Origin of the sequence: Mesorhizobium sp. M0500, from assembly GCF_040321165.1 — a bacterium.
Lineage (GTDB): Bacteria > Pseudomonadota > Alphaproteobacteria > Rhizobiales > Rhizobiaceae > Mesorhizobium.
In genome coordinates, this window is sequence record NZ_JAMYRB010000007.1 from 111,043 (window position 1) to 297,513 (window position 186,471).

Genomic DNA, 186,471 nt, shown 5'->3' on the forward strand with positions numbered 1-186,471 from the left:
CATGGCGGCATGCAGCAGATACTGCATTCCCGGCATCGAAACCTCGCGTCCCGCAAGCCGCAGTTCGATCATCCTGTCATCTGAACCATCGAATTCGGCCGCCGAAAATGTCGCGAGATGAGCCAATGTCTTGGCAAGGCGGGCCTGCAGATCAGCGAAGCTCGCCTCATTGTCCTCATATTTTGGCACCTCGCGCCCGGCAAGCCGCGACGGCGCGCCTTTGGCGTGATCGGTGGCAATCTGTACCTGCCTGGTCAGCGCAAACATGTCCGGCGCCAGCCTCGCCGTCAGATACACCTGCGGATCGATCTTGCGATCAGCCGCATTTTGCTCGGCAATGTTCAGCACATTGGCTAGTGCCTTCAGCCTCGCCGAAAATACCGGCACGGATGCTTCATACATTGATATGGTCACAAGAAATCTCCACGCGGCCCGACTGCCCACGGCGAGAGGTAGCGCTTTCGCAGGCGATTGTTCAAGCGTCACCACGCCGCCGCAATCGATATGATAGGATTTTTCATCGAGTGGAGGTTCCCGATGAGACGCGCCTTGTTCGCAGCGACCGCTTTTTTCTCCCTTGCCGCTACCAGCCAACCGGTGCTCGCCGCCGACGCGCCTTACATAGACGACAGGTCGAATGCCGAAGCGGTCATCCGGTCGCTTTATAGTGCCATCAGCCGGCACGAATTCGCGCGCGCCTGGGACTATTTCGGCGACACCAAGCCGGCCAAGGATTTCAATTCCTTCGTCAAAGGCTATGACGGCACGGACACGGTCGAAGTCAAAACCGGTGGCGTATCCGAAGACGGGGCTGCCGGCAGCATCTACTACAGCGTTCCGGTCGCCATCCGGGCGACGGCCAAGGACGGCAGCGAGAATGTCTTTGCCGGCTGCTATACGCTGCGCCAGATCAACGCCTCGATCCAGGAACCGCCATTTCGCGCAATCTTCATCGACAAGGGTGCGCTGAAACCCTCAAAGGCCGATTTCGAAGATGCCGTGCCGGCAAGCTGCGGCGAAGGACCGCCGCCGCCGAAGAAGGACGCAGCGCTTGAGCAGGCCAACAAGGCGTTTGCCGCGACTTATGGCGACCAGTGCGACAAGGACATGCCCGGCGGCGATCCGCGAGGAGAGCCGGACGCCTACTCGCTCCGCTACAAGGATGCGGGGGCGGCCGAAAACGAGCCCGAACGCGAGACACGGCTGTTTCGCTTTTTCTGCTCGATGGCCGCCTACAATGAGAGCGCAGTCTATTACATCTACGACGACGTATCGGGCGTCCGGCAATTACAATTCGCGTCACCGGAACTCGATATTCGCTATGAGAACAACAATAGCGAAGGCAAGGTCGAGGGCATCAACATCATCGGCTTCCAGACTGACGACCAGTTGGTCAACTCCGAATATGACGAGGCCACCAAAACGATTTCATCCTTGAACAAGTGGCGCGGCGTCGGCGACGCCTCGTCGGCCGGCACCTACCTGTTTCGCCACGGCAATTTCTCGCTGGTGCAGTATGAGGTCGATGCCTCTTATGACGGCGAGATCAACCCGCAGACCGTGCTCGACTACAACACCGCGCCCTAAGGGACCTTCGATAACATCCAGTTGAGTGTGCCCCGCCAGTCGGTCATGCGGATCGGCGTGCCATGTGTGCCGGTCTCGAAGCGGACAAAGCGGGTCGGGTAGGCTTTCGATTTGCCCAGAATCGATCGGAAGAAGGCTTCCTGTTTCTCGATTGGAAACACCGGGTCCTTGCTGCCCTGGCCGAAGAAGACCGGCACACGGCGCTTGAATGCGGAGCTTGAGAAGAAACTCTCGTCCCACAGCGAGCCGAGCAGCAGCAGCCCGTCGATGCGCCCGCCGGAGTCCTTGCGGCCTGCCAGCTTCCAGCACAACGCGCCGCCCATAGAGCCGCAGGCGACGAAGATTTTTGCGCGCGGCGACTGTTCGGCATAGTGGCCGATCAATGCGGCGATCTGGGCGGCACCGGTGTCGCCGAAATCGGAAAAATCCGGCGACAGATAGAGGCCGCCATTACCGGCCATCAGGTTCTTGATACGGTTGAAATTGCCGCCGAAAGTGAAATCGTCAGCACCCTGCTTACGGCTGCCGCCCTGCCCGTGCAGATAAAGCACGATGATGCTGGCGCCCCCGGTCTTGCCGACGGCAATGTGGCGGACATCGCCTGCATCGGTCGGCAGCAATAGATCCTGCTGCACCTTACGCACGCCGGTGTCGGTGTATTGCGCGTGCACACGACGCTCAGGCACTTCGTCACGAGCGTTGATGTCGCGCAGCTCACGATAATCGACGACCGTATAGGCGCCGTTGCTCTCGGACGAGAGTGTGACCGGATAGGCGAACAGATCGTCCTTGAAGGGTTTGAGTTCGAGAGCGTTGGCGTAAGTGGCACAAAAGAGCGACCAAAGAATCGCGATCAGAAGGGCCGGGAGGCCGGAGGGGGGCAAGCGGAACCGGAGGCAGGAACGAAAGGCCATCCCGCAGCCATGCGTTTTTCGGCTTCGGTTTGTCAATCCTGCAGCACGCCGCCGGCGCTTTCCAGCGCCTCGCGCGTGTCGACATCGACGGCTGCCCCTTCGCCGATCTCGACATCGATGACGTCGAGCCCTTCGGCCTCGACCAGATGGCGGGCACCGGTATCGCCTTCGAGGTGAGCGATCGCGGCGAACAGCGAGCGCGGCAGCAGCACCGGGTTGCCGCGCCGCCCATCGTGCGAGGCCCGCACCACTGATCGGCCTTCGGACCTGCGGAACGCCTCGATCAGCCTGTCGAGGTCGGCCGAGGCGACGCCGGGCATATCGCCGAGGACAATCATGGCGCCGGCGGCGTCGCCGGAAATCTTGGCGATGCCGGCCTTCAGCGACGAAGACAGACCCTCGGCGAAATCCGGATTGTCGGCGAAGGTCACATCGAGGCCAGACAGTGCACTGCGCACGCGCTCGCTCTGGTGGCCGGTGACGACGATGGTGGCCGCGGCTTTCGAACCGACCGCGCGTTCGGCGGTGCGGCGGACCAGGGGCTTGCCATCGAACAGTGCCAAGAGCTTGTTCGGCCCGCCCATGCGGCTGGAGCGGCCGGCGGCCAGAAGCACGATCTCGATCTTTGGTTCGGCTTTGGCCGGCAACGGCTCGCGCGGTTGCGGCCGCGTCTGAATTTCCATCAACAGCCCGCCGACACCCATGCCGGCAATATCCCTGGCGGTCACGTCGAGACCGGCGATCAGCCGGTCGAGCACCCAGTCGAAGCCGTTCTCCTTGGGACTGCGGGCGCAGCCCGGCGCACCGATGATGCGCTTGCCGCCGAGTGTGCCGAGCACCAATAGATTGCCGGGATCGACCGGCATACCGGCGCGGATGACAGTGCCGCCCGCCCTTTCGATCGCAGCAGGAACGACGTCGCCGAAATCGGCCATCGCCGAGGCGCCGAAGATAACCACCATATCGTTGTCGCGGATCAGCGAGGCCACAGCGTCGGCGACGGGGATAATTTCATGCGGGGTTCGACGCTCCGCCGTCAGCCTGCCGCCCGAACGCGCCAGGCGCGCTTCGGTGACGCGCAGCGTCTTGTCGAGCACGCTGGGTTTGATGCCGGGCAGCACCGTCTGGATGACGCCGACGCGCACCGGCTGATAGGCGTTGACCGCAAATATCTCGCCGCCGGCGCAGATCCTTGCCAGGGCATCGACCAAAGCGGAGGCGACCGCAAATGGGATGATCTTCACCGTTGCTACCATCTGACCTTTTTCGACCGGCGCATGCTGCGCGAGCGTGGCGATGGTGATCGTCGGATCGACGGCGTTGATGGCGTTGATCATCGCCGCGTCGACGGTGAACATGCCGGCAGCCTGCGCGTGGAGGTTGACCCTACCTGTCGCGGCGGGCTTCGCCTCGATGTTGCGATGGATCATGGATGCGGCGATCTTTTCGGCAGCGACGTCCTCGCTGAGATCATCGGGCGCCAACACCGCCGCTACGACCTCGGAAATGCCGGCGGCCTTCAACAGGGACACATCCCCGGCGCTTAGCCTGTGCGCCTTGCGGAAGCGGCGCTCTCCGACCTTGGTGGCGTGCGCAAGCACTGCCCCTTCGGCCGTATCGATCGCAACGGGACCAAATTTCACGCGACCGCGCCTTTGGATTCGAGGCCGCGGGAGCGAAAGGCGTGGATCGCTTGCGCCAACACCGCGACGGCGATCTCGGCCGGGCTGGCAGCCCCAATGTCGAGGCCGATCGGGGCATGAATGCGGGCGATCTGGTCGGCGGTCGCTCCCGAAGCCAGCAGGCGTTCCACACGTTTGGCGTGGGTCTTGCGGCTGCCGAGCGCGCCGACATAAAAGCAGCCGGCGTCGAGCGCCGCCTTCAGCGCGAAATCGTCGATCTTCGGATCGTGGGTGAGAGCAGCCAGCGCCGTATAGCTATCGAGCGGCTGACGCTTCAGCACATCCTCTGGCCATTCGGCATGCAGCGCGATGTCGGGAAAGCGGTCGGACGTGGCAAAGGCCGTTCGCGGGTCGATGATCTCTACGGGATAGCCGGCGATCCGGGCCATCGGTGCCAGCGCTTGGCTGATGTGGACGGCGCCGATCACTACCAGGCGCGGCTGCGGCAGATGTGCGTTGAGGAAGAAGGTCCGTCCCTCAGCTTCGACCGAACCGGAATTGCCCGTGCGAAATGCCTTGGCGATGGCCGCCCCGAGTTCGCCGGCTACCCGGTCGCCCTCGCGCACGACACGGTCGCGGCCGTCGCCGAGATCGGTGACCAGGATTGCCGCGCGGCGGGCGCGGCGTTCGGCGTTGAGTGTCTTCAGCGCATAGGGATCCATTCGAGATCAACCCAATCTTTCTACATAGACCTTGATGCGGCCGCCGCATGACAGGCCGACTTGCCAGGCGGTCTCGTCTGCGACGCCGAATTCGAGCATTTTGGCCGTGCCGCTATCGATAACATCGACCGCCTCGGTGACCACGGCGCCTTCGACGCAGCCGCCCGAGACGGAGCCGTGGAAATTGCCTTCGGCGTCGATCACCAGGTGGCTGCCGACCGGGCGCGGCGCCGAGCCCCAGGTCTCGACCACGGTGGCAATGGCGACATCCTTGCCGTCCTTCATCCAGCCCTCCGCTATGATCAGCGGATCGCGGGCCTCATCGAGATAGATACTGTGTTCCATGATTTTCTCCCTGGCAGACATGTGGTTATGCGACGCGCTTCACGCCAGCCTCGATCCACCGGCGCGGGTCGACCGAACGCATGAAAAACAGCACGGTTGCCAGCGACCGGTCCGCCACATAGTCCGCACGGGTCAACAGATCGAGCGCCTCGTCGATCATCCGCGGCGCCGGACGCGGTTTTCAACTCGGTCATTCTGTCTTCGCGGGCGCGGCCATCTGAAAGCCTCTACAAAGCGTGGTAGCCGCGGTTGTGATAGATCAGCGGCCGCAAATTATCGCCGATGCGCAAACCTGTAACCTTGCCAAAAAGCACACGGTGGGTGGCCAGATCCTTGGAGTCGATCAGTTCGCAGTCGAAGACGGCGAGCGCGCCCTTCAGCGTCGGCGCACCGGTCGAGATCACATCCCATTCGGCCAACGCGAAACGCTCCTCGACCGGCAGGCCGGTAATGCCGGAAAAGGCGATCGACAGCGGCTCCTGATCCGAAGCCAGCGTGTTCAGGGCAAATTTGCCGTTTTCCACGAACGGCTCGTTCTTGGGATTTTCACGATTGAGGCAAACCAGGATGGTTGGCGGCGTGTCCGACACCGAGCAGGCCGCGATCACCGTCGCGCCGCGCCTGCCGGCAGGGCCATCGGTGGTGACTACATGCACATGGCCAGCAAAATGGGCCATCGCGTCGCGGTAGGCCTGCGGCCCGATGTCATTCTTCTTCAGCACCGATGATTTTCCACTAGTCAGAACCAACCGTTATATATGGGGGGATATTGCAGGCCACAAGCGAAGTGCTTGACCTATATCCCGAATTCGCGTGTTGCGCCAAAGCTGGCCAGCCTTTAGGTCTTGACGGCATTGGCGCCGGCAACCACGCGACCGGCGTGGAGGAATTCTTCGCTCGCATGCGACCTTGGACAACCACGATAGCGGTGCTGGCCTGGCTCTCGGTCGCCTGCAGTGCAAATGCCGAGACGCTGCTGGTCGGCGTCGCGGCACCTTTGTCGGGGCCGTCGGCGATCCTCGGCAAACAGATCGAGGCCGGCGCGACAATGGCGGCTGAAGCGAACGATGCCGAAATCAAGACGATCGATGACGCCTGCACGGCCGACGGTGGCGCCGCCGCCGCGCGGGAGTTCACCGCGGCCAAGGTCAACGTCGTCATCGGGTTTTTGTGCACCGACGCAATCGAGGCGGCTCTGCCGATCCTCAAGGATGCCGGCATACCGGTGATCACCGTCGGCGTTCGCACGGAAAGCCTGACCGACCGGCGCGCCAAGACCGGATGGCCGATCTATCGTCTCGGGCCGCGCGGCGACGACGAGCGCAATGCCGTCGCTGCCATCCTCACCCGCCTATGGCAGACCGAGCTGTTCGCCATAGTCGACGACGGCACGATCTATGGCCGCGAAATGGCCGAGACGTTTCGGGCAGCCGCCGAGCAAGCGGCTCTGAAGCCGGTGTTCGTCGACACGTTCCGGCCGCAGCTCGACAACCAGATCGGCCTGATCGGCCGGCTGAAGAAAGCCGGCGCAACGCATGTCTTTGCCGGCGGCGACGGCGATGATGTCGCCATTATGGGCCGGGATGCTGGCCAGCTAAATACCGGCATGGTGTTTGCCGGCGGCGAAGCGTTGCGCGCGCCGCTCGGCGACGTGCCTTATGCCGTCGGCACGCTGATGATCGCGCCGCCCGAATGGGCCGATGTCGCCGACCCCAAGGTGTTGCAGAGCTTTGCCGGACAAAACATCGTGCCGGAAGGTTACACGCTTCCCGCCTATGCCGCGGTCGAGATCGCCAAGGCGGCTTCAGCATTGCCGCAAAGCTCCGGCGAGAGGCTAGCCAACGTGCTGACCGCGCATGACTTCACCACGGCGATCGGACCGATCCGCTTTGACGAAAAAGGTGACCTGACGCAAAATCCTTATCGAGCCTACCGTTTCGACGGCGGCCGTTTCGCGCCGGCGGAGAGCCAATGATGTCCAGCACAGGGATGTTCCATACGGGTCCGCGCAATCTCATCACGGACGTCGCCGGCCTGCGTGTCGGCAATGCGGCGAATGCCAAGCTGAAATCCGGTGTGACCACCGTCATCTGCGACGAACCGGCCGTGGCCGGCGTGCAAATCCTGGGCGGTGCGCCGGGCACCCGCGAAACCGACCTGCTCGAGCCGCACAATTCGATCCACGCCATCCATGCCGTGGTGCTTTCGGGCGGGTCGGCTTTTGGCCTCGACGCCGCGTCGGGGGTGCAGGCGGCATTGCGTGAAAGGGGCATCGGCGTCGAGGTCGGCGGCTTTCGCGTGCCGATCGTGCCGGCGGCGATCCTGTTCGATCTGCGCAATGGCGGCGACAAGGATTGGGGCCGGTATCCGCCTTACCGCGACCTCGGCTACGAAACCGCGCAAGCCGCCGCGATCGACTTTGCGCTCGGCACCGCCGGCGCGGGTGCCGGCGCCCTGAGCTCCGGCCTGAAGGGCGGGCTCGGCTCGGCCTCGACGGTGCTGGACAGCGGCGTCACCATCGGCGCGCTCGCCGCCGTCAACCCGACCGGCTCGGTGACGGTCGCCGGGACCCGCCATTTCTGGGCGGCGCCGTTCGAGATCGGCGACGAGTTCGGCGGGTTAGGCTATCCCCACCCGATGCCTGACGATGCCAGAAAGGTCCTGCTGAAGTTCCGTGACAAGCATGCGGCAGAGCAGGCGGAAACCGGCGCCAACACGACCATCGCCGTGATCGCCACCGATGCGGTACTCACGAAGGCCGCCGCCAAACGCCTGGCGATATCGGCGCATGACGGCTTTGTCCGTGCCATTTGGCCGACGCACACGCCCGCAGACGGCGATCTGGTCTTCGCGCTGGCAACGGGCAAGAGCGGCATCGAGCTCGCACCCAACGATGCCGTCGATCTCTACGCCGCGGCCGGCGCCACGATGGCGCGCGCCATCAGCCGCGGCGTCTTTGCCGCGACGCCGGCCGAGGGCGATCTGTTCCCGGTCTGGTCGTCGCGCTGAACGCGCAACGCTCATTCGGGTGAGCCGTTATCAGACTGGATTATGATCAGGTGGGTTCGGATTTTTCTTCCTCGAACGTGACCGCAACATCCGAGTTTGCCGACAGCCGCACCTTCTGGCCCTCGACTTCGGCGACAAGGCTGAGGGGAATGAAGTGGTGATGGCCCCTGTGAGCGCCCTCGCCGCTGTCGCGCTTGGTCAGCTTTATGCGATCTCCGTCAACCTTGTCGACGGTACCGACATGGACGCCGTCGGCGCCGATCACTTCCATACGTTCGCGAATCTTGGCTGCATCAGTCATTGGGGTCTCCCTTAGAGCGCCGCGCGTCCCTTTGAACGCGCAAAGGACGCTCTAAACATTTTGAATCAATGCACCGTGCCTTCCGAAAATCGATCCTGATTTTCGGAAGGCACGATGCGGTGAAGTTGCCGACAATAACAAACGACGGCAGGATTGGATGCATCGACTTTGTGTTTCAGTCAGCACGATCTTTTGACGGCATCGTGATAGGAATTTGAGGGCGTCGACCGCCGGAATGGAAAGCCCCATGCGAAATCTTGCCCTGTTTGCAGTCTGCCTGCTTGCCCCGCTTGCAACTTTGGCCGCCGCCTACGCAGGCGATGTCGCCGAGCTTGAGATCCTCGGCTTCAGCAGTGATGGCGGGGTCTTTGCCTTCGAGGAATACGGCGTCCAGGACGGATCGGGATTTCCCTATGCGATCCGCTATTATATCGACACGGCCGACGACAGTTTCCTGAAGGGCTCGCCGATACGTGTCCGGCTCGACGACGAGAATGCCACGGTGACCGCAGCGCGGCTGCAGGCCCGGCAAAGGGGCGAAGCGATCGTCAGTCAGGCGGAACTCACGGCAAATCGCGGCATCACCGCCGGCTTCAACCCGGTGACCGAGCTTTCTGCCGATCCCTTCCGCATGGTGGTCAATCCGCGCCCGATCTTCTCGCCGGTCGACGATCCGCTCGAGTTCCGGCTCGACCAGATCGGCATGAACGACACCGAACGCTGCCAGAGCCAAGGCGAGATCAATGGCTTTCGCCTGCTGCGCATCGAGGCGAAGGATGGCGGCCAGACGAGGATCATTCACGAGGACAAATCGATCCCGCAAAGCAGAGGCTGTCCGAATGGCTACCAGATCGGCGCGGTTCAGACATTTTCGCTGGATAGCCTCAGCGCCTATGCCGTGCTGATCGCGGTGCGCCAATACGGCTTCGAAGGGCCGGACTATCGCTGGATCGCGGTAACCGGTCGCCTGTGACGTTCCCCGCCATGCGCTATCGCGCTCTGCGCCGTCTCCGCCGTGCTCTGCCGTCGCTGCGCACCGCATTTGCCGGTGCCTTGCTGTGGGCGACAGCGATGGGCGCCAGCGCGCTGCTCAATCTGCTGCAGTACGATTGGGAGACCCCGGCAAAGATCCGCTTCGTCTCGCTGCTTTATGCTGCCGGTGGTGCGCTGGCTTTCCCGATTGGGCTTCTCCTGGCGCGGCTCGTCTCGCTCGGACGCCACTGGGAGATCGCCCTCGCCGCCGCCTTCGTCTGCCTTCTCGCAGCGACGATCGCCGTCACCGGCGGCCTCTTTGGGCTGCAATACCGCTCCTACTATGTCCAATGGCATGCGCTCGCGTTCACCATCACCTGGGTTTTCCAGTTCGTGTTCACGATGTTGACGGCACTCTACCAGTTCGTCGTCCTTGGCATCCGGCTGTATTTTCCGCTCGGTTTCATTGCGCTCGCTGTCGCCAGTGTCTGGTTTGCGCGCCAGCAACGTTGAGCATTTTGCCTGCCTCTGATAGGACGCGGGCAAATGCTCTCGCAAGTCAGGACCGACTGATGATCCCTCGCTACTCCCGGCCGGAAATGGTGGCCATCTGGTCGCCCGAAACCCGGTTCCGCATCTGGTTCGAGATCGAGGCCTACGCCTGCGACGCATTGGCCGAGCTCGGCGTCATCCCGAAGGAGGCCGCCAAGACCATCTGGGAGAAAGGCGGAGCGGCGAAGTTCGACGTCGACGCCATCGACGAGATCGAGCGGGTCACCAAGCATGACGTCATCGCCTTTCTCACCCATCTTGCCGAATTCGTCGGGCCGGATGCCCGCTTCATCCACCAAGGCATGACATCCTCCGACGTTCTCGACACCTGTTTTGCCGTGCAGCTCACCCGCGCCAGCGACATCCTGCTGGCCGACATTGACGGGCTGCTGGCGGCGCTCAAGCGCCGCGCCTTCGAGCACAAGGACACCATTACCATCGGCCGCAGCCACGGCATCCATGCCGAGCCGACCACCTTCGGCGTCAAGCTGGCGCAGGCCTATGCCGAATTCTCGCGTTGCCGCCAGAGGCTGGTGCACGCACGCGAGGACATCGCCACCTGCGCCATCTCTGGTGCGGTCGGCACCTTCGCCAATATCGACCCTTATGTCGAAGAATACGTGGCCAAGAAACTCGGACTGAAGCCGGAGCCGGTGTCGACGCAGGTGATTCCGCGCGACCGCCATGCGATGTTCTTCGCCACGCTCGGCGTCATCGCCTCGTCGATCGAGCGGCTGGCGATCGAGGTGCGCCATCTGCAGCGCACCGAGGTACTTGAAGCAGAAGAGTACTTTTCACCCGGACAGAAGGGTTCGTCGGCGATGCCGCACAAGCGCAACCCGGTGCTGACCGAGAACCTGACCGGCCTTGCCCGCATGGTGCGCTCGTTCGCATTGCCGGCAATGGAGAATGTGGCGCTGTGGCACGAGCGCGACATCTCGCATTCCTCGGTCGAGCGCATGATCGGGCCCGACGCGACGGTGACGCTCGATTTCGCGCTCTCGCGGCTGACCAGCGTTGTCGACAAACTGCTCGTCTACCCCGACAACATGCTGAAGAACATGAACAAATTCCGCGGCCTCGTGCATTCGCAGCGCGTGCTGCTAGCGCTGACGCAAGCCGGCGTTTCGCGCGAGGACGCCTACCGGCTGGTGCAGCGCAATGCCATGAAGGTGTGGGAGCAAGGCGCTGATTTTCTTGAGGAACTTCTGGCCGACAAGGACGTTGTCGCAGCCTTGCCCGAGGCCGAGATCCGCGAGAAATTCGATCTGGGCTATCATACCAAGCACGTCGATACGATCTTCAGCAGAGTGTTCGGAGAAGCCTGATGATTTCGTCGGCCGGAGATTTCGATTTCCTTGCCCTGCCCGGGCGCGGCAATTCCGGGCCGGATCATTGGATGTCGCATTGGTGCCGGGTGTTCCCCAATTCGAGCCGCGTGCTGCAGGCCGAGTGGGACCGGCCAAAGCCTGAAGACTGGATCGGCCAGGTGGATGCCGCGGTGGCCGCCGCACCGCGCCGCGTCGTGCTGCTTGCGCATTCGCTGGCGGTGGCGACGGCGGTGAAGTGGGCTGCCGGCGCCAGTCAAAGCCAACTCGACAAGGTCGCGGCGGCATTCCTGGTTGCCGCGACCAACGTCGAGGATGCCGATCCCTCATTCGACGCGGTGCGCCCGTTCGCGCCGATGCCGCTGAAGCGCCTGCCCTTCCCGGCATTGGTGGTGGCGAGCCGCAGCGACCCACGCGTCACCTTCGACAAGGCGACCGCTTTTGCCGCAGCCTGGGGCGCGGATATCGCCGATGCCGGCGATCTCGGCCATATGGGAAACGAGGCCCGCCTGGGCGTATGGCCAGCGGGCCTGCTCATGCTTGGCCGCTTGCTCGAAAAAGCGAACCTCTAACCTACGCCTTACCGGGAACCGTCCTTATTACCGTGCCCCACGGATCCTCGCGGGTGGTCTCGCTTGCGGCATTGTCCGAGCGCATCTCGACCCAGGCCAAGCCGGAGCGGGCGGGATCGCGGCGACCGGCGCCCGCGCTCTGCCACGCATTTGCGCCAATGTGGTGATGATAGCCGCCGGACGACAGGAACACCGCCGCGCCACCGTACTTTGCCACTGTGTCGAAACCGAACTCCTGATGCCACCATGCTTCGGCTTCTTCCGGCCTGCCGACCCGCAAATGGACGTGGCCGATAATGCTGTTTTCCGGCGCGCCCTGCCAGCCGGTGTCGCCGGCCGGCACCTCGGCAACGACCGACGGAATGTTCAGCCGCTCCGTCGCCATCGCTATCTTGTCACCGTTCCATTTCCAGTCCTGCGGACGGCGGTCGGCATAGATCTCGATGCCGTTGCCTTCCGGATCGGTTAGGTAAAGAGCCTCGCTGACCAGATGATCGGATGCGCCCTCGATGCCGATCTTGCCGGCGATGGCGTGATTGATCCAGCGGCCGAGATCGGCCCGGCTGGGTAGCAGGAAGGCGGTGTGGAAAAGACCGGCGCTGCGCGGGTCATCGGGTTTCGCGGCCGGATCCGCTTCGATGTCGAGCAAAGGGCGATTGACTGCGCCGAGCGTAATCGTGCCGCCGGCGCGGCTCAGTTCCTGCAAACCGACGACTTTGCGATAGTAGGCAGCGAGATTGTCTGCATCGCGCGCCCGCAAGCCGACGCGGGCAACGCTGACCGGGGTCGTCGCGGCAAAAGGCAGTTCGCTCATCAAAGTGCTCCGTTCAGGCGGCGCTCGACAAGCTTCCAACAGAGCAATCCGGCGCCATCAATCATTCTACGCCATGTCCGTGCCAAAATCTCGGAACAGCCATTCTTTCCTGGCGACAGATCGTTGATCGCGATCGTTCACACAAGAGCGCAAGAAGCGAACAGGGTGTTCACAATAGCGAGCAGAACCGGGCTCGTGAGCGGCCGTTTGCGTGTCGCTGTTGAGTTCATACCCGGTTGCACCCGACAGCGCCTCTCGCTACATGCGCGCCATGAAAGTCAGGGAAGCAGATATTCTCATCGTGCCGGGCTACACCAATTCCGGCCCCGATCATTGGCAGAGCCGCTGGCAGTCGAAACTATCGACAGCGCGCCGCGTCGAACAGGCGGAATGGTCGAAGCCGGTGCGCGAGGATTGGACGGCCGGTGTCGCCAAGGCGGTTAACGAGGCCGAGCGGCCGGTCGTCATCGTCGCCCATTCGCTTGGCGTCGCGGCGGTCATTCAAGCGTTGCCTCGGTTCGAGAGGCCGGTCGCCGGCGCTTTCTTCGTGGCGCCGCCCGATGTCGCCAATCCAGAGATAAAGCCGAGGCACCTGATGACCTTCGGCCCCTATCCGCGCGACCCGCTGCCGTTTCCGTCGGTGGTGATCGCCAGCCGCAGCGACCCGTTCTGCGCCTTCGGCGTCGCCGAGGACATTGCCGGGGCGTGGGGCTCGCTGTTCATCGACGCCGGGGATGCCGGTCATCTCAACGCGGATTCCGGCTTCGGCCCCTGGCCTGAAGGCTCGATGACGTTCGCGAAATTCCTGACGGATCTCTAGAGCGGTTCACCGTTTCACGGAAACGGCGAACCGCTCTATCTCTTTGTTTTGACGCAATTCCGGACGGAAAACCGTTTCACACTTTTCCTGGAATTGCTCTAGGAACCGATCGAATCCCTGACGCTGTTCAGCAGGGTCTTTGCCCCAAGCGAAATCAGCGAATGCTCGGAACCCATCGCCAGCAGCCGGTAACCCATCGACACCACGCGACCGGCGATGGCCGGTTCCATCACATAGATCGCCGCATGCTTGCCGGCTTTGCGGGTGCGCTCGGCGATCGAGGCGACGGTCCCCATCATGCTCTCCAGCGTCGAACTGACGGTGGTGCCCTTCGACCAGGCGATCGAGAAATCCGACGGGCCAAGGAAGATACCGTCGATGCCCGGCGTGTCGAGGATGCCGTCGAGTGCATCAAGCGCGGCCCGCGTTTCGACCATGGCGAACGCCATGGTGCGCTGGTTGCTGTCGCGCAGCCAGTCGGCATAGTCGCCCTTGCCATGGCGCGGAAAAGCATAGGTCGGGCCCCAGGAGCGCTCGCCGAGTGGCGGGTATTTCATTGCGGCAGCAAACAGCTTTGCGTCCGCCACCGAATTCACCATCGGGGCGATCACCGCCTCGGCGCCGAAGTCAAGCGCACGGCTGGCCATGTCGAAGCGGCCGACCGGGATGCGTACCAAAGCCGGCTTGTTGGCGGCCAGCACCGGCACAAGCCCGCGCAGTACGCTATCCTCGTGATGGCCACCATGCTGCATATCGAGCGTAACCGCGTCGAACCCTTGCCTGGCCAGTATCTCGACCGTCAACGCATCCGGCACGCCGGACCATGCGGTGAACAGCGTCTCGTCGGCCGCAAGGCGTGACTTCAGGGACATTGGCGATTTCCTCTTTGCTTGCAGCAATTCAGCCGGAAATGACCGCAAAGGCAAAGAAAAACCGCCCGGTGAGGCCGGGCGGTCGATTGGTCCAGCGTTCGAAGAGTATCGATGGGGATCAGGTGTTCTTGATCTGCTCGATCGCCTGCGCCATCAATTCATCCATGGTGCGGCGGATCTGATGGTCCGACTGGTCGATGCCGGCGGCATCGAAATCCTTGCGTATCTTGCGGAAAACGTCGTGATCGCCAGCTTCCTCGATGTCGCTGACGACCACTTCCCTGGCATAAGCGTCGGCATCGGCGCCGGACTTGCCGAGCTTTTCGGCAGCCCACAGGCCGAGCGCTCTGTTGCGGCGTGCCGCAGCCTTGAACCGAAGTTCCTCGTCGAATGCGAATTTGCGCTCAAAGCCCTCTTCGCGGTCTTTCATGCTGCTCATGGCATCCCTCCGTGAAATCCGATTCGTTGTGCCAATATGTGTTGCCGGAGCACAAACCAAAAGGGCGCCGGCCGGTCAATATGCTACATTGCTTGCTGCGCTGCGGCATTTCGGTGCCCGAAAGCGGTTGATTGAAAGGATTTGCCGATTGAGCAAACAGTGCGATTGGGATAGACACCGGCATTGAACCCCACCGTCGCCATCTTATTTTAGGCAGACGGACAGGAACTGGTCGCTTGCCGCCTGCCCGCAAATCCAGAGAAAAATCAGATGAAAAATCGCCGCCGCATTTATGAAGGCAAGGCCAAGATCCTTTATGAGGGACCGGAGCCTGGCACGCTGATCCAGTTCTTCAAGGACGACGCTACCGCTTTCAACAAGAAGAAGCATGAAATCGTCGATGGCAAAGGCGTGCTCAACAACCGCATTTCCGAGCACATCTTCAATCATCTCAACCGGATGGGCATTCCGACCCACTTCATCCGCCGGCTCAACATGCGCGAGCAGCTGATCAAGGAAGTCGAGATCATCCCGCTCGAAGTGGTGGTGCGCAACGTCGCCGCCGGCTCGCTGGCCAAGCGCCTGGGCATCGAGGAAGGCACAGTGCTGCCGCGCTCGATCATCGAATTCTATTACAAGGCCGATGCGCTCGACGATCCGATGGTATCGGAAGAGCACATCACCGCCTTCGGCTGGGCGAGCCCACAGGAGATCGACGATGTCATGGCGCTGGCCATTCGCGTCAACGACTTCCTTTCCGGCCTGTTCATGGGCGTCGGCATCCAGCTGGTCGATTTCAAAATCGAATGCGGCCGCCTGTTCGAAGGCGATATGATGCGCATCGTCGTTGCCGATGAGATCTCGCCGGATTCCTGCCGGCTGTGGGACGTGGCGACGCAGGACAAGCTCGACAAGGACCGCTTCCGCCGCGACATGGGCGGGCTGGTCGAGGCTTATCAGGAAGTTGCCCGCCGTCTCGGCATCATGAACGAGAACGAGCCACCGCGTCCGGCCGGGCCGGTGCTCGTCGCATCGACCGACGGCGTCAAAGGCAAGCCGCACTGACGGCTTGCCCGCTCAACAGATGAACAGGAGCATGTCCAGCGTGATCAAGGCCCGCATTACCGTAACCCTCAAGAACGGCGTGCTAGACCCACAAGGCAAGGCAATCGAGCATGCGCTGTCCGGAATGGGCTTCGGCGGCATCGGCCAGGTGCGGCAAGGCAAGGTTTTCGACGTCGAATTGGCCGAGAGCGACAGCGCCAAGGCCGAGGCCGATCTGAAAGCCATGTGCGACAAGCTTCTGGCGAATACGGTGATTGAGAATTACGCGGTGGAGATCGCCTGAGGTGAAATCAGCCGTCGTCCTGCTCCCCGGCCTCAATCGCGACCGCGACATGATCGCGGCGCTGACCAAGATTTCCGGCACGCCGCCGGTCACCGTCTGGCAGACCGACACCGAAATTCCCGATGTCGACCTGATCGCCATTCCCGGCGGCTTTTCGTTCGGCGATTATCTGCGCTGCGGCGCCATTGCCGCGCGCATGCCAGTAATGCGGGCTGTGGCCGAAAGGGCGGCCAAGGGCGTCACGGTCATCGGCGTCTGCAACGGCTTCCAGATCCTGGTCGAGGCCGGCTTGCTGCCGGGCGCATTGATGCGCAATACCTCGCTGAAATTCGTCTGCCGTCAGGTGAAGCTGCAGATCGCCAACGCCAACACGATGTTCACCCGCCGCTATCAGCCGGGCCAGATCATCCGCGCGCCGGTGGCGCACCATGACGGCAATTATTTTGCCGATGCCGAAACGCTGGCCCGCCTCGAAGGCGAAGGCCAGGTGGTGTTCCGCTATGCCGTAGGCACCAATCCCAACGGCTCGATCAACGACATTGCCGGCATCGTCAACGGCCATGGCAATGTGCTCGGCCTGATGCCGCATCCCGAGAACCTGATCGAAGCGGCGCATGGCGGAAGCGACGGCCGGGCGCTGTTCGAAAGCGCGCTGGGCATCGCCGCTTGATACCTTCAATTTTCCTCCTGGAGCGACGGTCATGAAACTCTATTCGCGGCCGTTGTCGCCCTATTCGTCGATCGTGCTGGCGTTGGCCTACATCAAGAACGTGCCGCTCAAGCTCATGGCACCGCCGCCGGGGTTCCCCATCCCCGAGGCATTTCGTGCCATCTCGCCGCTCAACAGGATTCCGGTGCTGATCACCGGTTCCGGCGAAACGATCGTCGAATCGGTAGTCATTGCCGAATATCTGGAGGAGCGTTTCCCCGAGCCGGCGCTGCTGCCCAAGGATACGAAAGACCGGGCGTTGGTGCGCATGTTCGCCCGCATCACCGACCTTGACGTGCTCGCCCCGACCATGAAGCTGTTCGAACTCTATTTCGTGCCGCAGCGCAACGAGGCGGAGATCAAGGCACAGTTCGCCCGATTGCATCACGGGCTTGCGGCAATCGAGGCCCGCATGGCGCATGGCCCGTTCGCGCTCGGCGACGACATCTCCTTTGCCGATGCGTGGTTGACGCCGACCCGCTTCGTCTTCAACAATTTCAGGACAACGATGGGCCGCCCCGATTTGCTTGACGCCTATCCGAAATTCGATGCCTACGAGCAAATAGCCTTGCAGCATCCCGCGCTGTCGCGCGTCTGGGGTGAGATGACAGACGGTCTGAAGATCTTTCTGTCCGAACTCGAGATGGGCGCCGCTTGAACATGAGACCGACGACCACGCGCCTCGCCGTCGCTACTGCCGCCGGGCTTGTACTCGCCTCCTGCCAGTCAGGCCCGAAGAGCGCGCCGGCGCCGGCGGGCAAGAGTGCGTCACTGCTTGCCATGGAGCAGGTGGCAATAGCTGCCCACAAATGCTGGATCGCCAGCAAGGACCCTGCCTTCAAATCTTACCAGATGGCCAACGAGCTGAATTCGTTCAGCGGCACGCCGCGCTTCCTGCTGGTGCCGGCCAAACATTATGGTGGAAAGCCGTTGCTGGTCGTGCAGGCGCAAGGCAATTCGAGCCGCGTCGACGTGTTCGGCCCATTGATGGCGGAACCGCTCGGCGCCCGCATCGGCTCGGACATTGCCCGCTGGCAGGCGGGCAATCCGGCCTGCGGCGCTGCTGCCTAGCCCAATGGGTCGCGTGCTGCAGATCACCGGTCTGGTCGTCGGCCTGGCCGGGCTCGTCCTGCAGCTCTGCATCACCGTCCCGGCATCAATGGAAGCCGGCCGCGGCTTTGCCGGCTCGCTGGTCTTCTATTTCAGCTTCTTCACCATCCTGACCAACATCGGCGCGGTGCTCGTCCATGCCTCGTTGCTGTCGTCGACGGGTTATGCCTGGTTTCCGGCCTTTTCCGCGCCACGGATGCGGGCGGGCGTAGCCGTCGCCATAACGCTGGTCCTCATCGTTTATGCAACGGTCCTGGCGCAGCTTTGGCAGCCGCAAGGGCTGTTCCTGCTCTGCGATGTGCTCCTGCACTATGTGACGCCGGTGTTGTTCGTGCTGTGGTGGCTTGTGGCAGGCGCCGACGGCTCGACGCGGTGGCGCGACATCTCCTGGTGGATGATCTATCCGATCGCCTATCTGGCCTACGCGCTGCTGCGGGCGCCGATTGCCGGTGAAGTGCCCTACCCGTTCCTCGATCTCGCCAAGAACGGCGCGACCAGCGTCGCCGTCTCGGCTCTGGCCATCACCGGGCTCTTTCTGATGCTGTGCATCGTGGCGGTGCTTGTGGACCACGGTGTCACGCGGATCAGGGCGGCGGGCGTTCATCCGCGATGATGCTCTCCCGCCGCGGCAGCCTTTAGCGTCTTGGCACGGTTCGCGCGGCGCCTGCACGGATCGCCGCAGCAGCTTCGCCAGCGATCCGTGACATGAACTTGCGCGTGAATTGGCCGAGCGGCTTGGCATCTTCGAGCGCCCAGCTCGTCGCGAGATCATCGGTGTTGAATTCGTCGACGATAACCCAGGCTGGGGTAAAGAGGGTGGCGCGGCGGGCCTCGGTCTCAGGAATCTCAACATAGTGCGCGCCAGGTCGTGGCGGCTGGCTCGTGATTGGAAAGAGCAGGGCCTGCTTGCGGCCATTCTTGCCGGCAACGATCAGCATAACGCAAGTCGGCCGCGCCTTGCGTCCGCTTTCCTCGCCCCGGTCATATTCCCTCGCCCACAAATAGGAATAGAGAATGATCTGTCCGTGGCCGGGTTCAGTCATCCCGAACATCATCTCGCGCGACTGCGTCGAGGCCGGTTAGAAGCCTGTCGCGTTCCTCGGCCGACAGATCCTCGACGCGGTGTGCCCGTTGCGCGCTGCGACTGGTGATGCGGTCGAACTGCTCTGCCGTCAGGAGAACGAACTTGCGCTTGCCGCGCTTGGTGATGTCAACAGGGCCGCGGAACGCGGCCTCAACAACCTCGCCGGATTTGTTGCCGAGATCTGTGAGGGTGAAACTTGCCACGGTCATCTCCTTCGTTATCCCGAAAATAAGGGAATTAGCTATTTTCAGCAATACCCCTATTCACTGGAGACGTCGCGAGCGAATGCTGTGAGGGCACGAAGGAGGATGGTATCTCAGTGATGAAGAAGATCGCGTTGGTTCCGATGTCGATATTGACGCTCTCGTCTAACCGCCGATATGCCACGCGACGTTCGAGACGGAGCATCCGGCTGCTTCTCAGTCCCAAAACGCCCTCAGCCCCTCACGATGGGCATCGCAACGCGAGATACCGATGTCCTTGAGCTGGTCGTCAGTCATCTCGAGCAGGACCAGCCGGCTGCGCCGGCGATCCATTAACCCGTCGATCCACCTCGCGAAGGATCTGAGCGTACGCACCAGCCGACTGACATAGGTTGGCCTGCCCGGCGGGCGCGCCACCTGCACCTGCAATTCAACTGCGGCGTAGCGGATTGTCTCTATTGTACCCATTTTCTTTCTGCCAAGATTGCAATTGTGCCCTTTTGTATTGCCCGTTTCATATGTATTGACTCTCATTTCGGTGCAATGTAGAAAATTGTCACCATGACAACTTGGCTTCCAGACCTTACCGCCGGCACTGGACCGCTCTATCAGCGGCTTGCCGATTCCATCGAGACGGACATCGACCGCGGCTTGATCGGTGCAGGGGCAAAGCTGCCGCCGCAGCGCGATCTGGCATACGACATCGGCACGACCGTCGGCACGGTTGGCAGGGCCTATCAATTGCTGCGCGAGCGGGGATTGGTCAGCGGCGAGGTCGGCCGCGGAACCTATGTTCTCGCTCAGCAGTCGGAGAGCGCAAAGCCGGATTTCCTGGGGCCGGTCGAACAAGGCACGCGCTATATGGATGCGCCCGGCGACAAGCTGCGCTTCGATAGCACCGCCGCACCGGATGTCGGCCAGGGTGCCATCGTCGCTGACGTGTTGACACGCACGGCGCAAGACCATCCGCATGAGATTTCAAGCTACACGCGTGATTTCCCGGACCGCTGGTTCGAAGCCGGCAGGCGCTGGCTGTCGCGCAATTCCTTTCGCCCGGCGGCGGATGCCATCGTTCCCACGCTCGGCACCCACGCCGCGGTGATGGCAACCATTGCGGGGCTCACCTCCCCCGGCGACTATGTCGTCTTCGAGCACCTCACCTATTCGCAGATTTCCCGCAGCGCCGGCTTGATCGGTCGCCGGACCGCACTGGTGGTGGCGGACGACGAGGGCATCGATCCCCAGGATTTCGAGCGCGTCTGTGCGCAAAAGCACCCGAAGATGATGTTTTTGATGCCGACGGCCAAGAACCCGACACTGACAACGCTGTCGGCATCGCGCCGCGAGGCAATCGCGCATGTCGCCCGTCAATATAACGTCGTCCTGATCGAGGACGATCTCTATGGCGGACTGACCGATGACCCAACGCCTTTAATGGCCGAATATGCTCCCGAACGGACCATCGTTGCCGGCGGCCTCTCGAAATCGGTCGCGGCGGGTGTTCGCGGCGGTTGGCTCGCTTGCCCGCCGGCCTATCGTCACCGCATCCGGGTTGCCCACAAGATGATGACGGGCGGCCTGCCGTTTCTGCTGGCGGAGGTGGGCAGCCGGCTGGTGCTGTCCAGTCAGGCCGCCGAGATGCGCAAGCGCAGCATTGCCGAGATCGGTGCGCGCATCGCGATCGTGCGCGAGACACTCGACGGCTTCGACTTCAAGGCGCTGGATAATGTGCCGTTCGTCTGGCTCACTTTGCCCGACCCGTGGCTTTCCGGCACTTTCAAACAGGCCTGCCTCGAACATGGCGTGCTCATCGACGACGAGGATGAGTTCAAGGCAGGGCGTTCTGAACAGGCCTTTCACGGCGTGCGGTTTGGCATCTCGCAGCCGCGACAGCGGGACGATATCGCGCACGGCGTCGCGGTGATCCGGCGGCTTCTGGACGAGGGCCGCGCCGGCTACGACAGCTTTTCCTGAACCGGCTTGAAACCGGCGGGTCGAGTGGCGATCTTTCGCTACTTGCCGTCAGCTGTTGCTTTCCATCGTTTTAGTCATCTAACGGGGTGTATCGGCTGCAAAGCTTGCGATAAGACGGGACTCGATCCCAAGGACACAATTTGCCGACCATGACCATTTCCAATTCCGTGCCGATCACTCCGGAACTCATTGCCGCGCACGGGCTGAAGCCCGACGAGTACCAACGCATCCTCGACCTGGTCGGGCGCGAACCGAGCTTTACCGAACTTGGTATTTTTTCGGCGATGTGGAACGAGCATTGTTCCTACAAATCCTCGAAGAAGTGGCTGCGCACGCTGCCGACCACCGGGCCGCAAGTCATCCAGGGCCCGGGCGAGAATGCCGGTGTGGTCGACATCGGCGACGGCGACTGCGTCGTCTTCAAGATGGAGAGCCATAACCACCCCTCCTATATCGAGCCTTATCAGGGAGCTGCGACCGGCGTCGGTGGCATCCTGCGCGATGTCTTCACCATGGGCGCGCGGCCGATCGCGGCGATGAACGCGCTGCGCTTCGGTGCGCCGGACCATCCCAAGACCAAACACCTCGTTGCCGGCGTCGTTTCCGGCGTCGGTGGCTATGGCAATTCCTTCGGCGTGCCGACGGTCGGCGGCGAGGTCAATTTCGACGCCCGCTACAACGGCAATATCCTGGTCAATGCGTTTGCCGCGGGCCTCGCGAAGACGGACGCAATCTTTCTGTCCGAGGCCAAGGGCGTCGGCCTTCCGGTCGTCTATCTCGGCGCCAAGACCGGGCGCGACGGCGTCGGCGGCGCCACCATGGCCTCGGCAGAGTTCGACGACAAGATCGACGAGAAGCGGCCCACGGTCCAGGTTGGCGATCCCTTCACCGAAAAATGCCTGCTCGAAGCCTGCCTCGAACTGATGGCGTCCGGCGCCGTTATCGCCATCCAGGACATGGGTGCCGCTGGTCTCACCTGCTCGGCGGTCGAGATGGGCGCCAAGGGCGACCTCGGCATCGAGCTCGACCTCGACAAGGTGCCGGTGCGTGAAGAGCGCATGAGCGCCTATGAGATGATGCTTTCGGAGAGCCAGGAGCGCATGCTGATGGTGCTGCGCCCCGAAAAGGAAAAACAGGCCGAGGCGATCTTCCACAAATGGGGCCTTGATTTTGCCATCGTCGGCAAGACCACCGACGATCTGCGCTTCCGCGTGCTGCACCAGGGCGACGAGGTCGCCAACCTGCCGATCAAGGATCTCGGCGACCAGGCGCCGGAATATGACCGTCCCTGGGTCGAGCCGAAGAAACCGGCGCCATTGGCTGGCGATGCGCCGCGAACCGATGTGGCCGACGCACTCCTCAAGCTGCTGGGCGGACCGGACCTTTCCTCGCGCCGCTGGGTGTGGGAGCAGTACGACACGCTGATCCAGGGTAATTCCCTGCAGCTTCCCGGCGGCGACGCCGGTGTCGTGCGCGTCGATGGTCATCCGACCAAGGCGCTCGCCTTCTCCTCCGACGTGACGCCGCGCTATTGCGAGGCCGACCCTTACGAGGGCGGCAAGCAGGCGGTTGCCGAATGCTGGCGCAATCTTACCGCCACCGGTGCTCTGCCGCTCGCGGCCACCGACAACCTCAATTTCGGCAATCCGGAACGGCCGGAGATCATGGGTCAGTTGGTCGGCGCGGTGAAAGGTATTGGCGATGCCTGCAGGGCGCTCGGCTTCCCGATCGTCTCCGGCAACGTCTCGCTCTACAATGAGACCAACGGCCAAGGCATCCTGCCGACACCAACCATCGGCGGCGTCGGTCTGATTGCCGACTGGTCGAAAATGGTGCGCATCGGCTTTGCCGCCGAAGACCAGATGATCGTGCTGGTCGGCGCCCCGACGATATGGGGCTCGCATCTTGGCCAGTCGGTCTATATGCGCGACATCTTTGGCCGCGCCGACGGCCCGCCGCCGCCGGTCGATCTCGGCCACGAGAAGCGGGTCGGCGACCATGTGCGGGCACTGATCGCCTCCGGTGTTGTTACCGCGGCGCATGACGTTTCCGATGGCGGCATCGCGGTGGCGCTGGCCGAGATGGCGATGGCCTCCGGCATCGGCGCGACCATTCCCGGCCTGATCGGTGCAGATCCGATCCCGGTCTGGTTCGGCGAGGACCAGGGCCGTTATCTGCTGACGCTGTCGATCGACCCGCAGAGCGAGCAATGGGACGCCATTCGCGAACAGCAAAACAAGCTCGGCGTTTTTGCGCCGTGGATCGGCTCGACCGGCGGCAGCGAACTGAAGCTGGGCGAGGCGCGTGCGATACCGGTCAGCGAATTGACCGCCGCCCACGAATCCTGGTTCCCTCGCTTCATGGCAAATGAGGTCGTGGACCCGTGATGTGATCGAGTGGGCCCCTTTCCCTGTGGTTCATCCGCCATTTCGACCATATCTATGAGATCACGACCTGAACAAGGAATCCTCACATGGCAATGGACGCCCACGACATCGAACGGCTGATCAAGGAAGGCATTCCGGACGCCAAGGTGACGATTCGCGACCTGGCCGGCGACGGCGACCATTATGCGGCTGAGGTTGTGGCCGAAAGCTTTCGCGGCAAAAGCCGCGTCCAGCAGCACCAGATGGTCTATGACGCGCTGAAGGGCAACATGGGCGGCGTACTGCACGCGCTTGCCCTGCAGACCAGCGTGCCGGACTGAGCTCTCTTGCAGTTACCGGCTCGCAAGCTTCTTACCGGTCACGGCAATGATCGGCCCCGCCGGATACTTTCCACCCACAATCATCCGCTCGCCGTTCGACAGCGCCGAAACGACCCCGTCGAAGAAAAGCGCGTTGGGACAATCGAGCGCATCCCGGAATAGCCGTGCGAAGCTGCCGAGGCTGACTTCAGAGCGTGAGATCGCCAGCACGACCGTATTTTCGTCACGCACGCCGACGCCATTGCGGATATAGCGTGATGTGCCGTTCTGCTCGAAGCGGGGATGAAGCCGGCCGTCTATCACCAGCATCGGGCCGGATTGCGTGGCAAACATCACGTCCAGTCTGGTCGCAGCATAGGCGCTTGTCTCCATGACCGCCGCCTTGCCGTCCTTGCGGACCAGGAATACGCCATTCGGTTTCAGGAAGAAATTGCCTCCGCTGTCGGCGACGTTGATCGGCGCCTTCTCCCGGCCGTCTTCGACGAGAAGGCCGACTGGGGTCAGGTCTTGGTGATACATGCCGGCGTTCATGGCGAGCAGCACCGTCCGGCCCTGATCCGCCATCGCCTTGTCGAATTTGTCCAGTGAACCGAAAGCCTTGCCGTCGAGGCCTGTGTGGAACACACCGACGTCATAGCGGCGCAGATCGATTTCGCAGACGACATAGGCGACCGCCTCGAAGCTCGTATCGCGGCACGGCGCCGGTAATTCACCGCCGACGACGAGAGATGGCTGTCTCGGCGACCTGGCCCACCAGATCAAGGACAGTGCGGCGAACAGAACGGCGAGGAGGAACCCGGCGAGATATCGTCTTTTCATCGCGCCTCGGGAAAGATGGTGGCCAACGCTCTTGGCCCAAGATCAGACGTTCCTTTGCGCCATTTGCGTGGCAAGGCGGCAAACATCTTGTTTCGCGCAACCCATGGGTTTATTTGAAGGGTAATGTTCGAGCCTGACTCCCACAGGCATGAAAGGGTATTCCATGAGCGGCATCAACGACTACATCGACAATGAAGTGAAGGGCAACGACGTCGTTCTCTTCATGAAGGGCACGCCCGGCTTCCCGCAATGCGGATTTTCCGGCCAGGTCGTGCAGATCCTCGACTACATCGGCGCCGACTATAAGGGCGTCGACGTGCTGACGTCGGCCGAACTGCGGCAAGGCATCAAGGACTATTCAAACTGGCCGACCATCCCGCAGCTCTACGTCAAGGGCGAGTTCGTCGGCGGCTGCGACATCATCCGCGAGATGTTCCAGGCGGGCGAATTGCAGACCTTCCTCGTCGAAAAGGGCGTCAGCGTCAAAGGCGCCGCCTGACTTCTGTTTCTGCGTATGACCTTCCGCCTGCGATTTTCGGGGGTCATGCGCTAAGCGCCGGGGCAGCCCCCACCTTGGCAAAAAGTTCTGCCCATTATCGGGCAATCAACGAATGGATGCGTCGGCCAGCCGGCGCATTTTCGTTTGAGGATCGGACTGGCCGTGGATCAGCAAGCACAAGCGCAGCAAAAGGCAAGCACCTTGCCTATTCCGCGCTGGGAATTCATTGCGCTGTGCGCGGCGCTGATGGCGCTCAATTCGCTGGCCATCGACATTATTTTGCCGGCGCTGCAGCAGATCGGCGCTTCGCTTGGCATCGAAAATGAAAACCACCGGCAATATGTTGTCACCGCCTATATCCTTGGCTTTGGCGGCGGACAGCTGTTCTTCGGGCCGATCTCGGACCGCTTCGGGCGCCGCGCGCCGCTTGTCGCAGGGCTGGTGATCTACGTCCTGGCGGCCGGCGCTGCGGCAATCGCCCCGTCATTCACCACGCTTCTGCTATGCCGGGCCGTGCAAGGCATCGGTGCGGCGGCGACGCGCGTCATTGCCGTCTCGATCGTGCGCGATACGTTCGACGGAAGGCGCATGGCCGAAGTCATGTCCTTGATCTTCATGGTGTTCATGGCCATTCCGGTGGTGGCGCCCGGTATCGGCCAGTTCATCATGCTGTTTGCGACCTGGCATGTGATCTTCGTCACCATGGCAGCCGGCGCGCTGATCGTGTCCGCCTGGTCGCTGCTGCGCCTGCCCGAGACACTACACCCCGAATATCGCCGGCCGCTGACGTTGTCCTCCATCATCGGCGGCTTCCGCATCGTTCTCACCAACCGCATCGCGCTCTGCTACGCCTTCGCCAGCACCTTCATCTTCGGCGCCATGTTCGGCTTCATCGCCTCGGCCCAGCAGATCTATGTTAGCGTGTTCAATGTCGGCGAGGTGTTCCCGGTCATCTTCGCGGGGGTTGCCGGTGTGCTTGCTTTTTCGAACTACCTCAACTCGCGCCTCGTCGGCCGCATCGGCATGCGCCGTCTGTCGCAAAGCGCGCTGCTGCTGTTTCTGGCCATCAGCCTTGCCTGGCTGGTCGTTTCCATCGAAATAAAGATGCCGCTCTGGCTCTTCATTACCTTCTTTGCCTGCGCCATGGTCCCGTTCGGCGCGCTCGGCGCGAACTTCAACGCGCTCGCTATGGAGCCGCTGGGGCACCTGGCCGGCACTGCGTCGTCGATCCTTGGGTTCATGCAGACATTTCTTGGCGGCATTCTCGGCACGCTGATCGGCCAAGCCTTCAACGGCACGGTGACGCCGCTGGCCGCCGGGTTCTGCAGCGTGTCCGTGGCGGCGCTGCTGATGATCCTGCTGGCCGAGCGCGGCAGACTGTTCCAGCCGCATAACCCGCCGGTTTAATGCCCATTGCGCGTGCGCCTAGGATGCACCCTCACTGACCGCGGTGAAGCGAGGGAACAGCGTACGTCCTGCGATTGCTCCACCCATACTGTCCGAAACGGGCAGTGGAAGAGCCTTGTCGAGCGCCTCGAGGACGGAAGCCACGAAGGCCCGGTTGAGCGGACCATCGTCCCCTAGATGTGAGTAGGTGGCGCGCGGCTTGCCGATAAGCGTGCCGTTTCGGCGAATTGAGAACTGCAGCGTCAGGGTCATGCCCGCGCTTCCGCGCGGCGGCTTCCAACAGGCGAAGATCGCGGAGAACATCTCGTCTATGGTGTCGACGGAGTCGGGACTGCGACATGCGCGTTCCCCAGCTCTTGTTTCATGGACACCGGCAACCAAGGCAAGGGCAAAGGCCGTTGCAACAATTGCGGACCGAGGTTTCATTCGAGATCTCCGGTTTCGCACAAGATTGGACAACTTTGGCAGCGAAGAGCTATTCCGCCCAGAGCTCACGGCGCAGCTCCCGCCAGCTCTCCCGGTCCGGTGCGACCAGCAGGCCACCCCCGACATGCGACGGCAGATAGGCGCTGCCGTCGAAGCGCGCGGCATGGCCGCCGGCCTCCGCATGGATCAGCACGCCGGCCAAGTGGTCCCAAGGCATCAGCTTGTTGTAGACGACGAAATGGCCGTGGCCGCTGGCCAGCAGGCGGTATTCATGGGCGGCGCAGCGATAATTGAACTGCGATAGCGACTTGGTCTGGTTGCGCGCCAAACGTGAGCGGTCCGGCTCGGGCACATAGTGCCATGAGACCGCACCGGTCATTTCCGACATCGGCGCCGGTTTGGCGACATGGACCTTTTCCAGATTGCCATGGGCATGGCGGATATGGCTGCCGGCGCCACTAACGCCGATCAGCCAATCCTTGCCGACGGGATCGTGAATGATGCCGACGACCGTCTCGCCCTTGACCACGACGCCAAGCATGACGCCGAACAGCGGCACGCCGGAGGCGAAGTTGAAGGTGCCGTCGACCGGGTCGATGACGAAGGCGAGTTCGGCATCGCCGAGACCGTCGAGCAGCGTCGGGTCGTCGGAGCAGGCCTCCTCGCCGACGATCATTGCGTGGGGATAACGCTGGCGCAGCCTGGCGGTGATGAGCCGTTCGGCATTGACGTCGGCCTCGGTGACGAGATCGGCGGCCGAGGTCTTGCGACGGACGTCGCCCTCGCTCAACCGGCGAAAGCGTGGCATGATCTCGGCGACGGCGGCTTCCGACAGAAGGTCGGCAAGCCAGTCGATCGCGCTATCGTCAAATGTCATCGGGACGCCTGGTGGTGAGGGTTTCGTTGAGGGCGGCGAAATCGAACAGCTTCCTGTCGAGCAGATGCGAACGCCGCACATTGGTCATGGCGTGGATCATCGTGTCCTTGCGGCCGGGCATGCGCTTCTCGATGTCGTCGAGCATCGCCTTCATGGCGTTGCGCTGCAGGCCTTCCTGGCTACCGCACAGATCGCACGGAATGATCGGGAATTTCATGGCGCCGGCGAATTTCTCGAGATCGGCTTCCGCACAATAGGCGAGCGGCCGCAGCACCATGACATCGCCTTCGTCATTGAGCAGCTTCGGCGGCATGGCGGCCAGGCGCCCGCCATGGAACAGGTTCATGAAGAAGGTTTCCAGTATGTCCTCGCGGTGGTGGCCGAGCACCAGCGCCGAGCAGCCCTCCTCGCGGGCAATGCGATAGAGATGGCCGCGCCGTAGCCGCGAGCACAGCGAGCAATAGGTGCTGCCCTCGGCCAGCTTGTCGGTGACCACCGAATAGGTGTCCTGATATTCGATGCGATGCGGAATGGCATATCTATCGAGATAATCGGGCAATATGTGCTTGGGAAAGTTCGGCTGGCCCTGGTCGAGATTGCAGGCTAACAGCTCGACCGGCAGCAGCCCGCGCCATTTGAGATCGAGCAGAACGGCAAGCAGGCCGTAGGAATCCTTGCCGCCCGACAGAGCGACCAGCCAACGGTCGCCGGGCCTCACCATGGAGAAATCGTCGATCGCCTGGCGGGCAAGCCGCAACAGCCGTTTGCGCAGCTTGTTGAACTCGACGGAGGACGGCACATCGGCAAACAGAGGATGAAAGCCGCCTTCGGCGTCGGCGACCGGTTCGAGCGTTTCGGCGTCTGGCTGCATGTTCACGGCGCGTCGGCCCCAAGATCCTGTTGCCGCCCGCAGTAGCGCATCGGACCGAAAATCGAAATCGATTTCGGAATCACGCCGCGGAAAAGGAACGAAAAAAGAAAAGGCCGCCTCGACGGGCGGCCTTCGATTGTATCGCGACGAACGCGACGATCAGCGCGAATAGAATTCGACGACCAAGTTCGGTTCCATCTGCACGGCAAACGGAACGTCCGCCAGGCCGGGGATGCGCGTGAAGGCCGCGGTCATCTTGTTGTGATCGGCTTCAATATAATCGGGCACGTCGCGCTCGGCCAGGCCCACCGATTCCAGCACGATGACCAGCTGCTTCGACTTCTCGCGCACTTCGACGACGTCGCCCGGCTTGCAGCGGTACGAGCCGATGTTGACGCGCTTGCCGTTGACGTTGACGTGGCCGTGATTGACGAACTGGCGCGCCGCAAAGATGGTCGGCACGAACTTGGCGCGGTAGACGACCGCGTCGAGGCGCGATTCGAGCAGGCCGATCAGGTTCTCCGAGGTGTCGCCCTTGCGGCGGTCCGCCTCTTCATAGACCTTGCGGAACTGCTTTTCCGAAACGTCGCCATAGTGGCCCTTTAGCTTCTGCTTGGCGCGCAGCTGCAGGCCGAAATCGGAAAGCTTGCCCTTGCGGCGCTGGCCATGCTGGCCGGGGCCGTATTCACGCTTGTTGACCGGGGACTTCGGGCGGCCCCAGATGTTTTCGCCAAGACGGCGGTCGATCTTGTACTTCGCGGATTCGCGCTTGCTCATCGCATTCCCTTTCAAAACAACATACCCGGAACCTCATGGTCCGGGTGAAGGAAACGCGCCCTCCTCTGGCCTCCGTTTTCGAGACCTGACAGGGTTTTCCACGCAACGCGACGGAAAACCCACGGGACACGTCATTTCAAACAAGACATAGGGAAAGTAAAACCGGCTTCCCAAACGTCTTGCACACATAAAGAAAACCACCGGGCATTGCGGCCCGGTGTTGGTGGGCTGGTTAAACGGAGATTTAACCGCTGTCAAGCTTCTGGCTGGCGCGAATCGCCGAACCGGATAGTGTTACGGTTGTAGAACGTGCCGGATGTGGCGGGAGGTTGCGCCAGCGGCATCAGGAAGGGACTGAAGTCAGAGGAGCTGGAATTCGCATGAAGAAGTTCTTCCTTACGTTGGTAGGAGCCGCGGTGATGGCCGGCACGATGGCGGTCGCGCCCGAGCCGGCGCAGGCCCGGCATTGGCATGGGCACAGGCATCACCAGGTCTGCCGCATCGTGGTCAAGAAGAAGGTGGTGTGGCGCCACGGTCATCGCAAGGTCATCCGCTACAAAGTGCGGCGCTGCGGGTGGGGCTGGAACTGGTAATTTTCGTCCTCGCCCGTTGAGACTTCATGGCCCGCGGCTCAGCCGCGGGCCTTTTATTGACCGGCATCCGCCGTCAGAATGGCCAGTCGATCAGTGTTTCGACTTCTTTTCCGGCAGGCCCTTGCGCTTGGTCTCGGCGAATTCCTCGAGCTGTTTTTCGCTCATGGATTTATACATTCCCTTTGACGCGCCTTTGAGCGCGCCCTTCTTGGTCTCGCCGCGCTTGGCTGACAATGCCGCGCCGGCCGCTTTCTGCTGGGCTTTTGAGGTGGCTGGCATGATGGTTTCTCCCGTTTCCGATGAGAGGAAAACGCATTGTCTGGTGTGATGTTCCCAAAGCGAAAATTGCTTGCGGTCAGGATACCGCCAAGCCAAAACCCTGCATCAGCCGGCGCGTCGGAAAATCGGCGCTGTTCGAGGTGAAGAATGCAAGGTCGGCGCCTTCGGGCAGTGCCTCTCTGCGATAACAGGCCTCGGTATCGGCGAGCAGCGACAGCGCGCGGCGTGCGATCGCCTCGGCCGGGTCGAGCCAGTCGACCGGCCAAGGTGCTGTCTTGCGCATGCGGTTGGCCAAAAACGGATAATGGGTGCAGGCAAGCACGACGATGTCGGTGCGCAGCCCATCATGCTCGACGAAGCACGGCGCGATCTCTGCGCGCACGGCGTCCTCGTCGACAAAACCGTCGCGCATATAGGCTTCGGCCAATCCCGCCAGCCTGTCGCTGCCGACCAGGCGGACATGGCATTTCTGCGCCCATTTGCTGATCAGGTCGCGCGTGTACTGGCGCTTGACGGTGCCGGGCGTCGCCAGCACCGAAACCAGACCTGAGCGCGTGCGTTCCGCCGCCGGCTTGATGGCCGGCACGGTGCCGACGAAAGGGTGGCCGGGAAACTTCTCGCGCAAGGCATCGATGACCAGTGTCGAGGCGGTGTTGCAGGCGATGACCGAAATGGCCGGCGAAAACCGTTCGAGCAGCCTGGCGAACAACTCCAGGATATGTGTTCTCAGCGCCGGCTCCTCCCAGCCGCCGAAGGGGAACGCCGCGTCGTCGGCGACATAGATGAAGCGGCGGTCAGGCATCAGCACGCGCGCCTCACGCAGCACGGTGAGGCCGCCAATGCCGGAATCGAACATCAGGATCGGACGGGCGCTCGATGGATCGGTCATTGTCATTGAGTCACTAAGGGCTGGGAATCACTAAGGGCTGGGAATCACAAACGAGATCGCGAGGGAAGACCCGGCCCATGCTTTCTGCTTCGGCCAATGATGCTTTATCCCGGCCGCTTCTATGTGGAACCATCATGGCCTTGATGCGGCGAGCCGGTCACACAAGGCCGCGCTTGCCGAAGCCGCCGGGCCGCGGCCGGCCGTTCGCCGGAGATGCAGGTTGAGATGCAGGGTGGTTCGACGGCACCGGCGCGGCCCGCGTGGCGTAGGCTGGAGCCAGGGCCGTCGCGCCGGCGGCTGACGCTGAATGGAGCGCGGCGGTGCCGCGCAGCGGCCCGGGCGGGTCGAAATCGTCGAAACTCAGGGATGACGCCATATCCGCAGAGCCACCGCCCGCCGGCTTGGCCGCCAAGATGACGGCCCACAGCCCGACAAGAGCTAATCCCAGCAGGTTAAGGCCGGAATGCGAATCTTCGCCGTCGAATTTTACGACAAGAACAGTGCCGGCCTGCAGAATCGCAAACAGGGTCGAGAACACGATATACGACCAAAGGATCCAACCCGACCCTTGCGCGTCGCGGCTTCGACGCCAGGCGAAATTCGCGCGTAACAGAACGATCACCAGCGAGGCGACGAGAACGGCTGCGGCCAGCCCTTCCCTGGAAGGTCCGGGCTTCGAATTGGCCAAACCCTCGATGCCGATGGTCAGCACGACGCACAGCACAAAGGTCACGATTTCCGCAACCAGCAAGGCCGCGGAATAGAAGAAAAAGCGAAGACGCCCGATATTTGAGCTGAACATCCGAGGACCCATCGTTCGCCGGACAATGGATCATATCGAATAACATTCGGTTACTGGTGAGGTGGCGGGATTCGAAGCTTAGGGCCCGTTGACAAAGTCGGCTTTGTTCACTGAAGCCCAAATGCTACCCGCTTCAAAACGTCGTTCACCTGAAGCCTAAAATCGACGGTGTAGAAGGTCGATTGAACGACTGCGCCTTCTTTGATCTCTAAAATGCTGTCTCGACTGAATGTGCATCCCGTTGCGTCCAGAAGGCTTGATACCGCAGCTACCTCAGCGACGGTTTTTTCATCTAGGCGATAGAGTGCCGGATATATCGGGGCGCACTTGTTCCCAGCATTCTCAACTAAGCGCCATTCCGTGTCGAAGAAATACGTCGCACGTGCCTTCGCATCAGATCGCGTGCCACCATGCTCATCGCCCCATCTTGAATGCAAACCGTTGGCCCAGTCGTCTATTGAAATCAGGTTCGAGGTATTTGACTCGACTCCGTATACTATCGAGTAGACGTGGCTGCCGGTTAGCGGCGACGTCAACGCAAACCTATATCTGAAGATCAGGTTCTGCTCTTTCTCTTCGTGAGATATTGAGATGGTCTGCAAATATGCAGAGCGAGCCTCCAGTGAAAGTGACATGTCCTTGCGGTTGTTGAGCGCTCGTTTCTTTTCCGAACGCTCCCAATCGGGATAGCGTGACCTGATAACTTCCTCCAGTTCTTGCCTAGGCATTCCGACGCGGAGCACGGAATTGGGTAACAATCTTTCAATGGCTTGCTGTGCGGGAAGTGTGCCCGATGGCTTTTCAAATTCCGACGCCGCAGACATTTCAGATAACAGACAGAATAAGACAAACGCGGGCAAGATAGCTCTGGGCACGATCTCTCTCACTGATTAAGGGCGTCGCCAGCAGAAGAAGCACACCCGCCCTGGCAGTCAATGGCAATTGCTTTTTATGCGCTCCCGTTGGGAACAAACACCTAGTCTTTGTCTGTCGCCTTGCCAGCGCGCCGGGCCGCTGCCGGGAGCCGCCTTGGATCGTCGCCAGGCGATCCGTCGCCGCGCGGCATGGCCGGCGAGAACCTGTCCAGCGATGATATGATTCCGCGCAGCACCTTGAGCTCCGGCTCGGCAAAGCCGGGGCGGGTCAGCACAGCGCGCAAATTGTCGACCATCTTCGGCTTCTTCGCTGCCGGGCGGAAATAGCCGCGCGCCTCCAGTGCACCTTCCAGATACGCAAACAGGCCGTGCAATTCTTCCTTGGCAGCCGGCGGCATTTCGGGGCCGGAGAAGTTGGTCCTGGTCTCGTCTTCCAGGCCGGACTTCATCCATTCATAGGACATCAGCAGGGCCGCCTGGGCGATGTTGAGCGAGGAGAAGGCTGGATCGACGGGGAAGGTGACGATCTCGTCGGCAAGGCCGACCTCGTCATTATAGAGGCCGAAGCGCTCGCGGCCGAACAGGATGCCGGTGCGCTGGCCGGCCCGCTGCCGCGCGCGCAGCGCCCTGCCCGCCTCGACCGGACCGCGCACCGGCTTGAAATTGTCGCGCGCGCGCGCCGTGGTGGCGAAGACGAAGTTCAGATCGGCGACTGCCGAGGCGAGGTCATCGAACACCGTGACGGCATCGATGACGTGGTCGGCGCGGCTTGCGGCGGCACGCGCCTTCTCGCTCGGCCAGCCGTCGCGCGGATTGACGAGCCGCAGCTCGGTAAGGCCGAAATTGGCCATGGCGCGCGCAACCATGCCGATATTCTCGCCGAGCTGCGGCTCGACCAGGATGATCGCCGGTCCGGACGCTGGAGTTCCGGAGGCAAGAGGGGTGGCGGGATCCTGGGTAGCGGCCATGGTTGTCAGTGAACTGCTGTTTGCGGCATTTCGCAGTCCCCTGCCACATTTGGCGGCGAAAATGAAGCTTTCGCAAGGAATGCCGACACTACGGCGCGGTTCGCCGTTTGCGCGGCCAAAAAGCCTTTGATATACGGGCCGCATCTCAGGGCCGGCAGCCGTGCGGGCAAGGCCGTTCCGTTCCCCAAAAGCGAGGCATTCTTTCCATGGCGAAGATCAAGGTGGCGAACCCGGTCGTCGAACTCGACGGCGACGAGATGACCCGCATCATCTGGCAGTTCATCAAGGACAAGCTGATCCACCCTTATCTCGACCTCAAGCTCGAATATTACGACCTCGGCATCGAGCACCGCGACGCCACCAACGACCAGGTGACCATCGACTCGGCCAATGCCATCAAGAAATACGGCGTCGGCGTGAAATGCGCGACGATCACGCCCGACGAACAGCGCGTCGAGGAATTCAAGCTGAAGAAGATGTGGAAGTCGCCGAACGGCACCATCCGCAACATCCTCGGCGGCACCATCTTTCGCGAGCCGATCATCATGAAGAACGTGCCGCGGCTGGTGCCCGGCTGGACCAAGCCGATCATCGTCGGCCGCCACGCCTTCGGCGACCAGTACCGCGCCACCGACTTCCGCTTCCCCGGCAAGGGCAAGCTGACGATCAAATTCGTCGGCGAGGACGGCCAGGTGATCGAGCACGATGTGTTCGACGCACCCGGCGCCGGCGTCGCCATGGCCATGTACAATCTCGACGAATCGATCCGCGAATTCGCCCGCGCCTCACTGAACTACGGCCTGCTGCGCAATTATCCCGTCTACCTCTCGACCAAGAACACCATCCTCAAAGCCTATGACGGACGCTTCAAGGACATCTTCCAGGAGGTCTACGAGGCGGAGTTCGAAGCAGAATTCAAAGCGAAGAAACTCTGGTACGAGCACCGGCTGATCGACGACATGGTGGCCTCCAGCCTGAAATGGTCGGGCGGCTATGTCTGGGCCTGCAAGAATTATGACGGCGACGTGCAGTCCGACACGGTGGCGCAAGGCTTCGGCTCGCTCGGCCTGATGACCTCGGTGCTGATGACGCCGGACGGCAAGACCGTCGAGGCGGAAGCCGCGCACGGCACCGTTACCCGCCACTATCGCCAGCACCAGAAAGGCGAGGAGACCTCGACCAATTCGATCGCCTCGATCTTTGCCTGGACGCGCGGCCTCGCGCATCGCGCCAAGCTCGACGACAATGCCGAACTGAAGCGCTTTGCCGAGACCCTGGAAAAGGTCTGCATCCAGACGGTCGAGTCCGGCTTCATGACCAAGGACCTGTCGCTGCTGATCGGCCCCGACCAGCCATGGCTTTCGACCACCGGCTTCCTCGACAAGATCGACGAGAATTTGCAGAAAGCGATGGCCTGAGCCCAACCGGCATGGGCAAGCCCGTCGTCTACGGCGCGGACTACAGCGTCTATGTGCGCATCGTGCGGCTGGTGCTGGAGGAAAAGGGCGTCGGCTACGAGCTCGTGCCCGTCGACATCTTTGCCGCGGACGGCATTCCCGGCTGGTATTTCGAGCACCAACCGTTCGGCCGCATCCCGGCCTTCGAGCATGACGGCTTTCGCCTCTACGAGACCGGCGCGATTGCCCGTTATGTCGACGAAGCCTTTGGCGGCCCGGCGCTGCAACCGGTCGAAGCCCGGCCTCGAGCACGCATGAACCAGATCACCGGCCTGCTCGACGCCTACGCCTACAGGACCATGGTCTGGGATGTCGCTGTCGAGCGGCTGGAAAAAACGCCGCCCGACGAAGCCGTGATCGCCAACGGGTTGCGGCAGGCAAGAACGGCATTGCAGGCGCTCTCCTCGCTGAAAGCCGAAGGGCCTTGGCTGTTGGGAACGGACCTGACGCTGGCCGACCTGCACGCCGCACCGATCATCGGCTATTTCGTCAAGGTCGCCGAGGGACAAGCCCTGCTGGCCGAGTTTGCCGATATTCGGGATTGGTATGCGCGCATCACTCAACGCGCGAGTTTTGCGAAAGCCGAAAAGGCAGGGTGACAAAGATACGAGAGGCCGAGGGACAGCACCCCCCTCTGTCCTGCCGGACATCTCCCCCTCAAGGGGGGAGATTGGCAGGTTCATTGCCCCGCTTTTCTTCAATCATTGACAAGTGGCGAAGGCAATCGTGACATCCAATCTCCCCCCTTGAGGGGGAGATGTCCGGCAGGACAGAGGGGGGTGCTGTCCCGCCGAGGCTGGCGACAAATTCTCCCAGATCCTTGCCTTCTCTGCCTCGCAAGCCGCTCAATCGGGAAGGTAGATCTCCGCCTTCATGAAGGTCTTCGCACGGCCTGTGATCAGCACGCGATCTCCGGCCAGTTCGCATAGCAAATGCCCGCCGCGCTGCGAGCATTGGAATGCCGACAGATGCGTCTTGCCGAGTTTTTCAGCCCAGTAAGGTACCAGCGTCGCATGAATGGAGCCGGTAACCGGATCCTCGGGAATGCCCGCCCCGGGCACGAAGTAACGGGAGACGAAATCGTGGGCTCGCCCAGGCGCGGTAATAACCAGGCCGAGAGGATGAAAACGTCCGATCCTGAGCAGATCGGGAACGAAAGATCGCACGGTTGTCTCGTCGGCAAGCTCGACAAAAAGGTTCTCGAAATTGCAGAAGCTCGCAAATGGCCGCTGAGGCAATATCGCTTGCAGCGCCGAGTTCAGCTCTTCCTCGATGGGCTGCGGCGGAAAACACGGCAGATCAAGCTGATAGGCCCCTTCCCACCGGGAAACCCGCAGCTCGCCGACCCGGGTGGCGAAGGCCATTTCGCCCTGACCATTGTATTCCGTAGCCAGCACATGGGCTGCCGCAAGAGTGGCGTGGCCGCAGAAGTCGACTTCATGGACCGGCGTGAACCAGCGCAAATCCCAACCTTTGCCATTCGGCCGCACAAACGCGGTTTCAGCAAGATTGTTTTCGTTGGCGATGGCCTGCATTACCTGCTCCGACAGCCATTCCTCCAAAAGGAGAACGGCGGCAGGGTTACCCTGGAAGGCCCGTTCGGCAAAGGCATCGACCTGATACATCGTCAGCGTCGGCATATCGGCCCTCAAAGATATCCGCTGGGCGGCGCGCCATTTCGGCCGTGCCGCCCCCGGTGCAGGTTCACGCCGCTTCGAGAGCCGCCTTCACCGCAGCGATCGCGTCTTCGGCCTTCGAGGCGTCCGGGCCGCCGGCCTGAGCCATATCGGGTCGCCCGCCGCCGCCCTGCCCGCCTAATGCCGCGGACGCGACGCGCACCAGATCGATGGCGCTGAAGCGGCCGGTCAGATCATCGGTGACGGCGACGACGACGCTTGCCTTGTTGTCCTCGCCGGCGCCGACAAAGACGACGATGCCGGAGCCGAGCGACTTCTTGCCGGCATCGGCCAACGGCTTAAGATCCTTTGGCGAGACGCCCGATACCGCCTTGCCGAGAAAACCGACACCGGCAATGGTTTCGTTTTCCGCCGGCACACCGGCTGGCGAGCGATCGCCCAGCGCCAGCTTCTTGCGCGCCTCGGTCAGCTCCTTTTCGAGCTTCTTGCGTTCGTCGAGCAGCGCCTCGACGCGGGCCGGCACATCGGCCGGCGAAATCTTCAACGCGGCGGCGGCCGCCTTCAACCGCTTGTCCTGTTCGTCGAGATGCTTTCTGGCCGCCTCGCCGGTCAACGCCTCGATGCGGCGTACGCCGGCAGCGACCGCGCTGTCGGACACGATGCGCACCAGGCCGATATCGCCGGTCGCCCTGACATGGGTACCGCCGCATAGCTCGACCGAATAGGGCCGGTTGGCCTTGGCGCCATGCAAGCCCGTGCCCATCGAAACGACGCGCACTTCATCGCCATATTTCTCGCCAAACAGCGCCATGGCGCCTTCGGCAATGGCGTCGTCGACAGACATCAGCCGCGTGGTTACAGGGCCGTTCTGAACGGCGATCTCGTTTGCCATGCGCTCGACCTCTTCGAGCTCGCCAGGCGAGATCGGCTTGTTGTGCGAAATGTCGAAGCGCAGACGCTCGGGCGCGACCAGCGAGCCCTTCTGCGCCACATGGGTACCCAGCACCTCGCGCAGCGCCTCATGGATCAGATGCGTGGCGGAATGGTTCGCGCGCAGCCTGGAGCGACGCGCGTGGTCCACCTTCAGCTCGACGGTCGCGCCCGTCTTGACCGTGCCGTTAGCCACCTTGCCGAGATGGACGAAAAGCCCATCGGCCTTCTTCTGGGTATCGGATATTTCGATCGAGAACCCGTCGCCCGAAATGACGCCGGTGTCGCCCATCTGGCCACCGGACTCGCCATAGAACGGCGTCTGGTTGACAACCACGGCAACGGCGTCACCTTTGCCGGCGCTGTCGACGGTCTTGCCGCCCCTGACCAGCGCTTGGATGAGGCCTTCCGCCTGCTCGGTCTCATAGCCGAGGAACTCGGTGGCGCCGGCGTTCTCGCGCACCGGAAACCATACCGTCTCGGTCGCCACGTCGCCGGAGCCGGCCCAGCTTTTGCGCGCCTCCGCTTTCTGCCGCTCCATCGCCTCGGTGAAGCCGGCAAGGTTGACCGAGATGTTGCGCTGGCGCAGCGCGTCCTGCGTCAGATCGAGCGGAAAGCCATAGGTGTCGTAGAGCTTGAACGCTGTCTCGCCATCCAGCATGTCGCCGGAGGCCAGCTTTTCCGTCGCCTCCGAAAGCAAGCCCAAGCCGCGCACCAGCGTCTTGCGGAAGCGCGTCTCTTCCAGCTTCAGCGTTTCGGTGATCATCTGTTCGCCGCGCACCAGTTCCGGGTAGGCTTGGCCCATCTCGCGGACCAGTGCCGGCACCAGGCGCCACATCAGCGGATCGCGGGCGCCGAGCAACTGCGCGTGGCGCATAGCGCGGCGCATGATGCGACGAAGCACGTAGCCGCGTCCTTCGTTGGACGGCAGCACGCCGTCGGCGACCAGGAAGCAGGACGAACGCAGGTGATCGGCGATGACGCGCAACGATGCGACGGCGTCCGCATCCGGACCTTTGCCAAGCGCCGACGACGCAGCGTCGATCAGGTGGCGGAACAGGTCGGTTTCGAAGACGCTTTCAACCCCTTGCAGGATGGATGCCATGCGCTCGAGGCCCATGCCTGTGTCGATCGACGGACGCGGCAGGTCGACGCGCTCCTCCTTCGTCACCTGTTCGTACTGCATGAACACCAGGTTCCAGAATTCAAGGAAACGGTCGCCATCCTCCTCGGGGCTGCCGGGAGGGCCGCCCCAGATATGCTCGCCACGGTCGATGAATATCTCCGAACACGGCCCGCAAGGTCCAGTGTCGCCCATTGCCCAGAAATTGTCCGAAGTCGCGATGCGGATGATGCGATCGTCCGAAAGGCCGGCGATCTTCTTCCAGTACGAGGCCGCCTCGTCGTCGGTGTGGTAGACGGTGACCAGCAGCTTGTCCTTCTTCAGCCCGAACTCCCTGGTGATCAGGTTCCAGGCAAGCTCTATGGCCCGCTCCTTGAAATAGTCGCCGAAGGAGAAATTGCCGAGCATCTCGAAGAAGGTCAGGTGGCGCGCGGTGTAGCCGACATTGTCGAGGTCGTTGTGCTTGCCGCCGGCGCGAACACTCTTCTGGGCAGTCGTGGCGCGCGAATACGGCCGCTTCTCCAGACCGGTGAAAACGTTCTTGAACTGCACCATGCCGGCATTGGTGAACATCAGCGTCGGGTCGTTGCGCGGCACCAGCGGGCTTGACGCGACGACCTCGTGACCTTCCTTGCGAAAATAGTCGAGAAATGCCGACCGGATCTCGTTGACGCCACTCATGAATACTGCCTTTTCGAGAGAACCGCCGGCTGCCGGCGGAAAATAGACATGGCCTTTTAGCGGTCGCACCGCAGCCTGTCCAGAAACACCAAATGGGCTCAAATCCCGGCTTTCACCAGCGCCTTGAAATGCGTCTGCCTCGCCGTCAAACGCGAACCGCCGGCCCTGGGCCGGCGGTTCGAAACGCATCGATTACGCAAACTCAAAATCAAAACATCAAATCGAAACCTGGCTGAGGCTCAGCGAGGCGTCGCCTGCCCTACATCACCCCGGCGTCGTCCTCGAAACCGTCGTCGCTGCTTTCGGAGCCGCCGTTCTCAAGGAATTTCTCAGCGATCAGCCCGGCATTCTGCCGTAGCGCCAGCTCGATCTCGCGCGCCGTGTCGGGATTGTCGCGCAGGAACAGTTTTGCGTTTTCGCGGCCCTGGCCAAGACGCTGCGAATTGTAGGAGAACCAGGCGCCCGACTTTTCGACCACGCCCGCCTTGACGCCGAGATCGACCAGCTCGCCGGTCTTGGAGACGCCCTCGCCATACATGATGTCGAACTCGACCACCTTGAAGGGCGGCGCCAGCTTGTTCTTGACGACCTTGACGCGGGTCTGGTTGCCGACGACCTCGTCGCGATCCTTGACCGAGCCGATGCGGCGGATGTCGAGGCGGACCGAGGCATAGAATTTCAACGCATTGCCGCCGGTCGTCGTCTCGGGCGAACCGAACATGACGCCGATCTTCATGCGGATCTGGTTGATGAAGATGACCATGGTGTTGGAGCGCGAGATCGAGGCGGTGAGCTTGCGCAGTGCCTGGCTCATCAGGCGGGCCTGCAGGCCGGGCAGCGAATCGCCCATCTCGCCTTCGATTTCCGCCCGCGGCGTCAACGCCGCCACCGAATCGACCACCAGCACGTCGATGGCGCCGGAGCGCACCAGCGTGTCGCAGATCTCCAGCGCCTGCTCGCCGGTATCGGGCTGCGAGATCAAAAGGTTTTCGAGATCGACGCCGAGCTTGCGGGCATAGACCGGGTCGAGCGCGTGCTCGGCATCGACGAAGGCGCAGATGCCGCCCTTCTTCTGGGCTTCGGCCACCGTGTGCAGCGCCAGCGTCGTCTTGCCCGAGCTTTCCGGCCCGTAGATCTCGACGATGCGGCCGCGCGGCAGACCGCCGACGCCAAGCGCGATGTCCAGCCCAAGCGAGCCGGTCGGCACCGTTTCGATCTCGACGACCTGCTCGTTCGCGCCGAGCCGCATGATCGAGCCCTTGCCGAAGGCACGCTCGATTTGCGACAGCGCCGCATCCAGAGCCTTTGATTTGTCCACCGCTTTGTCCTCTACAAGCCGCAAAGAATTCTGAGCCATGATACATCACCCCGTGGTCGTCAATGGAGGCCGGACAATCCCGCAATCCTTAAAAGAATGTACCTCATTTGTTCTCATTTGTCAATGAGCACCAAGGGTTTGAAAAATAACGCATATCCCTATTTGTTCTATTTTTGTTTCGCAATTATTGCTTCCGATGTGTCTCGCCTCGCATGCGGCGCCGTTGCCGTCACCAACCGAATCGGACCCGCGATTGCAGGGTTCCGCCCGGCGACCTAGTCTCCCCCGGGCAACAGCTAAAGGGCATTTTGACGGCATGATCAAATCCCCGACGATCCTGGCCGTGGGCGGCGCCTATATCGAGCGGCGCGGCCGGGTTGCCGGCGCCTTCGTGCCGGCCGCTTCCAACCCCGGCACGATGCGCGAGCATGTCGGCGGTGCCGTCTTCAACGCCTTGCGCTGTGCGGTGCGACGCGGCGCCTCGGCCTCGCTGCTTTCGGTGCGCGGCGGCGATGCCCTTGGCGACACGGTTTTACGCGCCGTCACCGAGGCCGGCATTGCCGACCTGTCGGCGGTGTTCCTCGACCGAGCAACGCCAAGCCATACGATGCTGATCGATAGCGACGGCGGGCTGATCGCCGGCCTTGCCGACATGGTGCTCTACGAGCTGGCGCTTCCCAAGCAGATCCGCCGCGCCAAGGTGCGGGAAGCGATCGGTTCGGCCGACGCGGTGCTGTGCGACGCCAACCTGCCGTCGACCGCGCTGGGGCGGCTGGCGGCACTCGCCGCCGACAAGCCGGTGTTTGCGCTTGCGGTCTCGCCCAATAAGGCGGCGCGGCTGATGCCGGTGCTCGACCGTCTGGCGCTGGCCTTCATGAACCGGCAGGAGGCCGGCGTGCTCGCCGACGTCGGCATCGATGCTGACGATCAAGGCATCGTCGACGGCCTAATACGCGCCGGGCTGAAAAGCGGCGTGATCACCGCCGGCGACGAACCAGTGCTCGGTTTCGACGAATTGAGCGCGTTCTCGATCTCGCCACCGCCGCTACAAAAGCGGACCGATACTGCCGGCGCCGGCGACGCATTGGCAGGCGCCACGATCGCTGCCCTGCTGCGCGGCCTGACGCTACGCGCGGCACTGCGCGAAGGCATTGCCGCAGCTATGCTCGTCGTCGAGAGTGCCGCCTTCACCAGCGCTGGCTTTGCCGAAGCGCTGGCGCTCGTGCCCGAGGCGCGGGACCTGGCATGAAGTGCGGCCCGGAATTGCCGAAGCATGACGCAGCCTATTTGCCGGCGCGCCGTCCTGCCTCGTAGGCGCGGCGTGCCCAGATCGCCATCTCGTCGGGATCGTCGAAGGCGCTGTCGGGAACGCTCCAATAGGGCATCGACACGAGCTTGCCGTGGCGCGAGCCGGTATAGGTCCATTGCCGGCAGCCGGCCGCTTCGAAATCCGGGGCGCTTTCGGCGTCGGCCTTCAGCATCAATTCGCCACGGATGACGATGGCGACGATGACGCCGTCGAAATAGATGCCCTTGCCGCCGAACAGCTTGCGGATGCTGACCGGGCCGAGGCCTTCGAAAAGCTCTTCTATGCGCTCGTTGTCCATGCGGCGATCATGTCACCCGGATTTCCCCTTGTCATCGACGCAACCGGCACCATCCTGACAAGTTCAGAATCAATTTCGTCGGAGTTTTTCATGCCGCTTCTGCTCAAAGGGTCCTGCCGGTGCAATGCCGTGCGTTTCGAGGTGGAAAGCCACACGCCGGTGCCGTTCATGCTGTGCTACTGCTCGATCTGCCGCAAGCAGCAGGGCGGCGGCGGTTTTGCCATCAATCTCGGCGCCGATTACGAAACGCTGAAAATCCAGGGCAAGCGCCATCTCGGCGTCTACCGCGCCGAGATCGAGGACGACGAGCACCCGCAACGCGAGACCTCGACGGGCGAGCGGAACTTCTGCACGAAATGCGGGACGGCACTCTGGCTCTACGATCCGACCTGGCCGGAGCTGGTGCATCCGTTTGCCTCGGCGATCGACACAGACCTGCCGAAACCGCCGGAGAAGGTGCATCTGATGCTGAAATACAAGGCGAACTGGGTCGAGCCCGACATCGGCAAGGGTGACAAGGTGTTCGACGTCTACCCGGAGGAGTCGATCGCAGACTGGCACAAGCGAACGGGGATGTGGGTGGATTAGCTTCGGCAGTCCCCCTCATCCGGCCCTTCGGGCCACCTTCTCCCCGCTGGGGAGAAGAGACTGGCTCAACCGTTCGCGACCTCTTCTCCCCTCGGGGAGAAGGTGGCCGCGAAGCGGCCGGATGAGGGGGTCTCGCGAAATCCTACTAAGGAAAAGAAAATTCTCAGGCCGAAGCGCGTGCTTCGGCCAGTGCCTTCAGATCAGCCGGCTTCAATTCGACCGATTCGCCGCAGCCGCAGGCCGAGCTCTGGTTCGGATTGCGGAAGGTGAAGCCGGTGCGCAGCGTCGTCTGCTCGAAATCCATCTCGGTGCCGAACAGGAAAAGGGCCGCCTCCGGCGCGACATAGACATGGGCGCCGTCACGCTCGATATGGTCGTCCTTGGTATTGGGTTCGGTCACCAGATCGACCGTATATTCCATGCCGGCGCAGCCGCCCTTCTTGATGCCAAGGCGAATGCCATGCGCATTCTCACGGGTCGCAACGATCTCGCGAACCCGGTCGGCGGCCTTTTCGGTCATCGTGATGACGGCGAAGCGTCCCATGTTTTCCTTCTCCATGCGCGCAGGTTCAAGGCCTGCCGAATGATTCCTCACCTAAAATGGTGAAGTTTTGTACCCGGCGCAAGTGCGCCAGCCTCTGGCTGGTCGGATGCTAGTACCACCCAACCGCCACCTGCGCCTCTTCCGACATGCGGTCGGGCGACCAGGGCGGGTCGAAGGTCATGTTGACCTCGACGCCGGAGACGCCTTCGACGGCGCCGACGGCGTTTTCGACCCAGCCCGGCATTTCGCCAGCCACCGGGCAGCCCGGCGCGGTCAGCGTCATGTCGATCTTGACCGAGCGGTCGTCCTCGATGTCGATCTTGTAGACCAGGCCGAGCTCATAGATGTCGGCCGGGATTTCCGGGTCATAGACCGTCTTCAGCGCCGAGACGATGTCGTCGGTCAGCCGCGCCAGTTCGTCGGCGGGAATCGTTGACCCGGAAACCGCCGCATTGGTGGTCATATCCAGTGCCGTGCTTTCGGCGGTGTGGCTGGCATCATCCATGATCGTCACCCGAAGAACTTTCGCGCCTTTTCCAGCGCATCGGCCAAAGCATCGACTTCAGCCCTGGTATTATACATGCCGAACGATGCCCTGCATGTGGATGTTACGCCGAAGCGTTTCAACAGCGGCTGGGCGCAATGGGTGCCGGCGCGCACCGCCACGCCCTGCCGGTCGATGACCATCGACACGTCATGCGCGTGGATGCCCTGCAGCTCGAACGAGATGATGGCGCCCTTGCCGGGCGCATCGCCGAAGATGCGCAGCGAGTTGATGGCGCGCAGTTTTTGATGCGCATAATCCTTCAGATCGGCCTCGTGCGCGGCGATGCGCTCGCGGCCGATGTTTTCCATGTATTCGAGCGCGGCACCCAGCCCGATCGCCTGGACGATCGGCGGCGTGCCGGCCTCGAAACGGTGCGGCGGATCGTTGTAGGTGACGATGTCTTGCGTCACCTCCTCGATCATCTCGCCGCCGCCCATGAACGGGCGCATGCGCTCCAGAATATCCTTCTTGCCGTAGAGCACGCCGATGCCCGACGGGCCATAAACCTTGTGGCCGGTGAAGACGAAGAAATCGCAGTCGAGGTCCTGCACGTCGATCGGCATATGCACGGCGCTCTGGCTGCCGTCGACCAGCACCGGAATGCCGCGGGCATGCGCGATGCGCACAATCTCCTTGATCGGCGTCACCGTGCCCAGCGCATTCGACATATGCGTGATAGCGACGAGCCTGGTGCGGTCGGTCAGCCGCTTTTCGAATTCCTCGATGTGGAAGACGCCGAGATCGTCGACCGGCACCCAGACCAGCTTGGCGCCTTGCCGCTCGCGGATGAAATGCCACGGCACGATGTTGGAATGATGCTCCATGATCGAGAGCACGATCTCGTCGCCTTCGCCGATGTTCGGCATGCCGAAACCATAGGCGACCGTGTTGATCGCCGCCGTGGTGTTCGAGGTGAAGACGATGTTGTCGGTGCTCGGCGCATTGAGGAAACGGCGAACCGTCTCGCGAGCCTTCTCATAGGCGTCGGTCGCGGCATTCGACAGGAAATGCAGGCCGCGATGGACGTTGGCATATTCCTGGGAATAGGCGTGCTGGATGGCGTCGAGCACCGCCTGTGGCTTCTGCGCCGAGGCGCCATTGTCGAGATAGACCAGCGGTTTGCCGTAGACTTGCCGCGACAGGATCGGGAAGTCGCGGCGGATCGCCTCGACGTCGTAGGGGATGTTTTCGACTTTCTGGTCCATCACAAGCTCTCTCGAGGCACCGCCTCATTCCGTCCAGCACCCCTCATCCGACCGAGCTTCGCTCGGCCACCTTCTCCCACAAGGGGAGAAGGAAGAGCGCCTCTCCTTCTCCCCTTGTGGGAGAAGGTGGCGCCGAAGGCGACGGATGAGGGGTGTTGGCACCAACCCCTCAGTCACCTCTACCCGTGCGTCAAAAACCAATCGTCGAGTCTCGCTTCAAGCGCCTCGACGATGGCCTCGTCGTCCAGTTCCTCGATCACCTCGGCGACGAAGGCCTTGACCAGCAGGCCGCGCGCGGTCTTCTCGTCGACGCCGCGCGCCATCAGGTAAAACAGATGGCTGTGGTCGATCTCGGTGACGGTCGCGCCATGGCCGCAGACGACGTCGTCGGCGAAGATTTCGAGCTCCGGCTTGGTCGAGAACTCGCCGTCGTCCGACAACAGCAGCGTGTTGCAGGCCATCTTGGCGTTGGTCTTCTGCGCATATTGGTGGACATTGATGCGGCCTTGGAAGACGCCGCGCGCGCTGCCGGTCACCACATTGCGGATGACTTCCGTCGAGGCTGTGTGCGGCACGGCGTGGTCGAGCACCATGGTGACGTCGGTATGGGTGTCGCCGGCGAGCAGATTGATGCCGCGCAGGGTGAATTCGGCGCCCTCGCCGGTCGTCTTCACAACGACCTCCTGGCGCACCAGCTTGCCGCCGGCATTCATGACGAACAGCGTCAGTTTCGAATTCTTACCGAGATGCGCCTTGAACTGGGCGAGATGCGTCGCCGTATCCGGCTGCTCCTGCACGACCAGCCATGTCACTTCGGCGCCCTCGCCAAGCACAAGCTGGCTGACCGAGCTGACCAGTGCCGCCCCCTCGCCCGCCTGGCGTTCGACGATAACAGCGTTGGCGCGGGCACCGACGCGGACGGCCAAGCGTACATGCGTCTGTCCACCGGCCTGCAAATTCTGCATTTCGACCGGCTTGTCCAGTTGGGCACCGTCGGCGATGTCGACGAAATAGCCGTCGGCGACAAAGGCGGTGTTGAGCGCGCCGATGGCATCGTCGCTGCCATAGGAATCCAGCCCCGGGGCGATGCTGCCGTCGGTCAGCTTCTCCGATAGGCGCTGTACCGTGACGCCCTCGACAACAGCCCATTTCGCGCTCGAAACGCCGTTCAGCACCGGTAAAACGCTGGAGCCTTCGACGATCGGCGCAATGGCTTTCGCGACCGCTGCCGGATCGAAGTCCGGCACCGAAGTCAGCAGCCGGCGCAGGTCCGTATAATGCCAGGATTCGACGCGCCGCGTCGGCAGGCCGCCCTTGATCGCCTCGATGGCGTCGTCGCGCTTCAGCATCACCGCGCCGTCGCCGGGCAGCAGCGACAGCCGCTCGCCAAAGGCGTCGATCAGCGCCGTTTCGGCCAATGTTCGCTGGGGTGTCGTGTGCATATTCATCAGTATCGCCTTATTTGGCTTGCCTTCCGGGCCTGCTGGCATCTCACGCGGCTTGCCCGATCACGCCGGCATAGCCATTGGCCTCGAGGTCGAGCGCCAGCGACTTGTCGCCCGACTTGATCACCTGACCCCTGTAGAGCACGTGCACCGTATCCGGCACGATGTATTGGAGCAGGCGCTGGTAATGGGTGATGACGACGATGGCCCGGTCCGGCGAGCGCAGCGTGTTCACGCCGTCCGCGACGATCTTCAGCGCGTCGATATCGAGACCGGAATCGGTCTCGTCGAGCACGCAGAGCTTTGGCTCGAGCAGCTTCATCTGCAGGATCTCGGCACGCTTCTTCTCGCCGCCGGAGAAGCCGACATTGAGCGGCCGCTTCAGCATCGCCATGTCCATGTTGAGCGAGGCCGCCGCTTCCTTCACGCGCTTGAGAAATTCCGGGATCTTCAGCGGTTCCTGGCCGCGCGCCTTGCGCTGCTCGTTCATCGCCACTTTCAGGAATTCCATCGTCGCCACGCCCGGTATCTCCATCGGATACTGGAAGGCGAGAAAGATGCCGGCGGTGGCGCGCTCGGCCGGATCCATTTCGAGGATCGACTGGCCGTTGTAGAGGATATCGCCCTCGGTGACCTCATAATCCTCGCGCCCGGCAAGGATATAGGACAGCGTCGATTTTCCCGAGCCGTTCGGCCCCATGATGGCGGCGACCTCACCGGCCTTCACCGAAAGATTCAGGCCGCGAATGATCTCGGTGCCGTCGTCGACGATACGGGCATGGAGGTTTCTGATTTCAAGCATTCTCTTGCTCTATCGTTCCGTTAACTACATATCGCCGAGCTAGGGCAACGGCGACGTCGCTTTCAAGTTCAGGTGCCAAGTCAAATCGCATACTTCCGTCCTCGACGGCGTCGGCGGGATTCGGCCACCTGGTGATTTCAAAAATCTCAGGGCCGTAGACGGTGATCATCAACTCCGTGCCGTCTTCGCGCCCAGCGCTAATTCGGTTGGCTTCGACTTCGATCCTGACGACAACTTTCCTTTCGGCAGCAAAGCTTCGAAGGTAGTTCCCGAGCGACGTTGCCAATTCTCCGCAAATCTGCTCATCGAGGTCGGCCCGATAGTTGTCGGCTAGCTCACCAGAATGCCTGTCAAACTGGTGAACGCGTGCGACCAACGGCGGACCGTCCTCTGCCTCATCGTCACTCACCCAACGCTCCCCTCGAGGCTGATCCCGATCAGTTTCTGCGCCTCGACCGCGAACTCCATCGGCAGTTGCTGGATGACGTCCTTGACGAAGCCGTTGACGATCAGCGCGATCGCCTCTTCTTCCGGAATGCCGCGCTGCATGACATAGAACTTCTGGTCCTCGGAAATCTTCGAGGTGGTGGCCTCGTGCTCGAACTGCGCGGTCGAATTCTTGGCTTCCATGTAGGGCACGGTGTGTGCGCCGCACTGATCGCCGATCAGCAGGGAATCGCAATTGGTGAAGTTGCGGGCGTTGGTCGCCTTGCGGTGCGCCGAGACCTGGCCGCGATAGGTGTTCTGCGAGAAGCCGGCGGCAATGCCCTTGGAGATGATGCGGCTCGACGTGTTCCTGCCGAGATGGATCATCTTGGTGCCGCTGTCGACCTGCTGATAACCGTTCGACACGGCAATCGAATAGAACTCGCCGCTGGAATCGTCGCCGCGCAGGATGCAGCTCGGATATTTCCAGGTGATGGCCGAACCGGTCTCGACCTGCGTCCACGAAATCTTCGAGCGATGGCCGCGGCAGTCGCCGCGCTTGGTGACGAAATTGTAGATGCCGCCCTTGCCTTCGGCGTCGCCGGGATACCAGTTCTGCACCGTCGAATATTTGATCTCGGCATCGTCGAGCGCGATCAGCTCGACCACCGCGGCATGAAGCTGATTCTCGTCGCGCTGCGGCGCCGTGCAGCCTTCGAGATAGGAGACGTAAGCCCCCTCCTCGGCGATGATCAGCGTGCGCTCGAACTGGCCGGTGTTCTTCTCGTTCATGCGGAAATAGGTCGACAGTTCCATCGGGCAGCGCACGCCCTTGGGCACGAAGACGAACGAACCGTCGGTGAACACGGCCGAATTCAGCGTTGCGTAGAAATTGTCGGAGGTCGGCACGACAGAACCGAGATATTTCTTCACCAGTTCCGGATGCTCGCGGATGGCTTCCGAGATCGAGCAGAAGATGACGCCGGCCTGCGCCAGTTCCTTCTTGAAAGTGGTGACGACAGAGACGGAATCGAACACCGCATCGACGGCGACGCGGCCCGACTTGTAGACGTTGTCGCTGGCTTCCTCGAGCTCCGACGCATCGGTCTTCTGCACGCCGGCGAGGATTTCCTGTTCCCTGAGCGGAATGCCGAGCTTCTCATAGACCTTCAGCAGTTCGGGATCGACCTCGCTGAGCGAAGTCGGCCCGGGCGTGCTCTTGGGCGCGGCGTAATAGTGGAGGTCCTGGAAATCGATTTTGGGATAGTGGACGCGCGCCCATTTCGGCTCGTCCAGCGTCAGCCAGCGGCGATAGGCTTCCAGGCGCCATTCCAGCATCCAGGACGGCTCGTCCTTCTTCGCCGAAATGAAGCGGATAATGTCTTCGCTCAGGCCCTTGGGGGCCTTGTCCATCGCGATTTCGGTCTGGAATCCGTATTTATACTGGTCGACATCGATCTTTCGAACTCGATCGATCGTCTCCTGCACAGCAGGCATCAGCGTTCTCCATCCACGCCGGGGTCAAGGCCCGGCAGTTTTCAAACTATGGCACCGCAAACGAGCACCCATCAGGCACCGGAGGCGGCGTAAGTTTCATATAGTGCGTTCATGCCGGAAATTCACCCGGCCAAATGCGAACGCACGGCTCTACCAGGCCGCAAGGCCCTACATTTCGTCTGCCGCGCTCAGGCGGCTCGTTCCCTGCTTGCCTTTTCCTTACCGGCTTGGCGCGCGACGATCGTCGCCAGCGCCGAACGGAACAGCTCGATATCTTCAGCGCTGGTCGCGTGGCCGACGGACACGCGCAACGCGCCGAGGCCGTCACCATAACCCATGGCTTTCAGCACGTGACTCGGCCCTACTTTGCCCGACGAACAGGCCGATCCAGCCGACAGCGCCACACCGGCCAGGTCGAAGGCAATCTGCGCCGTCTCGGCCTTGATGCCGGCAATAGCGAAGAATGTCGTATTGGCAAGCCTTGGCGCGCCGATCCCGAAGATTTCGGCGTCCGGAACAAGCGTTTTCACGATCGCCTCGATTTCGTCGCGACGCTGCCGCACCGTTTCGATCGTTTGCAAGCCGGCAGACGCCTCGCGCGCCGCCGCGCCAAACCCGGCAATCGCCGCCAGGTTTTCGGTGCCGCCGCGATGGCCTTTTTCCTGGCCACCGCCGCTGACCAGCGGCTTCGGCATCATCAGGTCCGACGCCGCGACAATGGCGCCGACGCCCTTTGAGCCGCCGATCTTGTGCGACGAGAGAATCAGATAGTCTGCGTAACCCGCTGACATATCGAGCGGAATGCGGCCGGCCGCCTGCACGGCATCGACAACCAGGATGCCACCCGCCGCCTTGACGATTTCGGCAATGCGGCCGACCGGCTGGATCACGCCGGTTTCATTGTTGGCAGCGTGGATGGCCACCAGCGGCAAGCCTTCGACCTTGTCATGCTGGACGAGAGCCTCGGCCAAAACGTCGAGCCTGACGACGCCGTCGGCGTCGACGCCGATCCGTGTCACCTGCGCCGCTGGGAAGCGCCCGCCGTTCAGCAGGCAAGGATGATCGGCCTCGGACACATAGAGCCGGCTCATACGGACAGCGCCGCGCCCCATCTGCCAGTCCGGCGTCAGCAGCGTCGAGGCCGCTTCCGTCGCGCCGGAGGTGAATACGACATGCTCGGCCCTGGCGTTGACCAGTCGCGCCACGTCGCGCCTGGCGTTCTCGATCAGCCGCCGTGCAGCGCGGCCCTCGGCATGAACCGAGGACGGGTTGGCGGCAACGTCGAGCGCAGCCACCACCGCCGCGCGCGCCGAGGCAAGCAGCGGCGCGCTGGCGTTGTAGTCGAGGTAGGCGCGTGCTCCGGCCATTTCCGTCCAACTGGTCCCTTCAAAAGCCGTTCCGCGAAGATAGCGCGTTATTTCCTTGAAATTGCAAGGCAAGACGTCCTATTTACGCGGCTTGCGGCGCGGGTGGCCGAGCCACAATTTTTGGCCGCCCAGTTTTGAACAATTCTAAACTAGCTTCTAGAAAGACGCTCGCCCTGCGTCAAGGCCTAGGGAAGACTGGGGCCTAGGGAAGACTGGGGCCAGAGGAAGACTGGGGCCAGAGGAAGAGTTGTTCCGGGCGCCGCGCAAATTTATACCAAGTGGAGTATTTCATGCCTGAGGTCATTTTCACCGGTCCGGCCGGCCGTCTGGAGGGTCGCTATCAGCCCTCGAAGGAAAAGAGCGCGCCGATTGCCATCGTCCTGCACCCGCACCCCCAGTTCGGCGGGACGATGAACAACAAGATCGTCTACGACCTCTTCTACATGTTCCAGAAGCGCAATTTCACCACGCTGCGCTTCAATTTCCGCGGCATCGGCCGCAGCCAGGGCGAGTTCGACCACGGCACCGGCGAATTGTCCGACGCCGCCGCGGCGCTCGACTGGGTGCAGTCGCTGCATCCGGATTCCAAGAGTTGCTGGGTTGCCGGCTATTCGTTCGGCTCGTGGATCGGCATGCAGCTTCTGATGCGCCGGCCGGAGATCGAGGGCTTCATCTCGGTCGCGCCGCAGCCCAATACCTATGATTTCTCGTTCCTGGCGCCATGCCCGTCGTCCGGCCTGATCATCCATGGGGACGCCGACAAGGTCGCGCCGCCCAAGGACGTGCAGGGCCTGGTCGACAAGCTGCACACGCAAAAGGGCATTACCATCACCCAGAAGACCCTGCCCGGCGCCAACCATTTCTTTGCCAACCATGCGGAGCTTCTGATCGAGGAATGCGCGGACTATCTGGATCGCCGGCTGGCCGGGGAACTGTCCGACCCACGGCCGAAGCGGCTGAGATAATCGGCGATGTACCAACCGCCTCACTTCCAGGAAACACGGCCGGACGTCCTGCACGGGCTGATCCGGGCGCATCCGCTTGGCCTGCTGGTGTCGAACGGCGTCGAGGGGCCGGTCGCCAACGCGATTCCCTTTCTTCTAGACGCGGATGTGCCGCCGAACGGCAGGCTTCGCGCCCATTTGGCCAAAGCCAATCCGCAATGGCGGCTTTTGGCCGACAATCCCCTGGCGCGGGTGCTGGTCGTCTTCCAGGGCGCCGATGCATATGTGACGCCGTCCTGGTACGAGACCAAGCGTGAAACCGGCAAGGTGGTACCGACCTGGAACTACGCCATCGTCCAGGTGCGCGGCATCGTCACGGTGATCGAAGACCAGGATTGGCTGGCCGAGCAGATTTCCGATCTGACGATGTCGCAGGAGGGCAGCCGCTCGGCGCCGTGGGCGGTGACCGACGCGCCGGCACCCTTCATCCAGTCGCAGATCAAAGGCATCGTCGGCCTGGAGATCGAAATCACCGAAATCAGCGGCAAATGGAAAGTCAGCCAGAACCGCCCGGCCGCCGACCGCGTCGGTGTCGCCGAGGGGCTCGAGAGCGAGACTGCCGATTCGGCCGATATGGTCCGGCTGGTAAGGTCCTACGGCGGGCTGGACGGCCAGTAATCTGGATTGCTTGCTCGACCGGTTTCAGGCCGGTCGAGGGCTCAATCGACCTTCGTCATCGCCGCCTTGCGCTCGTTGGCGATCAGCCAGAGATTGCGGATATAGATCAACAGGCCCATGGCCTGGCCGGCGATGAACACCGGATCCTGACGCTGGATGGCGTAGATCAGCAGCAGGCCGCCGCCGAACAGCGAAAAGAACCAGAAGGCGATCGGCACGACGCTGCGCTTGGCCTTTTCCGACGCCACCCACTGCACCAGAAAGCGCATGGTGAAGAAGAACTGGGCGACGAAGCCGAGCAGAACCCAGGCATCGAATTGCTTGACGAAAACATCGTGAAGCCAGGTCGCCAATTCCTGAAGCACGTTACCCATGCCTGATTTCCTCTACTTTGGGCATTCTGCGGCGCCTGCGGCGCAGCCACCAGACGCCGGCAAGATCAAGCACGCCCTGCAGGCCGCGATCGAAGATGCCGTAATTCGATTTGCCGTGACGGCGGGAGCGATCGACGACGTCGCAATGGACGACGCGGTAGCCCTCCTGGATGACCAGCGCCGGAACAAAGCGGTGGGTGCCGTCGAAGAACGGCAATTTCCTCAAAATGTCGGTATGGATCGCCTTGAGGCCGCAGCCGGTATCCCGCGTCTCGTCGTGCAGGATGGCTTTTCTCAGCCCGTTGGCGAAACGCGACGCCAGTTGCTTGATCTTGCTGTCGCGGCGCTTCAGACGCTGTCCCTGCGCGGCCCCGACTTCGGGACCAGCCTGCCGCAACGCGTCGATCAACACTGGGATGTAGCCGGGGTCGTTCTGGCCGTCGCCGTCGATGGTGGCGACGATATCGCCGCGCGCCGCCCAGGCGCCCGAGCGCACCGAGAGCGACTGGCCGGCGGATTTCGCATGCCTGAGATGGCGCAGCGGGAACGCGCGAAGCGCTGCCTGGGCGGCGAGCACCGAAGGGGTATCGTCGGTCGAGCCGTCATCGACGACGATGACCTCGAAGTCGCGCCCGGCCATCGCGGCGCCGATCTCGTCGAGCAGAAGCGGCAGGTTCGCCGCCTCGTTCCGGCAAGGAATGACGATGGATATCTCCGGCATCTCGACTCTGTCACAGGATATGGCATTCGATCGATGCCGCGCGGTCCAGCGGATGAAACCCGTTGGCGGCGCCTCATTACGCCAGCCGAAACGATGACGCAAGCAGGCCGCACGCTTGGGGTTCTCCCTTCTCCCCTTGTGGGAGAAGGTGGCCGCGCGAAGCGCGGTCGGATGAGGGGTGTTCCAGCTTGGCAACGACGGCACTCCGTCCAACACCCCTCAACCGCCTTGGCGCTGCGCGCCAATCCATCTTCTCCCACGAGGGGAGAAGGCAAGAGGGTGTCGCAAAACCGGATTCCACTTTTGCTGATCGCGCTTGAGTGCTAAACGCCCGCCTTCATGCACACCCGAGCCGCGTTCGGCCGGAAGCCTTTCGGGAAAGAAAATGTCCGCCTTCAAATCCGATTTCCTGCGCACGATGAGCGAGCGCGGTTTCATCCACCAGACCTCGGACGATGCCGGCCTCGACCAGCTTTTCGCCACGGAAACGGTGAGCGCCTATATCGGGTTCGACGCCACCGCCAGGAGCCTGCATGCCGGGTCGCTGATCCAGATCATGATGCTTTACTGGCTGCAGCAGACCGGCCACCGGCCGATCGCGCTGATGGGCGGCGGCACCTCGATGATCGGCGATCCGTCGTTCAAGGACGAGGCGCGCAAGCTTTTGACGCCGCAGGACATCGAGGACAATCTCGCCGGCATCCGCCGCAACTTCACGCCCTACCTCAAATTTGCCGGCGGCCCCAACGACGCCGTCATGATCAACAATGCCGACTGGCTGATGGACATCAACTACGTCAATTTCCTGCGCGATGTCGGCCGGCATTTTTCGGTCAACCGCATGCTGGCCTTCGATTCGGTCAAGCTCCGGCTGGAGCGCGAGCAGTCGCTGTCGTTCCTGGAATTCAACTACATGATCCTGCAGGCCTACGACTTCGTCGAGCTCTACAAGCGCCTCGGCTGCCGGCTGCAGATGGGCGGCTCCGACCAGTGGGGCAACATCGTCAACGGCATCGATCTCGGCCATCGCATGGAAGGCGCGCAGCTTTATGCGCTGACGACGCCGCTGCTCACCACCTCCTCCGGCGCCAAGATGGGCAAGTCGGCCTCGGGCGCGGTCTGGCTCGATGCGGAGATGCTGAGCCCGTACGAGTTCTGGCAATACTGGCGCAATACCGAGGATGCCGACGTTGGCCGTTTCCTGAAGCTCTACACGACCCTGCCACTCGCCGAGGTCGCACGCCTCGAACGGCTCGGCGGCTCGGAGATCAACGAAGCCAAGAAGATCCTCGCCACCGAAATCACCGCCATGCTGCATGGCCGCGAGGCGGCAGAGGAGGCCAGCGAAACGGCGCGTAAGACGTTCGAAGAAGGGGCGCTGGCCGAAACACTGCCAACCGTCGAGGTGGGCAGGGCCGATCTTGAAGCCGGCGTCGGCATATTGTCGCTGTTCGTCACCGCCGGGCTGGCTGTGTCCAACGGCGAGGCACGGCGGCATATCCAGGGCGGCGCCGTGCGCCTCAACGACCAGCCAGTTTCCGACGATCGCAGGATGGTGACGCTGCAGGACCTTGGCCCGGAAAACGTCGCGAAACTGTCGCTCGGCAAGAAGAAGCACGTTCTGGTGCGGCCGGTCTGACCAGGGCCCGGCACTTCCTGTTAGATCTTTTCCGAAACCGGTTTCATCTTGCGGCGCTGACCTTCGGTTCGGAATCACCGCCGAGGTTAATCAGCTAGCTCCCGAGAATGGCCGAGATGCCATTCGTCTCATCGATCGGAACGAGCAGGTAGCGCAAATAGCGGACGTTCTGCGGCGCTTCGATGAACGTCTTGTTCGGGGCCGGAAGCGGACTTGCGGCTTGGCGGCTTGGAATGTGAGAAGCGGACGTTCAGGCGCCCCCATGCATCGACGCGATCTGACCCATTCACGACAGTCGAAATCACGGTGAACGGGTCCGCTTGCGCCTGTAAAGCGAACGTACGACGTGCTACGAATCTCGCCTGGCTGGTCCTGGGCGGACCAGAGCAGCTAACGTCTATGCTATAGCCCTCCATGGCCCTCCTGAATCCCTGGGTTTGGACACCAGTTCGAGCGGAGCGCCAGAGAGATGCCCTGAGGCGCTGCTGTCACGTGGGATGGCTGCCTCGCAGGCGCCGCCCTCCGATAGCTCATGGGCGGCTTGAGGCGGCGATCGCGGGATAGTCGGTATAGCCAGCGGAGCCGCCGCCATAGAGCGTCGCCGAGTTGAACTCCGTCAGCGGCGTGCGCGTCTTCAGCCGTTCCACAAGGTCGGGATTGGCGATGAACGGGCGCCCGAAGGCGAAGAGGTCCGCCTTGCCCTCGGCGAGCCGCGACGCCGCGAGTTCGAGGTCATAGCCGTTATTGGCGATATAGGTATTGTTGAAGCGCCGGCGGAGCGATCCGAAGTCGAACGGCGCGACATCGCGCGATCCGCCCGTGGCGCCCTCGACGACATGGATATAGACGATGCCCAAAGCATCGAGTTGATCGACGATATAGTCGAACTGCGCCTGGGGGGCGCTGCTCGAGACGCCGTTGGCGGGCGAGACGGGCGAAATCCGAATGCCGGTGCGCTCTGCGCCGATCTCCTCGACCACCGCAGTCGCAACCTCCAGCATCAGCCGGGCGCGGTTCTCGACCGATCCGCCATAAGCATCCGTGCGGACATTGGCACCGTCCTTGGCGAACTGGTCCAGCAGATAGCCGTTGGCGCCATGAATCTCGACGCCATCGAAGCCGGCCTCAATGGCGTTCGCGGCTGCTTGCCGGAAATCGTTGACGATCCCCGCAAGCTCGTCGAGCGCCAGCGCGCGGGGCTCCGAAACCTCGACAAAGCCGTTGTTCACGAACGTCTTGGTCGCGGCCCGGATTGCCGAGGGCGCGACAGGCGCGGCGCCGTTCTCCTGCAGATCGACGTGCGAGACGCGGCCGACGTGCCAGAGCTGCAGGAAAATCCGCGCGTCCTTGGCGTGCACCGCGGTCGTGACCTTTCGCCAGCCGTCGATCTGAGCCTGAGAATAGATGCCGGGCGTGTCCTGGTAACCTTGTCCCTGCCGCGAGATCTGCGTGGCCTCGGAGATCAGCAGGCCGGCGGAGGCCCGCTGGCCGTAATACTCGGCGGCAAGATCGCCCGGAACGAAGCCCAGGCCAGCGCGATTGCGCGTGAGGGGCGCCATGACGATACGATTGGAGAGCGTCAGCGAGCCGAGAGAATAAGGCTCAAAAAGTGCTTTGTTGGTCATAGGTCACCTTGTTTGTCCCCGCCGCGACGAGGTCGTTATCAAATGGATTCGTTGGTGCTCAGGCGACCTTGCGGTACCGCTCGGCGGGATGTTCGTTCCGATAGTTCGGAAGCATGGCCTGGCGCGCGGCCTGAAGCGCGTCCCACTGACCGGCATCGGGGAGTGGCGGGATGGTCACCGGTTCGCGGCGGTCGAAGCCGACCAGCGCCGCGTCAACCAGATCGTCCACCTCCATCACGTTGGAGAGCGTGTTGATGTCGGCGCCGACGTGGCCCCAGATCTCGGTTCGCGTCGTGGCGGGCAGCACGGCTTGGACGTAGACGCCCTTCGGCTCAAGCTCGAGGCTGAGCCCCTGCGACAGAAACAGCACGAAGGCTTTGGTTGCGCCGTAGACAGTCATGCCGAACTCCGGCGCCAGCCCGACCACGGAACCGATGTTGACGATCGTCCCTGCACCCGCCTTCGCAAGTCGCGGGGCGATGGCGCTGGCAAGTCGCAGAAGCGCGGTCGTGTTGAGCGCAACGAGCCGGGCGACGTCATCGGTACTCTGCTCGATGAAGCTTCCGCCGATGGCTGTTCCGGCATTGTTGACGAGAATCCCGATGCGGGCGTCATCGCGCAGCCTTGTCTCTACCGTTGCAAGCTCGGCAGGCTGCGTAAGATCAGCCTGGATGATGTCGATCGCAACGCCAGTTTCCTGACGGAGCCGGGCTCCCAGTGCCTCCATTCGTGCCACGTCACGGGCAACCAGCACGAGGTCGTGTCCGCGGCGGGCGAACCGTTCGGCATAGGAAGCTCCGATGCCCGTGGAGGCGCCGGTGATGAGGACTGATGGAATGGTGGTCATGGCATTGCTCTTTTCTCTGATGGAACCTATATTCATGACGATCATCATGATTGCGGCTAAATATGATGGGCATCATGTAAATGTCAACGGGGCCGACGGAGAATTTTGAAATGAAGGTCAGTCGAGAGCAGATGGCGGAGAACCGTCACCGGATATTGGATGCGGCCAGCCGGCTGTTTCGCGAGAAGGGGTTCGACGCGGTCAGCGTGGCGGAAGTGATGAAGGCCGCCGGGCTCACCCATGGCGGCTTCTATGGCCATTTCAGTTCGAAGGACGACCTGATCGCGCAGACCCTTGCCCACGTCCTCGCCGCGGACTCAGGCGGAGGGGGCGATCTTCACGCTTATGTAGGTTCCTATCTTTCGCCCCGGCATCGCGACAACTGCGCCGGCGGTTGCCCGACGGCGGGCCTTGCCGCAGCCATCCGCCATCAGACCCCGGCTGCACGCTCGGCCATGACGGAAGGCCTACGATCGCAGATCGACCGTATCGGCAAGGCGCTCCCGGAGTTGGATCCGGCAGACAGACGCCGCGCGGCGATCGGAAGCTGGGCAGCGATGGTGGGGGCAGTAATCCTCGCCCGGGCGATCGACGATCCCGCGCTCTCGGATGAAGTGCTTGAGCAGACGCGTGCCTGGGTCGATGCCGGGATCAGCCAAGTGTCTGCCAGCTAGGTGGTGTGCGGCAGGAGTGCTCTTGTCGAGAGCAATGCGGCTATCGGCGTTGGTTGGGTGGCTATCTTGCAGAATATCGCACCGCAGCGTGCAATCAGCGGGATTCGCGGACCAAGAGGGTTTCGAACTTCCCTGTTGAGGCAACCATGCTGTCGCCCAATTTCCGCTAAACTGGCGAATGAAGCCGTTCAACGGCAGAACATCGAATGACCGCTCCTGGCGCAACTACGCCCTCAAGCGCGGTCGCCGGTGATGTCCGCTGTAAGGCGGTGGCACAACTAACTTTAACGGCCGACATTAGGCGCAAAGCGGCCATTTAGGCCCGGGCGGACGTCAGTCGCCTTTGGATCATGGGCGTGAATTCGCGGGGCGGACGAGCGGCCGCTTAAGATCAAAACTCGGTCGCTCGAGGTAATTGGGTTTTGACCTCAGCGATACTCGAAGATCGACCGGAAAATCCCGGGCGCTATCACCGATAGCGGATTGACCTCCAGGTTCGGCTTGTTGGCGTTGCCCTTGAGCCTGTAGGTGACGCCGATCAGGCCGCGGTCGCGGCCGTTGCCGAGCAGTGCGCCGATCAGCGGCAGTTCGCCGAAGATGCGGTTTACGCCGTAGGCCGGCATGAACGTGCCGGTCATGTCCATATTGTTGTTCTGGTCGTAGAGCGTGCCCTGGAAGGTGGTGCCGATGCGCGAGCCGCGCAGCACGCCGTTGCGCAGCTTCAGATAGCCGCTGCCCTTGTCGATTTCGCTGAAACCGCGCTCGAACTTCACCCTCGACGTGTCGAGATTGCCTTTGACCGCTTCGTTGAGGCTGCGGTTGTCGCCGGCCGGCGTCGTCGACACGATCGAGGCGAGCTTCGGCTCATTGACGATAAAGAAGTTCTTGGCGTCGACCTGGCCTTTCATCGGCCCGTCGCCGGCCCCGGTCAGCGCCAGCGTTATCGAGCCGCCTTCCATATGCTCGTAGATATTGAGGAAGCGCAGTATGGCGCCGGCGTCGGCCGACTTCATGTTGAGCGTGCGCAGGCCGCCGCCGGTCGTGTTGCTGATGGTGATGGCGGCTCCCGAACTTGCCGTGGCGCTCACCTTGAGCCCGTTCACCCGGGAGCCGGCGGCGCTGTAGTCGAGCTTCAAATTCGACAGCACCTCGTCGTGGAAGCCGGTCAGGGAACTGACGTCGGCGCTGACCGAGATCGCATCGACGCCAGTGGTCTTGGTGGCGGTGTCGACGTCGGACGTGAATTGCTTGATCAGCGAGCGTGCGTCCAGCGCGCTGCCGCTGACCTCGACCGCATAGGCCTTGCCCGACCGCTTCACCGAGACGGCGACGTCGTCGCCCCTGTTCAACGTGACCTTGCTGAACCGGGCCGAGGACAAGGCGCCGTTGACCAGCACGGCGCTGCCGTCGATGGAGAAGCTCTTGCCGTCGAGTTCGAAATTGGACAACGTCGTGGTGTCGCCGGTCTTCGCCATGGCGAAGACGACCTTGGCGGGAATGCCGGGGCCCTTGCTCCAGCCGGCCCAGGGAATGCCCAGCCTGGCATTGGTCAGGTCGGCCGACACGTTCTGGTTGCCGGTGCCACTCTTGTCGATCGCCACCTTGATGGTTCCGGAAAGCAGCGTCGACAGGCCAGGCATGGCGGTGGCGCGCGTCTTGTCGTCGAGCACCAGCGCCACTTTACGACTGCGCGGCGGGCCGCCATCCCTGAGCGGCTCGATCAGGTCGAGCTCGGCCGGAATGCCGTTGAGCAGCGCCTTCGCCGAGATCACCGCCCGGTCGGGCGCGACGGTGATCGAGCCATCGGCATGGCTGACCGTCTGGCCCTCGAACGGCTTGCCCAGCGACAGGTCCTTGTAGTCGAGCGCCACCAGCCAATCGAGTTTGGAAGAGTCGACACCGGACTGCAGGGGAATATCGGCCTTGACGTGGCCGGTCACCGTGCCGGACAGGTCGTCCGGCAGCAGGCCAACATGGCGCATGGCGTTGATCGGGTCAAAGGATGCCAGCTCGGCGATTGCCGGCGCCTCGCCGGCGACATCGATGTCGAGCGCGCCGATCACCGGCGGATGGTTCGCCGCCTTGACGGTGAGCGTGCCGTTGCTCGCCGCCACCGTGCGGCCGCTCGGCATATAGACGCTGCCCGACGACAGCGCGACGTCGACGTCATTGCCGTGGAAGCCGACGACGCCAACGGCATCGCGGATCGGCGGAATGCGGCCGGCCGTGTCGAAGCGCGATCCTTCGACCTGGAATCGGCCGAACACTTCATCGGCGGAAAGCGGCACGCCGTTGCCGAGCCGTCCGGGCACGACCTGGAACTGCAGGCTGCCATCGACGACGCGGCCGCCGAACAGGTTCTTAAGCACCCACAGCCTGGCATTGCGCGCCGAAAACCATGGCCATAATTGCTTGACGTGCGAGACCGGCATGTCGTGGACATTGAGCGCCACCGATATGCCCGGCGCCTGGTTGGCGACGAATGAAACCGAAGCCGTGCCCAGCACTTCGCTGCCCGGTCCGGACCGGACGCCGATCTGCTCGGCGACCAGCTTTTGGCTCGTCGGCTGGTAGACGCCGGCGATACGGGCAATGAAGCTGAGTGCCGGCTCCGGCGAATCGGAAGGCGCCAGGGTCGAACCGTCGCTGGTCAGGTCGTAACGATAGGATGGCTCCTCGCCCGCTGCGCCGGTAGCCGGCTTCGGCCCGATCGAACCGGCGAAATCGAAGGTCGAGCGGCCGGTTTTCACCAGCAAACTGTCGACCTGGATTTTGTTCGACCCGGCGACGAGTGTTGCATCGAGATCGATGTCGGCCGGAAGCAGGCCGCGCGAACCGAGATCGAGCACCGATCCGGTCAGTGACAGGGCAGCGGTCAGCCGCGAACCGTTGTCGCCGGTCCCTTCCGACCCCGCCAGCTTCAAGGCGATCGCACCCAATTTGCCACCTGCCGCAGTGTCGGCATCCGCTGCCTGGATGCTGGCGTCCAGCGTGGTGATGCGTCGCGTCGCCGGATCGCGGGTGGCGGAAGCGGCGATGGTAAGCGCCCTGCCGTCGACATCCGCGTCGGATGAAAACTCCATGCTTCCCGGTCCCGACTGCGAGACGGAGGCCTCGGCGATGGTGACCGACTTGACGGATCCGGTCTCGGGCAGTGCCAGTTCGACGTTGCGCAGATCGATCTGGCGCATCGAATCCTCGCGCACCGCGTCGAGCGCGCGGTTGAGGTTGGCGAAGACGGCGGCGGAAAGTTTTTCCGGATCGATGAGGCCGTCCTGGTTGCGCAGCTCGGCCGTCCAGTCGCCGCCGGACGGCATTGCCGCCATGACGATGTGCGCGTCGGAAATCCGGGCGCTGGTCAGCCGTACCTCGCCCGAAAGCAACGGGATCAGCCGGATGCCGAAGCGGACCCGGCCTGCATCGGCCATTGGTTTTCCGTCGGCGGTCTTGAGGCTGACGTCGCTGACCTGCAGCGCAATGAAGCTCGACCCGTCAAGCGTCAGCCGTGCCGGCCCGACGGCAACGTCGACATCGAAGCCGGCCAATTTCTCGATTGCCGTTTCGGCTTCCGCGCGAAGCCGCTCCGAGCCGAAGCCGGACACGCCGATCGCATAGACGCCGGCGGCAGCCAGCAACACAAGGGCGACAAGGCCGGCAAACAGCCGCGCCATCATACGGACGCCGCGACCGATCGACGCCTGGCCGAGCGGCGGGACGCGGCACGCGGACGGAAAGGTTCCCAGGTCGGTGATCTCGTCACGCCTGAACCTGATCTTCTCGTGCTGCGGTAGCTCCTGATCCACGCAATCTTCCGTTGAAACGAATTCGATCGTGGACGAATCCCCGCTCGACATTATATCGATGCAGCCTGGCGCGTAACCTCAAACAAGGGCATCGATATGGCTGACCTCGACGTGGGCGATGTTGCGCCGCAGTTCGATCTTCCGCGCGACGGCGGCGGTTCACTCAGCCTCGCCGCATTGCTGGGAAAACCCATCGTACTCTATTTCTACCCACAGGACGACACCACAAGCTGCACCAACGAGGCGATCGGCTTTTCGCAGTTGAAGCCGGAGTTCGAAAAGGCCGGCGCTGTCGTCATCGGGCTCTCGCCGGACAGCGTCAAGAAACACGACAAATTCAAGGCGAAATACGATCTGAGCGTCGACCTTGTCGCCGACGAAGAGCGCAAAGTGATCGAGGCTTACCATTTGTGGGTGGAAAAGAAGCTCTACGGCCGCACCTATATGGGCGTCGAGCGGGCGACGTTCCTGATCGGCCGGGACGGACGCATCGCCAGGATCTGGCGCAACGTCCGCGTCAAGGGGCACGCCGAAGAGGTGCTGGAGGCGGTTCGCGCCCTTTGAGAGCTGCGCCAGTCCGCTGCAATTCGATGCCCGTTTTGCGCGAAGACCTTTGGCTGTCGTTCGATCCGGCAAAACTTTGTTAACCCTAATAATGTGTAATCAGGCTTGTCGTTGGTGTCGTAACGAAAGCTTGGTCCCGTGAACGTAGCCAGTCAGTCAGCGGTCTTCGGCAGACGCAAAGAGCCCCACACGGTCATCATCGCCCGGGGCGACCAGATAAGGCATTTCACCATACGCCCATGGCTGGCTGCATTTTGCGGCTCGGCGCTGGCGGCGATCGTCATTGGCTACCTGCTGGCGACCTCCTATCTGGTGCTGCGCGACGATCTGATCGGCGCCACGACGGCGCGGCAGGCGCGCATGCAGCAGGCCTACGAAGACCGCATCTCGGCACTGCGCAGCCAGGTCGACCGCATCACCAGCCGCCAGCTACTCGATCAGCAACTGATGGAAACCAAGGTCAGCGAGCTGCTGGAACGGCAGAGCCAGCTCAGCCTGCGTCACGGCCGCCTCGGCCCGATCCTCGAACGAGCCGAAAACGAGGTCGCAACGCCGCCCGTGCCGACGGCAAAGCCGGACGAACATGCCGACGCGACCGGCAGCATCCAGCCGATGGCCTATTCCGTCGCCAGCCTTGCTGTGCCCCTTCCCAGCAACGACACCAGGCCGTTCTCACTGTGGTCGACCCGCGCCGATCCGCTGCCGAGCGAAAGTGCGGCCGACCGGGCAGACAAGCTCTTCGTTTCGATCAACAACTCGCTGAAGGCAATCGAGAGCCAGCAGCTCACCCGCATCGCCACACTTGCCGACAATGCCTACAAGAGCGCCGACGCGATCTCGCAGGCGCTCGAGGCCGCCGGCCTGCCCGTCGATAGCGAATTCGAAAAGAGCGACGTCGGCGGGCCGCTGATACCGCTCGACAGCTCGTTGGTTTTCGACAGCAAGGTCAAGGAGTTGGACGAAGCGCTTGACGCGTTGGATCATCTGAAAAAGGAGGCACGCCGGCTGCCGCTCGCCAACCCCGCCCCCGGCCGCAGCGTTACCAGCCCATTCGGCGTGCGCACCGACCCCATCCTCGGCACGGCCGCCTTGCATTCCGGCATGGATTTCAGGGCGCCGGTCGGTATGCCGGCCAAGGTCACGGCAGCCGGCGTTGTCGTCAAGGCCGGCTGGAACGGCGGCTACGGCCGCATGATCGAGGTCGACCACGGCAACGGTTTTGTGACGCGTTACGGGCATCTCAGCGAAATCGAGGTCGCCGTCGGACAGAAGCTCGATGCCGGAGACATCATCGGCAAGACCGGCAACAGCGGCCGCTCAACCGGCCCGCATCTGCATTACGAGGTCCGCCACAACGGCGAGGCAATCGATCCGCTGCGGTTTCTGACGGTCGGCAAGAAGGTCGAGCGGTATCTGTAGAGCCGGCGATTCATTCGGCGTGAAGCCTGGCGCGCGGCCAACCGCCCGCCAGGCAATATCAAAGATAGATCGCTTTCAGCCCTCAGCAGCAGCCATGAACGCGCCGAGCCGCCGGTTGAACGGCTCACCGGTCTGCTGAACGCTGTGCCCCGCGCCGGCGATCACGGCACGATCGGCACCAAGCACGTTTTCGAGCACGTCGCAGACGGCGTCGAATGCTGCGCTGTGCCCGCCGGATACCACCAGTTTCGGGAACGGCGCATCGGCAAGTTGCCGAAGCGGAATTTCGGCCTCCCATGGCCCGCGTTCGACGACGAGCATGGCCGCCCCTTGCGCGAGCGGGGGCGGCAGCGGGTCTGGCAATTGTATCGCCGAGCCGACCAGATGGAGGAACTGGCGCAAGAAAAGCGCGGGATCGTCGCGGGGTCCGCTTTGCCAGTGGGTCTTCAGGCGCGTCACGAGTTCATTCACGGCAACATCCCCGCGCGCAAGGTCAAAGGCCGGCGGCTCGATCACCGTGAGCGAACGGATTGCTCGCGGGCGCATCGCTGCTGCAAGAAGAGAGATGACGCCGCCATAGGAATGCCCGACCAGATGGACGCGGCTTTCGTCCCAGAGGTCATGCGTCCGATCGAGGAATCCGGCGACCAGTCTGGCGTCGACGACGAAATCTTCGCGTTCGGCAGGGGAACTTGATCCGTATCCGGGCCGGTCGACCACAACCAGCTTCCAGCGCTCCGCAAGCGGTTGCTGGGCGGACCATGTCATCATGCCGTTCGTGACGCTGCCGTGGACGAACAGAACCGGCGGCCCGTCGCCCCGCACCTCATAGCCGAGATCAATCCCGTCGAGGGTCAGCTTCGGCATCGCATCTCCTCCCGCAGACCGGCGAGAGGAAGTATGCTCCCTGCAACGGAAAGGCGCAACGAACTCCGATCCCTGGCCGGCTCACAGCCGGGTTCCGAAATGGGCTTCAGGGCGCTGATCGGATTGCCGGCCAAGGTCATGCCTGGCTCCCGTCCAGCCGGTGGCGCTTCATACTGGAAAATTGCCAGAGTTGGCCCATCCGCCGGCGGGCGCGAATTCGCCGGCGTTAGAAGGACCTTGGCCACAGGCGAATTATTTTTGAATTCCATTTGACTGAATAAATCTTCAGTGCCAGTCTGGCCTCTCTCGAGGGCACAAGGCATGGCACTGCGGGGAACCAATCAGGAGTTCGGGCGGCCGTATAACCGGCGCATCGTGCTCGAATCCATCCGCCTTCACGGACCGATCGCCCGCGGCGAAATTGCCGGGCGGGTCGGGCTCACCGTGCAGACGGTGTCTACCATCGTTCGCGAGCTGGAAGAGCACGGTTACGTGTTGTCGCTGCGCGAAGAGCCCAAGGGACGCGGCCTGCCACCGGCAACGCTGCGCATCAATCCGGAAGGCGGCTATGCCGTCGGCATCCACGTCACCCCGCTGGGCATCAATGCCGCCCTGATCAACCTAAGCGGCGATGTTATCGAGAGCACCTACCGCGAAGCCCCAAATGCAACGCCCGACCACGCTTTCGAGCTGATCGGCGCCATGGTGCTCGAATTGACGGCATTGCGGCCCGGTGGCCGCGTTCTCGGCATTGGCATGGCGCTGCCCGGACCGTTCGGCGTGGAGTCCATGAGCTTTGTCGGGCCGACCACCATGACCGGCTGGAAGGATGTGGCGCTGCGCGAGCGGCTGGCCGCCTCGACCGGACTGCCGGCCTTTTTCGAAACCGATATGGCGGCGGCTGCTATCGGCGAGCGCCTCTACGGCCTCGGAACGGCATATTCCGAGTATTACTATCTTTATTTCGGCGTCGGTCTCGGCGGCGTCATGGTGCATGACGGGGCGGCATTGCGCGGCGCCTGGGGAAACGCCGGTGAAATCGGCCACATTCCCGCAGTGCCGGGCGGCGAGCCCTGCCCGTGCGGCAATCGTGGCTGCCTCGAACGGTATCTCTCGCTCGAAGCGCTGCGGCGCCGCAACATCGCCGACGCCGAGTGGGTGAGCGAGATTGCGCCGATCTTCCGCAACGCCGTCACCATCATCGAAAACCTGTTCGATCCCGAAACCATCATCCTCGGCGGGCTGGCGTCCACCGAGCTGCTCGAAAGGCTTGCCGGCGCGGCCGCGCACCTGCCCAATTCGGTCTCGGCGCGAAGCGACCGCGCGACCCCCCGCGTCCGCGTCGCGCGCGGCGGCCAGCATGCGGTGTTGCGCGGCGCCGCCGCGCTTGCCGTCTCAGGAGTGCTTTCGCCGCGCTTCGGCCAGATCTTCACCGCCGAGCGCGAACGCGGTCGGGATCTCTTGCATAACAAGGGGATCGCAGCATGAGCGAACCGCTGCTGGTGCTCGACAACGTAGCCAAGAATTACGGCGCCATCGAAGCGCTGAAAGGCATCAGCTTTTCGATCGACAAGGGCGAAGTGGTGGCGCTTCTGGGCGACAACGGCGCCGGCAAATCGACGCTGGTCAAGATCATTGCCGGCGGCCTGGAGCCGTCCTCCGGCCGCATGCTGTTCGAAGGCAAGGAATTCCTCGCCAAATCCCCCGCCGAGGCCAAGGCCGCGGGGATCGAGACGGTCTACCAGGACCTGTCGCTTTGCACCAATGTCGACGTGGTCGCCAATTTCTTCATGGGCCGTGAGATCACGAGGAAGGTTCTCGGCATTCCAGTGCTCGACGAGCGCGCCATGGAGCAGGTGGTGCAAAAAGCCTTGGCAAGCGCGGGCACCCGCATTCCCTCGCTTCGCACCAATGTCGAGCACCTCTCGGGCGGTCAGCGACAGGCCATCGAGCTCAACCGGTTCGTGCATTTCGGCGGCAAGCTGGTGCTTCTCGACGAGCCGTTCGCAGCGCTTGGCGTCGAGCAGACGCGGCGCGGCCTCGACATGATCCGCCAGGTGGCGAGCCAGGGCATCGGCGTCGTCATAATCACTCATATCATGCAACAGGCCTTCCAGGTCGCCGATCGGATCGTGGTGATCCGGCAAGGCGTCGTGGCGGGCGACGTCGCACGCAACAAAACAAGTCCCGACGCGGTGATCAACATGATCACCGGAGAGACGCTCGCCGGTGCCGGACCGACGAACTGAGGGACAAACGAGGGGTCCGGCGCAAGAGGAGCGAACGACATGAAGAAAATACTTCTTTCCGTCTTCGGTATCCTGGCACTGGCCTTTGCCACGCTCACGCCGGCATTCGCCCAGTCCAAGGGCACCGTCTACTACATGGTGCCGACATTGCTCGATGAGTTCCAGACCGGCTCGGTGAGCGCGCTGGAATTGTTCCTGAAGCAGGTCGGCTACGAGATGAAGACGCTGAACGCCGACAACAAGACCGACGCTCAGCAATCGCAGATGAACGACGTCATCGCGCTGAAGCCGTCGGCGATCATTCTTGCCGCCGTCGATTTCAATGCGCTGAAACCGTCGATCGAGGCCGCCCGCGCCGCCGGCATCCCGGTCGTCGAGTTCGACCGCCAGATCACCTCGACCCCGTCCGACTTCACCTCGGTGGCCGGAACCGTCGAGATCGGCTACGTCGCCGCCGACCAGGCGCAAAAGCTCCTGACCGCGAAAAACGGCTCGGTGAAGGGCAAGATCCTGCAGGTGCTCGGCGATCCGGGCGACCCCTACACGCTCGATATCCAGAAGGGTTTCGAGGAGAAGATGAAGGCGTTCCCGGACGTCAAGATCATCTCGCTGCCGGCCATGCAATGGGCGGCGGATGCAGCCGGGACCATCGTGAACGACCAGCTGCTCGCCAACCCCGACATCGACCTGATCTTCAGCCATGCAGCGCATCTTTCGGTCGCTGCCGTCGCCTCGCTCGAGGCCGCCGGCAAGAAACCGGGCGACGTCATGCTGATGAGCTCGAACGGCGCTCCGGTCGGCCTCGACCTGATCCGCAAGGGCTGGCTCAACGTCGAAGTCGAGCAGCCGCTCTATGCCCAGGCCGCGGCGGTCGCCATGTTCATGGACAAGGTGGTCAACAAGCAGGAGATCAAGCCCGGCGAATATGATGTGCTTGGCCTGAAATCGACCCTGACCAAAGAAGCGTGGGGGCCGAACATCAAGATCCCCGGCGCTGCGATCACCAAGGAAAATGTCGATAACCCTGCCTTCTGGGGCAACATGAAGCCGCCGACCGAAACCATAAAGCCGGTCGAATAGCAAACTCGCCAGAAGCTCCGGGCCATTGCCGGCCCGGAGCCCAGCCCTGCAGCCCCGGTGCGTTCAAACGGACGCGCACGGGGATGCTGCAGCAATTTTCAACCGCGCCTGATCTTTCCGAAGAACGAATGGTTTTCGGGGTCATGCGCCAACCGGATCCGCAGATGAACCCCCGCACGCGCCAAACCCTCGAGTTCATCCTCGACAATCTTGTCTGGTTCATGCTGGTCTTCGTGCTGGTGGTCTTTTCCATCCTCATCCCGAACTATTTTCAGCTCGGCATTTTTGCCAACATCATCGAGGCGTCGAGCGTGCTCGGCGTCATGTCGATCGGCTTGGCGCTGGTCATCATCGCCGGCCATATGGACCTGTCGGTCGAATCGGTGGCGGCGCTCAGCGCCATGGCGGTCGGCATCCTGTTCTGCTCATCGGGCATCGGCCTCGGCATCCAGTTGCAGCCGCAATGGCTGATGGTTCCAGTTTCGCTGCTCATCGCGCTTGCGGTCGGCGGCCTCATCGGCGCCTTCAACGGCTACCTGGTGGTCAGGGTCAAGATGAGCGCCTTCATCATCACCCTGGCGTCTTACATCTGGGTGCGCGGCCTGGTGCTGGTCATCTCCGGCGGCCGCTCGGCGCAGGACCTTGCGCCGGCGATCCGCTGGTTCGGCATCCAGCGCCTGGGTGGCCTGCCGCTGACAGCCTGGATCGCCATTGCGTGTTTCGTGGTGTTCTCGCTGATCATGGCCAAGACGCCCTTCGGCCGGCACCTGGTCATGATCGGCGGCAACGAGACGGCGACCTTCCGCGCCGGCATCCGCGTCAACCGCAACCTTGTCATAGCCTTTGTCCTTGCCGGCGCCATTGCCGGCCTTGCCGGCTGGGTGCTGGCGATCCGCACCTCCGGCGCGACAGCTAATCTCGGCGTCGGCCTGTTGTTCAATGCCTTCGCCGCGGTCGTCATCGGCGGCGTCAGCCTGAAGGGCGGCGTCGGCACCTTGCCCGGCGTCTATGCCGGCGTGCTGCTGCTCTCGGCCATCAACACGGCGATCAATTTGATGGGCCTGCCGGCCAACTTCACCCAGGTGATCCACGGCCTGCTGGTGCTCGCCGCCGTGCTGCTCGACGCGTTCAAGCAGACCATTCGCCAGAGGCTGGCATGACCGGCCGTCTGGAAGACAAAGTCGCGCTGATCGTCGGCAGCGCACGTGGCATCGGCAAGGGCATCGCACAGCGTTTTGCCGAAGAGGGCGCGAAGCTGGTCCTGGCCGACACCGAGGCCGAGGCGGGGCAAGCGACCGCGAACGAACTCGGCGCCGCCTTCATCCGCACCGACATCTCGCAGATGGCTGATGCCGAGGCTGCTGTTGCACTGGCGCTCGACCGTCACGGCCGGCTCGACATCATGGTGCAGAATGCCGGAATCTATCCCTGGCAATTGCTGGAAAACACCAGTCCCGACGATTGGGACCGGGTCATGGCGGTAAACTTGCGCGGCAGCTTCATCGCTGCTCGCGCCGCACTGGTGCCAATGAAGGCACAGCATTTTGGCCGCATGCTGTTCACCTCCTCGATCACCGGCCCGCATGTCACCAGCCCCGGCCACGGCCATTATTCAGCGACCAAGGCCGGCATCAATGGGCTGATCCGTTCGGCTGCGCTCGAATTCTCGGGCTACGGCATTACAGTCAACGGCGTCGAGCCCGGCAACATCCTCACTGAAGGCATAGAGCAGCATCGCGGTGCGGCCTTCATCAAGAACATGGAAGACGCCATCCCGCTCGGCCGTCTCGGCAGCCCTCGCGATGTGGCCAATGCCTTCCTGTTCCTGGCCTCTGACGATGCCAGCTACATCACGGGCACGACCATCATCGTCGACGGCGGGCAGCTTTTGCCCGAGGGCAAGGATTTCCGGCTGCTGCCGCCATGATCCTCGATTTCGGCGGCGGTTTCTTCCTGCGCCGGGCGACCACCGCCGATCATGCAGCACTTGCGATGATCTGTCTCAAGACCGGCGATGCCGGCAAGGACGCCAGCGGCCGCGAGGACGACCCGGAACTGCTCGGCCTCCTCTACACTATTCCCTACCAGGTGCTCGAACCCGAGCTGGCCTTCATTATCGATAGTCCCGCAGGTGCGGCCGGCTACCTGCTTGGCGCGGCCGATACGAGCGCTTTCAATGCCAGCCTGGCATCAGACTGGTATCCCGACCTTCAGCGGCGCGTGGCAGACCCGGGACCCGACAGCTCGCGCTGGCGCGGCAGCGACTGGGCGCGGCATCGGGTCCATCATCCCGATTTCGCTGTTCCGCCTGCGCTGACCGCCTATCCGTCGCATGGCCATATCGACCTGTTGCCGCAAGCGCGCGGGAAAGGCATCGGCAGGCGCGCGATGGCCTTCCTCGAGCAGGGGCTTGCCGCGAGCGGCTCGACCGGCATCCACCTCGAAGTCATGCCGGAGAACGATGGTGCGCTAAGGTTCTACAAGGCGATTGGATTTGAGGTGGTGCAGGACGCTGATTCATCGAAGCGTTGTGTTTATGTGGCGAAACGGATTGCTCACGCTCCGGCGATTGCAGGCTGATCTGCGACAAGCCAATCGCCCAAGTTGCAAAGAACCGGGAGGCCTATGGAAGTACAATGCTGCCGTTCTGCAGCAGCCAGTTGCCCCGCGTGAACATCTTTGCCGCGGGAACGAAACCTTCGTCGCGTGCTCCACCGCAGACACGAAAGTCACCAGCATCAACACGGTGCGGGGCTAATTCGAGTTGGCGGAGCGTCTACTAGTTCAGTATGGGCGGCAGGGGAACATCCGCGACCGTTCCCCCGGCCACAATCGAGAGCACATAAAGCAGATAAATGGCTAATACCAACAGGGCGAGGAATGAACCGCTGGCAAAGACTCCTGCAACCGCGGCGTCGGGATAAGCTTCGACTTGTTCTTTCTTGAAGGTGTCTTCTTCGTTACGGGTTGTCTTCACAACCCGTTCGCCTGGAAGCCGGTTTTTTTCAGCTTCCTTCGATATCTTATCCGCGAGATCGCCTGCGATCACGGGATCGTCCGGAAGATGACTCGCAAGCCATCCAGGAATATTTTCGCTCCCGCCCATACCCATACGCAATTGAGATACTGCAAGTTGTAGCTTTCGGCAATCGTTTCCCTCATGAGAGGCAAGCAGATCAGACTTAAGTCCCTGCGGAAAGACAGTTTGAATCAGACCAAAGTCCGAGTAGCACAGTGGTCGGATGCGTCTCACCTGGGCGATCAGCTTGAGCGGGGTAGCCCAAACTGAACACATCGAGGAAAATGGTGGGCGATGACGGGCTCGAACCGCCGACATCTTCGGTGTAAACGAAGCGCTCTACCAACTGAGCTAATCGCCCGCCCCGGGCCGGACCTTTAAGCAGTTAAGACCGGCTTCGCAAGGCCAAATGAGCGGCGAGTGGCTTGGCCGGGAGCCGGTTTCGGCAACAAAGTTCGGCTTGTCAAAAAACCTTCTCCTGTTTGCTGTTATGCTGTCCGGGTCCGCTTGACACCCGGTGGCTTACCCCTTATCCACCGCCCCAACGACGAACACGGCTGACACGTGCTCGTCCATGCGCGGGTGTAGCTCAGTTGGTTAGAGTGCCGGCCTGTCACGCCGGAGGTCGCGGGTTCGAGCCCCGTCACTCGCGCCATTTCTCCTTTGGGGTCACGTCCCCTTGATGTCGGAGAAATGTCGACGTTGATTTGTCAAAAATCATCTTCTTTCGTGACTCAGTCTAGGTCCATTCCTTTCGAATTCTGGCATTGATCCTCATCCATCGACCTGCCCGCCTGTTTGTGGTCGAGCCAGAAGACAATAGCTTCTCGGACAAGAGTCGGGTCTAACCCATTCGCTCCCGCTTACAGTCTCATCCCGCAGTGCCGGGCTTCACCCCTCGGCGAGCAGCGCCTCGACCTCCTGCAGCGTCGGCATGGACGGCGCGGTGCCTGGGCGCGTCACCGAAATGCCTGCGACGGCGCAAGCGAAGCGCACCGCCTGCAGGGGTTCCATCCCCCTCGACAGCGCCGCAGCCAGGCCGCCATTGAAGGCGTCGCCCGCACCCGTGGTCTCGATGACCGGGCCGGCGGCGACCGCTGCGACATGCTCGGAACGGTCGGCCGTGTGCAGCAGCGCGCCCTTTTCGCCGAGCGTCACGATGACAGCGCCAACACCTTTCTCCAGCAGGCTGTCAGCGGCACGGCGGGCATCGTCGATGGAGGACACCTTGATGCCGGTCAGTTCCTCGGCCTCGGTTTCGTTCGGCGTGACATAGTCGCAAAGCGTATAGATACGGTCCGGAATCTTGGCCGCCGGCGCCGGGTTGAGGATGGTGGTCACCCCTGCCCCGCGCGCGATCTCCAGCGCCCCCAGCGCCGCCTCGATCGGCTGTTCGAGCTGGGTGACGAAAACGCCGGCCGCGCGGATCAGGCCGGCATTTGCCTCGATATCGGCGGGCGAGATCAGCATCGCCGCACCAGGGCTGACGATGATCGCGTTGTTGCCGCTCGTCTCCTCGATGAAGATATAGGCGGCACCGGTGTAGCTTTCCGGCGTGTCGATGACGGCGCTCTTCACGCCGGCGTGCGACCAGGTCTGTCTCGCCATATCGGCAAAGGGATCGACGCCGAGGCGGGTAAGGAAGGTGACATCGGCGCCGAGCCGGCCGGCTGCCACCGCCTGGTTCGAGCCCTTGCCGCCTGGGCCGAGCGTGAAGGACGTGCCCAGGATCGTCTCGCCCATGCGCGGCTGGCGGGCGGCGCGGTAGGCCGTATCGGCGACGAAGACGCCCAATATGACAACCGGCTTCATGACGATCGGTTTCGCCGGCATGCCGCTACTCCGCATCCGGTGGCACGACGCCCTTGCGGAACGCAAAACAGCCATAGAAGCGGCGCTCGCCGGTCTGGATGACGCAATAGGCCTTCTTGGCGCGTTCGTAGAAGGCGTAGCGCTCGACCGAGATCATCGGCCAGGCCTTGCCCTCGGCGGCATCGATCTCTTTTTGCACTTCCTGCTGCACGGCGGGAATGTCGTCCGGCTTGCCGACGATCTCCATGCGCGCGGCCGCGTCGTCGACGAAGGTGTCCAGCGGATAGAGCGACAGTACCGCCTTGACCACGTCGGCCGCCGACGCATCGATGCGCAGCAGCCGGCCAAGCACGGTCTGGCGCGCCACCGAATCGGACGGGAAATTGGTGTCGGCGATAATCAGATCGTCACCGTGGCCCATCGCCCGCAGCGCCTGCAGCACATCGGCATTGAGCAGCGGATTGATTCCTTTGAGCATGGTATTCCTCGCGAAGTTTGCTGGGGCGAAATCAGAGACGCTTGCCGGTCTCTGCGTCGAAGAGATGCACCTGGTCGAGCCGCGGTTTCAGGTGCAGTGTGTCGCCCGGCTTGAAGTCGTGGCGCTCACGGAACAGCGCCACCATCTCGCCCTCGCCGAAGCGCAGGAACACCAAAGTCTCGGAACCGGTCGGCTCGACCACCGAAATCTTCGCCGGAACACCATCGGGATGGATTTCGAGATGCTCGGGCCGCACGCCGTAGACGACATTACGGCCATCCTCGACGGCACTGGTCGCCGCAATCGGGAACGGCGTCCCGGCGATCTCGACGACGGGCTTGTCGCCCTTGCGCACGACGCCCTTGAGCAGGTTCATCGAGGGCGAGCCGATGAAGCCGGCGACAAACAGGTTGGCCGGCCGGTCGAATAATTCCAGCGGCGCGCCGACCTGTTCGATGCGACCGTCGCGCATCACCACGATCTTGTCGGCCATGGTCATGGCCTCGATCTGGTCGTGGGTGACGTAGATGGTGGTGGTCTTCAGCCGCTGATGCAGTTCCTTGATCTCGGTGCGCATCTGGACACGCAGCTTGGCGTCGAGATTGGAGAGCGGCTCGTCGAAGAGGAACACCTGCGGGTTGCGCACGATGGCGCGGCCCATGGCGACGCGCTGGCGCTGGCCGCCAGAGAGCTGGCGCGGATAGCGCTTGAGGTAGGGATTGAGGTCGAGGATGTCGGCGGCGCGCTTAACCCGCTCAGTGACCACCGCCGGGTCGGTTTTGCGCAGCTTGAGAGCAAAGGCCATGTTCTGCTCGACCGTCTTGTGCGGATAGAGCGCGTAGTTCTGGAACACCATGGCGATGTCGCGCTTGGCCGGCGGCAGATGGTTGACGACGCGCTCGCCGATGGCGATGGTGCCGCCGGAGACCGTTTCCAGCCCGGCCACCATCCTCAGCAGCGTGGACTTGCCGCAGCCGGAAGGCCCGACCAGCACCACGAACTGCCCGTCGGCGATGTCGACGCTGACATCGTGCAGAACCTTGACGGTTCCGAACGCCTTGGCCACATTGCGGATCGCGACTTGAGCCATCATTCCCCCTTCAGTTGCCGTGAAGCTAAACAACGCAAACGGCGAGGGCAAGTCAGTCTCTTATAGATAAAAAACCCATTCACGTTGACACCGCACTTCGTTGTGCGAATAGTGACAGTGTCCGGCTTATGACCCTGTTCCGGGCGCACCGGTACGCTTGTCCGGCACTGAATGCCAAGCGTCGCGGGAGGGAGAATTCGGGCCGCTATTTACGGGAGTCGCTGTCGTTGGGGAACATAATCGGCGCTCCACCATCTGAACCAATTCACAATTGACCTTCTGGGAGGAACGAAATGAAAGTCAGCCTTTATAACCAACTTGTCCGCGCCGGGGCCACCCGCCGCGACGTGCTGAAGGGAGCGGCCAGCATGGCCGCCCTCGCGGCGGCCTCAAGCGCCGGACTTGGTGCGCTGACGCGCACGGCTGCGGCCGCCGACGACCTGCGTGCGCAGATCCTGCAGATCCCGGGTGTCGGCAAGGGTCAGCCGACCGATGCCGACTTCCAGCAGGTCGGCGAGCTTTGCCTTGGCGCCACCAAGGCCAATGTCAAGGAAGGCGAATTCGCCGGTGTCGAACTCACCTTCATGGGGCTCAACAACCAGAACCTGCACAATGTGCTGTTTCGCGGCTTCCTGAAGCCGTGGGAGACCTATACCGGCGCCAAGATCAACTGGATCGACCTGGCGCAGGCTGACTACAACGCCCGCCTGCAGCAGTCGATCGCGACCGGCACCGTCGATTTCGACATCATCGAAATGGGGGCACCGTTCGAAGGCGACGTCTGCGGCAAGGGTCTCACCTCCGAGATGCCGGACTGGGTCAAGGACCAGATCGACATGAAGGATGTCGTGGCCTATCTGCAGCCGCCGGTCGGCACCTGGGACGGCAAGCAATATCGCGTCACGGTCGACGGCGACGCGCATAACTTCAACTACCGCACCGACGTGTTCGCCGATGCCGACCTCGCCAAGGCCTGGAAGGACGGCGGCGGAGAAGGCGAATGGGGCGTGCCGAAGACCTGGCAGCAGGTGCAGGCGGTGACGAAATTCCTCAAGGGCAAGCAGGTGAAGGGCCAGGATGTCTTTGGCTACCTCGATGCGCCCAAGCCCTGGGGCGGTTTCGGCTTCTATTTCCTCGGCAGCCGCGCCAGCGCCTACGCCAAGCATCCCGATGACAAGGCCTGGCTGTTCGATGCCGACACGATGAAGCCGCGCGTCAACAATCCGGCATGGGTGCGGGCGATCCAGGACGTCATCGATGCCCTGCCCTCCGAACCTGCCGACCAGATCAACGCCGACCCGAACACCACCGCCTTCCAGCAATTCTTGGCAGGCACCGGTTCGATGGTTACCTGGTGGGGCGACGTCGGTTCGAACGTCAAGACCAACGATTCCTCGGTCGTCGGCGACATCACCGGCTTCTCGATCCTGCCGGGCTCGGACGATGTCTACAACTCCAAGACCGGCCAGTGGGACAAGCTCGCCAGCGGCCCGAACCATGCGCCGAACTGCGCCTATCTCGGCTGGGGCGTTTATGTCATGGCCCGCGTCGACAGCGACGAAAAGAAGAAGAAGGCGGCATGGTCTGCCGCTGCCCATCTCGGCGGCAAGGACCTGTCGCTCTGGTGCGCGGCCTATCCGTCGGGTTTCCAGCCCTATCGCAACTCGCATTTCAACATTCCGGAATGGGTGGCGGCGGGCTACGACGAGGCATTCATCACCTCGTATCTGAAGTCGGAAGCCGACAGCTACAACCATCCCAACGCGGCGATCGAGCCGCGCATCCCCGGCATCTTCCAGTACTACAGCGCTGCCGAGGACATTTTGGCCAACACCTTTGCCGGCAAGATGAAGGCGCAGGAAGGCGCCGACGCCATCGCAGCCGCCTGGGAGAAGCTGACCGACCAGATCGGCCGCGACAAACAGGTCAAGCTCTACAAGGCCTCGCTCGGCATGTAGGCTGAGATAGTGAAACTGGTTCGGCGGCGCACAGCCGCCGGACCTCCCCTTGACCGACTTGGCCTCGACCGGCTCGGCCGGTCATCGAGTCTCCTGTGAACGGGCAAGAACGCGTGGCTGACCGGACCCTGGCTGACCAGACTTTGTCGACAAGTGAATGGCCGGCAGGCGCCGTGCCATCCGACCTGATACCGCGGAGCCGCAAACGGCTTGGCTGGGCTCTGATGGCTGCTGCGACGCTCGGCCTTCTGGCGGTGATCGCGCTGCAAATTCTCTACAAGAGCGAGGTCGACACTATCGGCTTCGAGACCTGGCGGCCGGTGGTCTACGCCTATGTGCTGTGGGGTGTCGCGCTCGGCATCGGCCAGGTACTGACGCGCGGCGAGGACGGCCAGCGCGCGCTGTTCCTGCTGCCGGCGCTGCTGTTTACCATTGCCATGGTGATCTTCCCGACGCTGTTCGGCTTCTACATCGCGCTGACCGACTGGAACCTCAGTTCCTTCAGCGGACGGCAGTTCAACGGGCTCGACAATTTCTGGCAGATGCTGAACGACGCCTATTATCGCAATGCGCTGTTCAACATGGTGCTCTACGTGCTGGCGGTGTTCGTCGAATATGTCATCGCCTTCGGCCTGGCGCTGCTGCTCAACGCGCAGATCCGGGCACGAAAATTCTTCCGCGTCGTGTTTCTCATGCCGCTGATGCTGTCGCCGGTGGCGGTGTCGTGGATGATCGGCAAGTCGCTGATGGAATACCGCTTCGGGCCCGCCGCGACGCTGGCGCGCCATCTCGGTTGGGAAAACCCGGCCTTCTTCTCCAACCCGATCACCGCCCGCATCTCGATCATGGTGCTCGACGCGTGGACGTTCATCCCGTTCATGATGATCATGCTGCTCGCCGGCCTGCAGGCGATGTCGCGCGAGGTGCTCGAGGCAGCGCGTGTCGATGGCGCCACTGCCTGGCAGACCTTCTGGCAGGTCACCTTCCCGCTGATGCTGCCGGTGTCGGTGACAGCGGTCATCCTGCGCATCATCTTCAAGCTGAAGCTCGCCGATATCATCATCACCGTCACCTCCGGCGGGCCGGGCGGCGCGACCGATTCGGTGTCCAGTTTCATCTACCGCGAGTATCGCGACCGCTCGAACGTCGGCTACGGCACGATGCTGGCGATGGCCTATTTGATCATCATCATCGTGTTCGTGACCTGGCTGCTGAAGTTCGCCAGCCGCTTCGTGCGCAACGTCAATTGATCGGGCCGGCAAGATGAGCGTTCAAACCACCGACTTTGCCGCCTCCGAAATCCGCTCGCCGGCGAGCTTCGTCGCCAACCGCGTCTTCATCTACGGCGCCCTCATCTTCTGGGCTTTCATCTGCCTGTTCCCGATCTATTGGACGATAACCACCTCGTTCAAGACCGCGGTCGATGTCACCCAGGGCCATCTGATCCCGTTCGTCGACTTCCGGCCCGACTGGAAGGGCTGGCGTTCGCTCGGCCTGTCGCCGGACTCGATCTTTCGGACGTCGACTGTGCGCGACGAATTCATCAAGCGTTTCATGAATTCGGTCATCACTTCGGTCGGCGCGTCGACCCTCGCCATCGTCATCGGCAGCCTCGCCGCCTACGGGCTGACCCGCTATCGTTACAAGTTCGCCTGGTTCAGGAACGAGGATATTTCCTTCTTCTTCCTGTCGCAGCTGATCCTGCCGCCGGTGGTTTTGGCCCTGCCCTTCCTCGTGCTTTACCGGGAGGTCGGCCTGCTCGACACACGCGTCGGGCTGATCCTGCTCTACACGCTGATGGTGTTGCCGATCGTCATCTGGATCATGCGCGACCAGTTCAACTCCATCCCGGTGGAGCTGGAGGAGGCAGCACTCGTCGACGGCCTGTCGATCTGGGGCGCCTTCTTGCGCATCGTCATGCCGATCGCGCTGCCGGGCATGGTCGCCGCCTTCATCCTGGCGATGGTGCTGTGCTGGAACGAGTATTTCTTCGCCGCGCTTTTGACCTCGACCGACGCAAAGACCATTCCTGTCATGGTGGCCAGCCAGACCGGCTCACAAGGCATCAACTGGTGGTCGATGGCAGCGCTTGCCACCGCCGCCATCACACCGCTCGCCGTCATCGGCATCGCGCTCGAGCGTTACCTGATCATGGGCATGACAGCGGGCGCGGTGAAATAACTGCGCCGGCTCTCCCTTCTCCCCTTGTTGTGGGAGAAGGGAAAAGCGCGCTAACCCGAAAGTGTTGCCCGCAAATGCTCGAGGATCATGGCAACCCCTTTTTGCCCCAATTCCGCCGAGGCTTCGGGCGCACTTGCCGTGTACCAGCCGGTGTTGTCGGCGAAGCGGCCGGCATCCACCGCTTCCGGGCACAGCGCCAGCATCAGTGACGTCTCGCCGGTGCCGGCATGGTCGAACGGGTACCGGCTGTGCATTGAAGCCGGCATCAGTGGATGCACCCGCACCCAGTTGAAGAAATTGCTGCCCTCGGCGTGCTCGGCATAATAGTCGGCCATAGCCGGAGAGCCCCACCAGCCTTCGCCACGTTCTTTCTCCAGGAAGCGGAAGATCGCCTGCCGGCCGGCGGCCTTGAAGGCGAGATCGGTCGGCATGCCGGCGGCAAAATTTTCGGTCTGGTGGTGAATGACGGCGTGGATGTTGCGGAAGCCGATGCGCAGCAGGCTGTAGAACAGTTCTTCCGCAAATGGCGCCAGCACATTGCCGCCGACCTGCAGCGAACCACTGCCCTCCGGTGCTGCAACAGCATAGCTCGCCGCGCCGTAATGGAAGGGCGGCAGAATGACGATCTCGGCTTCTTTTTCGAACAGTTCCAGGCTCTTGACCACCGCCAGCGTGTCCATTCCGACGGCCATGTGCTCGCCGTGATATTCGAGCACACCGAGCGGCAACACGACCGGCCGGTTCTCGGCGATCGCCTTGCGGATCTGGTGCGGCAGCATCAATTCGTAGCGCATGACACCTACTCCATATTGGTGTGGCGGGCGCGCATCGCTTCCGGCGAGACGCCGGTCAGATCCCTGAGCTTCAGCACCATCACTTCGAAGAGGACGAACAGCGCGCCTTCGAAAACCGAGCCCATCGGCAGGACGGATGTCTTTTCAGGGCCCTGGTCGTCGGCCATGGTCTGAGCCGGGATAAGCAGTGTGAAATCGGCCAGCTTCGCGGCAGTGCTGTCGGCTTGTGCGGTGAGCAGCAGGACTGTGGCACCGGCCTCGCGCGCGACCTGCATCAAGGTCAGCACCGTCGACGTCTCACCCGGGCCGGAACTGGCGAGGAAGACATCGCCCTCGCCCAGCGGCGGCGTGCTCATGTCGCCGACGACCGACACCGGCAGACCGAGATGGTAGAGCCGCATGGCAAAACCCTGGACCTGCAGCGCCTCGCGGCCGCAGCCATAGGTGACGATCTTTTTCGCGCCAGCCAGGATGGCGCAAGCCGCGTCGATGCGGCTTGCGTCGATACGCTCCAGCACGGTGCCAAGCTCGCTCAGCGCAATCCCAAACAGGTTTTCGCCGGCGTCCGTCATGACATTTGCACCAGCTTGCCGGTGCCGGAGAACCATTTGAATATCTCAGTCACATCTGCCCCGAACAGCTTGTTTTCACTCATGCTATCACCGCGAAAATCGGTGTCCAACGACACGCAGTGCTTTTGATGCGCCACAGCCGTGATAGTGTCACGGCAAATCGCAAATGAGGAAACGGCAGCATATGAAGACACGGCATTTCGACCGCATCGGCAATGGCGGCATCACCTTCACCGAGCTCGGCTTCGGCACTGCGCCGCTCGGCAATCTTTATCGCGCCGTATCCGATGAGGATGCCAATGCTACGCTGGAGGCGGCATGGCGGGTCGGCTGCCGCTACTACGACACCGCGCCGCTCTATGGGCTGGGCCTTGCCGAAACGCGGCTCAATCCGTTCCTGCGTTCGAAGAAGCGTGACGACTACGTGCTGTCCAGCAAAGTCGGGCGCATCATGCGCGCCTGCCCGCCGGAACAGCGCACCGGCATCGGCAAATTCTTCGACACCCCATCGCGCCGCGAGGTCTACGATTACAGCTATGACGGCGTCATGCGCTCCTTCGAAGCCTCGCTGGAACGGCTCGGCGTTGACCGCATCGACATCCTCTTCGTGCATGATGTCGACATCTTCACCCATGGCAGCAAGGAAGCCTCGGACCAGCGCATTCAGGAATTCATGAGCTCCGGCTACTACGGATTGCTGGCATTGCGCGACCAGGGCGTGATCAAGGCGTTCGGCGGCGGCATAAACGAGTGGCAGGTTGCCCAGACGCTGGCCGAGCGCGGCGATTTCGATCTGTTCCTGCTTGCCGGGCGTTACACGCTGCTGGAGCAGGAAGCGCTGCAGTCTTTCCTGCCGCTATGCCAGCAACGCGGCATCGGCATCGTTCTCGGCGGGCCGTACAATTCCGGCATCCTGGCAACCGGGCCGAAGCCCGGCGCCTACTACAACTATTCGGAGGCGCCGCAGGACATCATCGACCGCGTCACCCGCATCGAGGCCGTCTGCAAGCGCCACGGCGTGCGCCTGATCGAGGCGGCGCTGCAGTTCCCGCTGCTGCATCCTTCCGTCGTCTCGGTAATCCCCGGCGGCCAGCGGCCGGGCGAAGTCGAAAGCAATCGCTCGCTGCTCGACGCGAAACCGCCATCGGCGCTGTGGGCCGATCTCAAGACAGAAGGCTTGATGCGCGCGGATGCGCCGACGGCATAGTGCCGCCTTTCCAACGACGTTGCGGGCACAGAAAAGAAAAACCGGATATACCGGCTTTTCTTTTCTCTGAAAGACTTAAGGAAGCGCTTAGTTGACCGCGTCCTTGAGGCCCTTGCCGGCCGAGAACTTCGGCACGGTGCGCGCCGGGATCTTCACTTCCGCACCGGTCTGCGGATTGCGGCCGGTCGACGCGGCGCGTTGTGACACGGTGAAATTTCCGAAGCCGACAAGCCGGACATCGCCGCCCTTTTTCAGTTCGCCGGTGATGACGGAAAACACCGCATCAACCGCCGACTGCGCGTCACCCTTCGAAATACTCGCGGCATCGGCGACAGCGGACACCAGTTCGTTCTTGTTCATAAAAATTCCCTTCCATGAGAAAACCGGAACACTCGACTCATCCGGCAGGAAACGGACTTTAGAAAGAAGCGCTCCGGCAACCAAGTCGAAAAGCGCCACGAAAGTTGAAAAAAGCCCGGAAATCCGGGGTTCTTCACATGAAAAAGCCGGGCTCAAGGCCCGGCTCTCTCTTTGTGCATTGCAACTTTAGCAAGAGCTAATGCGCCAGCGATTTACCAGCTTCGTCCCCGACATCGACCACGGCCGGCGCATTGACGGGTTCAACCCACTGGATCGGTTCCGGCATGCGCACCAGCGCATGGCGCAACACTTCGCCAACCCGTGAGACCGGAATGATCTCCATGCCGCTCTTCACGTTCTCCGGAATCTCCGCCAGATCCTTGGCGTTCTCTTCCGGGATCAGTACCTTCTTGATGCCGCCGCGAAGTGCGGCAAGCAGCTTCTCCTTGAGGCCGCCGATCGGCAGCACCCTGCCGCGCAGCGTGATCTCGCCGGTCATCGCCACATCGGCCTTGACCGGGATTCCGGTCAGCACCGAGACGATCGCCGTCGCCATCGCCACGCCAGCCGACGGTCCGTCCTTGGGCGTTGCGCCTTCCGGCACGTGGACGTGGATATCGCGCTTGTCGAACAGCGGCGGCTCGACGCCGAAATCGATGGCCCGCGAGCGGACATAGGACGCCGCCGCCGAAATCGATTCCTTCATAACGTCGCGCAGATTGCCGGTCACTGTCATGCGGCCCTTGCCGGGCATCATGACACCTTCCACCGTCAACAGCTCGCCGCCGACTTCCGTCCAGGCGAGCCCGGTGACCACGCCGACCTGATCGTCGCTCTCGACCTGGCCGAAGCGGAAGCGCGGAACACCAAGATAATCGGCAAGATTGTCCGCCGTGATGTTGATCGTCTTCTTCTTCGTCTTCAGGATCTCGGTCACCGCCTTGCGCCCGAGTTTCATCAGCTCGCGCTCCAGGCTCCTGACGCCCGCTTCACGGGTGTAGGTCTGGATGATGCCGCGGATCGCGTCCTCGCCGACGGAGAATTCCTTCGGCTGCAACGCGTGGTCGCGGATCACCTTGGGCATCAGGTGACGCTTGGCGATTTCGATCTTCTCGTCCTCGGTGTAACCGGCGATACGGATGATCTCCATGCGGTCCATCAAGGGCGCAGGGATGTTCAGCGTGTTCGCCGTCGTCACGAACATCACGCTCGACAGGTCGTATTCGACCTCGAGGTAATGGTCCATGAACGTCGAGTTCTGCTCGGGATCGAGCACCTCGAGCAAAGCCGATGACGGATCGCCGCGGAAATCCTGGCCCATCTTGTCGATCTCGTCGAGCAGGAAGAGCGGGTTGGATTTCTTCGCCTTCTTCATCGACTGGATGACCTTGCCGGGCATCGAGCCGATATAGGTGCGGCGGTGACCGCGGATTTCGGCCTCGTCGCGCACGCCGCCCAGCGCCATGCGGATGAACTCACGGCCGGTCGCCTTGGCGATCGACTTGCCGAGCGAGGTCTTGCCGACGCCGGGAGGTCCGACGAGGCACAGGATCGGCCCCTTCAGCTTCTTCTGACGGCTCTGCACGGCGAGGTATTCGACGATGCGGTCTTTGACCTTGTCGAGGCCGAAATGGTCGGTATCGAGCACGTTCTGGGCAAAGGCCAGATCCTGCTTGACCTTGGAGTTCCTGCCCCACGGGATCGACAGCAGCCAATCGAGATAGTTGCGCACGACGGTCGATTCAGCCGACATCGGCGACATCGTCCGCAGCTTCTTCAGTTCGGCTTCCGCCTTTTCGCGGGCCTCCTTGGAAAGCTTGGTCTTCTTGATGCGCGCCTCGATCTCGGCGGCCTCGTCGCGGCCGTCCTCGCCCTCGCCGAGCTCCTTCTGGATCGCCTTCATCTGCTCGTTGAGGTAGTATTCGCGCTGCGTCTTCTCCATCTGGCGCTTGACGCGCGAGCGGATGCGCTTCTCGACCTGCAGCACCGAGATTTCGGCTTCCATGAAGCCCATCGCCTTTTCCAGCCGTTCCTTGACGGACAGCGTGGCGAGCATCTCCTGCTTCTCGGGGATCTTGATGGCAAGATGCGAAGCGACCGTGTCGGCGAGCTTGGAATAGTCGTCGATCTGGCTGGCGGCACCCACCACTTCGGGCGAGATCTTCTTGTTCAGCTTGACGTAGTTCTCGAAGTCGGTGACGACGGAACGGGCCAGCGCCTCGACCTCGACCTCTTCCTCATCCGGTTCGACCAGCGCCGCAGCACGGGCTTCATGGAAATCGGGACGGTCGGTGAACGCGACGATTTTCGCGCGCGAGGCACCTTCGACCAGCACCTTCACGGTGCCGTCCGGCAGTTTCAGCAATTGCAGCACATTGGCGAGCGTGCCGATGTCAAAGATGGCATCGGGCTCCGGATCGTCGTCGGCGGCATTCATCTGGGTCGCAAGCAGGATCTGCTTTTCCTGACCCATCACTTCTTCCAGCGCCTTGATCGACTTTTCACGCCCGACGAAGAGCGGAACGATCATGTGCGGGAACACCACGATGTCGCGCAGTGGGAGGACTGCGAAGACGCCGTCGCTGGGAGCCTTGGATAATTTGGCCATTGTCCAACCTTTCATGTCGCGGCCGCCAATCGGCCAACCGCGAATCTCATATTAACGACCGGGGATCGTTCCGCCTACCACCGTTTGTGACGGGAGTTTTACAGCACAGAATTCGGCACCACGGCCTTCTGCCTTTAGTTGGAGGCACGGCGGGTAAAGATCAAGGGTCAACACGGTCCGTCCCTCCAATCCGCAGCCATTACGCGGCGCCACACGCGGTGTGCGACAGCAAAACGGCGCCCTGCGGCGCCGTTTCGGAAAAATCCACTGCCGGCTCACGTCAGGCGCTGACGTTGCCCTTCTTTTCCTTCTGCTCGGAATAGATGTAGAGCGGCCGGGCGTTGCCTGACACCACCTCTTCCGAAATAACCACTTCGCGCACGCCTTCCAGCGCTGGCAGCTCGAACATGGTGTCGAGCAGGATCGCTTCCATGATCGAACGCAGGCCGCGCGCGCCGGTCTTGCGCTCGATGGCGCGCTTGGCGATCGCCGAGAGCGCGTTCTCGTGGAAGGTCAGGTCGACATTCTCCATCTCGAACAGCCGCTGATACTGCTTGACCAGCGCGTTCTTCGGCTCGGTCAGGATCTGGATCAGTGCCGGCTCGTCGAGATCCTCCAGCGTCGCCAGGACAGGCAGACGGCCGACGAACTCGGGAATGAGGCCGAACTTCAACAGATCCTCAGGCTCGACCAGGCGGAAAACATCGCCGGTGCGGCGATCCTCGGGCGAAGCGACGATGGCGCCGAAACCGATCGAGGTCTTCCTGCCGCGATCCGAGATGATCTTGTCCAGGCCGGCGAAAGCGCCACCGCAGATGAACAGGATGTTGGCGGTGTCGACCTGCAGGAATTCCTGCTGCGGATGCTTCCTGCCGCCCTGCGGCGGCACGGAGGCGACAGTGCCTTCCATGATCTTCAAAAGTGCCTGCTGCACGCCCTCACCCGAGACGTCGCGGGTGATCGAGGGGTTGTCCGACTTGCGCGAGATCTTGTCGATCTCGTCGATATAGACGATGCCGCGCTGGGCGCGCTCGACATTGTAGTCGGCCGACTGCAACAGCTTCAGGATGATGTTCTCGACGTCCTCGCCGACATAGCCGGCCTCGGTCAGCGTCGTCGCGTCGGCCATGGTGAAGGGGACGTCGATGATGCGGGCCAGCGTCTGCGCCAGCAACGTCTTGCCGCAGCCGGTCGGGCCGATCAGCAGGATGTTAGACTTCGCCAGTTCGACGTCGTTGTTCTTGCCGGCATGGGCGAGGCGCTTGTAGTGGTTGTGGACGGCCACCGACAGCACGCGCTTGGCGTAGGGCTGGCCGATGACGTAGTCGTCGAGAACCTTGAGGATTTCCTGCGGGGTCGGCACGCCCTCGCGCGACTTCACCATCGAGGTCTTGTTCTCCTCGCGGATGATGTCCATGCACAGTTCGACGCATTCGTCGCAGATGAACACCGTCGGCCCGGCGATCAGCTTGCGCACTTCGTGCTGGCTTTTGCCGCAAAACGAGCAATAAAGCGTGTTCTTGGAATCACCGCTGTTGTTGCCGACCTTGCTCATTTTCCTGTCCTTTCATGGCCGCCCGCCGATGGTCTGGTTGAAAGGGCGCATATTCAATCTATCGCGGGAATCCGCTGCCGCCAGTGCCCCGGCTCCCGCAACGCATTCCGTACGAAACACAAATCGGAAAACGGGGCAATGATTCGAACAACCCCACGCAAAGCTAAGCCGTCCAAAATCAACATAGCCTTAACGTAGGCAATTGCACCCGTCGAGGGAACAGCCAATTGTGGCCGAAATGCCGCAAGCTGCGCCAAAAGCGCGTGATCCCGCCACTCATTGCCACCGCGGGGCCACCGCGGGCCTATAAGGCAATACCTTCGACCGGCTCACGTGACGAAATGACCTTGTCGATGAGGCCGAAATCCCTGGCCTCGTCGGCAGTCATGAAATGGTCACGGTCGAGCGTTTTTTCAATCTCATCGTAGCTCTTGCCGGTGTGCTTGACGTAAACCTCGTTGAGGCGGCGCTTCAGCTTGATGATGTCCTGGGCATGACGCTCGATGTCGGAAGCCTGGCCCTGGAAGCCGCCGGAAGGCTGGTGGACCATGATGCGGGCGTTCGGCGTGGCGAAGCGCATGTCCTTGTGGCCCGCCGTCAAGAGCAGCGAGCCCATCGAGGCGGCCTGACCGATGCAGAGCGTCGACACGGCAGGCTTGATGAACTGCATCGTGTCATAGATCGCCATGCCGGAGGTGACGACGCCGCCGGGCGAGTTGATATAGAGGTTGATTTCCTTCTTCGGATTCTCCGCCTCGAGGAACAGCAGCTGCGCGCAGACCAGCGTCGCCATGCCATCCTCGACCGGGCCGGTGATGAAAATGATGCGCTCCTTGAGGAGCCGCGAGAAAATGTCGTAGGCCCGCTCGCCGCGATTGGTCTGTTCGACCACCATCGGAACGAGGTTCATGTAGGTTTCGACGGGGTTCTTCATGGACTATCCCTTTTTGAGGATGGGATTCCGGCGCCGGAGATTTGCAATCGGGCAGAATCGGTTCTGGATCGTTATTGTGTAAATAGGATGCCGGCTCACCCTAGCGCAAGGCCGCCTCTCCTAGCCATCCGGTTAAGTCGAATCAAGGTTTCCAAACCAGTTTCGCCTGTCGCCGTGCCGGCAGCCCCTCTTCTGCCGTGGGAAGGGGCGCTCATGCTTGGCCGTTGTTTAGCAGTTTCTTAACCGCATCGCTTAACGAAAAGTGGTGAAACCGCTTTTTCCGGCCACGGCTTACCCTACAATTCAACGTTGAACTCGCTTCACGCAGTTCAAACAGGGGGAGTGCGATGATCAAGAAAGTTGCATCCTTGGCCCTTACCAGCATCGCCGTATTCGGCATGGCGTCCGAAACGGCGGCCGGCGGACGCGCGGTCGAATGCTATGAGCAGGTCAATCGGCCGGCCGTCTACGACACCGTCTACGAGGACGTGCTCGTCAGCCCAGCCGGCCAGCAGGTGGAATACGAGGCGCCAATCTACGGGACGCGCGAGCGCGTGGTGCAGATCGCACCGGCGCGCGTCAGCTACGAGATCGTGCCCGCCATCACCCGCACTATCTACCGCACCGTGAGGGTCGATGACGGCGGCTATTCCTGGGAATGGCGCATCATCGATGGCCGCAAGGTGCTGTGCAAGGTCAGGCACAGGGCGCGCTATGAACGCGTGGCCGAAATCGTCGTGGTTGAGCCGGAACGCCGGCGGCGCGTTGTCCTCCCCGCCGAGTACGAGGACGTCGCCGAAGAAGTGCTGGTGCGGCCGGAGCAACGGCGCATCATCGACATTCCGGCGTCTTATCAGACAGTGGCCCGCCGCGTGGTGGTCAGGGAGGGCTCATCCAGCTGGCGCCGCGCGCATATTCCGAGGCATTGCCAGTATTAGCGCTCAGGCCACCTCCGCCCTGAGCCATTTCTTCAGGCCGTCGACATCGCCGTTGCCGACGCAGGCCGCAACCCTTCTGCCGACTGCCGCGCCGAACTTGTAGCCGTGGCCGGAGCAGGCCGAGACGACCAGGCATCTGCCTTTCTGGTGAGCCAGGAATTTCTCGTCGGCGGTGAAGGTGTAGGCGCAGGTGACCACTTCGGTGACCTTGTACTCCTCGATACGGGCAATCGGCGGCGAAAACAGGTTGCGGATCGCCTCGCCTTCGCCCGGCACCGGCTGACGGTTCCAGTCGGCATCGCTGGTCGGCACCCTGTGCAGGCCGGAGCCGAATTTCATGCCGGCCCCGCCCGAGGGCGGGATGGCGTAGCCGTCGACAGTGCCGCCGATGTTGAGGACGACCGGTGCTGCCTGCCAGACCGCTTTCAGGTCCGTCGGCGGTTCGACATAGGCGAGCGCGGTGCGCCAGGTTTTCAGCTCGCCATCCAGCTCCGGGAACAGTTTTAGCACCCAGGCGCCGGCAGCGACGACGATCCGGTCGGCCTGCATCGTTTCGCCGCCCGCCAGCACGACATGCCCGGCCTCGGCATCGATCTCGACCACCTTGCTGTTTTCGTAGACATTGGCGCCGTTCGCGCGCAGCCACCTGGCGAGGCCGGCAGCGATCTCGCGGCAGTGCAGCGCGCCGCCGTCCGGCGAAAAATACGCATAGCGGAATGAACCAGGTTCTAGGAACGGCCAGCGTTCGACAGCGGCATCCGGCTCGAACAATTCGAACGGGTAGTTCCCGGCTTCCATGCCTTCGCGGTATTCCTCCGCCTCATCTCCCGGCTGGCGCGAAATACAGATGAAGCCGCGCGGATCGAGATGGCTTTCGCCGAGATCGGCCCACATCTCATCCCATGCCTCGTAGGCTTCGGTGATCAGCCGGCCGTAGCCCGTTCCGGCCCGGTAGGCGCGGCGGATAATGCGATGATGGTCGCCCGACGCGGCAAGCGGATTGGGGATCGGTCCCTGCTCGACGATCGAGACGAGGTGACCGGCCTTGGCCAGCGACCACGCCGTCGAAAGCCCGGCAATGCCCGCACCGACCACGATCACATTCATGAAAACCGTCCTTCCGCAACCGCTTCGGCGGCTCACCTCACGGGAGGGCCAACATACGGTCTGGCACCAGACTGGCAAGCCGCGCTAATGATCTGGCATGACCGAATTGAAGCCGCCCTATCTTGCCTTTGATCCAGCCTCCCGCCGCCTGCGGCTCGATCCGCACGAACCGGCTTTTTTCCAGGACCCATACGAAGCCTACGCCTTCCTGCATGGCGCATCGAACGCCTTCGTCTGGGAAGAATTTGGTTTCTGGTGCTTTGGCGGCTTCGACGACGTCAACCGTCTGTTGCGCGATCGCCGCTTCGGCCGGCAGAACCCGGCCGGCATTCCGGACAGCCGGGGCATCGGCCAGGACCGCACGCATCTCAGCGCCTTCGACGGTGTCGAGGCCAATTCGATGCTGGAGCTGGAGCCGCCCGTCCACACACGGCTCAGAACGCTGGTCAACCGCGCCTTCGTCTCGCGCCAGGTCGAGCGGCTCAGGCCGCGTGTCGAAGCGCTGGCCAACGAGCTGATCGACCGTTTCGAACCAGGAAGAGTCGACCTGCTGCCGGCTTTCGCCGCTCCCTTGCCGATCACCATCATTGCCGAGATGCTCGGCGTGCCGGTCGACATGGGGCCGCAGCTGCTCGACTGGTCGCATCGGATCGTCGCCATGTACATGCATGGCCGCACCCGCGAGACGGAGGACACGGCCAATCGCGCCGCGCGCGACTTTTCCGATTTTCTGCGCGGCTACGTCGCCGAGCGGCGAAAGAGGCCGGGCGAGGATCTTCTGTCGCTGCTGATTGCGGCACAGGAGGACGGCCAGAAACTGTCGGAGGACGAGCTGGTATCCTCGGCCATTCTTTTGCTCAATGCCGGCCATGAAGCAACTGTCCACCAGACCGGCAATGCGGTGCGCTCGATCCTTGCGCAAGGCGGCGACCCGCGCCGCTTCTTCGCCTCACCGGAAGCAACAGCCGCGACGGTCGAAGAGTGCCTGCGCTTCGACGCGCCGCTGCACATGTTCACGCGCTACGCCTATCAGGAGGTCGAGGCCGGGCCGGGGATCATCGTCCAGCCGGGCGAGACGATCGGGCTGTTGCTCGGCATGGCCAATCGCGACCCTACTGCGTTTGCCGAGCCCCTCGCCTTCAGGCCGGACCGTGCCGACCAGAAGAACGTATCGTTCGGCGCCGGCATCCATTTCTGCATCGGCGCGCCGCTCGCCCGGCTCGAACTGCAGGTGTCGCTGAAAACCTTGTTCGACCGGCTACCGCAGCTGCATCTTGCCGAACAGCCGCGCTTCCGCGACACCTATCATTTCCACGGCCTGGAAACGCTCGCCGTACACTTCTGAGCATTCGGTCCGGCAGGGGTGATCAAAGCTTGATCACATACTCCTTGCGAGTCGTTTCAAGCACTTCCCAGCTGCCCTTAAAGCCCGGCCTCAGCACGAAACTGTCGCCTGCCCTGACGGTGCGCGCATCGCCGCCGTCTTCGGCGATCACCGAAACCCCTGACAGAATGTGGCAGAACTCCCACTCGTCATATTCGATGCGCCATTTGCCGGGCGTTGCTTCCCAGATGCCGGCATAAAGGCCGCCGTCCTGTTCCTCGACATTCCAGGTGCGGAATTTCGGATCGCCCGAAATCAGGCGATCCAGCGCCGGTGCGCCATGCTCGGCTTCGACGGCGTCGATGTCGACGGACAGAAATTTCGGCGTGGTCATGGCGATCAAACCTTGGCGAGAGCCTGTTCCAGATCGGCGACGATGTCGTTGACGTCCTCGATGCCGACCGAAAGCCTGACCGTGTCCGGCCCCGCCCCGGCGTTGATCTTCTGCTCGTCGGAAAGCTGGCGATGCGTGGTCGATGCTGGGTGGATGACCAGCGACTTGGTGTCGCCGACATTGGCCAGGTGCGAGAACAGCTCGAGCGCCTCGACGAACTTGATGCCCGCGGCATAGCCGCCCTTCAGCCCGAAAGTGAACACCGCGCCGGCGCCAAGCGGCGAGTACTTCTTCTGCAGCGCATTGTTCTTGTCGCTGGGCAGGCCGGGATAGGACACCCAGGCGACCTTGGGATGGTTGGAAAGCCATCCGGCGACCGCCGCCGCATTGTCGCAGTGGCGCTGCATCCTGAGCGGCAAGGTTTCCAGACCGGTCAGGATAAGGAATGCGTTGAACGGCGAAATCGCCGCGCCGATGTCGCGCAGGCCGAGCACGCGAGCAGCGATGGCGAAGGCGAAATTGCCGAAGGTCTCGTGCAGGACGAGGCCGCCATATTCGGGGCGCGGCTCCGACAGCATCGGATATTTGCCCGATTTCGACCAGTCGAAGGTGCCGCCGTCGACAATGGCGCCGCCGATCGAGTTGCCGTGGCCGCCGATGAACTTGGTCAGCGAATGCACGACGATGTCGGCGCCATGCTCGATCGGCCGCAGCAGATAAGGCGAGGCCAGCGTGTTGTCGACGATCAGCGGCAGGCCGTGCTTGCGGGCGATGTCGCCGATCTTCTCGATATCGACGAAGACGCCGCCCGGATTGGCCAGGCTTTCGATGAAGATCGCCTTGGTCCTGTCGTCGATCTGGCTCTCGAAGGTCGAGATCTCGTTGGTATCGGCCCAGCGCACCTGCCAGCCGAAATTCTTGAAGGCGTGGCCGAACTGGTTGATCGAGCCGCCGTAAAGCTTTGTCGCTGAAACGAAATTGTCGCCCGGCTGCATCAGATTGTGGAAGACCAGCACCTGCGCGGCATGGCCGGAGGCGACCGCAAGGCCTGCCGTGCCGCCTTCGAGTGCCGCGATGCGCTCTTCCAGCACTGCCTGGGTCGGGTTCATGATGCGGGTGTAGATGTTGCCGAACGCCTTCAGCCCGAACAGCGAGGCGGCATGATCGGCATCGTCGAAGACGAAGGAGGTCGTCTGGTAGATCGGCGTCGCTCGCGCGCCAGTCGCCGGATCCGGCTTGGCGCCGGCATGGACGGCGAGCGTGTTGAAACCGGGCGTGCGGGCCATCGAAAAACCTCCCTGAATGGTGAATGGTGAATGGTGAATGGTGAATGGTGAATGGTGAATGGCAAAGTCGGCCAGCCCCACCCTGATTGCAAGCGGCTCATATGCCGCCTTGCCCGCCTTCCAGAAAAATCCTTCTATTCACCATTCACTATTCACTACCTACTTCTGGCGAACGCCGAAGCTCTGGAATCCCGGCCGCATCAGGGGCTTCTTCGACGACAGCACGCCGGAATTGACGCCGGTCCAGCCGATCTCGCCGGACAGCTTGCCATATTCGATCTTGGGGCAACGGTTCATCACCACCTTGATGCCGGCGGCTTCGGCGCGTGCGGCCGCCTCGTCATGGCGTATGCCAAGCTGCATCCAGATGACCTTCGGCAGCGGATCGAGCCGCAACACCTCGTCGACAATGCCCGGCACAGCGCCGGAAGCGCGAAACACGTCGACCATGTCGACAGGTCCTGGAACGTCGGCGAGCCTGGCATAGGTCATCTGGCCGAGGATCTCCTTGCCGGCATGGCCGGGATTGATCGGGAACACCGAAAACCCTTTGCCGAGCAGATATTTCAGCACGAAATAGCTCGGCCGCACGTCATTGGCCGACGCGCCGACCATGGCGATGGTCTTCACCGAATTGAGGATGCCGGCGATATAGGCGTTGTCGTAGGCGTCGTGGTTCATGCCTCGTCATACAGCGCTTCGGAGTGAGGTGCCAACAGCCGCGCCAGTGGCTTGCAATGGGCCAGGGAAAGCCGTCAGCCGGGCAGCGAAATCGATCCGTCTTCCGCGATCGGAAAAGCCGGATTGTGCGCCACTTCCCAGACATGCCCGTCCGCATCGGCGAAATAGCCGTACCAGCCGCCCCAGAAGGCGCGCCCGGCCGGCTTGACGATCTTGCCGCCGGCCTTCTCAGCCGCCGCAAGCACTTCGTCGACCTCGGCGTCAGAGCGGGTGTTGTAGGCGAGGTAGACGGCCGACGGCGCCTTCGAGAAGCTGACGCCCGAATCCTCTTCGGCGCTTGGGCGCGGAAACAAGCCAAGAATGGCGCCGCCCATCTGGAAGAAGGCAACGCCCTCGGTGATCCCGGCATGGCGCTTCAGGCCCATCGCCTCGTAGAAGCGCACGGCGCGGTCAAGATCGTCCGTCGCGATGGTGATGATAGAGATGCGCGGTTCCATAGCCGCCTCCTATTCCTCCGGCCATTCCGGCTTGCGCTTGCCGATGAAGGCGCCGATGCCCTCTTCCGCATCGCGCGCCAGCATGTTCTCGGCCATGACGCGCCCGGTGTAACCATAGGCCTCGGCGAGCCCCATTTCTGCCTGCTCGTAGAAGGCTTCCTTGCCGATCTTGACGACCAGGGAGGATTTGGACGCAATGGTTTGCGCGTATTTGGTGACAATCTGATTCAGATATTCGCGCGGCACGACGCGGTTGACCAAGCCGAATTCCTTGGCGGTTGCCGCATCGATCGTCTCGCCGGTCAAAAGCATCTCCATGGCGTGTTTGCGCGAGACGTTGCGCGACAGCGCCACCATCGGCGTCGAGCAGAACAGTCCGATATTGACGCCAGGCGTGCAGAAGGTCGCCTCGTGCGAGGCGATGGCGAGATCGCAGCTGGCGACCAGCTGCAATCCGGCCGCCGTCGCGAGGCCGTCGACTTCGGCGATCACCGGCTTAGGATGGCGAACGATCGCCTGCATCAGCGCGGCGCAGGCGGAAAACGTCTTTTCGAAAAAGGCCCTGCCGCGATCGGCATCTGCGCGGTGCGTGCTCAACTCCTTGAGGTCGTGCCCGGCGCAGAACACTTTGCCGGCCGCCCCAAGCACGATGACGCGGACGGATTTGTCGGCCTTGGCGCGGTCGAGTTCCGCCATCAGCGCCGCCATCACTGCAAGCGAAAGAGCGTTGGCCGGCGGATTGGCCAGCGTTAGACGGAGCACGCCCTTGTCCAGCCTGGAGACGACGGGCCCTTCGGCAACGGCAGGTTTGATGGCAACGATTTCGGCCATAGGTCGTTCCTCCGCGATTCCGGATCGGTGATCGACTAATCTAGTATGCCGTCTCGCTTCGTCCAACTCCCTCCTCCGCTTCTGCCATAATGAATGGGCTGTTGCCAGAAACGCCACGTCGCGTTCATACATGCAGGGCGCAAACCGGGAGACTGAAATGCCCGCCCACAGCAATCTCAAGCCGGTGCTGACGGCTGCTGATGTCAACGCGCTGATGGCGACCGTTTTCCCGCAACTCAACGACCAGTTCACCTTCTACGAGGCGTTGGAGGTGTTTCCAGGCGGCTGTGTCGTGCGACTCAATGCCGACGAGCGCCATTTGCGTCCCGGCGGCACCGTGTCGGGTTCGGCGCTGTTCACGCTGGCCGACATAGGCGGCTATGTCTGCGTGCTCTCGCATGCCGGACCGGATGCACTTTCGGTCACCACCAGTCTCAACATCAATTTTGTCCACAAGGCCGAGGCCGGGCCGATCGACGGCCATTGCCGCATCCTCAAGCTCGGCAAGAGCCTGATGGTGTTCGATATCGACATCGTCGCCGGCCCGAAGGGACACACGGTAGCGCACGCAACGGGCACCTATTCGATCCCGCCAAAGCGAGCGCCGGCCTGATGCTTTCGATTGAATTTTTCCTTGATGTGTATATATGTGCGCATGGGTGATCTTTGCTGGAGCGTGACAGCCGCAAAATCGTGAAGCGTCTCAAGGACGACGGTTTCGAGCTGGTTTCCATACGCGGCTCACATCACAAGTTCCGAAAGGGCGAGATCGTGTTGATCGTTCCGCATCCGGAGAAGGATCTACCAACCGGTACAGCTCGCGCCATCGCCAAGCAAGCGGGCTGGATATAGGCGACCTGAGGCGGCTTGGAGGCTGAGATGAAGAACTATTTCGCGTTGGTCGATAAAGATCCCGACAGCGCGTTCGGCATTCGCTTTCCCGACATTCCCGGCTGCTTTTCAGCCGCGGACGAGGCGGAAGACATCGTACCGAATGCAGTCGAAGCATTGCAACTGTGGGCGGAGGATATGCCTGTTCCCGAACCGTCCAGCCACGAGGCGATCATCGCGCTTGCGGATATACGCAAAGCACTTGCTGAAGGAGGCTATCTGGTCTCGGTACCACTCATCGACAATGACAGCGCTGTCGTGAGGGCGAATGTGACTTTCGAGCGTGGCGTTTTGCGGGCGATCGACGCCGCAGCGCGCGACCGAGGCATAACGCGATCGGCATTCCTCTCCAGCGCAGCTCGCAAGGAAATCGAGGCAAAGCACTGAGACTTGCCCGACACAGAACCAAAATCGCGATGTGGTAAAATCATACCTTTAACACAAATCCTTGTTTTCATTTGGCTTTATCTTCTGGCAAGTGTTTCATGCGCCTTGACGCGATCGAACCCCTCCCCTATAAGCCGTGACGAAGCAGCGGCCCGCAAAGGCCGCCGTTTTGTTATTGGCGGCGGGCAAGCGCCTTTCGCCAATCCAAGCAACAAGAAACGCCTTCTTTTGAAGGTCCGAACCGAAAGCAACAATTCATGGCAACCTTTTCGCAGAAGCCTGCGGATGTGGTGAAGAAGTGGGTGCTGATCGACGCCGAGGGTCTCGTCGTCGGCCGTCTCGCCACTGTCATCGCCAATCATCTTCGCGGCAAGCACAAGCCCACCTTCACCCCGCACGTCGACGACGGCGACAACGTCATCGTCATCAATGCCGACAAAGTGGTGTTCACCGGCAAGAAGTTCACCGACAAGGTCTATTACTGGCACACCGGCCACCCCGGCGGCGTCAAGGAGCGCACCGCGCGCCAGCTGCTCGAGGGTCGTTTCCCCGAGCGTGTCGTCGAAAAGGCCGTCGAACGCATGATCCCGCGTGGCCCGCTCGGCCGTCGCCAGATGAAGAACCTCCGCGTCTATGCAGGCACGGAACATCCGCATGTCGCCCAGCAGCCCGTCGTCCTCGACGTGGCCAAGCTGAACGCCAAGAACAAGAAGGTTTCGTAAGATGGCTGAGCTTTCCTCGCTCGCAGAACTCGGAGCTGCCACCGGCAATACCAACACCCAGCCGGCCGCACCCGTCCATGTCCAGAAACTCGATAAGTCGGGCCGCGCTTACGCCACCGGCAAGCGCAAGAACGCCATCGCCCGCGTCTGGGTGAAGCCCGGCTCCGGCAAGATCGTCGTCAACGACAAGGTGTTCGCCGAATATTTCGCGCGTCCGGTGCTGCAGATGATCCTCAACCAGCCGATCATCGCCGCCAATCGCGCCGGCCAGTACGACATCGTTGCCACCGTCATCGGCGGCGGCCTTTCCGGCCAGGCCGGTGCCGTGCGCCACGGCATCTCCAAGGCGCTGACCTATTACGAGCCGGCGCTGCGCGCCGTGCTCAAGAAGGGTGGCTTCCTGACCCGCGACAGCCGCGTCGTCGAGCGCAAGAAGTACGGCAAGGCGAAGGCCCGCCGGAGCTTCCAGTTCTCCAAGCGCTAAGCGCTGCGCAATTACACGCTATCGAAAGGCCGCCTCCGGGCGGCCTTTTCCACAAAAAGGGGCACCAATCACCCCATCGGGCGCGGCTCGCACGCATCGTGGCAGACTTCAGGCCTTGATGAAGTCAATGAACGCCCGCAACGGCGCCGGCACGAGGCGCCGGCCTGGATAGTAAAGGAACGGGCCGGAGAAGCTCTGCCACCAGGGTTCAAGCAGCGGTTCGAGCGCCCCGCTCTCGAAGTGAGGGCGTAGCCAATCCTCGAACAGGCTGATGATGCCGGTGCCGGCGATGGCTGCATCGACTTTGAGGTCAGTCGCCCCACCCAGGGTCACGACAAGCGGCCCCGTCGGGTCGACCCGCACCACCTCGCCGTCGCGCTCGAATTCCCACGGCGGCATCGCACGGCTGGCAAAGCGGCCGCGCAGGCAGGCGTGGCCGAGCAGGTCGCTCGGGTGTTGCGGCCGGCCATGACGATCCAGGTAGGCCGGGCTGGCGGCGGTGGCGAAGCGCTGCACGCGCGGTCCGATCGGCACAGCGATCATGTCCTGCTCCAGCCGCTCCTCATAGCGGATGCCGGCGTCGCACCCCGCCGCCAGCACATCGACGAAGCTCTCCTCCGAGATCACCTCCAACCGAATGCCTGGATAGGCGGCGAGAAAAGGCGGAACGATGCTGGGCAGCACCAGCCGCGCCGCGCTGACCGGCACATTGAGGCGCAACGTACCTGCCGGCCTGTCGCGAAAGCCGTTCACTACGTCGAGGGCCGACTCCACCTCGGTCAAGGCAGGACCGAGCCGCGCCAGCAGGCCTTCGCCGGCTTCCGTCAGGACAACGCTGCGGGTCGTCCGGTTGAGCAGCCTGACACCGAGCTGCGTCTCCAGGCGCCGCACCGCCTCGCTCAAGCCGGACGCACTGCCGCCGCTGGCGCGTGCCGCACCGCGAAAGCCTTTGGCGCGCGCTACGGCCACGAAGGCGTTCAGATCCGCGAGATCAATCTGCATTGTTCGTCATTCCGCACAGCCCGTGCGAATTGTACCCAATTATCATGAGATCGGACAGCGTCTATCTCTGCACCATCCCTGAAGGAGAAAGACCATGTCCAGCGTCGACCAGTCCGGCACATTCATCCTCGGCGACCGCAAGGTGAGACGGCTCGGCTACGGCGCCATGCAGCTCGCAGGGCCAGGCGTCTTCGGCCCACCAAAGGACCACGACGCGGCATTGGCCGTACTGCGCGAAGCCGTTGCACAAGGCGTCAACCACATCGACACCAGCGACTTCTATGGCCCGCACGTGACCAACCTGTTGATCCGCGAAGCGCTCGCACCCTATCCCGACGACCTCGTTATTGTCACCAAGATCGGTGCCCGGCGCGGCCAGGGCGGATCGTGGCTGCCGGCCTTCTCGGCAGAAGAGCTGACACAGGCGGTGCACGACAATCTGCGCAATCTTGGGCTCGACGCGCTGGAGGTGGTCAACCTGCGGGTCATGTTCGATGCGCATGGCCCCGCCGAAGGGTCGATCGAGGCGCCGCTTGCGACGCTTGCCGAGCTCCAGCGACAGGGCCTCGTGCGCCACATCGGGCTGAGCAACGTCACCGCTGCACAGATCGCCGAAGGCCGCAGGATTTGCAGGATCGTCTGCGTGCAGAACCAGTACAATCTGGCGCATCGGGGCGACGATGCCTCGATCGACGATCTGGCCCGCGACGGCATTGCCTATGTGCCGTTCTTCCCGCTTGGCGGCTTCAACCCGTTGCAGTCGTCGACCTTGTCCAAGGTCGCCGCACGCCTCGGCGCCACGCCCATGCAGGTCGCGCTCGCCTGGCTGCTTCGCCGCGCGCCCAACATTCTTCTGATTCCCGGCACGTCTTCCGTCGCGCATCTCAGGGAGAACCTCGCCGCTGCCGACCTCGAACTGTCGGACGATGTCATCAAGGAGCTGGATGGTGTGGCAATGGCGGCCTGCGAGTAGATTACCGAAGGCAGTGATGAGCCAATCTCCCCCAAAATGGGTTCCCTTGCGGGGGAGATTGCCGGTAGGACAGCGAAGGCGCGCGACCTAGCAGGCGGGACAGCCGAGACGCTGAAGGATCGTCGCATTTTTCTGCCACTACGCCACATTTTGTTCTTGCTTTGTGCCGGCAGCTATGCTACTAATCTGGGTATGGTGCTAATTGGCTCCAACGACCCGCCCACGGAGGCGGGTTTTCTGTTTCTGGGTTCCTTCGAAAGTTTGGCGCTGCCGGCCTGGGGTCGGCGGGACAGCGCCCTTCTGCCCTGCCGGGCATCGTCACCACAAGAGGGAGATCCAATTCTCGCCGCGCCGGTCTAGTTGATGCTGGCCGTGTTGGCCGGCTCGGCCGGGCGCTTCTCACCGGCATAGGGCACGCGAAAACCGTTCGCCGCCAGCCAACCGATGGCGGCCTTCGGTTCGTCGGTCTGGATGATGGTGGCGCCGCGCTCGACCCAGAAGCCGTAGGTCTCGCGCGGCAGGCTGGCCGCGACCGCCAGCTCGTCGCCGCGGCCGCCGGCGAGGAAGCCGCCCGGCTTGTTGACGATGGCATAGGTGTCGGCCCAGATGTGCCAGTCGCCCCTCACCGCCAGCGCGCGCATGCGCGGGCTGAACAGCGGGCCGCCGGTCTCGGTCAGTGTCTCAGATCCCGTGCGCCAGTTGATCATCTCGACCGCGCGCATCGGGAAGGCCCGGCTCACTTTCTCGGCAAACATGGCGTCGCGAACCGCGTCATCGGCGATAATGGGCATGAACTGGAAGCCGCTGCCGATCGCGTCCATGGCGGCCTTGACACTGGCAATCCGCTCCGCATTCCACAGGTTCTCCTTGACGATCACCTGTTCGACCATGCCGAGGTCGCGCGCAACCGCGACCATGCCGACGAGGCTTTCGGTATCGAGCTTGTTGTCGAGATTGATGAGGATCCTGTCCCTGGTCGTCATCAACATCTCGCGCAACGTCGAGACCGTCTCGCCCGTAACGGCGCCGGTGCCTTCGATCACCAACCGGCAAGTCTTGAGTTCGGCCAATGTGTGCTTGTCGACCTCACCTTTGCAATTCGTCGCGCGGTCGAGCCAACTGTCATGCATGACGACGAACTGTCCGTCCTTCGAGCGCCTGATATCGACCTCGACGATTTCGGCGCCCGTTGCGATCGACGCCTCGACGGCGGCGATCGAATTTTCGGGATAGAGCGTCTTGCCGGATTGCATGCCGCCGGCGCGGTGCGCGGCCACTAGCACATGGTCGCGCCATTGGTTGGCGTGCTCGAAGCGGTCGAGAATCTGCCTGGCGCGCGTTTCGCCTGCCGATGCCTGGCCAAGGGAGAGCGCCAGCGCCGCGGAAAGCAGAAGGCTCAGCCAAATCGTTCGCATGAGACAAGTCGTTCGCACGAGAATCGCTCCGTACCGGGATCGCACCCCGGTTAAGCGATGCCCGTGACAGGCAGGTGAACGAAGCCGGCTTGCAAAATGCCGGAAAATCAGGTCAGCGCCGGCCGAAGCAGTCGTCGGCGGCTACTTTCGGTTGCTTGCCAGGCAATCTCCTGGCGAGCCATGCCGGGTTCGCCTGGCGAGCAAGGATTTGTGACCGGATCGAATGGCCATGATCCTCCGCAGGGGTCGCAATTCTGAGAATTATGTCCAATAAGGTTGCGCGTCGACGCACAGGAGATCGCTTCATGCCGCCAAGGACCATCGATCACGCCTTCACCACCCGCTCCAGGACGGGTGCGTCGTTCGAGCCGACCTATGCCGGCGCCCTGTCGTTCATGCGGCGCAAATATTCGAAGGACGTGAAGGACGCCGATGCGGTGGTGTGGGGCATTCCCTTCGACGCTGCGGTCACCAATCGGCCGGGCGCCCGTTTCGGACCGCAGGCAATCCGCCGCGCCTCGGCCATCCTCGACAACGATCCGCAATATCCGTTTTCGCGCGATCTGTTCGAACAGCTTGCCGTGGTCGATTATGGCGACTGCCTGCTCGACAGCGGCAATCACCAGAAGACGCCTGCCACGATCGAACGCGAAGCGGCGAAGATCCTGAAATCCGGCGCCTTTCTGCTGTCACTCGGTGGCGATCACTTCGTCACCTGGCCGCTGCTCAAGGCGCATGCCGCCATCCATGGCCCGCTGGCTCTGGTGCAGTTCGACGCACACCAGGACACCTGGCCCGACGACGGCAAGCGCATCGATCACGGCTCCTTCGTCGGCCGTGCAGTCAAGGAGGGCATCATCGACCCCGACCGGTCGATCCAGATCGGCATCCGCACCCATGCGCCCGACACGTTCGGTATCAAGATCCTGTATGGCCATGAAGTGGAGGAAATGCGTGCGTCGGACATCGCGTATGCCATCGTCGACCGTACGGGCGGCAAGAAGACCTACGTTACTTTCGACATCGATTGCCTGGACCCGGCTTTTGCGCCCGGCACCGGAACGCCGGTCGCGGGAGGCCCGTCTTCGGCAAAGATCCTGTCGGTGCTGCGCCAGATCAACCAGCTCGATATCGTCGGCGCCGACGTCGTCGAGGTTGCGCCAGCCTATGATCACGCCGATATAACGGCAATTGCCGGGTCGATGGTGGCCATGCACTATCTCGGGCTGTTGGCGGAACGAAAGGCCCGACTCGAAGAAATGAACCAGGGCAATCACGGCGTCGCCGGATTGAATCAGGCAAGCGGCATATAGCTTTGAGATAACAGGAATTTTGGCAAGCAATGAAACCGAAAATCTTCATCGACGGCGAGCACGGCACCACCGGTCTGCAGATAAGGGCGCTGCTTGCCGAGCGTGGCGACCTGGAAATCATCTCCATCCCGACCGAGCGCCGCAAGGAAACGGCAGCGCGCGCCGAGTTCCTCAATGCTGCGGATGTCGCGATCCTCTGTCTGCCGGACGCAGCCGCCAAGGAAAGCGTTTCGCTGATCGCCAATGACACCACCAAAGTGATCGACGCCTCGACGGCGCATCGTGTCGCCGATGGGTGGGAATATGGCTTCGCCGAAATGGACAAGGACCAGGCGAAGAAGATCGCTTCGGCGAAGCGCGTCGCCAATCCGGGCTGCTGGCCGCAAGGACCAATCGCGACGCTGCGGCCGCTGGTTGCGGCGGGGCTGCTGCCGGCCGATTTTCCGGTCACCGTCAACGGCATTTCCGGCTATTCCGGCGGCGGCCGGCCAATGATCGAGGATTATGTCGCCAAGGGCGAGGATGCACCGGAATTCCTGCCCTACGGACTGACGCTGCAGCACAAGCACGTGCCGGAGCTCAGGACGTATGCTAGGCTTTCGCACGATCCGATTATGCAGCCGGCAGTCGGCAATTTCGCGCAAGGCATGATCACGGTGGTGCCGCTGCAACTCGGCGGCCTCGACCATGTGCCGACCGGCGCCGAGCTTCACGCGGCGATCGCCGATCATTTCGCTTCCCTCGATGGCGGCGCGGTCGAGGTGGCGCCGTATCTGCATCAGGAACGCATGCCTGACATCGATCCGGAGATCTATAATGGCACCAACCGGATGAAGCTCTATGTCTTCGCCAATGACGATCGAGCGCAGGCGCTGCTGCTTGCGGTCTATGACAATCTCGGCAAGGGCGCCTCGGGCGCCGCCGTGCAGAACATGGATCTGATGCTCGGCCTCTGAATGGATGTGCCGGCATTTCCAAAGCGCTGGAAGGTCGGCGCGCCCGAACTCATCGCCGAAACGTTCAGCAGCCGCATCTGGAAGGTCGCGCGCGAAGACGGCTCACCGGCAATCGTCAAGGATCTAAAGCCTTTCGACGATGTCGAGGACGAGTTGCGCGGCGAGCATTTCCTCGCCTGGCGACGCGGCGAAGGCGCGGTGCGGCTGCTGGGCCGCGATGGCCACCGCATGCTGCTCGAGTATGCCGGCGAAACCTCGCTGTCACAGATGATTGCGGATCAGGGCGACAATGTCGCCACCGCGATCGCGGCGGAGGTAATGGCCAAGCTGTTCTCGCCGTCGAAGCACCCTGCCCCGCCGGACCTTCAGCCGTTGCGGACCCGGTTTTCCAGCCTGTTCAAAAAGGCGAAGGCCGATCGCGCCGCCGGCGAAAAGAGCCTGTATGTCGAAGCTGCCGAAATCGCGGAACGGCTGTTGTCCAATCCGCACGACGTACGGCCGCTGCATGGCGACCTGCATCACGACAACATCATGCACGGTCCGCGCGGCTGGCTGGCGATCGATCCGAAGGGCGTTCTCGGCGACCCCGGCTTCGATGCCGCCAATGTGTTCTACAACCCACTCGACCGAGACGATCTTTGCCTCGATCCGCGGCGGATCGCGCATATGGCGCATGTCTTTGCCGCAACGCTCGGCCAGTCGCCGCCCGCGATACTGGACCACGCCATCGCCTATGGCTGCCTGTCGGCTGCATGGCACCATGAAGATCGGAATGCGGTCGACGAAAACCGCGAACTGGCGATTGCCGCGGCAATCCGGCGGGTGCGGCTCAGCCTCTGAGAGCGATCTCGTGGGGCAGCGGGTAAGCGCCCTTGGTACCGCGCCAATGCGCGGCGGCGAAGCCGAGCAGAAACAGCGCGAATGCTTGATGCGTCAGGGCCATGTGCAGTGGCACATGCATCAATAGCGTGCCGATGCCGATCGATGCCTGCACCACGACAATCAGGAACAGCAGCGTCGCGCGTCGGGCATGCGTCGTGCCCGGCAGGCGCCGGCGTGTCGCAATCATGTGCCAGAGCGCGGCCGCGAAGATCGTGTAGGCGCCGACCCGGTGGACGAATTGCACCGTCTTCGGGTTTTCGAAGAAATTGCGCCATGCCGGCTCCAGCAGCAGCAGGTCGCCGGGAACCAGCTTGCCGTCCATCAGCGGCCAGGTGTTGTAGCTCAAGCCGGCGTCTAGCCCTGCGACCAGCCCGCCGAGATAGATCTGGACCAGCGCCAGCAGCACCAGCAAGCCGGCCAGGCGTTGCGTTGAGCGGTCGGCGGCCGGTTCGGAGTGTGGGGCCAATCCGCGCGCGACCACCATGGTCGCCGTGAATATCAGCGCCGCCAGCGTCAGATGCGTCGCCAGCCGGTATTGGCTGACCGAAACCCGGTCGACCAACCCGGACGCCACCATCCACCAGCCTATCGCGCCCTGCAGGGCGCCGAGAAGGAGGATGCCCGACAATTTCGTTCCGAGCCCGCGCTCGATGCGGCGCGTCGCCCAGAAGAACAGCAGCGGCAGGGCGAAGACCACGCCGACACTACGCGCCAGGATGCGGTGCACCCATTCCCACCAGAAGATCGACTTGAACGCCTCGATGCTCATGCCGTTGTTGAGTTCGGCATATTGCGGGATCTGCTGGTAGCGCAGGAACTCCTCCTGCCACTCGGCATCATTGAGCGGCGGGATGACGCCGTGTATCGGCTGCCATTCGGTGATCGACAGGCCGGAATTGGTGAGCCTTGTAGCGCCGCCGACCAGTACCAGCGCAAACAGCACCAGGAGCACGACATAGAGCCAACCGCGCACCAGCGCGCGGTTGCGAAGGTCGCGATCGCGGGCGGCGAAAGGCGCGGCATCGGATATGGCAGCAGCCATGGATTTGTCCCGACAGTTGAAGTCGCGGATTGGTGAACCATCGCAACCCGGCTTGCAAGACCGGACAGCGCGGCACGCCGTCGCGCCGTTTCTGGCGGGTTGCGCGTATTGGCTGTTCGGCCTAAGCGATAGCTTCAACGAGATCGCGCCATGCCCATTCGCCTGAAAAAGCTGATCGGAAGCTTCCTGCTGGTAGTGCTGGTCATAGTCTATGCGCTGGTCGCCTCGATCGTGGCGGTCGCCCAATTGTCGCAGTCCGGGCCGCTGGCGCACTTCATCTTCTTCCTGCTCAGCGGGCTTTTGTGGGTGCTGCCGGCGATGGGCATCATCAAATGGCTGATCCTGGAGCCGCGGCCGAAGGGGCGAGGCAACAGTTAGATCGTCACCACCGTCTTGCCGGCATTGGCCAGCGGCGTCGTCACGCCCGACAACATTGTTCGGATGTGGGCGACGCTCTGATAGCGGCCATTGACCGAAATGCGCGGCAGGGCGTGCAGGAAGCCGGCATGCTCGGCGCGGAGTATGCCGTGGCGGGTCGTCACCGCCGAGGCATAGCCGGCATCGCGGACTAGGCCTACTTCGCGGCGGCCGACGGCACTGGCATAACCGTAGGGATAGGCGAAATGGCGCGGCTCCTCGCCGAGTTTGGCCTGCAATATGCGCTTGACGTCGCCGATCTCATGTCGCGCATCGCTCTCGGAAAGCCGCTTCAGATTGCAGTGATTGACGCTATGTGCGCCGATCGTCACCAGCGGGTGCTCGGCCATGGTGCGGATCTCGTCCCAGTTCATCAGCGTGCTCGGGCGCGGAGCACCCAACTCGATGCCGTTCGAGCGCGCCAGATCCCGCAACACCGCACGCTGGTCCTGCTCGCGCACCTTCAGCGTCAGATGAGCGTGCAGGCGCGCATTGGCCTGGACCTTTTTTCCCGGACTCGAGCAGTCGATTGTCACCGGGCCATCCGGCGTCGTCAGCGTCAGGCGATCGCGCGCATTGACGATGTCCTCGACCACGTCCCACCACAAATCGGCAGCGCCGTCGATCAGTCCCGGCGCGACGTAGATGGTGATCGGCGCGCCGTGTTTCTCCAGCACCGGCAGCGCCTCGGTCATGTTGTCTCGATAGGCGTCGTCGGCGGTGATCGTCGCAAACTGGCCGTCCTTGTCGCCAGCCTTGATGCGCTCGATCGCCTCGTCAAGCGTGACGAAACTGTAGCCGTTCGCCTTCATGTCGGCGATCACGGTGTCGAGAAACCCAGGCGCGATGTTCAAGTGGCGGTTGACGCCGTTCGGCTTTTCCGGTGTCGCGGTTACCCGATGCAGCATCAGGATAGCGCCGAGACCGCCGATAAACGGCTTGGCCAGCGGAGCGAGACCGGAATAGCGGGCGAGATTGAGCGCCAGTTTGCGGATTGCCTCGCCCCCGTCGATCATTCATTCACCTTTTGCGCCTAAGCTCATCAAGCATGGAATGCGCCTGCGCGGACCCCCAATCGCGACGAATACGCCCTAAGGATTGAGGTATGGTTGACGCCACCGCGTCATTTGACGGCAATCAGCTGGCAAGCAGCGAGGCGTCGCCGTGTGCCTTGCCGGCCGGCAAAGCCGGCCTGTCAACCTCGGTCGCCGATAGTGCGGCGTTGGCGGCGTACGCAGAATTCTGCCATTCGGCGCTTTTTGCCCCTGCGCAAAGCGCAGGCTGGATCCTGAACTGGGCCGCACATACCGGCGCCGACGTTGTCGTTGCGACGCTGCGCGCCGAGGACAGGCCGGTTTTCTCACTGGCGCTGGAGGTCACTCGCAGTGGAGCGTTCCGCGTCGCCCGGTTCATGGGCGGCCGCCATGCAAACGGCAATTTTGCCGCCGCCGACCCGCAATGGCTGTCGAATGCCGATAGCGCGGCGATCCGCTCGATGCTGGCTGCGATTGCCAAGACGCGGCGCGACATCGATCTTGTTGCGCTGGAGCGGCTGCTGCCCGATCTCGACGGCGTTGCCAACCCGCTCTCCGCCTTGCCGCATTTTTCGAGCCCCAATCTGTCGCTGGCCGCCGGTCTTGTGGGAGGATTTGACGCACTGCTCACCCGCGTGAGCGGCAAGCGCAGGCGCAAGAAGCATCGCTCGCAGGCGCGCAAGTTCGAGGCCGTTGGCAGCTATCGTCGCATCGAGGCGAGGACTGCGGACGAGGTGCACATGCTGCTCGATGCCTTTTTCGAGATGAAGGAATTCCGCTTCCGCAAGATGGGCATCGCCAATGTTTTCGGTGAGGCGGAGGTGCGCGCTTTTTTCCGCTCGCTGTTTGCCGACGCGCTTCAAGAGGAATATCCGTCCTTCGTCCTGCATGGGCTGGAAGTCGCCGGGAAACTTCGTGCAGTCACCGGATCGAGCCGCACGGGCAAGCGGCTGATCTGCGAATTCGGGGCGATCGCCGAGGACGACCTCGCACACACCAGCCCGGGCGACTTCCTGTTCTTCGAGAACATCCTGGAAGCCTGCGAGGCGGGTTTCGAAATCTATGATTTCTCGGTCGGCGACGAACCCTACAAGCGATTGTGGTGCGATGTCGAAACGCAGCATTTCGAGGTGCTGGTTCCGCTGACGCTGAAAGGTCGTGCGCTGGCGCTTGCGCTCAGGCACGGCGCAAGCCTGAAGGCATTCATCAAGCACAGCCCAATGGTCTGGAAGCTGACCAAGCTGCTGCGCCGCAAAGCCGTGGGGCGGACAGCACCGGCCGCAGGCGAAGACGACAGCTGATTTCGATTTGAGAGAAAACTGCCTCAGGCGGCCGAGCGCCGTCCCGGCATTGGGCCCGGCGCCACATGGCCGATGGGCGTGACCAGCGTCAGGTCGGGATAGCCACTCTCGATGAGCGCGACCGCGGCCTGCGTCACCTCGTCGTCCGGCTCAAGCATGGAGAGCAAGACCTCGGTCCCCTCGCCCACCAGGCGGCTGATGCCTTGCGCGTCGGCCGGTCCGCATTCGACCACGACCAAATCATAGGCGGTGGTCAGCGACTGCATGATGATCGGCAGCCGGTCGGCGGCGCGCATGGCGCGGACCGGATCGGCTGTGCCGACGGGAATAACGTGGCAGTCCGAATAGAGATCGGGGTGGATCACATCGCTGAACTGCGCTTGCGAGGCGAGCAGATCGGTGATGCCCGGAAACAGCCCGCTGTCCAGCATCGGCCGCGAGGCGGCACCCGAAGCGGTGAGATCAAGCAGCAGCACGCGTAGCCCGGCGTCGGAGACTGCGCGCGCCACCAACACCGCCGAGGCGGCCGCCTCGTCGCCTTCTGGCGACACGAATATGGCGCGGGCGGCACCGGTGGCGATCAGTTTTTCCGCGGCCTTGTCGATGTCGACCTCGCCGAGGATAGAACGTGCCGGTTCAATGTCTCCAGCGGCCATTTCAGAGTACTCCGGTTCGATTTTCTCGGCAGCCGCTTCCGCCACCGCGACGGGTTCCGGCTCCACTTTGCTTTCAATGATATTGTCGTCGTCGGCCTCATCGATCTCGACGACTGCCGGTTCGGACCGGCCAACCGACGGGTCGGGCTCGGCCATCACGCGTTCGGCCTGGACAGCCGGCATCGCAACCTGCTCGATGCGCTCGAAATGGGCACCGGCGGCCGGACGCATGGCGCGGCCGGAAAACAGTTCCTGCAGCAGCGTGACGATCGCCATGATGAGCAACGAGCCGACAAAGGCCGCACTGACAATCGGACCAATCTTGGGGAAATAAGGTTCGGCCGGCACCTGGGCCTCCGAAAATACGCGAGCGTCGACGGGCAGATAGTTGCGATCCTTGCGTGCGGCCGCCTGGAGATAGCTGGATGAATAGAGATCGAGCTGCTGACGCTTGGTCGCGGCATCACGCTGCAGCGCATCGAGTTCCACCTGCTCTTCGCCGGCGCGGGCGGACGCCGCCTTCAGCGTGTTGACGTCTGCCACGAGTTGAGCCTCTCGCGCCTTCGCCGTCTCGGCCTGCGCCATCAGACCTTTCATGATCTTTTCCGCTTCGTTGCGGATCTGGCGGTCGAGATCCGCGAGCTGCGACTTCAGCGCGCGGATGCGCGGATGGTTGTCGAGCAAGGTGGTGGAAAGGTCGGCGATGTTGTTCTTGAGTTCGACTTGCCGCTCGCGCAGGCGCTGGATCAGTTCGGAAGACAACACCTCCGGAACGGCATCCAGCGAGCCGCCATTGCGCAACGCCCTGCGCACGCTGTCAGCGGTCGCTTCCGCCGAAGCGCGATTGGCGCGCACGCGTGACAGTTCGCTCGACAATTCGGACAGCTGCTGGGTGGCAAGCACCGAATTGTTGCCGCCCATCAAAAGATCGGACTGCGCACGGAATGCGGCAACCTTGGCTTCCGCCTCCTTCACCCGGTTCTGCAGATCCGCGATTTCCGGCGCCAGAAAGTCGGTGGCGGCGGAATTCGATTCGAGCTTGGCATTGCCCTTGGAGGCGATATAGGCGTTTGCAATGGCGTTCGGGATCGCGGCGGCAAGCTTTGGATCCTCTGACGAGAACTCGATTGCGATCGCGCGGGTTTTTTCAACGCCATAGACGTTGAGCTTCTCATGCATTGCGTCCAGCACGCGCTCTTCCAGCGGAATCTCGAACGGATCGCTTTTCAAGCCAACAAGGACAAGGGCGCGGCTCAGCGCCGACATCTTCAGCGCCTCGTCGAATTCGGGCAATTTCGCCAGGTTGAGCTTCGCCGCCACCTGCTTGAGGATGTCGGGGGACGAGATGATCTGGACCTCGGTGGCCACAGCCTCTTCGTCGGGAATCGACCGCTCGTTGCCGTTGGCCCCGGCTGGCCGCGTGAACTCCGATTCTCGAGGCCCGATCTCCAGCTTGGCTGCCGCCTTGTATTCGGGCGTTGCAAGCCAGGCGAGCGCAAAGGCCAGGCCGGTTACAACCAGTGCGACGACAAGGATGCGCAACCAGTTTCGCGCCAGGCTGGCGAAAAGCTGCCTGAGATCGACGTCGACATCTGCGGCCGCGGATTGAACGGACATGCATCCCTGCTCCGGTACTGAGTCAGCATGCACCGTAAACAACTATGGTAACTCAGCCGTTAATATCGTGGTAAGAACCTGTTAGGCTCTACTAACAAGCCGCAAACAAGAGGCTGAAAACCATCTGCATTTGTCGATCCGGCCCGCATCGGCCGCGCGCCTTTACCGGCCATTAACCCTAACAGGATGATAACCGAGCTCGATCGTTAAGGTTTGCCGCAGAGTCGCCGGCTATTCAAAGGTACGTGTCCGCTCATGAAAAGCACTGCTCCCCTTTTCCGCGCGCTGCTTGCCGTATCGATGCTTTCGGGCTGCTCCAGCTACCGGCCGACGCCGGCCGCATTCCATGAAGTTCTCGACCAGCCCTATCGCCTCGGCGCCGGCGACCGCGTCCGCGTAACCGTGTTCGAGCAGGAAGGACTGACCAATACCTACAGCGTCGACCAGTCCGGCTATCTCTCGCTGCCGCTCGTCGGCAACGTGCCGGCGCGCGGCCACACCGCCCAACAGCTTGAAAGCGAGATCGCCGAGAAACTGCGCCAGGGTTATTTGCGGGATCCCGATGTTTCGGTCGAAATCGATCGCTACCGGCCGATCTTCGTCATGGGTGAAGTGGGTGCGGCGGGGCAGTATTCCTACGTTCCAGGCCTGACCGTGCAGAAAGCCGTCGCCATCGCCGGCGGGTTCACGCCACGCGCCAACCAGGAAAGCGTCGACATTACCCGCGACATCAACGGCAAGGTGATAACCGGACGCGTGGTGACCTCCGACCCGCTATTGCCCGGCGATACAGTCTATGTTCGCGAACGCCTGTTTTGATGTGCTGACAAAGTGGCGGACACACTCAGGATCGTCCACTGCTTTCGCTCACCGGTCGGAGGCATCTTCCGGCATGTGCGCGACCTGACCGAGGCTCAGGTCGCCGCCGGCCATGCCGTCGGCATTGTCTGCGATTCGACGACGGGCGGCGATTTCGAGGAACGGCTGTTCGAACAGATGAAAGGCAGCCTGGCGCTCGGCATTCACCGCACCCCGATGCAGCGGCATGTCGGGCCAGGCGATCTCGCCTCGGCCCGGCGCACCTATAGGATCATAAAAGAATTGCGGCCGGACGTGCTGCACGGGCATGGCGCCAAAGGTGGCGCCTATGCCCGTCTGTTCGGCTCATTGTTGCGGGTATCCAGGTCTCGCGTAGCCCGCCTTTATTCGCCGCATGGCGGCTCGCTTCACTATGACGAGACCACCGCCATGGGGAAGCTGTTCTTCGCGCTCGAGCGCTTCATGGCTCGCTTCACCGATTGCCTGCTGTTTGTTTCCGATTATGAGCGGCGGACTTATCGCAGGAAGGTCGGCGAGCCGCCCATTCCGAACGCTCTCGTCCACAACGGCCTGCGCGCCGCCGAGTTCGAGCCGGTGCGGACCGAGCACAATGCGGTTGACCTCCTCTATATCGGCATGATGCGAGACCTCAAAGGCCCGGACATCTTCATCGATGCGCTGGGGCTAGCCGCGACACGGCTCGGCCGCCCATTGAAAGCGCTGATGGTCGGCGACGGCGACGACCTACCGCGCTATCGCGCCCAGGTGAAGCAGCTCGGCCTCGAGGTCAGCTTCCTGGCGCCGATGCCGGCCAGGCTCGCCTTCAGGCTGGCCGAACTGGTCGTCGTTCCCTCGCGCGCGGAAGCCATGCCCTATATAGTTCTGGAAGCGCTCGCCGCCGGCAAGCCGATCATCGCGACGGCGGTCGGCGGCATACCGGAAATCTTCGACACCGGCTCGCCTGTCCTGATCCGGCCCGACCCGCGCGAACTTGGCGACAAGATAAGCGCCGCATTGGCCGATCTCGACACCTACAAAGGCCTGATGCCCGGCCTCGCCGACCTCAAGGCACGCTTCGGCGCCGATGTAATGGCCGCCGAAATCGAAAAGGCTTATTTCGCCGCGCTCAAAAAATAGAGCAACGGGTTTTCCACCGGGCTGCTCCTGGTGAAAGCGTCTCCAAAGCCATGTGTTGTTTCAAGGGTTTCTTAGCTCTCTTTTGCTATTCACCTGAGGGAAACCTGCGGACGCCCCATGAACGAAATCGACCCCGCGCGCCGTTTTTCGCTAGACGCGGTGCGCAAATTCGACGCCCCTGCCGAGAACAATACGGCCGGCGGCATGAACGATGTTGCCCGCCAGGTCGCCTCGCAATACCGGCGCGATACGATGTCGCCGATCATGGTGAGCGGCGTCCTGCGCATGGTGGAATTCGCGCTGCTGTTGGTGTCAGGTCTTGCCGTCTATTTCTATTATGTCGGCTTTTTCAACTATCTTGCCTGGCAATACTCACTGACGATCGCCGCCACCTCGTTCCTCGCGGTCGTTCTGTTCGACGTCACCGACTGCTACCAGATCGTCGCGCTGATGCGGCCGATCGCCAATTTCGGCCGTCTCCTGCTGGTCTGGGCCGGAACCTTCGCCTTGATGGCGCTCACCGCCTTCACCATGAAAATGTCGGAAGACTATTCGCGCCTGCTCTTCGGCACGTGGTTCGTCGTCGGTTTCGTGTTGATCCTGGGTCTCCGCCTGGTGATGTCGAAGCTGATCCGGCGCTGGGCGCGCGACGGGCGGATGGAGCGCCGCGCCGTCATCGTCGGCGGCGGCAAGGCGGCGGAGGTATTGATCCGCTCGGTCGAAAGGCAGCCCTACAACGACATCCGCATCTGCGGCATCTTCGACGACCGCGGCGATAAGCGGTCGCCACCGGTTGTCGCCGGTTATCCCAAGCTCGGTACAATTTCCGAACTCATCGAATTTGCCCGCATCGCGCGCATCGACATGCTGATCGTATCGCTGCCGCTGACCGCCGAATCGCGCGTGCTGCAGTTATTGAAGAAGCTGTGGGTGCTGCCGGTCGACATCCGGCTATCGGCGCATTCGAACGCGCTGCAGTTCAGGCCGCGCGCCTATTCCTACATCGGCTCGGTGCCGATGCTCGATATCTTCGACAAGCCTATCAACGACTGGGATTCGGTCGCGAAACGCGCCTTCGACATCGTCTTTTCGATCATCGGCATCATCGTGTTCTCGCCGGTGATGCTGGCGACCGCGATCGCGATCAAACTCGACAGCAAGGGACCGGTGCTGTTCCACCAGAAGCGGCACGGCTTCAACAACGAGATCATCGAGGTCTACAAGTTCCGGTCGATGTATACCGACAAGGCGGACCCGACGGCGAAGCAGACCGTGACCAAGAACGATCCGCGCGTCACCCGCGTCGGCCGCTTCATCCGCAAGACCTCGATCGACGAACTGCCGCAGTTCTTCAATTCGCTGTTCGGTTCGCTGTCGCTGGTCGGGCCGCGCCCGCACGCCATTGCCGCGCAGTCGCACAACCTCCTCTACAATGAAGTGGTCGACGGCTATTTCGCTCGCCACAAGGTCAAACCCGGTGTGACCGGCTGGGCGCAGATCAATGGCTGGCGCGGCGAGATGGACACCAACGAGAAGATCCGCATGCGGACGGAATACGACCTCTATTACATCGAGAACTGGTCGCTCCTGTTCGACCTCAGAATCCTGTTCCTGACGCCGATCCGCCTGCTCAATACGGAAAACGCGTATTGATCGCGACGGCCTATGAATTGCCGGCTGCGGCGGTCAACGCCAAGCTAATTGCACTGATTGCGTCGGGGGCGGTTTTCCTCGGCGTTTTCCTGTCCGGTTTCGTCATTGCCGAGCCCGCGCCGTACGATCTCTACATGATCGGGCTGATCGTGGTGTGGCCCTTGTTCGGCATGCGTATACAGCGCGCGGCGGTGCCACTTCTGGTGCTGCTGGTTATCATGAACATCGGCGGTATGGTCTCGATGACGCAGATGTCGGACCTCGCCGGCACGCCGCTCTATCTCGCCGTCTCGCTGTTCCTGGCCTTAACCGCGGTTTTTTTCGCTTCGGTAACGGCCGTCCAGCCCAGTCTCTACCGGGTGATCTTCGTCGCCTATGTGGTGTCGGCAGTGCTGACTTCGCTGGTCGGCATAGCCGGCTATTTCCATGCCTTTCCAGGAGCGGAGATCTTCACCAAATACGACCGTGCCGCCGGCGCCTTCCAGGACCCGAACGTGTTCGGTCCGTTCCTGGTGCTGCCCGGCATCTACCTGCTCTACCTGCTGCTTACCGGCTCGGTCGCACGCATGCCGCTATTGGCGGTGCCGTTGCTGATAATCACCGCCGGCATTTTCTTTTCCTTTTCGCGCGGCGCCTGGGGCATGTTCGCCGTTTCGGCGATCCTGCTGACCGGTGCCTTGTTCCTGCAGAGCGCCAGCGGCAAGTTCAAGCTGCGCGTCGTCGTCATGACCATCGCCGCCGTCGGACTGCTGGTCATCGCAATGATCGTCATCCTGCAACTGCCAGGCGTCGCCGAGATGTTCTCGAACCGCGCACAGCTCGAACAAAGCTACGACACCGCCCGGCTCGGCCGCTTCGCCCGCTATACGATCGGCTTTCAGATGGCACTGGAGCATCCGTTCGGCATCGGCCCGCTCGTCTTCGGCAAGATGTTTGGCGAGGACACGCACGACATCTGGCTGAAGATGCTGATGGATTACGGCTGGCTCGGCTTCGTGTCGTTCCTGACGCTGACGTGCTGGACGATCGCCGCCGGCTTCCGCATTCTGCTGCGCGACCGGCCGTGGCAGCCTTATCTTCTATGCGCCTACGTCGCCTTCATCGGCAATATCGGGCTCGGCACCTTCATCGACATCGACCACTGGCGCCATGTCTACCTGCTGCTTGGCTTGATCTGGGGTGCCATCGCGCTCGAATACCGCCACCAGTGGCAGCTGCGGGCGGCGCAGCGACCGGCAATCCTCGTCGCGGTTGCTTCAGGCAGAACAGCAACCGAATTCGGTTGACCGGACCCGGTCTATCACGATACATCGCGACCGGTCCGGAGTGTAGCGCAGCCCGGTAGCGCACTTGACTGGGGGTCAAGGGGTCGTCGGTTCGAATCCGGCCACTCCGACCATTAAAATCCAAAGGCTTAGCCAGTTTTCCCCCAAACTGGCTGTACAGACAATAGCCGCACTGCAGCCAGCGCAACATACGCGGGCGCGTGATCTCATCGAGGAATCGATCACGCATCACTCGTGCGCGAGGCACGGAGGCTGGCGTCTAGCCAGAAGCCCACCGAGAAACCGCGCGGTAATGGCTAGGTAAGCTTTGCTGAGTACGCCAACCTTTATCGTGAGCCCGTATTCCAGCTTCAATAAGAAAAGGTCCCGCCGCACATGCCAGAACGGCGGGACTCGATCAGGCGCCTTGCATCAGGCAGGGGTGACTCGGGGGTTGGGCATGCCCGGTGCGCGCGGATCGTAGTGAACCCTAGGCGCATCAGCTGCAATGCGTCCACCAACCGTCGGTTGGAAAGAACTAATTCAATCCCGACGGCTGGCCTGGCCTGAACAGGCGCGCGCTCAAGGCTCAGTTTCTTCCCGGGGAGGAGCTTTTTGGTCAGGACAATCAGGATAGGGCAATTCTTCACACGGAGAGGGCCTGTCGCCAACGCTGCGATAATGTTCCGCGAGTTTTGCGAAACCGTAGGCGAAGGCGAAAAGAAGCGCGAGGACAACCGCTATTCGGACGGCCATACCGTATTGTAGCAGGATCCTCCCATTGGAGCGCGCGGCGTTTTGGTACGTTTGAATGTTGAGTTCGAAAAAGGTTGGCTCTAGTTGAATTGCCGTCGTCCGCAGTTGTAAGGGCGAGCGGACGCTTCGAAGATGCCACGCGCTTTCGCCCTTTTCGGGAGAGATGCAATGTCGCTTCAAGGAGTTGCCTGTCCTGCCGAGCTGACCATGTTGACCAAGGCACTTGATGCCCGATGCCGTGAACTAGGCCTCGCTGATGGAGATCCGGGCAGAGAAGTGCTCGGCCGCAGGGTGATGGATTTATTTGAAAGTGGTCAGCTCAGCGCCGAAGATTTGAGACTGGCTCTGAGCGGCGAGATCTTTAACGCCAAAAATCCTCCGGCCGGAGCCAGTGGGCCTTGATACGGCAAGCGGCTATCCGCGCAGCCATTTGAATTACTGGCCCAGCGTCTGAATCACTGGCCCAGCATCGGCTTCCGTTTGCGCAGGAGCGCGTGTGAACAAATGTGATTTTGCGGTCGGTGCCGGACGGGCTAACTTTACCCATCGAACGAAAGAGGAGAATGATCATGAAGACATTCCTCGCAATAGCCGCGGCACTGACCATGTCCATATCAGCTGCCTCTGCGGATTGCCCCGCGCATTCCAAGGTCCAGGCATCGGTCGACACGCAGACGAAGACAGCAAGCGTCGAGAAGGCAGATATGTCGACTGTCACGGACGCTCAGACGATCAAGAAAGAAGAGCCACAGAAGACCGAGTAGCGGTAACGCCCAGCGGATCCCACGACCCGGATAAATGGCTACTGGCACACATCCACCCACTCGGCGTCGACGAGTTCGGCCAGGCGTTGCGGGCTGAGCCGCACGGCGGCATTCGTCGCGCCTGCCGCCGGGACGACCTCGTCAAAGGCGCGCAGCGAGATGTCGCAGTAGACCGGGAGCGGCGCCGGTAGGCCGAACGGGCACACCCCACCGACGGGATGATCGGTCGCGGCGAGCACCTGCTCGGCGTCCAGCATTCGCGCCTTGCCACCAAACCGGTCCTTGAATTTGCGATTGTCCAGCCTGGAGATCCCGCTGGCCACGATCAGCATCGTCTGGTCGCCGGCGCGCAAGCAGATCGTCTTGGCTATCTGCGCCGGCGCTACGCCATGCGCTTCGGCGGCCAGAGGCACCGTCGCCGAGCTTGCCTCCGTGACGATGACATCAATTTCGGGCGCGTGTGCGGCGAAAAAGGCGCGAACGGATTCGAGGCTCATCTCCGGCAATTTCCGTCTGGCGTCGCCGTGGCGGCCGGCAAGTCCACTACGTGGCCGAAAAAACGAAGCCCGCCAGGGCGACCCATGGCGAGCTCGTGGAATAAAAGCATGACACGCCGCTACGACACGGATCGCCTTTTGGCAGGCAACACGACTTCGTCAAACAGAGCGCTTTCCGGAAGTTGAAGCGCGGAGGCAATACGCCGACGTTTCGAGGGATCGGCATCCTTGCCGCTTTCAATGTCGGCAATCTCATAGGCTGCCAGCCCGCACGCCAGGGACAGCTCTTCGATGCTGTATCCACGGGCTTCCCGGGCGGTTCGGACGGCACTGCGTTCAGGCGTAACCGCGCTCGCCGCCAGTTCGGAGTAAGGTTCGCGTTTTGCTATTTGGGGCATTGGCAACTCCGTGGGATGAAAGAGTTAGATCAAATCATGTTGTTGCCTGAGACGATCGGGAGAATGCCCGCTCGCCGGTGATTTGCCAAGCATCAAAGATAGCGTCACGGCATCGTGAACCGACGCCGGAATGGATGGCGGATGCCGGCGCGCCGACATCTGGCCGGATCGTCAGCAGACACAGTTCGGAAACGAAATTCTACAGGCCGGAAAAACTGCCGAAAAACTCCAAGGCGATAGTCCCAACCGCAGCGCTCGAGTCACCGACCTGAATCAGTGACGCTCAAATTCCGCCTGCGCAAAAAGGAAACGATGTCATGAACAAGCCTCTTCTCTCCGCCCTTGGACTTGCAATCGCACTTGCCCTCTCGATGCCGATCATCGGCGCAAGCAGCGCGAATGCAACGACGATGCACACCACCGTCAAGAAGCATCACCGCCATCACTACCATCACCGCGTCCACCACTACCGCCACCATCACAAGAAGGTTGTCGCGAAGAAGTACTGAAAACACCCTCGGGCGAACAACCCGCAACCAGGGCGTTCTGGTGCTTGATCAAGGGCGGCGCGCTTGCCGGGCTTTCCGTGTCGGCGAAAAATGGCGGCGGTCCGCTGACCACCGCCATTTGCTTATCTCAACGTGCCGATCTTGAACGCGCTCGCGGTGCTTGTTGCTGCCGGCCGCCGAGGAACAGACTGGCGACGAGCCCGACCAGAACCAGCCCGACAGCGGCCGCCGTCGCCGGGTGATCTCGGGCGGTCTTCTCGATCGCCCGGCCTTGCCTTCTGATTGCCGGCAAGGCGTCGCCGAGGCGCTCAGTGATATCCGAATAATAATCCGACGCGGTATCGCGCCCGTCTTCGTAAAAGGCGCCGCCCCGCTTTAACACGGCTTTCTTCAAGGTGGCCAGTTCCCTGGTCAGGGCCGCGACCTGTTTGTCCAGATCGGTGTCGGAGATGCTCGAAAGCGATGCCATGACGTGCTTCCTTCATCTGTAGAAGGAAGCCTAACGCATGACCCTGAAGACCGTTCCGGTCAGCCCGGCGGGCTCTAGCGAACCTGATCGAGCAGGCGCTTGCATTCCAGGAGGTCGAACAGCGCCTCCTGCAGCAATGCGCGATTGTCACGGGAAAGTTTTGACGTGTCCGGCGGAACCGGACCTTCCTCGTCGGTCTTGCCTATACCGAAAAAACGACGGCTGGGTTTCACCCTCGGCTGGCCAACCAGCATTTCGTCGTCCGGGCCGCGCGGCTGCGCCGCTTGCGTCAGCGGTACCGTGTCGGCCTGTCGGCGCTGCGAGATCGCCTCGACCGCCGCCATGTCGCCACTGCCGACGGCGATCAGAAACTGGTTGCCGTTCTCGCGCAACAGCTTCTGCACGCCCTTGATCGTATAGCCCTGGTCGTAGAGCATATGACGAATACCCTTGATCAGTTCTACGTCCTGCGGACGGTAGTAACGGCGGCCGCCGCCGCGCTTCATCGGCTTGATCTGGTTGAAACGCGTCTCCCAGAAGCGCAGCACGTGCTGCGGCAAATCCAGATCCTCCGCGACCTCGCTGATGGTGCGGAAAGCATCAGGGCTCTTGTCCATGGGCGAATCCTCACGCTAGAGCATGATCGCGAAAGGCGGGAACCGGGTTCGGGCGACATCACGCTTAACAAGGAGAGCAGCTTTCCGTCCCGCCGGAACGGATCACACCCAAATACCGATCCGGCGTACCGAATCGCATCTTATTTCAGCGGTTTATGAAACAATATTCAAGCCCGGCGCAAAAGCAGGGTTCGCTTTTCAACCGAAGCCTGGGGCATGATTCTTGGCAAAGGGGGATTGGGCGGCTACTTGCTGCCCTTGACTTTGCTGTTTTGATGGGAGCGCAGGATACGGTTCTTCAGCACGTTCGACGACTTGAAGGTCATCACCCGGCGCGGCAGGATCGGCACTTCCTCGCCGGTCTTGGGATTGCGCCCGATGCGCTCGTTTTTGGAGCGCACGTGGAAGGTCGCGAAGGACGACAGCTTCACCGTCTCGCCGCGAACGATCGCCTCGCAGATCTCATTCAGCACCGCCTCGACAAGCTCAGCCGATTCAGTACGCGACAGCCCAACCTTGCGGTAAACGGCTTCAGCGAGGTCGGCGCGCGTAAGTGTCTTTCCCCCCATACGAACCGTCCCATCAGCTCAAAAACATAAATCATACAAGCAACGGCAGAACCTAAGTAATTGATCCGTCAAGGTCAAGGACCCGAACCCGATAGTTCGGCACTTACCAGCGGAGCAGGACGGCACCCCAGGTGAAGCCGCCGCCCATCGCCTCGAGCAGTACCAGGTCACCCTTTTTGATGCGACCGTCGGCGACGGCTGCGGACAGTGCCAGCGGCACGGAAGCCGCCGAGGTATTACCGTGCAAATCGACGGTCACCACCACCTTCCGCTCCTCTATCCCGAGCTTTTTGGCCGAAGCGTCAATAATTCGTTTATTGGCTTGATGCGGCACGAACCAGTCGAGATCGGCGGCGCCGATGCCGGCCTGTGCGAACGTCGCCTCGATGACGTCGGTGATCATGCCGACCGCATGCTTGAACACTTCGCGGCCTTCCATCCTGAGGTGCCCGACGGTTCCGGTGGTCGACGGCCCACCGTCGACAAAAAGCTTGTCCTTATGGATGCCGTCGGAGCGCAGGCTGGCCGCCAGAACGCCTCGGTCGGCGATGCCGCCTGCCCCCGTGCCTGCTTCCAGCACCATCGCGCCGGCGCCGTCGCCGAACAAAACGCAGGTCGAGCGGTCGTTCCAGTCGAGAATACGCGAAAATGTTTCCGAGCCGATCACCAGTACCCGTCTGGCCAAGCCGCCGCGGATATAGAGGTCGGCGGTCGTCACTGCATAGACGAAGCCGGAGCAGACCGCCTGCAGGTCGAAGGCAAAACCGTGGTGCATGCCGAGCCGGTTCTGGATCTCGACCGCGGTCGCGGGAAAGGTGTTGTTGGGCGTCGAGGTCGCCAGCACGATCAGGTCGATGTCGTCAGCCGTCAGGCCGGCGCTGTCGAGGGCTGCGCGCGCTGCCGCCTCGCCCAGCGAGGCCGTCGTCTCGTCGTCGGCCGCAATGTGGCGCTGCCGAATGCCGGTGCGCTGGACGATCCACTCGTCCGACGTCTCGACCATGCCTTCGAAATCGGCATTCTTCATAATGCGGCGGGGCAGCGCGGCGCCCGTGCCGCGCACGACTGATCTGATCAATGCTCTTTCCTATTCCTTTGCGTCGATGACGACGTCGGATTTCCGGATTGTCTGGGCATTCGGATTGCGGGCATGGAACAGGTCGAGATCGGCTTCGATGCGGTCAAGCAGATTGTTGCGCACCATGTCGTAGCCAAGCTCGATCGCCGCCGCAAAGCCATCCGAATCAGCCCCGCCATGGCTTTTCACCACGATGCCGTTCAATCCGAGGAAGACGCCGCCATTGGAGCGGCCGACATCCATCTTCTCGCGCAGGCGATCGAAGGCGGTCTTGGCGAAGATATAGCCGATCCTGGCCATCAGCGTCCGGTTCATCGCCGCGCGCAGATAGCCGGCGATCTGCCTGACGGTGCCTTCCGCCGTCTTCAGCGCGATGTTGCCGGCAAATCCTTCGGTAACGACGACGTCGACACTGCCCTTGCCGATGTCGTCACCCTCGACAAAGCCATGGTAGTTCATCGAGGCCATGTTGGCCTCGCGCAACATACGACCCGCCTCCTTGACCTCTTCCTGGCCCTTGATCTCCTCGACGCCGACATTGAGCAGGCCGACGCTCGGCCGTTCGATGCCGAAAACCGAGCGCGCCATGCCGGTGCCCAAAATGGCAAAATCAACCAGTTGATGCGCATCCGCGCCAATGGTGGCGCCGACGTCCAGCACCACGCTCTCGCCGCGCAATGTCGGCCAGAGCGCCGCGATTGCCGGGCGATCGATGGTCGCCATGGTGCGAAGGCAGAATCTGGACATTGCCATCAGCGCGCCGGTATTGCCGGCCGAGATGCAGGCGTCGGCAGTGCCTGCCTTGACCGCCTCGACGGCCTTCCACATCGATGACTTCCAGCGGCCATGGCGCAGCGCCTGGCTCGGCTTGTCGTCCATCCGCACTGCGATCTCGCAGTGGATGAACTCGCTCACTTCCGCCAGCTTGGGGAATTTGGCGAGTTCGGGCCGTACCACTTCTTCGCGCCCATAAATGACGAAGCGTATATCCGGACGGCGGGTGGCGACAGTCATGAGCGCCGGGATGACCACGCTTGGCCCGTGATCGCCGCCCATGGCATCGATGGAAATCCTGATCACGCGGTGTTCATCTCACGGTTGCTTGGCCAGCGGGCTTGCCAAGGTGCGGGGCTCGCGAAGGTTCGGCGAAAATAACGGTTTTGGGCTGCCGCACAACCAACTTTTCTCAAATTGGGTCAGCTATCAGGATTTTCCCAACAGTGATCTGAGCTTTTGCTGGAATTCATTCTCCACAGGCTCGGCATCGCCGGCGGCCTCCAGCGATACACCCGGCTTGCGCGGATATGGATCGATCGCCAAGCCAAAGAACTGCTCGGCAAGCGCCCCGACGTCGATCGCATCGCCGGAAAAGGTTTCCGGGCTGTCCGGGCCTTCGGCGTCGAGCAGGATCTCACCGCCGCCGTCGAAACCTTGCCGCCCGAGCTTGGATTGCTCCGGCAGGAACAGCGCTTCGACCGGCTCATCGATATGCGCCTTGACCGGGTCGAGGGTGACGATGCAGGCCTGCGTTATATCGGCCTCGACATGGCCGCTGACTTTCACCCCGTTGCGCTTCCAGGGCTCGACCAGGAGTTCGGCGCGATAGTTCTCGACCGAAAGCAGCTCGTGCTCGACGGCCAGCAGGGCGCGCTGCCCAGCGTCGGCATCGATGACCACCGGCAGCCCCTTTTGCGGCAGCCGGGCGACATTTGCCAGGAATGACACTGGGCTGTGGGTATCAGGGTGTTTCATCTTCGCCTCCACTTCGCCACCTTCATCGGCCTGCCGTCGCTCAAGCGTTGGCCACGGGAAATGCCACCGTTCCGGAAACGATCGATTCGGTCGGCTGTTCCGCGAGTTGCCTTGATGCATCGGCGGCATAGAGTGCCAGTTGCGACGCTTGCGGCCAGGCGCCGGCATCCGGCCTGACATTGCGGGCAAGGGCGGCGGCGAGTGCATCATGGTCATTTCGTTGCAGCGCATCATCATAGGCGGCGGTACGGCCATAGAACATCTTCGCCAGTTTCCGCATTCGCTTCGGCACGCCGACGTCGCCAATGCCCAATTCACGCAACGAATGTTCGACATCCATGAAGAACTCGTCGATCAGCACCTGCGCAACCTCTGCCGCAGCACCGCCCTCGCCGCGCAACCGGTGCTGGAACAGGAACATGTGCAACGACAGCATCTCGAAGCGGCCGAGCGGCGTGTCCGGCACGTTCCAGGCGGAATAAAACACCGTTTGCCGCGCCGCCGCCACGATTTGTGCGTAAAGCGCCTCGGTGATGGCGCGGTTGGCATGTCGTTCGTGGCCAAAGAGGCGCTGGAACATTTGAGGGTGGTCTCCCGGGACCGTTTGTTGAAGTGGCCTTGTTGCATCCGCACGCAAGCTGGTTTACCGGTTTTGCGGCCCAGCGCAAGTTGCGGCCAGCTTATGGAGTTGTAGTTGCGCGCGCTGAAATTCAAGTCGACTTTCCTGCCCAGGCCCGGCGGTGCGGTTTCGCTGCTGGTGATCGCTGCGGCGCTTTCCGCCTGCAATTCGTCCAAGATGATCGGCGATCTCAATCCGAGCGAGACGCTGACGCAAGGCTACGTCATCGACCAGCAGGCGATCGACCTGGTGCCGGTCGGCTCAAGCCGCGAACAGGTGCTGCTGGCGCTCGGCACTCCCTCGACCAAGGCGACCTTCGATAACGAGGCCTTTTATTACATTTCTCAGACGCGCAAGCGCTATGTCGCCTTCGACAAGCCGCGGCTGGTCGACCAGCATGTGCTGGCGGTCTATTTTGGCGATGACGGGCGCGTCACCCAGATCGCCAATTACGGCTTGAAGGACGGCAAGGTGTTCGACTTCATCTCGCGCACCACGCCGACCGGCGGCAAGGACCAGAACTTCCTCAGCCAGATCATCAGTGGCGCCAGCAAGCTGGCGCCTGGTGTTCCCGGCGCCAGCGGCGGCAGCACGCTCGGCGGCTCCTGATCCGCCCGAGGGTGTCGGCTTCCTTCCGTTCCTTTCGCTTCCCTGTAAGCGGCATATCTCAGGCAATGAAAAACCCGCGGGAGCGATCCCGCGGGTTTTTGTCTTAAGGCCATAGCGACCGAGCTTAGCCGTGCGCGAGAACGGCCAGCAACAGCAGCGCGACGATGTTGGTGATCTTGATCGCCGGATTGACCGCTGGGCCGGCAGTATCCTTGTAGGGATCGCCGACCGTGTCGCCGGTCACCGAAGCCTTGTGCGCTTCGGAGCCCTTGATGTGCTTGAGGCCGTCCTTGTCGACGAAACCATCTTCGAACGACTTCTTGGCGTTGTCCCAGGCGCCGCCGCCGGAGGTCATCGAGATGGCAACGAACAGGCCGTTGACAATGACGCCGAGCAGCGAGGCGCCGAGCGCGGCAAAGGCGGATGCCTTCGAACCGGAGATCAGGAGGACGCCGAAATAGACCACCAGCGGTGCCAGCACCGGCAGCAATGACGGAACGATCATCTCCCGGATCGCTGCCTTGGTCAGAAGGTCGACGGCGCGCGCATAGTTCGGCTTCGAGGTGCCGGCCATGATGCCCGGATCCTCGCGGAACTGCTTGCGCACCTCCTGGACGATAGCACCCGCGGCGCGGCCGACGGCGGTCATGGCGATGCCGCCGAACAGATACGGGATCAGGCCGCCGAAGATCAGGCCGGCGACGACGTAAGGGTTGGAGAGGTCGAAGGAGACGTCGCCCATGCCCTGGAAGTACGGGTATTTGTCGCCATTGGCGGCAAAGAACTTCAGGTCGTTAGAGTAGGCCGCGAACAGCACCAGCGCGCCGAGGCCGGCCGAGCCGATGGCGTAGCCCTTGGTTACCGCTTTGGTGGTGTTGCCGACAGCGTCAAGCGCGTCGGTTGACTGGCGCACTTCCTTGGGAAGGCCGGCCATTTCGGCAATGCCGCCGGCATTGTCGGTGACCGGGCCGAAGGCATCGAGCGCGACGATCATGCCGGCGAGGCCAAGCATCGTCGTCACCGCGATCGCCGTGCCATAGAGGCCGGCAAGCTGGTATGTCGAGATGATGCCGCCGACGATGACGATCGCCGGCAACGCCGTTGCTTCCAGCGAGACCGCGAGGCCCTGGATGACGTTGGTGCCGTGACCGGTGACCGAGGCCTGGGCGATGGAGTTCACCGGACGCTTGCTGGTGCCGGTATAGTATTCGGTGATCACCACGATGAGGCCGGTCACCACAAGGCCGACCAGGCCGCAGATGAACAGGTTGGTGCCGGTGATGGCCATGCCGGCGACGGTGCCGATCTCACCCCAGCCGATGCATGCCGAGGTGGCCACGGCAAGGCCGACAATTGACAGCAGGCCGGTGACGATCAGGCCCTTGTAGAGCGCGCCCATGATCGAGCCGCTGGAACCGAGCTTGACGAAGAAAGTGCCGACGATCGAGGTGAGAATGCAGGCGCCGCAGATGGCCAGCGGATAGAGCATGGCCGCGCCGAGAACGGCGGTGCCACCGAAGAAGATGGCGGCGAGGACCATGGTGGCGACCACCGTCACCGCATAGGTCTCGAACAGGTCGGCGGCCATGCCGGCGCAATCGCCGACATTGTCGCCGACATTGTCGGCAATGGTGGCCGGATTGCGTGGATCGTCCTCGGGAATGCCGGCTTCAACCTTGCCGACGAGATCGCCGCCGACGTCGGCGCCTTTTGTGAAGATGCCGCCGCCGAGACGGGCGAAGATCGAGATCAGCGAGGCGCCGAAGCCGAGCGAAACAAGCGAGTCGATGACGACGCGATCGTCGGGCTGCAGACCCATGAACTGGGTCAGGATCAGGTAGTAGATCGAGACGCCGAGCAGGGCCAGGCCAGCAACCAGCATGCCAGTGATGGCGCCCGACTTGAAGGCGATCTCGAGGCCGGCAGCGAGGCTGTTGGAAGCCGCCTGCGCGGTGCGCACATTGGCGCGCACCGAGACGTGCATACCGATGAAGCCAGCGGCGCCCGATAGAACGGCGCCGATCAGGAAGCCGATGGCGGCGGTGATCGAAAGCAGCCACCAGGCGAGCAGCAGGACCACGACGCCGACGATGGCGATAGTGGTGTACTGGCGCGCCAAATAGGCCTGCGCGCCTTCGCGGATGGCCGCGGAAATTTCCTGCATGCGTGCATTGCCCTGATCGGCCGCGAGGACCGAACGTGTCGCCCAGATGGCGTAAAGGACTGAAAGCAGACCGCAGGCGATGACAGCTGAAAGTATGGTCATTGCCGAATTTTCCTCGATTGGTGGCCCAAAAGAACCCCTCCCCGGGCCGTTGAGACAGGGGACGAATTTTCCGCAACCGGAATCCGTCCCTTCGCAGCGGCTTATGCGAAACAGGGCTCGGAACGTCAAGATATTGTTCCGTTCCTGTCCGGCTTTCGCCCAAAAGATCCCGGGTTTCGTCCAAAAGGCTGGACGGCAGTGTGCGCCTGTCGACACTGCCATCCGGTTAGATCGGTTGAAATCGACGAACGGCGGTCAGGCTTTACGCGGGTCGCCGTCCGGCTGGACGACGAAGACCAGCACCACCAGCATGGTCATGTAGAATTTGAACGCCGCCTCCTGACCATTCCAAATCGAAGACTGCCACATGGCGAACCACTCGCCGCCAACGACCATGAAGCCGAAATACCAAACAAGGAAACCCATGGTGGCGGCTATGATGACGAACTTCTTGGCATCGTTGAATGCCTGTCCGCTGGCTTTGCGCGCCTGCCAGAGTTGCCAGGCGGCGATTAGGTAAAGCAGGCAGGTCAGCGCCTCGCCAATGATGATCAGCCAGTAGCCAGCCGTCCACAGCGACGGGTTGGTGATCGAGCGGTACATCAGTGCATTGCCGGGAAAGGTCGTGTCCATGCTCAGCACATGCTGGACAAAGACGAAGTTTGAGCCGTAATCGGTGATGTTGCCGAAGGCGACGAGGAAGGCGAAAGCCGCCAGACACAAACACATGACGATCTTGGAGAAACGCGCGGTCATGGCAAGAACTCCTGCTGAAAGATCGGGGCATCGCACTCATCAATCGCCGAGTCCCGAAGATCGCGCAACGGGTGGGCCAGTGATCATCGTGCTCACAGCCATTGCGAGACATTATGTCGGCAAGCAAGATATTGCCGAGACTGTCGAAGCCCTCGATCTCGACAGTGATTGCGCGGTGGGCGACTTGGTCTCTGTGGTTAGAGCCGACACACAGCACGATTTCGCCATCATCCGCCGCCGCTGGATCACCGGCGAGACGGGCACAACGCTGGAACTGACGCTCGATCATCCGACGCGGTCGACCGGCCACTGAAAAAAGAGCGAACTTCGCCCCGAGACGCTACTCGGGCTCGCGTCCCATGCGCCGGGCGGTATAGCGCTCGACCGCCGACAGCCCGTCATAGATCAGCACGGCAAGGGCGGCGACGATCAGGCCACCCTGCAGGATGAAGGCGAGGTTGTTCGACAGCAGGCCTGCGATGATCACCTCGCCCAGTGTCCTCGCCGCTACCGTCGAGCCGATGGTCGCGGTGGCAAGGCTGATCACCACCGACAGCCGGATACCACCGAGAATGATCGGCGCGCTGAGCGGCAGCTCGACCTTGACCAGTCTTTGCCAGCCGGTCATGCCGGCGCCACGCGCCGCCTCGACTACGTTGGCCGGCAGCGTCGTCAGGCCGGTCAGCGCATTCTCAAAGATCGGCAGCAGTCCGTAGAGAAACAGCGCAATCAGCGTCGGCTTTTCGCCGAAGCCGACCGCCGGCACGGCAAGCGCCAGCACCGCCACCGGCGGAAAGGTCTGGCCTATATTGACCAGACTGCGCGACAGCGGCAGGAATTCGGCGCCGGCTGGCCTGGTGACCAGAATGGCGAGCGCGACCGCAACGATCGTCGCGGCAACCGTCGCGATCAGCACGGTCCGCAGATGCAGCAGCGTCAACGTCAAAAGGCTGCCCTGATTGTAGATTACCGGCGCGTTGTTCTCTGTCAGCGGCTTCAGCAGCGGTTCGAACCAGCCGGGATTGGCGACGAAGGCAATAAGCACTACTACCAAGGCCAGCCTGAGCAGCGACGGAAGCCAGGCTTTCATGCCGGCCTCGCCGCGCGCTTAACCAGCCCGTCTACAGTGACGCGGCCAAGCGATTTGCCGTCAGAATCTTTCACCGGAAGTGCCGGGCGGCCCGACCACAGGAGTTCGGCCAACGCGTCGCGTTGGCTGGCGTCACCGGGGATCGCCTCGCCTTCGGCCGTGCCTTTTTCCACCGCGTCGCGCACCCGGCCAAGCGACAACAGCCGGAACGGTTTTTCGCTGGCGCCAACCAGGGTCTCGACAAACGCGCTGGCCGGTTTCGCCAGTATCTCGGCCGGCGCGGCATATTGCACTACTTTGCCGCCATCCATCACCGCGATCTTGTCGCCCATGTGAACGGCCTCTTCCATGTCATGGGTGACTAGGATGATGGTGGTGCCGAAGCGTTTCTGGATCGCCAGCAGATCCTCCTGCGCCTTGTTGCGGATGATCGGATCGAGCGCACCGAACGGCTCATCCATCAACAGCACGTTGGGTTCCGCGGCAAGCGCCCGGGCGACGCCGACGCGCTGCTGCTGACCGCCGGAAAGCTCATGCGGATAGCGTGGCCCGTAGGCTTGCGGGTCGAGCTGGTATAGCGTCATCAGCTCGTCGACGCGGGCCTTGATGCGGTTGGCGCCCCAGCCGAGCAATACCGGCACAGTGGCGATGTTCTGCGCCACCGTGCGATGCGGAAACAGGCCGTGGCCCTGGATGGAATAGCCGATGCTGCGACGCAGCTCATAATCCGGGACCGAGCGGTTATCGACGCCGTCGAGCTTGATCACGCCCGATGTCGGCTCGACCAGCCGGTTGATCATGCGAAGCAGCGTCGTCTTGCCGGAGCCGGAGGTGCCGACGATGACGGCGATGCTGCGCGGCTCGATTACTATCGACACGTCGTCGACGACTGTCGTCTCGCCGTAGCGCTTGGTGATGCCTTCGATCTCGATCATGCCGTTTCAACCCTGCGCTTGCTGGCGCTCATTTCGATCACTGCATCGAGGATGATGGCAGCGGCGAAGGCCAGCACCACCGTGGGAACAGCACCGAGCAGCACCAGGTCCATCGCCGTCTGGCCGACCCCCTGGAATACGAACACGCCAAAGCCGCCGCCGCCGATCAACGCGGCAATCGTGGCGAGGCCGATATTCTGCACCAGCACGATGCGGATGCCGGTGAGGATCACCGGGAAAGCCAGCGGAAACTCGACGCCGAACAGCCGCTGGCGGTCGGTCATGCCCATGCCGCGCGCTGCGTCGTTGGCGGCACGCGGCACACCGGCGAGGCCGACCACGGTGTTGGCCACTACCGGCAGCAGTGAATAGAGGAACAAAGCGACGAAAGCCGGCGCCGTGCCGATGCCGCGAATGCCGAGCGCGGCAGCTCCCGGCACATGCGAAGCGACCCAGCCGAGCGGTGCAATCAAGAGGCCGAACAGCGCAATCGAAGGAATGGTCTGGATGATGTTCAGCACGTTGAGCACACCGGCCCGCAATTTCTCGACGCGGTGGCAGAGGATGCCGAGCGGCAGGCCGATAATCACCGCTGCCGCCAGCGAACCCAGCGCCAGCGTCACGTGCTTGGAGCCTTCCGCCCAAAAACTATCGGCGCGATTGAAATATTCCTTGAGGATCGACAGGCTATTCCAGCTTCCCGAGACGAGCAGCAGCCCGATCGCCGCTGCGGCGGCAACAAGCACGCCGATCCGTGCCTGAGGCGACAGGTTCAGCCTAGTAAGCACGTCGGCGAGCAGAAGCGTGAAGGCGAAGATAAGCAGCCAAAAGCCCGAAGCCGGCGAGATACGGGCGAAGGTGTTGCCGGCAGGTGTCAGGAAACTGCCGGCGACGCCGATCAGCAGCGCCAGCGCTGCAAGCGCAACCACACTGGCGGCGAGGCGCAGAACAAGCGGCGTTTTCAGCAGCGCAATGAGCGCCGCTGCGACGACAATCGCCATCAACAGCGGACCGACCGTCGCAGGCAAAGATTCGAGGATCGAGCGCGCCTCGCCGGGTACAATGCGATTGGCGCGGAAGGTGGCGAATGGTGCCGCAAAAGCCGCATAGGCTGATATCGCCGCGATGACCACGCCGAGCTTGTCGAACCGGATGCGCACGCCCTCCCCCATCGGCCGATCCGGCGCACCTCGAAAGCGGCGCGCCGGAATCGCCTTACTTGAGGAAGCCGTTCTTTTTCAAAAAGTCCTCGGCGACGCCCTTGACCGGTTCGCCGCCGACCTGCACTCGGCCGTTCAACTCCTGCAGCGTGACAAGGTCGAGCTTGGCGAAGACCGGCTTCAGCAGCGTCTCGATTTCGGGATGCTCCTTCAGCACCGCCTCGCGGATGATCGGCGCCGGCTGGTAGACCGGCTGCACACCCTTGTCGTCCTCAAGCACGACGAGGCCGGAGGGCGCGATGCCGCCGTCGGTGCCATAGACCATGGCGGCGTTGGCGCCGTTGGTCTGGTTGGCTGCGGCGGCAATGGTGGCCGCCGTGTCGCCGCCGGACAGCGTGATCAACTGGTCCGGCTTTAGCGTGAAGCCATAGGTCTTCTGGAAAGCGGGCAGCGCGGCCGCCGAATTGACGAACTCGGCGGAGGCCGCCAGCACCACCTTGCCGGCGCCCGAGACATATTTGCCGAAGTCGGAAAGGGTGACGAGCTTATTGGTATCGGCGACCTCCTTGCGCAGGGCGATCGCCCAGGTGTTGTTGGCCGGTGACGGTGACAGCCAGACGATCTTGTTGGAGTCGTAGTCGAGCTTCTTGGCAGTCTCGTAGGCCTTGGCGGCGTCTTTCCACACCGGATCGTCGGCCTTCTCGAAGAAGAAGGCGGCGTTGCCGGTGTATTCCGGATAGATGTCGATCTCGCCGGCTGTAATCGCCTTGCGTACCACGGGCGTGCCGCCGAGCTGGATACGGTCGGTAGTCTGGATATTATTGGCGTTCAGCACCAGCTGGATGATATTGCCGAGCACACCGCCCTCGGTGTCGATCTTCGACGACACCACCACCTGGGCACTCGCCGAGGCCAACGCAATTCCGAGCGCCAGTACAGCGCCGGCCAGAATCTTGATTGAAAACATCTCACAAATCCCTTGCTGTGAACCGGAATACGGCTGCCGCATATGAGCATGGCTTCGATGCCCCGTCGGGGTACACGGTTTCATAAGAGGGGGGATGGGCGCAATAATTTTGTTCGGATGTGAGTGAATCCGCTGCCGCGACGTCCCGACAGGGTGACGTCAGTTGGCCGCGCGCAAGCCCGTCATCTTCAACACGCCCAGTGCCACGAAGCACAGCACGACGACCGGGAAAATCATCCAGTTCAACATCTCCCAGCCCCAGGCATTGTAGACTGCCCCCGACATCAGCGAGGCGAAGGCGACGGAGCCGAACAGGACGAAATCGTGGAACCCCTGGACCTTGCCTTTTTCGGATGACTGGTAGCTGTCGGCCACCATGGCGGTGGCACCGATGAAGCTGAAGTTCCAGCCAAGGCCGAGCAGGATCAGCGCCGTCCAGAACTGCCACAGTGCCAACCCTGACAGCGCCACTATGGCGCAGCCAATCAGCAGCACCAGGCCGATGGCCACGATCCGCTCAGCGCCGAAGCGATAGATCAGCGACCCCGTGAAGAAGCTCGGCGCGAACATCGCCATCACATGCCAGGAAATGCCGAGCGTGGCGTCGTCGGTCGAAAGGCCGCAGCCGACCATGGCCAGCGGCGCGCCCGTCATGACGAAGCTCATCAGCGCGTAGCTGCCGACGGCGCAAAACAGCGCTGCGACGAAGCGCGGCCTGGTGACGATTTCCGAGAGCGGCCGGGCGTCGCTGTCGGCGATTTCCACCTTGTCGGTTGCCTTGGCTGGGATACGCAACAAAGAGAGAATGGCGGCGCCGACCGCCGCCAGCACCAGGATGGACGCAAACGAGCCGGCAAACTTCACCGGCGAGAACAGATCGCCGGTGAAGATGACGATCTGCGGCCCGAGTATGGCGGTGACGATGCCGCCGGCCAGCACGAAGGAGATGGCACGCGCCTTGAATTCAGGCGGAGCATTGTCGGCGGCGGCAAAGCGGAATTGCTGGACGAAGGCGCCCCCGATGCCGATCACGGCCAAGCCGAAAGCGAACAGCCAGAAGCTGTCATGAAACAGCGCCAACGTGGCGATCAGGCCGCCAAGCGCTGTCACCCCCGTGCCGGTCATGAAGCCGTCGCGCTGGCCGAGCCGGCGGATGATCGCCGCGGCCGGCAGGGAACCGAGCGCCACGCCGACATTGAAACCGGTGATCGGCGCGGTTGCCAGCGACTTGTCAGCATCGAGCAGGTACTGCCCGGCCAATCCGCCCATGGAAATGGCGATGGGTGCGGCCGAGCCGATGATCGCCTGCGAGGCTGCGAGGATGAAGGCGGTGCGACGCGCTTCCTTGCCCGCCCCAACGGCGACGATAGCAGTCATGAGGCGTCCTTGCCACGGCCCTCGCCACGCACCCGGCGCGACACGCGATCAAGCACCGCATTGACCAGTTTCGGCTCGTCTTCCTCGTAAAATGCCTTGGCGATGTCGACATATTCGGAGACGATGACCGCCACCGGCACGTCCTCGCGCTGCATCAGCTCGTAGACGCCGGCGCGCAATATGGCGCGCAATGTGGAATCGAGCCTCGACAGAGGCCAGTCCTCGGTCAGCGCCTGTCGGATGACTGGATCGATGGTCTTCTGGTGCTCGACAACGCCGGCAAGAATGGCGCGAAACCATTGCGCATCGGCTTCGCGATAGAGCGCGCCATCGACTTCCTTGCCGAGCCTGAACGCCTCGTACTCGGCGGTGATCTCGAACACGCCGCTGCCGGCGACATCCATCTGGTAGAGCGCCTGCACGGCCGCCAGACGGGCAGCACCGCGCTTGTTGGCGTGGCGAACCGCAGGCTGGCCGGGCGAAGCGGGTTCGCTCACGATCGCTCTCCCAGTTGTTCCTTTAGGGCGATCATGGTCAGCGCCGCACGCGCGGCAAAGCCGCCCTTGTCGCCTTCCGAACGCCTGGCCCGTGTCCAGGCCTGTTCGTCGTTTTCGGTGGTCAGGATGCCGTTGCCAATGCAGACCGCATCCTGCACGGATAGGTCCATCAGGGCACGGCTGGATTCATTGGCGACGATATCGAAATGATAGGTGTCGCCGCGGATCACCGTGCCGAGGGCGACGAAGCCGTCATAGTTCGTCCCGCCTTCGGAGGCACCGTCGAGCGCGAACGAAATCACCGCCGGGATTTCGAGCGAGCCCGGAACGGTGACGACATCGTATGTCGCGCCCGCTTCCTCGAGGGCCTTTGTCGCGCCTTCGAGCAACGCGTCGGCAAGGTCGTCGTGAAAGCGCGCCTCGATGACAAGAAGGTGGGCCTTCTTCTTCGGACGGATGAACGCTTTGCCGTGTTGGGATGTGCCTGCCATAGATGTCTCCGGGGATCGCCGGTGACTTAGGCCGAAGCCGGTTTGATCGCAAGCGGAAGATTGCCGAAGGAACTTTCAAGGCCAACTCGGCGGCGGTCGCATCAGGGAATGGGCTTTATGGACGAGCGCCTCAAAGCCCCTCTTTAGCCGCCTCCACCAGTCGCGCCGCGTAGCGGGCCATGGTGTCGATCTCGAGATTGACGCGATCGCCGACCTGGCGTTCGCCCCAGGTGGTGACCGTCAGCGAGTGGTGGATCAACAGCACGTCGAAGCGGCTGCCTTCGACCTTGTTGACGGTGAGCGAAGTGCCGTCGAGTGCGACGGAACCCTTGGGCGCGATGAATTTTGCCAGGTCGCGCGGTGCATCCAGGGTGAAGCGAACGGCGTCGCCTTCCTCCTTGCGCCCCACGATCTCGGCCATGCCGTCGACATGGCCTGAAACGATATGGCCGCCAAGCTCGTCGCCGATCTTCAGCGCCCGCTCCAGGTTGATGCGCGTGCCGGATTTCCAGCCCATCGCGGTCGTCAGCCTGAGTGCTTCTTCCCAGGCCTCGACCTCGAACCAGCGTGCGTTGGCGCCGTCTTCCGGCAATCCCGTCACCGTCAGGCAGACGCCGCCGCAGGAAATCGAGGCGCCGATGGCAATGGTCTGCGGATCGTAAGCGGTGTCGATACGCAAACCGACGCCTTCCCTGAGCGGCATCACGGCAGCGACGGTGCCGACATCGGTGACGATTCCAGTGAACATTAGTTTGGCCCCGTGAACATCAGTTCGGTCCTAGATGTCTCTTATCCATTCCGCATATGTATCTTCGCCGAAACGCATGTTGCGCAATTTGCGAAATCCCGGCGGGATATTGTTGGCATCGACCGGCGATGCAATGCCGTCCCCGCCGATCGCATCCGGCCCCTGAAACAGCACGATGCGGTCGACTAGGCCTTCCTCAAGGAACGCCTTGGCCACCTCGGCGCCGCCCTCGACCAGCACGCTGGCCATGCCGAGCGCCGCCAGATCCTCGAGCAGTTCCGGCAACGCAATATCGCCTTCATACGTCTCAGTGCCGATAAAGCGCACGCCGGTGCGTTCGAGCGCGGCGCGCCGGTGCGGATCGGCCTCGGCGCAGGCAGCGACATAGAGCGGCACACGGTTGACGCCGGCGACCAGTTTCGAAGTCTCGGGTAGCCTGATCTGACGGTCGAGTACGATGCGCGCCGGCGAACGGCTCTCCAGTCCCGGAAGCCGAACCGTCAGCGCCGGATCGTCCTCCAGTGCCGTGCCGATGCCGATCAATATGCCATCGGCTTCGGCGCGCATCAGATAGACTTCGCGCCGCGCAATATCGCCGGTGATGGAGACCTGTCCCTCGCCTTTCACGCCGATCTTGTTGTCGCTCGAAAGCGCAAGTTTCAGGATCACTTCCGGGCGTTTTTTCAGAGATCGAATTAAATAGCCGGCCATCTGCTCCGCGGCCTCGGCCGCCAACACTTTTTCCACCACTTCGACGCCGGCGGCACGCAAGATTGCATAGCCCTTGCCGGAAACACGCGGGTCCGGATCGCTGGCAGCGCCGACCACACGCGCCACGCCGGCACTGACCAGCGCATTGGCGCAAGGCGGCGTGCGGCCGTGATGGGCGCAGGGCTCCAGCGTTACATAGGCGGTGGCGCCGCGCGCCAGTTCGCCGGCCTCTGCCAAAGCCTCGGTCTCGGCATGCGGCCGGCCGCCGACGGCGGTGACGCCGCTGCCGACGATCATCGGCCCGTCGCCGTCATCGCGCACGATCAGCGTGCCGACGGAAGGGTTGGTCGAGGTCCGCCCGGCATTCTTGCGCGACAGCCTGAGGGCTGCCGCCATATAGCGGCGATCGAGGACCTCTTGCTCAGCCGTGCTGCGTTCGGACCCTGCCATGCTCAGCTGGCGTCCTCTTCGCTCTTCAGCTCTTCGCCCCTGGGCTCGTCGGTTTTGAGCTCGTCGCCTTTGAGTTCGCCCAACACGTCGTGGAAATCCTTGGCCTCGCGGAAATTGCGGTAGACGGAGGCAAAGCGCACATAGGCGACATCATCGAGCGACTTAAGTGCTTCCATGACCAGCCGGCCGACTTCCCCCGAGGCCACCTCGGTCTCGCCCGAGCTTTCGAGCTGGCGCACGATGCCGGTCACCGCCCGATCGATACGTTCCGGGTCGACATTGCGCTTGCGTACCGCGATCTCGACAGAGCGCAGCAACTTGTCGCGGTCGAACGGCACCTTGCGTCCAGACTTCTTCACCACGACGAGATCGCGCAGTTGTACCCGCTCGAAAGTGGTGAAGCGGCCGCCGCAATCCGGGCAGACGCGCCGCCTGCGGATCGCCGCGCCGTCTTCGGCGGGGCGAGAATCCTTCACCTGCGTATCTTCGGACTGGCAATAAGGGCAGCGCATGGAGAGCCTTCGGTTCGCGATTCTCGTGGAGCGAAAGGCTTAGAGGTTTTTGCCGCCGTGGCAAAGTATGGCCGATGACCGATCGCGTCTCAGAGATAGCGAGGCGCGAGGAAAATTGCGAGAGCGGCAATCAGTTGACAGCGGTCCGCCAATCAGGGCGCGACGTCGCCGGTCGGGAAGCCGCAAGACGTGCCGAGATAGCGATAGGCCTTGGTGAAGCCGTCCATCGATATGGTCGCGACCGGCTTGTCGGCGAAGCTGACATCGAGGGCGCTGGTGCGGCGCATGGCGCGCAGTACCGCGAGCGTGGTCTCGGACTTGTTGTCTATCATCCACTGTCCGTCGGCGATAAGACGAAAACCGGCCTTGATCTTGTCGTTGACGTCCCGGAACACCACCGGGATGTTATCGCCCTTGGGCAAGTCACTGTTTCTCACGGCGATGATGAGGCTCGGATAACCATCGGGTGGCAATACGTCGCCATTCGAGATGGCCAGTGTAAGGGTGCCGCTGGTGCCGTTTGCGTCGAAAAAGACCGTCGACGCGGCGCAGGTCTTGCGCACATCCTCACCGGTGTTGACCTCGTCCATCGTGGTGGACCACCTGCCGAAGGTCTCTGTCTTGGGTGTTGCCGGGGTTGGCTCGGTCTGCGCCAAGGCGCGGCCGGACAGCTGCAGAATAGCCGATGCCAGCAAGGCACCAAAGCCGGCGAAACGGAAAGTTTGCATCATTAAGCTTCTCCGCAGTTGCCTTGCTGTCGCACCGGAGTTGTCACGGGCGACACTCCGCGTCGGTCAACCAAGATACGGGTAAAGCGGAAAACGATCGGTCAATGCCGCCACCTTGGCCTTCACGGTCGCCTCGACGGCCGCATTGCCCTCGTCGGAATTGGCGACCTTCAGCCCATCCAGCACTTCGGCGATCAGCTTGCCGATCTCGCGGAACTCGGCCTGACCGAAGCCGCGCGTGGTGCCGGCCGGCGTGCCGAGCCGAACGCCCGATGTCACGAAAGGCTTTTCCGGATCGAAGGGGATGCCGTTCTTGTTGCAGGTGATGTTGGCGCGGCCAAGGGCAGCCTCGGCGCGCTTGCCGGTGGCGTTCTTGGGACGCAGGTCGACCAACATCAGATGGTTGTCGGTGCCGCCGGAGACGATGTCGAGACCGGTTTCCTGCAGACTGGAGGCCAGCGCCTTGGCATTGGCGACGACGCTCTCCGCATAGATCTTGAAGCTCGGCTTCAGCGCCTCGCCCAGAGCCACCGCCTTTGCGGCGATCACATGCATCAGCGGTCCACCCTGCAGGCCGGGGAAGACGGCCGAATTCATCTTCTTGGCAATATCCTCGTCATTGCAAAGGATCATGCCGCCGCGCGGCCCGCGCAGCGATTTGTGCGTCGTGGTGGTGACCACATGGGCATGCGGCAGCGGCGACGGATGCATGCCGCCGGCGACCAGGCCGGCGATGTGAGCCATGTCGACCATCAGATAGGCACCGATCGAATCGGCGATCTCGCGAAAACGCTTCCAGTCCCAGACACGTGAATAGGCTGTGCCGCCGGCCAGGATCAATTTCGGCCTGGTCTCATGGGCGGTCTTCTCGATCGCATCCATGTCGAGCAGATGATCGTCCCGGCGCACGCCATAGGAGACGACCTTGAACCATTTGCCGCTCATATTGACCGGCGAGCCATGTGTCAGGTGTCCGCCGGAATTGAGGTCGAGGCCCATGAAGGTGTCGCCGGGCTGCAGCAACGCCAGGAACACCGCCTGGTTCATCTGGCTGCCGGAATTCGGCTGGACATTGGCGAAGTTGCAGCCGAACAGCTTTTTCGCGCGTTCGATGGCCAGTTCCTCGGCGACATCGACGAATTGGCAGCCGCCATAGTAGCGCTTGCCCGGATAGCCCTCGGCATATTTGTTGGTCATGATCGACCCCTGTGCCTCGAGCACGGCACGCGAGACGATATTTTCCGAGGCAATCAGCTCGATCTCGTGGCGCTGGCGGCCGAGTTCGTTGCGGATTGCGCCGAAAATCTCGGGGTCGGCATCGGCAAGCGTGGTTTCGAAAAAGGATTCGAATTTGTTCGACACTGCCGCTGCTGTTGCCATGGGTTGAAATCCTCAAGGTTCGGGGTCTGTCGCGCCATTAACACAGTTGCTTTCGGCCCGCCACGTTTGCAGCGCGAAATTTGCTGGCCGGATTGCGCCAGAGAGACTGGCAGCCTCTATTTCCTTGCCTGCCGGCCCTTCAGCAGGGCCTCGGTGAGCGTGATCTCGGTGAACAGCGCCTGCATCGTATGGTCGTTAATCTGGCCGCTGCGAAACATTGCGCGAACCGCTGCGCGTTCGGCCTCAATGCCCGCCAGCCTCAATTCGAGTTCCAGCCGTCCGGCCTCGCGGGCCTCGGCGCGCGCCTCGTCGGCTTCGTCGGAGGCAGCGATGCGGCGACGGTAGCCGGCGACGATGCTGTCGGCGGTGGCAAGCCGGGCGCCGGGTGTTTCCCCTTCATCGCCGTCGGTCGCGCCGGCCATGCTCTCGATGCGGGCGATGGCGGCCTTGGCCGCGCCCACGCGCGCAAGACGCTCCTCGGCAGCGCCAGGATCCTCGCCCGGCTCGACCAGCCCTCGTGCCACCTTGGGTAAGGCAAGGCTGGCAATGAGCAATGAGCAGATGATGACGCCTGCGGCGAGGAAGATCACCACGTCGCGCGCCGGAAAGGGCGAACCATTCGGCATGGCGAGCGGCAGCGACAGGATGCCGGCCAGCGTGATGGCGCCGCGCACGCCGGCAACAGAGCCGGCGATCCGAACGCGCAGCCCGAACGGCTCGGCCTTCTGCTCGCGTAATCGCGCTGAGACGCGCGTCGCAATGTCGCCGACCCAGATCCACAGGAAGCGCAGCCCGATCAGGCATAGTGTCAGCGCGACCACCGTGGCGATTGGCTGGATGACCGGATAGCGCCTGCCGAGCTCAGGCGGCACGTTGCCGATGATTTCGGGAAGCTGCAACCCGAGCAGGATGAACAGCGCGCCGTTGAAGACGAAGGATAGCGTCGTCCACAGCGATACGGTCTGTATGCGTGCCGAGACGCCGAGAAAGCGGAAAATCCCGGAGCCGCCGGTGAGCACTCCGGCCGTGACCGCCGCCAGAATGCCCGAGGCGCCGACATTCTCGGCGCCGAGATAGGCGATGAACGGCAGCAGGACCATGACCAGCACCTGCACCTCGGCCGGCACGCCGCCGATACGGTTCAGCAATTGCAGCGCCTTGGCGGCGACGAACAAGGCAGCCACGCCGGCCAGGATGCCGGCAGCGACGGCATAGAGGAAAGTCACGGACGCCGCGACGAAGGAGAAGCTGCCGGTCAAGGCAGCTGCCACCGCAAAGCGGAACATCACGAGGCCCGACGCATCGTTGAGCAGCGCCTCGCCCTCCAGGATGTGCATCAGCCGAGCCGGGACCAGGCTCTTGTCGACGATCGAGGAGACGGCCACCGCATCCGTCGGGGACAGCACCGCAGCAAGTGCGAAAGCGACGACGAGCGGGATGCTCGGGACAAGCCAGTGCAAAGCGTAGCCGAAGCCGACAATGGTGAAGAAGACCAGCCCGATGGCGAGGTCGAGGATCGGCCCGCGCAGCGCGATCAGTTCGCGCTTGGGCGCACCATAGGCGTCGCTGAACAGCAGCGGTGGGATGAACACCAGCAGAAACAGCTCGGGATCGATCTCGACATGCATTCCGCGCACCGGCCAAGCCAGTGCCGCGCCGATGGCGATCTGCAGCACAGGTAGCGGAACCCGCACCGGCCGGACCAGCGCGCCCGAAACGGCGACGAAGATAAGCACGACCAGAATGAACATTGCGACATGCATGATGCGATTTCCGAATACGGCGCCGCGCGTTCTTTTGCCGGCGATCAGTCCAGCAAAGCTTGCCGCGAAAGACTCGGCAACGAAAAAGGCCGCCCTTCCGGCGGCCTTTTGCAAATGAACTCAGCTGCTTAGAGCGCGGATGTGATCTGCAGCTCGTTGGCTCCGTCGAGGCCGTAAATGTCGTCACGGAACTGGACCACGCCCGGCCCTGTCGACCAGGCCGAGACGTAGAGAAAATAAACCGGCACCGGATTGGTGACCTGCACCGGCGTGTTCTCCCCGGTCTTGATCGCCGCCTCGAAATGCTGGCGATCCCAGCCCGGTGTGTCGCGCAGAATCCAGGTGACGAGGTCGCGCACGTTCTGGACCCGCACGCAGCCAGAGGAATCGAAGCGCATCAGCTTGCCGAACAGGCTCTGCTGCGGCGTGTCGTGCATGTAGACGCCGTCCGGGCTGGGGAAATTGATCTTGACCGAGGCCATCGCGTTGCCGGAACCGGGATCCTGGCGGAAGCGGTATTTGGCGGCATCGTCGGTCGACCAGTCGACCGTCATTGGGTCGACCTCGCTGCCGTCCGGCGCAAACAGGCGGATATGGCTATCCTTGAGATAGTTGGGGTCCTTCCGCATCAGCGGAATGATGTCCTTGCGCACGATCGAGACCGGCGCGTTCCAGTACGGATTGACGATGATTTCGTTGATCTTGGAATTGACGATCGGCGTCTGGCGATCGATCTTGCCGACGATTGCGGTGTGGCGCAGCACAACGCGGTCGTTCTCGACTGCCTCGATCTGCGCCGCCGGGATGTCGACCAGAACATAGCGGTTGCCAAGCGTGCCGGCCCGCTCACGCAGCCGTTGCAGATTGGTCTGCAGCTGACCAAGCCGAACCGGCGCCGACACGTTCATTGCCGCGAAAGTATATTTGCCCGTGGTTCCGTCGGCCGGCAAGCCGTGACGCAACTGGAAGCGCTTGAGCGCCGAGTCGACGTAAGAATCGAACGCTTCCGAGAGCCCGGCGCTCTGCGCCAGATCGCCCGATATCATCAAGCGCCTGCGCAGCGGCACCACATCGGGATCCTCGACGCCAAGCTGCAGCTTCTTGGTGTCTGGAACCTGCTCCCAGCCGCCTTGCGCGACGATATTCTGATACTGCATGATCGCCTGCTCGGTGAAGGACACCGTCTGCAGGCTGAAGATCGGCAGCGTCGAGGCAACCTTGCCGCCTTCGCTGGCACGCGCATCGAATTGGTCGTCCCAATTGCCGCGCGCCGAGGATTTCAGGATATCCCCGATCACATCCTGCGCACTGGCGCGGCCGGCGACCATTGCGGCTGCGAGCGCGGAGGCTCCTGAAAGGAAGAAACGGCGGCTGGTTCTCATGGACGTTCCAGACATTCTTGCTACAATTCAACCCACCGGGCGGTCTCGCCCGCACTCTAGAGTTGGCTTCTTAACAATTAGCCAACCATGGCCCGCATCACTTCGGTGTAAAACCACATGGGAAGTGACTTGAGCACAGGACAAATGCACGGCTTTGGCCCCAGCATCACCCGCATCTTCGGTTCCATTGGAATATGGCGGCAACGTGGCTGTTGCTCGAATTTGGATCGGCCGGCCTGACGAAACGGCAAGACCGGTGCTTTTCGGCACCGGCCTTTGGTCCACTCCGCGGCAGCATTTCCGTAGTCCAGCTTCAGATCTTGATGCGGCGGATGCGATTACATCCGGTAGGCGATGGTATCGTTCCAGAACCGATCCAGGCGCTGCAGGGCGCGGTTCATCTGCTTGAACTCTTCCGTGTTGATGCCGCCAACCTGCTCGATCGAACCGACATGGCGCTCGTAGAGGCCGGCGACGACTTCCGCCACCTCATTGCCCTTCGGCGTCAGCGAAACCCGCACCGAACGGCGGTCGATGCGCGAGCGCTGGTGGTTGATGAAGCCGAGATCGACCAGCTTCTTCAGATTGTAGGAGACATTCGAGCCGAGATAATAGCCGCGCGAGCGCAGTTCGCCGGCGGTCAGCTCCGAATTGCCGATGTTGAACAGGAGCAGCGCCTGGATGGCGTTGATGTCGGAGCGACCGTTGCGGTCGAATTCGTCCTTGATCACGTCAAGCAGACGGCGATGCAGCCGCTCGACCAGCTGCAGCGATTCCATGTACAGCGAACGGATCGCCTCGCGGCGGTCATCGGATACGTTGGCGGTCTTCGCCGCCGGACGCGAATTGATCATTGTCTTTGCCTCTCGTTTGTCGCCCGGTGATTTTTTGTTCTTCACCTTGATCGCGACACTATCGAATACTCATAAAATTCGACTTAAACGCCAAGGCTAACAAGAGCTTACCGGTAAGGGGTTTCGAAAGAGGCTTAACGGACGGTCACCCGAGCAAGGATAATTAACCTAAAGATTTAGCCAACGATCCTGGCCGGAATTGCTATCGCCGGGGTTGCCGCTTCTGGATCCAGATCACCACGCGGAACACTATGTAGAGCAGCGCCACCGCAAGGTGCGAGGCGACGATCAGCGGCCGGTGGCCGAACAGCTCGGGGAAGCCGGCATACATGACGCACTCGGTCACCGCGCAGATGAACCAGATCACCGGCCCCCAGGACGCCAGCATCCAGAGGCCGGCGGCAGCGAACGGAAAAAACACCGCCAGCACCACCGCCGCCACCTGCCAGTGCACCGGCATCAGGTCGAAGCGCCACAACGGGCCGGGGTAAAAGCCGATCAGCCGGATCCAGTACAAGATGCCGAACAGCAGACAGTAGCCGGCGATGACGCGCTGGAACCAGGCGAAGATGACCTCGATCGTCGAGGGCTGCAGCACCACGCGTCTCGAGGCGACCTCGCTCACAGCTTCAGTTCCCGTTCGCCGAGCGGTGCGAAATAGGCGTCGACGTTGGCGGCGCTGACGTCATCGATGCCTGCCGGCCGCCATTGCGGCGTCGAGCCTTTATCGATGATGGCGGCGCGGATACCTTCATAGAAGTCGTGCCCGGCAAGCATGCGGTTGAGGATACGGAACTCCATTTTCATGCACTCGTCCATTGACAACGTCTGCCCGGCGCTGATCTGGCGCCATGCAACATGCAAGCTGGTCGGTGAACGTGTGCGGATGGTGGCCAGCGTCTTTGCCGCGAACTCGTCGGCAGCGGCTGCCCGCTCCAGGCTAGCGACGATATCGGCCAGCGACGGCTGCGCGAAATGCCGGGCGATGGCTTCCAGCGTCGGCCTGTCGGTCTCGCGCCTGGCCGGGACGAAGCAGCCGCGCAGCACCGATTCCGGGTCGCCGCTTTCCGCCAGACGGTCGAGGAAGCCGGCCTGGCCCTCCGCCTTGATCGTATGGGTGGCGAGGCCCGACCACAAAGCATCGCCATAGCGGATGCGGTTGCCGGTCAGCGCCAGATACATGCCGAAGCTGCCGCCGAGATCCGGCAACAGATGGCTGGCGCCGACATCCGGGAAAAAGCCGATGCCGACCTCGGGCATGGCAAACTGGGCGTTCTCGGTCAGCACTCGCTGCGAGCCATGGAAGGAGATACCTACGCCGCCGCCCATGACGATGCCGTCGATCACCGCGACATAGGGTTTCTTGAAGCGGGCGATGCGGGCATTCAGCCGGTATTCATCGGCGAAGAAATCGACCGGAGGCCTTCCTGCGCGGCCGGCTTCGTAGATGTGGAGGATGTCGCCGCCCGCCGAAAATGCCCTGCCCTCGGCCTTGACGACGACAACGTCGACGCCGTCGTCGCGCTCCCAACTGCGCAGCGCCTTGTCCAGCGCCTTGACCATGCGGTGGGTTACGGCATTGAGCGCGTGCGGCCGCGTCAGCGTGACGACGCCGGCCCTGCCCAATCTTTCGAAGCGAATCTCGTCGCCTCCGCCAAAATCCATCGCCAGAGAATCCCTCCCCGCGCCCGCCGGGAGTGAAGTGCTAAAGCGTGGCGCATGGCCGCGTCAATGGCGGCGCCCAATCCGCTGCATGGTCGTCGGCGTCACCCAGTGCTAATGCTGGCGCTTTGAACCGGAAGGTTGAACCATGCCTTGGTTGCCGCGCCTTGCTGTTGTGGTGGTCGGCCTGATCGCTGCGAACGCTCCTCCCGTATCGGCCGGAACCGTCGACGAGCTCTATCAATCGCAGACCATCGTCACCGGCCAGGGCGAGGTCAACAGGCAGATCGGTTTCAAGGCCTGCCTCGATGCGGTGCTGGTTCGTGTGTCCGGCGATCAGCGGCTGCCGAAGAGAACTGAGATGGCGGCGCTGCGCGACAAGGCCGGCAGCTTCGTTGCCGAATTCCGCTATCGCGACCGTCTCGAAGGCATTCCGGTCCATGACGAACAGGGCACCCATGACCGGCCGCACGATCTCACTTGTCTGTACAGGCCTGACGTTATCGATCCGGTGCTTGCCACGCTCGGCAGCAAACCATGGCTTGGCGAGCGGCCACGCCTGGTAATTTTCCTGGCGGCGGAGCAAGGCACAAGGCAGTTCGTGCTGACCGCCGACGATGAGCGCGGGGCGGCGATGCGCGAATCGTTCGTCAACGCCACCGGTCCGCTGGTCATGCGGATTGTGTTTCCCGAAGCGTCGCTGCTATCGGCCTCAAAGCTTAACGACCAGGCCCTGCGCCATGCCGATATCACGACGCTGGACCAGCTTGCCAGGAAGGCCGGAGCCGACCAGGCGCTCGCCGGCAGTATCGTCTGGAGCGACAAGGAACTGGGCTGGATAGCCGACTGGCGGCTTGCCTTGAATGGCAAGAGCTACAATTGGCAAGTGCGCGGCGTCAGCTTCGACGAGGCATTCCGCGTCGCCATGCGGGGTGCTGCGCAGATCCTATCGGGCAATGGGCAACCAGAATAGCGCCCGACAGGACCGCTGGCACAATCGTGTCGCATTGGTCAGCAGCGAAAGCTCGTGGTAAAAGCCGCCCGATCCGGAGTTTTTGCGATGAACAAATTCACCCCTGCAAAGCCTGCCGGCGCGCGCAGCGTCGACGAGATCACCGGCAGCCGGCGGCTGCGGCGCATGCGCAAGGCCGATTGGTCGCGCCGCCTTGTCCAGGAGAACCGGCTGTCGGTCGACGATCTGATCTGGCCGATCTTCGTCGTCGATGGCAGACAAGTGCGCGAACCGATTGCCGCCATGCCCGGCGTGTTCCGCCTGTCGCTCGACCTCGCCGTCAAGGAGGCTGAGCGAGCGGCCAAACTTGGCATTCCGGCGATCGCCACTTTCCCCAATGTCGAGCTCGGCCTGCGCGATCAGACCGGTTCGCATATCCTCGATCCGGAAAACATCATCAACCGTGCCACCCGCGCCATCAAGCACGCGGTGCCGGAGATCGGCATCATCACCGACGCCGCGCTTGACCCTTTCACCTCGCATGGCCATGACGGCATCTTGCGCGAGGGCATTATCGTCAATGATGAAACGGTGGAGCAGGTGACGGCGGCGGCAGTCATCCAGGCGGCGGCGGGGGCCGACATCATTGCCCCCTCGGACATGATGGACGGCCGGATCGGTGCCATCCGCGATGCGCTCGACGCCAATGGATTTCAGGATGTGGCGATCATGTCCTATGCGACCAAGTTCGCATCCGCCTTTTACGGCCCCTATCGTGAGGCGGTCGGCACCGCCGGCCTGCTCAAGGGCGACAAGAAGACCTATTACATCGACCACGCCAATTCCGACGAAGCGGTGCGCGAGGCCGAGCAGGATCTCGCCGAGGGCGCCGACATGCTGATGGTCAAGCCCGGCCTGCCCTATCTCGACATCATCCGGCGGCTCAAGGACGAGTTGCAGATGCCGACCTTCGCCTATCAGGTCTCGGGCGAATATTCGATGATCAAGGCCGCCGCCGCCAATGGCTGGATCGATGGCGAAAAGGCGATGCTGGAATCGCTGCTCGCCTTCAAGCGCGCCGGCTGCGACGGGATTCTCACCTACTTTGCGCCCGAAGTGGCGGCGATGCTCAAGGGGTGATGCGCCTTTGTAGCGTCTACATCGAGTAGTGTTCGTTCGTCCAAAGCGCGACATGGAACGCCGCAGGACATCGCTTCAAGTTTACGCTGCCCCTCGTTGCCCTGCCGGGCATTTCTCGCCGTAAAGTGGCAGGGAGAAAGACGCGTTCGTAAAAGATTTCACCAATCTCCAGCGTTGCAAAAATATCGACGTTGCGGCCAGCCCCTTCTCCCCGTCACTATACAGGGAGAAGCTGCCGGCAGGCGGATGACGGGCGGCGCCGACATTGAGATTAGTTATTCCAACATGATTTGGAAGCGATTGCCCCGCCGGCGATTCAAAATACCGCTTGCAAAATGCAATCAGTTAAGCTACCCCGATAACTGCTTGCATCTCACAATTGGTTATCGAGGAGGCTCTCATGTCCAAACTTCGCGTCAGCGCTTTCACCTTGTCGATCGACGGCTTCGGCGCCGGTCCCGACCAAGACCTGAAGAACCCGCTGGGTGTTGGCGGGGAAGCCCTGCACGAATGGATGTTCGGCACCCGCACCTTCCGCAAGATGGTCCTCGGCAAGGATGGCGGGACCACGGACACTGACGAGGCGTTCGCCGCGCGCAGCTTCAAAAATATCGGCGCGTGGATCCTGGGCCGCAACATGTTTGGGCCGATCCGCGGCGAATGGCCGGATGACAGCTGGAAAGGCTGGTGGGGTGACAACCCGCCCTACCATGTGCCGGTCTTCGTGCTCACGCACCATCCACGTGATCCCATTGTCATGGAGGGCGGCACGACCTTCTATTTCGTGACCGACGGCATCCACTCAGCGCTGGAGAAGGCGAAAGCAGTGGTTGACGGCAAGGATGTACGGCTGGGCGGTGGCGTTTCTACGATCCGGCAATATCTCAAGGAAAAGCTCATCGACGAAATGCATCTGGCGATCTCACCGGTCCTGCTAGGCGCCGGCGAGAGCCTTTTTGCCGGCATCGACATGCCCAAGCTCGGCTATCGCTGCAGCGAGCAGGTCGCGACGCCGAAGGCCACGCATGTCATCATCGAGCGCACCTAGCTTGTTGCAGGGCGCCGCCATGGAGGCGCCGCCTTCCTCGCCGCTTTAGTCAGTACTTCTCCGGCACATACAGTTCGCGCGGCAGTACCTGGCGCTCGTATTCGGGATTGAAGACGCGCTCCGGCAGTGTGATCTCTTCGTGCGGCACCTCCTCATAGGGCATCTGCTTGAGCAGATGGTCGATGCAGTTCAGCCGTGCCCGCTTCTTGTCGTTGCCCTCGACGATGAACCACGGGGCTTCCGGAATATTGGTGCGGGCGAACGTTTCTTCCTTGGCCTTGGTGTACTGCTCCCAGCGCACGCGCGACTGGAGATCCATCGGCGACAGTTTCCATTGCTTCATCGGGTCATGGATGCGCATCAAAAAGCGCATCTGCTGCTCCTCGTCGGTGATCGAAAACCAGTATTTGACAAGCGTAATGCCTGAGCGGACCAGCATGCGTTCGAATTCCGGAACGTCGCGGAAGAACTCCTCGACCTGATCCGGCTGGGCAAAGCCCATTACCCGCTCGACGCCGGAGCGGTTGTACCAGGATCGGTCGAACAGCACGATCTCGCCGCCGGCCGGCAGATGCGGAACGTAGCGCTGGAAATACCATTGCGACTTCTCGCGCTCGGTCGGCGCCGGAAGTGCTGCGACGCGGCAGATGCGCGGATTAAGCCTCTGGGTGATGCGCTTGATAACACCACCCTTGCCCGCCGAGTCGCGGCCCTCGAAGACCACGACGAGCTTCTTCTTGTGATAGGCGACCCAGGATTGTAGCTTGATCAATTCGGATTGCAGCGTGATGAGATTGCGAAAATACTGCAGGCGGTCGATCGATGGCGGATGCGCATTCTTGTAGATCTTGGCGATCTCCATCGACAGCGCCGGCTCCGAGATTTCCAGCTCATAATCTTCGTCGAGCGTGTCGGCGAGTTCCGCTTCCAGCCAGTCCCTGGCCGGGGAATTCTGTTTTATCTCGGTCATTTGCGCTGCTCCGCTTACAGGCCTTGTCGGCCGCTGTCAGGCGCTCTGCCGCCCGGCCCGGCGGCCGGAAATCGAAGCGCTGGACCGATGTTAGTATAGGTCGGCAATGACGGTTTTATTGCAGCCACTACTGCGCTGGCTGTGCGTTCAATCCGCAAGATGTGATCGAGCTTGCCCTGCGGGGCGGGCGACAAGCGGAACGAATTATCCTACAAATGCCCGGTTCACTGAGGGGCTGTCGTTTGCAACGCCCTTTCCCGATAAATCGTGAGGATACGACATGGAATACCGCACTCTCGGCCGTTCCGGGCTGAAGGTTTCGACCCTGACCATGGGCACCATGACATTCGGCGGCGGCGGCGCGTTTTCGGCGGTTGGCAAGACCGACCTCGACGAGGCGCGTCGGATGATCGACCTTTGCATCGATGCCGGCGTCAATGTCATCGACACCGCCAACGTCTATTCGAACGGGGTGTCGGAAGAGATCATCGGCGAGGCGCTCGGCGGCAAGCGCAAGGGCGACGTGTTGATCGCCTCCAAGGCGCGCATGCGGATCGGCAAAGGCCCCAATGATGAAGGCCTGTCGCGCTACCATCTGATCCGCGAATGCGAGAGGAGCCTGAAGCGCCTCAGGACCGATGTCATCGACATCTATTTCCTGCACGAGTGGGATGGCCTGACACCGCTTGAGGAAACCATCGCCGCGCTCGACACGCTGGTCGCGCAGGGTAAGGTCCGTTATGTCGGCTGCTCCAATTATTCCGGCTGGCAAGTTATGAAGGGGCTGGGGATCAGCGACCGTCATCACCAGCCACGCTTCGTCACCCAGCAGATCCATTACACGCTGGAAGCGCGCGAGGCCGAGTACGAATTGTTGCCGATCTCGGTCGACCAAGGGCTCGGCGTGCTGGTCTGGAGCCCGCTTGCCGGCGGGTTGCTGTCCGGCAAATACCACCGTGACCAGCCGACCGCCCGCCAGCTCAGCGGCTGGTCGGAACCGCCGATCCGCGACGAGGACCGGCTGTGGCGGATCGTCGACGTGCTGATCGATATCGGCAAGAACCACGGTGTGTCGGCAGCGCAAGTGGCGCTTGCCTGGCTACTCGGCCGGCCCGCTGTCAGTTCGCTGGTGATCGGCGGACGAACCGAAGCGCATTTCAAAGACAATATCGCCGCTGCAAGCCTTGTGCTTGCCGATGAGGAGCGCACACGGCTCGACGTGGTCAGCAGGCCGCCCGTGCTCTATCCCTACTGGCACCAGCAATTCACGGCAAAGGACCGGTTCGGGCCGGCCGATCTCGTCCTCGACCGCGACGGCGCCTGAAAAGCCGGGCTCTCCGGACTGCGCCGAGATATGGAGCCCGATCGTGCCTTGCGGTGTTGTGTTTGCGGTCCAATGCTCCTAGGCAAAGGCCAAGCACAATGAAAGGAAACGATATGGCACGAGCACCGAACTACGGTCAGGAACGCAAGGAACGCGACCGGCAGAAGGCTGCCAAGAAGGCGGAAAAGCAGGCTGCCAAGGTCGCAGCCAAGGAGCGATCGAAGCCCGAGGGCGAGAGCGAGTCCCAAACCAAAACCGAAACGACCGAGTGATGACGCCCGGCCTGTCAGGCGGTCCGGGCCTCGGTCAAATCCCGCTATGCCTCAGGCGGGCGCCTTGTCGCTGACGAAGACGTTCACTTCACGCGCGGCGGCAATAAAGGCCCGTCTTGCGTTCATGGCCGGCTTGTCGCCGGCCAGCGCATCATGACAGGCTTGCAACGCTTCGCGGTGCTTGGGGCTGCGCTTGCCGGGCCAATTGTTGAGGAGGTAGTCGGAAGCCTCGCGGGCCGTACGCAAGAGCTGATTGCTTCCCGCCGCGCCCTTGACGGTCACGGGTGTGTCAAATCGGTTGTTTTCCATCGCTGCTCTTACGCCATCGGCATTTGCGAAGCGAGACCGAAAGTAGCATTCTTCGCTCATCTGCTCTTTTCGTGATCAATGGCAGCCGATCCTCACTCAAGCGACGACGGCAAATCCCCGGGCGCGCAGGCCGCGCCGGTCGTTGCGCAGCGAGGTCACCAGCCGGTCGCGGCTGCCGATGATATGGGCCGAAAGCAGGCGGGCGGCGCTATCGGCATCGCCGGCCCGCACCGCCGACAGAATGGCATGGTGTTCGGCCCAGGCACGGCCGAGCGCTGCCTCGTCGCGAACCTCGAGCCAGCGGGCGCGCGACAGGCGTGTCATCACGTCGCGAACCGCTCTGAACAGGAACTCGTTGCCGGATAGACGCGCCAACTCGATATGAAAATCCCTGCCGACGCGATGCCATTCCTCGCGCGGCGTCTTGTCGTCGCAAGAATCGAGCATCGCCTCGATGATTTCGACGGCACTTCTGTCCTGCAAGGTGCAAGTTAGTCTGAGTGCCGCGACCTCGACCGCCTCGCGATAGACGGCGATCTGCTCGAGTTCAGCAAGATTGATGGGCGAGACCGTCCAGCCGCGGCCGTCGCGGCAGATCAGGCCTTCAGTCTCGAGCCGCAGCAATGCCGCCCTGACCGGCGTGCGCGATGCACCGAAGCGGCTTTCGACCCAGCGCTCCGTCAGCCGCTCGCCGGGACCGATCTCGAGCCCGAGGATCATCTCGCGAAGCTGCTTTTCGACGTTCTGCATCTGCGACATTGGCGTTCCGTTCAGGTCATTTGTTCCGGCAATCGGGTCACTGGCCGGCGTTGGCCGATCACGCCGGCCTTTGTCGATCATGTTTGAGAGGCCCGCATTGACAGCGACGGGGCTTGCGTTCATGACAGATACCAGTTTGGTATCCCAAATTGGTATCCGTAGCAAGTTTCATGCAAGCTGGCCGGACAGGACATGACATGCCGCAAGACGCCGCCCTCGCCATGCAAGGCACGCACAACGTCCACTGGCGCCGCAATCTCGCCGTGTGTTTTGCCGGCTCGTTCAGCACGCTTGTAGCGATGACGCTGCTGTTGCCCTTCCTGCCGCTTTACGTCGAGCAGCTGGGCGCCGAGGGCCATGCGGCGATCGTGCAGTGGTCGGGCATCGCCTACGGCGCCACCTTCCTTGCTGCCGCGCTGGTCGCGCCCCTGTGGGGGCGGCTAGGCGACCGCTACGGCCGCAAACTGATGCTGGTGCGAGCCAGTTTCGGCATGGCGCTGTGTATGTCGCTGACCGGCATGGTGCAGACCGTCTGGCAATTGGTGCTCTTGCGCCTGCTGATCGGCTTTGCCGGCGGCTATTCTTCGGGCTCGACCATCCTGGTTGCCATGCAGACGCCGAAGGATCGCTCCGGCTGGGCGCTGGGCGTGCTGTCGGCCGGAATCACGGCCGGTGCCCTGGTCGGTCCGCTGCTTGGCGGCGCGCTGCCGCCGCTGATTGGCATCCGCGCCACATTCCTGCTCGCCGGCGGCGTCATTTTCCTGGCTTTTCTGGCAACCACCTTGCTGATCAAGGAGGCCCCTCGCCCGGTTGCCGCCAAGGCCGCGTCAGAAGAAAAAGTGAAAGACGGCTGGTCGCAGATTCCCGACAAGCGCCCCGTCGTCGCCATGCTGGCGACCGGCATGCTGTTGAGTTTCGCCACCATGTCGATCGAGCCGATCATCACCGTCTATGTCCAGCAGCTCATCGAAGATCAGAGCCAGGTCACGCTGGTCTCCGGCATCGTCATGTCCGCGGCAGCGCTAGGCGCCATCCTGTCGGCGTCGCGGCTCGGCAAGCTCGCCGACCGTATCGGCCACTGGAACGTCATCGTTGCCGCACTCGCCGTCTCGGCGCTGCTGCTGATCCCGCAGGCCTTCGTTACCCAGGGCTGGCAGCTCGTCGGCCTGCGTTTCCTGATGGGCCTGGCGCTTGGCGGTCTTTTGCCCTGCATCACCAGCGTCATCCGCCACAATGTGCCCGACGGGGTCGGCGGCAACGTGCTGGGCTTGTCGATCTCGGCGCAATATGTCGGGCAGGTCGCCGGACCGTTGCTCGGCGGCTTCGCCGGCGGCCATTTCGGTATGCGCTCGGTGTTTCTCGGCACATCCATTCTGATGGCGGGCGGAGCGGCCTATAACTGGCTGGTCCAGTCGCGCCGCGAACGCGACATGCTGGCGGAAGCCGGCAAATCCTGACACGGTTCGCGGCACTATCTCAGGCGGTCGCCAGGAATCACGGAGGCGTGGAAATGAGCACGGATGAACACGCGGCAGGCGGCCGCATTCTGGTTCTTGCCGGCGGCCTATGCGGCGCAACCGGCGTGGCGCTTTCGGCGGCGGCGGCACATCTCGGCGGCGCTTTCGTCGGTACGGCCGCATCCTTCCTGCTCTTGCATGCGCCGGTCTTCCTTACCGTCGGGCTGCTCGGTGGCAATAGCATCCTGCGAACCGGAAGCCTCATCCTTCTCGTCGGGCTTCTGCTATTCTCGGGAGATCTTTTGGCCCGCGACTTCCTTGGCTCGCGGCTGTTCCCGATGTCGGCGCCGATCGGCGGCACGTTGCTCATCGGCGGCTGGCTGATGATGGCCGCCTCGGCGCTGGTGCGCCCGCGCCGCCATTGATGCGGCAACCAATGGCCGCCGCTGCTCCTTCGCCAGCCGCCCTCGATCCACGAGCTCTGTCTTGCCAGCTCAGTCTCGCGGACGTTCGGGCCGGACTTGGCCATCGCTGTTGGTCGTCTTGACTACACGCCGCCGCTCCGGCCGTTCGGTGGCCGGCGAGATGCCCCAATAATTGCGATAGATGTCTTCGAACAGATGCTTGATCGGGTGCATGGTTTAATCTCCTCTAGTTTTTTGACTCGATCCAATCAGCGGGCACAAAAATAGGCCACCGATCAGCTCCGCTTGCGTCCTACGAGGAAACCCAGGTCGCGAATCCACGGACCGGTCCTGTCTCGCCGCTTCCGGGCCTCCGCGCTCGAACGGATGCTCCAGTCGTTCCGGTAAATGTCCTCGAACAGATAATTGACGGGGTGCATGGCGCTCTCCTCTTGTATCGATCCAATCTGGGGACGAAAAACGCTCTTGGATCGATTCAAAGAATACGCATCGCACCACAAATGTCAAGCAAAAATTTGAATCGATCCAACGAAGGTGTTAGGTAGTCGGCGATACTGTTGGACCGGAGTCCCGGAGACAAACAAATGGCATCACTCACCGAAGGCAGGAGGCCCATCCGGCTGGCGGACATCGCCAAAGCCGCGGGCGTATCACACGGCACTGCCTCCAATGTCTTCAGCCGTCCCGAAATCGTACGCGAGGAAGTCCGCGAGCGGGTCAAGGCGGCGGCCGACGCGCTGGGCTACGCCGGCCCCGATCCAAAGGGCCGCCTGCTGCGCGCCGGCAAGGTCAATGCGATCGGCGTCGCCACAACCGAGCCGCTGTCCTATTTCTTCGACGACCCCTTTGCGCGCGTGATGATGGCCGGCATCTCGGAGGCATGCGACGCCACCGGCGCGGGAATAGCCCTCGTGTCGGCCGGCAACGAGGAAAAACTTGCCTGGAATATCCAGAGCGCCCTGGTCGACGGCTTCATCCTGTTCTGCATCGAGGGCGGTCCGCGCCTCGTCGAGCTGACGCGCGAACGCAAGCTCCCCTTCGTCGCGCTCGAGCTCGGCTCGCAGGACGCCACGGTCTCCGCGATCGGCGTCGACAATGTTGCCGGCGGCCGGCTCGCGGCGCGCCATCTGGCGGAACTTGGACATCGCCGCTTCGCCGTGCTGTCGCTGGCCTTCGCCGACAACAGCACCGGACTTGTCTCGCCCGAGCAGGTCCGGACCGCAGTCTATACAGGAACCCGTGACCGCCTCCTCGGCTATCTCGAAGAGCTTTCCCGGTTCGGCGTCGATACCGCCAAGGTGCCGGTCTACGAGACTGAAAACGATGAGGCCAGCACAAAGGCCGGCCTCGAAACCCTCTTCGCCTCGGCAGAACCGCCGACCGCCATCCTGGCGATGTCGGACCGGGTCGCGATGGAAGCATTGGAATGGCTCAGCGCGCGGGGCATCGCGGTTCCTCGCGATGTTTCCGTCGTCGGCTTCGACGGCGTGCCTGAAGCCGCAATTTGCGAGCCTCCGCTCACCACCATCGCCCAGCCGATCGCCGAGATCGGCCGCCGGGCAGCGCGAAGAATCCTCGACTTCGACGGCACGGTGCGGCGAGAAACGCTCGATGTCGAACTTGTCGTCAGGGCGTCGTCCGGGCCGCCGCCAGGCACAGGTTGACTGGGCAGATCGGCTCCAAATCTTATCGATTGGCCGCCATCGGACCGATGCCAAAGGATGGACGGACCGGTGACGCCTCGTTGCGGACCGGCTTGCCCTTGCCGGACCAGCCGATAGCGGACAGCCATTCCAGATAGAAGGCGAGCGCGAACTGCATGGCGATGCCGGCGGCGAGCAGCAGACTGTCATAGGCAAAGCCGCCCGGGTTGACCAGCTTCATCACCTGCGCCGCCATGGCAATCACCGTGCCGGCAATGAAAACCGGCAGCGAGCGTTTGCCCAATATGGCGAGCGGATTGTCGCGGCCGGTGCGGAACAGGTTCGAGACGAAAGGCAAGGCGACGACCAGATAGCTCATCGCCAGGATGTGCAGCAGCCGCGGCAACGACAGGAACGTCTTGTCGAAACCGGTCAGCACCACCGGGAGGTCGAGCCACGACACATGCCCCCACAGCGGGCTGTGCACCCAGACGAGTGCCGTCAGCACATAGGCGGCGGCCGCGCCGACCAGCCAGCGATTGACAGGGATGGTGCCGCCGCGCCGCACATGCAACACGCTGGCCATGCCGATATTGAACAGCAATTGCCATGACAGCGGATTGAGGAACCAGAAGCCGGGCTCCGGGTAGTTCGGCGGCGCGATCTGGTAGATTCCGGCAATCAGCCAAAGGGCTGCGGATACTGCGAGCGCCGCCAGTGGCCGGTAGCTGATGAACAGCAGGAAGACCGGAGCCATCAACAGCAGCGCCGCATAGACCGGCAGTATGTTGTTGTAACCGAGCTGATGGCCGAGCGTGACGATGCCGACCAGGACTTGTGGCGGGTTCCTGACGAGCGGCTCGATGTTGATCAGCGTCAGAAGATCCGGCCGTTTCGCAAACACCGCCGCCGCGCAGAAGATAGCCATGACCACCATCGTCGTGACGATGTGGGTGACATAGAGCACACCGGCGCGGCGCCACATTTTCAGTGTTGCAATCAGCCGGTTTCCCGGCTGGAACTTAGTGCCGTAGGCGAGAGCGACGGACATGCCGGAGATCAGCACGAAGGCCTCGGCCGCATCCGAAAACCCGAAATTCTTGTAGGTCAGGGTTTCGAAAACGGTGCCAGGCACGTGGTCGACGAATATGGTCAGGAGGGCGAGAGCCCGGAACACATCAATACGCGTATCGCGTTCCGGCGAAACTGGCATGGTCATCGATAAAAGGCCTTAAAGCTGGTTGTTCATGCCCGGCATGCGATCCCTCGGGCGACCACCCGGCGCACACTGCTTCGATCCCCCCGCGGGGATTATATCGGCAAAGAAACGGACTGAAATGCGCCCGGTTCAATCAACTTTCGCGGAGCTTGAAAATATTCCGTTTTGAAGCCGGCAAATTAACGAAAGTAACGCGGAATCAAAAGGATGTGACTATGGCCGAGCAAAGCCTCGAAGACGGTATTTTGCAGGAGAATTCAGGCTTTTTCTACCGGCTCCATCGATCCGCCAATTTACCCGGTGACTGGCTGTTCCTGTTGCATGGATCGGGTGTCGACGAGACGACCTTGCTGCCGCTTGGTCGGCAAATCGCGCCGCATGCGGCGCTGGTTACGGTCCGTGGCCGCATCCCTCAGGAGGACGGTTTCCGCTGGTTCACGCGAATCACCCCGACGCGATTCGAGCAGGCAAGTATCCGCGCGGAGGCAGATGCGTTTGCAAGCTTCGTCGCCGGCGTCGCGAAGCGCCACAGCCTCGATCTCCGCCGCGCGACCTTTCTCGGCTATTCGAACGGCGCCAATCTGGTTTCAAGCGTCATGCCGCTGCATCCGGGCCTCATCGAGCGCGCTGCATTGCTGCGCCCCATGCCGGTGCTCGACGAGGTGCCGCCGGCCGACCTGTCGAAGGCGCGGGCTCTGATCGTCGCCGGCGCCGCCGACCTGACCTACGCGCCTTTCGCCCCCGTGTTGGCCGCTCTACTGAGCTCGCATGGCGCCAAGGTCGAGACCCACACCATTGCCTCCGGCCATGAAATCGGCGACGCGGATGCTGAAATCGTCAGGCAGTGGCTGGCGGGGTCAGGCAACCGCTGAACGAGCGGATTGAGCGCACGCACAACGCGGGCCCGACCATCGAATGTCAGTGTGCGGCGGGCTGGAATAGCTCGATCGCATTGCCGGACGGGTCTTCGAGCAGGGTCTGCGAGCCGCCGACGCCGTTGATGATATCGTTGCGGAAGGCGAGCCCGGCGCCCTTCAGGCGCGCAACCTCTTGCTTCAGATCCGGCACCACCAGCACGATGCGGTTCCACCCTCCCGGCACCGGCCGGCGGCCATCCGGCATCGCCCGTGCGCCCGAGCTCTCCGGCCCGCTCAGCAGAAGCCGCAGATCGCCGCGCGTGACCGAGCAGAAAGCCGGCCGCGCATCCCGTTCAATGGCAAAGCCCAGATGCTTCACGTAGAAATCGATGGAAGCGGCGACATCGTCGACAATATAGCGAACACTGACGGGCGTCATGACCGGGGACCTTTCAGTTTGAGTAGAACGTTTTATTAAAGGCTGCTCATCATCGGCAACGCCCCGGCAGCACTACGACGCCGCCGACACACTATGACCGTCGGTTCGCCAGGGGATCAGGGCAAGCAGACCAGCACTGCCGACCACGGCGAAGACAGCGCCGTAGATGAACACCGCCTCATGGCTTACACGATCCCAGAGCTGTCCGGCGACAACGCTTGCCGCGAGTTCCAGCAGGCCGACCGTGGTGCTGTACCAGCCGATGCCGCTGGCACGCAGCTCTTGCGGCACGAAGTCCGAGGCGAATGCCTTGCCGACTGAGCGGAAGATGCCTTGATAGAACCCGTAGAAGGCAAAAAGCAGCCCGATCAGATAGATGTTCCGGGTCAAGACGAAGCCGAGATAGGCGATCAGGAAGATGACGAAGGACGACAGTAACACGCCCTTGCGGCCGAAGCGGTCCGATAGAAAGCCGGCCGGGTAGGAAATCAGCGCCGCAACGAGATTGAAGCCTGCATAGATAAGAATGGTTGCCTCCAAAGAGGCACCGATATCCTGTGTTTGCAGAATCAGAAACGCATTGCTCGAATTGCCGATGCCGAAGAGAGCTGTCACCAAGAGATAGGTCCAATAGGCTTTGGGAAACTGCCGCAGATTGATGTCGATCTTGGCCTTTGCGGCTACGGCCAGTGGCTGCTCGTGCACCAACACCACCATGAGGAAGGCGAGGAGACCGGGAATGAGCGCGAGATAGAAGATCCAGCGGATATCGACTTTGAGGGCGATGAGAAGCAGCACCGCGAGCAGTGGTCCCAGAAACGCTCCCAGATTGTCGCCAATGCCTTCTAGGCCGAATGCTTTGCCTCGGTGCTCGTCGGCCACGGACGAAGCAAGGAGCGCGTCGCGCGGAGCGGACCGGAAACCTGCACCGAGCCGATCCACAAACCGCGCGCCCAGGACCATCGGCCACACCGTGGCCACGCCGATCAGCGGTTTGGCGATAGAGGCCAGAAAATAGCCAATGAGGGCTATCGGTTTCCGCTTCTGAAGCCTGTCCGAGAGCCAGCCCGAAAAACCTTGCACGATGTTCTGCGTCGCCTGGGCGATTCCGTCGACCAGACCGACGACGCTCCCGCTTGCGTGCAGAGTCTGGGTTAGGAAGATCGGCAGGATCGGATAAAGCATCTCTGTCGAAATGTCGGCAAACAGGCTCGCCAGCGCCAGAAGCACCGTGTTTCGGGAAATCCAGGCGAAGGTTTTCCTTGGCGCTGCCCCAGTCATTGCTTTGCCCTGTTCGGCAATCCGTTTGGCTGAAACGCAACGGCCACCATGTCGGTTGCAATGCGCCACTGCTGAGTGTCCTGCCCCCATCCCGAAGGTCCGCGCAGCAAAACCGATGCCCACGCGGTCCTTCGATTCGGGATCATGGTCTACCCTCGCCCCATTCGGTTCCAGGCGTCCAGCCCGGCGATCTTGTAGGCTTCGGCCAGCGTCGGATAGTTGAAGGTGTTGTTGACGAAGAAGTCGACGGTGCCGCCGAGATTGATGACCGCCTGGCCAATGTGGATGAGTTCGGTCGCGCCCTCGCCGACAATATGGGCGCCGAGCAGACGGCGTGTTTCGATCGAGAACAGAAGCTTCAGGAAGCCGGTGTTGACGCCCATGATGTGGCCGCGCGATGTCTCGCGGAACCGCGCCACGCCGACCTCGTAGGCGGCACCACTCTCACGCACCTGCTCCTCGGATTGCCCGACCGTGGAGATTTCCGGCACGGCGTAGATGCCATAGGGAAAGGTTTCGGGCGGCGGCGGCAAGGGCACGCCGAAGGCATGGCAGGCGGCCACCCTGCCCTGCTCCATCGAGGTCGAGGCCAGGCTCGGAAAGCCGATAACATCGCCGGCGGCATAGATGTTGGACGCGCTGGTCTGGAAGGTCTGCGGATCGACCTTGATGCGGCCTCTGGAATCGGACTCGATGCCGACCGTTTCCAAGCCCAGGCTGCCGACATTGCCGGTACGCCCTGCGGCGTAAAGCACGATCTCGGACCGTATGGTGCGGCCGTCGGCCAGCGTCACCTCGGCATAGTCGGGTTTGGAGGCGATCTCCTTGACGGCACTGCCCAATCGGATGGTCATGCCGCGGTCGCGCATCTGATGGATGAAGTCGTCGACGATCTCGCGGTCGACAAAATCCAACATCGTATTGCGCGGCTCGACCAGCGTCACCGGCACGTCGAGCGCCGAAAAGATCGTCGCATACTCGACACCGATAACACCGGCGCCGATCACCGTCAGCGTGCGCGGCAGGCGATCGAGCTCCAGCATCTCATCACTGTCGAAAATCCGTGTTTTGTCGAACGGCACGTCGTGCGGCCGGTGCGGCCGGGTGCCGACCGCGATCAGCGCATGGGAGAAGCCAGCCTCGCTGTAGTCGCCGGTGTCGGTGGTCAGGCTGACCTTGTTGGCGCCGAGGAATTTTGCCGCGGCGCGCGCGCTCTTGACCGTGTTGCGCATGAACTGATGCTGCAGCACCTCGACCTCATGGTCGAGCGTCTTGTGCAGGCGCTCGACCAGATCGCCGACCGAAATGTCCTGCTTGACGCGGTAGCCGCGTCCATAAAAGCCGCGCTCACGCCAGCCGGAGAGGTTGAGCACCGTCTCGCGCAACGTCTTCGACGGTATGGTGCCGGTATGCACCGACACGCCGCCGAGACGCCGGCCTCTGTCGACCACCAGCACCGACTTGCCGAGCTTGGCCGACTGCACCGCGGCGCGGCGCCCGGATGGGCCGCTGCCGATGACCAGCATGTCGTAGTCCATGTCGCCCCGTCCCCTCGGCTCGGCGCGCTTTGTTGCGCCGCAGCAAACTAACGCTATCCGCGCCGTGAATTCAACAAGTCAGACGGCCCCAGGCACTCCGTCACCATCTACACGGCGGCGAAAGGCTCGATCTTGATTCCGCCGCGAACCTTCACCATTTCACCAAGAAGCGGCCCCGTGCATTAACCCGGGTTCGATTACGAGGAAATGACATGAACGCTCGCGTTCTCGACGGCGAAATCATCACCAGCAGGCTCGAAGATGTCCGCGCCTATGAGGGCGTGCGCACGCGGCGCATTCTCGCCTTTGTCATCGATTATTTCATCGTCGCGCTGCTCACCATTCCATTCGCGATCCTGGTGTTCCTGTTCGGGCTGTTGACGCTCGGCCTCGGCTGGATGCTGTTTTCCATTCTCGTGCCGGCCGTCGCCATCCTCTACATCTGGAACACGCTCGGCAGTAAAGACCAGGCCACCACCGGCATGAAGATGATGGGCATCCGGCTCGACCGGCTCGACGGCAGCCGCATCGACGGGCTGACCGCCGTCGTGCATTCGGTGCTGTTTTGGGCCGGCAATGTCATCCTTTCGCCGCTGGTCCTGCTGGTGAGCCTGTTTTCCGACCGCAAGCGCACGCTGCACGACCTGCTGCTCGGCACCGTCGTCAGCCGCAGCGGCCGCTGAGCAGACTTTTGAAGCGCGGCCGCAGCCTTTGCGCACAAATGTGAAGACGTCCAATCAACCAGGCTTTCACAATCCTGTTGAATTTTTCGGCGTCCGCGCCAAAGGTAGAGCGATTCGCAGGAGTGTTTCCAAGGCTCGATGACGCAGCACCCGACCCAGTCGCCGCAGTTCTTTCTGACCGCGCCCTCGCCATGTCCCTATCTCGAGGGCCAGTTCGAGCGCAAGGTGTTCACACACCTGGTCGGCGACAAGGCCCCCGAGATGAACGATCTGTTGACGCAGGGCGGTTTCAGGCGGTCGCAGAACATCGCCTACAGGCCGGCCTGCGAGACCTGCCGCGCCTGTGTGTCGGTGCGCATCCTGGCGCAGGAATTCACCGCCAGCCGCAACTTGAAACGGGTCATGCAGCATAATTCGGATCTGGTCGGCGCCATGCACGACGCCGAACCCTCCACCGAACAGTATTCGCTGTTCCGCAGCTATCTCGACGCCCGCCACCGCCGTGGCGGCATGTCAGACATGACCGTGCTCGACTACGCCATGATGGTCGAGGATACCCATGTCGACACCAAGGTCATCGAATACCGTCGCCGCGGACCTGACAGCTTCATCACCGGCAAGGGCCAGGGCGAGCTGATCGCCGTGGCGCTCACAGACAAGATGGCCGATGGCCTGTCGATGGTCTATTCCTACTTCAACCCGGACTTCGAGGACCGTTCGCTCGGCACCTTCATGATCCTCGACCACATCGCCCGCGCCAGGGCGATGGGCCTGCCCCATGTCTACCTGGGTTACTGGGTCAACGGCTCGCGCAAGATGAATTATAAGATGCGCTTCCAGCCGCAGGAGCATCTCGGCCCGAAAGGCTGGGAACGCTACAATCACGAAGCGGTTTCGCGCTGATCTTCGCTTTCGGTATTCACTCTTAAATTGTTTCGAGGAGGATGCCGCTGGGCTTCCGGCCGATCGGCTGGAAAACCGGGCGGTCAATTTTGCGCCTCCAAGCCTACGCGAGAATTGCCGCATGTCTTCCCACAACGACCACCAGAGAGGCCTTCTGATCACCGCCATCGGCGGGCTGACGCTGACCGTCGACATTCCGCTGATCCGGCTCGCCGACGGCGAGGCGTGGACGATCCTGCTGTTGCGCACCGGCACGACCTTCGTCGCCACGCTTATCATCTGGGCCGCCTGGCGCTCGCTGAGCGCAAAGGCACCGCAGCTTGTGCCGGGCTGGTCAGGGCTCATCGTTGCCGGCCTCTACGGGCTCGGCTCGATCGCCTTCATCACCGGCGTCTACAACACTTCGACAGCCAATCTCGTTTTCATCCTGGCGTTCACAACCATGTTCGCGGGCCTTTTGTCATGGCTGTTCCTGAAGGAGAGGCCACGGCCCCTGACGCTTGCAGCGCTGGCACTGATGATCGTCGGCGTGACGATCATTGTCGGCGATTCCGTTGGAACCGGACATCTCTTCGGCGACCTGATGGCGCTATGCTCGGCTTTCATGATCGCCGCGGCCATCACCATCTCGCGCGCCAGCGGCAAGGATATGGGCTTCACCGCGCTGATCGGAGTGGTCCTGCCGCTGGCCGTCGCCACCCTGATGGTTTCCAAGGTGGGTTTTCACGTCAACGCGCCATGGTGGATCGTCTTCAACGGTGCCGTCATCATGCCGATCTCGTTCTTCTGCCTCGCCAACGGCCCGAAATACATCTCCGGGCCGGAGGTGGCGATGTTCTACCTGCTTGAAACCGTACTGGCGCCGGTCTGGGTGTGGATGATCTTCGCCGAAACACCGTCGGGCAACAGCCTGATCGGCGGCGCGATCCTCATCATGACCTTGATCGGCCATTCGCTCTGGCAGTTGCACGAGGGGCGCAAGCGCCGCGCCACGTTCGCCGTCAGTCACCCGGCCTGATTCTTTTTCGCGGCGGCGCGTCCGGCGACAATTTCGATCTGCGGCGGTGCGTCATCGTGCTCCGCCGGTTCGGCGGCAGCGAGCTCATCGGTCAGTTCCACTTCGCGCAGCCATTCGCGCCAGATTGCGACCAGCAGGGCCATCAGCACCGGGCCGATGAACAGGCCGAGAAAGCCCATTGTCTTGACGCCGCCAATCAGGCCGAAAAAGGTTGGCAGGAAGGGCAGCTTTATCGGCCCGCCGACCAGCTTCGGGCGCAATGTCTTGTCGACGATGAAGAGTTCGACCGCGCCCCAGATGAACAGCGCCAGCCCCGCCATCGGCGAGCCGCTGGCGGCGAGATAGATCGACACCAGCGTGAAGGACAGCGGTGCGCCGCCGGGAATCAGCGCCATGATGCCGGTCAGCGCGCCGAGCGTCACCGGCGACGGCACGCCGGCCAACCAGTAAGCGATACCCAGCACCAGCCCTTCGCCGATGGCGATAACGGTCATGCCGGTCACCGTCGAGGAGATTGTCGCAGGCACCACGCGTGAGATCCGTTCCCATCTGGCCGGCAGGATGCGTTCGCCGAGGCGATCGACCTGTCCGGCGAAATGCTCGCCGTCGCGATAGGCGAAGAACAGCGCGATCATCATGAATAGCAGCGTCAGCAAAAGGCCGAAGGCGCTGCCGCCGGCGGCAAGCACGCCGCGATAGATGCTGCCGATATTGGCGCCACTGATCAGCTGGATCAGTTCGCCGATACCGCCGGGGTGGCCAACGTTGACCGTCCATTGTTCATTGAGCCATTCGCCCACCACGGGCATGGTGGCGATCCAGTGCGGCGTCGGCGCACCGTAGCGGTTGGTCTCTATCGCCCAGTTGACCCACTCGCGCACCTCATTGATGGCGTAGGTGCCGGCAAGCGCGATCGGCACCACCAGGAAGGTCAGGATGAACAAGATCGCAAGCGTCGCAGCGATGGTGCGGTTGCCGCCGACGCCGGCGAGCAGCCGCCGATAGAGCGGCCAGCTGGCGAAGGCGATAACCAGGGCGGCAAGAACCGGGAACAGGAAGCCGTGGAAGAAATAAACGCCGGCGGCAACGATCAGCACCAGGAGCCAGCGCGCCGCCGACAGCGGCGGAATGACAGCGGCCCTGAGCGGCGTCGACAGGCCAAACAGACGCTGCTGCCGCTCCGGCTTCTGGATCCTGACTTCCTTCAAGCGGCTACCTCTCCCTGGCCCATCGTATCGCTTATGCCCTGATATAGTGCAGCAATCGTGACGACATTCCAAATGTTTGGGTGGAGCTGCTAATCTCCCCCTTGAGGGGGAGATGTCGCCGAAGGCGACAGAGGGGGTCGGGACGTCCTGACGCGACCTTACCACGAACAAAGGAGGCTGGCGCTTCATGCGCGGGGACCCCCTCTGGCCTGCCGGCCATCTCCCCCTCAGGGGGGGAGATTACCGCTTCACCCGAACTTGCCCGTGCGCGGAAAGCCCTTCGGCACCATGCGGCCGGCCGAGGCGCGGGCGCCGATCCATTCGGCAAGCTCGTCACGCGATTTGGTGAAGGTGCGGTCTGCCGAATCCTGCCAGGACAGGCCGCTTGCGAGCGTGAAGGTCTTGAGGTCGAGGACGCCACCATCTTTGTATTTCTGCAGGCGCACGCCCTTGCCGCGCCCCATCTCCGGGATCTCGGCCAGCGGGAATACCAGCATCTTGCGGTTCTCGCCGACAATGGCGAGATGGTCGCCGGCGACGCTCACGCAGCGCTGGGCTTCGTCGGGCGCCTTGACGTTCATCACCTGCTTGCCCTTGCGGGTGTTGGCGACGACTTCTTCTTCCGGCACGATGAAACCGTTGCCGTCATGCGACACCAGCAGCAGCTTGCGCTTGGGATCATGGACGAAGGCGGTGACGATATCCTGGTCGTTGTCCATGTCGACGATGATGCGGATCGGCTCGCCGTGGCCACGCCCACCAGGCAGCCGGTCGACGCCGATCGTGTAGAACTTGCCGCCGGTGGTGAAGACCAGCACCTTGTCGGTCGTCTGGGCGTGGAAGGCGAGCTTGAGGCTGTCGCCTTCCTTGAAGGTCAGGGCCGAATGGTCGGTCAGATGACCTTTCATGGCCCTCAGCCAGCCCTTTTCCGAAACGACGACAGTGACCGGCTCGCGCTCGATCATGGCATGGGCGATATCGGTCAGGTCATGTTCGGGCGCATCGGCGAACTCGGTCCGGCGCTTGCCGATCTCGGTCTCCGGTCCGAATTTCTCACGGATGCTGGCGACTTCCCACTTGATCGTCGCCCACTGTTTGGCGTCGGATGCGAGCAATGCCTCGATCTGCTTCTTCTCGCCGCTCAGGCCGTTGAATTCCTCACGGATCTCGAATTCCTCGAGCTTGCGCAGCGCCCTCAGCCGCATGTTGAGGATGGCTTCGGCCTGGGTGTCGGTGAGTGACCAGCGGGCCATCATCACCTGCTTGGGCTCGTCCTCCTCGCGGATGATCCTGATCACCTCGTCGATGTTGAGGTAGGCGATCAGATAGCCGGCGAGGATCTCCAGCCGCCTCTCGATCTCGCCGAGGCGGTGCTTGGAGCGGCGGATCAAGACGTCGCGGCGGTGCTCAAGCCACTCCTTGAGCACGCCTTTCAGTGACAGCACGTTCGGCACCTTGCCGCGCGACAACACGTTCATGTTGAGCGGAAAGCGGCTTTCGAGCTCGGTCAGCTTGAACAGCGATTCCATCATGATGCCGGGATCGACCGAGCGGCTCTTCGGCACCAGCACGACGCGGATGTCCTCGGCGCTCTCGTCGCGGATATCCTCGAGCAACGGAAGCTTGCGCGCCATCAAGAGCTCGGCGATCTTTTCGATCAGCCGGGCCTTCTGGACGCCGTAGGGGATTTCGGTGACGACTATGTTCCAGGTGCCCCTCCCCTGGTCCTCCTGGCTCCATTTCGCCCTGACGCGGAAACCACCGCGACCCGTTTCGTAGGCTTCGAGGATCGAGGCTCGGCTGTCGACGATGATGCCGCCGGTCGGGAAATCCGGACCTTGCACGAAATCCATCAGCTTGGTGACGGGCGCATCCGGATGATCAATCAGGTGAAGCGCGGCGTCGCAGAGCTCGGCCGCATTGTGCGGCGGGATCGAGGTCGCCATGCCGACGGCGATGCCGGACGAGCCGTTGGCGAGCAGGTTCGGGAAGGCGCCGGGCAGCACGGCCGGCTCCTCGTCTTCCTCGTTGTAGGTCGGGCGGAAATCGACGGCGTCCTCGGTGATGCCTTCCAGCAGCAGCGTCGACACTTCGGTCATGCGCGCTTCGGTGTAGCGCATGGCGGCGGCGTTATCGCCGTCGATATTGCCGAAATTGCCCTGCCCGTCGACCAGCGGGTAGCGCATCGAAAAATCCTGCGCCAACCGCACCAACGCGTCGTAGATCGACTGGTCGCCATGCGGATGGAATTTGCCCATCACCTCGCCGACGATGCGGGCGCATTTGGCAAAGCCCTGGTCGGGGTTGAGCCGCAACAGACGCATGGCATGCATGATGCGACGATGCACCGGCTTCAGCCCGTCGCGCACGTCTGGCAGTGCCCGGTGCATGATGGTCGACAGCGCGTAGGCGAGATAGCGCTCTTCCAGCGCCTTCTTCAGATCGACCGGCTCGATATTGTCGCCGCCGCCACTCTCGGGCGGCAAAAGCCTTTTTCCCATGGGCTGGCACTAGCCGAGCGGGTGATTCGCGGCAAGAGGCACCGGTATGCATCCTCCTAAAGCGAGTCGCATTCGACCGGCCCCATGCGACGCTTTAGGTCCTTGTTTTGATACATGCCGTTATCGCAAAACCCGCTGCACACTTTTGCGCGACATCCATTATGCAACAGGAATTGGAAGCGTCACGACGCCGGCCAACATCAACCCGTTACATCCTGCTTCTATCGCAAGGCTGATGGATCGGGTTTGCCTTTGGCCGCGATTTTCGACCATTGTGCCGAGGCCCGCCTTTTTCCGGTCCAGTTCGTCACCGAATGGTGACGACGCGACGATTTGAAAAGAATTTCAGGACACTCTCAGGGGAGCTCTCGATGACGATCAGACACTCGACACTTATTAAAAGACTGGCTTTTTCGACCTTTTTGCTGACGCTGCCGCTGAATGCGGCGTTCGCGCAGGATACCGCGGTCGCCGACCGGCTGAAGGTTGCCCTCGCCGCGCAGGGTGTCGACCTCTCCTGGACCGGAGTAACCGGCGACACCTCCAGCATGGTTCTGCAAGGCGTAGCGGTCAAACCGGCGGCCGAAAAGGAGGCGCTCAAGATCGGCGACGTCAAGCTCGAAGGTGTGACCGAAGCCAATGGCGGCTATCAAATCGCGACCGTATCGACGTCGCCGTTCGAACACAGCGAAGATGGCGTCACGCTCAATCTCAGCCCCTTCGTCATCCACGACATGACGGTTCCGGCCGAAGGCGCAAGCGGTCCGCTGGGCTCGCTGATGATGTACAAATCGGCCGAGCTCGACAACATGACAGTCAAAGTGGCTGACAAAACTGCTTTCTCGATGGACGGGCTTGCCATCGCAATCACGCCGCCGGCCGACGGCAAGGCCATGGCGTTTTCCGGCACTACGGAAAAATTCGCTGCCGACCTGACCCTGGTCGAAGATCCGAAGTCCAAGGAAGTCATCAACGCGCTCGGCTACCAGAACATATCAGGCAATCTTGAGATGGAAGGAACCTGGCAGCCTACCGACGGCAGGATGGACTTGTCGAAATACGAAATATCGGTCGACAATGCCGGCACGCTCGGCATGACCTTCGATCTCGGCGGCTACACGCTGGACGTCATCAAATCACTGCAGGAGATGCAGAAGAAGATGGCAGCGCAGCCCGAAGGCGCCGACAATTCGGCGCAAGGCATGGCCATGCTCGGGCTGCTGCAGCAGCTTTCGTTCAACAGCGCCTCGATCCGCTTCGACGACGATTCGCTGACCAAAAAGCTGCTCGATTATGCCGGCAAGCAGCAAGGCATGTCCGGCAAGGACATCGCCAACCAGGCCAAGGCGATCGTGCCCTTCGGCATGGCGCAGCTCAACAATCCGGAACTGACCGCGCAGGTTTCGGCCGCGGTCAACAAATTCCTCGACGACCCGCAAAGCATCGAGGTCTCGGCCGAGCCGCCGGCAGCGGTGCCGTTCGCACTGATCATGGCGGGCGCCATGTCCAACCCGCTCGACCTGCCGAAAACGCTTGGCGTGACGGTTACAGCAAACGAAGACTGATCGAGACAGGCTTCAAGCAAAAAGCCCGGCAGCGATGCCGGGCTTTTTTATGAATCAACAGCACCGGTTCGGAGCGTTTTCTAAACCTCTTTCTTCGTCGCCACCACGCGCAGCGACAATTCGCGAAGCTGCTGCGGGCTGGCTTCCGACGGCGCGTTCATCAACAGGTCGTAGGCCTGCTGGTTCATCGGAAACATGGTCACTTCGCGCAGGTTCCTCGCGCCGACCAGAAGCATGACGACGCGGTCGATGCCGGCTGCCATGCCGCCATGCGGCGGCGCGCCATACTGGAAGGCGCGATAAAGGCCGCCGAAGCGCTCTTCGATGGTCGCGCGGTCCAGCCCGACGGTTTCGAACGCCTTGACCATGGTTTCGGGCAGATGGTTGCGGATGCCGCCGGAGGCGATCTCGAAACCGTTACAGACCATGTCGTACTGGAACGCCTTGATGCCGAGCAGATCCTCGCCGTTAAGCGCATCGATGCCGCCTTGCGGCATCGAGAAAGGATTGTGCGCGAAATCGATCTTCTTCTCGTCCTCGTTCCATTCGAAGAACGGGAAGTCGACGATCCAGCACAATTCGAAGCGGTCGCGGTCGACAAGATTGAGCTCCTCGCCGGCGCGGGTGCGCGCCGCTCCCGCGAAGGAGACGAATTTCTTCGGATCGCCGGCGACGAAGAAGGCGGCATCGCCATCGGCAAGGCCGAGTTGTTGTCGGATCGCGTCGGTGCGCTCCTCGCCGATGTTCTTGGCCAGCGGCCCGGCGCCTTCAAGCTTCTCGCCCTCCTTGCGCCAGAAGATGTAGCCGAGGCCGGGCTGGCCCTCGCTTTGCGCCCATGAGTTCATGCGGTCGCAGAAGGCGCGAGACCCGCCGGTCTTGGCCGGAATGGCCCAGACCTCGGCCTTCGGATCGTTGGCAAGGATGTTGGCAAATACCTTGAAGCCTGAGTCGCGAAAATGATCCGAGACGGCCTGCATCTCGATCGGGTTGCGCAGGTCCGGCTTGTCGGTGCCGTATTTGCGCATGGCGACATCATAGGCGATGCGCGGAAACTTCTCCGTCACCGGCTTGCCGGCGGCAAAGGTCTCGAACACCCCCCGCATCACCGGCTCCATGGTGGTGAACACATCCTCCTGCTCGACGAAGCTCATCTCAACGTCGAGCTGGTAGAATTCACCCGGCAGACGGTCGGCGCGCGGGTCCTCGTCGCGGAAGCAGGGCGCAATCTGGAAGTAGCGGTCGAAGCCGGACACCATGATCAGCTGCTTATATATCTGCGGTGCCTGCGGCAGCGCATAGAAAGTGCCGGGGTGGATGCGCGACGGCACCAGAAAGTCGCGCGCCCCTTCCGGCGACGAGGCGGTCAGGATCGGCGTCGAGAATTCCGTGAAGCCGACCTCGCCCATCAGCTTGCGCATCTCGGCGATGATTTTCGTCCGCGCGACGATGTTCTTGTGCAGCGTGTCGCGGCGCAGATCGAGAAAGCGGTATTTGAGGCGGATGTCCTCCGGATAATCCGGCTCGCCGAAGACCGGCAGCGGCAATTCCCTGGCCGCCGACAGCACCTCGATCTCGCGCGCGAAGATTTCGATCTCGCCGGTCGGCAAATTAGGGTTCACGGTGTCGGCGAGGCGCGCCTTGACCTCGCCGTCGACGCGGACGACCCATTCGCCGCGCAGGGTCTCGGCAATCTTGAAGGCGGGCGAATCCGGATCGGCGACGATCTGCGTCAGGCCGTAATGGTCGCGCAAATCGATGAACAGCAGGCCGCCATGGTCGCGCACGCGATGCACCCAGCCCGACAGGCGTACGGTCGAGCCGACGTCGAGCTTCCTCAATTGGGCACAGGTATGGCTGCGGTAACGATGCATTGTCATTCTTAAAGTCCGGATGTTGGGTTGCGGCCAAGGCATGATGGCTCAGCCTGAAAATTTGCGCGAAAAGCACATGAGAGGGTGCATTTGTCAAGGCAAGCGGCAGCCGGGTCGAGTTCGCGTTCTTCCCGCCCCTATCCCACCGGCATCAATTTATGCTCGAGGCGTCAATCTGAGTTCGCTGCTCTGTGCCGGCAGTTCAACTATGCACTCATCCCTTCACCCCGCCCGCCGTGAGGCCGGAGACGATCTTGCGCTGGAAGATGAGAACGAGGACGACGAGCGGCACGGTGACGATCACCGATGCGGCCATGATGTTGCCCCACGGGATCTCGAATTGAGAGCTGCCGGAGAGCAGGGCGATGGCGACCGGCACGGTTCGCTGCTCGTTGCTGGAGGTAAACGTCAGGGCAAACAGGAACTCGTTCCAAGCACCGATGAAGGCGAGTAGCCCGGTGGTCGCCAGCGCCGGCCACATCAGCGGCAGGAAGACGCGGCTGATGATGATCCAGGGCGTGGCGCCATCGAGGATCGCCGCTTCCTCCAGTTCGATCGGCAGGTCGCGAACGAAGGCGGTGAGCACCCAAACGGTGAACGGCAAGGTGAAGATCATGTAGGACAAGATCAGCGCGAACGGCGAATTGTAGAGGCCGAAGGTGCGGATCAGCTCGAAAAGACCGGCAAGCACCGCCAATTGCGGGAACATCGAAACGGACAGGATAGTGAGGAGCAGAGCCGAGCGGCCGCGGAAGCGGATGCGCGCCAGCGCATAGGCGGCGGTGACGCCGAGGAACAGCGAAATGACAACAACCGCGCTCGAGATGAACAGCGAGTTCACGAGATTGCGCAGGAAGGTCCCCTCGGTGAATACGGTCCTGTAGTTGCTGAAGGTAATCGTCGTCGGCCAATAGTCGACCTGGAAGAGCGCCGTCCCCGATTTCAGGCTGGTGATGGTGGCATAGTAGAACGGGAACACCGCGACGACGACGATAACGGCGACGAGGAGGTAGAAAGCCGTGCGCTTGACGATCCACATGGTCAGTAGTCCCCCATGATCAATAGTCCTTGTCCAGTCTTATCCGGCCGAGCCAAAGAACGAGCATGGTCAGCAGAGCGAGGATAAGGAAGAGAAGCGTCGAGGCGGCGGAACCGGAAGCGAACTTGTCGAACTCAAACAGGCTCTCGCGGGCAAACACCGACATCGACTTGGTGTGTATGTTGTTTGGCGTAAGCACGTAGATCAGATCGAAGATGCGCAGGGCATCGAGACCGCGAAAGATCATGGCCACCATCAACGCCGGTCGGATGAGCGGCAAGGTGATCTTCCAGAAAATTCTCCACGCGCCGACGCCGTCGAGCTTGGCGACCTCGTAGATTTCTTGCGGAAGCATCTGGAGGCCGGCGAGAATGAGAAGCGCCATGAAGGGGGTCGCCTTCCAGATGTCGACAACAAGGACGGCGACCATCGCCGTGTCGGCGCTGGCCGTCCAGGCGATCTTGGTGCTGATCAGGCCGAGCTTGAGCAGGACGTCGTTGATGATGCCGAACTGGTCGTTGAGCATCCACTGCCACATTTTAGCCGAGACGATCGTCGGGATGGCCCAAGGGATGAGAATCGCGGCGCGTACGATGCCGCGGCCGCGAAACTTGGCGTTGAGCACCAGCGCGACGATCATGCCGAGCATCGTCTCGCAGGTCACCGAAATCACCGCGAAGCGCACCGTGTTCCAGACGGCGCGCCACCAGACCGGATCGGCGAGCAGCCCGTCATAAATGACGCGGCCGCTCGGCATTTGCAGGACGGAGAAATAGTTGGCGAAGCCAACCCAGCGGCGGGCTTCGAGGTCGGCGAGCGAGGCATCGGTGAAGCCGAAATAGATCGTGCGCATCAACGGCCAGCCGGCGACGGCGACGAGCACGATGAGCATCGGGGCAAGCAGCAGCCATGCCGAGCGCACACGCTGACGCGCCAGCAGCGAGCCTGAGCGCGGCGAGGTCACCAGGCGGTGCCCTTGAGCCTGGTCAAGGAGAACTCCAGATCGGCAAGGTTGTCGGCGGCCGTGCCCTCGCCGGACATGGTGTTGTGGACGGCGGTCCAGAACTCGCTCGATGCCTCATTGTACCTGGTCTTGGCCTGGGCCGAGGGACGCGGCACCGCGTTGAGGACGACTTCCTTCCAGCGCGGAATCACCGGCTGGGCGCTGGCGATGTCGGCATCGTCATAGAGTGCCTGGATGGTCGGCAGATATGCCCCCTTCAAGGCGCGGTACTTCTGCATCTGAGGCGAGGCGATCCATTTGACCAGCTCGATCGCTGCATCCGGGTTCTTCGAATATTTGGAAACCGCGAGATTCCAGCCGCCAAGCGTTGCTGCCGGGCGCGCGCCCTCACCCGACCCCGGCGGCAGCGTGGTCACCTTGAACTTGCCTTTGATGGGGGAGCTTTCGCTGTTGCCAAGCGCGTAGGCGTAGGGCCAGTTGCGCATGAAGACGGCGTTGCCGGTCTGCCAGACTCCGCGCGACTCTTCTTCCTGGTAGGCCAGAACGCCGGGCGGCGAGATGGTTCCCACCCAGCTCCTCGCCATTTCCAGCGCCGCAGCTGCTTGCGGATTGTTGATGGAGATCGTGCCGTCCGGCTCGATGATCTGGCCGCCGCCGTTCGACTTCACCCATTCGAGTGCATCGCAGGTCAGCCCCTCATAGGCGTTGCCCTGGAAAACGAAACCCCACATGTCCTTGTTGCCGGCCGCGCGCTCCTTGTCCATGACAAGCTTGGCGGTATCGGCAAGTTCAGCCCAGCTGGCCGGGACCCTGGCGCCGTATTTGTCGAGGAGATCCTTGCGGTAGTAGAGCGCCGGAGCGTCGGTGAATATCGGCAAGGCGACGAGCTTGCCGTCCACGGTCTGCGATTTGATGATCGATGGGAAATGGGCGCCAACGACATCCTTGGTCGCTTCGGTCAGGTCGATGAACTGCCTTGCAAGCTGGGGGGCCCAGATGATGTCCGTTTGATAGACGTCGACGTCGCTGCTTCCGGCGGCAAGCCAGAGCCGGTATTGGCCAAACTGGTCCGTCGCCGAGGGAGGCAGCGGAACGACGCTAACCTTGTTGCCGGTCTTCTTCTCGTATTGATCGAGGATCTCGCGAAGGATTCTCTGGCCGTTGCCGGTATCTCCGGACACCACGGCGAGGTCGACAGCCCGCGCCGGCCCGGCCGCCAGAACTGCGGCCACGGCAAATGCCGCAAATGCGGAATGAAATTTCATGATGGCGGACCTCCCTTTGGAGCTTCAGGCCGGGCAGCAGAAACGACCTCGATGCCTGACACCGTCTCCGCACACCGGCAGCTCACAAGACGCGTATTCGCCCACCAGCACTGAACTACAAAGATACGCCTTGGTTCCCAACACGGAGGGTCCGGCGCCACGCGGTAGCCCCCGGCTGGCCTCAACGCCGCCGGGAATTGCCGCTGGCATTGGCGAAGGTGATGGTTCAAGAAGGATCAACGACAGGCTTTCCTTCATGTCCTCCATCCGCCCGCTGATCCCCCTCCTGATCGCCGCCGGCATCCTGCTCGGCGGCAACGGCCTGCAGAGCACGTTGATTGCGCTGCGTGGTGCGCAGGAAGGTTTTCCCGCTTCCTCGATCGGCCTGATGGGCACGTTCTATTTCGCCGGCTTCCTGCTCGGCTGCCTTGCCGTGACCCGCATCATGAAGTCCGTCGGCCATGTGCGCGCCTTTTCGGCACTCGCGGCGATCGCCTCGGCGGGAACGCTGCTTCTGGTGCTGGTCATCGATCCGGTGATGTGGTGCGCCGTGCGCTTTGCCGGCGGGTTCTGCTTTGCCGGCCTGTTCACCATCATGGAAGCCTGGCTGAATTCCGGCGTCACCAACACCGACCGGGCGCGGGTGCTTGCCATCTACCGGATGGTCGACATCGGCTCGGTGACGGGCGCCCAGTTCCTGATCCCGATCTTTGGCGCCGGCGGCTTTGCCATCTTCGCCATCATGTCGATGATGATCACCGTTTCGCTGGTGCCGGTTTCGCTCGGCGACCGCTCCAATCCGACGCCGCCGGAAGACGTCAAGCTCGATTTGGCGCGCGTCTGGCGGATCTCGCCGCTCGGCTGCTTCGGCTGTATCGCCGTCGGCGTCACAAACAGCGCCTTCCGCACCCTGTCGCCGGTCTATGCCGAGCAGATCGGCATGTCGGTCGCCGACGTCGTCACCTTCGTCAGCGTCGGCATTTTCGGCGGCGCCATCATCCAATACCCGCTTGGCTATCTCTCCGACCGCTGGGACCGGCGCTCGGTGCTGCTGATGACGACGTGCTGTGCGATGGTGGCGGCACTGGCGCTGGCATTCGTGGCAGGCGGCAGCCCGTTTCTCAACTTCCTGCTCGTCTTCATCTTCGGCTGCTTCGCCATGCCGCTCTATTCGTTGTCAGCGGCGCATTCCAACGACCGCGCCGACAAGGGCGAGTTCGTGCTGATCAACGCTGCCTTGATGCTGTTTTATTCCTTCGGCGCCATCGGCGGGCCGTTCGCAGCCTCGACGGTGATGCAATTTTTCGGGCCGAGCGCGCTGTTCGTGTTCAGCGCCACCGTCTATGCGATCTTCGTGGCCGTCATCCTTTACCGGATGCGGGCGCGCTCCGCCGTGCCGGCCACCCATCGCAGCCGTTTTACGGCGCTGTTGCGCACTTCGACGGTTTTTGCCCGGTTGGCGAAGCGGAATGCCGATCCCGATGAACCCGCAAAGCCTGGATAGAGGTGCTTGCGCTTGACGAAAGCGCGCGCGGCTGAAATTGAAAGAGACCCTATCCCTTGCCAAAAGCGATTTGATGCACGTCATCACCACCCAGAAAGAACTCGAGACCGCTATTGCCGCTTTCGAAAAGGCGGAATTCGTCACCGTCGATACCGAATTCATTCGCGAAACGACCTTCTGGCCGATCCTGTGCCTGATCCAGATGGCAGCGCCCGGGGTGACCGCGCTGATCGATCCGCTGTCGCCCGACATCGACCTGAAACCGTTCTTCAGGCTGATGGCCAACGAGGCGATCGTCAAAGTCTTCCATGCGGCGCGCCAGGACATCGAAATCATCGTGCATCTCGGCGATCTGGTGCCGCATCCGGTGTTCGACACCCAGGTCGCGGCAATGGTCTGCGGCTTCGGCGACAGCGTCTCCTACGACCAGCTGGTGCAGCGCATCACCGGAGCGCGGCTCGACAAGTCCTCGCGCTTCACCGACTGGCGCCACCGTCCGCTGTCCGAAAAGCAGCTCGACTACGCGCTCGCCGACGTCACCCACCTGATCGAGGTGTACAAGCATCTCAGCGCCGAGTTGGTGCGGGAAAACCGCGCCCACTGGCTGAACGAGGAGATGGACGTGCTGACCTCGCGCGAGACCTACGATCCGCATCCCGAGGATGCCTGGAAGCGGCTCAAGATGCGGCTGCGCAAGCCGCAGGAACTGGCGATCGTGCAGGCCGTGGCCGCCTGGCGCGAACGCGAAGCGCGCGAGCGCGACGTGCCGCGCGGCCGGGTGCTCAAGGACGATGCGATCTACGAAGTGGCGCAGCAGGCGCCGCGCGACGCTGCGGCGCTGAGCAAGCTGCGTACCACGCCGAAGGGCTGGGAGCGCTCGTCGACGGCGACGGCACTGCTTGGCGCGGTAAACGCTGCCCTTGCCCTGCCCAGGGAAGAGATGCCGAAGCTGCCGAAGAGCTTCCAGCCGCCGGAGGGGTCAAGCGCCGCGGCGGAGTTGCTGAAGGTGCTGCTGCGGATCGTTGCCGAAAAGGAGGGCGTCGCATCCAAGGTACTCGCCTCCAGTGACGACATCGACCGCATCGCTGCCGAGGGCGAGGAAGCCGACGTGCCGGCATTGCAAGGCTGGCGGCGCGCCGTCTTCGGCGAGGCCGCGCTCAAGCTGGTGCGCGGCGAACTCGCCATCAGGTTCGACAAGCGCAAGATCGCTGTGTTCGATTTGTAGCCTTGAGCTTGCTCAGACCAAGCCGAGCAGATGCAGCGCTAGCCATATCCAGCCAAGTGCAAGAACTACCGCGCCCAGGTAGAATGCCCTGCTGCGCAGGATTAGCCGATTGCTGGTCAAGTGGACCGACGCGTGAAGATAGCGGGAGACGACAAAGATCCACATCAGAGCCAAGGTCAGATAATTGACGCCATTGGTCACGTGCAGCGTCAAGCATAAGACGTAGAAAAGCACCTGCAGTTCGAACTGGTTGCTCAGATTGTCGGCGACGGTGATACTGGACCCAGGCTCCGTCGAGCGCGTCTTGAACTGGCCGGTCTTGGCTTCGCCCGACCTGACCGCACCATAGCGGCGCCGGCCCATTACGATATAGATGATATAGACCAGCAGCACCTGCGCCAGCATCGGCCAGAAGATCGCGGTCTGGTTCAAGACGCCCCCTGTCGTTGTCACCCAGCCTTCAAGGCCGTTTCTGAGCCATCAAAGTGAAAGCCGCAATGACAGTCACTGGTATCGCCAGTAGGGCGAATTTGGTGACGATCAGCGCCGAGGCGAAGGATAGTGAATCCGGATTGGCCGACAGAAAATCGGACAAAAGACGAGCCACGGCGATATTCTGGGCATAGTCGGTAAGCAGATAGGGCAGCACCAGCACAACCGCGAATATCGACTGGGTTTGCGCAGGCAGTGCACGGAAATTCTTCAGCCGCCGGCCCGTGGCCAGGATCAGGCTGACCATCGTCAGCGATAGCAGCGCCGGAAAAAGCAGGTCGAAGGTCAAGTAATGCCAGACGAGAATAATTTCGCTGCCGCGCCGGCCGAGGGCTGTTAGCCAGGCCATGCCCTCATCCGGGGTGAAACCGGTATAGCGCATGTCGAGCGACGGCAGACCGCCGCTCAATCGGCGAAAATAGAGGAACTCCATCGCCGTCATGATGATGAAAACCGCCACGGTGGCGACACAGAGTGCGGCCGCGTGGCGCGACAGCCGCAGGATCATTGCCGCCAGATTGCGCCAAAGCGCATGGCGATCAGGCTCCGCCAGGATAATTCGGGCTTTCGCGGGTAATCGTGACGTCATGGGCGTGGCTTTCACGAAGTCCGGCATTGGATATCCGCACAAAAGTGGCGCGCTCGCGGAAATCGGCAAGGTCGCGGCCACCGACATAACCCATAGCGGCTTTCAGGCCGCCCGCAAGCTGGTGCAGCACGCCGGACACAGGTCCTTTGTACGGCACCTGCCCTTCAATGCCTTCCGGGACCAGTTTCAGCGTGTCGCGCACCTCGGCCTGGAAATAACGATCGGCGGAGCCGCGCGCCATCGCGCCGACTGAGCCCATGCCGCGATAGGCTTTGAAGGAGCGGCCCTGGTGCAGATAGACCTCGCCCGGGCTCTCGTCCGTGCCGGCCAGGAGCGAGCCGATCATCGCCGCGCTGGCGCCGGCGGCCAGTGCCTTGGCGAGATCGCCCGAATATTTGATGCCGCCATCGGCAATGACCGAAACGCCGGATTTCTGCGCCGTCTCGACCGCCGACATGATCGCCGAGAGCTGCGGCACGCCGACGCCGGCGACGATGCGGGTGGTGCAGATGGAGCCTGGTCCGATGCCGACCTTGACCGCGTCGGCGCCGGCATCGATCAGCGCCAAGGTGCCTTCCGCGGTGGCGACGTTGCCGGCCAGGATGCGAACCGAGTTGGACAGCTTCTTGGCCCGCGTCACCGCATCCAGAACGCGCTGCGAATGACCGTGCGCGGTGTCGATCACGAGAAGGTCGACGCCGGCGTCGATGAGGCGCTCGGCCCGTTCGAAACCGTCATCGCCGACGCTGGTGGCGGCGGCGGCGCGCAAGCGCCCCTGCGCATCCTTGGTGGCGTGCGGGTTGAGCTGCGACTTCTCGATGTCCTTGACCGTGATCAGCCCGACGCAATTGCCGTCCCGATCGACCACAACAAGCTTCTCGATGCGGTGCTGATGGAGCAGCCGCTTGGCCTCGTCCTGATCGACGTTCTCCTTGACCGTGATCAGGTTCTCGCGGGTCATCAGCTCATAGACCTTTTGCGCCGGATCGGACGCGAAGCGGACGTCGCGGTTGGTCAGGATGCCGACGAGCCGGCCGACCGTGTGGCCGCCGGTGCCGCCGTTCTCGACCACCGGAATGCCCGAAATGCTGTAGGTGCGCATCAGACCCAGCGCATCGGCAAGCGTCGCCTCGGGACCGATGGTGACCGGGTTGACCACCATGCCGGACTCGAACTTCTTCACCTGGCGCACCTGCTCGGCCTGTTCGGCCGGCGAGAAATTGCGGTGGATGACACCGATGCCGCCGGCCTGGGCCATGGCGATGGCGAGCCGCGCCTCGGTAACCGTGTCCATGGCGGCCGACAGGATCGGCACGTTGAGGTCGATGTCGCCGGCGATGCGGGTGCGGATGTCGGTCTCGCCGGGCATGACCTCGGAATGACCCGGCTGCAGCAGCACGTCGTCAAAGGTCAGCGCCAATGCGCCGGTGGACGTCTCGATGATTTTTGCCATGGCCAGCCCTCGGAATGCAGGAAAGGCGCTCGCCCTGGATGGACAGCGCCGACTCGTCTTCTTCCCTTTCAGGATTGGCGCTGGCTCGTAACACGTCCCGTGGCCGTTGAAAAGCCGATGGTTGTGTAGTGGCGAAGCTGCATTTTGCCCCAGGGGCTGTGGGACTTGCGGTCGCACAAACGTGACAGCAAATTAATGCGACATCCGGGCCAAGCCATGATAACCGCCCTACCTGTCGGTTTGGCCCCCAGGGCCGGCAAGCAATCGCGACGCACATTCAAGGCCGGATCCATCGTGAACCGCACCATTCCGCTTATCCTGGCGGTCGCTCTATTCATGGAAAACATGGATTCGACCGTCATTGCGACATCGTTGCCGGCGATCGCCATCGACATCCACACCAGCCCGATCGCGCTCAAGCTGGCGCTGACCGCCTATCTGGTATCGCTGGCGATTTTCATTCCGATCAGCGGCTGGATGGCCGACCGCTTCGGCGCCAAGAATGTCTTCCGTGCCGCGATCGCCGTGTTCATCGTCGGTTCGGTCGCGTGCGCCATTTCCAATTCGCTGCCGGCTTTCGTGGTGTCACGTTTCCTGCAAGGCATTGGCGGCGCCATGATGACGCCGGTCGGACGCCTGGTGCTGGTACGCGCGACGCCGAAAAGCGAGCTAGTCGCCGCCATGTCGTGGCTGACTGTCCCGGCTCTGGTCGGCCCCCTGGTCGGCCCGCCGGTCGGCGGCTTCATCACGACCTATTTCTCCTGGCACTGGATTTTTCTGATCAATGTGCCGATCGGGCTGATCGGCATCTGGCTGGCCACGCGTTTCCTGCCGAAGACCGACGCCGCGCAGACGCCGCCGCTCGATTTCATCGGTTTCGTGCTGAGCGGGCTGGCGGCATCGGGAATTGTGTTCGGCCTGTCGGTGGTCAGCCTGCCGGCTCTGCCGCCCGCTGACGGCTTTCTCACCGTAGCCGTCGGGCTGGCGTCGGCGGTGCTTTACCTGCTGCACGCGCGCCGCGCCAGGAATCCGCTGCTGGCGCTCGAGCTGTTTCGCAATCGGGTGTTCCGCTCGTCGGTGCTCGGCGGCGGACTGTTCCGCATCGGCATTGGTGCCGTACCTTTCCTGTTGCCGCTGATGTTCCAGATCGGTTTCGGGCTGACGCCGTTCCAGTCCGGCATGATCACCTTCGTCTCGGCGATCGGCGCCATAGGCATGAAATTCGTCACTGCCCTGATCTTTAGGGTCGCCGGCTTCCGCCGGGTGCTGATTTCAGGCTCGCTGATCGCTGCCGCGTCCATCGCCATCAACGGCCTGTTCACACCCGACACGCCCTATGGGCTGATCCTCGCCATGCTGCTCGCCGGGGGCTTCATCCGGTCGATGTTCTTCACCGGCATCAACGCGCTTGCCTACGCCGAGATTTCGGCCGCCGACACCAGCAAGGCCACGCCGATCACGGCGGTGTTCCAGCAGTTGGCGATCGCACTCGGCGTGGCGCTGGCCGGCGGCATCCTGGAAGTGTCGACCAATATCCATGGCGGCCCGCTGACGCTGAGCGACTTCCACACCGCCTTCTTCATCGTAGCGGCGGTGTCGGCGGCAGCCTCGCTGTCGTTCATGCGGCTGGCGCCGGACGCCGGCAATGCCGTGTCGGGACATGGCCGGTTGACGCCGCCGAAGACGCTGGAGCCGGTGAGCCCGCCGGGGAGTTGGGGACCCCTTCCCTTCTCCCCTTGTGGGAGAAGGTGGATCGGCGCGCAGCGCCGAGACGGTTGAGGGGTGTTGGAAGAAATGAGGCGATGATAACTGCAAGCGTGTTGCCAAGCTGGAACACCCCTCATCCGACCTCGCTTCGCGAGGCCACCTTCTCCCACAAGGGGAGAAGGAAAGGGCGCTACCCCTTAAAATCCTTCGCCAATAAATAAAGCTCCACCGACTCGTCGCGCGAGGCCGGCGGCTTGACGTGATGGACCGAGCGGAAATTCCGCTTCAGCCTGGCCAGCAATTCGTTTTCGGCGCCGCCCTGAAAGGTCTTGGCGAGGAAATGTCCGCCAGGCTTCAATACCGACAGCGCGAAATCGGCCGCCACCTCGCAAAGATGCATGGTGCGGATGTGGTCGGTCCGCTTGTGGCCGGTGGTGGGTGCGGCCATGTCGGAGAGCACGATGTCGGGCTGGCCGCCCAGCGTCTCGGCCAGCTTTTCGGGTGCCTGCGGATCGAGGAAATCCATCAGCAGCACCGGCGCGCCCGGCACGGCGTCCATCTCGAGATAGTCGATGCCGACGACGTAAGGGTGTTCCGCGGTCGACTTGGTACGCGCGGCGGCGACCTGGCACCAGCCGCCGGGTGCCGCACCAAGGTCTATCACCTTCATGCCAGGCTTGAGCAAATGGTGCTTGTCGTCGATCTCGATCAGCTTGTAGGCGGCGCGCGAGCGATAGCCGTCGGCCTTCGAGCGCTGGACATAGGGATCGTTGATGTGGCGCTGCAGCCAGCGGCGCGACGATTCCTTCAAGCCGCTTTTCTTCTTGATCTTCGTCTTCAGCACGCGAATGCCGGCGGAGCTCGGTCTTTCCGGTTTCTTGGTCATTGCTTGATTGCTTGTTTGAGCATGATCTTGTCCGAAAACCGGCAGCCACTTTTCGGGATCATGCTCTGCCTCGCCCATTATTGCGCCAGACGCCGTCATCGGCCATCAATTCGCTCAATATGCCCTCGCGCAGGCCGCGGTCGGCGACACGCAGCCGCTCCGACGGCCAGACGGCACGGATCGCCTCCAGTATGGCGCAGCCGGCCAGAACCAGGTCGGCGCGGTCGGCGCCGATGCAAGGGTTGGCGACGCGCTGCTGGAAATCCCAGCCGACCAGTTTTTCGACCATGCGGTCGACGCTGTCGCGATCCATCCACAGCCCGTCGACGCGGCGGCGGTCATAGCGTTCGAGGTCGAGATGAACGCCGGCCAGCGTCGTCACAGTGCCCGATGTGCCGAGCAAATGGAATTTCGGGCTGGACAGGAGGTGGCTCAGCCGATCGCGCCCGTCGAAGGCGCGCAGCCGCATTGCGACATCCTCGACCATGGCGCCAAAGATCGCGCGCGTCACCGTGCGGCCGCCAAAACGCTCGGCCAGCGAGACGACGCCGACCGGCAGCGACGTCCACGAGACGATGTGGTTGGCAAGCCTTGGCGAGCGCTGACCGGTGAGGTCGATCAGCGCAATTTCGGACGAGCCGCCGCCGATGTCGAACAGCACGACGCCTTGCGTGTCGCGCTCGACCAGCGAGCCGCAGCCCGACACCGCCAGCCGCGCCTCGGTCTGGCGGTCGATGATCTCGAGCTTCAGGCCGGCCTCGCGCTCGACGCGCTCGAGGAACTCGACGCCGTTGGCGGCGGTGCGGCAGGCCTCGGTGGCGATCAGCCTGGCCTTCCTGACCTTGCGGTTGCGCAATTTGTCACCGCAGATCTTCAGCGCCTCGACCGCGCGGTCCATTGCGGCGTCGCCAAGCCGACCATTGGCGGTAAGGCCCTCGCCCAGCCTGACGATGCGCGAGAACGCATCGATGACGCGGAACTGGCCATGGCGCGTCGGCACCGCGACCAGCAGCCGGCAATTGTTGGTGCCGAGATCGAGCGCGGCAAACACCGGCAATTCCTGCAGCGGCGGCGGTGTGCGGGCACCTTGCCCCGGCCTTGGCGGAGCTGAGGGCGGAGGCGCGTAAGCCGCTGGCTGGGGCGGGCGCGCGGCCGGGGCCTCGTTGGCGGCGGGCACCGAAGCGCCGGCCGCCAGCGGACGAGTCTCGTCGCGTGCGAAAACCTTGCGCCCGCGCCGGCGCTTGCGCCGTTTCTTGGGTTTGCCGTTCTGATGCGAGCCGTTCTGGCCCTTGTGGTCGTGGGACGTGTCGCCAGCCTGTCCATTGCCGGACCGGGGCTGCACTTGACGGCCGTAGCGTCCGGTGGATGGGCTTGCCTGGCCGGACGGCGTCGGCGAACCCCTGGACACGCCCACTTCCGGCGCGCCAGCGCCGGCGTCGTGGTCTTCCACTGTCGTTCCTTCCGGCGCCGCGCGAACCGAGATCGGACGCAGCAGGCGCTTTTACATGTTCAAGTTGCCGCCAGACTATCAGCGCCGGGCCGGATCACCAAGAGTGCCCGCAGCGAATTTTGCCGGCGGCGTGAAGGCGGCGACGTCGGTGACCCCTTCTCCCCTTGTGGGAGAAGGTGGCCGAGCGAAGCTCGGTCGGATGAGGGGTGCTGGACGGATCGCGGCATTGAAGATGTAACCCCTTCAAATCATTTTATTTTTTCGAGCTGAGTTCCTTCCGGCACCCCTCATCCGGCTCGGCGCTGCGCGCCGATCCACCTTCTCCCACAAGGGGAGAAGGGAAGGCGCGAGCGCCACAACGCGCCTTCCCGGTTGAATAGCCGGCTTCAATGAGGCATTTCTGAAATGGAGGGGTAAACCATTCGGGAGCGCGGGCGGTTTTCCTGCTGCGAACCGGAAATCGGGTACGGGCTGCAACGCATGATCGTCAGGCCATGAACTGGAGGCGTTATTTCTGGCCCGTGATCGGCATCGCCGCTGTGGTGTTCTCGCTGTGGCTGCTGCTGCACGAATTGCGCGGCATCTCGCTCGACGATGTCTGGGCCGGCATAATCGCCATCCCGGCGCGCGGCTGGGTGCTGGCGGCGCTGAGTTCGGTCATCGCCTATGCCTCGCTCGCCGGTTACGACCACATCGCGCTGCTGCACATCGGCAAGAAAGTCTCGTGGCTGTTCGTCACCTTCTGCTCGTTCACCACCTACGCGCTGTCGCACAATATCGGCGGCTCGGTGTTTTCCGGTGCGGTGATCCGCTACCGCGCCTACGGCACCAAGGGCCTGACCGGGCAGGACGTCGGCATTCTGGTGGCGATCTGCTGGATCACCTTCGTGCTGTCGACGCTGTTCGTCTCAAGCATCGTCCTGCTGCTCGAGCCCGAGGTGATCGACCGGTTTTCCGGCACGCCGCATCACCGGCTGGCGCAGGCGGGAGGGCTCGCCATGCTGCTCGTGGTGGCGGCCTATGTCTTCGGCAGCTGGCTGCATCTCAGGCCGCTGAGGATCGGCAGCTTTCAGCTGCACTACCCGGCGCTGCCGATCGTGGCGCGGCAATTGCTGGTCGGCCCGATCGAGCTCCTGGCGGCAGCGGCGATCATCTTCTTTGCCCTGCCCGCCGCCGGCAATCCCGGCTATTTCGTCGTGCTCGGCGTCTTCCTGGTGTCGTTCTCGATCGCGCAGATTTCACATGCGCCGGGCGGGCTGGGCGTCTTCGAGGTGGTGTTCCTCGCGGGCTTGTCACATATGGACCAGGTCGGCGTGCTGGCGGCGCTGCTGGTGTTCCGGCTGTTCTACCTGATCATCCCGCTGCTGATCGCACTCGGCGTGGTGCTGTTCTTCGAGCACTCGCAATACAGCCGCAGCGAGAGTTGAAGCGCGGGAAGCCGACGATTGAACCCAGACACAGGGTTGACTATTTTCCGGCGGCGGCTACAAGGCACGCGCGGCGACGTCGCCGCCCTGCCCGTGTGGTTTTCAACAGCCGCGCCTGCTGGGGAATAGGTTAACGGTAGACCCACGGACTCTGACTCCGTTAGTCCTGGTTCGAATCCAGGTTCCCCAGCCAGCTTCTTTTTTTCAATAGAAACAATTACTTAGATCATTCCCGAAAATGGCATGTGTTACAACCATGCGGATGATCCGCATGGTATTCTATCCGCATCATTCGGACCGGGAGGTGGCATGAATCTTCGATGGTCAATAAACCTGCTTGAGGACGGCGCTGTCGTCACTCAGGAAGGCGAATATCTCGGAACTTGGGGAATCGATGAGTCGGACGCGATATATGAATTCACGCCAGACGGTGCAGCTGAGCCGTTGCTGTGCAGTGGATTTGTGAAGTTCCTATGCGATAGCATTGAACAATGGCACAGCCTGCAACAGAGCGGCGGCGCGTGAGCCACTCGCGATCGAAGCTGTCAAGTGCCTGCGTCCGCGCACGACGTTGATCCTTATACTTGCTGGACGGCTGAGCACACTACATCTAGGAATTACGGTGACAGTGCACTTTTTACCATGTCGCCCCGTGTCTAGATTGACCGCATGGTGCACCTTGCCCGCGTTCCCGCCCTGCCGCATCCCCGGACCGTACGGGCGAGCCAAAGTGTTTTCACGTCCGAAGACTATGTGTTCCGCAAGAACTGCTCATCGAGTATTGCCGCGTCGCCGATGTCGCGGTTTTTCGATGCACCCGGGGGCCGAGAGTATCGCCGGGCAAATCGGCAAAGCCGAGAAACCCGGAAACGAGCCAGGCGGCGAAAAGAAAATAGTGCACCGGAATTACGGTGACGGTGCACTTTTTACCATGTTCGCCCCGCCGCATCGTGTAACCTTGCCCGCGTTCCCGGTCTGCCGCAGCACCGTACAGGCGAGCCAAAGTGTTTTCACGTCCGAAGACTATGCGTTCCACAAGGACCGCTCATCGAATATTGCCGCGTCGCCGATGTTGCGGTTATCGATGCTGGGGGATGCGGCAGACCGGGAACGCGGGCAAGGTGCACCATGCGGCGGGAGCGACATGGTAAAAAGTGCACTGTCACCGTAATTCCGCATGACAACCACCGCAAAATGCGGGTCTGGATGATGACCTCTGGCAGCCAAACCCCGTCCGCGTTAGAATGGGACAGGGGGACATTCACCAACCCAGCAAGGGAGGTCCGCCATGAAGGTCAAAGACGCAATGCATAAGGGTGTCGACTGGGTCAGCCCCGAAACCGCTGTCACCGAACTGGCGAAAATGATGCGAGCCCAGGATATCGGGTCGATTCCCATTGGAGAGAACGACCGACTGATCGGAATGGTGACCGACCGCGATATTGTCTGCAACGGACTGGCAGAAGATGGTTTCGACGGCCGCATCGCAACGGCGCGCGATGTTATGACGGCCGGCATTCACTGCTGCCGCGAAGACGACGATCTGGCCAAGGCCGTACGGCACATGGAAGAACTGAAAATCCGCAGGTTGCCGGTGATCAACAAGAATATGCGGATGGTCGGCATCCTTAGTGTCGGCGACGTCAGTCAGTCGGCACCGAGGGAACTGGTGTCCGAATACGTCAAGAGCGTTTCCGCCCACCACCACTGAAGGGCGGCTCGCCCGTGCGCTAAGGCCTCAGTCTGCCGCCGCGCTGGCCACAGCGCGCCGGCAGAAATGTCCGGTCATCGAGGCCGTGGCGCACCGGAAAAGCCCGCCGGCCGAAGCCGGCTGGAGCGTCTGCAGTCGCCAGAGTGTGGGTAACTTTATGCAGCCTTCAGGTTAATCACCCGCATCACTGCGACCGCTGTTCCGTTGTTCGTAGCAGCCTCCTTCGTGCTACCCTTGCCGCAGCTCCATACGTCACCCTCCTTGGCCGTGAACTGCATGTCTCCGGCCGTGACCTGCAGCTCGCCTTCAGTGACCGTGCAGACCATATCGTCGGCCATGACATCCCCGAGCGGGCTAGTTGCCTTTGGCTGGTAGACGACGTCTTCCATGGCAATTTTCTTGTACCCCTTGATATGGGAGTCTCGTGTTCCCAGTTCGACGAGCCGAACGCCGGGAAAAATCTCTTTGCCATCAGTCGGACCGTAGGTCTTGGCCGCTACCGGAATGGGCTTTGCGACCAATAGCGGGGCCGCCAACGAGGTGGCACCAAGGGCGAGAGCATTACGTCGATTCATCTTCATAACATCCTCCCTGAGTTAGTTCGCCCGACCGGGCGAACCTGATATTTTACGCTCCCGTTCAGCCAAATAGTCAAAACACAATTGGGCAAGCCAACGCCTGGCCTGCGCGCGTTCTGGCGTGCCGCTGTCCTACACCGCCGAAGGTGCTTCGCGCGTCTTGGCGGCTCGCTGCGGCTGGCTGCGCATGGCCTGCCTGCCACACCTCTTGACTGTCCGAGCGGGTTAGATACTTTTTGCTGCGTGCCTTGAGAAAAGCGGTGCCGGGCACCTTGGCCAGCCGCGTGATAACCGACGAATGGGTGAGCCCTCACGTCGAAGAGAAAGAAGAAACAGCACCAGCTCTTGCTGGCCGCGCTGCCTAAAGCGAAACCGAAAATGACCTAGATTGTTGATGCGACGCCGGAAATTGGCCGCTAAGGATGAATTACGGTGACAGTGCACTTTTACCATGTCGCCTCCGCCGCATTGTGCACCTTGCCCGCGTTCCCGGTCTGCCGCGTCTCCCCGGCACCGTACCGGCGAGCCAAAGTGTTTTCACGTCCGAAGACTATGTGTTCCATAAGAACTGCTGATCGAGCATTACCGCGTCGCCGATGTCGCGGGTTTCGATGCAGCTGTGGGCCGAGAGCATCGCCGGGCAAATCGGCAAAACCGAGAAACGCGGAAAACGAGACAGGCGAAAGGAAATTAGTGCACTGTCACCGTAATTCCTAAAACCTCTCCGGCAACCCTTCTACTCCCCGACAATGGACGTCGACGGGCGTGCCGAGGTTATCGGATCGGCATGACGAAGGACGATCCTCCACGCGCCTTCCTCGCGCCGGAATATGGTGGTGACTCGAAGCGCAATCGGCACCAGTTTGTTGCCACCACCGACCTTGGATTGGAACCGCTCGACCTCGACGATGTATCCCAAATCGGCTGTCGCATACTCCGATATGCGCTCAAAGCCGATGGCCTTGCCGTGCCGGTAATTGGTGGCGGCCCGTTCCATGGTCTCAGCGGCCTTTCTCCATCCCTTCGCCGGCGGGCCAAAGGGATTGGCAATAATGACGTCGTCCTGTCGCGAGTAGAGGTTTTTCAAGGGCTCAGGATCGCCCTTTACGAAGGCATCCAGAGCCAGATGATCCTGCTCGATAAATTTCGTCAGGTCGGAGGCCAACATCTTAACATCGCCACATGACTAAAAAGAGAACTCTATCAAACACTTCATCCGCCCTTCGCCTAGGCGTTCGGGCTGGTGTCCGGAGTATAGATCAGAATTACGGTGAGTGCACTTTTTACCATGTCGCCCCCGTCGCATGATGCACCTTGCCGGCGTTCCCGGTCTGCCGCATCGCGGGGCAAATCGGCAAAGCCGTGAAACCCGGAAAACGAGGGCAGGCGGCGAAAAGAAAATAGTGCACTGTCACCGTAATCGCGCCTGCTAGGGAATGGGTTAACGGTAGACCCACGGACTCTGACTCCGTTAGTCCTGGTTCGAATCCAGGTTCCCCAGCCAATTGATTGGTCTATTTTGGACCTCAACACAAAATCCGAAATCGAGCGAAGTCCGTAGCAAGAGCGACGCCAAAATGTCGCGTCTTGGGTGCAAAGCGTCAGCGCTGGTCTTGGCGTAGGGAAGCTTCTTTCGGAACGACCCTGCTTAGCGCCATGACATCCTCTGTTAGCGAAAATTAGGAATATTGTTCCTTCCGCTAATCCTTTAATAGACTGAGGAGAGCGATGGTCGCAGCAACGATTCCAACAACGAGGTTGATGGTCTCTTGGCCAACAGTTAGGTCCCGCCTGCCACCCCACATACGATTAGTGCCCCACCAGACGAGGACTGCCGCGACAAAAAGAAACCATGCCCTAATTAGGCGATCCGGAGTTAGCTGCTCGACATTGACCCAAAACGAGCCAACAAACGCAAGGAAGAACAGTATTCCGCACACAGCAGCAAAGACTCCAGACCCGATCGGCTTGGGTTCACTCATGCTTTGATCCTCCCCTTTTTTGGTGGATTCGTCGTAAGCGCGAATTTCCCCGCACCTTTTGCTGTTGAGTGCTCTGATGCATGAGGTGTCCACCAAAATAGGTGGACACCTTGTGATG

196 protein-coding genes, 5 tRNA genes and 1 pseudogene (1 of these 202 only partly in view) are annotated in these 186,471 nt (G+C 62.4%); 86 read left to right on the forward strand and 116 right to left on the reverse strand.

All coding sequences use genetic code 11. From position 1 onward, the window contains the following. Positions 1-414, reverse strand: the 5' portion of a protein-coding gene (locus NKI70_RS15515; RefSeq protein ID WP_023674743.1) for a DUF1993 domain-containing protein. It extends 93 nt beyond the left edge of the window; 414 of the gene's 507 nt are visible here — the first part of the coding sequence; its start codon is at positions 412-414; the stop codon falls past the left edge of the window. Between the two features lie 123 nt (positions 415-537). On the opposite strand from NKI70_RS15515, the gene NKI70_RS15520 reads away from it, so the two are divergent. Next, the gene (locus NKI70_RS15520) at positions 538-1,587 is read left to right on the forward strand and encodes a DUF1176 domain-containing protein (protein ID WP_352570859.1); all 1,050 of its coding nucleotides are present in this window, start codon (positions 538-540) and stop codon (positions 1,585-1,587) included. Here the strand turns inward: NKI70_RS15520 and NKI70_RS15525 are convergent. The 6 genes and pseudogenes from NKI70_RS15525 to NKI70_RS15550 form a co-directional block, all read right to left on the reverse strand. Beyond that, a complete protein-coding gene (locus NKI70_RS15525; protein WP_352590723.1) occupies positions 1,584-2,501 on the reverse strand; it encodes an alpha/beta hydrolase in 918 nt (305 codons plus the stop codon). The genes NKI70_RS15520 and NKI70_RS15525 overlap by 4 nt on opposite strands. A 32-nt stretch (positions 2,502-2,533) precedes the next feature. Continuing rightward, positions 2,534-4,144, reverse strand: coding sequence for an NTP transferase domain-containing protein (locus NKI70_RS15530; protein ID WP_352724729.1), 1,611 nt, complete (start codon positions 4,142-4,144; stop codon positions 2,534-2,536). Further along, positions 4,141-4,845, reverse strand: coding sequence for an XdhC family protein (locus NKI70_RS15535; protein WP_352570857.1), 705 nt, complete (start codon positions 4,843-4,845; stop codon positions 4,141-4,143). Before NKI70_RS15535 ends, NKI70_RS15530 begins: the two co-directional genes overlap by 4 nt. A 6-nt stretch (positions 4,846-4,851) precedes the next feature. After that, positions 4,852-5,190, reverse strand: coding sequence for an XdhC family protein (locus NKI70_RS15540; RefSeq protein WP_352570856.1), 339 nt, complete (start codon positions 5,188-5,190; stop codon positions 4,852-4,854). An 85-nt stretch (positions 5,191-5,275) separates the two neighbouring features. Then, positions 5,276-5,384: pseudogene (locus NKI70_RS33960) on the reverse strand (AAA family ATPase); the annotation flags it as partial. Positions 5,385-5,417: 33 nt separating this feature from the next. Then, entirely contained in the window at positions 5,418-5,912 is a 495-nt protein-coding gene (locus NKI70_RS15550; RefSeq protein ID WP_023674737.1) for a flavin reductase, read from the reverse strand. Between the two features lie 179 nt (positions 5,913-6,091). On the opposite strand from NKI70_RS15550, the gene NKI70_RS15555 reads away from it, so the two are divergent. Together NKI70_RS15555 and NKI70_RS15560 are read left to right on the forward strand one after the other, a co-directional pair. After that, positions 6,092-7,165: a branched-chain amino acid ABC transporter substrate-binding protein gene (locus NKI70_RS15555; RefSeq protein ID WP_352724730.1), complete on the forward strand. Its 1,074-nt coding sequence runs from the start codon at positions 6,092-6,094 to the stop codon at positions 7,163-7,165. A 14-nt stretch (positions 7,166-7,179) separates the two neighbouring features. Then, positions 7,180-8,199, forward strand: coding sequence for a P1 family peptidase (locus tag NKI70_RS15560; protein ID WP_352700010.1), 1,020 nt, complete (start codon positions 7,180-7,182; stop codon positions 8,197-8,199). Between the two features lie 46 nt (positions 8,200-8,245). On the opposite strand, the gene NKI70_RS15565 is transcribed toward NKI70_RS15560, so the two are convergent. Next, positions 8,246-8,500: a DUF2171 domain-containing protein gene (locus NKI70_RS15565; protein WP_023674734.1), complete on the reverse strand. Its 255-nt coding sequence runs from the start codon at positions 8,498-8,500 to the stop codon at positions 8,246-8,248. A 247-nt stretch (positions 8,501-8,747) separates the two neighbouring features. On the opposite strand from NKI70_RS15565, the gene NKI70_RS15570 reads away from it, so the two are divergent. Genes NKI70_RS15570 through NKI70_RS15585 form a run of 4 tightly spaced genes read left to right on the forward strand, consistent with a single transcriptional unit; the run spans position 8,748 to position 11,924 of the window. Beyond that, positions 8,748-9,473, forward strand: coding sequence for a DUF2259 domain-containing protein (locus NKI70_RS15570; RefSeq protein ID WP_352699981.1), 726 nt, complete (start codon positions 8,748-8,750; stop codon positions 9,471-9,473). Between the two features lie 11 nt (positions 9,474-9,484). Further along, the gene (locus tag NKI70_RS15575; protein ID WP_352699983.1) at positions 9,485-9,985 is read left to right on the forward strand and encodes a hypothetical protein; all 501 of its coding nucleotides are present in this window, start codon (positions 9,485-9,487) and stop codon (positions 9,983-9,985) included. 59 nt (positions 9,986-10,044) lie between these two features. Then, a complete protein-coding gene (gene purB, locus NKI70_RS15580; protein WP_352699985.1) occupies positions 10,045-11,352 on the forward strand; it encodes an adenylosuccinate lyase in 1,308 nt (435 codons plus the stop codon). Beyond that, positions 11,352-11,924, forward strand: a complete 573-nt coding sequence (locus tag NKI70_RS15585) for an RBBP9/YdeN family alpha/beta hydrolase (RefSeq protein WP_352699987.1) — start codon at positions 11,352-11,354, stop codon at positions 11,922-11,924. The genes purB and NKI70_RS15585 overlap by 1 nt, the downstream gene beginning before the upstream one ends. Before the next feature lies 1 nt (position 11,925). Here the strand turns inward: NKI70_RS15585 and NKI70_RS15590 are convergent, their stop codons facing one another. After that, complete coding sequence (locus NKI70_RS15590) at positions 11,926-12,738, reverse strand: VOC family protein (RefSeq protein ID WP_352590699.1); 813 nt, start codon at positions 12,736-12,738, stop codon at positions 11,926-11,928. Between the two features lie 271 nt (positions 12,739-13,009). On the opposite strand from NKI70_RS15590, the gene NKI70_RS15595 reads away from it, so the two are divergent. After that, entirely contained in the window at positions 13,010-13,558 is a 549-nt protein-coding gene (locus NKI70_RS15595; RefSeq protein WP_352724751.1) for an RBBP9/YdeN family alpha/beta hydrolase, read from the forward strand. Positions 13,559-13,656: 98 nt separating this feature from the next. On the opposite strand, the gene NKI70_RS15600 is transcribed toward NKI70_RS15595, so the two are convergent. Together NKI70_RS15600 and NKI70_RS15605 are read right to left on the reverse strand one after the other, a co-directional pair. Continuing rightward, the gene (locus NKI70_RS15600; protein WP_352637833.1) at positions 13,657-14,430 is read right to left on the reverse strand and encodes an HpcH/HpaI aldolase family protein; all 774 of its coding nucleotides are present in this window, start codon (positions 14,428-14,430) and stop codon (positions 13,657-13,659) included. Between the two features lie 118 nt (positions 14,431-14,548). After that, complete coding sequence (locus tag NKI70_RS15605; protein WP_023674726.1) at positions 14,549-14,869, reverse strand: DUF1476 domain-containing protein; 321 nt, start codon at positions 14,867-14,869, stop codon at positions 14,549-14,551. A 270-nt stretch (positions 14,870-15,139) separates the two neighbouring features. Between NKI70_RS15605 and purC the strand changes: the two genes are divergently transcribed. Genes purC through NKI70_RS15635 form a run of 6 tightly spaced genes read left to right on the forward strand, consistent with a single transcriptional unit; the run spans position 15,140 to position 18,649 of the window. Beyond that, a complete protein-coding gene (gene purC, locus NKI70_RS15610) occupies positions 15,140-15,934 on the forward strand; it encodes a phosphoribosylaminoimidazolesuccinocarboxamide synthase (protein WP_023674725.1) in 795 nt (264 codons plus the stop codon). Positions 15,935-15,974: 40 nt separating this feature from the next. After that, the gene (purS, locus tag NKI70_RS15615; protein WP_352700012.1) at positions 15,975-16,217 is read left to right on the forward strand and encodes a phosphoribosylformylglycinamidine synthase subunit PurS; all 243 of its coding nucleotides are present in this window, start codon (positions 15,975-15,977) and stop codon (positions 16,215-16,217) included. A gap of 1 nt (position 16,218) precedes the next feature. After that, positions 16,219-16,887: a phosphoribosylformylglycinamidine synthase subunit PurQ gene (gene purQ, locus NKI70_RS15620; RefSeq protein WP_352699989.1), complete on the forward strand. Its 669-nt coding sequence runs from the start codon at positions 16,219-16,221 to the stop codon at positions 16,885-16,887. A 31-nt stretch (positions 16,888-16,918) separates the two neighbouring features. Further along, positions 16,919-17,584 (forward strand): glutathione S-transferase family protein, encoded by a 666-nt coding sequence (locus NKI70_RS15625; RefSeq protein ID WP_352724731.1) that lies wholly within the window; start codon positions 16,919-16,921, stop codon positions 17,582-17,584. Positions 17,585-17,586: 2 nt separating this feature from the next. Next, positions 17,587-17,997, forward strand: coding sequence for a hypothetical protein (locus NKI70_RS15630; protein WP_352457781.1), 411 nt, complete (start codon positions 17,587-17,589; stop codon positions 17,995-17,997). Positions 17,998-18,001: 4 nt separating this feature from the next. Beyond that, on the forward strand, positions 18,002-18,649 hold the full coding sequence (locus NKI70_RS15635) for a Pr6Pr family membrane protein (protein ID WP_352457782.1): 648 nt from the start codon (positions 18,002-18,004) through the stop codon (positions 18,647-18,649). Positions 18,650-18,671: 22 nt separating this feature from the next. Here NKI70_RS15635 and NKI70_RS15640 read toward each other — a convergent pair whose 3' ends face one another. The 3 genes from NKI70_RS15640 to NKI70_RS15650 all read right to left on the reverse strand — a co-directional run bounded on the left by NKI70_RS15640 (position 18,672) and on the right by NKI70_RS15650 (position 19,791). Continuing rightward, positions 18,672-18,974 (reverse strand): hypothetical protein, encoded by a 303-nt coding sequence (locus NKI70_RS15640; protein WP_245274623.1) that lies wholly within the window; start codon positions 18,972-18,974, stop codon positions 18,672-18,674. A gap of 97 nt (positions 18,975-19,071) precedes the next feature. Further along, on the reverse strand, positions 19,072-19,323 hold the full coding sequence (locus NKI70_RS15645; RefSeq protein ID WP_023674718.1) for a type II toxin-antitoxin system prevent-host-death family antitoxin: 252 nt from the start codon (positions 19,321-19,323) through the stop codon (positions 19,072-19,074). Positions 19,324-19,539: 216 nt separating this feature from the next. Continuing rightward, positions 19,540-19,791 (reverse strand): DUF1127 domain-containing protein, encoded by a 252-nt coding sequence (locus NKI70_RS15650; RefSeq protein WP_023674717.1) that lies wholly within the window; start codon positions 19,789-19,791, stop codon positions 19,540-19,542. Positions 19,792-19,884: 93 nt separating this feature from the next. On the opposite strand from NKI70_RS15650, the gene NKI70_RS15655 reads away from it, so the two are divergent. From NKI70_RS15655 to NKI70_RS15665, 3 genes are all read left to right on the forward strand, one after another. Further along, a complete protein-coding gene (locus tag NKI70_RS15655) occupies positions 19,885-21,297 on the forward strand; it encodes an aminotransferase-like domain-containing protein (protein WP_352699992.1) in 1,413 nt (470 codons plus the stop codon). Between the two features lie 149 nt (positions 21,298-21,446). Continuing rightward, positions 21,447-23,684, forward strand: coding sequence for a phosphoribosylformylglycinamidine synthase subunit PurL (purL, locus tag NKI70_RS15660; RefSeq protein WP_352590682.1), 2,238 nt, complete (start codon positions 21,447-21,449; stop codon positions 23,682-23,684). An 86-nt stretch (positions 23,685-23,770) separates the two neighbouring features. Further along, positions 23,771-24,004: a BolA/IbaG family iron-sulfur metabolism protein gene (locus NKI70_RS15665; RefSeq protein WP_023674714.1), complete on the forward strand. Its 234-nt coding sequence runs from the start codon at positions 23,771-23,773 to the stop codon at positions 24,002-24,004. A 12-nt stretch (positions 24,005-24,016) separates the two neighbouring features. Here the strand turns inward: NKI70_RS15665 and NKI70_RS15670 are convergent, their stop codons facing one another. Then, positions 24,017-24,823 (reverse strand): phosphodiester glycosidase family protein, encoded by an 807-nt coding sequence (locus NKI70_RS15670; protein WP_352623646.1) that lies wholly within the window; start codon positions 24,821-24,823, stop codon positions 24,017-24,019. A 163-nt stretch (positions 24,824-24,986) separates the two neighbouring features. On the opposite strand from NKI70_RS15670, the gene grxD reads away from it, so the two are divergent. Together grxD and NKI70_RS15680 are read left to right on the forward strand one after the other, a co-directional pair. Further along, positions 24,987-25,322, forward strand: coding sequence for a Grx4 family monothiol glutaredoxin (grxD, locus tag NKI70_RS15675; RefSeq protein WP_023674712.1), 336 nt, complete (start codon positions 24,987-24,989; stop codon positions 25,320-25,322). A 207-nt stretch (positions 25,323-25,529) separates the two neighbouring features. Next, positions 25,530-26,729 (forward strand): multidrug effflux MFS transporter, encoded by a 1,200-nt coding sequence (locus NKI70_RS15680; RefSeq protein WP_352905698.1) that lies wholly within the window; start codon positions 25,530-25,532, stop codon positions 26,727-26,729. An 18-nt stretch (positions 26,730-26,747) separates the two neighbouring features. On the opposite strand, the gene NKI70_RS33965 is transcribed toward NKI70_RS15680, so the two are convergent. The 4 genes from NKI70_RS33965 to rpsD all read right to left on the reverse strand — a co-directional run bounded on the left by NKI70_RS33965 (position 26,748) and on the right by rpsD (position 29,680). After that, positions 26,748-27,320 (reverse strand): UCP034077 family protein, encoded by a 573-nt coding sequence (locus NKI70_RS33965; RefSeq protein WP_502898923.1) that lies wholly within the window; start codon positions 27,318-27,320, stop codon positions 26,748-26,750. Beyond that, positions 27,205-28,032 (reverse strand): inositol monophosphatase family protein, encoded by an 828-nt coding sequence (locus NKI70_RS15690; protein ID WP_352646828.1) that lies wholly within the window; start codon positions 28,030-28,032, stop codon positions 27,205-27,207. The genes NKI70_RS33965 and NKI70_RS15690 overlap by 116 nt, the downstream gene beginning before the upstream one ends. Continuing rightward, positions 28,022-28,903 carry a tRNA 2-thiocytidine(32) synthetase TtcA gene (gene ttcA / locus NKI70_RS15695; RefSeq protein ID WP_352457797.1) on the reverse strand — a complete coding sequence of 294 codons (882 nt, stop codon included), beginning with the start codon at positions 28,901-28,903 and terminating at the stop codon, positions 28,022-28,024. The genes NKI70_RS15690 and ttcA overlap by 11 nt, the downstream gene beginning before the upstream one ends. A gap of 159 nt (positions 28,904-29,062) precedes the next feature. After that, entirely contained in the window at positions 29,063-29,680 is a 618-nt protein-coding gene (rpsD, locus tag NKI70_RS15700; protein ID WP_352457789.1) for a 30S ribosomal protein S4, read from the reverse strand. 380 nt (positions 29,681-30,060) lie between these two features. Between rpsD and NKI70_RS15705 the strand changes: the two genes are divergently transcribed. Further along, a complete protein-coding gene (locus NKI70_RS15705; RefSeq protein WP_023674706.1) occupies positions 30,061-30,273 on the forward strand; it encodes a hypothetical protein in 213 nt (70 codons plus the stop codon). Between the two features lie 90 nt (positions 30,274-30,363). Here the strand turns inward: NKI70_RS15705 and NKI70_RS15710 are convergent, their stop codons facing one another. The 5 genes from NKI70_RS15710 to NKI70_RS15730 form a co-directional block, all read right to left on the reverse strand. Continuing rightward, a complete protein-coding gene (locus NKI70_RS15710) occupies positions 30,364-30,552 on the reverse strand; it encodes a DUF3008 family protein (RefSeq protein ID WP_023674705.1) in 189 nt (62 codons plus the stop codon). Positions 30,553-30,628: 76 nt separating this feature from the next. After that, positions 30,629-31,441 (reverse strand): glutamate racemase, encoded by an 813-nt coding sequence (gene murI, locus NKI70_RS15715; RefSeq protein ID WP_352699996.1) that lies wholly within the window; start codon positions 31,439-31,441, stop codon positions 30,629-30,631. Positions 31,442-31,598: 157 nt separating this feature from the next. Beyond that, the gene (locus tag NKI70_RS15720) at positions 31,599-32,255 is read right to left on the reverse strand and encodes a DUF805 domain-containing protein (RefSeq protein WP_502898924.1); all 657 of its coding nucleotides are present in this window, start codon (positions 32,253-32,255) and stop codon (positions 31,599-31,601) included. A gap of 95 nt (positions 32,256-32,350) precedes the next feature. Further along, a complete protein-coding gene (locus NKI70_RS15725; protein WP_352724733.1) occupies positions 32,351-33,103 on the reverse strand; it encodes a hypothetical protein in 753 nt (250 codons plus the stop codon). A gap of 116 nt (positions 33,104-33,219) precedes the next feature. Continuing rightward, positions 33,220-34,086, reverse strand: coding sequence for an RNA methyltransferase (locus NKI70_RS15730; protein WP_352724734.1), 867 nt, complete (start codon positions 34,084-34,086; stop codon positions 33,220-33,222). A gap of 206 nt (positions 34,087-34,292) precedes the next feature. On the opposite strand from NKI70_RS15730, the gene NKI70_RS15735 reads away from it, so the two are divergent. Next, positions 34,293-35,504: an NADP-dependent isocitrate dehydrogenase gene (locus NKI70_RS15735; protein WP_096445278.1), complete on the forward strand. Its 1,212-nt coding sequence runs from the start codon at positions 34,293-34,295 to the stop codon at positions 35,502-35,504. 11 nt (positions 35,505-35,515) lie between these two features. Then, positions 35,516-36,142 (forward strand): glutathione S-transferase family protein, encoded by a 627-nt coding sequence (locus NKI70_RS15740; protein WP_352724735.1) that lies wholly within the window; start codon positions 35,516-35,518, stop codon positions 36,140-36,142. 246 nt (positions 36,143-36,388) lie between these two features. Here NKI70_RS15740 and NKI70_RS15745 read toward each other — a convergent pair whose 3' ends face one another. From NKI70_RS15745 to recA, 3 genes are all read right to left on the reverse strand, one after another. After that, positions 36,389-37,183 (reverse strand): PhzF family phenazine biosynthesis protein, encoded by a 795-nt coding sequence (locus NKI70_RS15745; RefSeq protein ID WP_352724736.1) that lies wholly within the window; start codon positions 37,181-37,183, stop codon positions 36,389-36,391. Between the two features lie 64 nt (positions 37,184-37,247). Continuing rightward, positions 37,248-39,914 carry an alanine--tRNA ligase gene (alaS, locus tag NKI70_RS15750; RefSeq protein WP_352724752.1) on the reverse strand — a complete coding sequence of 889 codons (2,667 nt, stop codon included), beginning with the start codon at positions 39,912-39,914 and terminating at the stop codon, positions 37,248-37,250. Between the two features lie 259 nt (positions 39,915-40,173). Continuing rightward, the gene (gene recA / locus NKI70_RS15755) at positions 40,174-41,271 is read right to left on the reverse strand and encodes a recombinase RecA (protein WP_023674696.1); all 1,098 of its coding nucleotides are present in this window, start codon (positions 41,269-41,271) and stop codon (positions 40,174-40,176) included. Positions 41,272-41,548: 277 nt separating this feature from the next. On the opposite strand from recA, the gene NKI70_RS15760 reads away from it, so the two are divergent. Beyond that, positions 41,549-42,481: a PfkB family carbohydrate kinase gene (locus NKI70_RS15760; protein WP_352458422.1), complete on the forward strand. Its 933-nt coding sequence runs from the start codon at positions 41,549-41,551 to the stop codon at positions 42,479-42,481. Between the two features lie 34 nt (positions 42,482-42,515). On the opposite strand, the gene NKI70_RS15765 is transcribed toward NKI70_RS15760, so the two are convergent. Then, entirely contained in the window at positions 42,516-42,839 is a 324-nt protein-coding gene (locus NKI70_RS15765) for a TfoX/Sxy family protein (RefSeq protein ID WP_023717364.1), read from the reverse strand. Between the two features lie 90 nt (positions 42,840-42,929). On the opposite strand from NKI70_RS15765, the gene NKI70_RS15770 reads away from it, so the two are divergent. Then, the gene (locus NKI70_RS15770; RefSeq protein WP_352458423.1) at positions 42,930-43,427 is read left to right on the forward strand and encodes a GFA family protein; all 498 of its coding nucleotides are present in this window, start codon (positions 42,930-42,932) and stop codon (positions 43,425-43,427) included. Between the two features lie 163 nt (positions 43,428-43,590). Here NKI70_RS15770 and sufA read toward each other — a convergent pair whose 3' ends face one another. The 8 genes from sufA to NKI70_RS15810 all read right to left on the reverse strand — a co-directional run bounded on the left by sufA (position 43,591) and on the right by NKI70_RS15810 (position 51,260). Next, positions 43,591-43,971: a Fe-S cluster assembly scaffold SufA gene (gene sufA / locus NKI70_RS15775; RefSeq protein WP_006206001.1), complete on the reverse strand. Its 381-nt coding sequence runs from the start codon at positions 43,969-43,971 to the stop codon at positions 43,591-43,593. A 109-nt stretch (positions 43,972-44,080) separates the two neighbouring features. Continuing rightward, entirely contained in the window at positions 44,081-44,476 is a 396-nt protein-coding gene (locus NKI70_RS15780) for an SUF system Fe-S cluster assembly protein (protein WP_352458424.1), read from the reverse strand. Positions 44,477-44,481: 5 nt separating this feature from the next. Next, a complete protein-coding gene (locus NKI70_RS15785) occupies positions 44,482-45,723 on the reverse strand; it encodes a cysteine desulfurase (protein WP_352700508.1) in 1,242 nt (413 codons plus the stop codon). Between the two features lie 179 nt (positions 45,724-45,902). Further along, positions 45,903-47,171 carry a Fe-S cluster assembly protein SufD gene (gene sufD / locus NKI70_RS15790; protein ID WP_352637793.1) on the reverse strand — a complete coding sequence of 423 codons (1,269 nt, stop codon included), beginning with the start codon at positions 47,169-47,171 and terminating at the stop codon, positions 45,903-45,905. A gap of 43 nt (positions 47,172-47,214) precedes the next feature. Beyond that, positions 47,215-47,970, reverse strand: coding sequence for a Fe-S cluster assembly ATPase SufC (sufC, locus tag NKI70_RS15795; RefSeq protein WP_352458427.1), 756 nt, complete (start codon positions 47,968-47,970; stop codon positions 47,215-47,217). Next, positions 47,963-48,379 carry a hypothetical protein gene (locus NKI70_RS15800; protein ID WP_023674686.1) on the reverse strand — a complete coding sequence of 139 codons (417 nt, stop codon included), beginning with the start codon at positions 48,377-48,379 and terminating at the stop codon, positions 47,963-47,965. The genes sufC and NKI70_RS15800 overlap by 8 nt, the downstream gene beginning before the upstream one ends. Beyond that, complete coding sequence (gene sufB / locus NKI70_RS15805) at positions 48,376-49,893, reverse strand: Fe-S cluster assembly protein SufB (RefSeq protein ID WP_352458429.1); 1,518 nt, start codon at positions 49,891-49,893, stop codon at positions 48,376-48,378. The genes NKI70_RS15800 and sufB overlap by 4 nt, the downstream gene beginning before the upstream one ends. 188 nt (positions 49,894-50,081) lie before the next feature. Then, entirely contained in the window at positions 50,082-51,260 is a 1,179-nt protein-coding gene (locus NKI70_RS15810; RefSeq protein ID WP_352700509.1) for a cysteine desulfurase family protein, read from the reverse strand. A gap of 290 nt (positions 51,261-51,550) precedes the next feature. On the opposite strand from NKI70_RS15810, the gene NKI70_RS15815 reads away from it, so the two are divergent. Further along, entirely contained in the window at positions 51,551-52,225 is a 675-nt protein-coding gene (locus NKI70_RS15815; RefSeq protein WP_023674683.1) for an alpha/beta hydrolase, read from the forward strand. Between the two features lie 6 nt (positions 52,226-52,231). Beyond that, complete coding sequence (locus NKI70_RS15820) at positions 52,232-52,882, forward strand: FMN-binding negative transcriptional regulator (protein WP_352700510.1); 651 nt, start codon at positions 52,232-52,234, stop codon at positions 52,880-52,882. A 41-nt stretch (positions 52,883-52,923) separates the two neighbouring features. Here NKI70_RS15820 and NKI70_RS15825 read toward each other — a convergent pair whose 3' ends face one another. Both NKI70_RS15825 and NKI70_RS15830 read right to left on the reverse strand, forming a co-directional pair. Further along, on the reverse strand, positions 52,924-53,256 hold the full coding sequence (locus NKI70_RS15825; RefSeq protein WP_023674681.1) for a lipid-A-disaccharide synthase N-terminal domain-containing protein: 333 nt from the start codon (positions 53,254-53,256) through the stop codon (positions 52,924-52,926). Beyond that, a complete protein-coding gene (locus tag NKI70_RS15830; protein WP_352575977.1) occupies positions 53,249-53,977 on the reverse strand; it encodes a glycosyltransferase family 2 protein in 729 nt (242 codons plus the stop codon). The genes NKI70_RS15825 and NKI70_RS15830 overlap by 8 nt, the downstream gene beginning before the upstream one ends. A gap of 385 nt (positions 53,978-54,362) precedes the next feature. Between NKI70_RS15830 and tyrS the strand changes: the two genes are divergently transcribed. Continuing rightward, a complete protein-coding gene (gene tyrS / locus NKI70_RS15835; RefSeq protein WP_352700511.1) occupies positions 54,363-55,616 on the forward strand; it encodes a tyrosine--tRNA ligase in 1,254 nt (417 codons plus the stop codon). A gap of 530 nt (positions 55,617-56,146) precedes the next feature. Here tyrS and NKI70_RS15840 read toward each other — a convergent pair. Both NKI70_RS15840 and NKI70_RS15845 read right to left on the reverse strand, forming a co-directional pair. Continuing rightward, complete coding sequence (locus tag NKI70_RS15840) at positions 56,147-57,241, reverse strand: alkene reductase (RefSeq protein WP_352700512.1); 1,095 nt, start codon at positions 57,239-57,241, stop codon at positions 56,147-56,149. Between the two features lie 58 nt (positions 57,242-57,299). Next, the gene (locus NKI70_RS15845; protein WP_352700513.1) at positions 57,300-58,088 is read right to left on the reverse strand and encodes an SDR family NAD(P)-dependent oxidoreductase; all 789 of its coding nucleotides are present in this window, start codon (positions 58,086-58,088) and stop codon (positions 57,300-57,302) included. Positions 58,089-58,198: 110 nt separating this feature from the next. Here NKI70_RS15845 and NKI70_RS15850 point away from each other — a divergent pair, with 110 nt between their 5' ends. Then, positions 58,199-58,762 carry a TetR/AcrR family transcriptional regulator gene (locus tag NKI70_RS15850; protein WP_352700527.1) on the forward strand — a complete coding sequence of 188 codons (564 nt, stop codon included), beginning with the start codon at positions 58,199-58,201 and terminating at the stop codon, positions 58,760-58,762. A 428-nt stretch (positions 58,763-59,190) separates the two neighbouring features. On the opposite strand, the gene NKI70_RS15855 is transcribed toward NKI70_RS15850, so the two are convergent. Continuing rightward, on the reverse strand, positions 59,191-62,565 hold the full coding sequence (locus tag NKI70_RS15855) for a hypothetical protein (protein ID WP_352724737.1): 3,375 nt from the start codon (positions 62,563-62,565) through the stop codon (positions 59,191-59,193). Positions 62,566-62,661: 96 nt separating this feature from the next. Between NKI70_RS15855 and NKI70_RS15860 the strand changes: the two genes are divergently transcribed. Together NKI70_RS15860 and NKI70_RS15865 are read left to right on the forward strand one after the other, a co-directional pair. After that, on the forward strand, positions 62,662-63,129 hold the full coding sequence (locus tag NKI70_RS15860) for a peroxiredoxin (protein ID WP_352575971.1): 468 nt from the start codon (positions 62,662-62,664) through the stop codon (positions 63,127-63,129). Positions 63,130-63,267: 138 nt separating this feature from the next. Next, positions 63,268-64,548, forward strand: a complete 1,281-nt coding sequence (locus tag NKI70_RS15865) for a M23 family metallopeptidase (protein WP_352681546.1) — start codon at positions 63,268-63,270, stop codon at positions 64,546-64,548. 75 nt (positions 64,549-64,623) lie between these two features. Here NKI70_RS15865 and NKI70_RS15870 read toward each other — a convergent pair whose 3' ends face one another. Then, positions 64,624-65,415 carry an alpha/beta fold hydrolase gene (locus NKI70_RS15870; RefSeq protein ID WP_352575968.1) on the reverse strand — a complete coding sequence of 264 codons (792 nt, stop codon included), beginning with the start codon at positions 65,413-65,415 and terminating at the stop codon, positions 64,624-64,626. Between the two features lie 321 nt (positions 65,416-65,736). Between NKI70_RS15870 and NKI70_RS15875 the strand changes: the two genes are divergently transcribed. From NKI70_RS15875 to NKI70_RS15900, 6 genes are all read left to right on the forward strand, one after another. Beyond that, positions 65,737-66,903: an ROK family transcriptional regulator gene (locus NKI70_RS15875; RefSeq protein WP_352724738.1), complete on the forward strand. Its 1,167-nt coding sequence runs from the start codon at positions 65,737-65,739 to the stop codon at positions 66,901-66,903. Next, a complete protein-coding gene (locus NKI70_RS15880) occupies positions 66,900-67,664 on the forward strand; it encodes an ATP-binding cassette domain-containing protein (protein ID WP_352456627.1) in 765 nt (254 codons plus the stop codon). The genes NKI70_RS15875 and NKI70_RS15880 overlap by 4 nt, the downstream gene beginning before the upstream one ends. Positions 67,665-67,703: 39 nt before the next feature. Continuing rightward, entirely contained in the window at positions 67,704-68,744 is a 1,041-nt protein-coding gene (locus tag NKI70_RS15885) for a sugar ABC transporter substrate-binding protein (RefSeq protein ID WP_352571438.1), read from the forward strand. A 164-nt stretch (positions 68,745-68,908) separates the two neighbouring features. Then, positions 68,909-69,904, forward strand: a complete 996-nt coding sequence (locus NKI70_RS15890; protein ID WP_352575964.1) for an ABC transporter permease — start codon at positions 68,909-68,911, stop codon at positions 69,902-69,904. Beyond that, positions 69,901-70,671: an SDR family oxidoreductase gene (locus tag NKI70_RS15895; RefSeq protein ID WP_352575962.1), complete on the forward strand. Its 771-nt coding sequence runs from the start codon at positions 69,901-69,903 to the stop codon at positions 70,669-70,671. The genes NKI70_RS15890 and NKI70_RS15895 overlap by 4 nt, the downstream gene beginning before the upstream one ends. Beyond that, positions 70,668-71,324, forward strand: a complete 657-nt coding sequence (locus NKI70_RS15900; RefSeq protein WP_352724739.1) for a GNAT family N-acetyltransferase — start codon at positions 70,668-70,670, stop codon at positions 71,322-71,324. Before NKI70_RS15895 ends, NKI70_RS15900 begins: the two co-directional genes overlap by 4 nt. Before the next feature lie 199 nt (positions 71,325-71,523). On the opposite strand, the gene NKI70_RS15905 is transcribed toward NKI70_RS15900, so the two are convergent. Further along, positions 71,524-71,793, reverse strand: a complete 270-nt coding sequence (locus tag NKI70_RS15905) for a hypothetical protein (protein WP_352724741.1) — start codon at positions 71,791-71,793, stop codon at positions 71,524-71,526. A 255-nt stretch (positions 71,794-72,048) separates the two neighbouring features. Then, a tRNA-Val gene (locus NKI70_RS15910) sits at positions 72,049-72,124 on the reverse strand. Between the two features lie 217 nt (positions 72,125-72,341). Between NKI70_RS15910 and NKI70_RS15915 the strand changes: the two genes are divergently transcribed. Beyond that, positions 72,342-72,418 (forward strand) — tRNA-Asp (locus NKI70_RS15915). Between the two features lie 236 nt (positions 72,419-72,654). On the opposite strand, the gene rbsK is transcribed toward NKI70_RS15915, so the two are convergent. Genes rbsK through NKI70_RS15930 form a run of 3 tightly spaced genes read right to left on the reverse strand, consistent with a single transcriptional unit; the run spans position 72,655 to position 75,143 of the window. Next, complete coding sequence (gene rbsK / locus NKI70_RS15920) at positions 72,655-73,596, reverse strand: ribokinase (RefSeq protein WP_352724742.1); 942 nt, start codon at positions 73,594-73,596, stop codon at positions 72,655-72,657. 4 nt (positions 73,597-73,600) lie between these two features. Further along, positions 73,601-74,053, reverse strand: a complete 453-nt coding sequence (locus NKI70_RS15925; protein WP_023674665.1) for an RbsD/FucU family protein — start codon at positions 74,051-74,053, stop codon at positions 73,601-73,603. Between the two features lie 31 nt (positions 74,054-74,084). After that, positions 74,085-75,143: an ABC transporter ATP-binding protein gene (locus NKI70_RS15930; protein ID WP_352456634.1), complete on the reverse strand. Its 1,059-nt coding sequence runs from the start codon at positions 75,141-75,143 to the stop codon at positions 74,085-74,087. A 293-nt stretch (positions 75,144-75,436) separates the two neighbouring features. Between NKI70_RS15930 and NKI70_RS15935 the strand changes: the two genes are divergently transcribed. The 3 genes from NKI70_RS15935 to NKI70_RS15945 all read left to right on the forward strand — a co-directional run bounded on the left by NKI70_RS15935 (position 75,437) and on the right by NKI70_RS15945 (position 79,282). Next, the gene (locus NKI70_RS15935) at positions 75,437-77,101 is read left to right on the forward strand and encodes an ABC transporter substrate-binding protein (protein WP_023674663.1); all 1,665 of its coding nucleotides are present in this window, start codon (positions 75,437-75,439) and stop codon (positions 77,099-77,101) included. Between the two features lie 128 nt (positions 77,102-77,229). Continuing rightward, positions 77,230-78,351, forward strand: a complete 1,122-nt coding sequence (locus tag NKI70_RS15940) for a carbohydrate ABC transporter permease (protein ID WP_031211226.1) — start codon at positions 77,230-77,232, stop codon at positions 78,349-78,351. Positions 78,352-78,364: 13 nt separating this feature from the next. Continuing rightward, positions 78,365-79,282 (forward strand): carbohydrate ABC transporter permease, encoded by a 918-nt coding sequence (locus tag NKI70_RS15945; RefSeq protein ID WP_352681556.1) that lies wholly within the window; start codon positions 78,365-78,367, stop codon positions 79,280-79,282. A gap of 50 nt (positions 79,283-79,332) precedes the next feature. Here the strand turns inward: NKI70_RS15945 and NKI70_RS15950 are convergent, their stop codons facing one another. The 3 genes from NKI70_RS15950 to NKI70_RS15960 are packed head-to-tail and all read right to left on the reverse strand — an operon-like array spanning position 79,333 to position 80,842. After that, on the reverse strand, positions 79,333-80,076 hold the full coding sequence (locus tag NKI70_RS15950) for a creatininase family protein (RefSeq protein ID WP_352700517.1): 744 nt from the start codon (positions 80,074-80,076) through the stop codon (positions 79,333-79,335). Between the two features lie 5 nt (positions 80,077-80,081). Next, complete coding sequence (locus NKI70_RS15955; protein WP_352700518.1) at positions 80,082-80,648, reverse strand: SIS domain-containing protein; 567 nt, start codon at positions 80,646-80,648, stop codon at positions 80,082-80,084. Further along, on the reverse strand, positions 80,645-80,842 hold the full coding sequence (locus tag NKI70_RS15960; protein ID WP_352590603.1) for a hypothetical protein: 198 nt from the start codon (positions 80,840-80,842) through the stop codon (positions 80,645-80,647). Before NKI70_RS15960 ends, NKI70_RS15955 begins: the two co-directional genes overlap by 4 nt. On the opposite strand from NKI70_RS15960, the gene NKI70_RS15965 reads away from it, so the two are divergent. Continuing rightward, positions 80,833-81,855: an aldo/keto reductase gene (locus tag NKI70_RS15965; RefSeq protein ID WP_352681562.1), complete on the forward strand. Its 1,023-nt coding sequence runs from the start codon at positions 80,833-80,835 to the stop codon at positions 81,853-81,855. The two genes, NKI70_RS15960 and NKI70_RS15965, sit on opposite strands and share 10 nt — an antisense overlap. A gap of 87 nt (positions 81,856-81,942) precedes the next feature. Here NKI70_RS15965 and NKI70_RS15970 read toward each other — a convergent pair whose 3' ends face one another. The 4 genes from NKI70_RS15970 to NKI70_RS15985 all read right to left on the reverse strand — a co-directional run bounded on the left by NKI70_RS15970 (position 81,943) and on the right by NKI70_RS15985 (position 87,312). After that, complete coding sequence (locus tag NKI70_RS15970; protein WP_023674657.1) at positions 81,943-82,215, reverse strand: HU family DNA-binding protein; 273 nt, start codon at positions 82,213-82,215, stop codon at positions 81,943-81,945. Between the two features lie 196 nt (positions 82,216-82,411). Further along, positions 82,412-84,823 (reverse strand): endopeptidase La, encoded by a 2,412-nt coding sequence (lon, locus tag NKI70_RS15975; protein ID WP_352619243.1) that lies wholly within the window; start codon positions 84,821-84,823, stop codon positions 82,412-82,414. A gap of 280 nt (positions 84,824-85,103) precedes the next feature. Further along, entirely contained in the window at positions 85,104-86,378 is a 1,275-nt protein-coding gene (clpX, locus tag NKI70_RS15980; protein ID WP_006332719.1) for an ATP-dependent Clp protease ATP-binding subunit ClpX, read from the reverse strand. 304 nt (positions 86,379-86,682) lie between these two features. Then, positions 86,683-87,312, reverse strand: a complete 630-nt coding sequence (locus NKI70_RS15985; protein ID WP_023674655.1) for an ATP-dependent Clp protease proteolytic subunit — start codon at positions 87,310-87,312, stop codon at positions 86,683-86,685. A gap of 347 nt (positions 87,313-87,659) precedes the next feature. Between NKI70_RS15985 and NKI70_RS15990 the strand changes: the two genes are divergently transcribed. Beyond that, positions 87,660-88,250: a hypothetical protein gene (locus NKI70_RS15990; protein ID WP_352724743.1), complete on the forward strand. Its 591-nt coding sequence runs from the start codon at positions 87,660-87,662 to the stop codon at positions 88,248-88,250. A 3-nt stretch (positions 88,251-88,253) separates the two neighbouring features. Here the strand turns inward: NKI70_RS15990 and NKI70_RS15995 are convergent, their stop codons facing one another. Then, positions 88,254-89,357 carry an NAD(P)/FAD-dependent oxidoreductase gene (locus NKI70_RS15995; RefSeq protein WP_352700520.1) on the reverse strand — a complete coding sequence of 368 codons (1,104 nt, stop codon included), beginning with the start codon at positions 89,355-89,357 and terminating at the stop codon, positions 88,254-88,256. Between the two features lie 97 nt (positions 89,358-89,454). Here NKI70_RS15995 and NKI70_RS16000 point away from each other — a divergent pair, with 97 nt between their 5' ends. Then, the gene (locus NKI70_RS16000; RefSeq protein WP_352700521.1) at positions 89,455-90,702 is read left to right on the forward strand and encodes a cytochrome P450; all 1,248 of its coding nucleotides are present in this window, start codon (positions 89,455-89,457) and stop codon (positions 90,700-90,702) included. Positions 90,703-90,724: 22 nt separating this feature from the next. Here NKI70_RS16000 and NKI70_RS16005 read toward each other — a convergent pair whose 3' ends face one another. From NKI70_RS16005 to NKI70_RS16025, 5 genes are all read right to left on the reverse strand, one after another. After that, a complete protein-coding gene (locus NKI70_RS16005; protein WP_352700522.1) occupies positions 90,725-91,075 on the reverse strand; it encodes a cupin domain-containing protein in 351 nt (116 codons plus the stop codon). 5 nt (positions 91,076-91,080) lie between these two features. Continuing rightward, positions 91,081-92,361 (reverse strand): O-acetylhomoserine aminocarboxypropyltransferase, encoded by a 1,281-nt coding sequence (locus tag NKI70_RS16010; protein ID WP_352700523.1) that lies wholly within the window; start codon positions 92,359-92,361, stop codon positions 91,081-91,083. A 159-nt stretch (positions 92,362-92,520) separates the two neighbouring features. Beyond that, positions 92,521-93,042, reverse strand: a complete 522-nt coding sequence (locus NKI70_RS16015; protein ID WP_352700524.1) for a CoA-binding protein — start codon at positions 93,040-93,042, stop codon at positions 92,521-92,523. A gap of 74 nt (positions 93,043-93,116) precedes the next feature. After that, positions 93,117-93,539, reverse strand: coding sequence for a VOC family protein (locus NKI70_RS16020; RefSeq protein ID WP_352700525.1), 423 nt, complete (start codon positions 93,537-93,539; stop codon positions 93,117-93,119). A gap of 9 nt (positions 93,540-93,548) precedes the next feature. After that, positions 93,549-94,370 carry an enoyl-CoA hydratase gene (locus NKI70_RS16025; protein WP_352700526.1) on the reverse strand — a complete coding sequence of 274 codons (822 nt, stop codon included), beginning with the start codon at positions 94,368-94,370 and terminating at the stop codon, positions 93,549-93,551. 157 nt (positions 94,371-94,527) lie between these two features. Between NKI70_RS16025 and NKI70_RS16030 the strand changes: the two genes are divergently transcribed. The 5 genes from NKI70_RS16030 to rpsI all read left to right on the forward strand — a co-directional run bounded on the left by NKI70_RS16030 (position 94,528) and on the right by rpsI (position 96,854). Then, complete coding sequence (locus tag NKI70_RS16030) at positions 94,528-94,983, forward strand: PaaI family thioesterase (protein ID WP_352700266.1); 456 nt, start codon at positions 94,528-94,530, stop codon at positions 94,981-94,983. 56 nt (positions 94,984-95,039) lie between these two features. After that, entirely contained in the window at positions 95,040-95,222 is a 183-nt protein-coding gene (locus NKI70_RS16035) for a type II toxin-antitoxin system HicA family toxin (protein WP_352449435.1), read from the forward strand. Between the two features lie 27 nt (positions 95,223-95,249). Next, positions 95,250-95,648 carry a type II toxin-antitoxin system HicB family antitoxin gene (locus NKI70_RS16040; protein ID WP_352449337.1) on the forward strand — a complete coding sequence of 133 codons (399 nt, stop codon included), beginning with the start codon at positions 95,250-95,252 and terminating at the stop codon, positions 95,646-95,648. Positions 95,649-95,905: 257 nt separating this feature from the next. Then, complete coding sequence (gene rplM / locus NKI70_RS16045) at positions 95,906-96,370, forward strand: 50S ribosomal protein L13 (protein WP_023674645.1); 465 nt, start codon at positions 95,906-95,908, stop codon at positions 96,368-96,370. A gap of 1 nt (position 96,371) precedes the next feature. After that, positions 96,372-96,854, forward strand: a complete 483-nt coding sequence (gene rpsI, locus NKI70_RS16050; protein ID WP_023674644.1) for a 30S ribosomal protein S9 — start codon at positions 96,372-96,374, stop codon at positions 96,852-96,854. A gap of 108 nt (positions 96,855-96,962) precedes the next feature. Here the strand turns inward: rpsI and NKI70_RS16055 are convergent, their stop codons facing one another. Beyond that, complete coding sequence (locus NKI70_RS16055; RefSeq protein WP_352700267.1) at positions 96,963-97,856, reverse strand: LysR family transcriptional regulator; 894 nt, start codon at positions 97,854-97,856, stop codon at positions 96,963-96,965. A 94-nt stretch (positions 97,857-97,950) separates the two neighbouring features. Here NKI70_RS16055 and NKI70_RS16060 point away from each other — a divergent pair, with 94 nt between their 5' ends. Next, entirely contained in the window at positions 97,951-98,829 is an 879-nt protein-coding gene (locus NKI70_RS16060; protein ID WP_352590585.1) for an aldo/keto reductase family oxidoreductase, read from the forward strand. A 356-nt stretch (positions 98,830-99,185) separates the two neighbouring features. Here NKI70_RS16060 and NKI70_RS16065 read toward each other — a convergent pair whose 3' ends face one another. Continuing rightward, positions 99,186-100,244 (reverse strand): glycerophosphodiester phosphodiesterase family protein, encoded by a 1,059-nt coding sequence (locus NKI70_RS16065; RefSeq protein ID WP_352724744.1) that lies wholly within the window; start codon positions 100,242-100,244, stop codon positions 99,186-99,188. 305 nt (positions 100,245-100,549) lie between these two features. Between NKI70_RS16065 and speB the strand changes: the two genes are divergently transcribed. From speB to NKI70_RS16080, 3 genes are read left to right on the forward strand one after another with little or no spacing between them, the layout of a single operon-like run. Next, positions 100,550-101,557: an agmatinase gene (speB, locus tag NKI70_RS16070; RefSeq protein ID WP_352449331.1), complete on the forward strand. Its 1,008-nt coding sequence runs from the start codon at positions 100,550-100,552 to the stop codon at positions 101,555-101,557. Positions 101,558-101,586: 29 nt separating this feature from the next. Continuing rightward, positions 101,587-102,513: an N-acetyl-gamma-glutamyl-phosphate reductase gene (argC, locus tag NKI70_RS16075; RefSeq protein ID WP_352456603.1), complete on the forward strand. Its 927-nt coding sequence runs from the start codon at positions 101,587-101,589 to the stop codon at positions 102,511-102,513. Next, positions 102,514-103,353 (forward strand): aminoglycoside phosphotransferase family protein, encoded by an 840-nt coding sequence (locus NKI70_RS16080; RefSeq protein WP_352590579.1) that lies wholly within the window; start codon positions 102,514-102,516, stop codon positions 103,351-103,353. Here the strand turns inward: NKI70_RS16080 and NKI70_RS16085 are convergent. Beyond that, positions 103,343-104,437 carry a COX15/CtaA family protein gene (locus NKI70_RS16085; RefSeq protein WP_352456601.1) on the reverse strand — a complete coding sequence of 365 codons (1,095 nt, stop codon included), beginning with the start codon at positions 104,435-104,437 and terminating at the stop codon, positions 103,343-103,345. The two genes, NKI70_RS16080 and NKI70_RS16085, sit on opposite strands and share 11 nt — an antisense overlap. Before the next feature lie 150 nt (positions 104,438-104,587). On the opposite strand from NKI70_RS16085, the gene NKI70_RS16090 reads away from it, so the two are divergent. Then, positions 104,588-104,815 carry a DUF2842 domain-containing protein gene (locus NKI70_RS16090; protein ID WP_023674629.1) on the forward strand — a complete coding sequence of 76 codons (228 nt, stop codon included), beginning with the start codon at positions 104,588-104,590 and terminating at the stop codon, positions 104,813-104,815. Here the strand turns inward: NKI70_RS16090 and NKI70_RS16095 are convergent. After that, positions 104,812-105,870: a polysaccharide deacetylase family protein gene (locus NKI70_RS16095; RefSeq protein WP_352456600.1), complete on the reverse strand. Its 1,059-nt coding sequence runs from the start codon at positions 105,868-105,870 to the stop codon at positions 104,812-104,814. The genes NKI70_RS16090 and NKI70_RS16095 overlap by 4 nt on opposite strands. A gap of 89 nt (positions 105,871-105,959) precedes the next feature. Between NKI70_RS16095 and NKI70_RS16100 the strand changes: the two genes are divergently transcribed. Then, positions 105,960-107,189, forward strand: coding sequence for a GNAT family N-acetyltransferase (locus tag NKI70_RS16100; protein WP_352456599.1), 1,230 nt, complete (start codon positions 105,960-105,962; stop codon positions 107,187-107,189). A 23-nt stretch (positions 107,190-107,212) separates the two neighbouring features. Here NKI70_RS16100 and NKI70_RS16105 read toward each other — a convergent pair whose 3' ends face one another. Beyond that, positions 107,213-109,462, reverse strand: a complete 2,250-nt coding sequence (locus NKI70_RS16105; protein WP_023674626.1) for a GumC family protein — start codon at positions 109,460-109,462, stop codon at positions 107,213-107,215. Positions 109,463-109,717: 255 nt separating this feature from the next. On the opposite strand from NKI70_RS16105, the gene NKI70_RS16110 reads away from it, so the two are divergent. From NKI70_RS16110 to NKI70_RS16140, 7 genes are all read left to right on the forward strand, one after another. After that, positions 109,718-110,281, forward strand: a complete 564-nt coding sequence (locus NKI70_RS16110; RefSeq protein ID WP_023674625.1) for a polysaccharide biosynthesis/export family protein — start codon at positions 109,718-109,720, stop codon at positions 110,279-110,281. Between the two features lie 12 nt (positions 110,282-110,293). Then, the gene (locus tag NKI70_RS16115) at positions 110,294-111,418 is read left to right on the forward strand and encodes a glycosyltransferase family 4 protein (protein ID WP_352456598.1); all 1,125 of its coding nucleotides are present in this window, start codon (positions 110,294-110,296) and stop codon (positions 111,416-111,418) included. A 117-nt stretch (positions 111,419-111,535) separates the two neighbouring features. Beyond that, complete coding sequence (locus tag NKI70_RS16120; RefSeq protein WP_352724746.1) at positions 111,536-113,071, forward strand: undecaprenyl-phosphate glucose phosphotransferase; 1,536 nt, start codon at positions 111,536-111,538, stop codon at positions 113,069-113,071. Next, complete coding sequence (locus NKI70_RS16125) at positions 113,068-114,357, forward strand: O-antigen ligase family protein (RefSeq protein WP_352456596.1); 1,290 nt, start codon at positions 113,068-113,070, stop codon at positions 114,355-114,357. Before NKI70_RS16120 ends, NKI70_RS16125 begins: the two co-directional genes overlap by 4 nt. A gap of 36 nt (positions 114,358-114,393) precedes the next feature. Next, positions 114,394-114,470: transfer RNA gene (locus NKI70_RS16130), tRNA-Pro, on the forward strand. Positions 114,471-115,260: 790 nt separating this feature from the next. Beyond that, positions 115,261-115,494 carry a hypothetical protein gene (locus NKI70_RS16135; protein WP_352471996.1) on the forward strand — a complete coding sequence of 78 codons (234 nt, stop codon included), beginning with the start codon at positions 115,261-115,263 and terminating at the stop codon, positions 115,492-115,494. A gap of 167 nt (positions 115,495-115,661) precedes the next feature. Continuing rightward, entirely contained in the window at positions 115,662-115,856 is a 195-nt protein-coding gene (locus tag NKI70_RS16140; protein ID WP_023674517.1) for a hypothetical protein, read from the forward strand. A 38-nt stretch (positions 115,857-115,894) separates the two neighbouring features. Here NKI70_RS16140 and NKI70_RS16145 read toward each other — a convergent pair whose 3' ends face one another. Together NKI70_RS16145 and NKI70_RS16150 are read right to left on the reverse strand one after the other, a co-directional pair. Continuing rightward, positions 115,895-116,353, reverse strand: coding sequence for a YbaK/EbsC family protein (locus NKI70_RS16145; protein WP_352456594.1), 459 nt, complete (start codon positions 116,351-116,353; stop codon positions 115,895-115,897). A gap of 119 nt (positions 116,354-116,472) precedes the next feature. Further along, the gene (locus NKI70_RS16150; RefSeq protein WP_352456593.1) at positions 116,473-116,751 is read right to left on the reverse strand and encodes a helix-turn-helix domain-containing protein; all 279 of its coding nucleotides are present in this window, start codon (positions 116,749-116,751) and stop codon (positions 116,473-116,475) included. A 317-nt stretch (positions 116,752-117,068) separates the two neighbouring features. Between NKI70_RS16150 and NKI70_RS16155 the strand changes: the two genes are divergently transcribed. Beyond that, positions 117,069-117,260, forward strand: a complete 192-nt coding sequence (locus NKI70_RS16155) for a hypothetical protein (RefSeq protein WP_352700272.1) — start codon at positions 117,069-117,071, stop codon at positions 117,258-117,260. 127 nt (positions 117,261-117,387) lie between these two features. Here NKI70_RS16155 and NKI70_RS16160 read toward each other — a convergent pair whose 3' ends face one another. The 7 genes from NKI70_RS16160 to NKI70_RS16190 all read right to left on the reverse strand — a co-directional run bounded on the left by NKI70_RS16160 (position 117,388) and on the right by NKI70_RS16190 (position 122,322). Then, a complete protein-coding gene (locus tag NKI70_RS16160; protein WP_023674512.1) occupies positions 117,388-117,729 on the reverse strand; it encodes a hypothetical protein in 342 nt (113 codons plus the stop codon). A gap of 74 nt (positions 117,730-117,803) precedes the next feature. Next, entirely contained in the window at positions 117,804-118,346 is a 543-nt protein-coding gene (locus NKI70_RS16165) for a MerR family transcriptional regulator (protein ID WP_023674511.1), read from the reverse strand. Positions 118,347-118,591: 245 nt separating this feature from the next. Next, positions 118,592-118,915 (reverse strand): integration host factor subunit alpha, encoded by a 324-nt coding sequence (locus NKI70_RS16170; RefSeq protein WP_023674510.1) that lies wholly within the window; start codon positions 118,913-118,915, stop codon positions 118,592-118,594. Between the two features lie 103 nt (positions 118,916-119,018). Beyond that, entirely contained in the window at positions 119,019-119,990 is a 972-nt protein-coding gene (locus tag NKI70_RS16175) for a beta-ketoacyl-ACP synthase III (protein ID WP_023674509.1), read from the reverse strand. A 9-nt stretch (positions 119,991-119,999) separates the two neighbouring features. Next, complete coding sequence (plsX, locus tag NKI70_RS16180; protein ID WP_352449317.1) at positions 120,000-121,070, reverse strand: phosphate acyltransferase PlsX; 1,071 nt, start codon at positions 121,068-121,070, stop codon at positions 120,000-120,002. Between the two features lie 123 nt (positions 121,071-121,193). Further along, positions 121,194-121,742: a YceD family protein gene (locus tag NKI70_RS16185; protein WP_352571459.1), complete on the reverse strand. Its 549-nt coding sequence runs from the start codon at positions 121,740-121,742 to the stop codon at positions 121,194-121,196. A gap of 40 nt (positions 121,743-121,782) precedes the next feature. After that, positions 121,783-122,322, reverse strand: a complete 540-nt coding sequence (locus tag NKI70_RS16190; protein WP_352456591.1) for a ubiquinol-cytochrome C chaperone family protein — start codon at positions 122,320-122,322, stop codon at positions 121,783-121,785. Positions 122,323-122,436: 114 nt separating this feature from the next. On the opposite strand from NKI70_RS16190, the gene NKI70_RS16195 reads away from it, so the two are divergent. After that, positions 122,437-122,970: an outer membrane protein assembly factor BamE gene (locus NKI70_RS16195; RefSeq protein WP_352449315.1), complete on the forward strand. Its 534-nt coding sequence runs from the start codon at positions 122,437-122,439 to the stop codon at positions 122,968-122,970. 124 nt (positions 122,971-123,094) lie between these two features. On the opposite strand, the gene NKI70_RS16200 is transcribed toward NKI70_RS16195, so the two are convergent. Both NKI70_RS16200 and NKI70_RS16205 read right to left on the reverse strand, forming a co-directional pair. Beyond that, positions 123,095-125,236: a sodium-translocating pyrophosphatase gene (locus NKI70_RS16200; protein WP_352456590.1), complete on the reverse strand. Its 2,142-nt coding sequence runs from the start codon at positions 125,234-125,236 to the stop codon at positions 123,095-123,097. 255 nt (positions 125,237-125,491) lie between these two features. After that, a complete protein-coding gene (locus NKI70_RS16205) occupies positions 125,492-125,992 on the reverse strand; it encodes a DUF2165 family protein (RefSeq protein ID WP_352636860.1) in 501 nt (166 codons plus the stop codon). Between the two features lie 79 nt (positions 125,993-126,071). Here NKI70_RS16205 and NKI70_RS16210 point away from each other — a divergent pair, with 79 nt between their 5' ends. Then, on the forward strand, positions 126,072-126,305 hold the full coding sequence (locus NKI70_RS16210; protein WP_352542410.1) for a hypothetical protein: 234 nt from the start codon (positions 126,072-126,074) through the stop codon (positions 126,303-126,305). Between the two features lie 27 nt (positions 126,306-126,332). On the opposite strand, the gene NKI70_RS16215 is transcribed toward NKI70_RS16210, so the two are convergent. The 13 genes from NKI70_RS16215 to NKI70_RS16275 form a co-directional block, all read right to left on the reverse strand. Beyond that, the gene (locus NKI70_RS16215) at positions 126,333-127,082 is read right to left on the reverse strand and encodes an ABC transporter permease (RefSeq protein ID WP_352636859.1); all 750 of its coding nucleotides are present in this window, start codon (positions 127,080-127,082) and stop codon (positions 126,333-126,335) included. Next, positions 127,079-128,017 carry an ABC transporter ATP-binding protein gene (locus NKI70_RS16220; protein ID WP_352724747.1) on the reverse strand — a complete coding sequence of 313 codons (939 nt, stop codon included), beginning with the start codon at positions 128,015-128,017 and terminating at the stop codon, positions 127,079-127,081. The genes NKI70_RS16215 and NKI70_RS16220 overlap by 4 nt, the downstream gene beginning before the upstream one ends. After that, on the reverse strand, positions 128,014-129,189 hold the full coding sequence (locus tag NKI70_RS16225) for an ABC transporter permease (protein ID WP_352681630.1): 1,176 nt from the start codon (positions 129,187-129,189) through the stop codon (positions 128,014-128,016). The genes NKI70_RS16220 and NKI70_RS16225 overlap by 4 nt, the downstream gene beginning before the upstream one ends. 43 nt (positions 129,190-129,232) lie before the next feature. After that, positions 129,233-130,144 carry a glycine betaine ABC transporter substrate-binding protein OsmF gene (osmF, locus tag NKI70_RS16230; RefSeq protein ID WP_352590546.1) on the reverse strand — a complete coding sequence of 304 codons (912 nt, stop codon included), beginning with the start codon at positions 130,142-130,144 and terminating at the stop codon, positions 129,233-129,235. Between the two features lie 159 nt (positions 130,145-130,303). Beyond that, the gene (locus tag NKI70_RS16235; protein ID WP_352724748.1) at positions 130,304-131,521 is read right to left on the reverse strand and encodes an MFS transporter; all 1,218 of its coding nucleotides are present in this window, start codon (positions 131,519-131,521) and stop codon (positions 130,304-130,306) included. Beyond that, a complete protein-coding gene (nusB, locus tag NKI70_RS16240) occupies positions 131,518-132,018 on the reverse strand; it encodes a transcription antitermination factor NusB (protein WP_352449306.1) in 501 nt (166 codons plus the stop codon). The genes NKI70_RS16235 and nusB overlap by 4 nt, the downstream gene beginning before the upstream one ends. After that, positions 132,015-132,509: a 6,7-dimethyl-8-ribityllumazine synthase gene (gene ribH, locus NKI70_RS16245; protein ID WP_352622821.1), complete on the reverse strand. Its 495-nt coding sequence runs from the start codon at positions 132,507-132,509 to the stop codon at positions 132,015-132,017. The genes nusB and ribH overlap by 4 nt, the downstream gene beginning before the upstream one ends. 130 nt (positions 132,510-132,639) lie before the next feature. Next, positions 132,640-133,257, reverse strand: coding sequence for a riboflavin synthase (locus NKI70_RS16250; protein WP_352590538.1), 618 nt, complete (start codon positions 133,255-133,257; stop codon positions 132,640-132,642). A 30-nt stretch (positions 133,258-133,287) separates the two neighbouring features. Further along, the gene (gene ribD / locus NKI70_RS16255; RefSeq protein WP_352590535.1) at positions 133,288-134,418 is read right to left on the reverse strand and encodes a bifunctional diaminohydroxyphosphoribosylaminopyrimidine deaminase/5-amino-6-(5-phosphoribosylamino)uracil reductase RibD; all 1,131 of its coding nucleotides are present in this window, start codon (positions 134,416-134,418) and stop codon (positions 133,288-133,290) included. A 2-nt stretch (positions 134,419-134,420) separates the two neighbouring features. Then, positions 134,421-134,930: a transcriptional regulator NrdR gene (gene nrdR, locus NKI70_RS16260; protein WP_023674492.1), complete on the reverse strand. Its 510-nt coding sequence runs from the start codon at positions 134,928-134,930 to the stop codon at positions 134,421-134,423. Between the two features lie 152 nt (positions 134,931-135,082). Next, complete coding sequence (locus tag NKI70_RS16265) at positions 135,083-135,661, reverse strand: invasion associated locus B family protein (RefSeq protein ID WP_036238056.1); 579 nt, start codon at positions 135,659-135,661, stop codon at positions 135,083-135,085. Between the two features lie 63 nt (positions 135,662-135,724). After that, a complete protein-coding gene (gene glyA, locus NKI70_RS16270) occupies positions 135,725-137,038 on the reverse strand; it encodes a serine hydroxymethyltransferase (RefSeq protein ID WP_352449301.1) in 1,314 nt (437 codons plus the stop codon). 116 nt (positions 137,039-137,154) lie between these two features. Next, positions 137,155-138,801 carry a Na+/H+ antiporter gene (locus NKI70_RS16275; protein ID WP_352724749.1) on the reverse strand — a complete coding sequence of 549 codons (1,647 nt, stop codon included), beginning with the start codon at positions 138,799-138,801 and terminating at the stop codon, positions 137,155-137,157. Here NKI70_RS16275 and NKI70_RS16280 point away from each other — a divergent pair. Then, positions 138,796-138,933, forward strand: coding sequence for a hypothetical protein (locus NKI70_RS16280; protein WP_156937265.1), 138 nt, complete (start codon positions 138,796-138,798; stop codon positions 138,931-138,933). The two genes, NKI70_RS16275 and NKI70_RS16280, sit on opposite strands and share 6 nt — an antisense overlap. On the opposite strand, the gene NKI70_RS16285 is transcribed toward NKI70_RS16280, so the two are convergent. From NKI70_RS16285 to NKI70_RS16300, 4 genes are all read right to left on the reverse strand, one after another. Beyond that, positions 138,930-140,183, reverse strand: coding sequence for a L,D-transpeptidase family protein (locus NKI70_RS16285; protein ID WP_023674488.1), 1,254 nt, complete (start codon positions 140,181-140,183; stop codon positions 138,930-138,932). The two genes, NKI70_RS16280 and NKI70_RS16285, sit on opposite strands and share 4 nt — an antisense overlap. A gap of 338 nt (positions 140,184-140,521) precedes the next feature. Beyond that, complete coding sequence (ldtR, locus tag NKI70_RS16290) at positions 140,522-141,037, reverse strand: transcriptional regulator LdtR (RefSeq protein WP_023674486.1); 516 nt, start codon at positions 141,035-141,037, stop codon at positions 140,522-140,524. Positions 141,038-141,239: 202 nt separating this feature from the next. Continuing rightward, positions 141,240-141,662 carry a DUF6163 family protein gene (locus tag NKI70_RS16295; protein WP_023674485.1) on the reverse strand — a complete coding sequence of 141 codons (423 nt, stop codon included), beginning with the start codon at positions 141,660-141,662 and terminating at the stop codon, positions 141,240-141,242. After that, a complete protein-coding gene (locus NKI70_RS16300) occupies positions 141,659-142,702 on the reverse strand; it encodes an enoyl-CoA hydratase/isomerase family protein (RefSeq protein WP_352700273.1) in 1,044 nt (347 codons plus the stop codon). The genes NKI70_RS16295 and NKI70_RS16300 overlap by 4 nt, the downstream gene beginning before the upstream one ends. A gap of 145 nt (positions 142,703-142,847) precedes the next feature. On the opposite strand from NKI70_RS16300, the gene NKI70_RS16305 reads away from it, so the two are divergent. From NKI70_RS16305 to NKI70_RS16315, 3 genes are all read left to right on the forward strand, one after another. Beyond that, positions 142,848-143,672, forward strand: coding sequence for a DUF8605 domain-containing protein (locus NKI70_RS16305; RefSeq protein WP_023674483.1), 825 nt, complete (start codon positions 142,848-142,850; stop codon positions 143,670-143,672). Between the two features lie 87 nt (positions 143,673-143,759). Further along, positions 143,760-144,791 (forward strand): porphobilinogen synthase, encoded by a 1,032-nt coding sequence (gene hemB, locus NKI70_RS16310; protein ID WP_352571471.1) that lies wholly within the window; start codon positions 143,760-143,762, stop codon positions 144,789-144,791. Between the two features lie 400 nt (positions 144,792-145,191). Beyond that, on the forward strand, positions 145,192-145,839 hold the full coding sequence (locus tag NKI70_RS16315) for a dihydrofolate reductase family protein (protein WP_352571472.1): 648 nt from the start codon (positions 145,192-145,194) through the stop codon (positions 145,837-145,839). A 49-nt stretch (positions 145,840-145,888) separates the two neighbouring features. Here the strand turns inward: NKI70_RS16315 and ppk2 are convergent, their stop codons facing one another. Beyond that, positions 145,889-146,809 (reverse strand): polyphosphate kinase 2, encoded by a 921-nt coding sequence (ppk2, locus tag NKI70_RS16320; RefSeq protein WP_352571473.1) that lies wholly within the window; start codon positions 146,807-146,809, stop codon positions 145,889-145,891. A 280-nt stretch (positions 146,810-147,089) separates the two neighbouring features. On the opposite strand from ppk2, the gene NKI70_RS16325 reads away from it, so the two are divergent. Together NKI70_RS16325 and NKI70_RS16330 are read left to right on the forward strand one after the other, a co-directional pair. Then, on the forward strand, positions 147,090-148,133 hold the full coding sequence (locus tag NKI70_RS16325; RefSeq protein WP_352449292.1) for an aldo/keto reductase: 1,044 nt from the start codon (positions 147,090-147,092) through the stop codon (positions 148,131-148,133). 113 nt (positions 148,134-148,246) lie between these two features. Then, the gene (locus NKI70_RS16330; RefSeq protein WP_352449291.1) at positions 148,247-148,405 is read left to right on the forward strand and encodes a hypothetical protein; all 159 of its coding nucleotides are present in this window, start codon (positions 148,247-148,249) and stop codon (positions 148,403-148,405) included. A gap of 51 nt (positions 148,406-148,456) precedes the next feature. Here NKI70_RS16330 and NKI70_RS16335 read toward each other — a convergent pair whose 3' ends face one another. Both NKI70_RS16335 and NKI70_RS16340 read right to left on the reverse strand, forming a co-directional pair. After that, entirely contained in the window at positions 148,457-148,714 is a 258-nt protein-coding gene (locus NKI70_RS16335) for a DUF982 domain-containing protein (RefSeq protein WP_023674477.1), read from the reverse strand. Positions 148,715-148,810: 96 nt separating this feature from the next. Further along, positions 148,811-149,473, reverse strand: a complete 663-nt coding sequence (locus NKI70_RS16340) for a GntR family transcriptional regulator (RefSeq protein ID WP_352571474.1) — start codon at positions 149,471-149,473, stop codon at positions 148,811-148,813. 197 nt (positions 149,474-149,670) lie between these two features. Between NKI70_RS16340 and NKI70_RS16345 the strand changes: the two genes are divergently transcribed. Together NKI70_RS16345 and NKI70_RS16350 are read left to right on the forward strand one after the other, a co-directional pair. Then, a complete protein-coding gene (locus tag NKI70_RS16345; RefSeq protein ID WP_023674475.1) occupies positions 149,671-150,930 on the forward strand; it encodes a multidrug efflux MFS transporter in 1,260 nt (419 codons plus the stop codon). Positions 150,931-150,983: 53 nt separating this feature from the next. Continuing rightward, positions 150,984-151,355: a DUF423 domain-containing protein gene (locus NKI70_RS16350; RefSeq protein WP_023674474.1), complete on the forward strand. Its 372-nt coding sequence runs from the start codon at positions 150,984-150,986 to the stop codon at positions 151,353-151,355. Positions 151,356-151,424: 69 nt separating this feature from the next. Here the strand turns inward: NKI70_RS16350 and NKI70_RS16355 are convergent, their stop codons facing one another. Continuing rightward, entirely contained in the window at positions 151,425-151,568 is a 144-nt protein-coding gene (locus NKI70_RS16355) for a hypothetical protein (protein WP_023674473.1), read from the reverse strand. A gap of 371 nt (positions 151,569-151,939) precedes the next feature. On the opposite strand from NKI70_RS16355, the gene NKI70_RS16360 reads away from it, so the two are divergent. Then, positions 151,940-153,019 (forward strand): LacI family DNA-binding transcriptional regulator, encoded by a 1,080-nt coding sequence (locus tag NKI70_RS16360; RefSeq protein ID WP_352700274.1) that lies wholly within the window; start codon positions 151,940-151,942, stop codon positions 153,017-153,019. Positions 153,020-153,041: 22 nt separating this feature from the next. Here NKI70_RS16360 and NKI70_RS16365 read toward each other — a convergent pair whose 3' ends face one another. Beyond that, positions 153,042-154,217, reverse strand: a complete 1,176-nt coding sequence (locus tag NKI70_RS16365; protein ID WP_352590513.1) for an OpgC family protein — start codon at positions 154,215-154,217, stop codon at positions 153,042-153,044. Positions 154,218-154,432: 215 nt separating this feature from the next. Here NKI70_RS16365 and NKI70_RS16370 point away from each other — a divergent pair, with 215 nt between their 5' ends. Then, positions 154,433-155,089 (forward strand): alpha/beta hydrolase, encoded by a 657-nt coding sequence (locus tag NKI70_RS16370; RefSeq protein ID WP_023674469.1) that lies wholly within the window; start codon positions 154,433-154,435, stop codon positions 155,087-155,089. 46 nt (positions 155,090-155,135) lie between these two features. On the opposite strand, the gene NKI70_RS16375 is transcribed toward NKI70_RS16370, so the two are convergent. The 3 genes from NKI70_RS16375 to sthA all read right to left on the reverse strand — a co-directional run bounded on the left by NKI70_RS16375 (position 155,136) and on the right by sthA (position 158,332). Then, positions 155,136-155,513: a VOC family protein gene (locus tag NKI70_RS16375; protein WP_352571477.1), complete on the reverse strand. Its 378-nt coding sequence runs from the start codon at positions 155,511-155,513 to the stop codon at positions 155,136-155,138. A 72-nt stretch (positions 155,514-155,585) separates the two neighbouring features. Then, complete coding sequence (locus NKI70_RS16380) at positions 155,586-156,794, reverse strand: MFS transporter (protein WP_352571478.1); 1,209 nt, start codon at positions 156,792-156,794, stop codon at positions 155,586-155,588. Positions 156,795-156,943: 149 nt separating this feature from the next. Beyond that, the gene (gene sthA, locus NKI70_RS16385) at positions 156,944-158,332 is read right to left on the reverse strand and encodes a Si-specific NAD(P)(+) transhydrogenase (RefSeq protein WP_352571479.1); all 1,389 of its coding nucleotides are present in this window, start codon (positions 158,330-158,332) and stop codon (positions 156,944-156,946) included. Between the two features lie 212 nt (positions 158,333-158,544). Here sthA and NKI70_RS16390 point away from each other — a divergent pair, with 212 nt between their 5' ends. The 3 genes from NKI70_RS16390 (at position 158,545) to NKI70_RS16400 (ending at position 160,936) form a co-directional block, all read left to right on the forward strand. Further along, positions 158,545-159,015, forward strand: a complete 471-nt coding sequence (locus tag NKI70_RS16390; RefSeq protein WP_023674465.1) for an RDD family protein — start codon at positions 158,545-158,547, stop codon at positions 159,013-159,015. Between the two features lie 138 nt (positions 159,016-159,153). Further along, positions 159,154-159,918: an arginyltransferase gene (locus NKI70_RS16395; protein WP_352700276.1), complete on the forward strand. Its 765-nt coding sequence runs from the start codon at positions 159,154-159,156 to the stop codon at positions 159,916-159,918. Positions 159,919-160,039: 121 nt separating this feature from the next. Beyond that, positions 160,040-160,936, forward strand: coding sequence for a DMT family transporter (locus tag NKI70_RS16400; protein ID WP_352700277.1), 897 nt, complete (start codon positions 160,040-160,042; stop codon positions 160,934-160,936). Here NKI70_RS16400 and NKI70_RS16405 read toward each other — a convergent pair. Beyond that, complete coding sequence (locus NKI70_RS16405; RefSeq protein WP_352621043.1) at positions 160,924-162,144, reverse strand: AI-2E family transporter; 1,221 nt, start codon at positions 162,142-162,144, stop codon at positions 160,924-160,926. The two genes, NKI70_RS16400 and NKI70_RS16405, sit on opposite strands and share 13 nt — an antisense overlap. A 248-nt stretch (positions 162,145-162,392) precedes the next feature. Beyond that, positions 162,393-164,645 (reverse strand): DNA topoisomerase IV subunit A, encoded by a 2,253-nt coding sequence (parC, locus tag NKI70_RS16410; protein ID WP_352700278.1) that lies wholly within the window; start codon positions 164,643-164,645, stop codon positions 162,393-162,395. Between the two features lie 371 nt (positions 164,646-165,016). Between parC and NKI70_RS16415 the strand changes: the two genes are divergently transcribed. Then, a complete protein-coding gene (locus NKI70_RS16415; protein ID WP_352571484.1) occupies positions 165,017-166,210 on the forward strand; it encodes an aq_1923 C-terminal domain in 1,194 nt (397 codons plus the stop codon). A gap of 80 nt (positions 166,211-166,290) precedes the next feature. On the opposite strand, the gene aspS is transcribed toward NKI70_RS16415, so the two are convergent. From aspS to NKI70_RS16435, 4 genes are all read right to left on the reverse strand, one after another. Then, positions 166,291-168,081, reverse strand: coding sequence for an aspartate--tRNA ligase (aspS, locus tag NKI70_RS16420; protein WP_352700292.1), 1,791 nt, complete (start codon positions 168,079-168,081; stop codon positions 166,291-166,293). Between the two features lie 214 nt (positions 168,082-168,295). Further along, on the reverse strand, positions 168,296-169,120 hold the full coding sequence (locus tag NKI70_RS16425) for a carbohydrate ABC transporter permease (protein WP_352622835.1): 825 nt from the start codon (positions 169,118-169,120) through the stop codon (positions 168,296-168,298). 19 nt (positions 169,121-169,139) lie between these two features. Continuing rightward, positions 169,140-170,012, reverse strand: coding sequence for a carbohydrate ABC transporter permease (locus NKI70_RS16430; protein ID WP_352622841.1), 873 nt, complete (start codon positions 170,010-170,012; stop codon positions 169,140-169,142). Between the two features lie 68 nt (positions 170,013-170,080). Continuing rightward, positions 170,081-171,349 (reverse strand): ABC transporter substrate-binding protein, encoded by a 1,269-nt coding sequence (locus NKI70_RS16435; protein ID WP_352700279.1) that lies wholly within the window; start codon positions 171,347-171,349, stop codon positions 170,081-170,083. A 256-nt stretch (positions 171,350-171,605) separates the two neighbouring features. Here NKI70_RS16435 and NKI70_RS16440 point away from each other — a divergent pair, with 256 nt between their 5' ends. Together NKI70_RS16440 and rnd are read left to right on the forward strand one after the other, a co-directional pair. Continuing rightward, the gene (locus tag NKI70_RS16440) at positions 171,606-172,853 is read left to right on the forward strand and encodes an MFS transporter (RefSeq protein ID WP_352621034.1); all 1,248 of its coding nucleotides are present in this window, start codon (positions 171,606-171,608) and stop codon (positions 172,851-172,853) included. Positions 172,854-172,926: 73 nt separating this feature from the next. Further along, positions 172,927-174,078, forward strand: coding sequence for a ribonuclease D (gene rnd / locus NKI70_RS16445; protein WP_023674454.1), 1,152 nt, complete (start codon positions 172,927-172,929; stop codon positions 174,076-174,078). Between the two features lie 12 nt (positions 174,079-174,090). Here rnd and NKI70_RS16450 read toward each other — a convergent pair whose 3' ends face one another. The 3 genes from NKI70_RS16450 to guaB are packed head-to-tail and all read right to left on the reverse strand — an operon-like array spanning position 174,091 to position 176,612. Then, positions 174,091-174,510, reverse strand: a complete 420-nt coding sequence (locus tag NKI70_RS16450; protein WP_352700281.1) for an MAPEG family protein — start codon at positions 174,508-174,510, stop codon at positions 174,091-174,093. Between the two features lie 28 nt (positions 174,511-174,538). Continuing rightward, entirely contained in the window at positions 174,539-175,078 is a 540-nt protein-coding gene (locus NKI70_RS16455) for a hypothetical protein (RefSeq protein WP_352700293.1), read from the reverse strand. A gap of 31 nt (positions 175,079-175,109) precedes the next feature. Then, complete coding sequence (gene guaB, locus NKI70_RS16460) at positions 175,110-176,612, reverse strand: IMP dehydrogenase (protein WP_352458563.1); 1,503 nt, start codon at positions 176,610-176,612, stop codon at positions 175,110-175,112. A 294-nt stretch (positions 176,613-176,906) separates the two neighbouring features. Here guaB and NKI70_RS16465 point away from each other — a divergent pair, with 294 nt between their 5' ends. Then, entirely contained in the window at positions 176,907-178,391 is a 1,485-nt protein-coding gene (locus NKI70_RS16465) for an MFS transporter (protein WP_352700282.1), read from the forward strand. A gap of 118 nt (positions 178,392-178,509) precedes the next feature. Here NKI70_RS16465 and NKI70_RS16470 read toward each other — a convergent pair whose 3' ends face one another. Further along, the gene (locus NKI70_RS16470) at positions 178,510-179,205 is read right to left on the reverse strand and encodes an RlmE family RNA methyltransferase (RefSeq protein WP_352700283.1); all 696 of its coding nucleotides are present in this window, start codon (positions 179,203-179,205) and stop codon (positions 178,510-178,512) included. Positions 179,206-179,263: 58 nt separating this feature from the next. Beyond that, on the reverse strand, positions 179,264-180,655 hold the full coding sequence (locus tag NKI70_RS16475) for a Ppx/GppA phosphatase family protein (protein WP_352700284.1): 1,392 nt from the start codon (positions 180,653-180,655) through the stop codon (positions 179,264-179,266). A 494-nt stretch (positions 180,656-181,149) separates the two neighbouring features. Here NKI70_RS16475 and NKI70_RS16480 point away from each other — a divergent pair, with 494 nt between their 5' ends. From NKI70_RS16480 to NKI70_RS16490, 3 genes are all read left to right on the forward strand, one after another. Continuing rightward, the gene (locus NKI70_RS16480) at positions 181,150-182,082 is read left to right on the forward strand and encodes a lysylphosphatidylglycerol synthase domain-containing protein (RefSeq protein ID WP_352590477.1); all 933 of its coding nucleotides are present in this window, start codon (positions 181,150-181,152) and stop codon (positions 182,080-182,082) included. A gap of 119 nt (positions 182,083-182,201) precedes the next feature. Then, positions 182,202-182,275: transfer RNA gene (locus NKI70_RS16485), tRNA-Gln, on the forward strand. A gap of 116 nt (positions 182,276-182,391) precedes the next feature. Then, positions 182,392-182,607 (forward strand): hypothetical protein, encoded by a 216-nt coding sequence (locus NKI70_RS16490; protein WP_352571489.1) that lies wholly within the window; start codon positions 182,392-182,394, stop codon positions 182,605-182,607. A 211-nt stretch (positions 182,608-182,818) separates the two neighbouring features. Here the strand turns inward: NKI70_RS16490 and NKI70_RS16495 are convergent, their stop codons facing one another. Next, entirely contained in the window at positions 182,819-183,118 is a 300-nt protein-coding gene (locus NKI70_RS16495; protein ID WP_352571491.1) for a hypothetical protein, read from the reverse strand. Positions 183,119-183,370: 252 nt separating this feature from the next. On the opposite strand from NKI70_RS16495, the gene NKI70_RS16500 reads away from it, so the two are divergent. Next, positions 183,371-183,793: a CBS domain-containing protein gene (locus NKI70_RS16500; RefSeq protein ID WP_023674444.1), complete on the forward strand. Its 423-nt coding sequence runs from the start codon at positions 183,371-183,373 to the stop codon at positions 183,791-183,793. Between the two features lie 155 nt (positions 183,794-183,948). Here the strand turns inward: NKI70_RS16500 and NKI70_RS16505 are convergent, their stop codons facing one another. Together NKI70_RS16505 and NKI70_RS16510 are read right to left on the reverse strand one after the other, a co-directional pair. Beyond that, on the reverse strand, positions 183,949-184,374 hold the full coding sequence (locus NKI70_RS16505) for a hypothetical protein (protein WP_023674443.1): 426 nt from the start codon (positions 184,372-184,374) through the stop codon (positions 183,949-183,951). Between the two features lie 733 nt (positions 184,375-185,107). Beyond that, complete coding sequence (locus NKI70_RS16510) at positions 185,108-185,539, reverse strand: YybH family protein (protein WP_352590473.1); 432 nt, start codon at positions 185,537-185,539, stop codon at positions 185,108-185,110. A gap of 262 nt (positions 185,540-185,801) precedes the next feature. Between NKI70_RS16510 and NKI70_RS16515 the strand changes: the two genes are divergently transcribed. Next, positions 185,802-185,875 (forward strand) — tRNA-Gln (locus NKI70_RS16515). A 196-nt stretch (positions 185,876-186,071) separates the two neighbouring features. Here NKI70_RS16515 and NKI70_RS16520 read toward each other — a convergent pair. Next, the coding region (locus NKI70_RS16520; RefSeq protein WP_352724750.1) for a hypothetical protein at positions 186,072-186,471 on the reverse strand (400 nt) is incomplete at its 5' end.

Coding starts and splice junctions, on each gene's coding strand:
- NKI70_RS16185 (WP_352571459.1), bottom strand. CDS start 121,742: ATGAAACACCCTGATACCCACAGCCCAGTGTCATTCCTGGCAAATGTC.
- grxD (WP_023674712.1), top strand. CDS start 24,987: ATGAGCGGCATCAACGACTACATCGACAATGAAGTGAAGGGCAACGAC.
- NKI70_RS16060 (WP_352590585.1), top strand. CDS start 97,951: ATGTCCAGCGTCGACCAGTCCGGCACATTCATCCTCGGCGACCGCAAG.
- NKI70_RS15930 (WP_352456634.1), bottom strand. CDS start 75,143: ATGGCTCAAGTCGCGATCCGCAATGTGGCCAAGGCGTTCGGAACCGTC.
- NKI70_RS16140 (WP_023674517.1), top strand. CDS start 115,662: ATGAAGACATTCCTCGCAATAGCCGCGGCACTGACCATGTCCATATCA.
- NKI70_RS15600 (WP_352637833.1), bottom strand. CDS start 14,430: ATGTCCCTGAAGTCACGCCTTGCGGCCGACGAGACGCTGTTCACCGCA.
- NKI70_RS15935 (WP_023674663.1), top strand. CDS start 75,437: ATGAAAGTCAGCCTTTATAACCAACTTGTCCGCGCCGGGGCCACCCGC.
- NKI70_RS16440 (WP_352621034.1), top strand. CDS start 171,606: ATGTCCTCCATCCGCCCGCTGATCCCCCTCCTGATCGCCGCCGGCATC.
- NKI70_RS15875 (WP_352724738.1), top strand. CDS start 65,737: ATGGCACTGCGGGGAACCAATCAGGAGTTCGGGCGGCCGTATAACCGG.
- NKI70_RS16150 (WP_352456593.1), bottom strand. CDS start 116,751: ATGCCCCAAATAGCAAAACGCGAACCTTACTCCGAACTGGCGGCGAGC.
- NKI70_RS15735 (WP_096445278.1), top strand. CDS start 34,293: ATGGCGAAGATCAAGGTGGCGAACCCGGTCGTCGAACTCGACGGCGAC.
- ribD (WP_352590535.1), bottom strand. CDS start 134,418: ATGGCAGGGTCCGAACGCAGCACGGCTGAGCAAGAGGTCCTCGATCGC.
- NKI70_RS16395 (WP_352700276.1), top strand. CDS start 159,154: ATGACGCAGCACCCGACCCAGTCGCCGCAGTTCTTTCTGACCGCGCCC.
- NKI70_RS15520 (WP_352570859.1), top strand. CDS start 538: ATGAGACGCGCCTTGTTCGCAGCGACCGCTTTTTTCTCCCTTGCCGCT.
- NKI70_RS16340 (WP_352571474.1), bottom strand. CDS start 149,473: ATGTCGCAGATGCAGAACGTCGAAAAGCAGCTTCGCGAGATGATCCTC.
- sufC (WP_352458427.1), bottom strand. CDS start 47,970: ATGCTTGAAATCAGAAACCTCCATGCCCGTATCGTCGACGACGGCACC.
- argC (WP_352456603.1), top strand. CDS start 101,587: ATGAAACCGAAAATCTTCATCGACGGCGAGCACGGCACCACCGGTCTG.
- NKI70_RS16480 (WP_352590477.1), top strand. CDS start 181,150: ATGAACTGGAGGCGTTATTTCTGGCCCGTGATCGGCATCGCCGCTGTG.
- NKI70_RS15730 (WP_352724734.1), bottom strand. CDS start 34,086: ATGGCCGCTACCCAGGATCCCGCCACCCCTCTTGCCTCCGGAACTCCA.
- NKI70_RS16040 (WP_352449337.1), top strand. CDS start 95,250: ATGAAGAACTATTTCGCGTTGGTCGATAAAGATCCCGACAGCGCGTTC.
- NKI70_RS16500 (WP_023674444.1), top strand. CDS start 183,371: ATGAAGGTCAAAGACGCAATGCATAAGGGTGTCGACTGGGTCAGCCCC.
- NKI70_RS15810 (WP_352700509.1), bottom strand. CDS start 51,260: ATGGCCGGAGCACGCGCCTACCTCGACTACAACGCCAGCGCGCCGCTG.
- aspS (WP_352700292.1), bottom strand. CDS start 168,081: ATGCATCGTTACCGCAGCCATACCTGTGCCCAATTGAGGAAGCTCGAC.
- NKI70_RS16490 (WP_352571489.1), top strand. CDS start 182,392: ATGAATCTTCGATGGTCAATAAACCTGCTTGAGGACGGCGCTGTCGTC.
- NKI70_RS16375 (WP_352571477.1), bottom strand. CDS start 155,513: ATGACGCCCGTCAGTGTTCGCTATATTGTCGACGATGTCGCCGCTTCC.
- NKI70_RS33965 (WP_502898923.1), bottom strand. CDS start 27,320: ATGCCGCGCGCTTCGACGGCAGCGCCTATCTGCCGTCGCATGTCGGGG.
- lon (WP_352619243.1), bottom strand. CDS start 84,823: ATGGCCAAATTATCCAAGGCTCCCAGCGACGGCGTCTTCGCAGTCCTC.
- alaS (WP_352724752.1), bottom strand. CDS start 39,914: ATGAGTGGCGTCAACGAGATCCGGTCGGCATTTCTCGACTATTTTCGC.
- sufA (WP_006206001.1), bottom strand. CDS start 43,971: ATGGGACGCTTCGCCGTCATCACGATGACCGAAAAGGCCGCCGACCGG.
- NKI70_RS15850 (WP_352700527.1), top strand. CDS start 58,199: ATGAAGGTCAGTCGAGAGCAGATGGCGGAGAACCGTCACCGGATATTG.
- NKI70_RS15885 (WP_352571438.1), top strand. CDS start 67,704: ATGAAGAAAATACTTCTTTCCGTCTTCGGTATCCTGGCACTGGCCTTT.
- NKI70_RS15770 (WP_352458423.1), top strand. CDS start 42,930: ATGCCGCTTCTGCTCAAAGGGTCCTGCCGGTGCAATGCCGTGCGTTTC.
- NKI70_RS15900 (WP_352724739.1), top strand. CDS start 70,668: ATGATCCTCGATTTCGGCGGCGGTTTCTTCCTGCGCCGGGCGACCACC.
- NKI70_RS16205 (WP_352636860.1), bottom strand. CDS start 125,992: ATGACCGCGCGTTTCTCCAAGATCGTCATGTGTTTGTGTCTGGCGGCT.
- NKI70_RS16400 (WP_352700277.1), top strand. CDS start 160,040: ATGTCTTCCCACAACGACCACCAGAGAGGCCTTCTGATCACCGCCATC.
- NKI70_RS16510 (WP_352590473.1), bottom strand. CDS start 185,539: ATGTTGGCCTCCGACCTGACGAAATTTATCGAGCAGGATCATCTGGCT.
- NKI70_RS16335 (WP_023674477.1), bottom strand. CDS start 148,714: ATGGAAAACAACCGATTTGACACACCCGTGACCGTCAAGGGCGCGGCG.
- NKI70_RS15595 (WP_352724751.1), top strand. CDS start 13,010: ATGAAAGTCAGGGAAGCAGATATTCTCATCGTGCCGGGCTACACCAAT.
- NKI70_RS16355 (WP_023674473.1), bottom strand. CDS start 151,568: ATGCACCCGATCAAGCATCTGTTCGAAGACATCTATCGCAATTATTGG.
- NKI70_RS16160 (WP_023674512.1), bottom strand. CDS start 117,729: ATGGCATCGCTTTCGAGCATCTCCGACACCGATCTGGACAAACAGGTC.
- NKI70_RS16215 (WP_352636859.1), bottom strand. CDS start 127,082: ATGAAAGCCTGGCTTCCGTCGCTGCTCAGGCTGGCCTTGGTAGTAGTG.
- NKI70_RS15950 (WP_352700517.1), bottom strand. CDS start 80,076: ATGCGCTACGAATTGATGCTGCCGCACCAGATCCGCAAGGCGATCGCC.
- NKI70_RS16265 (WP_036238056.1), bottom strand. CDS start 135,661: ATGATGCAAACTTTCCGTTTCGCCGGCTTTGGTGCCTTGCTGGCATCG.
- NKI70_RS15720 (WP_502898924.1), bottom strand. CDS start 32,255: ATGGGTCCTCGGATGTTCAGCTCAAATATCGGGCGTCTTCGCTTTTTC.
- NKI70_RS16350 (WP_023674474.1), top strand. CDS start 150,984: ATGAGCACGGATGAACACGCGGCAGGCGGCCGCATTCTGGTTCTTGCC.
- NKI70_RS15650 (WP_023674717.1), bottom strand. CDS start 19,791: ATGGGTACAATAGAGACAATCCGCTACGCCGCAGTTGAATTGCAGGTG.
- NKI70_RS15525 (WP_352590723.1), bottom strand. CDS start 2,501: ATGGCCTTTCGTTCCTGCCTCCGGTTCCGCTTGCCCCCCTCCGGCCTC.
- ldtR (WP_023674486.1), bottom strand. CDS start 141,037: ATGATCAATTCGCGTCCGGCGGCGAAGACCGCCAACGTATCCGATGAC.
- NKI70_RS16370 (WP_023674469.1), top strand. CDS start 154,433: ATGGCCGAGCAAAGCCTCGAAGACGGTATTTTGCAGGAGAATTCAGGC.
- NKI70_RS16425 (WP_352622835.1), bottom strand. CDS start 169,120: ATGTGGATCGTCAAGCGCACGGCTTTCTACCTCCTCGTCGCCGTTATC.
- glyA (WP_352449301.1), bottom strand. CDS start 137,038: ATGGCAACAGCAGCGGCAGTGTCGAACAAATTCGAATCCTTTTTCGAA.
- tyrS (WP_352700511.1), top strand. CDS start 54,363: ATGTCCGCCTTCAAATCCGATTTCCTGCGCACGATGAGCGAGCGCGGT.
- rpsD (WP_352457789.1), bottom strand. CDS start 29,680: ATGAGCAAGCGCGAATCCGCGAAGTACAAGATCGACCGCCGTCTTGGC.
- NKI70_RS16085 (WP_352456601.1), bottom strand. CDS start 104,437: ATGGCTGCTGCCATATCCGATGCCGCGCCTTTCGCCGCCCGCGATCGC.
- NKI70_RS15815 (WP_023674683.1), top strand. CDS start 51,551: ATGCCTGAGGTCATTTTCACCGGTCCGGCCGGCCGTCTGGAGGGTCGC.
- NKI70_RS15880 (WP_352456627.1), top strand. CDS start 66,900: ATGAGCGAACCGCTGCTGGTGCTCGACAACGTAGCCAAGAATTACGGC.
- rpsI (WP_023674644.1), top strand. CDS start 96,372: ATGGCTGAGCTTTCCTCGCTCGCAGAACTCGGAGCTGCCACCGGCAAT.
- recA (WP_023674696.1), bottom strand. CDS start 41,271: ATGGCTCAGAATTCTTTGCGGCTTGTAGAGGACAAAGCGGTGGACAAA.
- NKI70_RS16280 (WP_156937265.1), top strand. CDS start 138,796: ATGCATGATGCGATTTCCGAATACGGCGCCGCGCGTTCTTTTGCCGGC.
- NKI70_RS15840 (WP_352700512.1), bottom strand. CDS start 57,241: ATGACCAACAAAGCACTTTTTGAGCCTTATTCTCTCGGCTCGCTGACG.
- NKI70_RS15785 (WP_352700508.1), bottom strand. CDS start 45,723: ATGGACCAGAAAGTCGAAAACATCCCCTACGACGTCGAGGCGATCCGC.
- NKI70_RS15575 (WP_352699983.1), top strand. CDS start 9,485: ATGCGCTATCGCGCTCTGCGCCGTCTCCGCCGTGCTCTGCCGTCGCTG.
- NKI70_RS15740 (WP_352724735.1), top strand. CDS start 35,516: ATGGGCAAGCCCGTCGTCTACGGCGCGGACTACAGCGTCTATGTGCGC.
- NKI70_RS15985 (WP_023674655.1), bottom strand. CDS start 87,312: ATGAAGAACCCCGTCGAAACCTACATGAACCTCGTTCCGATGGTGGTC.
- guaB (WP_352458563.1), bottom strand. CDS start 176,612: ATGGCAAAAATCATCGAGACGTCCACCGGCGCATTGGCGCTGACCTTT.
- NKI70_RS16005 (WP_352700522.1), bottom strand. CDS start 91,075: ATGACCACGCCGAAATTTCTGTCCGTCGACATCGACGCCGTCGAAGCC.
- NKI70_RS15690 (WP_352646828.1), bottom strand. CDS start 28,032: ATGACATTTGACGATAGCGCGATCGACTGGCTTGCCGACCTTCTGTCG.
- NKI70_RS15995 (WP_352700520.1), bottom strand. CDS start 89,357: ATGAATGTGATCGTGGTCGGTGCGGGCATTGCCGGGCTTTCGACGGCG.
- sufD (WP_352637793.1), bottom strand. CDS start 47,171: ATGAATATGCACACGACACCCCAGCGAACATTGGCCGAAACGGCGCTG.
- NKI70_RS15560 (WP_352700010.1), top strand. CDS start 7,180: ATGTTCCATACGGGTCCGCGCAATCTCATCACGGACGTCGCCGGCCTG.
- purL (WP_352590682.1), top strand. CDS start 21,447: ATGACCATTTCCAATTCCGTGCCGATCACTCCGGAACTCATTGCCGCG.
- NKI70_RS15820 (WP_352700510.1), top strand. CDS start 52,232: ATGTACCAACCGCCTCACTTCCAGGAAACACGGCCGGACGTCCTGCAC.
- NKI70_RS16235 (WP_352724748.1), bottom strand. CDS start 131,521: ATGACTGCTATCGTCGCCGTTGGGGCGGGCAAGGAAGCGCGTCGCACC.
- NKI70_RS15710 (WP_023674705.1), bottom strand. CDS start 30,552: ATGCCAGCCACCTCAAAAGCCCAGCAGAAAGCGGCCGGCGCGGCATTG.
- NKI70_RS15970 (WP_023674657.1), bottom strand. CDS start 82,215: ATGAACAAGAACGAACTGGTGTCCGCTGTCGCCGATGCCGCGAGTATT.
- NKI70_RS16190 (WP_352456591.1), bottom strand. CDS start 122,322: ATGTTCCAGCGCCTCTTTGGCCACGAACGACATGCCAACCGCGCCATC.
- murI (WP_352699996.1), bottom strand. CDS start 31,441: ATGACCGATCCATCGAGCGCCCGTCCGATCCTGATGTTCGATTCCGGC.
- rnd (WP_023674454.1), top strand. CDS start 172,927: ATGCACGTCATCACCACCCAGAAAGAACTCGAGACCGCTATTGCCGCT.
- NKI70_RS16110 (WP_023674625.1), top strand. CDS start 109,718: ATGAAAAGCACTGCTCCCCTTTTCCGCGCGCTGCTTGCCGTATCGATG.
- NKI70_RS16120 (WP_352724746.1), top strand. CDS start 111,536: ATGAACGAAATCGACCCCGCGCGCCGTTTTTCGCTAGACGCGGTGCGC.
- NKI70_RS15605 (WP_023674726.1), bottom strand. CDS start 14,869: ATGAGCAGCATGAAAGACCGCGAAGAGGGCTTTGAGCGCAAATTCGCA.
- NKI70_RS16505 (WP_023674443.1), bottom strand. CDS start 184,374: ATGAAGATGAATCGACGTAATGCTCTCGCCCTTGGTGCCACCTCGTTG.
- NKI70_RS15890 (WP_352575964.1), top strand. CDS start 68,909: ATGAACCCCCGCACGCGCCAAACCCTCGAGTTCATCCTCGACAATCTT.
- NKI70_RS16225 (WP_352681630.1), bottom strand. CDS start 129,189: ATGGGGGAGGGCGTGCGCATCCGGTTCGACAAGCTCGGCGTGGTCATC.
- NKI70_RS16380 (WP_352571478.1), bottom strand. CDS start 156,794: ATGACTGGGGCAGCGCCAAGGAAAACCTTCGCCTGGATTTCCCGAAAC.
- osmF (WP_352590546.1), bottom strand. CDS start 130,144: ATGTTTTCAATCAAGATTCTGGCCGGCGCTGTACTGGCGCTCGGAATT.
- NKI70_RS16275 (WP_352724749.1), bottom strand. CDS start 138,801: ATGCATGTCGCAATGTTCATTCTGGTCGTGCTTATCTTCGTCGCCGTT.
- NKI70_RS16315 (WP_352571472.1), top strand. CDS start 145,192: ATGTCCAAACTTCGCGTCAGCGCTTTCACCTTGTCGATCGACGGCTTC.
- NKI70_RS15705 (WP_023674706.1), top strand. CDS start 30,061: ATGAAGAAGTTCTTCCTTACGTTGGTAGGAGCCGCGGTGATGGCCGGC.
- NKI70_RS16010 (WP_352700523.1), bottom strand. CDS start 92,361: ATGGCCCGCACGCCCGGTTTCAACACGCTCGCCGTCCATGCCGGCGCC.
- NKI70_RS16025 (WP_352700526.1), bottom strand. CDS start 94,370: ATGGCCGAAATCGTTGCCATCAAACCTGCCGTTGCCGAAGGGCCCGTC.
- NKI70_RS16365 (WP_352590513.1), bottom strand. CDS start 154,217: ATGACCATGCCAGTTTCGCCGGAACGCGATACGCGTATTGATGTGTTC.
- NKI70_RS16100 (WP_352456599.1), top strand. CDS start 105,960: ATGGTTGACGCCACCGCGTCATTTGACGGCAATCAGCTGGCAAGCAGC.
- NKI70_RS16165 (WP_023674511.1), bottom strand. CDS start 118,346: ATGGACAAGAGCCCTGATGCTTTCCGCACCATCAGCGAGGTCGCGGAG.
- NKI70_RS15655 (WP_352699992.1), top strand. CDS start 19,885: ATGACAACTTGGCTTCCAGACCTTACCGCCGGCACTGGACCGCTCTAT.
- NKI70_RS16390 (WP_023674465.1), top strand. CDS start 158,545: ATGAACGCTCGCGTTCTCGACGGCGAAATCATCACCAGCAGGCTCGAA.
- NKI70_RS16345 (WP_023674475.1), top strand. CDS start 149,671: ATGCCGCAAGACGCCGCCCTCGCCATGCAAGGCACGCACAACGTCCAC.
- NKI70_RS16415 (WP_352571484.1), top strand. CDS start 165,017: ATGACGATCAGACACTCGACACTTATTAAAAGACTGGCTTTTTCGACC.
- NKI70_RS15765 (WP_023717364.1), bottom strand. CDS start 42,839: ATGGACAACGAGCGCATAGAAGAGCTTTTCGAAGGCCTCGGCCCGGTC.
- NKI70_RS16200 (WP_352456590.1), bottom strand. CDS start 125,236: ATGACCATACTTTCAGCTGTCATCGCCTGCGGTCTGCTTTCAGTCCTT.
- purB (WP_352699985.1), top strand. CDS start 10,045: ATGATCCCTCGCTACTCCCGGCCGGAAATGGTGGCCATCTGGTCGCCC.
- NKI70_RS15955 (WP_352700518.1), bottom strand. CDS start 80,648: ATGACGGACGCCGGCGAAAACCTGTTTGGGATTGCGCTGAGCGAGCTT.
- NKI70_RS15665 (WP_023674714.1), top strand. CDS start 23,771: ATGGCAATGGACGCCCACGACATCGAACGGCTGATCAAGGAAGGCATT.
- NKI70_RS16135 (WP_352471996.1), top strand. CDS start 115,261: ATGTCGCTTCAAGGAGTTGCCTGTCCTGCCGAGCTGACCATGTTGACC.
- NKI70_RS16020 (WP_352700525.1), bottom strand. CDS start 93,539: ATGGAACCGCGCATCTCTATCATCACCATCGCGACGGACGATCTTGAC.
- NKI70_RS15630 (WP_352457781.1), top strand. CDS start 17,587: ATGAGACCGACGACCACGCGCCTCGCCGTCGCTACTGCCGCCGGGCTT.
- NKI70_RS16360 (WP_352700274.1), top strand. CDS start 151,940: ATGGCATCACTCACCGAAGGCAGGAGGCCCATCCGGCTGGCGGACATC.
- rplM (WP_023674645.1), top strand. CDS start 95,906: ATGGCAACCTTTTCGCAGAAGCCTGCGGATGTGGTGAAGAAGTGGGTG.
- NKI70_RS16470 (WP_352700283.1), bottom strand. CDS start 179,205: ATGACCAAGAAACCGGAAAGACCGAGCTCCGCCGGCATTCGCGTGCTG.
- NKI70_RS15870 (WP_352575968.1), bottom strand. CDS start 65,415: ATGCCGAAGCTGACCCTCGACGGGATTGATCTCGGCTATGAGGTGCGG.
- NKI70_RS15635 (WP_352457782.1), top strand. CDS start 18,002: ATGGGTCGCGTGCTGCAGATCACCGGTCTGGTCGTCGGCCTGGCCGGG.
- NKI70_RS15745 (WP_352724736.1), bottom strand. CDS start 37,183: ATGCCGACGCTGACGATGTATCAGGTCGATGCCTTTGCCGAACGGGCC.
- NKI70_RS16015 (WP_352700524.1), bottom strand. CDS start 93,042: ATGAACCACGACGCCTACGACAACGCCTATATCGCCGGCATCCTCAAT.
- rbsK (WP_352724742.1), bottom strand. CDS start 73,596: ATGCCGGCGAAACCGATCGTCATGAAGCCGGTTGTCATATTGGGCGTC.
- NKI70_RS16455 (WP_352700293.1), bottom strand. CDS start 175,078: ATGATCCTGCGGCTGTCGCGCCACGCGGCCGCACTCTGTGTCGCCACC.
- NKI70_RS15830 (WP_352575977.1), bottom strand. CDS start 53,977: ATGCCGGAGATATCCATCGTCATTCCTTGCCGGAACGAGGCGGCGAAC.
- NKI70_RS16300 (WP_352700273.1), bottom strand. CDS start 142,702: ATGGATTTTGGCGGAGGCGACGAGATTCGCTTCGAAAGATTGGGCAGG.
- NKI70_RS16055 (WP_352700267.1), bottom strand. CDS start 97,856: ATGCAGATTGATCTCGCGGATCTGAACGCCTTCGTGGCCGTAGCGCGC.
- NKI70_RS16065 (WP_352724744.1), bottom strand. CDS start 100,244: ATGCGAACGATTTGGCTGAGCCTTCTGCTTTCCGCGGCGCTGGCGCTC.
- NKI70_RS16145 (WP_352456594.1), bottom strand. CDS start 116,353: ATGAGCCTCGAATCCGTTCGCGCCTTTTTCGCCGCACACGCGCCCGAA.
- NKI70_RS15965 (WP_352681562.1), top strand. CDS start 80,833: ATGAAGACACGGCATTTCGACCGCATCGGCAATGGCGGCATCACCTTC.
- NKI70_RS16030 (WP_352700266.1), top strand. CDS start 94,528: ATGCCCGCCCACAGCAATCTCAAGCCGGTGCTGACGGCTGCTGATGTC.
- NKI70_RS16325 (WP_352449292.1), top strand. CDS start 147,090: ATGGAATACCGCACTCTCGGCCGTTCCGGGCTGAAGGTTTCGACCCTG.
- NKI70_RS16250 (WP_352590538.1), bottom strand. CDS start 133,257: ATGTTCACTGGAATCGTCACCGATGTCGGCACCGTCGCTGCCGTGATG.
- NKI70_RS15540 (WP_352570856.1), bottom strand. CDS start 5,190: ATGGAACACAGTATCTATCTCGATGAGGCCCGCGATCCGCTGATCATA.
- sufB (WP_352458429.1), bottom strand. CDS start 49,893: ATGCCTGCTGTGCAGGAGACGATCGATCGAGTTCGAAAGATCGATGTC.
- purC (WP_023674725.1), top strand. CDS start 15,140: ATGAAAAATCGCCGCCGCATTTATGAAGGCAAGGCCAAGATCCTTTAT.
- NKI70_RS15670 (WP_352623646.1), bottom strand. CDS start 24,823: ATGAAAAGACGATATCTCGCCGGGTTCCTCCTCGCCGTTCTGTTCGCC.
- NKI70_RS16435 (WP_352700279.1), bottom strand. CDS start 171,349: ATGAAATTTCATTCCGCATTTGCGGCATTTGCCGTGGCCGCAGTTCTG.
- NKI70_RS16095 (WP_352456600.1), bottom strand. CDS start 105,870: ATGATCGACGGGGGCGAGGCAATCCGCAAACTGGCGCTCAATCTCGCC.
- sthA (WP_352571479.1), bottom strand. CDS start 158,332: ATGGACTACGACATGCTGGTCATCGGCAGCGGCCCATCCGGGCGCCGC.
- nrdR (WP_023674492.1), bottom strand. CDS start 134,930: ATGCGCTGCCCTTATTGCCAGTCCGAAGATACGCAGGTGAAGGATTCT.
- parC (WP_352700278.1), bottom strand. CDS start 164,645: ATGGGAAAAAGGCTTTTGCCGCCCGAGAGTGGCGGCGGCGACAATATC.
- NKI70_RS16155 (WP_352700272.1), top strand. CDS start 117,069: ATGAACAAGCCTCTTCTCTCCGCCCTTGGACTTGCAATCGCACTTGCC.
- NKI70_RS16105 (WP_023674626.1), bottom strand. CDS start 109,462: ATGTCCGTTCAATCCGCGGCCGCAGATGTCGACGTCGATCTCAGGCAG.
- NKI70_RS15570 (WP_352699981.1), top strand. CDS start 8,748: ATGCGAAATCTTGCCCTGTTTGCAGTCTGCCTGCTTGCCCCGCTTGCA.
- ppk2 (WP_352571473.1), bottom strand. CDS start 146,809: ATGACCGAGATAAAACAGAATTCCCCGGCCAGGGACTGGCTGGAAGCG.
- clpX (WP_006332719.1), bottom strand. CDS start 86,378: ATGAGCAAGGTCGGCAACAACAGCGGTGATTCCAAGAACACGCTTTAT.
- NKI70_RS16220 (WP_352724747.1), bottom strand. CDS start 128,017: ATGATCGAGATCGAAGGCATCACCAAGCGCTACGGCGAGACGACAGTC.
- NKI70_RS15925 (WP_023674665.1), bottom strand. CDS start 74,053: ATGCTCAAAGGAATCAATCCGCTGCTCAATGCCGATGTGCTGCAGGCG.
- NKI70_RS16305 (WP_023674483.1), top strand. CDS start 142,848: ATGCCTTGGTTGCCGCGCCTTGCTGTTGTGGTGGTCGGCCTGATCGCT.
- ribH (WP_352622821.1), bottom strand. CDS start 132,509: ATGGCAGGCACATCCCAACACGGCAAAGCGTTCATCCGTCCGAAGAAG.
- hemB (WP_352571471.1), top strand. CDS start 143,760: ATGAACAAATTCACCCCTGCAAAGCCTGCCGGCGCGCGCAGCGTCGAC.
- NKI70_RS15780 (WP_352458424.1), bottom strand. CDS start 44,476: ATGGATGATGCCAGCCACACCGCCGAAAGCACGGCACTGGATATGACC.
- NKI70_RS16090 (WP_023674629.1), top strand. CDS start 104,588: ATGCCCATTCGCCTGAAAAAGCTGATCGGAAGCTTCCTGCTGGTAGTG.
- ttcA (WP_352457797.1), bottom strand. CDS start 28,903: ATGCAGCCAGACGCCGAAACGCTCGAACCGGTCGCCGACGCCGAAGGC.
- NKI70_RS15860 (WP_352575971.1), top strand. CDS start 62,662: ATGGCTGACCTCGACGTGGGCGATGTTGCGCCGCAGTTCGATCTTCCG.
- NKI70_RS15640 (WP_245274623.1), bottom strand. CDS start 18,974: ATGCTGATCGTTGCCGGCAAGAATGGCCGCAAGCAGGCCCTGCTCTTT.
- NKI70_RS16430 (WP_352622841.1), bottom strand. CDS start 170,012: ATGCTCATCGTGCTCGTCGCCGTCGCCGGCTGGCCGTTGATGCGCACG.
- NKI70_RS15845 (WP_352700513.1), bottom strand. CDS start 58,088: ATGACCACCATTCCATCAGTCCTCATCACCGGCGCCTCCACGGGCATC.
- NKI70_RS16170 (WP_023674510.1), bottom strand. CDS start 118,915: ATGGGGGGAAAGACACTTACGCGCGCCGACCTCGCTGAAGCCGTTTAC.
- speB (WP_352449331.1), top strand. CDS start 100,550: ATGCCGCCAAGGACCATCGATCACGCCTTCACCACCCGCTCCAGGACG.
- NKI70_RS15945 (WP_352681556.1), top strand. CDS start 78,365: ATGAGCGTTCAAACCACCGACTTTGCCGCCTCCGAAATCCGCTCGCCG.
- NKI70_RS15825 (WP_023674681.1), bottom strand. CDS start 53,256: ATGGGTAACGTGCTTCAGGAATTGGCGACCTGGCTTCACGATGTTTTC.
- NKI70_RS16000 (WP_352700521.1), top strand. CDS start 89,455: ATGACCGAATTGAAGCCGCCCTATCTTGCCTTTGATCCAGCCTCCCGC.
- NKI70_RS15895 (WP_352575962.1), top strand. CDS start 69,901: ATGACCGGCCGTCTGGAAGACAAAGTCGCGCTGATCGTCGGCAGCGCA.
- NKI70_RS15760 (WP_352458422.1), top strand. CDS start 41,549: ATGATCAAATCCCCGACGATCCTGGCCGTGGGCGGCGCCTATATCGAG.
- NKI70_RS15590 (WP_352590699.1), bottom strand. CDS start 12,738: ATGAGCGAACTGCCTTTTGCCGCGACGACCCCGGTCAGCGTTGCCCGC.
- NKI70_RS15535 (WP_352570857.1), bottom strand. CDS start 4,845: ATGGATCCCTATGCGCTGAAGACACTCAACGCCGAACGCCGCGCCCGC.
- NKI70_RS15565 (WP_023674734.1), bottom strand. CDS start 8,500: ATGACTGATGCAGCCAAGATTCGCGAACGTATGGAAGTGATCGGCGCC.
- NKI70_RS15625 (WP_352724731.1), top strand. CDS start 16,919: ATGAAACTCTATTCGCGGCCGTTGTCGCCCTATTCGTCGATCGTGCTG.
- NKI70_RS15585 (WP_352699987.1), top strand. CDS start 11,352: ATGATTTCGTCGGCCGGAGATTTCGATTTCCTTGCCCTGCCCGGGCGC.
- NKI70_RS15555 (WP_352724730.1), top strand. CDS start 6,092: ATGCGACCTTGGACAACCACGATAGCGGTGCTGGCCTGGCTCTCGGTC.
- NKI70_RS15990 (WP_352724743.1), top strand. CDS start 87,660: ATGATCAAGAAAGTTGCATCCTTGGCCCTTACCAGCATCGCCGTATTC.
- NKI70_RS16080 (WP_352590579.1), top strand. CDS start 102,514: ATGGATGTGCCGGCATTTCCAAAGCGCTGGAAGGTCGGCGCGCCCGAA.
- NKI70_RS16285 (WP_023674488.1), bottom strand. CDS start 140,183: ATGAGAACCAGCCGCCGTTTCTTCCTTTCAGGAGCCTCCGCGCTCGCA.
- NKI70_RS16330 (WP_352449291.1), top strand. CDS start 148,247: ATGGCACGAGCACCGAACTACGGTCAGGAACGCAAGGAACGCGACCGG.